The organism is Streptomyces sp. BA2 (genome assembly GCF_009769735.1).
Classification (GTDB): Bacteria; Actinomycetota; Actinomycetes; order Streptomycetales; family Streptomycetaceae; genus Streptomyces.
The window spans coordinates 1,880,397-2,108,809 of sequence record NZ_WSRO01000002.1 but is presented as its reverse complement, the minus strand read 5'-3'; the positions used below and the strand labels follow the sequence as shown (position 1 = coordinate 2,108,809).

At 70.9% G+C, this 228,413-nt stretch carries 206 protein-coding genes, 7 tRNA genes, 1 rRNA gene, 1 pseudogene and 1 riboswitch (2 of these 216 cut by a window edge); of the genes and pseudogenes, 141 read left to right on the top strand and 74 right to left on the bottom strand.

Going from position 1 to position 228,413, the window contains the following annotated elements:
* The 4 genes in view from argJ to E5671_RS12105 are tightly spaced (at most 7 nt apart) and all read left to right on the top strand, a layout consistent with a single transcriptional unit that may run on beyond the window.
* A protein-coding gene (gene argJ, locus E5671_RS12120) for a bifunctional glutamate N-acetyltransferase/amino-acid acetyltransferase ArgJ (protein WP_160503876.1) crosses the window boundary here: on the top strand, positions 1–311 show its 3' end. It extends 844 nt beyond the left edge of the window; only the last 311 of its 1,155 coding nucleotides appear in the window; its start codon lies off the left edge, out of view; its stop codon occupies positions 309–311.
* Positions 308–1,273: an acetylglutamate kinase gene (gene argB, locus E5671_RS12115; RefSeq protein ID WP_160503874.1), complete on the top strand. Its 966-nt coding sequence runs from the start codon at positions 308–310 to the stop codon at positions 1,271–1,273. The genes argJ and argB overlap by 4 nt, the downstream gene beginning before the upstream one ends.
* Positions 1,270–2,478: an acetylornithine transaminase gene (locus tag E5671_RS12110; RefSeq protein WP_160503872.1), complete on the top strand. Its 1,209-nt coding sequence runs from the start codon at positions 1,270–1,272 to the stop codon at positions 2,476–2,478. Before argB ends, E5671_RS12110 begins: the two co-directional genes overlap by 4 nt.
* Positions 2,479–2,485: 7 nt before the next feature.
* The gene (locus E5671_RS12105; protein ID WP_160503870.1) at positions 2,486–3,040 is read left to right on the top strand and encodes an arginine repressor; all 555 of its coding nucleotides are present in this window, start codon (positions 2,486–2,488) and stop codon (positions 3,038–3,040) included.
* Between the two features lie 52 nt (positions 3,041–3,092).
* Here E5671_RS12105 and E5671_RS12100 read toward each other — a convergent pair whose 3' ends face one another.
* From E5671_RS12100 to E5671_RS12090, 3 genes are all read right to left on the bottom strand, one after another.
* Positions 3,093–4,094 (bottom strand): bile acid:sodium symporter family protein, encoded by a 1,002-nt coding sequence (locus E5671_RS12100; RefSeq protein WP_336605738.1) that lies wholly within the window; start codon positions 4,092–4,094, stop codon positions 3,093–3,095.
* Positions 4,095–4,175: 81 nt separating this feature from the next.
* A complete protein-coding gene (locus tag E5671_RS12095) occupies positions 4,176–4,889 on the bottom strand; it encodes a L,D-transpeptidase family protein (protein WP_160503868.1) in 714 nt (237 codons plus the stop codon).
* Positions 4,890–4,892: 3 nt separating this feature from the next.
* Positions 4,893–5,477 (bottom strand): pyridoxamine 5'-phosphate oxidase family protein, encoded by a 585-nt coding sequence (locus tag E5671_RS12090; RefSeq protein ID WP_160503866.1) that lies wholly within the window; start codon positions 5,475–5,477, stop codon positions 4,893–4,895.
* 145 nt (positions 5,478–5,622) lie between these two features.
* Between E5671_RS12090 and argH the strand changes: the two genes are divergently transcribed.
* The 4 genes from argH (at position 5,623) to E5671_RS12070 (ending at position 10,324) form a co-directional block, all read left to right on the top strand.
* Positions 5,623–7,053, top strand: coding sequence for an argininosuccinate lyase (gene argH, locus E5671_RS12085; protein ID WP_160503864.1), 1,431 nt, complete (start codon positions 5,623–5,625; stop codon positions 7,051–7,053).
* 117 nt (positions 7,054–7,170) lie between these two features.
* A complete protein-coding gene (locus E5671_RS12080) occupies positions 7,171–8,145 on the top strand; it encodes an aldo/keto reductase (RefSeq protein WP_160503862.1) in 975 nt (324 codons plus the stop codon).
* An 89-nt stretch (positions 8,146–8,234) separates the two neighbouring features.
* A complete protein-coding gene (locus E5671_RS12075; protein ID WP_160503861.1) occupies positions 8,235–8,786 on the top strand; it encodes a TetR/AcrR family transcriptional regulator in 552 nt (183 codons plus the stop codon).
* Positions 8,783–10,324, top strand: coding sequence for an MFS transporter (locus E5671_RS12070; protein WP_160503858.1), 1,542 nt, complete (start codon positions 8,783–8,785; stop codon positions 10,322–10,324). Before E5671_RS12075 ends, E5671_RS12070 begins: the two co-directional genes overlap by 4 nt.
* A gap of 130 nt (positions 10,325–10,454) precedes the next feature.
* Here E5671_RS12070 and E5671_RS12065 read toward each other — a convergent pair whose 3' ends face one another.
* Positions 10,455–11,075, bottom strand: a complete 621-nt coding sequence (locus tag E5671_RS12065; protein ID WP_237330157.1) for a lysophospholipid acyltransferase family protein — start codon at positions 11,073–11,075, stop codon at positions 10,455–10,457.
* 455 nt (positions 11,076–11,530) lie between these two features.
* Here E5671_RS12065 and E5671_RS12060 point away from each other — a divergent pair, with 455 nt between their 5' ends.
* From E5671_RS12060 to E5671_RS12050, 3 genes are all read left to right on the top strand, one after another.
* Positions 11,531–12,697: a glycerophosphodiester phosphodiesterase gene (locus E5671_RS12060; RefSeq protein WP_160503855.1), complete on the top strand. Its 1,167-nt coding sequence runs from the start codon at positions 11,531–11,533 to the stop codon at positions 12,695–12,697.
* A gap of 104 nt (positions 12,698–12,801) precedes the next feature.
* Complete coding sequence (locus E5671_RS12055) at positions 12,802–13,317, top strand: sigma-70 family RNA polymerase sigma factor (RefSeq protein WP_160503854.1); 516 nt, start codon at positions 12,802–12,804, stop codon at positions 13,315–13,317.
* Positions 13,318–13,354: 37 nt separating this feature from the next.
* Positions 13,355–13,858: a GNAT family N-acetyltransferase gene (locus E5671_RS12050; RefSeq protein ID WP_160503852.1), complete on the top strand. Its 504-nt coding sequence runs from the start codon at positions 13,355–13,357 to the stop codon at positions 13,856–13,858.
* 56 nt (positions 13,859–13,914) lie between these two features.
* Here the strand turns inward: E5671_RS12050 and E5671_RS12045 are convergent, their stop codons facing one another.
* Positions 13,915–14,352 (bottom strand): hypothetical protein, encoded by a 438-nt coding sequence (locus E5671_RS12045; RefSeq protein WP_443032599.1) that lies wholly within the window; start codon positions 14,350–14,352, stop codon positions 13,915–13,917.
* 1 nt (position 14,353) lies between these two features.
* The gene (locus E5671_RS12040) at positions 14,354–14,713 is read right to left on the bottom strand and encodes a hypothetical protein (RefSeq protein WP_160503851.1); all 360 of its coding nucleotides are present in this window, start codon (positions 14,711–14,713) and stop codon (positions 14,354–14,356) included.
* A 91-nt stretch (positions 14,714–14,804) separates the two neighbouring features.
* On the opposite strand from E5671_RS12040, the gene E5671_RS12035 reads away from it, so the two are divergent.
* From E5671_RS12035 to E5671_RS11990, 10 genes are all read left to right on the top strand, one after another.
* Positions 14,805–15,452 (top strand): HAD-IA family hydrolase, encoded by a 648-nt coding sequence (locus E5671_RS12035; protein ID WP_160503849.1) that lies wholly within the window; start codon positions 14,805–14,807, stop codon positions 15,450–15,452.
* Positions 15,453–15,859: 407 nt separating this feature from the next.
* Positions 15,860–16,921, top strand: coding sequence for an ATP-binding cassette domain-containing protein (locus E5671_RS12030; RefSeq protein ID WP_160503847.1), 1,062 nt, complete (start codon positions 15,860–15,862; stop codon positions 16,919–16,921).
* Positions 16,918–17,637 carry an ABC transporter permease subunit gene (locus tag E5671_RS12025; protein ID WP_160503845.1) on the top strand — a complete coding sequence of 240 codons (720 nt, stop codon included), beginning with the start codon at positions 16,918–16,920 and terminating at the stop codon, positions 17,635–17,637. Before E5671_RS12030 ends, E5671_RS12025 begins: the two co-directional genes overlap by 4 nt.
* Positions 17,638–17,711: 74 nt before the next feature.
* Positions 17,712–18,548 (top strand): MetQ/NlpA family ABC transporter substrate-binding protein, encoded by an 837-nt coding sequence (locus E5671_RS12020; RefSeq protein ID WP_160503843.1) that lies wholly within the window; start codon positions 17,712–17,714, stop codon positions 18,546–18,548.
* Between the two features lie 2 nt (positions 18,549–18,550).
* Positions 18,551–19,378, top strand: coding sequence for a MetQ/NlpA family ABC transporter substrate-binding protein (locus tag E5671_RS12015; protein WP_160503842.1), 828 nt, complete (start codon positions 18,551–18,553; stop codon positions 19,376–19,378).
* A 135-nt stretch (positions 19,379–19,513) separates the two neighbouring features.
* Positions 19,514–20,158 (top strand): GNAT family N-acetyltransferase, encoded by a 645-nt coding sequence (locus tag E5671_RS12010; RefSeq protein ID WP_160503840.1) that lies wholly within the window; start codon positions 19,514–19,516, stop codon positions 20,156–20,158.
* Between the two features lie 120 nt (positions 20,159–20,278).
* Positions 20,279–21,490, top strand: coding sequence for a precorrin-6y C5,15-methyltransferase (decarboxylating) subunit CbiE (cbiE, locus tag E5671_RS12005; protein ID WP_160503839.1), 1,212 nt, complete (start codon positions 20,279–20,281; stop codon positions 21,488–21,490).
* A 354-nt stretch (positions 21,491–21,844) separates the two neighbouring features.
* Positions 21,845–25,834: a nicotinate-nucleotide--dimethylbenzimidazole phosphoribosyltransferase gene (gene cobT / locus E5671_RS12000; protein ID WP_160503837.1), complete on the top strand. Its 3,990-nt coding sequence runs from the start codon at positions 21,845–21,847 to the stop codon at positions 25,832–25,834.
* A gap of 175 nt (positions 25,835–26,009) precedes the next feature.
* The gene (cobA, locus tag E5671_RS11995; protein ID WP_160503835.1) at positions 26,010–27,242 is read left to right on the top strand and encodes a uroporphyrinogen-III C-methyltransferase; all 1,233 of its coding nucleotides are present in this window, start codon (positions 26,010–26,012) and stop codon (positions 27,240–27,242) included.
* Between the two features lie 85 nt (positions 27,243–27,327).
* Complete coding sequence (locus tag E5671_RS11990) at positions 27,328–28,146, top strand: TrmH family RNA methyltransferase (RefSeq protein WP_160503833.1); 819 nt, start codon at positions 27,328–27,330, stop codon at positions 28,144–28,146.
* Here the strand turns inward: E5671_RS11990 and E5671_RS11985 are convergent.
* Complete coding sequence (locus tag E5671_RS11985; protein WP_160503831.1) at positions 28,137–29,435, bottom strand: serine/threonine-protein kinase; 1,299 nt, start codon at positions 29,433–29,435, stop codon at positions 28,137–28,139. The genes E5671_RS11990 and E5671_RS11985 overlap by 10 nt on opposite strands.
* A gap of 195 nt (positions 29,436–29,630) precedes the next feature.
* Between E5671_RS11985 and E5671_RS11980 the strand changes: the two genes are divergently transcribed.
* The 4 genes from E5671_RS11980 to E5671_RS11965 all read left to right on the top strand — a co-directional run bounded on the left by E5671_RS11980 (position 29,631) and on the right by E5671_RS11965 (position 31,885).
* The gene (locus E5671_RS11980) at positions 29,631–29,897 is read left to right on the top strand and encodes a hypothetical protein (protein ID WP_160503828.1); all 267 of its coding nucleotides are present in this window, start codon (positions 29,631–29,633) and stop codon (positions 29,895–29,897) included.
* 199 nt (positions 29,898–30,096) lie between these two features.
* Positions 30,097–30,303: a hypothetical protein gene (locus E5671_RS11975; RefSeq protein ID WP_160503827.1), complete on the top strand. Its 207-nt coding sequence runs from the start codon at positions 30,097–30,099 to the stop codon at positions 30,301–30,303.
* 267 nt (positions 30,304–30,570) lie between these two features.
* Positions 30,571–31,515, top strand: coding sequence for an aminoglycoside phosphotransferase family protein (locus tag E5671_RS11970; protein ID WP_336605737.1), 945 nt, complete (start codon positions 30,571–30,573; stop codon positions 31,513–31,515).
* Between the two features lie 70 nt (positions 31,516–31,585).
* Positions 31,586–31,885 carry a TFIIB-type zinc ribbon-containing protein gene (locus tag E5671_RS11965; protein ID WP_160503823.1) on the top strand — a complete coding sequence of 100 codons (300 nt, stop codon included), beginning with the start codon at positions 31,586–31,588 and terminating at the stop codon, positions 31,883–31,885.
* Positions 31,886–31,939: 54 nt separating this feature from the next.
* Here E5671_RS11965 and E5671_RS11960 read toward each other — a convergent pair.
* The 5 genes from E5671_RS11960 to E5671_RS11940 form a co-directional block, all read right to left on the bottom strand.
* Positions 31,940–32,014, bottom strand: a tRNA-Val gene (locus E5671_RS11960).
* 29 nt (positions 32,015–32,043) lie between these two features.
* Positions 32,044–32,115 (bottom strand) — tRNA-Val (locus tag E5671_RS11955).
* Positions 32,116–32,156: 41 nt separating this feature from the next.
* Positions 32,157–32,228 (bottom strand) — tRNA-Val (locus E5671_RS11950).
* Position 32,229: 1 nt separating this feature from the next.
* Positions 32,230–32,303: transfer RNA gene (locus E5671_RS11945), tRNA-Cys, on the bottom strand.
* Between the two features lie 39 nt (positions 32,304–32,342).
* Positions 32,343–32,415, bottom strand: a tRNA-Gly gene (locus E5671_RS11940).
* Positions 32,416–32,578: 163 nt separating this feature from the next.
* Here E5671_RS11940 and E5671_RS11935 point away from each other — a divergent pair.
* The 3 genes from E5671_RS11935 (at position 32,579) to E5671_RS11925 (ending at position 35,375) form a co-directional block, all read left to right on the top strand.
* A complete protein-coding gene (locus E5671_RS11935) occupies positions 32,579–33,658 on the top strand; it encodes a chorismate-binding protein (protein ID WP_160510136.1) in 1,080 nt (359 codons plus the stop codon).
* Positions 33,655–34,476 carry an aminotransferase class IV gene (locus tag E5671_RS11930; RefSeq protein ID WP_160503821.1) on the top strand — a complete coding sequence of 274 codons (822 nt, stop codon included), beginning with the start codon at positions 33,655–33,657 and terminating at the stop codon, positions 34,474–34,476. The genes E5671_RS11935 and E5671_RS11930 overlap by 4 nt, the downstream gene beginning before the upstream one ends.
* A 74-nt stretch (positions 34,477–34,550) precedes the next feature.
* Positions 34,551–35,375, top strand: coding sequence for a GNAT family N-acetyltransferase (locus tag E5671_RS11925; protein ID WP_160503819.1), 825 nt, complete (start codon positions 34,551–34,553; stop codon positions 35,373–35,375).
* Between the two features lie 16 nt (positions 35,376–35,391).
* Here the strand turns inward: E5671_RS11925 and E5671_RS11920 are convergent, their stop codons facing one another.
* Positions 35,392–35,925 carry a DsbA family protein gene (locus E5671_RS11920; protein ID WP_160503818.1) on the bottom strand — a complete coding sequence of 178 codons (534 nt, stop codon included), beginning with the start codon at positions 35,923–35,925 and terminating at the stop codon, positions 35,392–35,394.
* Positions 35,926–36,125: 200 nt separating this feature from the next.
* Between E5671_RS11920 and E5671_RS11915 the strand changes: the two genes are divergently transcribed.
* Positions 36,126–36,569 (top strand): hypothetical protein, encoded by a 444-nt coding sequence (locus E5671_RS11915; protein ID WP_160503816.1) that lies wholly within the window; start codon positions 36,126–36,128, stop codon positions 36,567–36,569.
* 231 nt (positions 36,570–36,800) lie between these two features.
* Positions 36,801–36,971 (top strand): hypothetical protein, encoded by a 171-nt coding sequence (locus E5671_RS45370; RefSeq protein WP_202121088.1) that lies wholly within the window; start codon positions 36,801–36,803, stop codon positions 36,969–36,971.
* 33 nt (positions 36,972–37,004) lie between these two features.
* Here the strand turns inward: E5671_RS45370 and E5671_RS11910 are convergent, their stop codons facing one another.
* A complete protein-coding gene (locus tag E5671_RS11910; RefSeq protein ID WP_160503815.1) occupies positions 37,005–37,586 on the bottom strand; it encodes a CGNR zinc finger domain-containing protein in 582 nt (193 codons plus the stop codon).
* Between the two features lie 226 nt (positions 37,587–37,812).
* A complete protein-coding gene (locus tag E5671_RS11905) occupies positions 37,813–38,226 on the bottom strand; it encodes an SsgA family sporulation/cell division regulator (protein ID WP_003959770.1) in 414 nt (137 codons plus the stop codon).
* Positions 38,227–38,417: 191 nt separating this feature from the next.
* Here E5671_RS11905 and E5671_RS11900 point away from each other — a divergent pair, with 191 nt between their 5' ends.
* On the top strand, positions 38,418–38,849 hold the full coding sequence (locus E5671_RS11900; protein ID WP_160503814.1) for a TIGR02611 family protein: 432 nt from the start codon (positions 38,418–38,420) through the stop codon (positions 38,847–38,849).
* A gap of 66 nt (positions 38,850–38,915) precedes the next feature.
* Positions 38,916–38,987 (top strand) — tRNA-Val (locus tag E5671_RS11895).
* Positions 38,988–39,103: 116 nt separating this feature from the next.
* On the opposite strand, the gene E5671_RS11890 is transcribed toward E5671_RS11895, so the two are convergent.
* Positions 39,104–41,572 carry an SCO7613 C-terminal domain-containing membrane protein gene (locus E5671_RS11890; RefSeq protein WP_160503813.1) on the bottom strand — a complete coding sequence of 823 codons (2,469 nt, stop codon included), beginning with the start codon at positions 41,570–41,572 and terminating at the stop codon, positions 39,104–39,106.
* A 109-nt stretch (positions 41,573–41,681) separates the two neighbouring features.
* Between E5671_RS11890 and E5671_RS11885 the strand changes: the two genes are divergently transcribed.
* Positions 41,682–42,128, top strand: coding sequence for an SRPBCC family protein (locus E5671_RS11885; protein ID WP_160503812.1), 447 nt, complete (start codon positions 41,682–41,684; stop codon positions 42,126–42,128).
* Between the two features lie 62 nt (positions 42,129–42,190).
* A tRNA-Val gene (locus E5671_RS11880) sits at positions 42,191–42,262 on the top strand.
* Between the two features lie 72 nt (positions 42,263–42,334).
* Here the strand turns inward: E5671_RS11880 and E5671_RS11875 are convergent.
* On the bottom strand, positions 42,335–43,060 hold the full coding sequence (locus E5671_RS11875) for a 3'-5' exonuclease (RefSeq protein ID WP_160503811.1): 726 nt from the start codon (positions 43,058–43,060) through the stop codon (positions 42,335–42,337).
* A 168-nt stretch (positions 43,061–43,228) separates the two neighbouring features.
* Here E5671_RS11875 and E5671_RS11870 point away from each other — a divergent pair, with 168 nt between their 5' ends.
* From E5671_RS11870 to thrS, 3 genes are all read left to right on the top strand, one after another.
* On the top strand, positions 43,229–43,795 hold the full coding sequence (locus tag E5671_RS11870; RefSeq protein ID WP_160503810.1) for a DUF4365 domain-containing protein: 567 nt from the start codon (positions 43,229–43,231) through the stop codon (positions 43,793–43,795).
* On the top strand, positions 43,792–45,033 hold the full coding sequence (locus tag E5671_RS11865; RefSeq protein ID WP_160510135.1) for a hypothetical protein: 1,242 nt from the start codon (positions 43,792–43,794) through the stop codon (positions 45,031–45,033). The genes E5671_RS11870 and E5671_RS11865 overlap by 4 nt, the downstream gene beginning before the upstream one ends.
* Positions 45,034–45,164: 131 nt before the next feature.
* Positions 45,165–47,141, top strand: coding sequence for a threonine--tRNA ligase (gene thrS / locus E5671_RS11860; protein WP_160503809.1), 1,977 nt, complete (start codon positions 45,165–45,167; stop codon positions 47,139–47,141).
* A gap of 25 nt (positions 47,142–47,166) precedes the next feature.
* Here the strand turns inward: thrS and E5671_RS11855 are convergent, their stop codons facing one another.
* On the bottom strand, positions 47,167–47,823 hold the full coding sequence (locus tag E5671_RS11855; protein ID WP_160503808.1) for a potassium channel family protein: 657 nt from the start codon (positions 47,821–47,823) through the stop codon (positions 47,167–47,169).
* Positions 47,824–47,890: 67 nt separating this feature from the next.
* Between E5671_RS11855 and E5671_RS11850 the strand changes: the two genes are divergently transcribed.
* Complete coding sequence (locus E5671_RS11850; protein WP_160503807.1) at positions 47,891–48,454, top strand: HIT family protein; 564 nt, start codon at positions 47,891–47,893, stop codon at positions 48,452–48,454.
* Between the two features lie 6 nt (positions 48,455–48,460).
* Here E5671_RS11850 and E5671_RS11845 read toward each other — a convergent pair whose 3' ends face one another.
* Positions 48,461–50,128: a hypothetical protein gene (locus E5671_RS11845; RefSeq protein WP_160503806.1), complete on the bottom strand. Its 1,668-nt coding sequence runs from the start codon at positions 50,126–50,128 to the stop codon at positions 48,461–48,463.
* A 133-nt stretch (positions 50,129–50,261) separates the two neighbouring features.
* Complete coding sequence (locus E5671_RS11840) at positions 50,262–52,469, bottom strand: elongation factor G-like protein EF-G2 (RefSeq protein WP_160503805.1); 2,208 nt, start codon at positions 52,467–52,469, stop codon at positions 50,262–50,264.
* A 202-nt stretch (positions 52,470–52,671) separates the two neighbouring features.
* Here E5671_RS11840 and pgsA point away from each other — a divergent pair.
* The 15 genes and pseudogenes from pgsA to E5671_RS11765 all read left to right on the top strand — a co-directional run bounded on the left by pgsA (position 52,672) and on the right by E5671_RS11765 (position 68,104).
* A pseudogene (gene pgsA, locus E5671_RS11835) lies at positions 52,672–53,417 on the top strand (phosphatidylinositol phosphate synthase).
* Positions 53,414–54,352, top strand: a complete 939-nt coding sequence (locus E5671_RS11830; protein ID WP_160503803.1) for a phosphatidylinositol mannoside acyltransferase — start codon at positions 53,414–53,416, stop codon at positions 54,350–54,352. The pseudogene pgsA and the gene E5671_RS11830 overlap by 4 nt, the downstream one beginning before the upstream one ends.
* The gene (locus tag E5671_RS11825; RefSeq protein ID WP_160503802.1) at positions 54,349–55,509 is read left to right on the top strand and encodes a glycosyltransferase; all 1,161 of its coding nucleotides are present in this window, start codon (positions 54,349–54,351) and stop codon (positions 55,507–55,509) included. The genes E5671_RS11830 and E5671_RS11825 overlap by 4 nt, the downstream gene beginning before the upstream one ends.
* 63 nt (positions 55,510–55,572) lie before the next feature.
* Entirely contained in the window at positions 55,573–56,127 is a 555-nt protein-coding gene (locus E5671_RS11820) for a hypothetical protein (RefSeq protein WP_160503801.1), read from the top strand.
* 145 nt (positions 56,128–56,272) lie between these two features.
* Complete coding sequence (gene pdxS, locus E5671_RS11815; protein WP_160503800.1) at positions 56,273–57,187, top strand: pyridoxal 5'-phosphate synthase lyase subunit PdxS; 915 nt, start codon at positions 56,273–56,275, stop codon at positions 57,185–57,187.
* 12 nt (positions 57,188–57,199) lie between these two features.
* A complete protein-coding gene (pdxT, locus tag E5671_RS11810) occupies positions 57,200–57,805 on the top strand; it encodes a pyridoxal 5'-phosphate synthase glutaminase subunit PdxT (protein ID WP_160503799.1) in 606 nt (201 codons plus the stop codon).
* A gap of 48 nt (positions 57,806–57,853) precedes the next feature.
* Positions 57,854–58,606 (top strand): YebC/PmpR family DNA-binding transcriptional regulator, encoded by a 753-nt coding sequence (locus E5671_RS11805; RefSeq protein ID WP_160503798.1) that lies wholly within the window; start codon positions 57,854–57,856, stop codon positions 58,604–58,606.
* 130 nt (positions 58,607–58,736) lie between these two features.
* Positions 58,737–59,330: a crossover junction endodeoxyribonuclease RuvC gene (gene ruvC / locus E5671_RS11800; RefSeq protein ID WP_160503797.1), complete on the top strand. Its 594-nt coding sequence runs from the start codon at positions 58,737–58,739 to the stop codon at positions 59,328–59,330.
* Positions 59,327–59,935, top strand: coding sequence for a Holliday junction branch migration protein RuvA (ruvA, locus tag E5671_RS11795; RefSeq protein ID WP_160503796.1), 609 nt, complete (start codon positions 59,327–59,329; stop codon positions 59,933–59,935). The genes ruvC and ruvA overlap by 4 nt, the downstream gene beginning before the upstream one ends.
* Positions 59,936–59,992: 57 nt before the next feature.
* Entirely contained in the window at positions 59,993–61,066 is a 1,074-nt protein-coding gene (gene ruvB / locus E5671_RS11790) for a Holliday junction branch migration DNA helicase RuvB (protein ID WP_160503795.1), read from the top strand.
* Between the two features lie 164 nt (positions 61,067–61,230).
* Positions 61,231–61,701 carry a preprotein translocase subunit YajC gene (yajC, locus tag E5671_RS11785; protein WP_160503794.1) on the top strand — a complete coding sequence of 157 codons (471 nt, stop codon included), beginning with the start codon at positions 61,231–61,233 and terminating at the stop codon, positions 61,699–61,701.
* 170 nt (positions 61,702–61,871) lie between these two features.
* Positions 61,872–63,665 (top strand): protein translocase subunit SecD, encoded by a 1,794-nt coding sequence (gene secD / locus E5671_RS11780; protein WP_160503793.1) that lies wholly within the window; start codon positions 61,872–61,874, stop codon positions 63,663–63,665.
* Between the two features lies 1 nt (position 63,666).
* Entirely contained in the window at positions 63,667–64,803 is a 1,137-nt protein-coding gene (gene secF / locus E5671_RS11775) for a protein translocase subunit SecF (protein WP_160503792.1), read from the top strand.
* Positions 64,800–65,348: an adenine phosphoribosyltransferase gene (locus E5671_RS11770; protein WP_160503791.1), complete on the top strand. Its 549-nt coding sequence runs from the start codon at positions 64,800–64,802 to the stop codon at positions 65,346–65,348. Before secF ends, E5671_RS11770 begins: the two co-directional genes overlap by 4 nt.
* 182 nt (positions 65,349–65,530) lie before the next feature.
* On the top strand, positions 65,531–68,104 hold the full coding sequence (locus E5671_RS11765) for a RelA/SpoT family protein (protein ID WP_160503790.1): 2,574 nt from the start codon (positions 65,531–65,533) through the stop codon (positions 68,102–68,104).
* A gap of 69 nt (positions 68,105–68,173) precedes the next feature.
* Here the strand turns inward: E5671_RS11765 and E5671_RS11760 are convergent, their stop codons facing one another.
* Both E5671_RS11760 and E5671_RS11755 read right to left on the bottom strand, forming a co-directional pair.
* The gene (locus E5671_RS11760; protein ID WP_160503789.1) at positions 68,174–69,406 is read right to left on the bottom strand and encodes a DUF349 domain-containing protein; all 1,233 of its coding nucleotides are present in this window, start codon (positions 69,404–69,406) and stop codon (positions 68,174–68,176) included.
* A 134-nt stretch (positions 69,407–69,540) separates the two neighbouring features.
* On the bottom strand, positions 69,541–70,362 hold the full coding sequence (locus E5671_RS11755; RefSeq protein ID WP_160503788.1) for a peptidylprolyl isomerase: 822 nt from the start codon (positions 70,360–70,362) through the stop codon (positions 69,541–69,543).
* Between the two features lie 146 nt (positions 70,363–70,508).
* On the opposite strand from E5671_RS11755, the gene E5671_RS11750 reads away from it, so the two are divergent.
* Together E5671_RS11750 and hisS are read left to right on the top strand one after the other, a co-directional pair.
* Positions 70,509–71,213: an MBL fold metallo-hydrolase gene (locus E5671_RS11750; protein ID WP_160503787.1), complete on the top strand. Its 705-nt coding sequence runs from the start codon at positions 70,509–70,511 to the stop codon at positions 71,211–71,213.
* A gap of 13 nt (positions 71,214–71,226) precedes the next feature.
* The gene (hisS, locus tag E5671_RS11745; RefSeq protein ID WP_160503786.1) at positions 71,227–72,489 is read left to right on the top strand and encodes a histidine--tRNA ligase; all 1,263 of its coding nucleotides are present in this window, start codon (positions 71,227–71,229) and stop codon (positions 72,487–72,489) included.
* A 147-nt stretch (positions 72,490–72,636) separates the two neighbouring features.
* Here the strand turns inward: hisS and E5671_RS11740 are convergent, their stop codons facing one another.
* The 4 genes from E5671_RS11740 to E5671_RS11725 are packed head-to-tail and all read right to left on the bottom strand — an operon-like array spanning position 72,637 to position 76,188.
* Positions 72,637–73,260, bottom strand: a complete 624-nt coding sequence (locus E5671_RS11740) for a response regulator (protein ID WP_160503785.1) — start codon at positions 73,258–73,260, stop codon at positions 72,637–72,639.
* Positions 73,257–74,453 (bottom strand): sensor histidine kinase, encoded by a 1,197-nt coding sequence (locus E5671_RS11735; protein ID WP_160503784.1) that lies wholly within the window; start codon positions 74,451–74,453, stop codon positions 73,257–73,259. The genes E5671_RS11740 and E5671_RS11735 overlap by 4 nt, the downstream gene beginning before the upstream one ends.
* Entirely contained in the window at positions 74,450–75,304 is an 855-nt protein-coding gene (locus tag E5671_RS11730; protein ID WP_160503783.1) for an ABC transporter permease, read from the bottom strand. Before E5671_RS11730 ends, E5671_RS11735 begins: the two co-directional genes overlap by 4 nt.
* A complete protein-coding gene (locus E5671_RS11725) occupies positions 75,301–76,188 on the bottom strand; it encodes an ABC transporter ATP-binding protein (RefSeq protein WP_160503782.1) in 888 nt (295 codons plus the stop codon). The genes E5671_RS11730 and E5671_RS11725 overlap by 4 nt, the downstream gene beginning before the upstream one ends.
* 137 nt (positions 76,189–76,325) lie before the next feature.
* Here E5671_RS11725 and E5671_RS11720 point away from each other — a divergent pair, with 137 nt between their 5' ends.
* The 3 genes from E5671_RS11720 to rpsD all read left to right on the top strand — a co-directional run bounded on the left by E5671_RS11720 (position 76,326) and on the right by rpsD (position 79,403).
* Positions 76,326–76,985: a vitamin K epoxide reductase family protein gene (locus E5671_RS11720; RefSeq protein WP_160503781.1), complete on the top strand. Its 660-nt coding sequence runs from the start codon at positions 76,326–76,328 to the stop codon at positions 76,983–76,985.
* A 71-nt stretch (positions 76,986–77,056) separates the two neighbouring features.
* Positions 77,057–78,406 (top strand): AAA family ATPase, encoded by a 1,350-nt coding sequence (locus tag E5671_RS11715; RefSeq protein WP_160503780.1) that lies wholly within the window; start codon positions 77,057–77,059, stop codon positions 78,404–78,406.
* A 382-nt stretch (positions 78,407–78,788) separates the two neighbouring features.
* Positions 78,789–79,403: a 30S ribosomal protein S4 gene (rpsD, locus tag E5671_RS11710; protein ID WP_160503779.1), complete on the top strand. Its 615-nt coding sequence runs from the start codon at positions 78,789–78,791 to the stop codon at positions 79,401–79,403.
* Here rpsD and E5671_RS11705 read toward each other — a convergent pair.
* On the bottom strand, positions 79,391–81,571 hold the full coding sequence (locus E5671_RS11705; protein WP_202121086.1) for an ATP-binding protein: 2,181 nt from the start codon (positions 81,569–81,571) through the stop codon (positions 79,391–79,393). The genes rpsD and E5671_RS11705 overlap by 13 nt on opposite strands.
* 139 nt (positions 81,572–81,710) lie before the next feature.
* On the opposite strand from E5671_RS11705, the gene E5671_RS11700 reads away from it, so the two are divergent.
* The 14 genes from E5671_RS11700 to nusB all read left to right on the top strand — a co-directional run bounded on the left by E5671_RS11700 (position 81,711) and on the right by nusB (position 94,855).
* A complete protein-coding gene (locus tag E5671_RS11700) occupies positions 81,711–82,181 on the top strand; it encodes a DUF948 domain-containing protein (RefSeq protein WP_202121085.1) in 471 nt (156 codons plus the stop codon).
* A 7-nt stretch (positions 82,182–82,188) separates the two neighbouring features.
* Complete coding sequence (locus E5671_RS11695; RefSeq protein ID WP_160503777.1) at positions 82,189–82,563, top strand: DUF6167 family protein; 375 nt, start codon at positions 82,189–82,191, stop codon at positions 82,561–82,563.
* Positions 82,563–85,232 carry an alanine--tRNA ligase gene (alaS, locus tag E5671_RS11690; protein WP_160503776.1) on the top strand — a complete coding sequence of 890 codons (2,670 nt, stop codon included), beginning with the start codon at positions 82,563–82,565 and terminating at the stop codon, positions 85,230–85,232. Before E5671_RS11695 ends, alaS begins: the two co-directional genes overlap by 1 nt.
* A gap of 20 nt (positions 85,233–85,252) precedes the next feature.
* Positions 85,253–85,717: a Holliday junction resolvase RuvX gene (ruvX, locus tag E5671_RS11685; RefSeq protein WP_160510134.1), complete on the top strand. Its 465-nt coding sequence runs from the start codon at positions 85,253–85,255 to the stop codon at positions 85,715–85,717.
* 124 nt (positions 85,718–85,841) lie between these two features.
* The gene (mltG, locus tag E5671_RS11680; RefSeq protein WP_160503775.1) at positions 85,842–87,512 is read left to right on the top strand and encodes an endolytic transglycosylase MltG; all 1,671 of its coding nucleotides are present in this window, start codon (positions 85,842–85,844) and stop codon (positions 87,510–87,512) included.
* On the top strand, positions 87,512–88,339 hold the full coding sequence (locus E5671_RS11675; protein ID WP_160503774.1) for a shikimate dehydrogenase: 828 nt from the start codon (positions 87,512–87,514) through the stop codon (positions 88,337–88,339). The genes mltG and E5671_RS11675 overlap by 1 nt, the downstream gene beginning before the upstream one ends.
* A 2-nt stretch (positions 88,340–88,341) precedes the next feature.
* Positions 88,342–88,545 carry a hypothetical protein gene (locus tag E5671_RS11670; protein WP_160503773.1) on the top strand — a complete coding sequence of 68 codons (204 nt, stop codon included), beginning with the start codon at positions 88,342–88,344 and terminating at the stop codon, positions 88,543–88,545.
* Between the two features lie 128 nt (positions 88,546–88,673).
* On the top strand, positions 88,674–89,858 hold the full coding sequence (gene aroC, locus E5671_RS11665) for a chorismate synthase (RefSeq protein WP_160503772.1): 1,185 nt from the start codon (positions 88,674–88,676) through the stop codon (positions 89,856–89,858).
* The gene (locus E5671_RS11660) at positions 89,855–90,370 is read left to right on the top strand and encodes a shikimate kinase (RefSeq protein ID WP_336605736.1); all 516 of its coding nucleotides are present in this window, start codon (positions 89,855–89,857) and stop codon (positions 90,368–90,370) included. Before aroC ends, E5671_RS11660 begins: the two co-directional genes overlap by 4 nt.
* 5 nt (positions 90,371–90,375) lie before the next feature.
* Positions 90,376–91,479 (top strand): 3-dehydroquinate synthase, encoded by a 1,104-nt coding sequence (gene aroB, locus E5671_RS11655; RefSeq protein WP_160510132.1) that lies wholly within the window; start codon positions 90,376–90,378, stop codon positions 91,477–91,479.
* A 161-nt stretch (positions 91,480–91,640) separates the two neighbouring features.
* A complete protein-coding gene (locus E5671_RS11650; protein ID WP_160503771.1) occupies positions 91,641–92,588 on the top strand; it encodes a Pro-rich N-terminal domain-containing protein in 948 nt (315 codons plus the stop codon).
* A gap of 96 nt (positions 92,589–92,684) precedes the next feature.
* The gene (locus tag E5671_RS11645; protein ID WP_160503770.1) at positions 92,685–93,791 is read left to right on the top strand and encodes a M24 family metallopeptidase; all 1,107 of its coding nucleotides are present in this window, start codon (positions 92,685–92,687) and stop codon (positions 93,789–93,791) included.
* Between the two features lie 60 nt (positions 93,792–93,851).
* The gene (gene efp, locus E5671_RS11640; protein ID WP_160503769.1) at positions 93,852–94,418 is read left to right on the top strand and encodes an elongation factor P; all 567 of its coding nucleotides are present in this window, start codon (positions 93,852–93,854) and stop codon (positions 94,416–94,418) included.
* Positions 94,419–94,420: 2 nt separating this feature from the next.
* Entirely contained in the window at positions 94,421–94,855 is a 435-nt protein-coding gene (nusB, locus tag E5671_RS11635; protein WP_160503768.1) for a transcription antitermination factor NusB, read from the top strand.
* Positions 94,856–95,062: 207 nt separating this feature from the next.
* Here the strand turns inward: nusB and bldD are convergent, their stop codons facing one another.
* Entirely contained in the window at positions 95,063–95,563 is a 501-nt protein-coding gene (gene bldD / locus E5671_RS11630) for a transcriptional regulator BldD (protein ID WP_135330908.1), read from the bottom strand.
* A gap of 198 nt (positions 95,564–95,761) precedes the next feature.
* On the opposite strand from bldD, the gene pyrR reads away from it, so the two are divergent.
* The 14 genes from pyrR (at position 95,762) to E5671_RS11560 (ending at position 112,508) form a co-directional block, all read left to right on the top strand.
* Positions 95,762–96,334 (top strand): bifunctional pyr operon transcriptional regulator/uracil phosphoribosyltransferase PyrR, encoded by a 573-nt coding sequence (gene pyrR, locus E5671_RS11625; RefSeq protein ID WP_160503767.1) that lies wholly within the window; start codon positions 95,762–95,764, stop codon positions 96,332–96,334.
* A gap of 80 nt (positions 96,335–96,414) precedes the next feature.
* On the top strand, positions 96,415–97,401 hold the full coding sequence (locus E5671_RS11620) for an aspartate carbamoyltransferase catalytic subunit (protein WP_160503766.1): 987 nt from the start codon (positions 96,415–96,417) through the stop codon (positions 97,399–97,401).
* Positions 97,402–97,404: 3 nt separating this feature from the next.
* Complete coding sequence (locus E5671_RS11615; RefSeq protein WP_160503765.1) at positions 97,405–98,691, top strand: dihydroorotase; 1,287 nt, start codon at positions 97,405–97,407, stop codon at positions 98,689–98,691.
* Positions 98,688–99,281, top strand: a complete 594-nt coding sequence (locus E5671_RS11610; RefSeq protein WP_336605735.1) for a PH-like domain-containing protein — start codon at positions 98,688–98,690, stop codon at positions 99,279–99,281. Before E5671_RS11615 ends, E5671_RS11610 begins: the two co-directional genes overlap by 4 nt.
* Positions 99,278–100,435, top strand: coding sequence for a glutamine-hydrolyzing carbamoyl-phosphate synthase small subunit (gene carA, locus E5671_RS11605; RefSeq protein ID WP_160503764.1), 1,158 nt, complete (start codon positions 99,278–99,280; stop codon positions 100,433–100,435). Before E5671_RS11610 ends, carA begins: the two co-directional genes overlap by 4 nt.
* Positions 100,428–103,736 carry a carbamoyl-phosphate synthase large subunit gene (gene carB, locus E5671_RS11600; protein ID WP_160503763.1) on the top strand — a complete coding sequence of 1,103 codons (3,309 nt, stop codon included), beginning with the start codon at positions 100,428–100,430 and terminating at the stop codon, positions 103,734–103,736. The genes carA and carB overlap by 8 nt, the downstream gene beginning before the upstream one ends.
* A 54-nt stretch (positions 103,737–103,790) precedes the next feature.
* Complete coding sequence (locus E5671_RS11595) at positions 103,791–104,897, top strand: quinone-dependent dihydroorotate dehydrogenase (protein WP_160503762.1); 1,107 nt, start codon at positions 103,791–103,793, stop codon at positions 104,895–104,897.
* Positions 104,894–105,739 (top strand): orotidine-5'-phosphate decarboxylase, encoded by an 846-nt coding sequence (pyrF, locus tag E5671_RS11590; protein ID WP_160503761.1) that lies wholly within the window; start codon positions 104,894–104,896, stop codon positions 105,737–105,739. Before E5671_RS11595 ends, pyrF begins: the two co-directional genes overlap by 4 nt.
* 298 nt (positions 105,740–106,037) lie before the next feature.
* Positions 106,038–106,361 carry an integration host factor gene (locus E5671_RS11585; protein ID WP_005319887.1) on the top strand — a complete coding sequence of 108 codons (324 nt, stop codon included), beginning with the start codon at positions 106,038–106,040 and terminating at the stop codon, positions 106,359–106,361.
* A gap of 38 nt (positions 106,362–106,399) precedes the next feature.
* Positions 106,400–106,993, top strand: a complete 594-nt coding sequence (gmk, locus tag E5671_RS11580) for a guanylate kinase (RefSeq protein WP_160503760.1) — start codon at positions 106,400–106,402, stop codon at positions 106,991–106,993.
* Positions 106,994–107,064: 71 nt separating this feature from the next.
* A complete protein-coding gene (gene rpoZ / locus E5671_RS11575; protein ID WP_005319902.1) occupies positions 107,065–107,337 on the top strand; it encodes a DNA-directed RNA polymerase subunit omega in 273 nt (90 codons plus the stop codon).
* 127 nt (positions 107,338–107,464) lie between these two features.
* Positions 107,465–108,694, top strand: coding sequence for a bifunctional phosphopantothenoylcysteine decarboxylase/phosphopantothenate--cysteine ligase CoaBC (gene coaBC, locus E5671_RS11570; protein ID WP_160503759.1), 1,230 nt, complete (start codon positions 107,465–107,467; stop codon positions 108,692–108,694).
* A gap of 306 nt (positions 108,695–109,000) precedes the next feature.
* Positions 109,001–110,209: a methionine adenosyltransferase gene (gene metK / locus E5671_RS11565; RefSeq protein ID WP_160503758.1), complete on the top strand. Its 1,209-nt coding sequence runs from the start codon at positions 109,001–109,003 to the stop codon at positions 110,207–110,209.
* A 151-nt stretch (positions 110,210–110,360) separates the two neighbouring features.
* Positions 110,361–112,508, top strand: coding sequence for a primosomal protein N' (locus E5671_RS11560; RefSeq protein ID WP_160503757.1), 2,148 nt, complete (start codon positions 110,361–110,363; stop codon positions 112,506–112,508).
* A gap of 172 nt (positions 112,509–112,680) precedes the next feature.
* On the opposite strand, the gene E5671_RS11555 is transcribed toward E5671_RS11560, so the two are convergent.
* Complete coding sequence (locus tag E5671_RS11555) at positions 112,681–113,229, bottom strand: hypothetical protein (protein ID WP_160503756.1); 549 nt, start codon at positions 113,227–113,229, stop codon at positions 112,681–112,683.
* 324 nt (positions 113,230–113,553) lie between these two features.
* Here E5671_RS11555 and fmt point away from each other — a divergent pair, with 324 nt between their 5' ends.
* Both fmt and E5671_RS11545 read left to right on the top strand, forming a co-directional pair.
* Complete coding sequence (gene fmt / locus E5671_RS11550) at positions 113,554–114,498, top strand: methionyl-tRNA formyltransferase (protein WP_160503755.1); 945 nt, start codon at positions 113,554–113,556, stop codon at positions 114,496–114,498.
* Positions 114,499–114,532: 34 nt separating this feature from the next.
* A complete protein-coding gene (locus tag E5671_RS11545; RefSeq protein WP_160503754.1) occupies positions 114,533–115,981 on the top strand; it encodes an RsmB/NOP family class I SAM-dependent RNA methyltransferase in 1,449 nt (482 codons plus the stop codon).
* Here E5671_RS11545 and E5671_RS11540 read toward each other — a convergent pair.
* Complete coding sequence (locus E5671_RS11540) at positions 115,955–118,162, bottom strand: MMPL family transporter (protein ID WP_160503753.1); 2,208 nt, start codon at positions 118,160–118,162, stop codon at positions 115,955–115,957. The two genes, E5671_RS11545 and E5671_RS11540, sit on opposite strands and share 27 nt — an antisense overlap.
* A gap of 132 nt (positions 118,163–118,294) precedes the next feature.
* Between E5671_RS11540 and rpe the strand changes: the two genes are divergently transcribed.
* From rpe to E5671_RS11515, 5 genes are all read left to right on the top strand, one after another.
* Entirely contained in the window at positions 118,295–118,981 is a 687-nt protein-coding gene (gene rpe / locus E5671_RS11535) for a ribulose-phosphate 3-epimerase (protein ID WP_160503752.1), read from the top strand.
* A gap of 221 nt (positions 118,982–119,202) precedes the next feature.
* Positions 119,203–120,201 (top strand): sugar-binding transcriptional regulator, encoded by a 999-nt coding sequence (locus E5671_RS11530; protein ID WP_160510130.1) that lies wholly within the window; start codon positions 119,203–119,205, stop codon positions 120,199–120,201.
* A 91-nt stretch (positions 120,202–120,292) separates the two neighbouring features.
* Entirely contained in the window at positions 120,293–120,682 is a 390-nt protein-coding gene (locus tag E5671_RS11525) for a ribonuclease domain-containing protein (RefSeq protein ID WP_160503751.1), read from the top strand.
* On the top strand, positions 120,679–121,056 hold the full coding sequence (locus E5671_RS11520; protein ID WP_160503750.1) for a barstar family protein: 378 nt from the start codon (positions 120,679–120,681) through the stop codon (positions 121,054–121,056). The genes E5671_RS11525 and E5671_RS11520 overlap by 4 nt, the downstream gene beginning before the upstream one ends.
* Positions 121,057–121,230: 174 nt before the next feature.
* Entirely contained in the window at positions 121,231–122,673 is a 1,443-nt protein-coding gene (locus tag E5671_RS11515) for a GuaB1 family IMP dehydrogenase-related protein (protein ID WP_160503749.1), read from the top strand.
* Between the two features lie 81 nt (positions 122,674–122,754).
* Here the strand turns inward: E5671_RS11515 and E5671_RS11510 are convergent, their stop codons facing one another.
* Positions 122,755–123,558: an NAD(P)H-binding protein gene (locus tag E5671_RS11510; RefSeq protein ID WP_160503748.1), complete on the bottom strand. Its 804-nt coding sequence runs from the start codon at positions 123,556–123,558 to the stop codon at positions 122,755–122,757.
* A 110-nt stretch (positions 123,559–123,668) separates the two neighbouring features.
* Here E5671_RS11510 and E5671_RS11505 point away from each other — a divergent pair, with 110 nt between their 5' ends.
* The gene (locus E5671_RS11505; protein WP_160503747.1) at positions 123,669–124,088 is read left to right on the top strand and encodes a winged helix-turn-helix transcriptional regulator; all 420 of its coding nucleotides are present in this window, start codon (positions 123,669–123,671) and stop codon (positions 124,086–124,088) included.
* Here E5671_RS11505 and E5671_RS11500 read toward each other — a convergent pair.
* Genes E5671_RS11500 through E5671_RS11490 form a run of 3 tightly spaced genes read right to left on the bottom strand, consistent with a single transcriptional unit; the run spans position 124,064 to position 127,313 of the window.
* Positions 124,064–125,383, bottom strand: coding sequence for a GDSL-type esterase/lipase family protein (locus E5671_RS11500; RefSeq protein ID WP_336605734.1), 1,320 nt, complete (start codon positions 125,381–125,383; stop codon positions 124,064–124,066). The genes E5671_RS11505 and E5671_RS11500 overlap by 25 nt on opposite strands.
* Positions 125,380–126,201, bottom strand: a complete 822-nt coding sequence (locus E5671_RS11495) for an SDR family oxidoreductase (RefSeq protein WP_160503746.1) — start codon at positions 126,199–126,201, stop codon at positions 125,380–125,382. The genes E5671_RS11500 and E5671_RS11495 overlap by 4 nt, the downstream gene beginning before the upstream one ends.
* A complete protein-coding gene (locus tag E5671_RS11490) occupies positions 126,198–127,313 on the bottom strand; it encodes an LLM class flavin-dependent oxidoreductase (RefSeq protein WP_160503745.1) in 1,116 nt (371 codons plus the stop codon). The genes E5671_RS11495 and E5671_RS11490 overlap by 4 nt, the downstream gene beginning before the upstream one ends.
* A 329-nt stretch (positions 127,314–127,642) precedes the next feature.
* Between E5671_RS11490 and E5671_RS11485 the strand changes: the two genes are divergently transcribed.
* Entirely contained in the window at positions 127,643–129,112 is a 1,470-nt protein-coding gene (locus E5671_RS11485; RefSeq protein WP_160503744.1) for an amino acid transporter, read from the top strand.
* A 10-nt stretch (positions 129,113–129,122) separates the two neighbouring features.
* Positions 129,123–129,578: an AsnC family transcriptional regulator gene (locus E5671_RS11480; protein WP_160503743.1), complete on the top strand. Its 456-nt coding sequence runs from the start codon at positions 129,123–129,125 to the stop codon at positions 129,576–129,578.
* 38 nt (positions 129,579–129,616) lie between these two features.
* On the opposite strand, the gene E5671_RS11475 is transcribed toward E5671_RS11480, so the two are convergent.
* Positions 129,617–130,183, bottom strand: a complete 567-nt coding sequence (locus tag E5671_RS11475; protein ID WP_160503742.1) for a Repetin — start codon at positions 130,181–130,183, stop codon at positions 129,617–129,619.
* A gap of 142 nt (positions 130,184–130,325) precedes the next feature.
* A complete protein-coding gene (locus E5671_RS11470) occupies positions 130,326–130,946 on the bottom strand; it encodes a Repetin (RefSeq protein WP_336605733.1) in 621 nt (206 codons plus the stop codon).
* 333 nt (positions 130,947–131,279) lie between these two features.
* On the opposite strand from E5671_RS11470, the gene E5671_RS11465 reads away from it, so the two are divergent.
* Together E5671_RS11465 and E5671_RS11460 are read left to right on the top strand one after the other, a co-directional pair.
* The gene (locus E5671_RS11465) at positions 131,280–132,068 is read left to right on the top strand and encodes a carbon-nitrogen hydrolase family protein (protein WP_160510127.1); all 789 of its coding nucleotides are present in this window, start codon (positions 131,280–131,282) and stop codon (positions 132,066–132,068) included.
* Between the two features lie 65 nt (positions 132,069–132,133).
* Positions 132,134–133,843, top strand: a complete 1,710-nt coding sequence (locus E5671_RS11460) for a flavin monoamine oxidase family protein (RefSeq protein WP_160503741.1) — start codon at positions 132,134–132,136, stop codon at positions 133,841–133,843.
* Positions 133,844–133,925: 82 nt separating this feature from the next.
* Here the strand turns inward: E5671_RS11460 and E5671_RS11455 are convergent, their stop codons facing one another.
* Together E5671_RS11455 and E5671_RS11450 are read right to left on the bottom strand one after the other, a co-directional pair.
* The gene (locus tag E5671_RS11455) at positions 133,926–134,858 is read right to left on the bottom strand and encodes an LLM class F420-dependent oxidoreductase (protein WP_160503740.1); all 933 of its coding nucleotides are present in this window, start codon (positions 134,856–134,858) and stop codon (positions 133,926–133,928) included.
* 88 nt (positions 134,859–134,946) lie between these two features.
* Positions 134,947–135,651, bottom strand: coding sequence for a DUF5995 family protein (locus tag E5671_RS11450; protein ID WP_160503739.1), 705 nt, complete (start codon positions 135,649–135,651; stop codon positions 134,947–134,949).
* A gap of 256 nt (positions 135,652–135,907) precedes the next feature.
* On the opposite strand from E5671_RS11450, the gene E5671_RS11445 reads away from it, so the two are divergent.
* Positions 135,908–137,029 (top strand): glycoside hydrolase family 6 protein, encoded by a 1,122-nt coding sequence (locus E5671_RS11445; protein WP_160503738.1) that lies wholly within the window; start codon positions 135,908–135,910, stop codon positions 137,027–137,029.
* On the opposite strand, the gene E5671_RS11440 is transcribed toward E5671_RS11445, so the two are convergent.
* Both E5671_RS11440 and E5671_RS11435 read right to left on the bottom strand, forming a co-directional pair.
* Positions 137,008–138,423 (bottom strand): uracil-xanthine permease family protein, encoded by a 1,416-nt coding sequence (locus E5671_RS11440; protein ID WP_160503737.1) that lies wholly within the window; start codon positions 138,421–138,423, stop codon positions 137,008–137,010. The two genes, E5671_RS11445 and E5671_RS11440, sit on opposite strands and share 22 nt — an antisense overlap.
* A gap of 87 nt (positions 138,424–138,510) precedes the next feature.
* Positions 138,511–139,704, bottom strand: a complete 1,194-nt coding sequence (locus E5671_RS11435; RefSeq protein ID WP_160503736.1) for an MFS transporter — start codon at positions 139,702–139,704, stop codon at positions 138,511–138,513.
* Positions 139,705–139,802: 98 nt separating this feature from the next.
* Here E5671_RS11435 and E5671_RS11430 point away from each other — a divergent pair, with 98 nt between their 5' ends.
* From E5671_RS11430 to E5671_RS11380, 11 genes are all read left to right on the top strand, one after another.
* A complete protein-coding gene (locus E5671_RS11430) occupies positions 139,803–140,966 on the top strand; it encodes an ROK family transcriptional regulator (protein WP_160503735.1) in 1,164 nt (387 codons plus the stop codon).
* A 138-nt stretch (positions 140,967–141,104) separates the two neighbouring features.
* Positions 141,105–141,235: riboswitch (FMN riboswitch) on the top strand.
* A 218-nt stretch (positions 141,236–141,453) separates the two neighbouring features.
* On the top strand, positions 141,454–142,518 hold the full coding sequence (gene ribD / locus E5671_RS11425; protein ID WP_237330536.1) for a bifunctional diaminohydroxyphosphoribosylaminopyrimidine deaminase/5-amino-6-(5-phosphoribosylamino)uracil reductase RibD: 1,065 nt from the start codon (positions 141,454–141,456) through the stop codon (positions 142,516–142,518).
* A gap of 1 nt (position 142,519) precedes the next feature.
* Positions 142,520–143,155 (top strand): riboflavin synthase, encoded by a 636-nt coding sequence (locus E5671_RS11420; protein WP_160503733.1) that lies wholly within the window; start codon positions 142,520–142,522, stop codon positions 143,153–143,155.
* A 56-nt stretch (positions 143,156–143,211) separates the two neighbouring features.
* Positions 143,212–143,808 carry a nicotinamide mononucleotide transporter family protein gene (locus tag E5671_RS11415; protein ID WP_160510126.1) on the top strand — a complete coding sequence of 199 codons (597 nt, stop codon included), beginning with the start codon at positions 143,212–143,214 and terminating at the stop codon, positions 143,806–143,808.
* Complete coding sequence (locus E5671_RS11410; RefSeq protein WP_160503732.1) at positions 143,805–145,106, top strand: bifunctional 3,4-dihydroxy-2-butanone-4-phosphate synthase/GTP cyclohydrolase II; 1,302 nt, start codon at positions 143,805–143,807, stop codon at positions 145,104–145,106. The genes E5671_RS11415 and E5671_RS11410 overlap by 4 nt, the downstream gene beginning before the upstream one ends.
* A 60-nt stretch (positions 145,107–145,166) precedes the next feature.
* Positions 145,167–145,652 carry a 6,7-dimethyl-8-ribityllumazine synthase gene (ribH, locus tag E5671_RS11405; protein WP_160503731.1) on the top strand — a complete coding sequence of 162 codons (486 nt, stop codon included), beginning with the start codon at positions 145,167–145,169 and terminating at the stop codon, positions 145,650–145,652.
* Positions 145,653–145,687: 35 nt separating this feature from the next.
* Complete coding sequence (locus tag E5671_RS11400; protein WP_135330016.1) at positions 145,688–145,960, top strand: phosphoribosyl-ATP diphosphatase; 273 nt, start codon at positions 145,688–145,690, stop codon at positions 145,958–145,960.
* A 52-nt stretch (positions 145,961–146,012) separates the two neighbouring features.
* Complete coding sequence (hisG, locus tag E5671_RS11395) at positions 146,013–146,861, top strand: ATP phosphoribosyltransferase (protein ID WP_160503730.1); 849 nt, start codon at positions 146,013–146,015, stop codon at positions 146,859–146,861.
* A gap of 21 nt (positions 146,862–146,882) precedes the next feature.
* On the top strand, positions 146,883–147,320 hold the full coding sequence (locus E5671_RS11390) for a PH domain-containing protein (protein ID WP_160503729.1): 438 nt from the start codon (positions 146,883–146,885) through the stop codon (positions 147,318–147,320).
* Between the two features lie 198 nt (positions 147,321–147,518).
* Complete coding sequence (locus E5671_RS11385; protein ID WP_160503728.1) at positions 147,519–148,898, top strand: hemolysin family protein; 1,380 nt, start codon at positions 147,519–147,521, stop codon at positions 148,896–148,898.
* A complete protein-coding gene (locus E5671_RS11380) occupies positions 148,895–149,971 on the top strand; it encodes a hemolysin family protein (RefSeq protein ID WP_160503727.1) in 1,077 nt (358 codons plus the stop codon). Before E5671_RS11385 ends, E5671_RS11380 begins: the two co-directional genes overlap by 4 nt.
* Before the next feature lie 18 nt (positions 149,972–149,989).
* On the opposite strand, the gene E5671_RS11375 is transcribed toward E5671_RS11380, so the two are convergent.
* Entirely contained in the window at positions 149,990–151,861 is a 1,872-nt protein-coding gene (locus E5671_RS11375) for an AAA family ATPase (protein ID WP_160503726.1), read from the bottom strand.
* A 433-nt stretch (positions 151,862–152,294) separates the two neighbouring features.
* Entirely contained in the window at positions 152,295–152,945 is a 651-nt protein-coding gene (locus E5671_RS11370) for a uridine kinase family protein (protein WP_160503725.1), read from the bottom strand.
* Between the two features lie 206 nt (positions 152,946–153,151).
* Between E5671_RS11370 and E5671_RS11365 the strand changes: the two genes are divergently transcribed.
* A complete protein-coding gene (locus E5671_RS11365; protein WP_160503724.1) occupies positions 153,152–154,516 on the top strand; it encodes a peptidase C39 family protein in 1,365 nt (454 codons plus the stop codon).
* A gap of 229 nt (positions 154,517–154,745) precedes the next feature.
* On the opposite strand, the gene E5671_RS45365 is transcribed toward E5671_RS11365, so the two are convergent.
* Both E5671_RS45365 and E5671_RS11360 read right to left on the bottom strand, forming a co-directional pair.
* Positions 154,746–154,934, bottom strand: coding sequence for a hypothetical protein (locus E5671_RS45365; RefSeq protein WP_202122783.1), 189 nt, complete (start codon positions 154,932–154,934; stop codon positions 154,746–154,748).
* A 127-nt stretch (positions 154,935–155,061) separates the two neighbouring features.
* Positions 155,062–156,561 carry a M1 family metallopeptidase gene (locus E5671_RS11360; protein WP_202121083.1) on the bottom strand — a complete coding sequence of 500 codons (1,500 nt, stop codon included), beginning with the start codon at positions 156,559–156,561 and terminating at the stop codon, positions 155,062–155,064.
* Between the two features lie 270 nt (positions 156,562–156,831).
* Here E5671_RS11360 and E5671_RS11355 point away from each other — a divergent pair, with 270 nt between their 5' ends.
* Positions 156,832–156,987, top strand: coding sequence for an SCO1431 family membrane protein (locus E5671_RS11355; protein WP_160503723.1), 156 nt, complete (start codon positions 156,832–156,834; stop codon positions 156,985–156,987).
* Here the strand turns inward: E5671_RS11355 and E5671_RS11350 are convergent.
* The 3 genes from E5671_RS11350 to E5671_RS11340 are packed head-to-tail and all read right to left on the bottom strand — an operon-like array spanning position 156,965 to position 159,505.
* Positions 156,965–157,885, bottom strand: a complete 921-nt coding sequence (locus E5671_RS11350; protein WP_160503722.1) for a hypothetical protein — start codon at positions 157,883–157,885, stop codon at positions 156,965–156,967. The two genes, E5671_RS11355 and E5671_RS11350, sit on opposite strands and share 23 nt — an antisense overlap.
* Before the next feature lie 10 nt (positions 157,886–157,895).
* On the bottom strand, positions 157,896–158,900 hold the full coding sequence (locus E5671_RS11345) for a DUF6114 domain-containing protein (protein WP_443032597.1): 1,005 nt from the start codon (positions 158,898–158,900) through the stop codon (positions 157,896–157,898).
* Entirely contained in the window at positions 158,891–159,505 is a 615-nt protein-coding gene (locus E5671_RS11340) for a DUF6230 family protein (RefSeq protein WP_160503721.1), read from the bottom strand. Before E5671_RS11340 ends, E5671_RS11345 begins: the two co-directional genes overlap by 10 nt.
* Before the next feature lie 134 nt (positions 159,506–159,639).
* Here E5671_RS11340 and E5671_RS11335 point away from each other — a divergent pair, with 134 nt between their 5' ends.
* Positions 159,640–160,302, top strand: coding sequence for a TetR/AcrR family transcriptional regulator (locus E5671_RS11335; RefSeq protein WP_160503720.1), 663 nt, complete (start codon positions 159,640–159,642; stop codon positions 160,300–160,302).
* Positions 160,303–160,373: 71 nt separating this feature from the next.
* Here the strand turns inward: E5671_RS11335 and E5671_RS11330 are convergent, their stop codons facing one another.
* A complete protein-coding gene (locus E5671_RS11330) occupies positions 160,374–161,618 on the bottom strand; it encodes a glycoside hydrolase family 18 protein (RefSeq protein WP_160503719.1) in 1,245 nt (414 codons plus the stop codon).
* 376 nt (positions 161,619–161,994) lie between these two features.
* On the opposite strand from E5671_RS11330, the gene E5671_RS11325 reads away from it, so the two are divergent.
* Positions 161,995–163,170, top strand: coding sequence for an acyl-CoA dehydrogenase family protein (locus tag E5671_RS11325; protein ID WP_160503718.1), 1,176 nt, complete (start codon positions 161,995–161,997; stop codon positions 163,168–163,170).
* Here the strand turns inward: E5671_RS11325 and E5671_RS11320 are convergent.
* Positions 163,133–163,447: a hypothetical protein gene (locus tag E5671_RS11320; RefSeq protein ID WP_237330156.1), complete on the bottom strand. Its 315-nt coding sequence runs from the start codon at positions 163,445–163,447 to the stop codon at positions 163,133–163,135. The two genes, E5671_RS11325 and E5671_RS11320, sit on opposite strands and share 38 nt — an antisense overlap.
* Before the next feature lie 259 nt (positions 163,448–163,706).
* Here E5671_RS11320 and E5671_RS11315 point away from each other — a divergent pair, with 259 nt between their 5' ends.
* Positions 163,707–164,834 (top strand): hypothetical protein, encoded by a 1,128-nt coding sequence (locus E5671_RS11315; protein WP_160503717.1) that lies wholly within the window; start codon positions 163,707–163,709, stop codon positions 164,832–164,834.
* Between the two features lie 13 nt (positions 164,835–164,847).
* Positions 164,848–165,939, top strand: a complete 1,092-nt coding sequence (locus tag E5671_RS11310) for a phosphotransferase family protein (protein ID WP_160503716.1) — start codon at positions 164,848–164,850, stop codon at positions 165,937–165,939.
* Between the two features lie 4 nt (positions 165,940–165,943).
* On the opposite strand, the gene E5671_RS11305 is transcribed toward E5671_RS11310, so the two are convergent.
* Entirely contained in the window at positions 165,944–166,387 is a 444-nt protein-coding gene (locus E5671_RS11305; protein WP_160503715.1) for a hypothetical protein, read from the bottom strand.
* A 199-nt stretch (positions 166,388–166,586) separates the two neighbouring features.
* On the opposite strand from E5671_RS11305, the gene E5671_RS11300 reads away from it, so the two are divergent.
* From E5671_RS11300 to fxsA, 4 genes are all read left to right on the top strand, one after another.
* Complete coding sequence (locus tag E5671_RS11300) at positions 166,587–167,027, top strand: Lrp/AsnC family transcriptional regulator (RefSeq protein ID WP_160503714.1); 441 nt, start codon at positions 166,587–166,589, stop codon at positions 167,025–167,027.
* Between the two features lie 57 nt (positions 167,028–167,084).
* Complete coding sequence (locus E5671_RS11295) at positions 167,085–168,728, top strand: amidohydrolase (protein WP_160503713.1); 1,644 nt, start codon at positions 167,085–167,087, stop codon at positions 168,726–168,728.
* A 492-nt stretch (positions 168,729–169,220) separates the two neighbouring features.
* On the top strand, positions 169,221–170,060 hold the full coding sequence (locus tag E5671_RS11290) for a glycosyltransferase (protein ID WP_160503712.1): 840 nt from the start codon (positions 169,221–169,223) through the stop codon (positions 170,058–170,060).
* Positions 170,061–170,158: 98 nt separating this feature from the next.
* Complete coding sequence (gene fxsA / locus E5671_RS11285; protein ID WP_160503711.1) at positions 170,159–170,740, top strand: FxsA family membrane protein; 582 nt, start codon at positions 170,159–170,161, stop codon at positions 170,738–170,740.
* Positions 170,741–170,838: 98 nt separating this feature from the next.
* On the opposite strand, the gene E5671_RS11280 is transcribed toward fxsA, so the two are convergent.
* From E5671_RS11280 to yczE, 4 genes are all read right to left on the bottom strand, one after another.
* Positions 170,839–171,213, bottom strand: a complete 375-nt coding sequence (locus tag E5671_RS11280) for an RNA polymerase-binding protein RbpA (RefSeq protein ID WP_030360404.1) — start codon at positions 171,211–171,213, stop codon at positions 170,839–170,841.
* 256 nt (positions 171,214–171,469) lie between these two features.
* Positions 171,470–172,822: an MFS transporter gene (locus E5671_RS11275; protein ID WP_160503710.1), complete on the bottom strand. Its 1,353-nt coding sequence runs from the start codon at positions 172,820–172,822 to the stop codon at positions 171,470–171,472.
* Between the two features lie 48 nt (positions 172,823–172,870).
* A complete protein-coding gene (locus E5671_RS11270) occupies positions 172,871–173,638 on the bottom strand; it encodes a glycerophosphodiester phosphodiesterase family protein (protein ID WP_160503709.1) in 768 nt (255 codons plus the stop codon).
* Positions 173,635–174,327 carry a membrane protein YczE gene (gene yczE, locus E5671_RS11265; RefSeq protein ID WP_160503708.1) on the bottom strand — a complete coding sequence of 231 codons (693 nt, stop codon included), beginning with the start codon at positions 174,325–174,327 and terminating at the stop codon, positions 173,635–173,637. Before yczE ends, E5671_RS11270 begins: the two co-directional genes overlap by 4 nt.
* Before the next feature lie 64 nt (positions 174,328–174,391).
* On the opposite strand from yczE, the gene E5671_RS11260 reads away from it, so the two are divergent.
* On the top strand, positions 174,392–175,891 hold the full coding sequence (locus E5671_RS11260; protein ID WP_160503707.1) for an SCO1417 family MocR-like transcription factor: 1,500 nt from the start codon (positions 174,392–174,394) through the stop codon (positions 175,889–175,891).
* A gap of 41 nt (positions 175,892–175,932) precedes the next feature.
* Here E5671_RS11260 and E5671_RS11255 read toward each other — a convergent pair whose 3' ends face one another.
* Both E5671_RS11255 and E5671_RS11250 read right to left on the bottom strand, forming a co-directional pair.
* Entirely contained in the window at positions 175,933–177,552 is a 1,620-nt protein-coding gene (locus E5671_RS11255) for a hypothetical protein (protein WP_160503706.1), read from the bottom strand.
* 45 nt (positions 177,553–177,597) lie between these two features.
* Positions 177,598–177,792, bottom strand: coding sequence for a hypothetical protein (locus E5671_RS11250; RefSeq protein ID WP_160503705.1), 195 nt, complete (start codon positions 177,790–177,792; stop codon positions 177,598–177,600).
* Positions 177,793–178,090: 298 nt separating this feature from the next.
* On the opposite strand from E5671_RS11250, the gene E5671_RS11245 reads away from it, so the two are divergent.
* The 5 genes from E5671_RS11245 (at position 178,091) to E5671_RS11225 (ending at position 183,504) form a co-directional block, all read left to right on the top strand.
* Positions 178,091–178,483 carry an ankyrin repeat domain-containing protein gene (locus tag E5671_RS11245; RefSeq protein WP_160503704.1) on the top strand — a complete coding sequence of 131 codons (393 nt, stop codon included), beginning with the start codon at positions 178,091–178,093 and terminating at the stop codon, positions 178,481–178,483.
* A gap of 301 nt (positions 178,484–178,784) precedes the next feature.
* Complete coding sequence (locus E5671_RS11240; protein ID WP_160503703.1) at positions 178,785–180,203, top strand: HEAT repeat domain-containing protein; 1,419 nt, start codon at positions 178,785–178,787, stop codon at positions 180,201–180,203.
* A 108-nt stretch (positions 180,204–180,311) separates the two neighbouring features.
* Positions 180,312–181,442 (top strand): glycosyltransferase family 4 protein, encoded by a 1,131-nt coding sequence (locus E5671_RS11235; RefSeq protein WP_160503702.1) that lies wholly within the window; start codon positions 180,312–180,314, stop codon positions 181,440–181,442.
* Positions 181,439–182,665 (top strand): glycosyltransferase, encoded by a 1,227-nt coding sequence (locus E5671_RS11230; protein ID WP_160503701.1) that lies wholly within the window; start codon positions 181,439–181,441, stop codon positions 182,663–182,665. Before E5671_RS11235 ends, E5671_RS11230 begins: the two co-directional genes overlap by 4 nt.
* Positions 182,662–183,504 (top strand): GDSL-type esterase/lipase family protein, encoded by an 843-nt coding sequence (locus E5671_RS11225; RefSeq protein WP_160503700.1) that lies wholly within the window; start codon positions 182,662–182,664, stop codon positions 183,502–183,504. Before E5671_RS11230 ends, E5671_RS11225 begins: the two co-directional genes overlap by 4 nt.
* Positions 183,505–183,560: 56 nt before the next feature.
* Here the strand turns inward: E5671_RS11225 and E5671_RS11220 are convergent, their stop codons facing one another.
* Genes E5671_RS11220 through E5671_RS11205 form a run of 4 tightly spaced genes read right to left on the bottom strand, consistent with a single transcriptional unit; the run spans position 183,561 to position 187,145 of the window.
* Entirely contained in the window at positions 183,561–184,430 is an 870-nt protein-coding gene (locus E5671_RS11220; protein WP_160503699.1) for a biotin-dependent carboxyltransferase family protein, read from the bottom strand.
* A complete protein-coding gene (locus E5671_RS11215) occupies positions 184,427–185,077 on the bottom strand; it encodes a carboxyltransferase domain-containing protein (protein ID WP_160503698.1) in 651 nt (216 codons plus the stop codon). Before E5671_RS11215 ends, E5671_RS11220 begins: the two co-directional genes overlap by 4 nt.
* Positions 185,074–185,826 carry a 5-oxoprolinase subunit PxpA gene (locus tag E5671_RS11210; protein ID WP_160510122.1) on the bottom strand — a complete coding sequence of 251 codons (753 nt, stop codon included), beginning with the start codon at positions 185,824–185,826 and terminating at the stop codon, positions 185,074–185,076. Before E5671_RS11210 ends, E5671_RS11215 begins: the two co-directional genes overlap by 4 nt.
* A gap of 17 nt (positions 185,827–185,843) precedes the next feature.
* Positions 185,844–187,145: an MFS transporter gene (locus tag E5671_RS11205; RefSeq protein WP_160503697.1), complete on the bottom strand. Its 1,302-nt coding sequence runs from the start codon at positions 187,143–187,145 to the stop codon at positions 185,844–185,846.
* Positions 187,146–187,329: 184 nt separating this feature from the next.
* On the opposite strand from E5671_RS11205, the gene E5671_RS11200 reads away from it, so the two are divergent.
* The 4 genes from E5671_RS11200 to E5671_RS11185 all read left to right on the top strand — a co-directional run bounded on the left by E5671_RS11200 (position 187,330) and on the right by E5671_RS11185 (position 195,366).
* Positions 187,330–188,034 carry a GntR family transcriptional regulator gene (locus E5671_RS11200; RefSeq protein WP_443032785.1) on the top strand — a complete coding sequence of 235 codons (705 nt, stop codon included), beginning with the start codon at positions 187,330–187,332 and terminating at the stop codon, positions 188,032–188,034.
* Positions 188,035–188,114: 80 nt separating this feature from the next.
* Complete coding sequence (locus E5671_RS11195; protein WP_160503695.1) at positions 188,115–189,641, top strand: hypothetical protein; 1,527 nt, start codon at positions 188,115–188,117, stop codon at positions 189,639–189,641.
* A 55-nt stretch (positions 189,642–189,696) separates the two neighbouring features.
* Positions 189,697–190,590: a hypothetical protein gene (locus tag E5671_RS11190; protein WP_160503694.1), complete on the top strand. Its 894-nt coding sequence runs from the start codon at positions 189,697–189,699 to the stop codon at positions 190,588–190,590.
* Between the two features lie 72 nt (positions 190,591–190,662).
* The gene (locus tag E5671_RS11185; RefSeq protein ID WP_160503693.1) at positions 190,663–195,366 is read left to right on the top strand and encodes a hypothetical protein; all 4,704 of its coding nucleotides are present in this window, start codon (positions 190,663–190,665) and stop codon (positions 195,364–195,366) included.
* Here E5671_RS11185 and E5671_RS11180 read toward each other — a convergent pair.
* The 5 genes from E5671_RS11180 to E5671_RS11160 form a co-directional block, all read right to left on the bottom strand.
* Entirely contained in the window at positions 195,363–196,490 is a 1,128-nt protein-coding gene (locus tag E5671_RS11180) for an SRPBCC family protein (RefSeq protein WP_160503692.1), read from the bottom strand. The genes E5671_RS11185 and E5671_RS11180 overlap by 4 nt on opposite strands.
* A 13-nt stretch (positions 196,491–196,503) precedes the next feature.
* Entirely contained in the window at positions 196,504–197,658 is a 1,155-nt protein-coding gene (solA, locus tag E5671_RS11175; RefSeq protein WP_160503691.1) for an N-methyl-L-tryptophan oxidase, read from the bottom strand.
* 37 nt (positions 197,659–197,695) lie between these two features.
* A complete protein-coding gene (locus tag E5671_RS11170) occupies positions 197,696–200,167 on the bottom strand; it encodes an FAD-dependent oxidoreductase (protein ID WP_160503690.1) in 2,472 nt (823 codons plus the stop codon).
* Positions 200,164–201,249 carry an S-(hydroxymethyl)mycothiol dehydrogenase gene (locus tag E5671_RS11165; RefSeq protein ID WP_160503689.1) on the bottom strand — a complete coding sequence of 362 codons (1,086 nt, stop codon included), beginning with the start codon at positions 201,247–201,249 and terminating at the stop codon, positions 200,164–200,166. The genes E5671_RS11170 and E5671_RS11165 overlap by 4 nt, the downstream gene beginning before the upstream one ends.
* 226 nt (positions 201,250–201,475) lie before the next feature.
* Positions 201,476–202,327: an IclR family transcriptional regulator gene (locus E5671_RS11160; protein ID WP_202121082.1), complete on the bottom strand. Its 852-nt coding sequence runs from the start codon at positions 202,325–202,327 to the stop codon at positions 201,476–201,478.
* Positions 202,328–202,517: 190 nt separating this feature from the next.
* Between E5671_RS11160 and E5671_RS11155 the strand changes: the two genes are divergently transcribed.
* Both E5671_RS11155 and E5671_RS11150 read left to right on the top strand, forming a co-directional pair.
* On the top strand, positions 202,518–202,838 hold the full coding sequence (locus E5671_RS11155; protein ID WP_160503688.1) for a bifunctional 3-phenylpropionate/cinnamic acid dioxygenase ferredoxin subunit: 321 nt from the start codon (positions 202,518–202,520) through the stop codon (positions 202,836–202,838).
* Positions 202,835–203,992, top strand: a complete 1,158-nt coding sequence (locus tag E5671_RS11150; protein ID WP_202121081.1) for an NAD(P)/FAD-dependent oxidoreductase — start codon at positions 202,835–202,837, stop codon at positions 203,990–203,992. Before E5671_RS11155 ends, E5671_RS11150 begins: the two co-directional genes overlap by 4 nt.
* Positions 203,993–203,999: 7 nt before the next feature.
* Here the strand turns inward: E5671_RS11150 and E5671_RS11145 are convergent, their stop codons facing one another.
* Entirely contained in the window at positions 204,000–204,461 is a 462-nt protein-coding gene (locus tag E5671_RS11145) for a hypothetical protein (protein WP_160503687.1), read from the bottom strand.
* Positions 204,462–204,900: 439 nt separating this feature from the next.
* Here E5671_RS11145 and E5671_RS11140 point away from each other — a divergent pair, with 439 nt between their 5' ends.
* From E5671_RS11140 to E5671_RS11120, 5 genes are read left to right on the top strand one after another with little or no spacing between them, the layout of a single operon-like run.
* Complete coding sequence (locus E5671_RS11140; RefSeq protein ID WP_160503686.1) at positions 204,901–207,876, top strand: sensor histidine kinase; 2,976 nt, start codon at positions 204,901–204,903, stop codon at positions 207,874–207,876.
* A complete protein-coding gene (locus E5671_RS11135; RefSeq protein WP_160503685.1) occupies positions 207,873–208,313 on the top strand; it encodes a roadblock/LC7 domain-containing protein in 441 nt (146 codons plus the stop codon). Before E5671_RS11140 ends, E5671_RS11135 begins: the two co-directional genes overlap by 4 nt.
* A 9-nt stretch (positions 208,314–208,322) precedes the next feature.
* Positions 208,323–208,736: a DUF742 domain-containing protein gene (locus E5671_RS11130; protein WP_160503684.1), complete on the top strand. Its 414-nt coding sequence runs from the start codon at positions 208,323–208,325 to the stop codon at positions 208,734–208,736.
* Between the two features lie 25 nt (positions 208,737–208,761).
* Positions 208,762–212,472 carry a hydantoinase B/oxoprolinase family protein gene (locus E5671_RS11125; protein WP_160503683.1) on the top strand — a complete coding sequence of 1,237 codons (3,711 nt, stop codon included), beginning with the start codon at positions 208,762–208,764 and terminating at the stop codon, positions 212,470–212,472.
* Complete coding sequence (locus tag E5671_RS11120) at positions 212,453–213,058, top strand: GTP-binding protein (protein WP_160503682.1); 606 nt, start codon at positions 212,453–212,455, stop codon at positions 213,056–213,058. The genes E5671_RS11125 and E5671_RS11120 overlap by 20 nt, the downstream gene beginning before the upstream one ends.
* An 83-nt stretch (positions 213,059–213,141) precedes the next feature.
* Here E5671_RS11120 and glpK read toward each other — a convergent pair whose 3' ends face one another.
* The 5 genes from glpK to E5671_RS11095 all read right to left on the bottom strand — a co-directional run bounded on the left by glpK (position 213,142) and on the right by E5671_RS11095 (position 218,386).
* Positions 213,142–214,662 carry a glycerol kinase GlpK gene (glpK, locus tag E5671_RS11115; protein ID WP_160503681.1) on the bottom strand — a complete coding sequence of 507 codons (1,521 nt, stop codon included), beginning with the start codon at positions 214,660–214,662 and terminating at the stop codon, positions 213,142–213,144.
* A gap of 14 nt (positions 214,663–214,676) precedes the next feature.
* Complete coding sequence (locus E5671_RS11110; protein ID WP_160503680.1) at positions 214,677–215,432, bottom strand: MIP/aquaporin family protein; 756 nt, start codon at positions 215,430–215,432, stop codon at positions 214,677–214,679.
* A gap of 393 nt (positions 215,433–215,825) precedes the next feature.
* Complete coding sequence (locus E5671_RS11105; protein ID WP_160503679.1) at positions 215,826–217,016, bottom strand: lipid-transfer protein; 1,191 nt, start codon at positions 217,014–217,016, stop codon at positions 215,826–215,828.
* A complete protein-coding gene (locus tag E5671_RS11100) occupies positions 217,013–217,477 on the bottom strand; it encodes a zinc ribbon domain-containing protein (RefSeq protein ID WP_160510119.1) in 465 nt (154 codons plus the stop codon). Before E5671_RS11100 ends, E5671_RS11105 begins: the two co-directional genes overlap by 4 nt.
* A 102-nt stretch (positions 217,478–217,579) precedes the next feature.
* Entirely contained in the window at positions 217,580–218,386 is an 807-nt protein-coding gene (locus tag E5671_RS11095) for a M15 family metallopeptidase (protein WP_160503678.1), read from the bottom strand.
* A 101-nt stretch (positions 218,387–218,487) separates the two neighbouring features.
* Here E5671_RS11095 and E5671_RS11090 point away from each other — a divergent pair, with 101 nt between their 5' ends.
* On the top strand, positions 218,488–219,021 hold the full coding sequence (locus E5671_RS11090; RefSeq protein ID WP_160503677.1) for an NUDIX domain-containing protein: 534 nt from the start codon (positions 218,488–218,490) through the stop codon (positions 219,019–219,021).
* 4 nt (positions 219,022–219,025) lie between these two features.
* Here the strand turns inward: E5671_RS11090 and E5671_RS11085 are convergent, their stop codons facing one another.
* The gene (locus E5671_RS11085; protein ID WP_160503676.1) at positions 219,026–221,413 is read right to left on the bottom strand and encodes a glycoside hydrolase family 31 protein; all 2,388 of its coding nucleotides are present in this window, start codon (positions 221,411–221,413) and stop codon (positions 219,026–219,028) included.
* Between the two features lie 213 nt (positions 221,414–221,626).
* On the opposite strand from E5671_RS11085, the gene E5671_RS11080 reads away from it, so the two are divergent.
* On the top strand, positions 221,627–223,609 hold the full coding sequence (locus tag E5671_RS11080; RefSeq protein WP_160503675.1) for an acetoacetate--CoA ligase: 1,983 nt from the start codon (positions 221,627–221,629) through the stop codon (positions 223,607–223,609).
* A 76-nt stretch (positions 223,610–223,685) separates the two neighbouring features.
* The gene (locus tag E5671_RS11075) at positions 223,686–224,579 is read left to right on the top strand and encodes a hypothetical protein (protein ID WP_160503674.1); all 894 of its coding nucleotides are present in this window, start codon (positions 223,686–223,688) and stop codon (positions 224,577–224,579) included.
* A 58-nt stretch (positions 224,580–224,637) separates the two neighbouring features.
* Here the strand turns inward: E5671_RS11075 and ptsP are convergent, their stop codons facing one another.
* Together ptsP and E5671_RS11065 are read right to left on the bottom strand one after the other, a co-directional pair.
* The gene (gene ptsP, locus E5671_RS11070; protein WP_160503673.1) at positions 224,638–226,308 is read right to left on the bottom strand and encodes a phosphoenolpyruvate--protein phosphotransferase; all 1,671 of its coding nucleotides are present in this window, start codon (positions 226,306–226,308) and stop codon (positions 224,638–224,640) included.
* Positions 226,309–226,385: 77 nt separating this feature from the next.
* Complete coding sequence (locus tag E5671_RS11065; protein ID WP_160503672.1) at positions 226,386–226,835, bottom strand: PTS sugar transporter subunit IIA; 450 nt, start codon at positions 226,833–226,835, stop codon at positions 226,386–226,388.
* 681 nt (positions 226,836–227,516) lie between these two features.
* On the opposite strand from E5671_RS11065, the gene E5671_RS11060 reads away from it, so the two are divergent.
* Positions 227,517–228,413 (top strand): 16S ribosomal RNA (locus tag E5671_RS11060); it runs 629 nt beyond the window's last position.

Below are 228,413 nucleotides of genomic sequence, written 5' to 3'. Positions count from 1 at the left end.
GCCGCTCCATCGCCCGCAACAACCTCCTCAAGTGCGCCATCCACGGCGAGGACCCCAACTGGGGCCGGGTGCTCTCCGCCATCGGCACGACGAAGGCCGCCTTCGAGCCCGACCGGCTGAACGTCGCCATCAACGACGTCTGGGTCTGCAAGAACGGCAGCGTGGGCGAGGACCGCGACCTCGTCGACATGCGCTACCGGGAGGTCAGGATCACCGCGGATCTGGCGGCAGGCACCGCCGAGCCCGTCGTGATCTGGGCGAACGACCTCACCGCCGACTACGTCCACGAGAACAGCGCGTACTCCTCATGAGTGGCGCCACGAGCGGTAACACGAGCGGCGACACCAGCAGCAACCCGACCGCGCGGAAGCACACCGCGCTGCCCAAGGCGCAGATCCTCATCGAGGCGCTGCCCTGGCTGACCCGGCACCGCGGCAAGACCGTCGTCATCAAGTTCGGCGGCAACGCCATGATCGACGAGGAGCTGAAGGCGGCCTTCGCGCAGGACGTCGTCTTCCTGCACCACGCGGGCCTCAGGCCCGTCGTCGTGCACGGCGGCGGACCGCAGATCAGCGCGGCCCTCGACCGGCACGGCATCGTCAGCGAGTTCAAGGCGGGCCTGCGGGTCACCACCGAGGACGCCATGGACGTCGTACGCATGGTGCTCGCGGGGCAGGTCCAGCGCGAGCTCGTCGGCCTGCTCAACCAGCACGGCCCGCTCGCCGTCGGCCTCACCGGCGAGGACGCGCACACCATCACCGCCACCAAGCACCAGCCCCGCATCGAGGGCGAGTTGGTCGACATCGGCCGGGTCGGCGAGATCACCGAGATCGACACCGGCGCCATCGAGGCGCTGCTCACGGACGGCCGCATCCCGGTCGTCTCCTCGATCGCACGCTCCCAGGACGATCACCATGTCTACAACGTCAATGCTGATACGGCGGCTGCGGCACTTGCGGCTGCGCTTGATGCCGAGACCCTGATGGTCCTCACGGACGTCGAGGGCCTCTACGAGGACTGGCCGAACAGCGACGAGGTGATCAGCCGGCTGACCGCGAAGGAGCTGGAGAAACTCCTTCCCGAGCTGGCGAGCGGCATGGTCCCGAAGATGGAGGGCTGTCTGCACGCCGTGCGCAACGGCGTCGAGACGGCCCGCGTGATCGACGGACGGGTCCAGCACTCGATCCTGCTTGAGATCTTCACCGACGAGGGCATCGGCACGATGGTCGTGCCGGACGCGCCCACAGACGAGATGGAGGGGGAAGCGGCATGACCGGCAACGAGGAGCTGACCAAGCGCTGGCAGGACGCGCTGATGGACAACTACGGCACCCCCAGGCTGCCCCTCGTCAGCGGCGCGGGCAGCAAGCTTCTGGACGCCGACGGCAAGGAGTACGTCGACTTCGTCGGCGGCATCGCGGTGAACGCGCTCGGCCACGCCCACCCGGCGGTCGTCGAGGCGGTCAGCACCCAGATCGCCTCGCTCGGCCACGTCTCGAACCTCTTCGTCGCCGAGCCGCCGGTCGCACTCGCCGAGCGGCTGCTCCAGCTCTTCGGGCGCGAGGGCCGGGTGTACTTCTGCAACTCCGGCGCCGAGGCCAACGAAGGCGCCTTCAAGATCGGCCGTCTGACGGGGCGTTCGCACATGGTCGCCACGGACGGCGGCTTCCACGGCAGGACCATGGGGGCGCTCGCGCTCACCGGCCAGCCCGGCAAGCAGGAGCCGTTCCTGCCGCTGCCCGGCGACGTCACGCACGTCCCGTACGGCGACGTGGAGGCCCTGCGGGCAGCGGTCACCGAGGAGACGGCCTTCGTCATCATCGAGCCGATCCAGGGCGAGAACGGCGTGGTAGTGCCGCCCGCGGGCTACCTCAAGGCGGCCCGTGACATCACGACGGCCACCGGAACACTCCTCGTCCTCGACGAGGTACAGACCGGAATCGGCCGTACCGGCCACTGGTTCGAGTACCTCGCGCACGAGGGCGTGGAGCCGGACGTCGTCACGCTCGCGAAGGGTCTTGGCGGCGGCCTGCCGCTCGGCGCGGCGGTCGCGTTCGGCGCGGCGGCGGAGCTCCTCAAGCCCGGTCACCACGGAACGACGTTCGGCGGGAACCCGGTGGCGTGCGCCGCGGGACTCGCGGTACTCGACACGATCGAGGCCGAAGGACTCCTGGAGAACGTGAAGCGGGCGAGCGAGAAGCTGCGCGACGGAATCGAGTCACTCGGACATCCGCTCGTGGGCCATGTCCGGGGTGCGGGCCTGCTGCTGGGTATCGTGCTCACCGAGCCGCTCGCGTCCCAGGCGCAGCAGGCGGCTCAGGACGCCGGCTTCCTGGTGAACGCGCCCGCCCCCGATGTCGTACGGCTGATGCCGCCGCTGAACGTGCGCGACGACGAGGTGGACGCGCTTCTGCGGGCCCTGCCCGGCGTGCTTGACCAGGCCACCGCGGCCGACGGGGACGGACGATCCGGAGAATGAGACGACGATGAGCCAGGCGCAAGGCAACGAGCACGCGGAACACCCGGATCACGCCGGGCCCGCCGTGCCGCAGACCCGCACCGCACGCCACCGCCGGATCGTGGACATCCTCAACCGGCAGCCGGTGCGCTCCCAGAGTCAGCTGGCGAAGCTGCTCGCCGACGACGGGCTCACGGTCACCCAGGCGACGCTCTCGCGGGACCTGGACGAGCTGAACGCCGTGAAGATCCGCAACGCCGAGGGCGACCTGATCTACGCGGTGCCGAGCGAGGGCGGCTTCCGCACTCCGCGTGCGCCGCTCGGGGAGTCCGCCAAGGAGGAGCGCATGCGCCGCCTCTCGGCGGAGCTGCTCATCTCCGCCGAGGCCTCGGCCAACCTCGTCGTCCTGCGGACGCCGCCGGGGGCCGCGCAGTTCCTCGCCTCGGCGATCGACCAGGCGGAGCTGCATGACATCTTGGGGACGATCGCGGGGGACGACACGTTGATGCTGATCAGCAGGGAGGCCACGGGGGGTCAGGCGCTGGCGGATCACTTGCTGAGGCTGGCGTCCAACGAGCATTAGCTGGCCCCAGGGCCTCGCGCACCGTCGATCACCGGCTTCGCCGAGTTCGTCCTCAAACGCCGGACGGGCTGGATTCCGCCTGCTCGGTCCGCCGCGCCCGATGCGCCATCCACGCGGCGACCAGCGCCCCCGAGACGTTGTGCCACACGGAGAACACGGCGGCGGGCAACGCGGCCAGCGGGCTGAAGTGAGCGGTGGCGAGCGACGCCGCGAGCCCCGAGTTCTGCATGCCGACCTCGAAGGCCATGGCCCGCGACGCGGGCGGACCCAGGCGGGCCAGCTTGCCCGCGCCGTAGCCGAGCGCAAGGCCGAGGCCGTTGTGCAGGACGACGGCGATGAACACGAGCAGGGCGGCCGACTTGATGGCCGCCGCGCTGCCCGCGACCACGATCGCCACGATGACGGCGATGGTCAGGGCGGACAGCCACGGAAGAGCGCTGAGGACCCGCCCGATGTAGCGACCGAACAGCAGGCGTACGACGAGACCCGCGATGACCGGAAGCAGCACGGTCTTGAGGATGTCCGTGACCATCGAGCCCGCGTCCACCGGCAGGTACTCGCCCGCCAGGAGCAGCGTCAGCGGCGGCGTGATGAGCGGCGCGAGCACGGTCGAGACGGTGGCCACCGAGACGGAGAGGGCCACGTCGCCGCGCGCCAGGTAGGTCACGACGTTGGACGCGGTCCCGCTCGGCGCGCAGCCGACGAGGATGACGCCGGCCGCCAACTGCGGCGAGAGCCCGAGCGCGTGGGCGATCAGCCAGCCGAGCCCCGGCATGATCACGTAGTGCGCGACCAGGCCGAGCGCGACGGCCCACGGGCGCTTGACGACGCCCTGGAAGTCGAGCGGGGTCATGGTGAGCCCCATGCAGAACATCACGAGGCCCAGGAGGTACGGGACGTCTGCGCCCCAGCCCTTGAAGGCGTCCGGCGCCATCAGGCCGAGCGCGCCCGCGGCGAGCACGAGGACGGGGAAGACCGTGACGGCGAGGCGAGCCGCCTTGTCGCCGCTCTCCGTTGAGCTGGGGGAGTTGGGGATCGTCTGTTCGGTTTGCACCCGGCGATGCAACGCCGCGGCGGAGCGCGGACGCAACCCCGTCTCGATATGTGGTCGCTACACCGAGCTGGTGGGGGCCGGTCAGTAGCGCGTCAGGGCGGTGGGCCCCGACGCCGTCCCGATCGCCATGTGCGGCCGCCGCGCCTCATCGGCCCACGCGAGGATCCGCCGCATCGCGTCCTCGGGCACGGACACGCAACCCGCCGTCGCCCCACGCCCGTTGACGTGCAGGAAGATTCCGGCGCCGCGCCCTCGCACCGGGCGGTCGTAGTTGAAGCCGATCACCAGGGCGTGCGCGTACTGGGGGTCGTACGTGATGAGGTGCTCGGACTCGGCGGCGCGGCAGTCGGCGGGGCGTGGCTGGGTCCAGCGGTTGTAGGAGCGTGAGTCGTTGTCCTGGCACCACCAGGAGTTCTTCGTGACGCGGCGGTAGGAGTAGTCCGTGCCGGACGGCGCGGGCTTGATCCCGAAGGCGTACGGGAGGCGGAAGAGCCCGGTGGGGGTCGTGTTCGTCCCCTGCTTGCGGGAGCCGCCCTCCGTCAGGCCGTTCGCGCCGAACCGAGCCGCCGTGGTCCCGGACTTCACCCACCGCCCGCCGCTCCGGTCCCACCAGGTGACGGTGCCGGTGGTGGAGCCGGTGCGCGCGGCCTCGGCGGTGATGAGCTGGGTGCCGCCGCCCGTGTCGGCCATGCGGTCCGGCAGCGGGGGGCCCGCGCCGGGCCCGGCTCCGACCGTGCCGACGACGGCGAGGACGAGGGCTGCTGCGGACGCGAGGGCGGCGGCACGGGGGCGCATGGGTCAGACCGTACTGGGAGGCAGGGGCAGCGGCACTCCAGGCAGGCCGTCGATGCTCCGTGCGATTTGCCTCTTGGTGAAGTACTCGCTCAGCGAGGCGTCGTCCTCGCGCGCGAAGCGCCTGGCGTGCAGGTCGCGGTCCTCGTCGTACGACATGAAGGGCACCCCGTATCCGCAGGTGTCGCGGACGAGTTCGGCCGTCACCACGATGATCGCGCGCAGGCCGTGCGGGGTCGGGTCGATGTCGGGGAAGTGCCCGAGCAGTTCTGCCCAGCGCGGGTCGTCGCGGAAGACGGGTTCGCCGCGGCCGTGCACCCGGACGATGTTCGGCGGCCCCTGGAAGGCGGTCCACATCAGGGTGATGCGGCCGTTCTCGCGCAGGTGTGCGACGGTCTCCGCGTTGCTGCCCGCGAAGTCCAGGTAGGCCACGGTGTGTTCGTCGACGACGGCGAAGGAGCCCGTGATGCCCTTGGGGGAGAGATTGATGGTGCCGTCGCCGGAGAGGGGCGCGGTGGCGGTGAAGAAGAGGGGCTGAGCCTCGATGAACGAGCGGAGTCTGCCGTCTATGCGTTCGTAAGTCTTTCCCATGCCTAAGGATTATTCACAAAGTTAGTTCGCCTGTCTAATGACTTCGCGTGGTGTCACGCGGTGTCGCGCGAGGCTGGATTGACGAAACATACGTAACACTGCATACTCATGCATGACGGCGAATGCAGGTTAAGGAGCACGTGAAGTGAGCAGCAACAACGGCGGTGACGTCCGGCTCTGGGGCGGCCGGTTCGCGGACGGCCCGGCAGAGGCCCTGGCCAAGCTGTCGGCATCGGTCCACTTCGACTGGCGCCTCGCGCCGTACGACATCGCCGGTTCCCGCGCCCACGCGCGCGTGCTCCACAAGGCGGGCCTGCTCACCGAGGACGAGCTGACCCGCATGCTCGGCGGCCTCGACCAGCTCGAAGCCGACGTGGCCGACGGCTCCTTCGTGGGCACCATCGCCGACGAGGACGTGCACACCGCCCTGGAGCGGGGCCTGCTTGAGCGCCTCGGAGCGGACCTCGGCGGCAAGCTGCGCGCGGGCCGCTCCCGCAACGACCAGGTCGCGACGCTCTTCCGGATGTACCTGCGGGACCACGCCCGCATCATCGGCGGCCTGATCGCCGACCTCCAGGGCGCCCTCGTCGGCCTCGCCGAGGCGCACCCGGACGTCGCCATGCCGGGCCGCACGCACCTCCAGCACGCCCAGCCCGTGCTGTTCGCGCACCACGTACTCGCGCACGTCCAGTCCCTCTCCCGGGACGCGGAACGCCTGCGGCAGTGGGACGAGCGGACGGCCGTGTCGCCGTACGGCTCGGGTGCCTTGGCGGGATCCTCTCTCGGCCTGGACCCCGAAGCCGTCGCCGCGGACCTCGGCTTCGAGCGCGGCTCGGCGGGCAACTCCATCGACGGGACGGCCGCCCGTGACTTCGCGGCGGAGTTCGCCTTCATCACCGCGATGATCGGCGTGAATCTCTCGCGGATCGCCGAGGAGATCATCCTCTGGAACACGAAGGAGTTCTCCTTCGTCACGCTCCACGACGCCTTCTCGACCGGCTCGTCGATCATGCCGCAGAAGAAGAACCCGGACATCGCCGAGCTGGCGCGCGGCAAGTCGGGCCGCCTCATCGGCAACCTGACGGGCCTGATGGCGACGCTCAAGGCGCTCCCGCTCGCGTACAACCGCGACCTCCAGGAGGACAAGGAGCCGGTCTTCGACTCCTGCGACCAGCTGGAGGTCCTGCTCCCCGCCTTCACCGGCATGATGGCGACGCTCACCGTGCACCGCGAGCGCATGGAGGAGCTGGCCCCGGCCGGTTTCTCGCTCGCCACGGACATCGCCGAGTGGCTGGTCAAGCAGGGCGTGCCGTTCCGGGTGGCCCACGAGGTCGCGGGCGAGTGCGTCAAGGAGTGCGAGGCGCACGGCATCGAGCTCGACCAGCTCACGGACGAGCAGTTCGCCAAGATCTCCGAGCACCTGACCCCCGAGGTCCGGACCGTCCTGAACGTCCCCGGCGCCCTGGCGTCCCGCGACGGCCGCGGCGGCACCGCCCCCTCGGCCGTCGCCGCCCAGCTCGCCGAGGTCAAGGCCGATCTGACGGCCCAGCAGGAGTGGGCCGCGGCGCGTAAGTGACGCCGGGACAGCGCCGCGGCGCGTAAGTGACGCCGGGACAGCGCGTGCCGCGTTGACGTGGGCATCGCGGGTTACGTTGGTCGTCTTCCGCAAGGAGTCGACCGAACGGAGCCCGCGATGCCCTTCTCGCGCTTGGCCGCAGCGACCACCCCCACCGCCCACATCGGGTTCGGCCTGGCCGCCGTCGGCAGGCCCGGCTACATCACGCTCGGCCGCGACACCGACCTGCCGCCCTCGCGCAGCGTCGAGGCCCTGCGCGAGCGCACCCTCGAACTCCTCGACGCTGCCTACGCGCTGGGCGTCCGGTACATCGACGTGGCGCGCTCCTACGGCCGCTCCGAGGAGTTCCTGGCCGACTGGCTGCACGCAAGGCCCGACATCAGGGACGTGGTGATCGGCAGCAAGTGGGGCTACACGTACACGGCCGCCTGGAACGCCGACGCCGCAGGGCCGCACGAGGTCAAGGACCACAGCGTCGCCGCGTACGTCCGTCAGCGCGAGGAGAGCGCCCAGCTGCTCGGCGAGCGGCTCGACCTGTATCAGATCCACTCCGTGACGCCGCAGAGCCCTGCCCTCACCGACAAGGAACTGCACGCCAAACTGGCCGAGTTGGCGGCCGAGGGCGTGACGGTCGGACTCTCCGTCAGCGGCCCGGAGCAGGCGGCCGCGATCCGCGCCGCGCTCGAAGTGACCGTCGACGGCGAGCCGCTCTTCCGTACGGTCCAGGCGACGTACAACGCCCTGGAGACATCGGCGGGCCCCGCGCTGGCCGAGGCCCACGACGCGGGGCTCACCGTTCTGGTCAAGGAGGCCATGGCCAACGGCCGCCTCGCCGACCCGCAGGCTCCCGCGGCCCTGCGTGAGATCGCCGGGGCGACCGGGCTCGGCTGTGACGCGGTGGCGCTGGCCCTTGTGCTGCGTCAGCCGTGGGCGGGCGTGGTCCTCTCCGGTGCCGCCACCTCGGTCCAGCTCGTCTCGAACCTGCACGCGGCGGCCGTCGACCTCGACGCCGAGCAGCTTGAGCGGCTCGCGGGTCTCGTGGAGGAGCCCGCCGCGTACTGGGAGCGGCGCGGACAGTTGCCCTGGCACTGAGCAACACCTGACTCCCGAGGGTGATCCCCCGGTGAAAGGCGCGAGTATCTCGTGAGACAAGTATGTCTCATGTGGACTATGCTTGTCTCATGTCAGTCGATCGCGACCAGGTGCTCCGCAGCGCCGCGGCGCTCCTCACCCGCAAAGGCTCGTCCACGATGGACGAAGTGGCGCGCGCGGCGGGGATCAGTCGGGCCACCCTGCACCGCCACTTCGCCGGGCGCGAGGCTCTCGTACGCGCCCTGGAGGAGCTCGGCATCCAGGAGTGCGAGGCCGCCCTCGAAGCGGCCAGGCTCTGCGATGACAGCGCCCAGGAGGCGCTGCGCCGTCTGGTGAAGGAGATCCAGCCGGCCGCGGGGCTGCTCGCGTTCCTCGTCACCGAGAACCAGCTCTTCGAGGACGACGCGCAGCACGAGGGCTGGTCCCGGCTCGACGACAACATCGGCGCGCTCTTCCGGCGCGGCCAGGAGAGCGGCGAGTTCCGCATCGACCTGAGCCCCGTCTGGCTCACGGAGGCGCTGTACGGACTCATCGGCGCGGGCGCCTGGGCCGTACTGGACGGCCGAGTGGCCGCCAAAGACTTCACACACATGATCGCCGAGCTGCTGATCGGCGGCGCACAACGGAGAGTGGAACCATGACCAGCATCGAACAGCGGACCGCGTCGGCGGAGGTCGAGCGCAGCCCCGGCCGCTGGCTCGCGCTCGCCGTGCTGGTCCTGGCCGTGCTGCTCGTCGCCGTGGACGCGACGGTGCTCGGCCTGGCCACGCCGTACATCAGCGAGGACCTCAAGCCGACCGGCACGCAGCTGCTGTGGATCGGCGACGTGTACTCGTTCGTCATCGCCGGTCTGCTCGTCTCCATGGGCAGCCTCGGCGACCGCATCGGCCGCAAGAAGCTCCTGCTGATAGGCGCCGTCGCCTTCGGAGCGGTCTCGGTGCTCAACGCCTACGCGACCACTCCCGAACTCCTCATGCTGGCGCGGGCGCTGCTCGGTGTCGCGGGCGCGACGCTGATGCCTTCCACGCTCGCGCTGATCCGGAACATCTTCCACGACCCGCGCGAGCGCAGCCTCGCGGTCGGCATCTGGGGCGCGATGGCGTCGGCGGGTGCCGCCGTGGGGCCGGTCGTCGGCGGCTTCCTGCTCGAACACTTCTGGTGGGGCTCGGTCTTCCTGATCAACCTGCCGGTGATGGCGGTCCTGGTCCTCGTGGGCATCAAGTTCCTGCCCGAGTCGAAGAATCCGGCGCCGGGCCCGTGGGACCTGATCAGCGTCGTGCTCTCGCTCATCGGCATGATCGCCGTCGTGTACGCCATCAAGGAGGCGGCGGCGCACGGCATCCGCTGGGACGTCGCGGTGGCGGCCGTGCTCGGCGTGGCGGCGCTCACCTGGTTCGTACGGCGCCAGCTCACCCTGCCGGCGCCCCTCCTGGACATGCGTCTCTTCCGCAACCGGGGGTTCTCCGGTGCGGTGCTCGCCGATCTCCTGACGGTGCTCGGGCTTTCGGGCCTGGTCTTCTTCCTCTCCCAGTTCCTGCAACTGGTCCAGGGAAGGCGGCCGTTCGAGGCGGGCCTCGCCGAACTGCCCGCCGCGGTGGGCGCGGTGGCGGCGGGTCTGATCGCGGGCATGGTCGCGCGGCGGTTCTCCGTGCGCGCGGTGGTCGCCGGCGGACTCGCGGCGGTGGGCATCGCGTTGGCGGCGCTCACCACGCTGGAGCAGAGCACCGGGTATCCGCTGCTCGGAGCCTCGCTCCTGGTCGTCGGCATCGGCGCGGGCTTCTCGTTCACGGTGACCGCCGACGTCATCCTCTCCAGCGTGCCCAAGGAACAGGCGGGCGCGGCGTCCGCGGTCTCCGAGACGGCGTACGAACTGGGCGCGGCCCTCGGCATCGCCCTGCTCGGCTCCATCGTCACCGGCGTCTACCGCGACTTCACCGCCCCGGCGGGCACTCCGCCCGAGGTGGCGTCGGCCGCGCACGAATCGCTGGGCGGCGCGGTGGAATCCACCGCGGGCCTCCCGGCCCACGAGGCCCAGGCCCTGCTGCACTCGGCCCAGGACGCCTTCGTCGAGGGGCTGCGGCTTGCCGCGGGCGTGGGCGCGGTGGTCCTGCTCGCCACTGCCGTGGCGGCGTGGTTCCTCCTGAAGGGCTCGAAGCTGGAGGACGGCATCGAGCACTGAGTCCCGTAAGGGGCGCGGGGAACTGCGCGCTCAGCCACAGGCGGCCCGCAGGCAACAAGAAACGCCCGCCCGGTGTCGGGGGAAGCCCCGAGCGCCGGGCGGGCGCACTGCCAAAGACCGGGCCCCCGGGCTACGCAGCCTTCGCCTTGGTGGCGTACATGTCCACGTACTCCTGGCCGGAGAGCTGCATGACCTCCGTCATCACGGAGTCCGTCACCGCCCGCAGCACATAGCGGTCGCGGTCCATGCCCTCGTACCGCGAGAACTCCATCGGCTCACCGAAGCGCACCGTCACGCGGCCCGGGCGCGGAAGGCCCTTGCCGCCGGGCTGGAGCTTGTCCGTGCCGATCATCGCGAAGGGGACGACGGGCGCGCCGGTCATGAGGGTCAGGCGTGCGATGCCCGTGCGGCCGCGGTACAGGCGGCCGTCGGGGGAGCGGGTGCCTTCGGGGTAGATGCCGAAGAGCTTGCCCTCCTCCAGGACGCGCCGCCCGGTCATCAGGGCGGCGACACCGCCGTGGCCGCCGTCGCGGTCCACCGGGATCATCCCGGAGCCGGTGAAGAACCAGGCCATCAGGCGGCCCTTGAGCCCCTTGCCCGTGACGTACTCGTCCTTGCCGATGAAGAACACCGGACGCGGGCAGACGAGGGGCATGATCATCGAGTCGATGAACGTGAGGTGGTTGCCGGCCATGATGACCGGACCGGTGCCCGGAATGTTCTCTGCGCCTTCCACCCGGGGGCGGAACATCAGACGCAAGATCGGTCCGAGCACAGCCTTGATGAGCGCGAGACGGGACAACGGGCCCTCCGGTGTCAACGGGTCGACGACGAGTATGTGCAGGTGAGGACGATACTCGCGGGTCCCCGCTCACCGCACATCGGGTTCACGCCCTCGATACGCAGAGTTGACATGCGGGTGCGTGGTGCAGCCCTCGGGCCGCCCTCCCTGTGACGACGTTATCCCTGTGTGAGGCATGTGGCGCGCCCTAGTGGTCCTTGTCACGCACCGGGGTCACGCGCTGCCACGGAGTTCGGCCCCGGTCCGCTCCGGCCGATGCCCACCGAAAGGACCCCTCCCCGCACACCAGTCGCCATCCGGCGTCACCCTTCCGTTCGGTCCGGGGTCTCCCATCCGTCACGTGAGGCCACCTACGATCGTGCCGCTTTGTCAGGTGCAAGGCAGTACATCGGGAGGAGCGCTCTATGGCTACGCAGAAGTCGGGTCGGTCGGGGTCGGGGGAGCAGCGGCCGGGTCGGCGCGCGGTACTGGGAGCGGCGGTCCTCGGGGCGGGCACAGCCGTCGTAGGACTGCCCGGCGTGGCGAGAGCCGACGCGAAGCACGGGCACGGCCACAAGGACCTGCCGGTGCCCACGGTCGTCGCGCACCGCGGCGCCAGCGGCTACCGGCCCGAGCACACGCTCGGCTCGTACCAGCTCGCCCTCGACATGGGCGCGCACGTCATCGAGCAGGACATCGTCCCCACCAAGGACGGCCATCTCGTATGCCGTCACGAGAACGACATCACCGCGACGACGGACGTCGCCGCGCACCCCGAGTTCGCGTCCCGCAAGACCACCAAGTCCGTGGACGGCACCTCCTACACCGGGTGGTTCACCGAGGACTTCACGCTCGCCGAGCTGAAGACGCTGCGCGCCAAGGAGCGCATCCCCGGCACCCGCCAGCGCAACATCCTCTACGACGGCCGCTGGGACGTGCCCACCCTGGAAGAGGTCTTCAAGTGGGCCGACCGGCAGGGCCGTGAGCGCGGCAAGCGGATCTGGCTGCACATCGAGACCAAGCACCCCACGTACTTCCGCAAGCTGGGCCTCGGCCTGGAGGAGCCCCTCGCCAAGCTCCTGCGCAAGTACGGGCGGCACAAGAAGAGCTCGCCCAACTTCCTCCAGTCCTTCGAGCCCAGCAGCATCCAGCGCCTGAACAAGCTCGTCGACCCGCCGCTCGTGGTGCTCCTGTCCAGCGCGAGCTCCCGCCCCTGGGACTTCGTGGAGGCGGGCGACCCGCGCACCGTCGCCGACCTCATCAAGCCCGAGGGCCTGCAGTGGATGGCGTCGTTCGCGCAGGGCATCGGCCCCACACTGGACCTGGTCATCCCGAAGAAGCCCGACGGAAGCCTCGGCACCCCGACCACCCTGGTGAAGGACGCGCACGCGGCGGGCCTGATCCTGCACCCGTACACGATGCGCAACGAAAACACCTTCCTGCCCGCGAACTTCAAGAAGGGCACCGACCCGGCCGCCTACGGCGACGCCTTCGGAGCCTTCAAGGCGTACTTCGAGACGGGCATCGACGGGATCTTCTCCGACAACCCCGACACCGCTCTCCTGGCTCGCGAGGACTTCGTCAACAGCTGATCGTCCGGCCCCGGTTGGGGTGACAGACGGCCGCTCCGGCAACCTCCTGCCGGGGCGGCCGCGTCACGCCTTGCATGACTCAGCCCTGCATGACTCAGCCCTCCATGACTCACTCGCTCATCCCCGCGTTGCGTCCGCTCCTCGCCGCCGAGGCCTCCGCCGCGGCGTACGGCAGCGGCGCCGACCCCGGTGACCTCGAACAGGCCGTCTGGCTGCGCCTCCTCGAACGCATGGAGGCCGCCGACCCACCCGCCGACCCGGCCACCTGGCTGCGGGCCGCCGTCGCCTCCGAGGCGCGCCGCACCCGGCGTACGGCAGAGCGCGAAGTGGCGTACGCGACCGAGCCCGCCGACGACACCGAGCGCGGGCCCGAACAGCGCGCCCTGCGGGCCGACCGCGACCGCACCCTGCACGCGGCGGTGCGCAGACTGCCCGGCCGCTGCCCCGGTCTCATGGCCGCGCTGCTGTCCCCCAAGGACCTCACCTACCGGGAGATCGCAGGTGAGTTGGGAATGTCACAGGGCAGCCTGGGGCCTGAACGTTCCCGTTGCCTGGGATGCCTGCGCAGAATGCTCGCGGCGGAGGTTGCAGCTCCTGAACCGCGGGGAATGGAGCGATAGACAACCGGCGGAGCAGGTGAGCGGGAGGCATGCACACATGGGCATGAGCGTGACCATCTCGGAGGCGGTCGGACAGGACGCCGAGAAGATCCTCAAACTGCAGTACCTGTGCTACCAGAGCGAGGCCGAGCTGTACGGCGACTACTCCATCGAGCCGCTGACACAGTCCCTCGACTCCATCAAGGCCGAACTGACCGCCGGCAGCGTGCTGGTGGCCCGCCTCGGGGACGAGGTGGTCGCGTCGGTGCGCGGCACGGTCGATCCCGACGGCACGGCGCGGATCAACAAACTGATCGTCCACCCCAGGATGCAGCGCCACGGCCTGGGAGGCAGGCTCCTGGACGCGATAGAGGGGCGCCTCGGCGCGGGCGGCACCGCCAAGTGCTTCCAGCTCTTCAGCGGCCACCGCAGCGAACAGAACCTCCAGCTCTACCGCAAGCACGGTTACGTGGCGGTGGGCGCCCAGCAGGTGAACGAACGGCTCACGGTGGTCACCCTCGCCAAGGAGATCGGCGCGAGCGCCTATGCGACCAGCCTCTGAGCGCACGCCGGGCGACTGCGGGCCGGCTGTGGCTGGCCGCGCAGTTCCCCGCGCCCCTACGGGGCGCTCTTCCTCCGCGCCTTGTTCAGCCAGAAGATCGCGGTGAGGGGCAGGATCACCGGAATGAACAGATAGCCCATCCCGAAGTCGGACCACACCGTGGCGTCGGGGAAGGCGGACGGCTCGATGAGCGTCCACGTCCCCACCGCCAGGACGCCCACCAGCTCGGCGGCGCAGCACACCAGCGCCGCCCTGCGGGCCTTCTCGCCGCCGCGCACGAGCGAGTACGTGATGAAGCCGTAGACGAGACCCGCGAGCGCGGACAGCGCGTACGCGAGCGGGGCCTTGTGGAAGTCCGTCGAGATCTGCACGGCGGAGCGCGAAACGGCGCCGACCACCATCACCCCGTACAGCCACACCAGAAGGATGCCGGGCCCGCTGATCAGCCTCTGCCGGGCGGGGGCCTTCTGCTCGTCGGGCTCGGTCACCGTCACCTCAGCCTCCCCAGATGTCGTAGAGCCGCACCTGGAGCACGGCAAGGACCACGCCGCCCGCGGCGACCGTGATGGAGCCCCAACGGGTGCGCTCCGCGAGGGACATGAAGCCCGCGGCCGGGACGCAGGCGAAGGAGCCGATCAGATACGCCACGAAGATCGTCGTGCCCTGCTCGGGCTTCTCGCCCCGCGCCAGCTGGACGATGCCGACGATCAGCTGGACGGTGGCCAGGAGCGTCACCACGCCCATGCCGATGAAGTGCCAGTCCTTGGTCGGCTGGTCCCGGTAGGCGGCGAAACCGCACCACGCGGCGAGGGCGAGCGCGGCCACGGCGGTCGCGATCGTCAGGGCAACAAGCATGCGGTGACTTTATTACGGGCCCTATGACCCGATGCGCGCACCCCTGAGGCCCGATGCGCGCACCCAGGGGTGCCCCGTACGCTCGGACACCATGAAGATCCACGCTGAAGCGCTCCTGTTCGACAACGACGGCACCCTGATCTCCTCCATGGAGTCGGTGTACCGCTGCTGGAGGCGCTTGGCGCAGGAGTACGGGATCACCGCCGAGGAATTCGCGCGGGTCGAGCTGCACGGCCGCCCCGCCGCCGAGATCATCGCCGACATGCTGCCCGCCGAGCGCGTGGCCGAGGCCGTCGCCCGCATCGAAGAGCTGGAGGTCTCGGACGTCGCGGGCGGCGTCGTGCTCCTTCCCGGCACCCGTGAGCTGCTCGAATCCCTGCCGCCCCAGCGCTGGGCCGTCGTCACCTCCGCCGGGCGCCGCCTGGCCGAGGCCAGGCTCGCGGAGGTCGGCATCGACGCCAAGATGCTGATAGCCGCCGACGACATCACGCGCGGCAAGCCCGACCCGGAGCCCTTCCTGCTCGCGGCGGCGAAACTGGGCGTCGACCCGGCGCGCTGCGTGGTCTTCGAGGACGCACCCGCGGGTCTCACGGCGGGACGCGCGGCCGGCATGACCACCGTGGCGTTGACCACAACGCACACCGCGGGCGAACTCGTCGCCGACGTCGTCGTGAAGGACCTCTCCGCCGTGTCCGCGCAGGCCACCGAGGGTGGCGTGGAGATCGTCACCGAGGACTGAGCAGTCGCCGGTCCGCGTCCGTGCCCGTCCACCGGCTGTCCGTATAGCGGACAACCGGGGCGGGGTGCGTACGCACGCGTGTTTTACTGGTCCACATGACCACGACGAGCAGCCGCACCCCTGCGACCGAGGCGATCACGACGCCCGGTGCTCGTTGTATGTGTCGAATGTGCGCCTTCTGAGGGCCCCCGCACCACTCCTGAGCATCGCGCCCCGAAGCGAAGCCGCTGTGCCGCGCCCCTATGCGACGTACGCCTTACCGGCGGACAAGACGTAGGACGCGAGCCTGCCCCGCGCACACCTCCTCCGGTTCCTTTCGCCACCGCGAGAAACCGTGCCGCGTTCCCCACGAATGCCCCGTGCCCGGCGAGAACCGCGCCGCGCACTCGACAGTGACGGAAACCCCTGTGATCACCACTTCCGGCCTCACCAAGGTCTACCGCTCACGCGGTCGTGAAGTAACTGCCCTCGACGGCGTCGATCTGCATGTCCGCGAAGGCGAGGTGTACGGCGTCATCGGCCAGTCCGGCGCCGGCAAATCCTCGCTGATCCGCTGCGTGAACCTCCTGGAGCGCCCCACCTCCGGCACCGTCAGCGTCGCCGGCCAGGACCTCACCGCCCTCGCGGGGCGCGGCAGCCGCGCGAGCAAGGACCTGCGCCGGGCGCGCAGCCGCATCGGCATGGTCTTCCAGCACTTCAACCTGTTGTCCTCGCGCACCGTCAAGGACAACGTCGAGCTGCCCCTGGAGATCCTCGGTCTCAGCGGCGTCGAGCGCTCCCGCAAGGCGCTCGAACTGCTCGACCTGGTCGGCCTCGCCGACAAGGCGAAGTCCTACCCGGCGCAGCTCTCCGGCGGCCAGAAGCAGCGCGTCGGCATCGCCCGCGCGCTCGCCGGCGACCCGAAGGTGCTGCTCTCGGACGAGGCCACCAGCGCCCTCGACCCGGAGACCACCCGCTCCATCCTCCAGCTCCTGCGCGACCTCAATCAGCAGCTCGGCCTGACCGTCCTGCTGATCACGCACGAGATGGACGTCGTCAAGAGCGTCTGCGACTCCGCCGCCCTGATGGAGAACGGCCAGATCGTCGAGTCCGGCACCGTCACCGAGCTGCTCGCGACGCCCGGCTCCGAGCTGGCCGCCGCGCTCTTCCCGGTCAGCGGCGACGCCACGGGCGACAACCGCACCGTCGTCGACGTGACCTTCCACGGCGAAGCCGCGACCCAGCCGGTCATCTCCCAGCTGTCGCGCACATACAACATCGACATCTCGATCCTCGGCGCCGCGATGGACACCGTCGCGGGCAAGCAGGTCGGCCGCATGCGCATCGAGCTGCCGGGTCGCTTCGAGGAGAACGTCGTCCCGATCGGCTTCCTGCGCGAGCAGGGCCTCCAGGTCGACATCGCGGGCGAAGCCCCCGTGACCACGCCGAAGGACGACGCCACGCTGCTGGTCAAGGAAGGTGCCAAGTGACCTGGTCGGAGATGCAGCCCCTGCTGGAGCAGGCCTGTTGGGACACCCTCTACATGGTCGGCTGGTCGACGCTGATAGCCGTCGTCGCCGGTCTGCCGCTCGGCATCCTGCTGGTCCTCACCGACCGCGGCGGGCTGCTGCAGAACACGGTCGTGAACAAGCTCATCGGGCAGGTCGTGAACATCGCGCGCTCGATGCCCTTCATCATCCTCATGGTCGCGCTGATGGGCCTCACGCGCTGGATCACGGGCACGACGATCGGCCGCGAGGCCGCCATCGTGCCGCTCGCGATCGGCGCCATCCCGTTCTTCGCACGGCTCGTGGAGACCTCGGTGCGCGAGGTCGACGGCGGTCTCGTCGAGGCCGTGCAGTCGATGGGCGGCAACACCTGGACCGTCGTACGCAAGGTCCTCGTGCCGGAGTCGCTGCCCTCGCTGATCTCCAGCACCACCACGACGATCGTCACGATCCTCGGCTACTCGGCCATCACCGGCGCCGTCGGCGCGGGCGGCCTCGGTGACATCGCCATCCGCTACGGCTACCAGCGCTTCGAGACCGAACTGATGTGGATCACCGTCGGTGTCCTCGCCGTCGTCATCTCGATCATCCAGTTCGCGGGCGACTACGCGGCCCGCAGGCTGCACCGGCGCGGCGGCCACTCGGGCGCCGCTCCCCGCCTGCGCTTCCTCAAGCTCGCGCCGTCGAAGGCTTCCTGACCGTCGAAGGCTTCCTGAAACTCACCCCGCACACCCATCGCGGGGCGTACCACCCATGGAGAAAGGCACTTTTCGTGCGTAACACCGCCAAGATCACCACCGCTGTCCTCGCCGCCGGAGCCCTCACCCTCGGGCTCTCCGCCTGCGGCTCCGACAAGGGCTCCGCCGCGGGCGACAAGGACGGCCCGCTCATCGTCGCCGCGACCCCCACCCCGCAGGGCGAGATCCTCGACTACGTCAAGAAGAACCTGGCGAAGAAGGCCGGTCTCGACCTCGACGTGCGGGAGTTCACCGACTACGTGACGCCGAACACCGCCGTCGAGCAGGGCGAGGTCTTCGCCAACTACTTCCAGCACAAGCCGTACCTCGACGACTTCAACAAGAAGAACGGGACGGACATCGTGCCGGTCCCGAAGGCGACGGTGCACCTGGAGCCGCTCGGCGTCTACTCCAAGACCGTCAAGAAGCTCGACGGTCTGAAGAAGGGCGCCACTGTCGCGCTCCCGAACGACACCACGAACGAGGCCCGCGCGCTCAAGCTCCTGGCCGACAACGGCCTGATCGAGCTCAAGAAGGGCGTCGGTTACGAGGCGACCCCCAAGGACGTCTCGAAGAACCCGAAGAACCTCAAGTTCAAGGAGATCGAGGCCGCCCAGGTGCCCCGCTCCCTCGGTGACGTCGACGCCGCGGTGATCAACGGTAACTACGCCCTTGAGGCCAAGCTCAGCCCGGCCAAGGACGCCATCGTCGCCGAGCCCGCCAAGGGCAACCCCTACGGCAACTTCCTCGCCGTGAAGAAGGGCGACGAGAACGACCCGCGCGTGAAGAAGCTCGCCAAGCTCCTCACCTCGCCCGAGGTCAAGAAGTTCATCGACGACAAGTACGACGGTGCCGTCGTCGCGGCGTTCTGATCATGCGTACGCCCGTCATAGCGGCCGCCGCCGGGGCGCTCGCCCTCACGCTCGGCCTGACCGCGTGCGGCAGCGAATCCGGCTCGGGAGGCGGCGACGGTGACACGCTCACCGTCGGCGCCACCCCGACCCCGGCCGGCGAAGTCCTCACGTACATCAAGCAGAACCTCGCGAAGAAGAAGGGACTCGACCTCCAGATCACGGAGTTCACGGACTACGTCACGCCGAACACCGCGCTCCAGGAAGGGTCCCTCGACGCCAACCTCTACCAGCACGCCCCGTACTTGGAGGACTTCAACAAGTCCAAGAAGACGGAGCTCACGCCGGTGACCGAGGTCTATCTGCCGCCCATGGGGGTGTACGCGAAGAAGGCGAAGGACGTCACCGCGCTGCCCGCCGGTGCCACCGTCGCCGTCCCGAACGACACCACCAACGAAGGCAGGGCGCTCGAACTCCTCGCCTCCAAGGGCGTCATCGGGCTCAAGAAGGGGGCCGGCGCGAACGCGACCCCCGAGGACATCACGTCCAACCCGAAGAAGCTCACCATCAAGCCGCTGGAACCCGCCCAGCTGCCCCGCTCCCTGGAAGACGTCGAAGCCGCGGTCATCAACAACAACTACGCGCTCGACGCCGGACTCAGCCCCAAGAAGGACGCCATCCTTCTCGAGTCGCCCAAGGACAATCCGTACAACAACGTGCTCGCCGTCAAGAAGGGCGACGAGGACGACCCCCGGGTCAAGAAGCTGGCCGAACTGCTGACTTCACCCGAGGTGAAGCAGTTCATCAAGGACAAGTACAAGGGCTCCGTCCTGCCCGTCGCAACGAGCTGACGCACAGTCTGTTTCCGCCCTCACCACGGGGTCCTCTCCTGACGAAGGAGCGGACCCCGTGGTGCGTTTGCGCGTCGACATGCTGCATGCTGGGCACTTCAGCAGGCCCGAGGGTTCCAGGTTACGGAGCAGCGCATGACAACCACCTTCCCCGACATCTCCATCAGCACGGAGCGGTTGGTGCTGCGCCCGTTCGAGGACGCCGACGTCTCCTCGTACGCGGAGATGATGAACGACGAGATGGTCACAGCCTGGACCTCCGTGCCCCAGCCCTACACCGAGGACGACGCCCGCGACTGGATCAACCGCCTCGCACCCGCCGAGCGCACCGAGGGCCGCGGAATCGCCCTCGCCGTCACGGAGTTCCTCACCCAGCGCCTGGTCGGCATCGTGCAACTGCGCGACACCGACTGGCGCGTACGCTCCAGCGAACTCAGTTACGTCGTCGCCCCCTGGGCCCGCGGCGAGGGCTATGCCTCGGAGGCGGCGCTCGCCACCGCTCAGTGGCTCTTCAACGACCAGCGCTTCGAGCGCATCGAGCTGCGCACCGCCGCAGACAACACCGCCGCCCAGCAGGTCGCGCAGAAAATCGGCTGCATCAGCGAGGGTGTCCTGCGGGGCGCCTGGATAGCGCGTACGAGGAACGGCGGAGATCCCTTCGGCGGCTGGATCGACGTCCGGACCGACCTCATCGTGTGGAGCCTGCTCCCCGAGGATCTGGAAGGCGTCGGCGAGCAGCTCGCGGACAGCGGGTTCAGCGCCTACTCCGACTGGAACTGACCCCCGGGGCACCACAGAGGTCCACCAGGTACGCTCGCCCCTGGCCGCACACGGTTGCCACCTGCACGCACGAAGCCCGGCCCCCTCAGACAACCCGCGAGACCCAGGAGACAGACGACGATGGCCGACCGCGTCACGGTGATCGGCTGGGACGGCTCGCCGCTGACCGCCGCCGCGCGCTCGGCGCTCGGCGCCGCCACCCTCGTCGCGGGCGCCGCCCACCACCTCGCGCTCTCCGAAGTGCCACCGGGCGCGGAACGGATCCGCCTGGGCAGCGTGAGCCTGGCCGCCCGCCGCATCGCCGCCCATCGCGGCACCGCCGTGGTCCTCGCCGACGGCGACCCCGGGTTCTTCGGCGTCGTACGCACACTGCGTGCCCCCGAATTCGGCCTGGAGGTCGAAGTGGTGCCCGCCGTCTCCTCCGTCGCCCAGGCCTTCGCCCGCGCCGGGATGCCCTGGGACGACGCCCAGGTCGTGGTCGCCCACCCCCGCACGCTGCGCCGCGCGGTCAACGTCTGCCGCGCGCACACCAAGGTCGCCGTCCTCACCTCACCCGGCGCGGGCCCGGCCGAGCTCGGCCTGCTCCTCCAGGGTGTGCACCGCACCTTCGTGATCTGCGAGGAGCTCGGCACCGATCGCGAACAGGTCACCGTCCTCACCTCGGACAAGGCCGCCGACCACACCTGGCGCGACCCGAACGTCGTCATCGTCATCGGCGGCCCGGTCGCCGCGTCCGACACCGGCTGGATCGCGGGACGCGACCCGGGCACCCCGCGCGGCTGGGCCCTTCCCGCCCCCGCCTACGGCGGCGATGCCCAGCTCGGCGAGGGCGAGAGCGACCGCCTGCGGGCCGCCCAACTCGCCCGCACCGGCCCGCGCGTGGGCGACCTGGTCTGGGACATCGGCTGCGGCAGCGGCGCCTTCACCGCGGAGGCGGCACGCTTCGGCGCCGCCGTCATCGCCGTCGACGCCGACCCCGACGCCTGCGCCCGCACCACGGCCGTGGCCCGCCACTTCGGCGTACAGCCGCAGATCCTGCACGGCACCGCGCCGCACATCCTCGAAGACCTGCCCGAGCCCGATGTCGTACGGATCGGGGGCGGGGGAGCCGAAGTGGTCTCCGCCGTCGCCGACCGCCGCCCGGCGCGCATCGTGACGCACGCGTCGACCCGCGACGCGGCCGAACTCATCGGCAGGGGCCTGACGGAGCACGGATACGCGGTCGAATGCGCGCTGCTCCAGTCCGTCGAACTCGACACGCGCGCGTGGACGGAGCGGGAGCGGACCGTGGTCTTCCTGCTCTCGGGAACGTTGCCGGATCGCGCCCCGTGACCCTGCTGCCGCACGGTGCGGGGTAGGCTGGCCGATCGTTGTACCGCACCCGAGCGTCCGGCAAATAGTTGGTCAATGTCCGGAAAGCTCGCCCGTTTTGGGGGGTGTGTGGTACGGCAGGACCGGAGGGCGCGCAACGTGGCGCAGCCCACAGCGGGCCGTTGCGGATCAAGCCGCCGCGGTGGCAGGCCGACCGGGACAATGCCTGTTGTCCGTACGCGGTTCGTGCCGCGCGGCGCGCACGCTCGTTGAGGATGACGGGCGGTTGGTGCGCCGCTCCGGGCAATGGGGCTTCCCCGGCCGAAGGCTGAGGGGCGGTCGAAGAAGCACTAACCGATGGGCGAGGGGTTACGCATGACCGACACCGGCCAGGTCCCGGGCGAGGGACTGCCGGAGAACGCAGGCATGGTGGAGCAGCCGGGCGTCCCCGCCCCGGGTGCGTACACCTACCTCGACCCCTCCGAGAATCCCGCCGAGAGCGTCGCCCCCGCCGAAGACGACGACCTGTTGCTGATGCCGGGTGCCCAGGGCGCCTGGAGCGAGGCGCAGTCGGCACAGCATGCGGCTGTCGCGCAGGGCGTGGGTCAGCAGGGCGTGGGTCAGCAGGGCGTGGGTCAGGCTGTGGGGGACGCGTCTCTGGCGAACCAGTACGCCGCTGGTCAGCCTGTGGCCGGTCAGCCCGTGGCAGGTCAGCTGGGGGGCGACCCCTCCGTGGCGGGCCAGTCCGTGGCGGACCAGCCCTTGGCCGATCAGTCCGTCGGTGCGCAGTCCGCCGGTGCCCAGTCCGTCGGCGGCCAGCACGCGGCGGCCCAGCAGGCGTTCGCCCAGCAGTCGGCCGGGCAGCCGCAGCCGCAGGCCATGCACCAGCCGGGTCCGCACGAGACGGCCGGCCGCGACAGCGGCTCGGTCGACCTGAACGGCGTCCAACTGCCGGGTGCGCCCACCCCGGCGCCCGCGTCGCACCCCGGCCCCTCCCGCCGTCCGCTCCACCGGGGGCCTTCGGGTCCCGCCGTGCCGGACGGCTCGGGGAGCCCCGTACGTTCCCTCGCGGACCGCGGGCCGGCCGGTGCGCCGCAGCACGCCGCGCCCGTGCGGCACGCGGGGCCGCCCACGGTGGGGCCCGAGTACCTCGACATCCCGCGTGACGAGGAAGGGATGCCGCCGGGGCAGCAGCTCGGCGAGAACGCGCCGCAGGGCGCGACGCCGTGGACGTCTCAGCCGCAGCACTCCCAGCCGTCGCAGCCGTCGCAGCCGTCGCAGAACTCGCAGCCTTCTCAGTACGCGCAGTCCGCGCAGTCGCCTCAGCCTTCGCAGTCCGCACAGCCTGCACAGGCCGCCGAGTCCGCCGAGTCCGCACAGGCCGCCGCACCAGCAGAAACGGTCGTCCCGGACGTCACTCCTGTCACAGAGGGCACTCCGGAGGCACCCGCCCCCGAGGCTCCGCAGCCCGCCCCGGCCGCCGAGACGCCCGCTGTCGCCTTCCCGCAGGCCGCGGATGCCGCCGACCCCGCGATCGCGCAAGGCACCGAGGCCGACGACCAGTTCGCGCAGACCGGCGCCGAAGCCGGGCAGCCCGCGTTCGCCGTGGACGCCGAGCAGCCGTCGGCCGAGCAGCCGCCTGCCGTGGCCCCGTCCGCGCCCGCCCCGGAACCGAGCCAGGAGCCCGCGCACGCGCAGGGTTCCGGTCAGCCGCAGTTCGCCATGGCCGGGGCGCAGCCCTGGTCGGACGCGCCGCTCGCGGGCGCCGGACATGCGGCTCAGGGCCCGCACATCCCGCAGGCCCCGCAGCCGCAGCAGGCCCAGCAGGCCCAGCAGTACGTCGAGGCCCCCGTGGCCCAGGCGCCGCAGGGCGAGGGGCTTCCCAGCTCTCCGAGCCAGCCGTTCGCGGACCCCCAGGAACCCGCGCCCCTCGGCCAGTTCGTGCCGGTCGAGGGCTCGGTGCCGACCACGCCTCACCTGGCACCGACGCCTCCGCAGGCCCTTTCCGTACCCCCCGAGCACTTCGAGGCCCCGCAGCCCGAGACCGCCGAAGCGCAGCCGGAGCCCGCCGTGGCCGAGGCAGCCCCGCCGGTCGCTGACCTCCCGGAGGCACCGGCCGCTCCGGAGGCCTCCGAGCCCTCGGTGGCCCCCGAGCCCCCGGTCGCCCAGGAGCCCTCGGCCCTCCTCGAAGCCGCAGGACCCGCAGAACCCGCTGAACCCGCCGAAGCCCCGGAGGCCGCAGAAACCACCGAGGTCCCCGAGCCCGCGTCCCCGCAGCCCGTGCCTACCGTGCCCGCACCGCGTGACGGCGGAGAGCCCGCGGCGGCAACGCCCGTCCAGGAGACGGCACCGGAGTCGGCACCGGAGACAGCAGCAGAGCCCGTGGCCGTGGCGCCCGTACCGGCGGAGGAAGCAGCCGAAGCCACGCCCCTCGCAGTGGCCGACGTACCCGCCGAAGCGGAGCCGGTCGCAGTGGCCGAGGCGCCCGAGCCCTTGGCCGTCGTCGAAGCCGCGCCCGTCGAGGTGGCCGAAGCCGCCGACCCGATGGAAGCCGCCGACGAGGCCGCCCCCTCCGAGCCGGCTCAGCAGCCGGAGCCCGTCCAGCAGGCCGAGCCCGTCCAGCAGTCGGAGGTGCCCGCCGCCCCCGCCTACGACGACGCCGAGCGCGAAGCCGTCCTGCGCGTCATGCGCGAACGCCGCGACATCCGCAACGGCTTCCGCAGCGACGCCATCCCGCACGAGGTACTGCTCCGCGTCCTGGAGGCGGCCCACACGGCACCCTCCGTGGGCCACTCGCAGCCCTGGGACTTCGTCGTCATCCGCTCGGCGGAGACCCGCCGTACGATGCACGAGCTGGCCATGCGCCAGAAGGACGCGTACGCGAAGTCGCTCCCCAAGGGCCGCGCGAAGCAGTTCAAGGAACTGAAGATCGAGGCGATCCTCGACACCCCGGTGAACATCGTCGTCACCGCCGACCCGACCCGCGGCGGCCGCCACACCCTCGGCCGTCACACGCAGCCGCAGATGGCCCCGTACTCCTCGGCCCTCGCCGTCGAGAACCTCTGGCTCGCGGCGCGCGCCGAGGGCCTCGGCGTCGGCTGGGTCAGCTTCTTCGACCAACGTGAGATGGTCAGAACCCTCGGCCTGCCCGAGCACCTCGAAGTGGTGGCCTATCTCTGTGTCGGATACGTCGACGAGTTCCCGGAGGAGCCCGAGCTGATGCAGGCAGGCTGGTCCAAGCGCCGCCCGCTCTCGTGGGTCGTCCACGAGGAGACGTACGGGCGCCGCGCCCTGCCCGGCGAGGACCCGAGCGACCTCCTCGCGGAGACCGTCTCCAACATCCGCCCGCTGGACGCGAAGGCGCTCGGCGAGGCGTGGGAGCGGCAGAAGCGGATGACGAAGCCGCCGGGCGCGCTCGGCATGCTGGAGATCATCTCCGCGCAGCTTTCGGGCCTGTCCCGGCAGTGCCCGCCGCCGATCCCGGAGCCCGCGGCCGTCGCGATCTTCGCGGGCGACCACGGCGTGCACGCCCAGGGCGTCACCGCCTGGCCCCAGGAGGTGACCGCGCAGATGGTCGCCAACTTCCTCGGTGGCGGCGCGGTCTGCAACGCCTTCGCCAACCAGGTGGGCGCCGAGGTCTGCGTCATCGACGTCGGCGTGGCGAGTGAACTCCCGGCCACGCCCGGCCTGTTGCCCCGCAAGATCCGCGCGGGCACGGCCGACATGACGACAGGACCGGCCCTGAGCCGCGAGGAGGTCAAGGCGGCCATCGAGGTGGGCATCGAGACCGCCCGTGACCTGGTGGCGGCGGGCAACAAGGCCCTGCTCACCGGCGAGATGGGCATCGCGAACACCACGGCGTCCGCGGCCCTCATCTCCGTCTACACGGACACGGACCCGGGCGAGGTGACCGGCCGCGGCACCGGCATCAACGACGAGATGCACAGCCGCAAGGTCGACGTCGTGCGCCGCGCCCTCGAACTGCATCAGCCCGACCCGGCCGACCCGATCGGCGTCCTCGCGGCGATCGGCGGCCTGGAGCACGCCGCGATGGTGGGCCTCCTCCTGGGCGGCGCCTCCCTGCGTACGCCCGTGATCCTGGACGGCGTGAGCGCCGGCGCGGCGGCCCTGGTCGCCCGTGCCATCGCCCCCGAGGTCCTCGCGGCCTGCATCGCGGGCCACCGCAGCGCGGAACCGGGCCACGTGGCGGCGCTCAACAAGCTGGGCCTGCGCCCCTTGGTCGACCTCGACCTCCGCCTGGGCGAGGGCACAGGCGCCCTCCTTGCCCTCCCGGTGGTGCAGAGCGCGGCCCGCGCGATGCACGAGGTGGCCACGTTCGACTCGGCGGGCGTCACGGAGAAGTAGCCGCACACCGAGGCTCCGGGGGCGAAGCGCGCTTTTCGGGAAGGGGCGGGGCTGGGGGAGTGCCCCCGCCCCGCCCCCGCCATACTGAACCTGCACGTCAAAGCATCAACGCAGCCGCCTCACCGTCGCAGCGGCACCCGCAAAGCCCCGCGCCCCGCATGAGGAGCCACCCGCCATGGCAGAAAGCCCCGCCTACCCCGTAGGCCTCCGCCTCACCGCCCGCCGCACGGTCGTGCTCGGCGGCGGCCAGGTGGCCCAGCGCCGCCTCCCCGCCCTGATCGCGGCGGGCGCCGACATCCTCCTCGTATCGCCGACGGCGACGCCCTCCGTGGAGGCGATGGCGGACGCGGGGGAGATCACCTGGGAGCGCCGCCGCTACGAGGCCGGCGACCTCAAGGACGCCTGGTACGCCCTCATCGCCACCAGCGACAGCGAGGCCAACACGGCGGCCTCCGCGGAAGCCGAAGCCCACCGCGTCTGGTGCGTCCGCTCGGACGACGCCGACGCCGCCACCGCCCTGACCCCCGCGACCGGCCGCTCCGAAGGCGTCACGGTCGCGGTCCTCACCACGGACATCCACGGCCGGGACCCCCGCCGCACCGCGGCCATCCGCGACGCGGTCGTCGAGGGCCTGCGCGACGGCACCCTCGTGGCGCCCCACCACCGCACCCGCACCCCCGGCGTCGCCCTCGTCGGCGGCGGACCGGGCGACCCGGACCTCATCACGGTCCGTGGCCGTCGCCTCCTCGCCGAGGCGGACGTGGTCATCGCCGACCGGCTCGGCCCCCGCGACCTGCTCGACGAACTCCCGCCGCACGTCGAGGTGATCGACGCGGCGAAGATCCCGTACGGCCGCTTCATGGCCCAGGAAGCCATCAACAACGCGCTCATCGAGCATGCCAAGCAGGGCAAGTCGGTCGTCCGCCTGAAGGGCGGTGACCCCTTCGTCTTCGGCCGTGGCATGGAGGAGGCCCAGGCGCTTGCCGAAGCGGGCATCCCCTGCACGGTGGTCCCCGGCATCTCCAGCTCGATCTCGGTGCCCGGCGCCGCCGGCATCCCCGTCACGCACCGCGGTGTCGCCCACGAGTTCACGGTGGTCAGCGGCCACGTGGCCCCGGACGACGAGCGCTCCCTGGTCGACTGGGCATCCCTGGCCAAGCTGCGCGGCACTCTCGTCGTCCTGATGGGCGTGGACAAGATCGGCAGGATCGCCGAGACGCTCACCGCGCACGGCCGTTCGCCCGAGACCCCCGTCGCCCTGATCCAGGAGGGCACCACCGCGGCCCAGCGCCGCGTGGACGCCACGCTCGCCACCGTCGCCGCCGAGGTCGCCGCCCACGAGGTGAAGCCCCCGGCCGTCATCGTCATCGGCGACGTCGTGAACGTGGGGCCCGGCCGCCCCGCGTAACCACTCCGAGCCCCCGCGTAACCACCGGTAACCCAACCCGTCCCAAGGCGTTGGCACCACACCCAGGACAAGGCAGTATCACCCTGTGGCTGATCTCATCTCCATCGACGACCCCGCCGACCCGCGCCTGCGCGACTACACGGGCCTGACCGACGTCGAACTGCGCCGCAAGCGCGAGCCCGCCGAGGGCCTCTTCATCGCCGAGGGCGAGAAGGTGATCAGGCGCGCCAAGCAGGCGGGCTACGAGATGCGCTCGATGCTGCTCTCCGCGAAGTGGGTCGACGTCATGCGGGACGTCATCGATGAGGTCCCCGCCCCGGTGTACGCGGTCAACCCCGACCTGGCCGAGCAGGTGACCGGCTATCACGTCCACCGCGGCGCACTCGCCTCGATGCAGCGCAAGCCGCTGCCGACGTCGGACGAACTCCTTAACCGGGCACGCCGCGTCGTCGTCATGGAGTCGGTGAACGACCACACCAACATCGGGGCGATCTTCCGCAGCGCCGCCGCCCTCGGCATGGACGCGGTCCTGCTCTCACCGGACTGCGCGGACCCGCTCTACCGCCGCTCGGTGAAGGTCTCCATGGGCGCGGTCTTCTCCGTCCCCTACGCCCGGCTCGAATCCTGGCCGAAGGGCCTGGAGGGCGTACGGGAAGCGGGCTTCAACCTCCTCGCGCTCACCCCGGACGAGAAGGCGAAGACCCTGGACGAGGCGGCGCCCCACCGCATGGACCGGGTGGCGCTGATGCTCGGTGCGGAGGGTGAAGGCCTCACCACGAAGGCCCTGATGGCAGCCGACGAATGGGTCCGCATCCCGATGGCGCACGGCGTCGACTCCCTGAACGTGGGAGCGGCGGCCGCGGTCGCTTTCTACGCCGTGGCGACGGGCCGCCCTCAGCTCTGAGGACCCGGCCCCGGGTCCGCCCGCTGGCTCTGCTGTACGTCGCGCACATCGTGTACGCCGCTGCCGCCGAGCCCGCGCGCGGGTCCCTGGCACCCCTGGGCCGCCGCGATCCCCAGGGCCACGAGCAGCGTCACGACCACGAAGACGAAGAGCCGCTGGCGCAGCAGCCGCGGATTGGCGGGCCGCCGCGCGCCGCCGGAGCGCGTCGTGTTCCGGGACGCCGATGGCCGTGAGCCGGACCGCGAGGAACTGGACCCGGCCCGCGAGGAATTAGGCCGTGAGGAACCCGTACGGGACGGGCCGGTGCGCGAGGAACCCGGCCGTGACGAACCGGTCCGCGGCGGGGGAGTGCCCTGCGGCTGACGCCGCTGGGTGCGCTGGTCCGCGTACTCCTCGGCCATCCGTCCCGTGGGACGGTCCTGGTCCTGCCGGGGCGCGGGCGGCCGCGGATCCGTCAGGCCCTGTGCCTCACGGGCCGCGATCTCCTTGAGCCTGAGCGACAGTTGGAGCGTGCTGGGGCGCTCCTCCGGGTCCTTGGCGAGGCAGGCCCGGATCAGCGGGGCGAGCGCGTCTGGGACCCCGCCGAGCTGCGCCTCCTCATGGACGACGCGGTAGAGCATGACCTCTGAACTGCCGTGCCCGAAGGGTGAGTCCGCCATTCCCGCGTACGCAAGGGTGGCGCCGAGGGCGAACACGTCCGTGGCGGGTGTGACGGCGGCGCCGCGCACCTGCTCGGGCGCGAGGAATCCTGGCGACCCGACGGCCGTGCCCACGTGGGTCAGGGTCGAGGCGCCGGTGGCCCAGGCGATGCCGAAGTCGATGATCCGCGGTCCCTTCGGGGACAGCAGGATGTTCGACGGTTTCAGGTCGCGGTGCACGACACCGGCTTCATGTACGGCGACGAGGCCTTCGGCGAGCGCCGAACCGACGACCGCCACGTCGGCCGCGGAGAGCGGCCCCTCGGCGGCGACCTTGTCGTGCAGGGACGGCCCGGGAACGTACTGCGTGGCGAACCACGGCCGGTCGGCGTCGAGATCGGCGGCGACGAGCCGCGCGGTGCAGCCGCCGCGGATGCGCCGGGCCGCGGAGACCTCGCGCGCGAAGCGCGACCGGAACTCCTCGTCCTCCGCCAGATCGGGCCGGATCACCTTCAGGGCGACGCGCTGCCCCCGCCGGTCCGACCCCAGGTAGACGACACCCATGCCGCCGGCGCCCAGCCGCCTGTGCAGTCTGAACGAGCCGACGACACGCGGGTCCTCGCGCCGGAGCCGCATCATCGTCATGTCCATCCCCGCTGCCCGGTCCGTTGTCGTGCCACAGCTTACGTTTCCGTGGCCGGGCAGGTGCAGAGGCCGCGCCCTCGCGGCCCGACCGATTGTCAGTGCCGGGTGGGAAACTTGAAGAGTGGTCAGGGCGCCGGGGGAGAGCGGCCGTTGCACGGGGCGTGCTCCCCAACCATCCATCGCTGAAGGGGGATTGATCCCGTGAAGGGTGATCGCGTGGAGATAGTCGTGGACGCCGGGGACACGACACGGACGTACGAGGTGGTGGCGAGCCGGGCGGGCCGCCGGGTGGAGACGGCGGTGCGCAGAGGGGTGGTCGAAGTGAGCGAAGTCACCCGCAGCGGTTCCGTCGTGCGGACGGCACGGTTCATGTCGACCCGCGTCCTGGCTCTGGTCGAACAGCCCGTTCCCCGGGAGGACACGTCGGAGCGGGCCGCCCGTCCCCTCCGGGAAGACCCTGAGACCTAGGACCCCGTCTCCACCCACGGGAGTACATGACCGACGATCGCTCATCCTCCGGGAGGCCCGGCAATCGGTACGAGGGCATGACGACCCAGGCTGCCGGCGCACCTAGATTTGAGGTCAAGCGGCGGGTGGCAGCACTCGTCCCCCGAGGTCAGACACCCGCCGCTGCCAAATTCATACAGACTCGGTCAGGAGAGGAACCATGGCGGACACGGCACCGCGGGCAATGATCCGCACGCAAGGACGTAAGGCCTTCGCCACGTTCGGCGTCCGCCCGTCCGGCACGCGTCACCCCTTGGTGGCGACGGCCATGGTTCTTCCCCTAGCGGCCCTGCTGGTGGTCGTCTTCGGCGGCTGGGAAGCAGTGGTCACACAGGCGTCGTCCGTGGGCGTGATGCTGGGGCGCTGAGCGGCGCCCCGGGCCCGGATGAGCGGTCCGGGCGGGGACATCCGGCCAGGAAACCCCGTGGGGACGGGGGTGCGGCGGACGGCACGAGAAATGCCCGCGCAGCTGGGGAGCTGCGCGGGCACTTCTTTATGCGCCGGGGCTCTGCGGGGATCTCCTGGGCGCCGTAGATCACCGGCTGCGCCGAGCTCGTCCTCAAACGCCGGACGGGCTGGATATCCGGCCCGCGTACGCTCGCGGATGCACCGATCGACGTACCCCGGGGGACCCGTGACCGCCACCGCCTTGCTGCCGGCGCTGACCGCCAAGGTCCGCCACACAGCGCACCGCACCCCGCGTACCTGCGCCTGCGCCCCCGAAGCCGTCCTCGCGGACCGGGACGACGCCACCGTCGTCCAGCACGGTGACACCGTCGCCAAGGCGCACGCCCCCGGCACGGACCCCGCCGAGCTGGCCGCCCGCCTGAAGGTCGCCGCCGCCCTCCGCGGCACCCTCCTCCCTCCGCTCGGCGCGACAGCGATCCCGCTGCACGGCCGCCTCGTCACCTTCTGGGACGCCGGCACCCCCGTGGACCGCGACGACCCCGACGCCGCCCCCTGGGAAGCCACCGCCACCCTCCTCGCCCGCCTGCACGCCACGCCCCCGGCCGAACTCCCGCACCCGCTCCCGGACATGCGCGGCCCCGCGAAGGCCGCCCGTGCGATGACGCGGATGCGGGCCGCGGGACCGCACCCCGCCGCCGCCCCCGTCGAGGGAGCCTGGGCCACGCTCCCCGCCTGGGCCCGCGCCGAGGCACCGGCGCCGCTCCCCAAGCTCCTGTGCCACGGCGACCTGCACCTCGGCCAGCTGGTCCGCACCCGAGAAGGGCGCTGGCTGCTCATCGACGTCGACGACCTCGGCCTCGGTGACCCGGCCTGGGACCTGGCACGCCCCGCCGCCTGGTACGCCTGCGGCCTCCTCGCCCCTGACGAGTGGACCCGCTTCCTCACCGCCTACCGCACGGCACGCGGACCGGCGGTCCCGGCCGACGGCGCGGACCCCTGGCCCGCCCTCGACGCACCGGCCCGCGCCCTCACCGCGCAGACGGCCGCCCTGGCCGTGGCCAAGTCCGTCAGGGAGAACCGCCCCCTGGACGAGATCGAGCAGGCAGTGGTCGACGCCTGTGATCGAATGGCCGCCGTCCCGACGGAGTTGGCGCCCACCAGCACGAAGTAGGGTGCAACGCACCGAAAGCCGGGCAGAGATCCGGCGAAGCAGTCACGACCGTCGAGGAGTTGAGCCGACCATGCAGTGTCCCAAGTGCCACGCACCGATGCACACGTACAACCGCAATGGCGTCCAGATCGAGCAGTGCAGCGGTTGCCGCGGGATATTCCTCGACTATGGCGAGCTCGAGTCCCTGAGCCGACTGGAGAACCAGTGGGGCGGCCACCAGGCCCCGCCCCCGCCGCCGCCCGCCCCGCAGGCGTACCCGGCAGCTCCCGCCCCCCAGTGGGGCGCTCCCCAGCACGGCGGCCACCACGGCGGTCACTACGGCCACAACAAGCGGCACAAGAGCTTCGGGCACATGCTCTTCTCCTCCTGACCGGAGGAACGACGAAGCCCCCGGCCATGGGAACGGCCGGGGGCTTCGTACGGATGGTGCGCGATACTGGGATTGAACCAGTGACCTCTTCCGTGTCAGGGAAGCGCTCTCCCGCTGAGCTAATCGCGCAGGTCAACCTGCATGTGCTGCGTACTGCGTGCGCGATACTGGGATTGAACCAGTGACCTCTTCCGTGTCAGGGAAGCGCTCTCCCGCTGAGCTAATCGCGCGGGTTCAGACCTCAGGAAGGCGAGCCTTCGAGAAGATCCAGTGGACGATACTGGGATTGAACCAGTGACCTCTTCCGTGTCAGGGAAGCGCTCTCCCGCTGAGCTAATCGTCCTTGGAGGTGGAGACGGGATTTGAACCCGTGTAGACGGCTTTGCAGGCCGTTGCCTCGCCTCTCGGCCACTCCACCAGGAGTGCGGGGGGTCGGGAAGATCCCCCGTTTCCTGCGAGCGGACGACCAGGTTCGAACTGGCGACCTCAACCTTGGCAAGGTTGCGCTCTACCAACTGAGCTACGTCCGCTTGTCTTTCCCGGCCCGCTTGCGCGTCCCGGCGACGTGTTGAACTCTAGCGGATTCCTGGGCCAGTACAAAAACGCGTTTGCGCAGCGTGCTGCGCTGTCACTGGCCCGGGGCGCGACCAGGACACCGGTCATAGACTCGCAGACGTGCACAGCGCCCCTCAGATGTCCTCCCGGCCGCCCTCCGGGGCGCCCCTGCCCATGGCGCGCTTCGGCGGCCTCCTCGCGACCGGCCTCAGGGACGTGACCAGCGATCCCTCGGCGCTGGACTCCGATGGCTTCTGGGCCGTCTCCGCGACCTTCGAGGGCGAACTGGTCTGTGCCCGCTTCGACGACGTACGGGCCGAGCCGGTGCCCGCGCCGGTGCCCGGGGCGTGGCGGGGCCCTGCCGCCGGTGACTGGACGTCGTCGCTCGACCGCGCCGCGTATGTGGACGGTGTGCGTCGTGTGCGGGAACACATCGCGGCCGGGGATGTCTATCAGGCGAACCTCTGCCGCGTGCTGTCCGCGCCGGTTCCGGGCGGCGGGGACGGCTTGGACGGTGCGGACATCGACGCCCTGACCGCGCTCCTCGCGCGCGGGAACCCCGCCCCGTACGCCGGAACGATCCGCCTGCCCGGACACGGCGTCGAGATAGCGACGGCCTCGCCCGAGCTGTTCCTGCGCCGCGAGGGACGTGTCGTGGAATCGGGGCCGATCAAGGGCACGGGCCGGACCGAGGCCGACCTCCTCGAGAAGGACTACGCCGAGAACGTCATGATCGTGGACCTCGTCCGCAACGACATCGGGCGGATATGCGTGACCGGCTCCGTGACCGTCCCCGACCTGTGCGTGGTCGAGAAACATCCGGGTCTCGTCCATCTCGTCTCCACCGTCCGGGGCGAGCTCGTCCCCGGCACCGGCTGGCCCGAACTCTTCGCCGCCGCTTTCCCGCCCGGTTCCGTCACCGGCGCCCCCAAGTCCAGCGCCCTGCGCATCATCGACACCCTGGAGACCGCGCCCCGCGGCCCGTACTGCGGCGGTATCGGCTGGGTCGACGCCGACCGGGGCACCGGCGAACTGGCCGTCGGCATCCGCACCTTCTGGATCGACCGCGCTCAGGGCGTGCTGCGTTTCGGCACCGGCGCAGGGATCACCTGGGGCTCGGACCCCGAGGGGGAGTGGCGGGAGACCGAACTGAAGGCGGAACGGCTGCTGGCGGTAGCGTCGGGAGCGTACGAAGTGAGTGGAGGGACCCCCCAGTGAAGATCTGGCTCAATGGCGGCCTGCAGGACCTCGATACCGCCCGCGTCTCCGTGCTCGACCACGGACTGACCGTCGGCGACGGCATCTTCGAGACGGTCAAGACGGCCGAGGGGCGGCCCTTCGCGCTGACCCGGCACCTGGAACGGCTCGCCCGCTCGGCGCGCGGCCTCGGTCTGCCCGAGCCGGACCTGGACGAGGTGCGCGCGGCCTGCGCGGCCGTCATCAACGCCAACCCGATGCCGCTGGGACGACTGCGCATCACGTACACCGGGGGCCTCTCGCCGCTCGGCTCGGACCGTGGTGACCAGGGGCAGACGCTGGTCGTCGCCCTCGGGGAGGCGAACCGGCGCCCCGACACGACCGCCGTGATCACGGTCCCGTGGACCCGCAACGAGCGTGGCGCCCTGACCGGCCTGAAGACCACCTCGTACGCGGAGAATGTCGTCGCCCTCGCGCGCGCCCACGAACAGGGCGCTTCGGAGGCGTTGTTCGCCAACACGGTGGGGCAGCTGTGCGAAGGCACGGGTTCGAACGTCTTCGTCGTGCTCGACGGCGAGATCCACACGCCGCCGGTCGCCTCCGGGTGCCTGGCGGGCATCACGCGCGCGTTGGCCGTCGACTGGACGGGCGCGCGTGAGACCGATCTGCCGCTCGACGTCCTCGACCGCGCCGACGAGGTGTTCCTGACCTCGACGCTCCGCGACGTCCAGGCCGTGCACCGGATCGACGGGCGCGAACTGCCGGGCGCACCGGGAGCGGTGACCGCCAAGGCGATGCGGATCTTCGACGAGAGGGCGGCGGACGACCTCGACCCGTGACCGGTCGGGCGAGACGCCGCAAGTGCACGCGATCCTGATGACGCATGAGCCGCAGGGCGGGTAGAACTCCACTGATGACCACGACCCTGCGGCCGACCGGGCCGCTTCAGCAGAGCGCTGACGGCGCGAAGTCACGCACGTACGAAGTGCGCGTGAACAGCCGTCCTGTGGGCGGGATAGAACTCGCCACGCACCCCGTGTTCGGGCCCGGTGTCGCCGAGATGCGGGATCTGAGCATCAAGGAGCCCGACCGCAGGCGCGGCCGTGCCACCGTCGCCGTGCTCGCCGCCGAGGAGGTGGCGCGCGGCTGGGGCTGCAAGCGGATCGAGGTGGCCGTGCCCGCCGAGGCCGCGGCGGCCCACCGCCTCGCCGTGTCCCTCGGCTACGTGGAGCGCAACCGCCAGATGGCCAAGCCCCTGACCGCCGAGCCGCCCGCGCTGCCGGCGGGCGTCGAAGGGCGGCCGATGACCGAGGGCGAGTACGAGGTCTGGCTGGCCCACGAGCAGGAGGACTACGCGCAGACCTGGATCGAGCGCGGCGTCCCCGAGGCGGAGGCGCGCGCCAAGTCCGAGGCCGACCACGCCGACCACCTGCCCCAGGGCCTCGCCACCCCCGGTACCCGGCTCAGCGTGCTCACCCACGAGGGCACGGCGGTCGGCACCCTCTGGCTCGCGCGGCGCGAGCGCGACGCTTTCGTCTTCGACGTGGAGGTCGACGAGGAGTACCGCGGACGCGGCCACGGCAGGTCCCTGATGCTCCTCGCGGAGACCCAGGCCCGCGAGGCGGGCCTCGGCCGCCTGGGCCTCAACGTCTTCGCTGGCAACGTCCCGGCCCTGCGCCTGTACGAGTCCCTCGGCTACGAACCGGTCATGTACTACGTCTACAAGCAACTGCTCTAGGAGCGGGCCGGCGGTTCTAGGCGTCCTGCCCGGAGGCCGCGAGCAGGCGGTCCGCGATCTCCTCGACGCGCTCGCGCAGGCCCTCCTGGCTCTTGCCGCCGTCGAGGCGCTCGCCCCCGATGACGTACGTCGGTGTCCCGGTGACGCCGATCGCCTTGCCCTCGGCCTGGTCGGCGTCGACGATCAGGATGTGCCGGCCGTCGACGAGCGCGGTGTCGAACTCCTCCGCGTCCAGGTCCAGTTCCCGCGCGGCCTCGACCAGGAAGGGTTCGCCCTTGCGGGTCAGCTCCTCGACCTTGCCCAGCACGGCCTCGACGTACGGCCAGCCCTGTCCCTGCTCGAAGGCCTCCTCGGCGGCCTGGGCGGCGGCGAAGGAGTGCTTGTGCTTCTCGAGGGGGAAGTGCCGAAGCCGCAGGTCGACACGGTCGCCGTAGCGGGCACGGAGCGCGCGTACGTCGTCGAGGGCGGTCCGGCAGTCCGGGCACTGCAGCTCGCACCAGATGTCGATGACGAGGGGGCCGGCGGGGGCCGCGGGGGCAGAGTCGCTCATGGGGACAGTCTTCCAGCCCCGCGTCGGCCTCCCAACCGGGGCCGGGGGCGGCCGACCGGAACCTGCGGAGGAGACGTGACCCTGATATGTCCCTGAAGTCCGCTCGGGGCGTGGCTTGTGGGGGTCCACCCGGTGCAGGATGGAAGGGAAGACAGTGCCGGACAGTGCCACCGTCTACGCCCGCACGCCTGGAGGACCGGATGATTGCCGAGACCGTCTGTTCCGCCGTATCCGCGGCCGGCCTCGGCATTGCCGCGATCACGGCCTATCGCAAGCGTTTCCTCGCGGCGACGCGCCTTGCCGCCTACTCCCTGGTCCCGGTCGGCCTGGTGATGACCGGTGTCGTCGGATGGCTGGCCGACACCGCCTTCAGCATGAAGGCATGGGCAGGCTTCGGGGTCCTCGGCGTCGCCTGGCTGCTCTTCATGATCACTCGCGCCGTGGAGCGCCGCTCCGGAGGCACCCGCAAGGAGCGCAAGGCCGCGAAGGCGGCCCAGCGCGAGGCGGTGGCCCCCGCGGCGTCCGCACCCTCCCTGGGCCAGGGCACCCGCCCGGCCGCCCAGCCCGCGGCCCAGCCGAAGGCGGCCGCGCCCAAGGAGGACTTCAGCGACATCGAGGCCATCCTGAAGAAGCACGGCATCTGAGAGCGGCCGGGCCTCTGGAAGAGGCGCTGAGTGGTCAGCCGATGGCCCTGAGACTCCCTCGTTCGTGTGGACGGCGGTGCCGCCGGGTCTGACGAGGTGCGCCGCTGGTGGGCCGTGGACGGAACACACGGGACGCTGGGCTTTCGCAGGTCACGGAATGCGGCGAACTCCCGCGCTTTCCGGGCGTGTTGGTCAGCGGTACCCCCGGGACTGAGTCATCATCGCCGCGAGATGCTGGACACCGCACAGGGCGATGCCGCCCCGCCGAACGATGAGCGAGCCGCGACCGAAGAGCCCAAGGGCTGTCTGTTCGCGCTCTCCCAGCCACCCCTGATGATCTTCCTGGCGGTGATCGGCGTCCTGATCCTGATGGGTTCTCTGCACGATCTGCTGAGGCTCTAGCGGGGAGCGCCGCCTGCGCGTCGCGGCCGGGGCTCAGCCCGCCGCTTCCTTGCGCCGGGCCCGGTAGGCGGCGACGTGCAGCCGGTTGCCGCAGGTGCGGCTGTCGCAGTAGCGGCGCGAGCGGTTGCGGGAGAGGTCGACGAAGGCGCGCCGGCAGTCCGGGGCCTCGCAGCGTCGCAGCCGCTCCTGCTCGCCGGCGACCACGAAGAACGCGAGCGCCATCCCGCAGTCCGCGGCGAGGTGGTCGGCGATGGAGGCGCCGGGCGCGAAGTAGTGCACGTGCCAGTCGTAGCCGTCGTGGTCGGTGAGCCGGGGCGTGGTGCCCGCCGCCGCGATCAGTTCGTTGATCACCGCCGCCGCGGCCTGCGGCTCGGGCGCCGCGAAGACTTCGTGGAAGCGGCCGCGGATGTGCCGGACGCCGGCCAGGTCACGCTCCGAGAGCACTCCGACGTCACTTATGTCGTGGCTTCGTACGAACTCGCCCAGGGCTGCCACGTCCGGGAGTCCCTCCGTCTCGGTGCCCGCCGCGCTCTCTGCGTTCTCGTCGTCCGGCGCGGTGTTCACCAGATCGACCACGGCGTCGAGTGCGCACCGGGTGTCGTGGGTGATCAGCACGATTTGCTCCCTGGCCTGGGGTAGTGCGGTCTCCCCCGCTCGTGGAGAGCGTGGGGAGAGTGCCCGCCGATGCTGGCCGATGCTAGCGGCTTCACGACACGACGCACCGGCGCCGTCCCCGCGGGAATCCGCGGCGACGGCGCCGGTACGTCTGCTCTGTGCGGTTGTCGTGCCCGAGCCGTCGCCCCGAGTCGGACGGCGCCGGGCGCTCTCGCGCGGCCTGGAGCTAGCTTTCGGCCAGGATGTGCGAGAGCTCCGTATCCAGATCGAAGTGGCGGTGTTCCGTGCCGGGCGGCACGGCCGCGTCGGTTCGCTTCAGGAACGATTCCAGGGCCCGCGCCGGGGCCTCGAGCAGAGCCTCACCCTCGGGGGAGCTCAGGGCGATGCAGACGACGCCCTGACCGTGGCTCCGGGACGGCCAGACTCGGACGTCGCCGGTACCGGTGGGCCGGTGCAGGCCCTCGGCGAGGAGGTCGCGGGCGAACACCCACTCGACGGTTTCCTCGGCTCCGGTGTGGAAGGTGGCGTGCACGGCATAGGGATCGGCCGTGTCATACCGCAGTCCTGCGGGTACAGGCAGTGAGGACTCGCTCGACACAACGAGGCGCAGGTGCAGCTCGCAGCTGACCGTGGTGTTCATAAGCGCCAGGGCCTTTCGCTCAGTGTGCGCTCGGGGATTCGCACGTCGGCGAAATCGACATGCCACCTACGGTGCCGTTGTAAACCCCTCTGAGGGTTTTGGGTGTCTTTAGGTAGCTCGTACGGCGGGTTGTTCGTTCGATGGGTACAGCCATTCCAGTGACGGGTTTCCGTCGGGTAGGGTTTGGCCGTATGAATACGGGGAGTAACGAGCCGGGGGTTGCTGAAACAATCACCGGTACGAAGGACGAACAGCCGCTCGGATCGCGCGCGCCGGAGTTCATCCAGGCCCGCAAGGCGCTGCACCTCAGCTGGCAGGTGGGCGTGTTCATCGTCGGCCTCGCGGTGGTTGCCGCGGGCATCGTCATGCTGCCGCTGCCCGGACCGGGCTGGCTGGTGATCTTCGGCGGAATGGCGATCTGGGCGACCGAGTTCGTCTGGGCCCAGCTGGTGCTTCGCTGGACGAAGCGGAAGGTCACCGAGGCGGCGCAGCGTGCGCTCGACCCCAAGGTGCGCCGCAGGAACATCATCCTGACGACGGTCGGTCTGGTGATCATCGCCGTGCTCGTCGCGGTCTACGTCTGGAAGTTCGGCCTCGAGATGCCATGGAAGATCAAGGAGTGACCTCCGGGTGACTCCACGGCGGTCGGAGGCACCCGCTGACATGCGGTAATGTTCTCCGTGCGCCCGGGGCGATTAGCTCAGTGGGAGAGCGCTTCGTTCACACCGAAGAGGTCACTGGTTCGAACCCAGTATCGCCCACCCCGGAACTGCGGCCCGGAGGCTTTCAGCCTCCGGGCCGCAGTCGTATTCGCTTGTTTTCCCGTGCGGCAGAAGGGAATTGATACTCCGTCGGCTGCCGTTCGGAAAAAGCGGAGTCAGTGCATTCTGCCGAGAACGTCACGGACCCGGCGTGCGTCGCGCAGTCGCTGTTCGTACGTCGCGCCGATCGCGAGGAGCATTAGTCCGGCGAGCGCCGGCGGCAGCCAGCGCGGCAGGGTGTCCACCACTTGGACGATGTAGGGCGCCAGTTCGTGCAGCGCGTCCAGGGCGAGGACCGTGCCGCCGAGCACCAAGGGCGCCTGCAGCCGGTGCCGGGCGCCCGCCAGCGTGATCAGCAGGGCCGCGGTGCCCAGGAGCAGCGGGCGCTGCCAGTGCGCGTCGCTCCAGGCGGCGACGAGGCTGGGCAGGAGGGTCGCCGCGAGGCCTGGGCCGTAGGCCGTCCAGGAGGACGTCCCGGGGGCGCGGCGGCGCCGCAGGGTGCCGATCAGGAGCGCGGGGACGGTGACCGGCAGGGTGTAGGCCTCGGGGGTCTCGACGCCCCAGGCGGCCAGGCGTACCCAGGTCGCCAGGAGGAACAGCACCCCGGCCGCGTACCCGACGGGGCGGCGGTCCGTGCGGAGCGCGATGCCGGCGGTGATGACGCCGCCGAGCGCGAGGGCCAGGGCGAGGGTCGCCGCGTGCCCCGTGGTGAGGATGATCGCGAGCCCGCCCGCGACCGCCCCGGCGATCTCGACCGGCGGTGTCAGCTGGTGACGGCCGAGCCGGGCCGCGGCGAGGGCGCCTATCGCCGGAACGGCGAGCATGAGCAGCCCGATGTGGTCCACCCGCAGGTCCCGGGCGGCACCTGCGGCGAAGGCGAGCGTCGTGGTGTACGCGATGGTGGCGCAGACGGCGGCGGGCGCCACGCTCGAAACGGCTTCCCGGCGGCGCGCGGCGAGCACGGTCGCCGCGAGGAACAGCGCCGTCAGGGGGCCCAGCGTGCCGAGCGTCGCCCCCGTACTGGCCAGCGCCAGGAACGCGACGCTCACCGAGGAGGCCACCCCCAGGGTCAGCGAGGTGAGGGCGACCGCCTTCGAGCTGACGCGCGACACGACGGCGACGACGAGCAGGGCGCCGGTCAGCGCGACGTACGCCGACACCCCTGCCGCGTAAGGGAGTTGGAGGGCGGACGGAAGGATGAGGAGGGCGGCCCAGGCGAGGGCCAGGGCGGCGGGTGATGCGGCGAGGGTGGCGGTCGGGGTGGCAGGGCCTGTAGTCGGAGTGGTCATGGCGCGGGTGAGTGGTGGTGCCCCCGGGTGTCCAAGGGCCTGGAACTGAAGCCGGGCCGCCGTGAACAGGACCGTGGCGACCGCTGCGAGCACGAGCGCGGCCATGACCGGGTGCTGCACGGGCAGTCCGGGCACGGCGGATGCGGCACCGGTGTTCTGTGGGGTGCCCGACCATGCCTTTCCGGCCCAGCTCACGGGCCCGAGCAGCGCGGAGGCGAGCGCGGGCGACGCCCACAGCGCCGCGAGGGCGTGCACCAGGAGTGCCGCGCCGGCGATCCCGCGCAGTACCGGGCGCGGCAGCGCGGTGCGCATGACCGCCAACAGCGCGACGGCACACGCCAGATAGCCGGGAACCGTCCAGGCGGAGGGCAGCGCCTCGCGCAGCACGCCACCGGCGGCGGCCACCATGAGCAGGCCGCCCGCGAACGCCGCGCCCGCCGCCTGCGGGGGCTCCGTGATCAGCCATGCCGCCACCAGCGCGATCGACGCGGCAAGGATCAGAAGCGCGCCCGCCCGCGCCGCGTCCGGCAGGTCCGTGGCCGACCAGGACAGATATCCGGCGGCCGTCGCGCCCCACAGGCCCATGGCGCAGGCACCGACGGCCGCGACGACGCGGACGCCCGGGTCGCTCGCCCGCAGCGCCACGGCGACGTCGAGCGCCGCCGTCACCAGGAGCGCCGCCGCCGTCGCGTGGTCACCCGCGTCGGCGGCACGCGTCCAGAGGAACAGGGGGAGCTGAGCGGTCGCGACGGCCAGCGGTATGGGCAGCCGCAGCGCGCGGAACGAAAGTCCGTACGCCGTCCACAGTGCGGCCAGCACGGCGGACGCGGCGGCCGAGTAGCCGAGGGCGTCGGTCTGTGGCAGGGCGACGGCATGGAGGGCGTACGCGTCGAGGACGGTCAGGGCGAGGCCGAGCGCGGCCACCGTCTCCGCCGTCGAACGCAGCTTCCGGCGCAGCAGCAGCGCGGGCACGCCGAGCGCCGTCAGCGTCACGGCCGCGAGGACGGCGCTGCGCCCGCCGATGCCCAGGTGCCCCCAGCTCACCAGCGTGAAGGCGATCGCCGCGATCGTCAGGAGGATGCCGCCCAGCGTGAGCAGTGCGTTCTGCACGTTCGGCGGTGTGGCCTCGGGGGCACGCACCGGCCGCGGAGGAGCGGGCGCGGGTGCGGCCGCCGCCTGGAGGACGCCGATCAGCCAGGCGCGGCGTTGCAGCAACTGCGTCCTGCGCGCGTCGAGTCGGCGCAGCTCCAGGTCGAGGACGCGGAGTTCCTCGGCCGGGGGCGGAATGTTCGTCATGTCCGTGGAGTGTGGTCCAGGACACTGCGGCGGGCATCGGTGCGGATACTCAGTACGTACTCAGATCGGCACGTACTCAGATCGGCTCCTTACCGGCAGACTTCGGACCATGGACTGGAGCCACTTCCGTTTCCGCAGCGTCTGGAACGTACCCGCGCCACCCGCCGCCGTGTACGCGGCCCTCGAACGCGCCGAGGACTATCCCGCGTGGTGGCCCCAGGTGCGCGAGGTGACGCCCGTCGACGAACGCAGCGGCACGGCGCGCTTCCGCTCCCTGCTGCCGTACGACCTGTTCGTCACCGCCGAGGAACGGCGCCGCGACGCGTCGGCCGGGATCCTGGAGATCGCGATGACCGGGGATCTGGAGGGCTGGGCGCGCTGGACCGTCACGGCGGCGCCGAGCGGGACGCGGGCGTTCTACGAGCAGGAAGTGGTGGTGCGCAAACCGCTGATGCGACGCCTCGCCGTCCCCGGGCGACCCGTCTTCCTCCTCAACCACGCGCTGATGATGCGCGCGGGCGAGCGAGGCCTGAAGGCGCACCTCGGACAAGGCTGAGGGCCCTCGCACAAGCGGTTTGAAGGAAACCCGCGAAGACCTGTATTGTTCAGTCCGTTCCCGGGCGATTAGCTCAGTGGGAGAGCGCTTCGTTCACACCGAAGAGGTCACTGGTTCGAACCCAGTATCGCCCACCCGGAGAATGCCGGTCCGTCACAGACGGACCGGTTTTTTCATGCCCGCGGGCCAGTTCCGGCCCGCAAATGTCAGGCTGCCGCGGGCAGTTCGGGACGCAGTGGCCACGCGGGATCCACCGCTTCCGGCGTACCGCTGCGCGCGAACCATGCTTGCAGCCCGCGCGCCTGCGCCGCGTGCCACACCGCCTGCAACGCGTGCAGCTCGGCCGGTGAGAGCCGTTCGAGCCGGGACGCGAAACGCTGCCCCACGGCACGTACGACATCCAGCGCGGCCTGCGCGTCGGCCGCCGCGTCGTGCGCCTCGTCGAGATCCACCGCGTAGTGCGCGCACAGATCGGTCAGGGTGCGGCGGCCCTTGCGGTACCGGTCGAGCTGCTTGTCCAGGACCCGCGGGTCAAGGACGCACAACGGTGAGCCCGCCATGTAGTGGCTGAGCGACGACGCGCGGTGCCTGCGCAACTCCCGGTCCAGGATCGTCAGGTCGAAGGGCGCGTTCATGACGACGATGGGGCGGCCCGCCGCGCCCTGTTCCGCCAGCTCCCTGGCTATCTCCTCCATCACCGGCGCGGGCCAGCGGCCGTTGTGCTGCAGATGTTCCTCCGTCAGGCCGTGCACCGCGGTGGCGCTCTCGGGCACCGGAACGCCCGGGTTCACCAGCCAGCGAGTGATGCGCGGGCGGGTTCCCGCGCCTTGCTGGACGACGACGGCGGCCGACACAATGCGGTCGGTCTCGACGTCGACGCCCGTGGTCTCGGTGTCGAATGCGGCCAAGGGCCCCTCGTACCAGCACGTCATAGTGACGCAACTCCTCGATCATGTCCGGCAGATGGCTTTCCTCCCCTGCCCACACCGGTGATACCCGGGCCGTTTGCGCTGTACGCGGCCCGGAGACAACAGAGGTACAGGGCACGGGAATTGACCGGCCCGATGCGGGGATTCACTGGTTCGGAAGGCTCGTTGGACATGGCGCTCGCGCAGCCCGAACAGGGTGGGCTGCTGCCCGAGCGGATCGCACCGCCGCGCGGCACACTCGCCACCACCGCCTGTATGGAGACCCTTCAGGTGGGCTATCTGCACGCCGTCGCCGCCGCGGCGGGGTGCTCGCTCTCCCAGCCCTTTCCGGACAACGGCATCGACTGGCACGTCAGCCACAGCGCCCCCGGGCACACGGTCGACGACGAAGTCACCATCAAGGTGCAGCTCAAGTGCACGTACCAGATACCGCCGAACCCCCCGGGCGCCGCCTTCTCCTTCACGCTCGACAACCCGCACCTGGAGAAGCTCGCCCGCACCCCGGTCTCGGTGCACAAGATCCTGGTCGTGATGCTCGTGCCCCGGTCGCAGGATGACTGGCTGCGCGCGAGCCATGACCGGCTCGACCTGCGGCACTGCTGCTACTGGACCAACCTCGCCGGACACCAGGTGACCGGCCGGCGCAGGACCACCGTGCGCGTCCCGACCTCGCGGATCTTCGACGACAGGGCCCTCTGCGAGATCATGACGCGGGTCGGGACGGGAGGGAGACCCTGATGCACCGCCCGATCGAAGAGCCGCTACGCCCCGTTCGCCCGCACCCCGTTGAAGCCGCGGGCAGCTGGGCAGAACCGCTGACCCCGTTGGGTCCCCCCGAGCCTTCGCAGGTCGACCCCGCCGTGCTCGGCGCGCTGCTCGTCCGGCACGGCTGGCGCCGGCGCGGGGGAGCGGCGGGGCGCTACGCCCGCTGGACCCCGCCGGGGCCCGGCGGGGGCGGCACGAGTCTGCTCGTGCCGGAGAACAGGGCCTTCCCCGACTGCGAGGACCTGCTCGGCGAGGCGCTCACCGCCCTGGCGCGCAGCGCGTCGCCGTCCGCGCGTGACGTGCTCGTCGGGCTCACCGTGCCCAGCGACGAGATCCGCTGGTGGCGCGATGTCCCGGCAGGCCCCGCGGGCGCCGCGACCTGGACGGCGGAGGAACAACTGCGGGCGGCGGCACGGCAGATGCTGCTCGCGGGGGCCCTCGCGGCACGCGGCCGTGCCGGGTACTACGGGGCGCGGCACCGCGGGCCCGCCGCCGCGTCCCTGGAGAGCGTCCTGGTCGGGCCCGCTCCGGGCGGGCGGCAGCTCACCGCGTTCGTGCCCGTCCTGACGGGGCGGCTCCTCGCGGTGCGGCTGCACCAGGCGCTGTACGCGGTCCGCGAAGCCGTCGACTACCAGCGGGCCACCGGTGGCATGGACGCCTTCGACGGCGCCGTCGAGGCGGGCGTCAGCCATGAGCTGACGGAGGCCGTCGTGGCCCTGGTGCGGGGCACGGAAGGGGCACGGGTCGCCGTGGAGTGGGCGCCGGCCGCCGGGGTGCCCGAGGGGTGCGCCGTCGACGCCGATCCCGTCGAGTTCTCGCCCGGTGACCTGACGGTGCTCAGAGAGGCGAGCGCCCGCTATCTGCGGGACGAGCCTGCGATGCCGGTGCGGATCACGGGGGCCGTGGTGCGGATGCGGCGGCCGGGGCCGCGGGGTGACGGCACCGTGCGGGTCCGGGTGCTCGCGGGCGCCGACGTCCCCCACGTACGCATGACGCTCGACGAGGAGTCGTACCGCATCGCGGGCCATGCCCATCTGGTGGGGCTGCCGATCCGGGTGCACGGGCGGCTGGAGAGCCGGGGCGGGTTCCGGCGGCTCACCGGGGCCTCCGGAGTGGTGCCTGTGCAGGTGGACGAGGGGGACAAGGACCGCCTGATGAAGTCGCTCCAGGAGAATCTCGACTTCTTCGAGGAGGCGTGCAGCGGCGACTAGGGGTGTCTGAGGCGGGGCGCGGCTGAGGCCCCGGGGATAACCGTTTCGCGATGGGCGCCCCGGGCTCGGTACGATTCGTATCGCGTGCAGGAGCAGATCTGCCGCGACCCCCTTCAGGTAGGAGAAGACCGGTGTCAGACGTCCGTGTGATCATCCAACGCGATTCCGAGCGGGAAGAGCGCGTGGTGACGACGGGCACTACGGCCGCTGAACTCTTCCCCGGAGAGCGCACCATCGTCGCCGCCCGCGTGGCCGGTGAGCTGAAGGACCTCGCGTACGAGGTGAAGGACGGCGAGGAGGTCGAGCCGGTCGAGATCTCCTCCGAGGACGGCCTGAACATCCTGCGCCACTCCACCGCGCACGTGATGGCGCAGGCCGTGCAGGAGCTCTTCCCCGAGGCCAAGCTGGGCATCGGCCCGCCGGTCCAGAACGGCTTCTACTACGACTTCGACGTCGAGAAGCCCTTCACGCCCGAGGACCTCAAGGCCATCGAAAAGAAGATGCAGGAGATCCAGAAGCGCGGCCAGCGCTTCTCGCGCCGCGTCGTCTCCGATGAGGCCGCCCGCGAGGAGCTCGCCGACGAGCCGTACAAGCTGGAGCTCATCGGCATCAAGGGCTCCGCGTCCAGCGACGACGGCGCGGACGTCGAGGTGGGTGGCGGCGAGCTGACCATCTACGACAACCTCGACCCGAAGACCGGTGACCTGTGCTGGAAGGACCTCTGCCGCGGTCCCCACCTGCCCACCACCCGGAACATCCCGGCGTTCAAGCTGATGCGCAACGCCGCGGCGTACTGGCGCGGCAGCGAGAAGAACCCGATGCTCCAGCGCATCTACGGCACCGCCTGGCCCACCAAGGACGAGCTCAAGGCCCACCTGGAGTTCCTCGCCGAGGCCGAGAAGCGCGACCACCGCAAGCTCGGCAGCGAGCTGGACCTCTTCTCCATCCCGGAGCAGATCGGCTCGGGCCTCGCGGTCTTCCACCCCAAGGGCGGCATCATCCGCCGGGTCATGGAGGACTACTCGCGGCGGCGCCACGAGGAGGAGGGGTACGAGTTCGTCTACACCCCGCACGCCACGAAGGGGAAGCTCTTCGAGACCTCGGGCCACCTGGACTGGTACGCCGACGGCATGTACCCGCCCATGCAGCTCGACGAGGGTGTGGACTACTACCTCAAGCCCATGAACTGCCCGATGCACAACCTGATCTTCGATGCGCGTGGGCGTTCCTACCGTGAACTGCCGCTGCGTCTCTTCGAGTTCGGCACGGTGTACCGGTACGAGAAGTCGGGCGTCGTGCACGGTCTGACCCGTGCCCGCGGCTTCACCCAGGACGACGCGCACATCTACTGCACCAAGGAGCAGATGGCGGACGAGCTCGACACGACGCTCACCTTCGTCCTGAACCTGCTGCGCGACTACGGCCTGACCGACTTCTACCTGGAGCTGTCCACCAAGGACCCGGAGAAGTTCGTCGGCTCGGACGAGGTCTGGGAAGAGGCCACCGAGACGCTGCGCAAGGTCGCCGAGAAGCAGGGCCTGCCGCTGGTCCCGGACCCGGGCGGCGCCGCCTTCTACGGCCCGAAGATCTCCGTGCAGTGCAAGGACGCCATCGGCCGCACCTGGCAGATGTCGACCGTGCAGCTGGACTTCAACCTGCCGGAGCGCTTCAACCTGGAGTACACCTCGCCGGACGGCACCAAGCAGCGTCCGGTGATGATCCACCGTGCGCTGTTCGGCTCCATCGAGCGGTTCTTCGCGGTGCTTCTGGAGCACTACGCGGGCGCGATGCCGCCGTGGCTCGCCCCGGTCCAGGCGGTGGGCATCCCCGTCGGCGACGCGCACATCCCGTACCTCCAGGAGTTCGCGGCCGAGGCCAAGAAGAAGGGCCTGCGGGTCGAGGTGGACGCCTCCTCCGACCGTATGCAGAAGAAGATCAGGACGCAGCAGAAGCTGAAGGTCCCCTTCATGATCATCGTCGGTGACGACGACATGAACGCGGGCACGATCTCCTTCCGCTACCGCGACGGCTCGCAGGAGAACGGCATCCCCCGCGACCAGGCGCTGGCCAAGCTCCTCGACGTGGTGGAGAGCCGCGTACAGGTGTGACCTGAGTGAGAGGCCCCCGGGACGTTCAGCGCCCCGGGGGCCTTTCCTCGTCCTCCCGCGCGAACACCTGAAGCAGCCACGACGAGAACGACCCCGTCACCGCGCCGAGCAGCGCGAGGCCGCAGAGCATCAGGCCCACCGCGATCACGCGCCCGAGCGGCGTCACGGGCGTCACGTCGCCGTAGCCCACGGTCGCGAGCGTGGCCGCCGTCCACCACACCGCGTCCCCGAAGGTACGGATCGTCCCTCCCGGAGCCGTGTGCTCACGCTGGTAGACGGCCAGCGCGCCGGTGAAGCCGATGAGCAGCGCGGAAAGCCCGGCGTATGTGACCACGCGCGCGTGCAGCGCGAGACGCGGCCTGCCGTGCCTGCGCTGGACTGCCTCGTAGATGCGCACCACGCGCAGCGGCCGCAGCAGGGGCAGGACGAGAACCAGGGTGTCCAGACAGTGGGTGCGTACGAAGCGCGGGCCCTGCCCGCTCAGCCGCCACCGCACCGCGTAGTCCACGGCGAACGCGGCCCAGGCGGCGATGAGGACCGCAAGGCAGAGGTCGCGCCATGCCCCGGGCAGTCGTGAGGCCAGGACCAGTACCGCGTACGCGGTCAGGTAGAGCATCGAGGCCACGGCGAGGGGGGCCTCCGTGCGGCTGTCCCAGCGTGCCTGGCGGCTGTCATCGGTCATCGGGCCAGCTTCGCGGTGCCGCGTCCGGCGGGCGCCCCGGCGACACGCTTCGATCGGGCTAAGTCATATGCTGCACAGCATGACGAGTGAGCCGGAGCAGCAGATCGGAGTGGGGACGCAGGACGCGTTCCAGCGCCTGTGGACGCCCCACCGGATGGCGTACATCCAGGGCGAGAACAAGCCGAGCGGTCCGGGCGCCGACGACGGCTGTCCCTTCTGCTCCATCCCGGCCAAATCGGACGAGGACGGGCTGGTCGTCGCGCGCGGCGAGCAGGTGTACGCGGTGCTCAACCTCTACCCGTACAACGGCGGCCACCTCATGGTCGTGCCCTACCGTCACGTCGCCGACTACACGGAACTGACCGCCCGGGAGACGGCCGAGCTCGGTGAGCTCACCAAGCAGGCCATGACGGCGCTGCGCGCCGCGTCCGGCGCGCACGGCTTCAACATCGGCATGAACCAGGGCACCGTGGCGGGCGCCGGTATCGCCGCGCATCTGCACCAGCACATCGTGCCGCGCTGGGGCGGGGACACGAACTTCATGCCGGTCGTCGGCCACACGAAGATCCTTCCGCAGCTGCTCGCGGACACCCGCAAGATGCTGGCCGACGCCTGGCCCGCCGCGCTCTGACGCGCCTCACGCGTCGTACACGTCCGCCTTCCTCGGCATCGGGTCCTGGACCGCGCCGCTGAGGAAGCCGGAGCGCGTACCGAACTTCTCCGTGTCGACGCCGTTCTCCTGGAGGACCTTGATGGCCGCCGAGTGCACCACGCGGAGCACCGGGGTGGCCGCGCGCAGCGCGTCGTCGGCCATGAAGCGGTGCCGCCACGGCTTGTCCGCCCAGGCGTGCCGCAGCCCGAAGGGCTCGGGCAGGACCAGCTTGCCGCCGAGGTAGTCCAGGATCGGCGGATACCAGGTGAAGGGGGCGCGCAGCGCGAGGCGTACGACCTCGTCGGCGTCGACCAGCGGCAGCTTGCGCTCCGTGGTCTCCCAGAACTTGATGGGCTTGGCGACCTTCTTGACCTTGGGGTCGGGCTTGCTGGTGAACAGCGAGTGGACCGGGCCGAGGGCGTGTCCTGTGACCTCGATGCGCAGGGTCTCGTGCAGGACGGTCACCGTGATCAGCATCGTGATGACCAACTGACCGTCCCAGAGCGTGAACTGGCAGCCGAGATAGTGACGGTCGCCGCCGCCGAACTGCTGTTCGTTGCAGATCCGCTGTATCTCGTGGCCCCGGACCTGGAAGGCCTCGACCTCCGTGCCGCTGGGGCGGGAGACCGCCTTCGCGTTCTCCCCGATGGGGGAGACGATCCAGTGCTTTATCGACGGGGTCGGGAAGCCGCCGGTGTGCAGCGGCCCGCGCTCCAGGAGGCGCAGCTGGTCGTGCACGGACCGTATGACGTCCCAGCTGCGGAACGGGTGGATCTCCGTGCCTTCCTTGCTGGAGACCAGCTCCTCGGCGAGCTGCCAACTGCCCCAGCGGGTGCCCATGCCCAGTATTCCCTTGGGGCCCGCATAGAAGACCGAGTTGCTCTGCTGCTCGGCCGACAGGCGGGCAAGGCCCTGGCGGAGCTGCTCGGCGGCCGTCTCGCCCGGGCTGCCCGGCACCGCCTCGGGGATCTTGGCGCCGATCCCGCCGCCGGCTAGCAGGCTCGCCCAGCGGTCGCGCAGATCCCTCGCGGTGCGCTCGGCGATCAGCTTGGCCCAGAACCAGCCCGCCACGGGGACGACGATCGCCGCGCGGATGTACCACCCGAGGAGGCCGTCGACCGGCAGTTTGATGAGGAAGATCGCGGCGAGGACGCCCACGGCGACCAGGACGGCCGTCGCGATCGCGCTCGCCCGCTTGTTGTCCCGCTTGACGACCGCCTGCTTGGCCGTGAAGAGGAGCAGCCAGACGAGCAGTCCGGGCAGGAAGAGGAGTCCGCACACCACCATCACGACGGTGAGCCAGCGGTCGCGCTCCTTGCGGATGTTGTTCGCCGCGAGGCAGTGCTCGACGATCGACTGCGGCTCCATGCCGAAGGACTGGATGAGCGGCTTACGGGCGCCGCCGAGCATCCGCACCTGCACGGCCCGTGCGAACGCCTCGCCCAGGTTCGGGGCGAAGAGCGACCAAAGGCCTTCCTTCACCTCGGACTTGTGCCATTCGTTGTTGGCGTCGAGGATCTTCGTCGCTTTGTCGTCGCGGTACGCGGCCGACGCGAGGGCGTGGGTCGCCGCCGTCTGTCCTGCGGCCCCGGACAGCGGGACCTGGGCCCCGGGCCTGAAGTCGAATACGTCGTCCGCCACTGCCGCCCCCATCGCCGCAATACCTTCGCTGCTGCGGCCTTCCCGACTTCCGTGCCTGGCACACCTGTTGATCAGGTCATCAGCGTATCGGTGTGCACTGACATCCGGCAGGGCGCATCGGGTGCGCCCTGCCGGAGATCCTCAACTAGGAGACGTCCTGGGCCTGTTCACGGATCCTCTCGGAGAGCTGGGGCGGCATGGGTTCGTGGCGTGCGTAGGTGCGGCTGAAGCGCGCGGTGCCCTGCGAGAGGGACCTCAGGTCCACGGCGTAACGCCCGATCTCGATCTCGGGCACCTCGGCCCTCACGAGCGTGCGCCCGCCGGGCGCCTGCTCGGTGCCGACCACCCGGCCGCGGCGCCCCGAGAAGTCGCTCATCACCGAGCCCACATGGTCGTCGCCGACCAGGACCCGCACCTCGGCCACCGGCTCCAGGAGATGGATCCTGGCGTCGGCCGCCGCCTCGCGCAGCGCGAGCGCGCCCGCCGTCTGGAACGCGGCGTCGGAGGAGTCCACCGAGTGCGCCTTGCCGTCGAGCAGCGTGATGCGTACGTCGATCAGGGGGTAGCCGGCGGCCACACCCTTCGCGGCCTGCGCGCGCACGCCCTTCTCGACGGACGGGATGAACTGCCGGGGCACGGAGCCGCCCACGACCTTGTCGACGAACTCGATGCCGCTGCCGCCCGGCAGCGGTTCGACCTCGATCTCGCAGATCGCGTACTGGCCGTGGCCGCCGGACTGCTTCACATGTCGGCCCCGTCCCGCCGACTTGCCCGCGAACGTCTCCCGGAGGGAGACCTTGTGGGCCACGACGTCGACCTGTACGCCGTACCGGCTGCGCAGCCGCTCCAGGGCGACATCGGCATGGGCCTCGCCAAGACACCACAGCACCACCTGGTGGGTGTCCTGGTTCTGTTCCAGGCGCATCGTCGGGTCCTCGGCGACCAGACGGGAAAGACCCTGGGAGAGCTTGTCCTCGTCCGCCTTGCTGTGCGCCTGGATGGCGAGCGGCAGGAGCGGGTCGGGCATGTCCCAGGGCTCCATCAGGAGCGGGTCGTCCTTGGCCGAGAGGGTGTCGCCCGTCTCGGCGCGGTTCAGTTTGGCGACGCAGGCCAGGTCGCCCGCGATGCAGCTGGTGAGCGTGCGCTGGTGCTTGCCGAAGGGGGAGGAGAGCGCGCCGACGCGCTCGTCGACGTCGTGGTCCTCGTGGCCGCGGTCGGCCAGGCCGTGTCCGGAGACGTGCACGGTCTCGTCGGGCCGCAGGGTGCCGGAGAAGACGCGTACGAGCGAGACGCGCCCCACGTAGGGATCGGACGCGGTCTTCACGACCTCGGCGACCAGCGGGCCCTCGGGGTCGCAGGTGAGCGGGGGCCGCGCCTTGCCGCCGGGCGTGGTGACGGCGGGCGCCGGGTGCTCCAGGGGGGTGGGAAAGCCACCCGTGATCAGCTCCAGGAGCTCCACCGTGCCGATGCCCTGGCGGGCACCCTCGGCGGCGGGGGCCGCCGCGAGTACGGGGTGGAAGATGCCGCGTGCCACGGCCCGTTCCAGATCCTCCACAAGCGTCTTGAAGTCGAGGTCCTCGCCGCTGAGATAGCGGTCCATGAGGGACTCGTCCTCGCTCTCGGCGATGATCCCCTCGATCAGGTTGTTGCGCGCGTCCTCGATGAGCGGGAGCTGGTCGTCGCCCGGTTCGGACTCCTTCCGTTCGCCGGACGCGTAGTCGAAGATGCGCTGCGAGAGCAGCCCGATCAGGCCGGTCACCGGTGCGTGCCCGTCCGGCCCCTCGGCGCCGTGCAGCGGCAGGTACAGCGGCAGTACGGCATCGGGGTCGTCGCCCCCGAAGGCATCGGCGCAGGTCCGCGTCATCTCCCTGAAGTCGGCGCGGGCCGCCTCCAGGTGGGTCACCACGATGGCCCGCGGCATGCCGACCGCCGCGCACTCCTCCCACACCATGCGCGTCGCGCCGGTGATGCCTTCGATGCCCTCGGCCGCCGAAACGACGAAAAGGGCCGCGTCCGCCGCGCGCAGACCGGCCCTCAGCTCCCCGACGAAATCGGCGTACCCGGGGGTGTCCAGAAGATTGATCTTGTAGCCGCCCCATTCGACGGGAACCAGCGACAGCTGTACCGAGCGCTGTTGCCGGTGCTCGATGTCGTCGTAGTCGGAGACAGCGGTGCCGTCCTCCACACGGCCCGCCCTGTTCACCGCCCCCGCGGTCAGCGCGAGGGCCTCCACCAGAGTCGTCTTGCCCGATCCGCTGTGGCCGACCAGCACCACATTCCGTACGGAGGCGGGGTGGTCGGCCGCTGTAGCCCTGCCGGCGGCTCCGGGGTGTGCATTCGCCTTGTCGCCCATGCCTTGGCCTCCCGGTCACGTGCACGGTGAGGAGGCACAGCCCCCTCGGGGATGCTGGCTGCTCGCGGACACGCGGGGCCGCGTGCGGGTCGGCTCCGGCGACGCCCGCGGTGCTTTCGAGCTTTCCACTCGGGTCACTGTGCGTCCATACGTCGTACGCGATCGTGAGGGGGCGAGCCGGTCCGTCAAGGGCGTGACTACGATGGGCCAGCCGGTGGCCAACAGGGCCGCGCGGCTCACCGACCCCTCGGGAAGGCCATGCTGAACAAGTACGCGCGTGCATTCTTCACGCGTGTTCTCACACCGTTCGCCGCGTTTCTCATCCGTCGCGGCGTGAGCCCCGACGCGGTCACGTTCATCGGCACGGCCGGTGTGGTGGCGGGCGCGCTGGTCTTCTTCCCCCGCGGAGAGTTCTTCTGGGGCACGATCGTCATCACGCTCTTCGTGTTCTCCGATCTCGTCGACGGGAACATGGCGCGGCAGCTGGGACGCTCCAGCCGCTGGGGGGCCTTCCTGGACTCCACGCTCGACCGGGTCGCCGACAGCGCGATCTTCGGTGGCCTCGCGCTCTGGTACGCGGGCTCCGGCGACGACAACATCCTGTGCGCCGTCTCCATCTTCTGCCTGGCCAGCGGCCAGGTGGTCTCGTACACGAAGGCACGCGGCGAGGCCATCGGCCTGCCCGTCGCGGTCAACGGCCTGGTGGAGCGCGCCGAGCGCCTGGTGATCTCGCTGGTCGCCGCGGGCCTGGCGGGGCTGCACAAGTTCGGGGTCCCCGGCATCGACGTACTGCTGCCCATCGCCCTGTGGATCGTCGCCGTCGGCAGCCTCGTCACGCTGATCCAGCGCGTCGTCACCGTGCGCAAGGAGGCCGCCGAGGCGGACGCGGCCACGGAGGCGGACGCGGCCACGGAGACCCGTGCGCAGGGCAGTGAGGCCACGTCGTGAAGGAACGGCTGACCGACGCGCTCTACGGAGCCGCCTGGAGCTCGGTCAAGAAGCTCCCCGAGCCGGTGGCGGTGCGCCTCGGCCGGACCATCGCCGACGCCGTATGGAAGCGGCGCGGCAAGGGCGTCCTGCGTCTTGAGGCCAACTACGCGCGCGTGGTGCCCGACGCGAGCCCGGAGCGCCTGCGCGAGCTGTCGAAGGCGGGCATGCGCTCGTACCTGCGCTACTGGATGGAGTCGTTCCGGCTGCCGTCCTGGAGTCGGGAGCGCATCGAGGCAGGCGTCGGCATCAAGGACCTCCACTACCTGACGGACGGTCTCGCCTCCGGCAAGGGCGTCATTCTGGCCCTTCCGCACCTGGGCAACTGGGACCTGGCGGGCGCGTGGGTCACCACGAAGCTGGACACGCCGTTCACGACGGTCGCCGAGCGGCTCAAGCCCGAGACCCTGTACGACCGTTTCGTCGCCTACCGCGAGGGCCTGGGCATGGAGGTCCTGCCGCACGAGGGCGGCTCCGCCTTCGGCACCCTGGCGCGCCGGCTGCGCGCGGGCGGCCTGGTCTGCCTCGTCGCGGACCGGGACCTCTCGGCGTCCGGCGTCGAGGTCAAGTTCTTCGGGGACACCGCGCGGATGCCCGCGGGGCCCGCGATCCTCGCGCAGCAGACGGGGGCGCTCCTGCTGCCCGTCACCCTCTGGTATGACGAGACGCCCGTCATGAAGGGGCGTGTTCACGCCCCCATCGATGTCCCCGAGACAGGTACACGTACGGAGAAGACGTCTGTCATGACGCAGGCCCTGGCAGACGCCTTCGCCACGGGTATCGCCGACCATCCGGAGGACTGGCACATGCTGCAGCGCTTGTGGCTCGCTGATCTCGACCCCGCGAAGGGGCCCGCCGACGGTTCCGGGCGCCTCGCCGAGGGGACCGCGCCGTGAGGATCGGCATCGTCTGCCCCTACTCGTGGGACGTGCCGGGCGGCGTCCAGTTCCATATCCGCGACCTCGCGGAGCACCTGATCCGCCTCGGGCACGAAGTGTCCGTCCTGGCGCCCGCGGACGACGAGACCCCCCTTCCGCCGTACGTCGTATCGGCGGGCCGCGCCGTCCCCGTGCCGTACAACGGCTCGGTGGCCCGGCTCAACTTCGGGTTCCTGTCAGCCGCGAGGGTGCGGCGCTGGCTGCACGACGGGACGTTCGACGTCATCCACATCCACGAGCCGACCTCGCCGTCCCTTGGCCTGCTCACATGCTGGGCGGCGCAGGGCCCCATCGTCGCGACGTTCCACACGTCCAACCCGCGCTCGCGGGCGATGATCGCGGCCTATCCGATCCTCCAGCCCGCCCTGGAGAAGATCAGCGCGCGCATCGCGGTGAGCGAGTACGCGCGCCGCACGCTCGTCGAGCACCTGGGCGGTGACGCGGTCGTCATCCCGAACGGCGTGGACGTCGACTTCTTCGCCAAGGTCGAGCCGAAGGCCGAGTGGCAGGGAGGGACGATCGGCTTCATCGGCCGCATCGACGAGCCGCGCAAGGGCCTTCCGGTGCTGATGAAGGCGCTGCCGAAGATCCTCGCCGAGCGGCCGGACACCCGGCTGCTCGTCGCGGGCCGCGGCGACGAGCACGAGGCCGTCTCCTCGCTGCCCGTCGAGATGCGGGAGCGCGTGGAGTTCCTCGGCATGGTCAGCGACGAGGACAAGGCGCGGCTGCTGCGCAGTGTCGACGTGTACGTCGCTCCCAACACCGGGGGCGAGAGCTTCGGGATCATCCTGGTCGAGGCGCTGTCGGCGGGCGCACCCGTACTCGCCAGCGATCTGGACGCCTTCGCGCAGGTCCTCGACCATGGCGCCGCGGGCGACCTGTTCACCAACGAGGACGCGGACTCGCTGGCCGCGGGGGCCCTGCGGCTCCTCGGCGACCCCGAGCGCCGCGATGAGCTGCGCGAGCGCGGCAGCAAGCACGTGCGCCGCTTCGACTGGTCGACGGTGGGCGCCGACATCCTCTCGGTGTACGAGACGGTGGCGGACGGGGCGGCGGCGGTGGCCGCCGATGAACGCACGGGCCTGCGGGCGCGGTTCGGACTGGCGCGGGACTGACCGCGGCCGGTCCGGGGAGCCCGGCGGTCATGCTGACAGGCCGGCTCGACTAGCCTCGGGCCGGTGACCTCGACACTGATCTGGATCGCGGTAGCCCTCTTCGCGATCGGCCTCTACCTGAGCTGGACCGCGGGCCGGCTCGACCGGCTGCACGCCCGCATCGACGCGGCCCGCGCCGCCCTCGACGCCCAGCTGCTGCGCCGCGCATCGGTCGCCCAGGAGCTGGCCACCTCGGGGGTGCTCGACCCGGCCGCCTCCATCGTGCTCTACGAAGCGGCGCACGCGGCCCGGCAGGCCGAGGAGGAGCACCGGGAGGTTGCCGAGAGCGAGCTCAGCCAGGCGTTGCGTGCGATCTTCGGTGAGGTGCAGCAGGTCGAGGCGGTGCGCGAGGCTCCCGGCGGCGACGAGGCGGCGACCGAGCTGGCCGCGTCCGTGCGCCGGGTGCCGATGGCCCGGCGCTTCCACAACGACGCCGTACGCGCGGCCCGCGCCCTGCGCAGGCACCGCAAGGTCCGCTGGTTCCGCCTCGCGGGGCACGCGCCGTTCCCCATGGCCTTCGAGATGGACGACGAGCCGCCGGTCGCCCTGGCCGACCGCGCGACGACGCAGAACCCCTGACGGGACGGGCCAACGGGCATGTCGCTGACCAGGGGCGTCCGGGAAAAATGAGCCACCGGTCATCTATTGGCCCTTGCTGTGGACTGGTGGCCGGGAGTTTCCTCGTAGTCGCAGGAACCCGTCTTCAGCGAGCGAGGTCAACTCCGTGTCCAGCACTCTCCCCAGCAGCAACCAGTCGCCCGAGACCGGCACCGCGCGCGTCAAGCGCGGCATGGCCGAGCAGCTGAAGGGCGGCGTCATCATGGACGTCGTCAACGCCGAGCAGGCGAAGATAGCCGAGGACGCGGGCGCGGTCGCCGTCATGGCGCTGGAGCGGGTCCCCGCCGACATCCGCAAGGACGGCGGCGTCGCCCGGATGTCCGACCCGAACATGATCGAAGAGATCATCGAGGCCGTCTCCATCCCGGTCATGGCCAAGTCCCGCATCGGCCACTTCGTCGAGGCCCAGGTCCTGCAGTCCCTCGGCGTCGACTACATCGACGAGTCCGAGGTCCTGACCCCGGCCGACGAGGTCAACCACAGCGACAAGTTCGCCTTCACGACCCCGTTCGTGTGTGGCGCCACCAACCTGGGCGAGGCCCTGCGCCGCATCGCCGAGGGCGCGGCCATGATCCGCTCCAAGGGCGAGGCCGGCACCGGCAACGTCGTCGAGGCCGTGCGCCACCTGCGCCAGATCAAGAACGAGATCGCCAAGCTGCGCGGCTTCGACAACAACGAGCTGTACGCCGCCGCCAAGGACCTCCGCGCCCCGTACGAGCTGGTCAAGGAGGTCTCCGAGCTGGGCAAGCTGCCGGTGGTCCTCTTCTCGGCCGGTGGCGTCGCCACCCCCGCCGACGCCGCCCTGATGCGTCAGCTCGGTGCCGAGGGCGTCTTCGTCGGCTCCGGCATCTTCAAGTCGGGCGACCCGGCCGCGCGCGCCGCCGCCATCGTGAAGGCCACCACCTTCTACGACGACCCCAAGATCATCGCGGACGCGTCCCGCAACCTCGGTGAGGCCATGGTCGGCATCAACTGCGACACCCTCCCCGAGGCCGAGCGCTACGCGAACCGTGGCTGGTAAGGCACTACGTAGATGACTGACACCCCTGTAGTCGGCGTCCTGGCTCTCCAGGGCGACGTACGGGAGCACTTGATCGCCCTGGCCTCGGCGGACGCCGTGGCCAGGCCGGTCAGGCGCCCCGAAGAGCTGGCCGACGTGGACGGCCTGGTCATCCCAGGCGGTGAGTCCACGACCATCTCCAAACTGGCCGCCCTGTTCGGCCTGTTGGAGCCCCTTCGCGCGCGCGTGCGCGCCGGTATGCCGGTCTACGGCACCTGCGCGGGCATGATCATGCTGGCCGACAAGATCCTGGATCCGCGCTCGGAGCAGGAGACCTTCGGCGGCATCGACATGATCGTGCGCCGTAACGCCTTCGGGCGGCAGAACGAGTCCTTCGAGGCGGCCGTCGACATCGCAGGCATCGACGGCGACCCCGTGGAGGGTGTCTTCATCCGCGCCCCCTGGGTCGAGTCGGTCGGCGCGCGCGTCGAGGTGCTCGCCGAGCACGAGGGGCACATCGTCGCCGTGCGTCAGGGCAACGCGCTCGCCACGTCGTTCCACCCCGAGCTGACGGGCGACCATCGCGTGCACGAGCTGTTCGTCGGGATGGTGCGGGGGCACGCGGCGGCGGGATCCTAGTAGGATCTCTGCGTTCGTACAGTTGGGTAACGCGAAGGAGACAGGCAGATGTCCGGCCACTCTAAATGGGCTACGACGAAGCACAAGAAGGCCGTGATTGACGCCAAGCGCGGCAAGCTCTTCGCGAAGATGATCAAGAACATCGAGGTCGCGGCCCGCACGGGCGGCGCCGACGTGTCCGGTAACCCGACGCTCTTCGACGCCATCCAGAAGGCCAAGAAGAGCTCGGTCCCGAACAAGAACATCGACTCCGCGGTCAAGCGCGGCGCCGGTCTCGAAGCCGGTGGCGCCGACTACGAGACGATCATGTACGAGGGCTACGGCCCGAACGGCGTCGCGGTGCTCATCGAGTGCCTCACCGACAACCGCAACCGCGCGGCTTCTGACGTACGCGTCGCGATGACCCGCAACGGCGGCTCCATGGCCGACCCGGGCTCCGTCTCGTACCTCTTCAACCGCAAGGGCGTCGTCATCGTCCCCAAGGGTGAGCTGTCCGAGGACGACGTCCTTGGCGCGGTCCTGGACGCGGGCGCCGAAGAGGTCAACGACCTCGGCGAGTCCTTCGAGGTCCTCTCCGAGGCCACCGACATGGTCGCGGTCCGCACCGCGCTCCAGGACGCCGGCATCGAGTACGACTCGGCCGACGCCAACTTCGTCCCGACCATGCAGGTCGAGCTGGACGAGGACGGCGCGCGGAAGATCTTCAAGCTGATCGACGCGCTGGAGGACAGCGACGACGTGCAGAACGTCTTCGCCAACTTCGATGTGAGCGACGAGGTCATGGAGAAGGTCGACGCGTAGCGCTGCCGCGAGCTGAGCGGTTTCGGCGGGCCGGGTGGGACACACGTCCACCGGCCCGCCGCTGTTGTCGGTGGCAGCGGATAGCCTGGCGTGAAGTCAAAGATCGTCGCCGCGGCAAGGGGAGGGGCGCATGCGCGTACTGGGGGTGGACCCCGGACTGACCCGGTGCGGTGTGGGGGTCGTCGACGGAGTCGCGGGACGCCCGCTGACGATGCGCGCGGTCGGCGTCGTCCGTACGCACGCCGACGCCGAGCTCGGCCACCGCCTGGTCGCCATCGAGCAGGGCATCGAGCAGTGGCTCGACGAGCACGACCCCGAAGTCCTCGCCGTGGAGCGGGTGTTCAGCCAGCACAACGTCCGTACGGTGATGGGCACCGCCCAGGCCAGCGCCGTGGCCATGCTCTGCGCGTCCCGCCGCGGCATCCCCGTCGCCCTGCACACGCCCAGCGAGGTCAAGGCCGCCGTCACCGGCAACGGCCGCGCGGACAAGGCGCAGGTCGGGGCGATGGTCACCCGCCTCCTGCGGCTCGACGCACCACCCAAGCCCGCCGACGCCGCGGACGCGCTCGCCCTCGCCATCTGTCACATCTGGCGCGCCCCCGCGCAGAACCGCCTCCAGCAGGCCGTGGCCCAGAACCGTCTCCAGCAGGCCGTAGCCCTGCACGCATCGAAGACCCCGCCGGCCCGAACAGCCCGGGCAGCACAGAAAGGCCGTACCGCATGATCGCCTTCGTCAGCGGCCCCGTCGCCGCCCTCGCCCCCGATGCCGCGGTGGTCGAGGTCGGCGGTATCGGCATGGCCATCCAGTGCACGCCGAACACGCTCTCCACCCTGCGGATCGGCCAGCAGACCAAGCTCGCCACCTCCCTGGTCGTCCGCGAGGACTCCCTGACCCTGTACGGCTTCGCGGACGACGACGAGCGCCAGACCTTCGAGCTCCTGCAGACCGCGAGCGGCGTCGGACCGCGCCTCGCGCAGGCCATGCTCGCCGTGCACAGTCCGGACGCCCTGCGCCGCGCGGTCGCCACCGGCGACGAGAAGGCGCTCACCGCGGTCCCGGGCATCGGCAAGAAGGGCGCCCAGAAGCTCCTCCTGGAGTACAAGGACCGCCTCGGCGAGCCCATCGGCACGGGCGGCCCCGCGATCGGTACCCCTGTCACCTCCGGCTGGAGCGACCAGCTGCACGCGGCACTGATCGGCCTGGGGTACGCGACGCGGGAGGCCGACGAGGCCGTCGCCGCCGTCACCCCGCAGGCCGAGGCGTCCGAGAAGCCGCAGGTGGGCCAGCTCCTCAAGGCCGCCCTGCAGACGTTGAACCGCACCCGCTAGCTCCACGGCAACCGCACCATCCGGCCACCCCCTGAACCGCATCGCGAGGCACACCGCATGAACTGGGACGACACGACCGACGAAGCTGCCGGCGCGGCCGAGCGGCTCGTCGGTGCGTCCGCCGACGGCGAGGACCAGGCGGTCGAAGCCGCGCTCCGCCCCAAGGACCTGGGTGAGTTCATCGGCCAGGAGAAGGTCCGCGAGCAGCTCGATCTCGTCCTGCGCGCGGCCCGCGCACGCGGCGCCACCGCCGACCACGTGCTGCTCTCCGGAGCCCCCGGCCTCGGCAAGACCACGCTCTCGATGATCATCGCGGCCGAGATGGGCGCCCCGATCCGCATCACCAGCGGCCCCGCCATCCAGCATGCGGGCGACCTCGCCGCGATCCTCTCCTCCCTCCAGGAGGGAGAGGTGCTCTTCCTCGACGAGATCCACCGCATGTCCCGGCCCGCCGAAGAGATGCTGTACATGGCCATGGAGGACTTCCGCGTCGACGTCATCGTCGGCAAGGGGCCCGGCGCCACCGCCATCCCGCTGGAGCTGCCGCCCTTCACCCTGGTCGGCGCCACCACCAGGGCGGGCCTGCTGCCACCGCCACTGCGCGACCGCTTCGGCTTCACCGCGCACATGGAGTTCTACGAACCCGCCGAGCTGGAGCGCGTGATCCACCGCTCAGCGCAGCTCCTGGACGTGGAGATCGACCCGGCGGGCGCCGCCGAGATCGCCGGGCGCTCGCGCGGCACGCCCCGTATCGCCAACCGGCTGCTGCGCCGCGTGCGGGACTACGCCCAGGTCAAGGTCGACGGCGCGATCAACAAGGACATCGCGGGCGCCGCCCTCAAGGTCTACGAGGTGGACGACCGAGGCCTCGACCGCCTCGACCGCGCGGTCCTCGAAGCCCTGCTCAAGCTCTTCGGCGGCGGACCCGTCGGCCTCTCGACGCTCGCCGTCGCTGTGGGGGAGGAGCGCGAGACGGTCGAGGAGGTCGCCGAGCCCTTCCTGGTACGGGAGGGACTGCTCGCGCGGACCCCCCGAGGCCGGGTCGGGACGCCTGCCGCATGGGCGCATCTCGGCCTTGTTCCGCCGCGGCAGGCGGGCGGAATCGGACAAGGGGACCTGTTCGGGGCGTGACGGCGCGCGTACTCGCACGGTCAGGAACTGCGGTGCCATGCTGAGCGTTGTTCGTTAGGTGCGGACTCGCTTAGACTCCGCCGATGCCGCCCTTGTGGGCGGCGTGCCCACCCCCGTCCATCAGGCCGCTTATCTGCGCGGTCATGCGAAGGAAACTCCGTCCCGTGAATATCGTGACCCTCCTCCCCTTCATCGTGCTCATCGGGGCCATGTTCCTGATGACGCGCTCCGCCAAGAAGAAGCAGCAGGCGGCCGCGCAGATGCGCAATGAGATGCAGCCCGGCACCGGCATCCGCACGATCGGGGGCATGTACGCCACCGTCAAGGAGGTTCACGACGACGCCGTCCTCCTTGAGGTGGCTCCTGGTGTGCACGCGTTCTACGCGAAGAACTCCGTGGGCGCCGTCCTTGAGGACGACGAGTACAACCGCATCGTCCACGGCCAGAGTGCCGACCTGAAGTCGGACAGCCCCGTCGTCCCGGACGACGCCTCCTCCCTCACCGAGACCGACGAGCCCGCCGCCGACGCTTCCGACGACTCGCCCATCGACCTCGGCAAGAAGGACGCGGACAGCGCCCCCAAGGCCGACGACGCCGAGCCGAAGAAGACCGACGGCGAGTCCGACGCGAAGTAGCCACCACCGGGGCCCGTGGGGCGCGCCGCTCGCGCTGCCACGGTCCCCGCAGTGCGTGGGTTTCGTGACGGGTCTCGACACCATTTCATGGCCGCCCGACCTGGGAACTCCCCGCTCAGTGAGCGGCAGTGCACCGGACGCCGGGGCGGTTGGACAGGGAGAACGAGAAGGTGGCAGCACCTAAGAAGGGCCGAAGGCAGAGCGCCCCGGGCAAGCCGGGACGCTCTTTGGTCTTCATCCTGATCGCCCTCGTGGCGCTCACCGGCGGAATGTTCCTCTCCGGGAACACCACGCCCCGCCTCGGCATCGACCTCGCCGGCGGCACGAGCATCACGCTCCAGGCGAAGGACGAGCCGGGCCAGAAGAAGAGCGCGATCAACCCGACCAACATGAACACCGCGGTCAGCATCATCAACAACCGCGTCAATGGTCTGGGTGTGTCCGAGGCCGAGGTGCAGACCCAGGGCGAAGACAACATCATCGTCAACATCCCCAAGGGCACGAACGAGAAGCAGGCGCGCGAGCAGGTCGGTACGACCGCTCAGCTCTACTTCCGTCCCGTCCTGACGGTGGCCAGCGGCGAGCCCACCCCCGACCCGTCCGCCAGCTCGTCCGGCAAGGACAAGGACAAGGGCAAGGACACCGCGGACCCGGACAAGGCGACCGACAAGGGCGACGACAAGGGCGACGACAAGGCGTCATCGACCCCGACCGCCTCCCCGTCCTCGCAGGGCCGTGCCGTCACCGACGGCCTGAAGGCCGACGCGACCCCGACGCCGAAGGCCTCGGACAAGGGCAGCGACAAGGACAAGGGCGCGCCGACCCCCACCCCGACCGCCGACCCGGCCACCGCGGCACTGCAGAAGAAGTTCACCGAGCTCGACTGCACCGACAAGGCGCAGCGCGGCAAGGTCGGCGACGGCGTCAAGCCGACCGAGCAGACCATCGCCTGTGGCAAGAACAACGCCGGCCAGTGGGAGAAGTACGTCCTCGGCCCCGCCGAGCTGAACGGCAAGGACGTCGACGACGCAAAGGCGACGATCAACCAGCAGAGCGGTGCCTGGGTCGTCAACATGGAGTTCACGGGCGGCGGCTCGAAGAAGTTCTCGAAGACCACGAGCAAGCTCTCGCAGCAGCAGCCCCCGATGAACCAGTTCGCCATCGTCCTCGACGGCGAGGTGGCCTCGGCCCCCAGCGTGAACACGACGCTGAACTCGAACGCCGAGATCTCCGGCAGCTTCACCCAGGAGTCCGCCCAGGACCTCGCGAACATCCTGTCGTACGGCGCGCTGCCACTGACCTTCCACGAGCAGAGCGTCACCACCGTCAGCCCGGCGCTCGGCGGCGAGCAGCTGCGCGCCGGTCTGATCGCCGGTGCCATCGGCCTCGCGCTCGTCATCATTTACCTGGTCGTCTACTACCGCGGCCTCTCGCTGATCGCCATCGCGAGCCTCCTGGTCTCGGCGGCCCTGACGTACACCCTGATGACGCTGCTCGGCCCGGCCATCTCCTTCACCCTGAACCTGCCCGCGGTGTGTGGTGCGATCGTTGCGATCGGTATCACCGCCGACTCGTTCATCGTGTTCTTCGAACGCGTCAGGGACGAGGTCAGAGAGGGACGCACGCTGCGGCCAGCCGTGGAGCGTGCCTGGCCGCGCGCCCGGCGCACCATCCTGGTCTCCGACTTCGTGTCGTTCCTCGCGGCCGCGGTGCTCTTCATCGTCACGGTCGGCAAGGTCCAGGGCTTCGCGTTCACGCTCGGCCTGACCACGCTGCTCGACGTCGTGGTGGTGTTCTTCTTCACCAAGCCGCTGATGACCCTCATGGCACGCAAGAAGTTCTTCGCGAACGGCCACAAGTGGTCCGGCCTCGACCCGAAGCGCCTCGGTGCCAAGCCGCCGCTGCGCCGCACCCGCCGCGCCACTGGTTCTTCCGTTGGCCCTGTCGACCCGAAGGAGGCGTGAGATGTCGAAGCTCGGCAATCTCGGCGCCAGGCTCTACCGCGGTGAGGTCGGCTACGACTTCGTCGGCAAGCGCAAGCTCTGGTACGGCCTCTCGATCCTGATCACCATCACGGCCATCGTCGGCCTCGCGGTGCGCGGCCTGAACATGGGCATCGAGTTCGAGGGCGGCGCGGTCTTCACCACCCCGAAGACCAGCGTCTCGGTCGCGCAGGCCGAGAAGTACGCGGAAGAGGCCTCCGGTCACGACGCGGTCGTCCAGGAGCTCGGCTCGGGCGGTCTGCGCATCCAGGTCGCCGGTGTGGACACCGCCAAGTCCGACCAGATCAAGGCGGACCTGGCGAAGGACATGGACCTCAAGTCCCAGGCCATCAACGCCGACCTCGTGGGCCCCAGTTGGGGTGAGCAGATCAGCCAGAAGGCCTGGACGGGCCTGATCATCTTCATGGTCCTCGTGGTGATCTATCTGGCGATCGCCTTCGAGTGGCGCATGGCCCTGGCCGCGCTGATCGCCCTGATCCACGACATCACGATCACCGTCGGTGTGTACGCACTGGTGGGCTTCGAGGTCACCCAGGGCACGATCATCGGCCTGCTGACGATCCTCGGTTACTCGCTCTACGACACGGTCGTGGTCTTCGACAGCTTGAAGGAGCAGTCGAAGGACCTCACCAAGCAGACGAGGTGGACCTACAGCGAGGTCGCCAACCGAAGCATCAACAGCACCCTGGTGCGTTCGATCAACACCACGGTCGTCGCGCTCCTGCCGGTCGCCGGACTGCTCTTCATCGGCGGCGGCTTCCTCGGCGCGGGCATGCTCAACGACATCTCGCTGTCGCTGTTCGTCGGCCTCGCGGCCGGTGCGTACTCCTCGATCTTCATCGCCACGCCGCTCGTCGCCGACCTCAAGGAGACCGAGCCGCAGATGAAGGCGCTCAAGAAGCGCGTCCTCGCCAAGCGTGCCGCCGCGGCGGCCAAGGGCGAGTCCGTGGAGAGCGCGGCAGCCGCAGAGGACGAGGACGACGAGCGCCAGGACGACGACGTGCCGGAGGACGCCGCCCCCGCGGGCGTCGTCGGCCCGCGCACACAGCCGGCCTCGCGGAACCGCGGCCGCGGCCGTCCCTCGGGGAAGCGCCGATGACCGAGCTCGCCGTACCGTCGGAGCTGCTGCTCAGCCGCATCCGGGACGTCGCCGACTACCCCGAGCCGGGGGTGATGTTCAAGGACATCACGCCGCTCCTCGCGGACCCGGAGGCCTTCGCCGCACTGACCGAGGCCCTCGCGGACCTCGCCGTGCGGCACGGCGCCACGAAGATCGTCGGCCTGGAGGCCCGCGGCTTCATCCTGGGCGCCCCGGTCGCGCTGCGCGCGGGGCTCGGCTTCATCCCCGTACGGAAGGCGGGCAAGCTCCCCGGAGCGACGCTCAGCCAGTCGTACGACCTGGAGTACGGCAGCGCCGAGATCGAGGTGCACGCCGAGGACCTCGCCGCCGACGACCGCGTCATGGTCATCGACGACGTCCTGGCGACCGGCGGCACCGCCGAGGCGTCCCTGCGGCTCATCCGCCGTGCGGGCGCGCAGGTCGCCGGTGTGGCCGTCCTGATGGAGCTCGGCTTCCTCGGGGGCCGCGCCAAGCTGGAGACGGCCCTTGAGGGCGCCCCGCTGGAGGCCCTCCTCACCGTCTGAGGCGTCTGAGCAGCCACCACGCACACCCTGAGGCGGGCCCGGAGGAATCCGGCGCCCGCCTCAGGCGTTCCTCTCGTAGAAGGGCGTCTCACGAGCTGAGGGAGAGTCGAAGGTCGAGGATCGATACCATGGGCTCTTCGGGGCCTGACCGGGGGACCCGGATCGCGCACAGGGAGCGCCTCTTGCCAGACGATTCCAAGGCACTCACCGCCGCCAAGGCCGCAGAGGCCAAGCGCGCCGCGGCACACGCCGCCACGCCCGCGAAGAACGCGACGCCCGCGAGGCAGCAGGACAGCGCGCCCCCCAGCGCCCCCGGCGGCACCTCCGCACCGCGCACGACGGGCGACAGCGCCCAGCGGGACAAGCCGGCCGCCGAAGCGCGCCCCAAGCCCCCCACCGAGGCCCGCGCCGGCAGTACGACGCCCACGCCACGGCCCACCGCGGCCAAGAACGAGCGCTCCGGCTCCTCCAACCGCGTACGCGCCCGCCTGGCCCGCCTGGGCGTCCAGCGCTCGAACCCGTACAACCCGGTCCTGGAGCCGCTGCTGCGGATAGTGCGCAGCAACGACCCCAAGATCGAGACGGCGACGCTGCGCCAGATCGAGAAGGCCTACCAGGTCGCCGAGCGCTGGCACCGCGGCCAGAAGCGCAAGAGCGGCGACCCGTACATCACGCACCCCCTCGCCGTGACGACGATCCTCGCCGAGCTCGGCATGGACCCGGCCACGCTGATGGCGGGCCTGCTTCACGACACCGTCGAGGACACCGAGTACGGCCTCGACACCCTCAAGCGCGACTTCGGCGACCAGGTCGCCCTCCTCGTCGACGGCGTCACCAAGCTGGACAAGGTCAAGTTCGGCGAGGCCGCGCAGGCCGAGACCGTGCGCAAGATGGTCGTCGCCATGGCCAAGGACCCCCGCGTCCTGGTCATCAAGCTCGCCGACCGCCTGCACAACATGCGCACGATGCGCTACCTCAAGCGCGAGAAGCAGGAGAAGAAGGCCCGCGAGACGCTGGAGATCTACGCTCCGCTGGCCCACCGCCTGGGCATGAACACCATCAAGTGGGAGCTGGAGGACCTCGCCTTCGCGATCCTCTACCCCAAGATGTACGACGAGATCGTGCGCCTGGTCGCCGAGCGCGCCCCCAAGCGCGACGAGTACCTCGCCATAGTGACCGACGAGGTCCAGGCCGACCTGCGCGCCGCCCGCATCAAGGCCACCGTCACCGGACGCCCGAAGCACTACTACAGCGTCTACCAGAAGATGATCGTCCGCGGCCGTGACTTCGCGGAGATCTACGACCTGGTGGGCATCCGCGTCCTCGTCGACACGGTCCGCGACTGCTATGCCGCCCTCGGCACGGTCCACGCGCGATGGAATCCGGTCCCCGGCCGGTTCAAGGACTACATCGCGATGCCGAAGTTCAACATGTACCAGTCGCTGCACACGACGGTGATCGGCCCCAGCGGCAAGCCCGTCGAGCTCCAGATCCGTACGTTCGACATGCACCGCCGCGCCGAGTACGGCATCGCCGCCCACTGGAAGTACAAGCAGGAGCCGTCCGCCGGCGCCTCCAAGGTGCGTACGGACGTACCGAAGAAGACCGGTGGCAAGGACGACCACCTCAACGACATGGCGTGGCTGCGCCAGCTCCTGGACTGGCAGAAGGAGACCGAGGACCCCAGCGAGTTCCTCGAGTCGCTGCGCTTCGACCTGTCGCGCAACGAAGTCTTCGTCTTCACACCGAAGGGCGACGTCATAGCGCTCCCTGCGGGCGCCACCCCCGTCGACTTCTCGTACGCGGTCCACACCGAGGTCGGCCACCGCACCATAGGGGCCCGGGTCAACGGACGGCTCGTTCCGCTCGAATCGACCCTGGACAACGGCGACTTGGTGGAGGTCTTCACCTCCAAGGCGGCAGGCGCGGGCCCCTCCCGCGACTGGCTCGGCTTCGTCAAGTCACCGCGGGCGCGCAACAAGATCCGCGCGTGGTTCTCCAAGGAGCGCCGCGACGAGGCCATCGAGCAGGGCAAGGACGCCATCGCGCGCGCCATGCGCAAGCAGAACCTGCCGATCCAGCGGATCCTGACGGGCGATTCGCTCGTCACGCTCGCGCACGAGATGCGCTACCCCGACATCTCTTCCCTGTACGCGGCGATCGGCGAAGGCCACGTCACCGCGCAGTCCGTCGTACAGAAGCTCGTCCAGGCGCTCGGCGGCGAAGAGGCCGCCAACGAGGACATCGCCGAGAGCGCACCGCCCTCGCGCGGCCGCAGCAAGCGCCGCGCCAACGCCGACCCCGGTGTCGTCGTCAAGGGCGTCGAGGACGTGTGGGTCAAGCTGGCCCGCTGCTGTACGCCCGTGCCGGGGGACCCGATCATCGGCTTCGTCACGCGCGGCAGCGGCGTATCGGTTCACCGCAGCGACTGCGTGAACGTCGACTCGCTCTCCCGCGAGCCCGAGCGCATCCTCGAGGTCGAGTGGGCGCCCACCCAGTCCTCGGTCTTCCTGGTCGCCATCCAGGTCGAGGCCCTCGACCGCTCGCGCCTGCTGTCGGACGTCACGCGCATCCTGTCGGACCAGCACGTGAACATCCTGTCCGCGGCCGTCCAGACCTCCCGCGACCGGGTCGCCACCTCGCGCTTCACCTTCGAGATGGGCGACCCCAAGCACCTGGGCCATGTGCTCAAGGCGGTCAGGGGAGTCGAGGGTGTGTACGACGTCTACAGGGTGACGTCGGCGCGCAGGCCGTGAACCGGTCCACTACGTAGAGGGGCTCCCGTACGCGATGTACGGGAGCCCCTCTACGTAGTGAGCGAAAACTCAGCCGCCGAACTCGTGCAGCCCCTTCAGGGCCTGGTCGAGGAGCGCCTGACGGCCATCGAGCTCCTTCTGGAGCTTGTCGGCCTTGGCGTTGTTGCCCGCGGCGCGCGCCTTCTCGATCTGGTCGACCAGCTTGTCGACGGCGGCCTGCAGCTGACCGGTCAGACCCTCGGCACGCGCGCGTGCCTCAGGGTTCGTCCGGCGCCACTCGGCCTCCTCGGTCTCCTGGAGGGCACGCTCCACCGCGTGCATCCGCCCCTCGACCTTCGGCCGCGCGTCGCGCGGGACGTGGCCGATGGCCTCCCAGCGCTCGTTGAGCGTACGGAAGGCCGCGCGCGCCGACTTGAGGTCCTTCACGGGGACGAGCTTCTCGGCCTCCTCGGCCAGCTCCTCCTTCAGCTTCAGGTTCTCCGTCTGCTCGGCGTCCCGCTCCGCGAAGACCGCGCTGCGCGCCGCGAAGAACACGTCCTGGGCGCCGCGGAAGCGGTTCCACAGGTCGTCCTCGTGCTCGCGCTGGGCGCGGCCCGCGGCCTTCCACTCCGTCATCAGGTCGCGGTAACGCGCGGCCGTCGGACCCCAGTCGGTCGACCCGGAGAGTGCCTCGGCCTCGCCGACCAGCTTCTCCTTGGTCTTGCGGGCCTCTTCGCGCTGGGCGTCCAGCGAGGCGAAGTGGGCCTTGCGCCGCTTGGAGAACGCCGAGCGGGCGTGCGAGAAGCGGTGCCACAGCTCGTCGTCCGACTTGCGGTCCAGGCGCGGCAGTCCCTTCCAGGTGTCCACCAGGGCGCGAAGCCGCTCGCCCGCCGCCCGCCACTGCTCGCTCTGGGCGAGCTCCTCGGCCTCGACGACCAGCGCCTCCTTGGCGTGCCTCGCCTCGTCCGACTGCTTGGCCTTTTGGACCTTGCGCTCTTCACGGCGCGCGTCGACGGTCTCGACGAGCTTGTCCAGGCGCGTGCTCAGGGCGTCCAGATCGCCGACCGCGTGTGCCTCGTCCACCTGCTGGCGCAGGTGGTCGATGGCGGTCATGGCGTCCTTGGCCGACAGGTCGGTCGTTTTCACCCGGCGCTCGAGAAGTCCGATCTCGACGACCAGACCGTCGTACTTGCGCTCGAAGTAAGCCAGGGCCTCGTCAGGAGACCCTGCTTTCCACGAACCGACCTCGCGCTCGCTGCCGTCGGCCTTGCGCACGTACACGGTCCCCGTCTCGTCGACGCGGCCCCACGGGTCGCTGCTCACAGCGCCTCCTCCACATGATGCCTGCGCAGGGCCTCGGGGCCCCCGGCATCGTCCACAGTTTCGTCACCGCCAACATAGGCGACCAGCGGGGCGGCTGTCCGCATCCCGCGCGTCCGAAGTTTGCCCGCGGGCGGTCAGGATTTCGACACGGTCGCCTTGTTGATGACGACCGTCGCGTTCGGGGCGCCGTCGCCCTGGCCGGTGCTCTCGCCGGCGTCGGCGATCTTCTTGAGCACCTTCATCCCGGAATCGGAAATGGTCCCGAACGGTGTGTAGTCGGGCGGGAGCTGACTGTCCTGGTAGACCAGGAAGAACTGGCTGCCGCCGGTGTCCCGGCCCGTCTTCTTCTCGGCGTTGTACTGGTTGGCCATCGCGACCGTGCCCGCCGGATACACGTTCCCCTTCAGACGCTTGTCCTTGAGGTTCTCGTCCGGGATCGAGTAGCCGGGGTCGCCCTCGCCGGTGCCCTTCGGGTCGCCGCACTGGAGCACGAAGATGCCGCCCGCGGTGAGCCGGTGGCACTTGGTGTGGTCGAGGTAGCCCTTGTTCACCAGGAAGTTGAAGGAGTTGACCGTGTGCGGGGCCTTGGCCGCCGACAGGTTCAGGTCGATGTCGCCGCAGGTGGTGCCGAGCTTCATCGTGTAGTCGGCCGACTTGTCGATCGTCAGCTTCGGTTCCTTCTTGAAGCTGAGCGGCTTCACCTTGCCGCCCGCGGGCTTCTCGCAGGGGTCCGGCTTGGTGGTGGGGCTCGCGTTCGCCTCGTCGTTGCTCGCGCTGTCGCCGTCGAAGGCGCCCGCCGCGTACGTCACCGCGCCGCCTGCCACGACCACGGCGAGCGCCGAGGCGATCACCGCGTTGCGCATCCGCGCCCTGCGCCGCGCGGCCTCCCGGCGCTGCTGCTGCCGCAAGAACTTCTCCCGGGCGAGCTGACGCCGCCGCTGATCGTTGCTGACCACCGGGTTCTCTCTCCTCTGCGTGGATGACCGCTTCTGTGTGCCCCGTACCGTATATGGGTTAGCTGTGGAATCGGGAGCGCCGGTAGGCTCTGATCTGCCGCGATCCCGCGCGGTCACCTCCGCCGGACTACGAACGAAGGACGATCGTGCTCATTGCCGGGTTTCCCGCCGGGGCCTGGGGCACCAACTGCTACTTGGTCGCCCCCGCCGCAGGCGAGGAGTGCGTGATCATCGACCCGGGCCACCAGGCCGCCGAGGGAGTCGAGGACGCGCTCAAGAAGCATCGGCTCAAGCCTGTCGCGGTCGTCCTCACCCATGGCCACATCGACCATGTCGCCTCGGTCGTGCCGGTCTGCGGGGCGCACGACGTGCCCGCGTGGATCCACCCCGACGACCGGTACATGATGAGCGACCCGGAGAAGGCCATAGGCCGTTCCTTCGGCGCGCAGCTGCTCGGCGAACTGACCGTGGGGGAGCCCTCCGACGTCAAGGAGCTGGCCGACGGCGCGCGGCTGAAGCTCGCCGGACTCGACTTCTCCGTCGCGCACGCGCCGGGGCATACGAAGGGGTCGGTGACGTTCCAGCTCCCCGAGTCCGCCGAGGTTCCCTCGGTGTTCTTCTCGGGAGACCTGCTCTTCGCCGGCTCCATCGGCCGCACCGACCTGCCCGGCGGATCGCACGACGAGATGCTCGAATCGCTGGCGCGCGTGTGCCTGCCGCTCGACGACTCGACCGTGGTCCTGCCCGGTCACAACGAGCACACGACCATCGGCCGTGAGCGCGCCACCAACCCGTATCTGCGCCAGGTGGCCGCCGGCCTGGGAGCCGACGCTCCCCGACGAGGAATGTGACGAGAGAAAACCCGTGAGCACCTTCAAGGCCCCCAAGGGCACCTACGACCTCCTGCCCCCGGACTCGGCGAAGTACCTGGCGGTGCGCGAGGCCATCGCCGCGCCGCTGCGGAACTCCGGGTACGGCTACGTCGAGACGCCCGGCTTCGAGAACGTCGAGCTGTTCTCGCGCGGCGTCGGCGAGTCCACCGACATCGTCTCCAAGGAGATGTACGCCTTCGAGACCAAGGGCGGCGACCAGCTCGCCCTGCGCCCCGAGGGCACCGCCTCCGTGCTGCGTGCGGCCCTTGAGGCCAACCTGCACAAGGCGGGCAACCTCCCGGTCAAGCTCTGGTACTCCGGCTCGTACTACCGCTACGAGCGCCCGCAGAAGGGCCGCTACCGCCACTTCTCGCAGGTCGGCGCGGAAGCGATCGGCGCGGAGGACCCGGCCCTGGACGCCGAGCTGATCATCCTCGCGGACCAGGCGTACCGCGCGCTCGGCCTGAAGCAGTTCCGCATCCTGCTGAACTCGCTGGGCGACAAGGAGTGCCGCCCCGTCTACCGCGCCGCGCTGCAGGACTTCCTGCGCGGGCTCGATCTGGACGAGGAGACACGTCGACGTATCGACATCAACCCGCTGCGGGTCCTGGACGACAAGCGCGACGACGTCCAGAAGCAGCTGGTCGGCGCCCCGATGCTGCGCGACTACCTGTGCGACGCGTGCAAGGCGTACCACGAGCAGGTGCGCGAGCTGATCACGGAGGCGGGCGTCGCTTTCGAGGACGACGAGAAGCTGGTCCGCGGCCTGGACTACTACACCCGCACGACCTTCGAGTTCGTCCACGACGGCCTCGGCTCGCAGTCCGCGGTGGGCGGCGGCGGCCGCTACGACGGCCTGTCCGAGATGATCGGCGGCCCCTCGCTGCCGTCGGTCGGCTGGGCGCTCGGCGTGGACCGCACGGTGCTTGCCCTGGAGGCGGAGGGCGTGGAGCTCGAACTGCCGTCGGCGACCAGCGTGTTCGCGGTGCCGCTCGGTGACGAGGCGCGCCGGGTGCTGTTCTCCAAGGTGACGGAGCTGCGCAGGGCGGGCGTCGCGGCGGACTTCTCGTACGGCGGGAAGGGGCTCAAGGGTGCGATGAAGAACGCGAACCGTTCTGGGGCCCGGTACACCGTGGTCGCCGGTGAGCGGGATCTCGCCGAGGGCGTTGTGCAGCTGAAGGACATGGAGTCCGGGGAGCAGGCGGCGATCGCGGTGGACGAGCTGGTGGGCGAGCTGAAGGCCCGGCTGAGCTGACCCAGGGGCGGCTTTTTCGCCCCCTCCGCCCCTACCCGTCCCGTACCTGGGGGCTCCGCCCCCAGACCCCCGTATCGGCCTGAACGGCCTCGTCCTCAAACGCCGGACGGGCTGGAAATCCAGCCCCTCCGGCGTGGGGCGAGAATCTCAGTCCAGCAACCCACACCGCATCGCAGTCGTGACCGCCGCCGTCCGGTCGTCCACCCCCAGCTTCCCGAAGACCCGCAGCAGATGCGTCTTCACGGTCGACTCGGCGACGTGCAGTCGGCGCCCGATCTCGGCGTTCGTGCACCCGTCGGCGACCAGCCGAAGCACCGCCGTCTCGCGCTCCGAAAGCCGAGGCCGCTCCGGGCGATTCCGCAGCTGGTCCACCAAGCGGGCCGCCACCGAGGGGGCCAGGACCGTCTCCCCGCGGGCAGCGGCCCGCACCGCCTCGGCCAGTTCTCCCCGCGCCAGGTCCTTGAGCAGATAGCCCGCCGCGCCCGCCTCCACGGCCCGCAGAATGTCGCGGTCGGTCTCGTACGTCGTGAGCACGATGACCCGGCAGGGCAGCCCCCCAGCCGCCATCCGCTCGATCGAGTCGGCTCCGCCACCGCCGGGCATCCGCAGGTCCATCAGGACGATGTCCGGCCGCAGTTCGGCGGCCAGCGCCTCCGCCCGGGGCCCGCTGGACGCTTCCGCGACCACGTCCAGATCCGGCTCGGCGCTCAGCATGGCGCGCAGCCCCTCGCGCACGACGGGATGGTCGTCGGCCAGCACGATGCGGATCACGGAGCGCTCCTCTCGGGGATCGGCAGCAGGACGGTGACGGTCGTGCCGTCGCCGGGGCCACTGGTCACCTCTGCGGTGCCCCTGAACTCGGCGGCCCGTGCGCGCAGCCCCGGCAGGCCGTACCCCTGCCGCGGCACGCCGGGGTCGAAGCCGCGCCCCGTGTCCCGCACCGCCAGGGTGAGCGAGCCCGGCGCGTAGGCCAGGGCGACGCTCGCCGACGCACCGGGCCCGGCGTGCCTGCGTACGTTGGTGAGGGCCTCCTGGCAGGAGCGCAGGGCCACCACTTCGAGGCCTGGCGGCAGCGGGCGCACCTCACCTGTCACGGAGACCTCGGCCTCGTGCCGGGACGCCAGGCGCCGCAAGGCGTCCGGGAGCGAACCGCCGTCCAGGTCGGCGGGCGCGCGCCCCGCTACCAGGGCCCGCGCCTCGGCGAGGTTCTGCCGGGCCGTCGCCTCCATAAGACCCAGGTGGCGGCGGGCGGCGGGAACGTCGCGCTCCAGCTCCGCGTCGACGGCCTGGACGAGCATGAGGACGCTGGTGAAGCCCTGCGCGAGGGTGTCGTGGATCTCGCGCGACATGCGCTCGCGCTCCGTGAGAGCGCCGCGCTCGGCGGAGAGCCGGGCGACCTCCTCGCGGCTGGCCTCCAGCTCGGCGATGAGCTCGGCCCGTTCGAGGCTCTGCTCGATGATGCGGACGGCCCAGCTGCCCATCGCCACCGAGAAGACCAGCGTCACCACGGCGAACACCGAGTTGTAGAAGAGGTCCTGCGGCGAGGGCCGCCACAGCAGCGCCCAGCCCGCCACGGGTGCGAAGTTGATGACGGTGACCCCCGCGATCGCCCAGCGCATCCGCAGACAGATGAAGCACTGCGGGATGAGTGCGAAGGTCATCAGGCGGGTCTCGCCGATCAGCACACCCGGTGGCAGGAACAGTACGACGGCGCCCGCGACGTAGATCAACGCCCGGCGCTCGTCGGTGCCCTCCTCCATGAGGACGCCGCGCCCGAACCCCACGTACCAGGGGGCCAGGAGCAGCAGCAGCCCCGCGGTGGTGAGCCGGACGGGCCACCCCGGCTCCGCCGTGCCGAGCACGAAGACCAGGGTGGCCACCCACACCACGGCGAAGTACGAGTCCCAGAGGCGGAACGTGCGCAGCCAGATGTGCGCGTCGCGCGGTCCGGCCGCCTTGCTCATCCCTCGCGCCGGTTCTTCCACCGGAAGGTCAGCAGACACAGCACCAATCCTCCGACGCACCAGGCACCGAGCACCAGGGCGATGCGGCCGTACTCCCAACTCCCCGTCTGTTCCAGGACGTTCGCCGACTCGGGCAGGAACACCCCGCGGAAGCCCTGGCACATCCACTTCAGCGGGAAGAGCGCGCCCATGTTCAGCATCCAGTCGGGGATCGTGTCGATGGCGATGTAGACGCCGGAGATGAACTGCAGCACCAGGAACGGGAGTACGACCACCGAGTTCGCGCTGCGTCCGGACTTCGGGACGCTGCTGATCGCGATGCCGAGCAGCGCGCAGCCGGTGAGGCCGAGGACGAAGACCCAGCCGAAGGTGAGCCACTTGCCCGCGCTCGTGGGCAGATCGACGTCGAAGAGTGTCACGCCGACGAGCAGCAGGGCGACGGTCTCCAGGAGTCCGGTGACCAGGACGAGCCAGATCTTGCCGAGGAAGTACGCGGCGGGCGGCATCGGCGTCCCGCGCAGACGCCGCAGCACCTTCTCGTCGCGCTCGATCGCGATGGAGATGCCGAGCGACTGGAAGCTGGTGGACATGACGCCCGCGGCGATCATCGCGGCCACGTAGAGCTGCGACGCCGTGATGTCCGCGCCCTCCACGTCGTTGCTGAAGATCGACGCGAAGAGGAAGAGGAAGACGATGGGGAAGGCGAAGGTGAAGACCACCTGCTCGCGCAGCCGGAAGAACTGCCTCAGCTCCATCGCGCCCTGGTGCAGACCGAGCGCCCAGGCCGAGGGCAGCCGCTGAGGGACCTGCTCGGAGAGACGTACGCCCATGGAGGTCGCGGTAGATGTCATCGCGCACCGCCTTCCTGTCCGGTGAGCCGCAGATACACGTCTTCGAGGGAGGGACGGCTGATGCGCAGCCCCGGGATCTCCCCGTCGAACCGGGCCATCAGTTCGGCGACGGTCCGCGTCGGGGTGCCGGTGCGCTCGCCGCGCGGGGTCCCGTCCAGGTCGGTCCACTCGACGGTGGCCTCGGCGCCGTGGCGGTGGCGCAGGGCCGAGGGCTCGCCCTCGGCGACCACCCGGCCGTCGGCGATCACCGCGAGGCGGTGCGCGAGCGCCTCGGCCTCCTCCAGGTAGTGCGTGGTGAGCACGATGGTGGTGCCCTCGTCGGCGAGCCTGCGGATCAGGCCCCAGAACTGGCGCCGCGCGGCCGGGTCGAAGCCCGTCGTCGGCTCGTCCAGGAGCAGGAGCGCGGGGTCGCCGATGACGCCGAGTGCCACGTCGAGGCGGCGGCGCTGGCCGCCGGAGAGGCCCTTGACGCGGCTCGCCGCCTTCTCCTCGAGGCCGACGAGCGAGATGACGTCTTCGGGGGCGCGGGGCTTCGGGTAGTAGCGGGCGAACTGACGTACTGTCTCGCGCACCGTCAACTCGGCGGGCGCCGACTCGTCCTGCCAGACGATCCCCACGCGCGAGCGCCACGCACGCCCTGCGGACGCGGGGTCGGCGCCGAGTACGGCGACTTCGCCGCCGTCCCTGGCGCGGTTGCCCTGGAGGATCTCCACCGTGGTGCTCTTGCCCGCGCCGTTGGGGCCGAGGATGCCGAAGACCTCGCCGTGCCGGATGGCCAGGTCGATGCCGTCGACCGCCGTCACATCGCCGTATCGCTTGCGCAGCCCTCGAACGTCCACCGCGAGTTCGCCTCTGGCCGCCGTCGTGCCGTCGTCTGCTGTCATGCCGTAGAGCGTTCCGGCCAACCGAACGCTCCGGGACCTCCGCGCGTACCTCCTTATGTCCATCGAACGGTGGACACCCGCGCGCGTGCGGCACAATGTCCGTGCCCGCAGGCCACCACAAGCGACGGAACGGCGTGATGAGCAAGACGACCCCGGCAAGCGAAAGCCGCCCCTCCGAGCACGATCACGATCACGGGGGAACGGACGCGGACGCGCCACGCAGTGTCGGTGGGAGCCGTGCGTTCGCGCTGCTTCTGGTGATCACGGGTGCGGCGGGTCTGCTCGCGGCGTGGGTCATCACGCTGGACAAGTTCAAGCTCCTTGAGGACCCGGACTTCACGCCGGGCTGCAGCCTCAATCCGGTGGTCTCCTGCGGCAACATCATGACGAGCGACCAGGCATCGGTGTTCGGCTTCCCGAACCCGATGCTGGGCCTGGCCGCGTACGCGGCAGTGATCTGTGTCGGCATGAGCCTGCTGGGCCGTGCGCGCTTCCCGCGCTGGTACTGGCTGACGCTGAACGCGGGCATGCTCTTCGGGGTCGGCTTCTGCACCTGGCTCCAGTACCAGTCGCTGTACGAGATCAACTCGCTGTGCCTGTGGTGCTGCCTGGCCTGGGTCGCCACGATCATCATGTTCTGGTACGTCACGTCGTTCAACGTCCGCAAGGGTTTCCTGCCCGCTCCCGCCTGGCTGCGGACGTTCTTCAGTGAGTTCACCTGGGTGCTTCCGGTGCTGCACGTCGGCATCATCGGCATGCTGATCCTCACGCGCTGGTGGGACTTCTGGACCAGCTGACAGCGCTGGTGGCGTGGGCGGGACCGGCAGCGGCGACGGCGTTGTCAGTGGGCTGACGTAGGGTTCCGAACGTGGAGCCCGACCTGTTCACCGCAGCTGCCGAGGACCGCCAGGAGAAGGACCCTTCGACGAGTCCCCTGGCCGTCCGGATGCGCCCGCGCACCCTCGAAGAAGTCGTCGGCCAGCAGCATCTGCTGAAGCAGGGCTCGCCCCTGCGGAGGCTGGTCGGCGAGGGCGGCGGAGGACCGGCGGGCCCCTCGTCGGTGTTCCTGTGGGGACCGCCGGGCATCGGCAAGACAACCCTTGCGTACGTGGTCTCGAAGGCCACGAACAAGCGCTTCGTGGAGCTCTCCGCGATCACCGCGGGCGTCAAGGAAGTCCGCGCGGTCATCGAGGGAGCCCGGCGTGCGATGGGCGGCCACGGCAAGGAGACCGTCCTCTTCCTGGACGAGATCCACCGCTTCAGCAAGGCCCAGCAGGACTCCCTGCTGCCCGCCGTCGAGAACCGCTGGGTGACGCTCATCGCGGCGACGACCGAGAATCCGTACTTCTCGATCATCTCCCCGCTCCTGTCCCGCTCGCTCCTCCTCACGCTCGAACCGCTCACGGACGACGACCTGCGCGGCCTGCTGCGCCGGGCGCTCACCGAGGAGCGGGGCCTTGGCGGCGCCGTGGAGCTGCCCGAGGACACCGAGGAGCATCTCCTGCGGATCTCCGGCGGCGACGCCCGGCGCGCGCTCACCGCCCTGGAGGCCGGCGCGGGCTCGGCGCTCGCCAAGGGGGAGAAGACGATCACCCTCCAGACCCTGGAGGAGTCGGTCGACCGCGCCGCCGTGAAGTACGACCGTGACGGCGACCAGCACTACGACGTCGCGAGCGCCCTGATCAAGTCCATCCGCGGGTCGGACGTGGACGCGGCCCTGCACTACCTGGCCCGGATGATCGAGGCGGGCGAGGACCCCCGCTTCATCGCCCGCCGGCTGATGATCTCCGCGAGCGAGGACATCGGCCTCGCCGACCCCACGGCGCTGCCCACGGCGGTCGCAGCCGCCCAGGCCGTCGCGATGATCGGCTTCCCGGAGGCCGCGCTCACCCTCAGCCACGCGACGATCGCCCTCGCCCTCGCCCCGAAGTCGAACGCCGCGACGATCGCCATCCAGTCCGCCCAGGCGGACGTCCGCGCGGGCCTCGCGGGCCCCGTCCCGCCCCACCTGCGCGACGGCCACTACAAGGGAGCGGCCAAGCTCGGCCACGCCCAGGGGTATGTGTATCCGCACGACGTGCCGGGCGCGATCGCGGCCCAGCAGTACGCACCGGACACCGTCGCGGCCAAGCGTTACTACCAACCCACGCGCTATGGAGCCGAGGCGAGGTACGCCGACGTGGTCGAGCGGGTGCGTGAGCGCCTCAAGGGCGAGTAGCCCCACCCCTTCGCGGCCCATCCCGGCCCGCGGCTGAGGCACCCCTCGTCACCCGGTACACTTGCCCGAAGTGCTGCGTCCCGTGTCCGGTCTCGTACCGGCACCACCAGAACGGGACATCCAGCCGGAGCCCCGGACCTCACCGTCCAGGGATCTCCAGGAGCGTCGCGCACCGTCGAAGGTGTCGCGGGCAGCCCACCACCATCTCGTACTCCGGGAAGCGGTCGGTGGGCCACTCGCGTGCTGCACATAGTGCCCAGACCAGGGAGCGGCTGCCCGCCGGATCCAGAACCACCGGATCCGATGGGTTTCCCAGGCTGCGGATTGCGACCTCCCCTAACCCTGGTGAAGCCGATTTCACAGAGAACAGAGAGGTTGGTTCATGCCGAACCAGTCCCGCCCCAAGGTCAAGAAGTCGCGTGCCCTCGGCATCGCGCTGACCCCGAAGGCCGTCAAGTACTTCGAGGCCCGCCCCTACCCGCCGGGCGAGCACGGCCGTGGGCGCAAGCAGAACTCGGACTACAAGGTCCGTCTGCTCGAGAAGCAGCGTCTGCGCGCGCAGTACGACATCAGCGAGAAGCAGATGGCCCGTGCCTACGACCGCGCCAAGAAGGCCGAAGGCAAGACCGGCGAGGCCCTGGTCATCGAGCTCGAGCGCCGTCTCGACGCCCTGATCCTGCGTTCGGGCATCGCCCGCACGATCTACCAGGCCCGTCAGATGGTCAGCCACGGCCACATCGAGGTCAACGGCGGCAAGGTCGACAAGCCGTCGTTCCGCGTCCGTCCCGACGACGTCGTGATGGTCCGCGAGCGCAGCCGCGAGAAGCCGCTGTTCCAGGTCTCCCGTGAGGGCGGCTTCGCCCCCGACGGCGAGATCCCGCGTTACCTCCAGGTCAACCTGAAGGCCCTGGCCTTCCGTCTGGACCGTGACCCGAACCGCAAGGAGATCCCCGTGATCTGCGACGAGCAGCTCGTCGTCGAGTACTACGCCCGCTGACCCGGACGTAGCTCTCCCTGCTTCAGCCCGTCGCCCGCCCTCCCTTCGTGGTGGGGCAGGCGGCGGGTTGTTGCGTTGCTCCTGGAGCCCGTGCCCAGGGCACGGGACACCGCCGCGTCCGGGGCGAGACGGGCCCCGACGGCCACGCACTCCTCGTACCGCGCGTCGCCCAGCTGCTCGCGGGCCTGCGACTCGCACAGCGCGTGCGGCCCGCCGAAGTTCCCGGAGCCGAACAGCGGGAGGCCCACCGAAGGCCAGATGCGGGACGCGGCGCCCTGTAGGACGGCGGCCTCGGCCGGGTCGCCCTCCACCGCGGTGAACAGGGCGAGCAGCTCGATCGCGAGCACCGTACCGAGCAGATCGTGGAAGGCGTGGTCGAGCGCCAGGCACCGCATGACCAGGTCACGGGCCGTCTCCGCCTCGCCGCGCGTCCAGGCCGCGAAGCCGAGGACATAGAGCGCGTACGCGAGAGCCCAGCGCTCGCCGTGGTCCTCGCAGACCTGGCGTACGTCCTCGCAGAGCTCCACCGCGTCGGCGAGCTCCCCGCGGAAGGCCAGGGCCATCGCCAGCTCGACCTGGCCCATCAGGACGTTGCTGTTCAGCTCGCCGATCTCGCGGTACTGCTCGAGAGCCGAGCGCAGCAAGGTTTCGGCGCGCTCCATGTCATCGGCGAGGAGCGCGAGGCAGCCGATGCGGTGTACCGCGTACGCGGTCGCGATGGCGCTGCCGGTACGTTCCGCCTCGTCCTTGCACTCCTGCAGAGCGGCGAGCGCGGCGACCGTGTCGCCCTGGAGGACCGCGACGTAGCCGAGCACCCACAGCGCCTTGAGGCGCGATTCGTCGTGGCCGCCGTCCAGTTCGAGGGCGCGGTCGAGCCAGTGCCGCCCCTCCGCGAGCCGCCCGCAGCCCACCCAGTAGAACCACAGGCTGCCCGCCAGATACTGGCCCAGATGCGTCTCGTCCGGCTCGGTCAGGCAGTACTCCAACGCGCCCCGCAGATTGGGCAGTTCGCAGTCGACGAGCTCGGCGACCCGCGCCTGGCGCGGCGAGAACCAGTCCAGCTCGCACCAGGTGGCGAGGCCCATGTACCAGTCGCGGTGCCTGCGCCGCATCCGCGCGGCGTCGCCGGTCGCCTCCAGCCAGTCGGCGCCGTACGCGCGGACCGTGTCGAGCATGCGGTAGCGGACGCCCGTCGGCCCCTCCTCGCGGGTCACGACGGACTGCGCGAGCAGCTCGCCCAGTACGTCGAGTACGTCGTCGGAGTGCAGTCCGTCGCCGCTGCAGATGTACTCGGCCGCCTCCAGGTCGAAAGGCCCGCAGAACACCGAGAGCCGCGACCACAGCAGGCGCTCGCTCGCCGTGCACAGCTCATGGCTCCAGCCGATGGCCGTCCGCAGGGTCTGATGCCGCGGCGGCACATCGCGCCGCGTCCCGGTGAGCAGCGCGAAGCGGTCGTCGAGCCGGGCAAGGAGCTGTGCGGGCGAGAGTGCCCGCAGCCTTCCCGCCGCCAGCTCGACGGCCAGCGGGATCCCGTCGAGGCGGCGGCAGAGCTCCGCCACGTCGGCTTCGTTCTCGTCGTCCAGGGCAAAGCCGGGGAGCCCCGCGGCCGCCCGGTCGGCGAACAGCACGGCCGCGTCCTCGGTGGGCAGCGGCGCGAGCGGGAAGATCCGCTCGCCGCAGGTGTCGAGCGGCCGGCGCCCCACCGCGAGCACACGGAGCCCGGGGGAGTGGTGCAGCAGATCCCCCACCAGTGAGGCGCACGCCTCCACCAGGTGCTCGAACCCGTCGACGACGAGGAGGACTTCCCGCTCCGCGAGATGGTCGAGCAGCACCTCGCGCGGCGTGCGGTGGGTGTGATCCGTCAGACGCAGGGCTTCGGCGACGGCGTGCTCCACCAGATCGGCATCCCTGACCCCGGCGAGCTCCACCAGCCAGGCGCCGTCCCCCGGCGCGGCGCCGCAGGCGGCCCGGACGGCGAGGCGCGACTTCCCGACACCGCCGACGCCGGTCACCGTGACCAGGCGCCCGGCCTCCAACGCGGCGGTGAGAGAGGCGAGTTCGTCGGCGCGTCCGACGAAGGCGTTGAGCTCCAGAGGGAGGTTGCCGGGTCTCGGCTGGCGGGCGGGGGAGTCGTGCCGACCGTTACCGGTGCCCTGATCGCGTCGCATGAGATACGGAGCGTACCCATCCGTAAGCAGTCCGTACAATCACTTCAGGTAACTCCCTTGCCCCTGCACGGTAATGCGGTGCGGAGCCTTCGCCCCGGCGCGATAGGGTCGGGGGACGACTTTTCGATGTTCGGGACCGATGTTCAGGGAGCGGTGCACAGTGTCCGGTGGAGAGGTGGCCGGGATCCTGGTGGCCGTCTTCTGGGCGATCCTGGTCTCCTTCCTGGCCGTGGTGCTGGTGAGGCTGGCGCAGACGCTCAGGGCGACCACCAAGCTCGTCGCGGAAGTGACCGAGCAGGCCGTCCCGCTGCTCGCGGACGCCTCCACCGCGGTGCGCTCGGCGCAGACCCAGATCGACCGGGTCGACGCCATCGCATCGGACGTCCAGGAAGTCACGTCGAACGCGTCGGCGCTCTCCACGACGGTGGCCTCCACCTTCGGCGGGCCCCTCGTCAAGGTCGCGGCGTTCGGCTACGGGGTGCGCAGGGCCCTGGGCCGCAAGGCAGGACCCGAATCAACCAATGTGCCCCCGGCGCCCGCCCGACGTACCGTGATCGTGGGGCGCACCGTCCCCTCCGCGCGGCGGCGGGGCAAGCGGAAGAAGGACTGACGCAGCGATGTTCCGCCGTACGTTCTGGTTCACCGCGGGCGCCGCTGCCGGTGTGTGGGCCACCACCAAGGTCAACCGCAAGATCAAGCAACTGACCCCCGAAAGCCTCGCGGCGCAGGCCGCGAACAAGGCGGTCGAGGCGGGTCACAAGCTCAAGGACTTCGCTCTCGACGTCCGCGACGGCATGGCCCAGCGCGAGGCCGAACTGGGCGAGGCCCTGGGCCTCGAGGCCCCGGTCGACCCCGAACTGCCCGGGCAGCGCCGTGTGGTCGTGGCCATCGAGAACGGCAGAACCAGCAAGTCAAGCAAGACCGACAAGAACAAGCAGGGCAAGTACCTCTCGAAGTCGAAGTACTCGTACAACCGGAATGAGGACCACTGATGGAGTCGGCCGAGATTCGCCGCCGCTGGCTGAGCTTCTTCGAGGAGCGCGGGCACACCGTCGTCCCTTCGGCGTCGCTCATCGCGGACGACCCGACTCTGCTCCTCGTCCCCGCGGGCATGGTGCCCTTCAAGCCCTACTTCCTGGGCGAGGTCAAGCCGCAGTTCTCGCGCGCCACGAGCGTGCAGAAGTGCGTGCGTACGCCCGACATCGAAGAGGTCGGCAAGACCACGCGGCACGGCACGTTCTTCCAGATGTGCGGCAACTTCTCCTTCGGTGACTACTTCAAGGAAGGCGCCATCAAGTACGCCTGGGAGCTGCTCACCAGCTCCGTGGCGGACGGTGGCTACGGCCTCGACCCCGAGCGCCTGTGGGTGACGGTCTACCTCGACGACGACGAGGCCGAGACCATCTGGCGCGAGAAGGTGGGCGTCCCCGCCGAGCGCATCCAGCGCCTGGGCAAGAAGGACAACTACTGGTCCATGGGCGTCCCCGGACCCTGCGGCCCCTGCTCCGAGATCAACTACGACCGCGGCCCCGAGTTCGGCGTCGAGGGCGGCCCCGCCGTCAACGACGAGCGCTACGTGGAGATCTGGAACCTGGTCTTCATGCAGTACGAGCGCGGCGAGGGCACCTCGAAGGAGGACTTCGAGATCCTCGGCGAGCTGCCCAGCAAGAACATCGACACCGGCCTCGGTCTCGAGCGCCTCGCGATGATCCTGCAGGGCGTGCAGAACATGTACGAGACCGACACCCTGCGCGTGGTCATGGACAAGGCCACCGAGCTGACCGGCGTGCGGTACGGCGCCGAGCAGGGCTCGGACGTCTCCCTGCGCGTGGTCGCCGACCACATGCGTACGTCCGTGATGCTCATCGGCGACGGCGTCACGCCCGGCAACGAAGGCCGCGGTTATGTCCTGCGCCGCATCATGCGCCGCGCCATCCGCAACATGCGCCTGATGGGCGCCACCGGCCCGGTCGCCCTCGAACTCGTCGACACGGTCATCAAGTCGATGGGCGAGCAGTACCCCGAGCTGCAGACCGACCGCAAGCGCATCGAGACCGTCGCCCTCGCCGAAGAGGCCGCCTTCCTGAAGGCCCTCAAGGGCGGCACGAACATCCTCGACACCGCCGTCACCGAGACCAAGGCCGCAGGCGGCAAGGTCCTCGCCGGCGACAAGGCGTTCCTGCTGCACGACACGTGGGGCTTCCCGATCGACCTCACCCTGGAGATGGCCGCCGAACAGGGCCTCTCCGTGGACGAGGACGGCTTCCGGCGCCTGATGAAGGAGCAGCGGGAGCGCGCCAAGGCCGACGCCCAGGCCAAGAAGACCGGCCACGCGAACCTCGGCGCCTACCGCGAGATCGTCGACGCCTCCGGTGCCACGGACTTCACCGGCTACACCCTCACCGAGAACGAGGCCGTGATCGTCGGCCTCCTGGTCGACGGCGTCTCGTCCCCCGCCGCCCGCGAGGGCGACGAGGTCGAGGTCGTCCTCGACCGCACCCCCTTCTACGCCGAGGGCGGCGGCCAGATCGCCGACTCCGGCCGGATCCGCCTCGACAACGGCGCCGTTGTCGAGATCCGTGACGTGCAGAAGCCGGTCCCCGGCGTGCACGTCCACAAGGGTGTCGTCCAGGTCGGCGAGATCACCGTCGGCGACCAGGTCTGGGCCTCGATCGACGTGCACCGCCGCCGCGCCATCGCCCGCGCCCACTCCGCCACGCACCTCACCCACCAGGCGCTGCGCGACGCGCTCGGCCCGACGGCCGCCCAGGCCGGTTCCGAGAACCAGCCCGGCCGCTTCCGCTTCGACTTCGGCTCCCCGTCGGCCGTGCCCACGGCCGTCATGACGGACGTCGAGCAGAAGATCAACGAAGTCCTCGCGCACGAACTCGACGTACAGGCCGAGGTCATGTCGATCGACGAGGCCAAGAAGCAGGGCGCCATCGCCGAGTTCGGCGAGAAGTACGGCGAGCGGGTCCGTGTGGTCACCATTGGAGACTTCTCCAAGGAGCTGTGCGGCGGCACGCACGTCCACAACACCGCCCAGCTGGGCCTGGTGAAGCTGCTCGGCGAATCGTCCATCGGCTCCGGCGTGCGCCGCATCGAGGCCCTGGTCGGCGTCGACGCGTACAACTTCCTCGCCAAGGAGCACACGGTCGTCGCCCAGCTCCAGGAGCTGGTCAAGGGCCGCTCCGAGGAGCTGCCCGAGAAGGTCTCCGCCATGCTCGGCAAGCTGAAGGACGCCGAGAAGGAGATCGAGAAGTTCCGCGCGGAGAAGGTCCTGGCGGCCGCCGCCGGTCTCGTCGAATCCGCCAAGGACGTACGAGGCGTCGCGCTCGCCACCGGCCAGGTCCCGGACGGCACGGGCGCCGACGACCTGCGCAAGCTGGTCCTCGACGTACGCCACCGCATCCCGGGCGACCGCCCGGCCGTGGTGGCCCTGTTCACCACGGCCAACGGCCGCCCGCTGACGGTCATCGCCACGAACGAAGCGGCCCGCGAGCGCGGCCTCAAGGCCGGCGACCTCGTCCGTACGGCCGCCAAGACCCTCGGCGGCGGTGGCGGCGGCAAGCCGGACGTCGCCCAGGGCGGCGGCCAGAACCCCGCGGCCATCGGTGACGCCATGGCCGCCGTCGAGCGCCTCGTGGCAGAGACGGCCTGATGTCCGAATCCGATGGCGGCATGCGCAGGGGCCGACGCCTCGCGATCGACGTCGGTGACGCCCGGATCGGGGTCGCCTCGTGCGACCCCGACGGGATCCTCGCCACTCCGGTGGAGACGGTGCCGGGACGCGATGTCCCGGCCGCCCAGCGCCGGTTGAAGCAGCTCGTCGACGAGTACGAACCGATCGAGATCGTCGTCGGTCTCCCTCGCTCCCTCAAGGGGGGCGAGGGCCCGGCGGCCGTCAAGGTTCGTGCCTTCACCCAGGACCTCGCGCGCTTGGTGGCGCCCATTCCGGTGAGGCTCCTCGACGAGAGGATGACCACAGTGACGGCCAGTCAGGGGTTGCGCGCCTCGGGCGTGAAGTCCAAAAAGGGCAGGTCTGTCATCGATCAGGCGGCGGCCGTCATCATCCTTCAGCAGGCACTGGAGTCCGAACGGGCGTCAGGTAAAGCTCCGGGCGAGGGCGTCGAAGTGGTCATCTGATCGCGATACGGTAACGTTCCGCGCGATGCGGCGGTGTTCGAACAGCTGCCGCACAGCATCAAGAGGCGGAACGGTTGCCCTCCCACTCAGACGGCGGCCCCGCCTCGCGGCATGTAGGGGATCGATGACTGAGTATGGCCGGGGTCCAGGCTCCGAACCGTGGCATCCCGAGGACCCGTTGTACGGGGACGGCGGATGGGGAGGACAGCAGCCTTCGGGCGGCCAGTCCACCTACGGCGGCCAGGGGCAGTACCACCCTCAGCAGCCGCAGCACCCTCAGCAGCAGGCGCAGTACGACGACTGGAGCACGGGCCAGCAGCAGGCCTACGGTCAGCAGCAGTACGGCGGGCCCACCGGCCAGCAGCAGTACAACGGCGCCCCTGAGCAGCAGCAGTACAACGGCGGCTACGACACCGGCCAGCACGGTCAGGTCCCCTACGCCGCCGACCCCGCGGACCCCTACGGCCACCAGCCGGGCGGCTACGGCGCGGAGAGCCCGGACTACTACGGCACTCCCGACGCGTACCCCCCGCCGGAGCCGCCGTCCCGCCGCCGCCCCGAACCCGAGCCGCGGCAGGACTGGGACCCGGGCCCGGACCAGGGCGAGCACGCCTTCTTCTCGGGCGCGGACGACGATGACGAGGACGACGACACTCCGCCGGGGCGCCGCGGGGACCGCCGGGGCGGCCGGGGCGGCAAGAAACCGAAGAAACGCCGCAGCGGCTGCGCCTGCCTGGTCGTGACGCTGGTCTTCGCCGGTGGTCTCGGCGGGGTCGGCTACTTCGGCTACCAGTTCTACCAGGACCGATTCGGTACGTCGCCGGATTACGCGGGCGAGGGAACCGGCATCGCGACGGTCGACATCCCGAAGGGCGCCGGCGGCTATGTGATCGGCCAGAAACTGAAAGAGGCCGGGGTCGTCAAGAGCGTGGACGCCTTTGTCTCCGCGCAGGCGCAGAATCCCAAGGGCAATACCATTCAGGAAGGCGTCTATGTCCTGAAGAAGGAGATGTCGGCCAAGAGCGCGGTCGAACTGATGCTCAGCCCGAAGAGCCGCAATAACCTCATCATTCCCGAGGGCAAGCGGAACTCGTGGGTCTACAAGCAGATCGACACCCGACTCGAACTCGACAAGGGCACCACCGAGGGTGTCGCCAAGAAGGAATGGAAGTCTCTCGGACTTCCCGACTGGGCGAACACCAACAAGGACATCAAGGATCCGCTGGAAGGCTTCCTCTACCCCTCCAGCTATCCGGTCGCCAAGGGCCAGAAGCCCGCCGACGTCCTGAAGAAGATGGTGGCCCAAGCCAACCAGAAGTACGACGAGTTGGGCCTCAAGTCGAAGGCCGCGGAGCTGAAGCTGAAGGACCCGCTCCAGGTGCTCACCGTGGCGAGCCTGGTCCAGGCCGAAGGCAAGTACAAGCACGACTTCGACAAGGTCGCGACAGTCGTCTACAACCGCCTCAAGCCGGGCAACACGGAGACCTACGGACTTCTCGACTTCGACTCCACGGTGAATTACGCCAAGGCCGAAAGCACCCTGGAAACCGGAACGGTCGACGATCTGCGCAAGTTCAACGACCCGTACAACACCTACAAGATCAAGGGCCTGCCCCCCGGGCCGATCGGCAACCCCGGCGACGAGGCGCTCAAGTCCGCGCTCAACCCGGCCAAGGGGAATTGGTACTACTTCGTCTCCATCAACGCGGACGAAACGCTGTTCGCCGAGACGAACGAGCAGCACGAGCGCAACCGTCAGAAGTACCTCGAGGAACAGAAGAAGAATTCCGGGTGATGAGCACCAAGCGCCGAGCCGCAGTTCTCGGCTCCCCGATCGCCCATTCCCTCTCCCCGGTGCTGCACCGCGCCGCATACGGGGAGCTGGGTCTGGTCGACTCGACGTATGACCTGTTCGACGTCGACGAAGCGGCCCTGCCCGGGTTCATGAAGGGTCTCGGCCCCGAGTGGGCCGGGCTCTCGCTGACGATGCCGCTCAAGCGCGCGGTGATCCCGCTGCTCGACGAGATCAGTGCGACCGCCGCCTCCGTCGAGGCGGTCAACACCGTCGTCTTCACGGACGACGGCCGCCGCGTCGGCGACAACACCGACATCCCCGGCATGGTCGCCGCCCTGCGGGAGCGCGGCATCGAGCAGGTCGAGTCGGCCGCGATCCTCGGCGCGGGCGCCACCGCGTCGTCCGCCCTTGCCGCGCTCGCGCGGATCTGCACGGGCGAGGTCGTCGCGTACGTACGCAGTCAGGCGCGTGCCGCCGAGATGCGGGAGTGGGGCGAGCGGCTCGGCGTCGAGGTGCGGACCGAGGACTGGGCGGACGCCGAGCGCGCGCTGAGCGCGCCGCTGGTGATCGCCACGACTCCGGCGGGCGCGACCGACGCGCTGTCGGCCGCCGTGCCCGAGCGGCCCGCGACCCTCTTCGACGTCCTGTACGACCCGTGGCCCACCGCTCTGGCGGCCCGCTGGTCCATGTACGGAGGGGCCGTCGTCAGCGGGCTCGACCTTCTCGTGCACCAGGCGGTGCTCCAGGTCGAGCAGATGACGGGGCGTTCGCCCGCGCCGCTCCTCGCCATGCGGAAAGCCGGGGAACACGCGCTCGAGGGACGCTAGGGATGCACATGGCCTCGGGCAAGGGGGACCTCTTCGAGCTCTTCATCAGGTTCCTGCCGTTCAGATTCATGCCCTGGTGGCTGCAGCTGACGGTCATCGCGGCCATCGTCGCGATCGTCGTGGCCGCCTGGACCATCAAGCGCACGCGCAAGATCGCTGCCCGAAGAGCGGCCCGTACGAAGGCCGAGGCGACTGCCGAGGGGTAGCGGGGCCGTCCGTCTTATGGACCGGAGGCCAGGTCCCGCCCCCCGACGTGGGAGGATCGGGGATGGCGGGCCAGGGCCGCGCACCCGGCCGCGCCACGCAGTTCCAGGCGCGAGCATGAGGAGCACCGTTGAGCAGGTTGCGTTGGCTGACCGCGGGAGAGTCCCACGGACCCGCACTTGTCGCGACGCTGGAGGGTCTTCCCGCCGGCGTGCCGATCACCACGGAGATGGTGGCGGACCACCTGGCCCGGCGGCGGCTCGGCTATGGGCGCGGTGCGCGCATGAAATTCGAGCGTGACGAGGTCACCTTCCTGGGTGGCGTCCGGCACGGTCTGACCATGGGCTCGCCGATCGCGATCATGGTGGGCAACACCGAGTGGCCCAAGTGGGAACAGGTCATGGCGGCCGACCCGGTCGACCCCGAGATCCTCGCCGACCTGGCCCGCAACGCCCCCCTGACCCGCCCCCGGCCCGGCCACGCCGACCTCGCGGGCATGCAGAAGTACGGCTTCGACGAGGCCCGCCCGATCCTGGAGCGCGCCTCGGCCCGAGAGACCGCGGCCCGCGTCGCGCTCGGCGCGGTCGCCCGCTCGTACCTGAAGGAGACGGCCGGGATCGAGATCGTCAGCCACGTCACGGAGCTCGCGGCGGCCAAGGCGCCCTACGGCGTCTACCCCACCCCCGCCGACGTCGAGAAGCTCGACGCCGACCCGGTGCGCTGCCTCGACGCGGACGCGAGCAAGGCGATGGTCGCCGAGATCGACCAGGCCCACAAGGACGGCGACACCCTGGGCGGCGTCGTCGAGGTGCTCGCGTACGGCGTGCCCGTGGGCCTCGGCTCGCACGTGCACTGGGACCGGCGGCTCGACGCGCGGCTCGCCGCCGCGCTCATGGGCATCCAGGCCATCAAGGGCGTCGAGGTCGGCGACGGCTTCGACCTCGCGCGCGTGCCGGGCTCCAAGGCGCACGACGAGATCGTCTCCACCGACGACGGCATCCGGCGCACCTCAGGCCGCTCCGGCGGCACCGAGGGCGGCCTGACCACCGGCGAACTGCTGCGCGTGCGTGCCGCGATGAAGCCCATCGCGACCGTGCCCCGCGCGCTCGCCACCGTCGACGTCGCCACCGGCGAGGCCACCAAGGCGCACCACCAGCGCTCCGACGTGTGTGCGGTCCCGGCCGCCGGCATCGTCGCCGAGGCGATGGTCGCGCTGACCCTGGCCGACGCCGTCGCCGAGAAGTTCGGTGGCGACAGCGTGCCCGAGACCCGGCGCAACGTCACCTCGTACCTCGACAACCTGCAGATCCGGTGACCGGCCCGCAGATCGTTCTCGTCGGGCCGATGAGCGTGGGCAAGTCGACGGTGGGCGCGCTGCTCGCCGAGCGCCTCGGCACCGTCTACCGCGACACCGACGCCGACATCGTGGCCGCACAGGGCCGGGAGATCGCGGACATCTTCGTGGACGAGGGTGAGCCGCACTTCCGCGACCTGGAGCGGGCGGCCGTGCGTACGGCTCTCGCCGAGCACGAGGGTGTCCTCGCGCTCGGCGGCGGCGCGATCCTCGACGAGACGACCCGCGCGCTCTTGGCCCCGCACCCCGTCGTCTATCTGTCGATGGACGTCGAGGAAGCGGTCAAGCGCACCGGCCTGAACGTCGCGCGCCCCCTGCTCGCGGTCAATCCGCGCAAGCAGTGGCGCGAACTGATGGACGCCCGCCGCCAGTTCTACGCCGAAGTCGCCCGCGCCGTCGTCGCCACCGACGACCGCACCCCCGAAGAGGTAGCCCAAGCGGTCCTCGACGCACTGGAGTTGAAGGAAGCATGACGGAGATGGCTGAGACGTCGGGGCAGACGCCCACCCGTATCCAGGTCGGCGGCACCGCGGGCACCGAGCCGTACGAGGTCCTCGTCGGCCGGCAGCTCCTCGGTGAGCTGCCCGGCCTGATCGGTGAGCGCACCAAGCGCGTCGCGATCATCCACCCTGAGGCGCTCGCCGAGACGGGCGACGCCCTGCGCGAGGACCTGGCAGGACAGGGGTACGAGGTCGTCGCCATCCAGGTGCCGAACGCCGAGGAGGCCAAGACCGCTGAGGTCGCCGCGTACTGCTGGAAGGCTCTTGGCCAGTCCGGCTTCACCCGCAGCGACCTCATCATCGGTGTCGGCGGCGGAGCCACCACGGACCTCGCCGGGTTCGTGGCCGCGACCTGGCTGCGCGGGGTCCGCTGGATCGCCGTGCCGACCACTGTGCTCGGCATGGTGGACGCGGCGGTCGGCGGCAAGACCGGCATCAACACCGCCGAGGGCAAGAACCTGGTGGGCTCCTTCCACCCGCCCACGGGCGTGCTGTGCGACCTGGCCGCGCTCGACTCGCTGCCGGTCAACGACTTCGTGTCGGGCCTCGCGGAGATCATCAAGGCCGGTTTCATCGCCGACCCGGTGATCCTCGAACTGATCGAGGAGGACCCCCAGGCGGCGCGCAGCCCCCAGGGACCGCACACCGCCGAGCTGATCGAGCGCTCCATCAAGGTCAAGGCCGAGGTCGTCTCCGGCGACCTCAAGGAGTCGGGCCTGCGCGAGATCCTCAACTACGGTCACACCCTCGCCCACGCCATCGAGAAGAACGAGCGCTACAAGTGGCGGCACGGCGCCGCCGTCTCCGTGGGCATGGCTTTCGCGGCCGAACTCGGCCGCCTGGCCGGACGTCTTGACGACGCGACCGCCGACCGGCACCGCACCGTCCTGGAGTCGGTCGGCCTGCCCCTGAGCTACCGCTACGACCAGTGGCCCAAGCTCCTGGAGACCATGAAGGTCGACAAGAAGTCCCGCGGTGACCTGCTGCGGTTCATCGTCCTTGACGGCCTCGGCAAGCCGACCGTCCTGGAGGGACCCGACCCCGCGGTGCTGCTCGCCGCGTACGGCGAAGTGGCGAACTAGCGCTCGAAAAGCGCTGAATCGGCCCGTCAGAACAAGCCACGGGCACCCTGCGGCCTCCCCGGCCGTTCACACAACGTCGGCCGGGGGCGGTACCGTTCGGTAACGGGTGGCCCCGGCCGCCGCCCGACCAGCGTCAGTCGCACGAGACGGAGTGGCACCGGATGCAGCACGCAGTGGGGTCTCCGCTGCCGCCGCCCCATCAGCCGGGGCACGGACCGGCCACCGGCTGGTCCCCGGCCGCACATCACCCGAGCGGTCCGCCGCCGGGTGCAGCGCCGGGCGGCCCACCGCCTCCCGCGCCGGGTTTCGCCGGCGCCCCGCACCCCCCGGGCACGGCCCCCCATCCGCAGGGACCGGCCCCGCACCCGCACATCACGACGCCGCAGCACGTGCCGCCGGGCGCCCCGCACGGAGCCGCCCCCCAGCACAGCCACGCCCCGGCCGCCCCCGTGCCCCCGACCCCGGACACGACGGGCCACATCCAGCTCCCGCCCGGCGGCCCCGTCGCCGTGCCGAGCCCTCCGCCCGGCACGGCCCAGGCGGACACCGGCGCCACCACGCTGGCCGTCCTGCTGATCGGCCCCGCGGGCGCGGGCAAGACGAGCGTCGCCAAGTTCTGGGCAGAGCACCGCAGGGTGCCCACCGCCCACATCAGCCTCGACGACGTACGGGAATGGGTCCGATCGGGCTTCGCGGACCCCCAGTCGGGCTGGAACGACCACTCGGAGGCGCAGTACCGCTTGGCCCGCCGCACCTGCGGCTTCGCCGCACGGAACTTCCTGGCCAACGGCATCTCCTGCGTCCTCGACGACGCGGTCTTCCCCGACCGCCCGGTCGTCGGCCTCGGTGGCTGGAAGCGCCATGTGGGCCCCGGCCTGCTGCCGGTGGTCCTGCTGCCCGGCCTGGAGATCGTCCTGGAGCGCAACGCCGAGCGCAGCGGCAACCGCCGCCTCACGGACGAGGAAGTGGCCCGCATCCACGGCCGCATGGCCGGCTGGTACGGCTCGGGCCTGCCCATCATCGACAACTCCCAGCTGGACGTGCCCGCCACGGCCCGGGTCCTGGACGACGTCCTCGCCCGCTCCATCGCGAGCCCGCCGCAGTGGTAGGCCCCTGCGCCACCTGATGCCCCGGGGACGCCACCGGCCCGCTCGGTCGGGTGCGCTGAACGGGCCGTCCCGAGCCACCGCTCATAGGCTCGTCCCATGTCAGAGGTGTACGCGGCCCGCCGCGAGCGGCTGAGGGAGCGTTGTGCCGCGGGCGGCAGCGCGTCGGCGCTGGTGTCCCGCCCCGCCAACGTGCGGTATCTCGCGGGGGCGGCGCCCCAGGATGCGGTGCTCCTGCTCGGCAGCGGCGAGGATCTGCTGCTGTGTTCGAGGCCGCTCGGCGACGAGCAGGGCGAGGGGCGGCCCGACGAGAGGCTGCGGGTGCAGCTCCTCGACGCGGCCGGCGGAGACCCGGCCGTCGCGGGGGCCGACCTCGCGGCCACCCAGGGCGCCGATGCGCTCGCCGTCGAGGAGCACGACCTCACGGTCGCCCGGCACCGCGCGCTGGGTTCCGTCGCGCCCCGGCTGCGGCTCACGGATCTCGGGGGAGCGGTCGAGCAACTGCGGCTCGTCAAGGACGAGGAGGAGATCTCCTGCCTGCGGATCGGCTCAGAGATCGCCGACCAGGCGCTCGGCGAACTGCTCGAATCCATCCTTGTCGGGCGTACGGAGCGCCACCTCGCCCTTGAGCTGGAGCGCCGTCTCGTCGATCACGGGGCGGACGGACCCGCCTTCCCGACCTCTGTCGGCACCGGGCCGAACTCCGGAAGGGGCGGCCACCGGCCGTCGGACCGGCGGGTGGAGGAAGGGGATTTCCTCTCCGTGTGCCTGGGGGCCAGTTATCGCGGTTATCGTTGTGAGATCGGGCGTACGTTCGTCATCGGTACGTCTCCCGCGGATTGGCAGATCGAGCTGTACGACCTCGTCTTCGCCGCTCAGCGGGCGGGCAGGGAGGCTCTCGTACCGGGCGCCGCCTACCGCGACATCGACCGCGCGGCACGCCTCGTACTGGACTCCGCGGGGTATGCGGACGGCCTCGCTCCGCTGATGGGACATGGGCTGGGGCTCGAAAACGACGAGGACCCGCAGTTGGCGCCCGCGGCCATGGGTAAACTGGACGCCTGCGTGCCGGTCACCGTCGAACCGGGGGTTCACATCCCGGGACGGGGTGGTGTCCGGATCGATGACACGCTCGTCGTGCGCCCCGAGGCGGACGGCGGACCCGAGCTACTCACCATTACGACCAAGGAGCTGCTCGCGCTCTAGCTTTCCGAGCTATGCGCGTGCGCCGGGGTCGTCCACGTCAGTCCAGGAGATTCCGCAACCGTGGCTTCCACGAACGACCTCAAGAACGGCCTGGTGCTCAAGCTCGACGGGGGCCAGCTCTGGTCCGTCGTCGAGTTCCAGCACGTCAAGCCCGGCAAGGGCCCTGCCTTTGTGCGCACCAAGCTCAAGAACGTGATGTCCGGCAAGGTCGTCGACAAGACGTTCAACGCCGGCGTCAAGGTCGACACGGCGACGATCGACAAGCGCGACATGCAGTTCTCCTACATGGACGGCGACTACTTCGTCTTCATGGACATGGAGACGTACGACCAGCTGCACGTCGACCGCAAGTCCGTCGGTGACGCCGCCAACTTCCTGATCGAGGGCTTCACGGCCTCCGTCGCGCAGCACGAGGGCGAAGTCCTCTTCGTCGAGCTGCCGGCCGCCGTCGAGCTGGTTATCCAGGAGACCGAGCCCGGCGTCCAGGGCGACCGCTCCACCGGCGGCACCAAGCCCGCGACGCTGGAGACCGGCCACCAGATCCAGGTGCCGCTCTTCATCACCACCGGCGAGAAGATCAAGGTCGACACCCGCACGAGCGACTACCTCGGCCGGGTGAACAGCTAACCGTGGCTGCTCGTAATACGGCCCGCAAGCGTGCCTTCCAGATTCTCTTCGAGGCCGACCAGCGTGGCGCAGATGTAGTGACGGTCCTCGCGGACTGGGTGCGCCACTCGCGGACCGATACCCGGCAGCCGCCGGTGAGCGAGTTCACGATGGAGCTGGTCGAGGGGTACGCGAAGCACGCGCGCCACATCGACGAGCTGATCTCGCAGTACGCCGTCGGGTGGACCCTGGACAGGATGCCGGTCGTGGACCGCAACATCCTGCGGCTCGGTGCCTACGAGCTGATCTGGGTCGACGCGACGCCGGACGCCGTGGTGCTCGACGAGTCCGTGCAGCTCGCCAAGGAGTTCTCCACGGACGACTCGCCGGCTTTCGTGAACGGCCTGCTCGGCCGCTTCAAGGATCTGAAGCCGAGTCTGCGCCGCGACGAGGCGTAAAGCCTCCTACGCCGCTCAGAGGGCCCGCAGCACGTCGCTGTGGGCCCTCTGGCGCGTCCGGAGGCTTTCTCCGGGGCCTCCGTGGCCTCCCGGGCCTCCGTGGACTCCCGAGGGCTCAGGTGCGTGCGTAAAACGCCGAGGTGGCCGGAACCCGATCGGTTCCGGCCACCCCGGCGTTACGTTTCTGCTCAGCTGTCGCTTGACGGATCAGACGTCGTCGTGGGCGACGGCGCGGCGCGCGTCCGCGTCCAGGACGCCCCAGCTGATCAGCTGCTCGGTGAGGACCGAGGGCGACTGGTCATAGATCACGGCGAGGGTGCGCAGGTCGTCCTGGCGGATCGAGAGCACCTTGCCGTTGTAGTCACCGCGCTGCGACTGGATCGTGGCGGCATACCGCTGGAGCGGGCCTGCCTTCTCGGCAGGGACGTGCGCGAGGCGCTCCAGGTCGAGCACGAGCTTCGGCGGCGGCTCGGCCGCGCCGCCCGGAGCTGTGCCGGGCAGCAGTTCCTGGACCGGGACGCCGTAGAAGTCCGCCAGCTCGGCAAGGCGCTGCACGGTCACGGCACGGTCGCCGCGTTCGTACGAACCGACCACGACCGCCTTCCAGCGTCCCTGGGACTTCTCCTCGACACCGTGGAGGGAAAGGCCCTGCTGGGTACGGATGGCGCGGAGCTTGGCCCCGAGCTGTTTGGCGTATTCGCTGGACATATAGCTCCCCGGACGAAGAACGGTAACTCACTGTGAGGTTACGCAGCGTTACTTGGCTGCGTCAAGCCGAATGGTCCGTACCGGCACTTCTCAGGGGGGTCGTGACCGGCGGCGTTGCCCGTGCTGGTACCGTGGATGGCGCAATTTCGACGTCCTTTAAGGTCCGTCCCGTGAGGCGGAGAAGGAGGTCCGTTTCATATGGACTCGCACGACACGAACGAATCCGATGTCGCCCGGCCTGTGCTCGAAGGCCCGGACATCGCACGGGTGTTGACCCGTATCGCGCACGAGATCGTCGAGCGCGCCAAAGGCGCCGAAGACGTGGTGCTGCTCGGCATTCCCACCCGTGGCGTCTTCCTCGCCCGGCGACTCGCCGAGAAGCTCGAAGAAATCACCGGACGCACTATCCCGGTTGGCTCACTCGACATCACGATGTACCGCGACGATCTGCGCATGCATCCGCCGCGCGCACTCGCCCGCACCGAGATCCCCGGTGACGGTATCGACGGCCGCCTCGTCGTCCTCGTCGACGACGTGCTCTTCTCCGGTCGCACCATCCGCGCCGCCCTCGACGGTCTGAACGACATCGGGCGCCCGCGCGCGGTGCAGCTCGCCGTCCTCGTCGACCGCGGCCACCGCGAACTCCCGATCCGCGCCGATTACGTCGGCAAGAACCTCCCCACGTCGCTGCGGGAGACGGTCAAGGTCCAGCTCGCCGAGGAGGACGGCCGCGACGCCGTGCTGCTCGGTGCCAAGCCCGCTTCCGCGTAGGACCGGCTTCCCTGCGGGCCCGGGGCACACCCCTGCGCGCCCGCATGCCCGCACACCTCCACATCACGGAGTAAACCCAGATGATGCGACACCTCATCTCGGCCGCCGACCTCACCCGCGACGACGCCGTTCTCATCCTCGACACCGCCGAGGAGATGGCCCGGGTCGCCGACCGGCCGATCAAGAAGCTGCCCGCGCTGCGCGGCCGCACGATCTGCAATCTGTTCTTCGAGGACTCCACGCGGACCCGGATCTCCTTCGAGGCCGCCGAGAAGCGCCTCTCCGCCGACGTCATCAACTTCGCCGCCAAGGGCTCCAGCGTCTCCAAGGGCGAGTCCCTCAAGGACACCGCCCAGACCTTGGAGGCGATGGGCGTCGACGCCGTCGTCATCCGGCACGGCGCGTCCGGCGCCCCCTACCGCCTCGCCACCTCCGGCTGGATCGACGCCCCGGTGATCAACGCGGGCGACGGCACCCACCAGCACCCCACCCAGGCCCTGCTCGACGCCTTCACCATGCGGCGCCGCCTCGTCGGCCGTGACGCGGGCCTCGGCAAGGACCTGAGCGGCAAGCGCATCACGCTCGTCGGCGACGTCCTGCACAGCCGCGTCGCGCGCTCGAACGTCGACCTCCTGCACACCCTGGGCGCCCAGGTCACTTTGGTCGCCCCGCCCACGCTCGTGCCGGTCGGCGTCGACAGCTGGCCCTGCGACGTGTCGTACGACCTGGACCGGGTGCTCCCGAAGTCGGACGCCGTGATGATGCTGCGCGTGCAGCGCGAGCGCATGAACGCCGCGTTCTTCCCGACCGAGCGCGAGTACTCGCGTCGCTACGGCCTGGACGGCGAGCGGATGGCGAAGATGCCAGAGCACGCCATCGTCATGCACCCCGGGCCGATGGTCCGCGGCATGGAGATCACCGCCGAGGTCGCCGATTCCGACCGCTGCACGGTCATCGAGCAGGTCGCCAACGGCGTCCACACCCGGATGGCCGTCCTCTACCTGCTCCTGGGCGGCAACGAACCCGCCGTCACCCACACCCGCCCCACCGGTTCCGAGGAGAAGTAAGACATGAGCAAGACCCTGATCCGTGGTGCGAAGGTCCTTGGCGGCGAGCCCCAGGACGTCCTGATCGACGGCGAGACGATCGTCGAGGTGGGGACCGGCATCGAGGCGGGCGATGCGACCGTCGTCGACGCCGAGGGCAAGATCCTGCTGCCCGGCCTCGTCGACCTGCACACCCACCTGCGCGAGCCCGGCCGCGAGGACTCCGAGACCGTCCTGACCGGTACGCGCGCCGCCGCGTCCGGCGGCTACACCGCCGTGTTCGCCATGGCCAACACCTTCCCCGTCGCCGACACCGCGGGCGTCGTCGAGCAGGTCTACCGCCTCGGCCAGGAAGGCGGTTACGCGGACGTCCAGCCGATCGGCGCCGTCACCGTCGGCCTGGAGGGCAAGAAGCTCGCCGAGCTCGGCGCCATGCACGAGTCCGCAGCCGGTGTCACCGTCTTCTCCGACGACGGCAAGTGCGTCGACGACGCCGTGATCATGCGCCGCGCCCTGGAGTACGTGAAGGCCTTCGGCGGCGTCGTCGCCCAGCACGCGCAGGAGCCGCGGCTCACCGAGGGCGCCCAGATGAACGAGGGCGTCGTCTCCGCCGAGCTGGGCCTCGGCGGCTGGCCCGCCGTCGCCGAGGAGTCGATCATCGCGCGTGACGTGCTGCTCGCCGAGCACGTGGGCTCGCGGGTGCACATCTGCCACCTGTCGACCGCCGGTTCGGTCGAGATCGTGCGCTGGGCCAAGTCGCGCGGCATCGACGTGACCGCCGAGGTCACCCCGCACCACCTGCTCCTCACCGACGAGATGGTCCGCTCGTACAACCCGGTCTACAAGGTCAACCCGCCGCTGCGCACCGAGCGCGACGTCATGGCGCTGCGCGAGGCCCTGGCCGACGGCACGATCGACATCGTCGCCACCGACCACGCCCCGCACCCCCACGAGGACAAGGACTGCGAGTGGGCCGCGGCCGCCATGGGCATGGTGGGCCTGGAGACCGCGCTCTCCGTCGTCCAGCAGACGATGGTCGAGACGGGCCTGCTCACCTGGGCCGCGGTCGCCGACCGGATGTCCGTCAAGCCCGCCGAGATCGGGCAGGCCAAGGGGCACGGACGCCCCGTCTCGGCAGGTGAGCCCGCGAACCTCACGCTTCTCGATCCGGCTTACCGTGGTGTCGTGGACCCCGCGGGCTTCGCCTCTCGCAGCGGCAACACCCCCTACGAGGGCCGTGAGCTGCCCGGCCGCGTGACGCACACGTGGCTGCGGGGCCGCGCCACGCTCGTCGACGGGAAGCTCGCGTGACCTCTCTGATCTCTGCCGCCGCAGGAAGTGCCGCCACCATCGCCGCCGAGAAGAAGTCGGCGGACGTGACGGACTGGGCCGCACGCGCGGGCTGGGTCGTCGGCCTTCTGCTCTTCATCGCGCTCGTCTACTGGCTGATGCGCGAGGGCTGGAAGTGGCGCGGCACGCTCCAGGGCGACCTGCCCGAGCTGCCCAGCGCGCCGAGCGAGCCGGGCCCGGCGAAACTTGAGCTCAGCGGCCGCTACCACGGCTCGACCACGGCAGGGCAGTGGCTCGACCGCATCGTGGCGCACGGCCTCGGTACCCGCAGCCGCGTCGAGCTGACGCTCACGGACGCGGGCCTCGATGTCGTACGCCCCGGGGCAGCCGACTTCTTCATCCCGGCCGCACAGCTGCGCGAGGCCCGCCTCGACAAGGGCATCGCAGGCAAGGTCCTCGCGGAGGGCGGTCTGCTGATCGTCACCTGGGAGCACGGCGAGAAGCTGATCGACTCGGGTTTCCGCTCGGACCACGCCGCCGAACAGGCGGACTGGGTCGAGGCCATCAACAACATGATCAAGACCAGCACTACGGAAGGCACCGCACGATGACGACCTCCACCAGGGGAGCCTCCAAGACTCCCGCCGTTCTCGTCCTGGAGGACGGCCGCATCTTCCGCGGCCGCGCCTACGGGGCCGTGGGGGAGACCTTCGGCGAAGCGGTGTTCTCCACCGGCATGACCGGCTACCAGGAGACCCTCACCGACCCCTCGTACCACCGCCAGGTCGTCGTCATGACGGCCCCGCACGTCGGCAACACGGGCGTGAACGACGAGGACCCCGAGTCGAAGCGGATCTGGGTCGCCGGTTACGTCGTACGTGACCCCGCGCGCGTGCCCTCCAACTGGCGCTCCCAGCGCACCCTCGACGAGGAACTCGTCGAGCAGGGCGTCGTCGGCATCAGCGGCATCGACACCCGCGCCCTCACCCGTCACCTGCGCGAGAGCGGCGCCATGCGCGTCGGGATCTTCTCCGGCAACGCGCTCCCTGACGAGGGCGTGATGCTCGCCGAGGTCCGCCAGCAGCCCGAGATGAAGGGCTCGAACCTCGCCGCTGAGGTCGCCACCAAGGAGACGTACGTCGTCCCCGCGATCGGCGAGAAGCGCTTCACCGTGGCCGCCGTCGACCTCGGCATCAAGGGCATGACCCCGCACCGCATGGCCGAGCGCGGCATCGAGGTGCACGTCCTGCCCGCGACCGCGACCGTCGATGACATCTACGCGGTCAAGCCCGACGGCGTGTTCTTCTCCAACGGTCCCGGTGACCCGGCGACCGCGGACGGCCCTGTCGCCCTCATGCGGGCCGTCCTGGAGCGCAAGACCCCGCTCTTCGGCATCTGCTTCGGCAACCAGATCCTCGGCCGTGCGCTCGGCTTCGGCACGTACAAGCTGAAGTACGGCCACCGCGGCATCAACCAGCCCGTGCAGGACCGCACGACCGGCAAGGTCGAGGTCACCGCGCACAACCACGGCTTCGCCGTCGACGCGCCCCTCGACAAGGTCTCCGACACCCCCTACGGGCGCGCCGAGGTCTCCCACGTGTGCCTCAACGACCAGGTGGTGGAGGGGCTCCAGCTCCTCGACCAGCCCGCGTTCAGCGTCCAGTACCACCCCGAGGCAGCCGCGGGTCCGCACGACGCCGCGTACCTGTTCGACCGCTTCACGTCTTTGATGAACACCGTCCTGATGGAGGGCCAGCGTGCCTAAGCGCACCGATATCCAGTCCGTCCTGGTCATCGGCTCCGGCCCGATCGTCATCGGCCAGGCAGCTGAGTTCGACTACTCGGGTACCCAGGCCTGCCGCGTGCTCAAGGCCGAGGGCCTGCGCGTCATCCTGGTGAACTCGAACCCGGCGACGATCATGACCGACCCGGAGATCGCCGACGCCACGTACGTCGAGCCGATCACCCCCGAGTTCGTCGAGAAGATCATCGCCAAGGAGCGCCCCGACGCGCTCCTGCCCACCCTCGGTGGCCAGACCGCGCTCAACACCGCGATCTCCATGCACGAGCAGGGCGTCCTCGAGAAGTACGGCGTCGAGCTCATCGGCGCCAACGTCGAGGCGATCAACAAGGGCGAGGACCGCGACCTCTTCAAGGGCGTCGTCGAAGAGGTCAACCAGAAGATCGGCCACGGCGAGTCCGCCCGCTCGTACATCTGCCACTCCATGGACGACGTCCTCAAGGGCGTCGACGAGCTCGGCGGCTACCCCGTCGTCGTCCGTCCCTCCTTCACCATGGGCGGCGCCGGTTCCGGCTTCGCGCACGACGAGGAGGAGCTGCGCCGCATCGCCGGCCAGGGCCTGACGCTCTCGCCGACCACCGAGGTGCTCCTGGAGGAGTCCATCCTCGGCTGGAAGGAGTACGAGCTTGAGCTGATGCGCGACAAGAACGACAACGTCGTGGTCGTCTGCTCCATCGAGAACTTCGACCCGATGGGCGTGCACACCGGCGACTCGATCACCGTCGCGCCCGCGATGACGCTGACCGACCGCGAGTACCAGACCCTGCGTGACGTCGGCATCGCGATCATCCGCGAGGTCGGCGTCGACACCGGCGGCTGCAACATCCAGTTCGCCATCGACCCGAAGGACGGCCGGGTCATCGTCATCGAGATGAACCCGCGTGTCTCGCGGTCCTCCGCGCTGGCGTCGAAGGCCACCGGCTTCCCGATCGCGAAGATCGCCGCGAAGCTGGCCGTCGGCTACACGCTGGACGAGATCCCGAACGACATCACCGAGAAGACCCCGGCCTCCTTCGAGCCGACCCTCGACTACGTGGTGGTCAAGGCCCCGCGTTTCGCCTTCGAGAAGTTCCCCTCGGCGGACTCGACCCTGACGACCACGATGAAGTCGGTCGGCGAGGCCATGGCGATCGGCCGCAACTTCACCGAGGCGCTGCAGAAGGCGCTGCGGTCCCTGGAGAAGAAGGGCTCGCAGTTCACCTTCGTGGGCGAGCCCGGCGACAAGGCCGAGCTTCTGGCGGAGGCGGTGCGTCCGACCGACGGACGCATCAACTCCGTCATGCAGGCCATCCGCGCCGGCGCCACCCCGGAGGAGGTCTTCGAGTCCACGAAGATCGACCCGTGGTTCGTCGACCAGCTCTTCCTGATCAAGGAGATCGCGGACGAGCTGACCGCCGCCGAGCGCCTGGACGCCGATCTGCTCGCCGAGGCCAAGCGGCACGGCTTCTCCGACGCCCAGATCGCCGAGATCCGCGGCCTGCGCGAGGACGTCGTCCGCGAGGTGCGCCACGCCCTCGGCGTGCGCCCGGTCTACAAGACGGTCGACACCTGCGCCGCCGAGTTCGCCGCGAAGACGCCGTACTTCTACTCCTCGTACGACGAGGAGAACGAGGTCGCCAAGCGCGAGAAGCCCGCGGTCATCATCCTGGGCTCGGGTCCCAACCGCATCGGCCAGGGCATCGAGTTCGACTACTCCTGCGTCCACGCCTCCTTCGCGCTGAGCGACGCGGGCTACGAGACCGTGATGGTCAACTGCAACCCGGAGACGGTCTCGACGGACTACGACACGTCCGACCGCCTCTACTTCGAGCCGCTCACGCTCGAAGACGTCCTGGAGATCGTCCACGTCGAGGCACAGGCCGGGCCGATCGCGGGCGTCATCGTCCAGCTCGGCGGCCAGACCCCGCTGGGTCTCGCGCAGGCGCTCAAGGACAACGGCGTGCCGGTCGTGGGCACACCGCCCGAGGCCATCCACGCCGCCGAGGACCGCGGCGCCTTCGGCCGCGTGCTCGCCGAGGCCGGTCTCCCGGCGCCCAAGCACGGCACCGCGACCACGTTCGCCGAGGCCAAGGCCATCGCCGACGAGATCGGCTACCCCGTCCTCGTACGCCCGTCGTACGTGCTCGGCGGCCGCGGCATGGAGATCGTGTACGACGAGACCCGCCTCTCCGCGTACATCGAGGAGTCGACCGAGATCAGCCCCTCGCGTCCGGTGCTCGTCGACCGCTTCCTCGACGACGCGATCGAGATCGACGTGGACGCCCTCTACGACGGCCACGAGCTCTACCTCGGCGGCGTCATGGAGCACATCGAGGAGGCCGGCATCCACTCCGGCGACTCGGCGTGCGCGCTGCCCCCGATCACCCTCGGCGGCTACGACATCAAGCGCCTGCGGGCCTCCACGGAGGGCATCGCCAAGGGCGTCGGCGTGCGCGGGCTCATCAACATCCAGTTCGCGATGGCCGGGGACATCCTCTACGTCCTCGAAGCCAACCCGCGTGCCTCGCGCACCGTCCCCTTCACCTCGAAGGCGACCGCGGTGCCGCTGGCCAAGGCCGCAGCGCGCATCTCGCTCGGCGCGACCGTCGCCGAGCTGCGCGCCGAGGGCATGCTCCCGGCGACCGGCGACGGCGGCACGCTGCCGATGGACGCGCCGATCTCGGTGAAGGAAGCCGTCATGCCGTGGTCGCGCTTCCGCGACATCCACGGGCGTGGCGTCGACACCGTCCTCGGCCCGGAGATGCGCTCCACCGGTGAAGTCATGGGCATCGACTCGGTGTTCGGCACCGCGTACGCCAAGTCGCAGGCGGGTGCGTACGGTCCGCTGCCGACCAAGGGCCGCGCCTTCATCTCGGTGGCCAACCGCGACAAGCGCTCGATGATCTTCCCGGCGCGCGAACTGGTCGCGCACGGCTTCGAGTTGCTCGCCACGTCCGGCACGGCCGAGGTGCTCAAGCGCAACGGCATCAACGCCACGGTCGTGCGCAAGCAGTCCGAGGGCGAGGGCCCGAACGGCGAGAAGACGATCGTCCAGCTGATCCACGACGGCGCGGTCGACCTCATCGTCAACACCCCGTACGGCACGGGTGGCCGCCTCGACGGCTACGACATCCGTACGGCGGCTGTCTCCCGCTCCGTGCCGTGCCTCACGACGGTCCAGGCGCTCGCCGCCGCCGTCCAGGGCATCGACGCGCTCAACCACGGGGACGTGGGCGTGCGTTCACTCCAGGAACACGCGGAGCATCTGACCGCGGCCCGCGACTAGCAGCCCACCAGGGGGACACCGATCCGGTGTCCCCCTTCTGCTGAGGACACGTACATGTACAAATTCTTCTTCAACCTCGTCTTCAAGCGCATGGACCCGGAGCAGGCCCACTACATGGCCTTCCGCTGGATCCGGCTCGCGGCCCGCGTCCCCGTGCTGCGCACGTTCATCGCGGCCGTCCTCGCGCCGCGCCACAAGGAGCTGCGCACCGAGGCCCTCGGGCTGCGGATGCACGGTCCCTTCGGTCTCGCCGCGGGCTTCGACAAGAACGCCGTCGCGATCGACGGCATGTCGATGCTGGGCTTCGACCACATCGAGATCGGCACCGTCACGGGGGAGCCGCAGCCCGGCAACCCCAAGAAGCGGCTCTTCCGCCTCGTCGAGGACCGGGCGCTGATCAACCGCATGGGCTTCAACAACGACGGCTCGGCGGCCGTGGCCGAGCGCCTGGGGGCCCGCAAGGCCGTCTTCAGGACGGTCGTGGGCGTCAACATCGGCAAGACCAAGGTCGTCCCCGAGGAGGAGGCCGCCGCCGACTACGTGAAGTCGACCGAGCGGCTCGCCGCCCACGCCGACTACCTCGTGGTGAACGTGTCGTCCCCGAACACCCCCGGCCTGCGCAACCTCCAGGCGACGGAGTCGCTGCGGCCGCTGCTCACCGCCGTACGCGAGGCGGCCGACCGGAGCGTCGCCGGGCGGCGCGTGCCGCTCCTCGTGAAGATCGCCCCCGACCTGGCGGACGAGGACATCGACGCGGTCGCCGACCTGGCCGTCGAGCTCGGCCTCGACGGCATCATCGCCACGAACACGACCATCGCGCGCGAGAGCCTCGGTTTGCAATCCGAACCTTCGCTCTACGGAGAGACCGGCGGTCTGTCAGGAGCCCCCCTCAAGGAGCGTTCCCTGGAGGTCCTGCGCCGCCTCTACGCGCGCGTGGGCGACCGCATCACCCTCGTGGGCGTCGGTGGCATCGAGACCGCAGAGGACGCCTGGCAGCGGATCCTCGCGGGCGCCACCCTGGTGCAGGGCTACAGCGCCTTCATCTACGAAGGGCCCTTCTGGGCCCGCGCGATCCACAAGGGGCTCGCCGCCCGCCTTCGGACGAGCTCGTACGCCACCCTCGCCGAGGCCGTCGGCGCCGACGTAAGGAAGCCCGCATGAGTGCTCTTGAACCCTTCGGCACGCGCCTGCGCCACGCCATGGACGAGCGCGGGCCCCTGTGCGTCGGCATCGACCCGCACGCGTCCCTGCTGTCCGCCTGGGGCCTGAACGACGACATCGCGGGCCTGGAGCGCTTCACCGCGACGGTCGTCGAGGCGCTGGCGGGCACGGTGGCGGTCTTCAAGCCGCAGAGCGCGTTCTTCGAGCGCTTCGGCTCGCGCGGCATCGCCGTACTGGAGAAGGCGGTCCAGGAGCTGCGCGCGGCCGGGGCCCTGGTGGTCATGGACGCCAAGCGCGGCGACATCGGCTCGACGATGGCCGCGTACGCCGAGACCTTCCTGCACAAGGACTCGCCGCTGTTCAGCGACGCCCTCACGGTCTCGCCCTACCTCGGCTACGGCTCGCTGAAGCCGGCCGTCGACCTCGCGCGCGAGAACGGCACCGGGCTCTTCGTGCTCGCCCTCACCTCCAACCCCGAGGGCGCCGAGGTGCAGCACGCGGTGCGCGAGGACGGCCGCACGATCGGCGCGACGATGCTCGGGCACCTGGCGGCGGAGAACGCGGGTGCGGAGCCCCTGGGGTCCTTCGGTGCCGTCGTAGGGGCCACGCTGGGGGACCTGTCCTCGTACGACCTCGCCGTCAACGGTCCGCTGCTCGCCCCCGGCATCGGGGCGCAGGGTGCCACTCCGGCGGATCTGCCGGGGGTCTTCGGAGACGCCGTGCGCAATGTCGTGCCGAGCGTCAGCCGGGGTGTTCTGCGTCACGGTCCCGACGTGGTGGGTCTGCGCGTCGCCGCGAGCCGCTTCGCGGACGAGATCCGTGAGGCCGTCGGCTCGGCCTGAGGTTGTCCTGAGACCGTCCTGAGGGTGTTTTTCCGCCTTCGAAGGTCGTGTCCGGCCACGTCCTTACGTTTCGCTGATGACTCACCGGGCCAAATCCGGGGTGAAATGCCCGAAATGCACACCTCGGCAGAGGCTGACCAGGACTTTTCGTCTGTTCTCGCTGACTCCGGCGGCCATGCCCGCTAGTCTCCGACGAGAGCGAACGGGCAAGCGCGTTGCACGTTGCTCACCAGGTGTGGGGCGACTAGGTTCCTCACCGGTCCGTATCCGACAGTTCGACATCCGAGGTGACGTAGGCGTGGCTCTTCCGCCCCTTACCCCTGAACAGCGCGCAGCCGCGCTCGAAAAGGCCGCCGCGGCTCGCCGGGAGCGGGCCGAGGTCAAGAATCGACTCAAGCACTCCGGCGCCTCTCTTCATGAGGTCATCAAGCAGGGACAGGAGAACGATGTCATCGGCAAGATGAAGGTCTCCGCTCTCCTGGAGTCCCTGCCCGGCGTGGGCAAGGTCCGCGCCAAGCAGATCATGGAGCGTCTTGGCATCTCCGAAAGCCGCCGTGTGCGCGGTCTCGGCTCCAACCAGATCGCCTCCTTGGAGCGTGAGTTCGGTGGTGGCGCTGCCTGACGTTCTCAGGCACTCCTGAGAACCTGGATAATCGCTGCATGGCTGCAACATCCCGGGGGACGACCCCCGTGCCCCCGGACGTACGTCCGCGGCTGACCGTGCTCTCCGGCCCCTCAGGGGTCGGCAAGAGCACGGTCGTCGCTCATATGCGCAAAGAACACCCCGAGGTCTGGCTCTCGGTCTCGGCCACCACTCGGAAGCCGCGCCCCGGCGAGAAGGACGGAGTCCACTACTTCTTCGTCTCCGACGAAGAGATGGACAAGCTGATCGCCAACGGCGAGCTCCTGGAGTGGGCCGAGTTCGCGGGCAACCGCTACGGCACGCCGCGGGGCGCCGTCCTTCAGCGCCTGGAGGCGGGCGAGCCCGTCCTCCTGGAGATCGATCTGCAGGGCGCGCGCCTGGTCCGCGAGTCGATGTCCGAGGCGCAGCTGGTCTTCCTCGCCCCGCCGAGCTGGGAGGAGCTGGTCCGCCGGCTCACCGGCCGGGGGACCGAGGCGCCCGAGGTGATCGAGCGCAGGCTCGCCGCGGCGAAGATCGAACTCGCCGCGGAGGCCGAGTTCGATACGACCCTGGTCAATACCTCCGTCGAGGATGTAGCGCGTGAGCTGCTAGCCTTGATGAAAGTTGTTTGATCTTCATCCTCAGTAACCCGGATTGATCTTCAATTTCCATTCGAAGGTCAATCCCCATCGGAAGGCAGAGAGTGTCCTCTTCCATCACTGCGCCCGAGGGCATCATCAACCCGCCGATTGATGAGCTCCTCGAAGCGACCGACTCGAAGTACAGCCTCGTGATCTACGCCGCCAAGCGCGCGCGCCAGATCAACGCGTACTACTCGCAGCTCGGTGAGGGCCTGCTGGAGTACGTCGGCCCGCTGGTGGACACGCACGTCCACGAGAAGCCGCTCTCGATCGCGCTCCGCGAGATCAACGCGGGTCTGCTGACGTCCGAGGCCATCGAGGGCCCGGCTCAGTAGTTTCTTTACTTGCGGTTCTTCACTTGCAGTTCTTCACCACAGGCCCGGCAGCGCGACTGCCGGGCCTGTGGTGTGTCATGGAGTCGTACGTTCCCCGGTGCGGGGAAGACAAGTGCGGGGAGGCACGGTGGGCAAGCCCAAGGTCGTTCTGGGGGTCAGCGGCGGAATCGCCGCGTACAAGGCCTGTGAGCTGCTGCGGCGGCTGACCGAGTCGGGCCATGACGTACGCGTCGTACCGACCGAGTCCGCGCTGCACTTCGTGGGCGCCGCGACCTGGTCGGCGCTGTCCGGCAACCCGGTCTCGACCGAGGTGTGGGACTCCGTCCACGAGGTGCCCCACGTACGGATCGGCCAGGCCGCGGACGTCGTGATCGTCGCCCCCGCGACGGCCGACATGATGGCCAAGGCGGCCCACGGCCTCGCCGACGACCTCCTGACGAACACGCTCCTCACCGCCCGCTGTCCGGTGATCTTCGCGCCCGCCATGCACACGGAGATGTGGGAGCACCCGGCCACGCAGGAGAACGTCGCCACGCTGCGCCGCCGCGGCGCCCTGGTCATCGAGCCCGCCGTCGGCCGCCTCACGGGCGTGGACACGGGCAAGGGCCGCTTCCCCGACCCGGTGGAGCTCTTCGAGGTCGTACGCCGTGTCCTGGCGCGCGGCGACCTGGCCCGCGACCTCGCGGGGCGGCACGTCGTCGTCAGCGCGGGCGGGACGCGCGAGCCGCTCGACCCCGTCCGCTTCCTGGGCAACCGTTCCTCCGGCAAGCAGGGGTACGCGCTGGCCCGCAGCGCGGCCGCGCGGGGCGCCCGCGTCACGCTCGTGTCGGCGAACGCGGCCCTTCCGGAACCCGCGGGAGTCGACGTCGTGCCCGTCGGCACGGCCGTCCAGCTCCGTGAGGCGGTCCTGAAGGCGTCCGCGGATGCCGACGCCGTGGTGATGGCGGCGGCCGTGGCCGATTTCCGCCCCGAGACGTACGCGACCGGAAAGATCAAGAAGAGGGACGGCCAGGAGCAGCCCCCGATCGCCCTCGTCCGCAACCCCGACATCCTCGCCGAGATCGCCGGAGACCGGCCGCGCCCCGGCCAGATCGTCGTCGGCTTCGCCGCCGAGACGGACGACGTGCTCGCCAACGGCCGCGCCAAACTGGAGCGCAAGGGCTGTGACCTGCTCGTCGTCAACGAAGTGGGCGAGCGCAAGACGTTCGGCTCCGAGGAGAACGAGGCGGTCGTGCTCGGCGCGGACGGCAGCGAGACCGCGGTGCCGTACGGTCCGAAGGAAGTGCTCGCGGACACGGTCTGGGATCTCGTGGTGGAACGCCTGGCAACGCCTGGCGAAGAATTCCTGAAAAAATAGGGGTGACCCCCAGAAGAAACCCTCTGCCCTGGCCACAGCAGAACAGGGCTGGAAACCTGGGCTCGAATGCCACATTCGTCCCACTGGGCGCCTCAAACCCGGGAAATTCGGGCGTGAGGCCCTCTGGTGGAGACCGATCGTCGTACCGCACAATGCAGTGCCGCAGGTCACAGCGCTCCCAAGTGGCGAGACACGTGGTCCGGCGGCCGAGTGCGACCGATAAACTGGTCTCGGACGACGCCGGGCGCAGCTCCCGGCCCGTCCACCAATGATCAGCCAGCAGCCGCTGCAACCACAGGGAGCGATGTGTCCCGCCGTCTCTTCACCTCGGAGTCTGTGACCGAGGGTCACCCCGACAAGATCGCTGACCAGATCAGCGACACCATTCTCGACGCACTTCTGCGGGAGGACCCGAAATCCCGGGTCGCCGTGGAGACGTTGATCACCACCGGCCTGGTGCACGTGGCCGGAGAGGTGACGACCAAGGCGTACGCGCCGATCGCGCAGCTGGTGCGCGACAAGATCCTCGAGATCGGTTACGACTCCTCGAAGAAGGGCTTCGACGGCGCCTCCTGCGGCGTCTCGGTGTCCATCGGCTCGCAGTCCCCCGACATCGCGCAGGGCGTCGACACGGCGTACGAGAAGCGGGTCGAGGGCGATGAGGACGAGCTCGACAAGCAGGGTGCGGGCGACCAGGGCCTGATGTTCGGCTACGCCTGCGACGAGACGCCGGAGCTGATGCCGCTCCCGATCCACCTCGCGCACCGTCTCTCGCGCCGCCTGTCCGAGGTCCGCAAGAACGGGACCATCCCGTACCTGCGCCCCGACGGCAAGACCCAGGTCACCATCGAGTACGACGGCGACAAGGCCGTCCGCCTCGACACCGTCGTGGTCTCCTCGCAGCACGCCTCGGACATCGACCTGGACTCGCTCCTGGCCCCCGACATCCGGGAGTTCGTGGTCGAGGCCGAGCTGAAGGCGCTCCTCGACGACGGCATCAAGCTCGACACCGACGGCTACCGTCTCCTGGTGAACCCGACCGGGCGCTTCGAGATCGGCGGCCCGATGGGCGACGCCGGCCTCACCGGCCGCAAGATCATCATCGACACGTACGGCGGCATGGCCCGCCACGGCGGCGGCGCCTTCTCCGGCAAGGACCCGTCCAAGGTCGACCGCAGTGCCGCCTACGCGATGCGCTGGGTCGCCAAGAACGTCGTCGCCGCGGGCCTCGCCGCCCGCTGCGAGGTCCAGGTCGCGTACGCGATCGGCAAGGCCGAGCCGGTGGGCCTGTTCGTGGAGACGTTCGGTACGGCCACGGTCGACACCGACAAGATCGAGGCGGCCATCGCCGAGGTCTTCGACCTGCGCCCGGCCGCGATCATCCGCGACCTGGACCTGCTGCGCCCGATCTACGCCCAGACCGCCGCATACGGCCACTTCGGCCGGGCGATCCCCGACTTCACGTGGGAGCGGACGGACCGGGTTGAGGCGTTGCGGAAGGCTGCGGGGCTGTAAGGAGCTGTAGGAGCTGTAAGGCTCCCTCGCTCGGCGAGCTCGGCGAGTTCTGACGAAGCCCGGTGCCCCTGGTGGGGGTGCCGGGCTTCGTCGTGCGGTGGTGGATATCGGGCTCGTGGCCGTGTCAGTGGGGTCTGGTAGGAATGCTGCTGTGAGCAGCGAGGATCAGAAATCTGAGGGGGGCGGCGGGGCCGAGCCTCCCGAGCAGCTTGCGCTCATTCGGGAAGCGGTGCGTAAGGCCGGGGTGCCGCGGGCCAAGCCGCGGACGTGGCGGGGGGCCGCGTTGGCGAAGAGTCTGCCGGTGGCTCGGGTGCTGGTGGACAAGGGCGTGCTGCATCTTGATCGGTACTTCGATTACGCGGTGCCCGAGGAGTTGGACGAGCAGGCTCAGCCCGGGGTGCGGGTTCGGGTGCGGTTCGGGGCCGGGGCGCGGAACGTTCGGGGTGGGCGGCGTGAGGGCGGGGGGTTGATCGACGGGTTCCTTGTGGAGCGCGTTGCGGAGACCGACTACTCCGGGCCGCTGGCCGCCCTCGCGCAGGTCGTTTCGCCTGAGCCCGTGCTCGACGGTGAGTTGCTCGGGTTGGCGCGCGCTGTGGCTGATCGGTATGCGGGCAGCCTTGCCGATGTGTTGCAGCTGGCGGTTCCGCCTCGGCATGCTCGGGCCGAGGCACGGGCAGCGGGGGAGGCTCCGGCTGCTCCTGCCGCGCCTGACGTGGGGACCTGGCGGCGGTATGGGCATGGGGCCGAGTTTCTGGGGGCGCTGGCTTCCGGGGGTGCGCCTCGGGCCGTGTGGACCGCCCTTCCCGGGCCCGAGTGGGCCGAGGAGATCGCCAGGGCCGTGCAGGCGACGCTCGCTTCGGGGCGGGGCGCCCTCGTTGTCGTGCCTGCCGGGCGGCCCGCGGCGCGGGTTGACGCGGCGCTGACCCAGCTGATGGGGGCGGGGCAGCATGCTCTGCTCACCGCTGATGTGGGGCAGGAACGGCGGTATCGGGAGTGGCTTTCTGTGCGGCGCGGTGCCGTGCGGGCCGTTGTGGGCACCCGGGCCGCCATGTTCGCCCCCGTGCGGAATCTCGGGCTCGTCGTGATCTGGGACGACGGCGATGCCGGCCACAGCGATGACAACGCTCCCTTCCCGCATGTGCGTGAGGTGCTCGAACTTCGCGCCTCGCGGGACAAGTGCGGCTTTCTGCTGGGGAGTTGGAGCTGCACCGTTGAGGCCGCGCAGCTGGTGGAGAGTGGGTGGGCGGCGCCGCTGGTCGCCGACCGTGAGCAGGTACGGGGGGCCGCGCCGCTCGTACGGACCGTGGGGGACGGCGACCTTGCCCGGGACGAGGCGGCTCGGGCCGCGCGGCTTCCGACGCTGGCCTGGAACGTGGTGCGGGAGGGGCTGAAGCACGGGCCCGTCCTGGTGCAGGTGCCTCGGCGGGGGTATGTGCCTCGGCTCGCCTGCGAGCGGTGCAGGGAGCCCGCGCGGTGCCGGCACTGTGCGGGGCCGCTGGAGGCGCGGGACGGCGGCGGGCTGTGGTGCGGCTGGTGCGGGGTGGAGGAAGGTGCCTGGCACTGCGGGGAGTGCGGGGGGTTCCGGCTGCGGGCGCAGATCGTGGGGGCGCGGCGTACGGCCGAGGAGTTGGGGCGGGCGTTTCCGGCGGTGCCGGTGCGGACGTCGGGGCGTGAGCAGGTTCTGGACACCGTGGCGGGGACGCCCGCGCTGGTGGTGAGTACGCCGGGGGCGGAGCCTGTCGCCGAGGGCGGCTATGCCGCTGCCCTGCTGCTGGACGGATGGGCCATGTTGGGGCGGCCCGATCTGCGGGCCGGGGAGGATGCGTTGCGGCGCTGGATCGCGGCCTCTGCCCTGGTGCGGCCCCAGGGGGCGGGCGGGACCGTCGTGGTCGTCGCCGAGCCGACCCTGCGGCCCGTGCAGGCCCTTGTGCGGTGGGACCCCGTGGGGCATGCGGTGCGGGAGCTTTCCGAGCGGGCCGAGCTGGGGTTTCCGCCCGTGTCGCGGATGGCCTCCGTGGCGGGGACTCCGGAGGCGCTCTCCGGGTTTCTCGCGGCGGCCGAACTGCCGGGGGACGCGGCGGTGTTGGGGCCCGTTCCCGTACCGGACGCGGGGCCCGGCCCCACGCGGCGGGCCGGGGCTGCGCCGGCCGGGGAGCGGTGGGAGCGGGTGCTGATCAGGGTGCCGCCGGGGAGCGGCGCCGCGCTCGCCGCTTCGCTGAAGGTGGCGCAGGCCGCGCGGATGGCACGGGGGGCCGCGGAGCCTGTGCGGATTCGGGTGGACCCGCTGGATATCGGCTAGACCGCCTTGCTGTGCTCCGGCCGGGGCGAGTGTGGGCTGTGCCTCCTCCGGGGGCGCTGCCTGCCGGTGTCCGAGTTGGGGCGGGGGATTCGTCCGTGTGGAGCGTTCGCTCGCAACGACGGCGGCTGCCCGCACCGGGGAAACCGGTAGGGCAGCCGCCGAGTCGTCGTGGTCAGCCGTTGCGTGGGCCCGGGAAAGCGTTGGGGCGGGGGTCCTCGCGGAGGGCGGGGCTGCCTGCCGTGGGCTGGGTCGGCATCGCGCGGGCCGCGGGGACCGAGGGGAGGGGGGCGCCGACCGGGACCGGAGGGCGGGCTGCCGTGGGGGCGGGGATCGTCTCCGTGGCGCGCTCCGCTTCCGCCGCCGCCTGTGTCGTGGCCCGGCGGGCCCCGTAACGGCGGTGCACCGCCTGCTTGGTGACCCCGAGGGCCGAGCCCACCGCGTCCCACGAGAAGCCCAGCGAGCGGTCGAAGTCGACCGCGGCGGTCACCAACGTCTCGACGCTGTCCCGCAGTTCTTGGGCGAGGCGGACGGTCGGGGCGGGGGCCCGCCCGTACACGACGAAGCCCGCGGAGGGGCTGGAGCGGCGCGGGCGGTAGACGTTGCCGAGCTGGGCGGTGAGCGTACGCAATGCGTCCACCTGCCGGCGGACCCGCTCGATGTCCCGCACCAGGAGGTGCAGGCTGGCCCGTGCCTGGGCGTCGTGGGTTGCGTGGTCGGCCATGAACAAGCCTCTCGAACCGGCGTTGAAAAGGATCGGGCCGCCATCGCGGCCCGTTGTGGTCAACTCTTTCTTGACCAACGCGCTAGCTCGTGTGGGGTCACGGTGCAGGGGCGTGTGCGCATATGCACAGGGCGCGCGGCCGCGCGTACGCCCCCAGATGAGCCGTATGCGGGGAAAGACGCTCGGGACGGCGCCCCCAAGGCGAGCGGCACCCGCGGCGTGACGGCCGGGGACAGGCGGCCCCGCGGAGAGCGGCCCGACGGAGCGGCTCATAGACTGGTGCGCTCGCCCTACGTTCCCGTCCCGAGAGGCCGAAAGGCAACGATGAAGCTCGTCTTCGCAGGCACCCCCGAGGTCGCCGTCCCCGCCCTGGACGCCCTGATCGCCTCCGGCCGGCACGAGGTGGCCGCCGTCGTCACCCGGCCCGACGCCCCCGCGGGCCGCGGCCGCAGGCTCGTCGCGAGCCCCGTCGCCCAGCGCGCGGAGGAGGCCGGTATCGAGGTGCTCAAGCCCGCGAAGCCGCGCGACGAGGAGTTCCTGGCGCGGCTGCGCGAGATCGCGCCCGACTGCTGCCCGGTCGTCGCCTATGGCGCGCTGCTGCCCAAGGTCGCCCTGGACGTCCCGGCTCACGGCTGGGTCAACCTGCACTTCTCGCTGCTGCCCGCTTGGCGTGGAGCCGCGCCCGTGCAGCACGCCGTCATGGCGGGGGACGAGATCACCGGTGCCTCCACCTTCCTGATCGAGCAAGGGCTTGATTCCGGTCCGGTGTACGGGACCGTCACCGAGGTCGTCCGGCCCACCGACACCAGCGGTGACCTGCTCACCCGCCTCGCCTTCGCCGGCTCCGGGCTGCTCGCCGCCACCATGGACGGCATCGAGGACGGCTCCCTGAAGGCCGTACCGCAGCCCGCCGACGGCATCACCCTCGCCCCGAAGATCACCGTCGAGGACGCCCAGGTGGACTGGGCGACCCCGGCCCTCCGCGTGGACCGCGTCGTGCGTGGCTGCACCCCGGCGCCCGGCGCCTGGTCCGTGTTCCGTGGGGAGCGGCTGAAGATCATCCAGGCCGCGCCCGTCGCGGACCGCACCGACCTCGCACCCGGCGAGCTAGCCGCCGCCAAGAACAACGTGTACGTCGGCACCGGCTCGCACGCCGTGGAACTGCTCTGGGTCCAGCCGCAGGGCAAGAAGCCGATGCGCGGCGCCGACTGGGCGCGCGGGGTGCGGATCGCCCCGGGTGAGCGGCTCGGTGCAACCGACGTAGGCTGAACAGGTTCGGCCCCCACCCATTAGCGGAGCACCTTTGAACGACCAGCCCAGCCGGCGGCCCCAGAAGCAGGGCAACTCCGGCAAGCCCGGTAAGCCCCACCGCCGCCCCAAGAAGGACCCCGTCCGTTTCCTCGCCTTCGAGGCGCTGCGGGCCGTTGACGAGCGTGACGCCTACGCGAACCTCGTCCTGCCGCCGCTGCTGCGCAAGGCCCGCGACAAGGGCGATTTCGACGCGCGTGACGCGGCGCTCGCCACCGAGCTGGTGTACGGGACGCTGCGCAGGCAGGGAACGTACGACGCGATCGTGGCCGCCTGCATCGACCGGCCGCTGCGCGAGGTCGACCCGCCGGTCCTCGATGTGCTGAACATGGGTGTGCATCAGCTGCTCGGGACGCGCATCCCTACGCACGCCGCCGTCTCCGCCTCCGTGGAGCTGGCGCGCGTCGTACTCGGCGACGGGCGGGCCAAGTTCGTGAACGCGGTGCTCCGCAAGGTCGCCGCCGACGACCTCGACGGGTGGGTGGGGAAGGTCGCGCCCTCCTACGACGAGGACGCCGAGGACCACCTCGCCGTCGTCCACTCGCACCCGCGCTGGGTCGTCTCCGCGCTCTGGGACGCCCTCGGCGGCGGCCGTGCGGGCATCGAGGACCTCCTGGAAGCCGACAACGAGCGGCCCGAAGTGACCCTCGTGGCCCGCCCCGGCCGCTCCACCGCCGATGAACTCCTCGACGTCGTGGGCGAGGACTCCGCGCTGCCGGGGCGTTGGTCGCCGTACGCCGTGCGGCTCAGCGAAGGCGGTGAGCCCGGGTCGATCGACGCTGTGCGCGACGGCCGTGCCGGGGTCCAGGACGAGGGCAGCCAGCTCGTCGCGATCGCACTCGCGAACGCCCCGGTCGAGGGGCGCGACGAGAAGTGGCTCGACGGATGCGCGGGGCCAGGCGGCAAGGCCGCCATGCTCGCGGGTCTCGCCGCCCAGCGGGGCGCAGCCCTGCTCGCCGCCGAGAAGCAGCCGCACCGGGCCCGCCTCGTCGCGCAGGCCCTGCGGGGCAACCCGGGCCCGTACGAGGTCATCGCCGCCGACGGCACCCGGCCGCCGTGGCAGCCCGGCACCTTCGACCGGGTCCTGATGGACGTGCCCTGCACGGGACTCGGCGCCCTGCGCCGCCGCCCCGAGGCCCGCTGGCGCCGCCGCCCGGAGGACCTGGACGGTTTCGCGCCGCTCCAACGGGGGCTGCTGCGCACGGCGTTGGAGTCCGTGCGCGTCGGGGGCGTCGTCGGTTACGCCACCTGTTCACCGCACCTCGCGGAGACGCGTGCCGTCGTCGATGACGTGCTCAAGCATCACGAGGGCGCCGAACTGATCGACGCGCGGCCGCTGATGCCGGGCGTACCGGCGCTCGGTGACGGTCCGGACGTCCAGCTGTGGCCGCATCTGCACGGCACGGACGCGATGTACCTAGCGCTGATCCGGCGGACCGCCTGAGGAGACCTTCGCCGGAGCCGGTGGGGGAGGGGCCGCCCGATCCTTGCTCAGGGCGTGCGGCCACCACACCTTCGGCCCCACGTCCAGGAACAACGCCGTGACCAGGACGGACCGTACGACGAAGGTGTCGAGCAGGACGCCGAGCGCGACCGCGAAGCCGATCTCGGCGAACGCCACCATCGGGAGCGTGCCGAGCGCGGCGAACGTGCCCGCGAGGACCAGGCCCGCCGAGGTGATCACCGCGCCGGTCGCGGCGAGGCCCGTCAGGACGCCCGCACGGGTGCCCTGACGGCCCGCCTCCTCACGGATGCGGGTCGACAGGAAGATGTTGTAGTCGATGCCGAGCGCCACCAGGAACACGAAGACGAAGAGCGGGAAGTCCGTGGATTCGCCCGCGTAGTCGAAGAGGTGGCGGAAGGCGAGCGCGCTGATGCCGAGCGCGGCGGAGAAGGAGAGGACCACCGTCGCGATCAGGAGCAACGGCGCGATCAGGGCGCGCAGCAGCACGGCGAGGATCAGCAGGACGACCACGAGGACGAGCGGGATCACCAGCTTGTTGTCGTGGGCCGTCGCGCGGTCCATGTCCAGGAGGGCCGCCGTGCCGCCGCCCACCTTCGCGTCCGCGTCGGGCACGGCGTGCACCGCGTCGCGCACCCGCTCCACGGTCTGCTTGGCCGCCTCGCTGTCGGAGGGGTCCGTCGCGGTCGCCTCGAACAGGACCCGGCCGTCGGACTCCGCCTTCGTCCCCGGCGGTACGGCGATGCTCGCCGGGTCCACGCCCCGCGTCTTCGCGACCGCGCCGCGGACCTCGTCGCCCTGATCCGCGTTCGCCACGATCACCAGTGGGTCACCGCTGCCCGCGGGGAAGTACTTCCCCTGCACCTCCTGGCCCACGATCGAGTCCGGCTTGTCCGTGAACGAGTCCGCGTTGCTGAGCCCTTCGGCGCGCAGCTGCGTCAGGCCGAGCGCCAGGGCCGCGAGCGCCACCGCCGTGATGCCCCAGGTCAGGCGCGGGCGGTGGGCGATGCGGCGGCCCATGCGGGCCCAGATGCCCCGCTCGGTGGGCTCGTCGGAGCCGTTGTGCGGGATCAGTGGCCAGAAGAGCCACCGGCCGCAGACCACCAGGAGCGCGGGGAACAGCGAAAGCATCGCCAGCAGGGCGACCGCGACACCGATGGCGGCCACGGGGCCGAGGCCACGCGTCGAGTTCATGTCCGCGGTGAGCAGCACCAGCATGCTGACCACGACCGTGGCGCCCGACGCGATGACCGCGGGGCCCGCCCGGTGCAGGGCCAGCTGCATCGCCTCGTGCCGGTCCTCGTGGCGGCGCAGCTCTTCGCGGTAGCGGGCGACCAGGAGCAGGGCATAGTCCGTCCCCGCTCCGAAGACGAGGACCGTCAGGATGCCCGCGCTCTGGCCGTTGACCGTCAGGCCCGCGTGTTCCGCCAGGAGATAGATCAGCGCCTGCGCGGCGAAGAGGGAGACGATCGCCGCGAGCAGCGGGACGAGCAGGAGGATCGGACTGCGGTAGGTGATCAGGAGGATCACGATGACGACGCCGGCCGCCGAGAGGAGCAGCGTCGAGTCGATGCCCTCGAACGCCTCGGAGAAGTCCGCCGACGTACCGCCCGGCCCTGTGACGTGCACCGAGAGCCCACCCGCACTCTCGCCCACGCGCTCACGCATCGAGTCGACGGCGGGCGTGATCCGCTCCCAGCCCTTCTCGTCCATGGTGATGGGTACGAAGATCTGCGCCGCCTCGGCGGCGTCGGCACCCGAGGTGGCCTTCGCGTCGAAGACGGGGCCACGGGTCTCCGCGCCGCGGACCCCGTGGGCCCGCAGCTCCTTGAGCTCGCCGAGGTCCTCGCTGATCCGCGCCCGGTCCTCGGCGGTGAGACCGCCGTCACGGGCGTACACGATGATCGCGGGAATCTGTTCGGGCCTGAACTCCTCGGAGATGTCCAGGACTTGGGTGGATTCCGCGGAGCCGGGCAGCCAGGACGACGCCTGGTTGTCCTGGGCGTCCGTGAGCTTCTGCGCGATCGGTGCGGCGGCGACGATCACCACCAGCCAGAACAGCACCACAAGCCACTTGGTGCGCCGCCCGCACACCAGCCAGGCCACGCCACGGCCCGCCTGGTGCTGTCCGTCCGACCGCGCGTCCGACCGTCCGTCCGGCATGGCTACCCCCGCTGCCCCACGTCGTCCCGGTGGATCGCCCAGCATGGCACGCGGTCCATGGTCAAAGGAGCCGGTTGGCTCACGCTACGGACCGCGGAGGGCAACGAGCGCGGGGCATGGCAGTCTTGGGGCATGGCCGTGCAGATCAACCCCAGCATCCTGTCCGCGGATTTCGCCCGTCTTGCCGAGGAGGCAACGGCGGTCGAAGGTGCCGACTGGCTCCATGTCGACGTCATGGACAACCACTTCGTCCCTAACCTCACCCTTGGGGTGCCGGTCGTAGAGTCTCTCGCCCGAGCGACGGACACGCCCCTGGACTGCCATCTGATGATCGAGGACGTCGATCGCTGGGCTCCGCAGTACGTCGAAGCGGGCGCCGGATCGGTCACCTTCCACGTGGAGGCGGCCGCGGCTCCCGTCCGCCTGGCCCGTGAGATCCGCGCCCAGGGAGCCCGCGCCTCCATGGCGCTGAAGCCCGCGACCCCCATCGAGCCGTACGAGGATCTGCTCTCCGAGCTCGACATGCTGCTGATCATGACCGTCGAGCCGGGGTTCGGCGGCCAGGCGTTCCTCGACATCATGCTCCCGAAGATCCGCCGTACCCGCGAGTTGATCAGCAAGCACGGCCTCGAACTCTGGCTCCAGGTCGACGGCGGAGTCTCGGCCTCGACCATCGAGCGCTGCGCCGAGGCCGGCGCCGACGTCTTCGTGGCCGGCTCCGCGGTGTACGGCGCGGACGACCCGGCGGAGGCGGTACGTGCACTGCGCACCCAAGCGGCCGGGGCGACGTCCACGGCGGCATGGGCATGCGGCCACTGAGCCACGGATACGTGAACGCAGTCCTTCGGGGCTGATCAAGTACGTCAGATCTGCAAGGATGAACGGCGAACCCAGGTTGCGCTGCGGCGATGCGCGAGAGGCTTTGCGCGCGAAGCGGTGGCCATGCGCGCGAAGCCGCACCAATGCGTGTGAACGCGTGAACGACAGTTGCTTGAAATAACAGTGAGGAGATCGTCGTGTCGACGGGCGGCCGGTCAGCCATGCGGATGGGACCCGCGGAGCTGGTGCAGGCGGCGGCCATGGCCCGCCGCTTCTATCTCGAGGGCAAGTCCAAGATCCAGATCGCCGAGGAGTTCGGCGTCAGCCGCTTCAAGGTGGCCAGGGTCCTGGAGACGGCTCTCGAGCGTGATCTCGTACGGATCGAGATCCGTGTGCCCGCCGAGCTGGACGCGGAGCGCTCGGACGCGCTGCGCGCCCGCTACGGCCTGCGGCACGCGGTCGTCGTCGAGTCGCCGTCCTCCGCCGACGAGGTCGAAGAGTCGCCCGACCCCGAGAACCTCGGCGAGGTCGCGGCCGATCTGCTCGGCGAGCTGGTCACCGAGGGCGATGTCCTCGGCCTCGCGTGGGGGCGTTCGACCATCCACATGGCCGCGGCTCTCGACCAGCTGCCGCCGTGCACGGTCGTGCAGCTGACGGGTGTGTACGACGCCGGGACCGCCGAACGCGGCTCCGTCGAGGCCGTGCGGCGTGCCGCGCAGGTCTCCGGCGGCGAGGCCCACCCCATCTACGCGCCGATGCTCCTGCCGGACCCGGCCACGGCCGCCGCGCTGCGGAACCAGACCGGGATCGCGCGGGCGTTTGAGTACTTCGACAAGGTCACCGTCGCCGCCGTCTCCATCGGCTCCTGGGAGCCCGGCATCTCCACCGTCCACGACATGCTCAGCGACGAGGAGCGTGCGCATTACGCTTCGCTGGGTGTCGCGGCTGAGATGTCCGCGCACCTTTTCGATGCCGAGGGGCGCAGGGTCGGGCGGGACCTGGGGGAGCGGTGCATCACTGTCGAGGCGGATCGGCTTCGGCGGATTCCTGAGGTCGTCGCCATCGCCGGTGGGCAGCGGAAGGCCGCCGCGATTGACGCGGTGCTGCGGTCGGGGCTTGTGACGAGCCTCGTCACGGACACGGCTGCGGCTGATCAGCTGATGGTCATGGGGCACACTCCGCATCCTGCGCTGGACCGGGCGGACCCGGACGGTAGCTGAGTCTCCGCGGGCGCGCTGTGGCTTGTCGCGCAGTTCCCCGCGCCCCTTTGGGGCGCTGCAGTGCGGGGACGGCTATGGAAGCATCTGGCCTATGGTGCTCCGGTTTGTACCTCGCGTGCTGGGTGCGTTGCTCGTCTGCCTCGCTGTCCTCGGCACGGGGTGTTCCTCGGGAAGCAGCTCATCCGCCCCCGCCTGGGCCCGCGGCATGTCCACCGTCCAGGCCGACCGGCTGCCCGCCGAGGCTCGGCGGACGTTGCGGCTCATCGATGACGGCGGGCCCTTCCCGTACGCCAAGGACGGCTCCGTCTTCGGCAACTTCGAGGGCGAGCTGCCGAAACAGCGGCGCGGCCACTACCGCGAGTACACCGTGCCCACCCCCGGCGAACGCGACCGGGGCGCGCGCCGCATCGTCACCGGGAGCGGCGGCGAGACCTACTACACGGACGACCACTACGCGTCCTTCAAGGCGGTACTGAGATGACACCCGAACCGCTGGCCCGCGAACCCCTGACAGCAGTCCTGGAGGCCGTCCGCGCCGCCGGACTGGGCACCGTCTCGCTCGACCTGAGAGGCGTGAGCGACAAGGCGGCCTTCATGGAACGCTGCGCCCGCGCCCTGGAACTGCCCGACTGGTTCGGGCGCAACTGGGACGCGCTCGCCGACTGCCTCACCGACCTCGGATGGGCGCCCGCCGCACCCGGACGGCTGCTCGTCGTCACCGGCTGGCAGGAGTACGCCGAAGCCGCCCCCCAGGAGTGGATCGTCGCCCAAGAGGTGTTCGCGGACGCCGTGGAGTACGCCCGGGAGCGCGAGGCCGGCCTGGAGATCGTTCTCGCGCTCGGCACCCGCGCCTGAGCGGAGGGTGACCGTCCGGGCCGGTGCTTGGAGGATCCGACCAGGGTCCTTCCGGCCCGGCTGGGTGATCATCCCAGGCGGCGCACCACCCCGGGCATGGGACACTGAAGTACGTGCTTTTCCCTCGGCCTAACTGTCCGGGGGCCACCTCTGAACGACTGGGATGAGCAGCACGTGCGCTTCCTCAATGACATCCAGCCTGCGTACGACCTGACGTACGACGACGTCTTCATGGTGCCGAGGCGCTCCGCCGTCGGATCGCGTCAGGGCGTGGACCTCTCGTCGCCGGACGGCACCGGCACCACGATCCCGCTGGTCGTCGCGAACATGACCGCGATCGCCGGACGCCGCATGGCTGAGACCGTCGCCCGCCGCGGTGGCCTCGTCGTGATCCCGCAGGACATTCCGATCGAGGTCGTCACCGAGGTCATCTCCTGGGTCAAGACGCGCCACCACGTCCTGGACACCCCGATCGTCCTGGCCCCCACGCAGACCGTCGCCGACGCGCTCGCCCTGCTGTCCAAGCGCGCGCACAACGCGGGCGTCGTCGTGGACGCCGACCAGAAGCCGGTCGGCGTCGTCACCGACACGGACCTGAACGGCGTCGACCGCTTCACCCAGCTCTCCGAGGTCATGTCCAAGGACCTCGTGCTCCTCGACGCGGACATCGACCCGATCGACGCGTTCAACAAGCTGGACCACGCCAACCGTCGCTACGCCCCCGCCGTGGGCAAGGACGGCCGCCTCGCCGGCATCCTGACCCGCACGGGCGCCCTGCGCGCGACCCTCTACTCGCCCGCCCTCGACGCCAACGGCAAGCTGCGCATCGCCGCCGCCGTCGGCATCAACGGCGATGTCGCGGCCAAGGCCAAGCAGCTCCTCGACGCGGGCGCGGACACGCTCGTCGTGGACACCGCGCACGGTCACCAGGAGTCGATGATCGCCGCGGTCAAGGCCGTGCGCGCGCTCGACCCGCAGGTGCCGATCGTCGCGGGCAACATCGTCGCCGCCGAGGGCGTACGGGACCTGATCGAGGCCGGTGCCGACATCATCAAGGTCGGTGTGGGCCCCGGCGCCATGTGCACCACGCGCATGATGACCGGCGTCGGCCGCCCGCAGTTCTCCGCGGTGCTCGAATGCGCCGCCGAGGCCAAGAAGTTCGGCAAGCACGTGTGGGCCGACGGCGGTGTCCGTCACCCCCGTGACGTCGCCATGGCGCTGGCCGCCGGTGCGTCGAACGTGATGATCGGCTCGTGGTTCGCAGGGACGTACGAGTCCCCGGGCGACCTGCAGCAGGACGCCAACGGCCGCCTCTACAAGGAGTCGTTCGGCATGGCGTCGGCGCGGGCGGTGCGGAACCGCACGAGCGAGGAGTCGGCGTACGACCGTGCCCGCAAGGCGCTCTTCGAGGAGGGTATTTCGACCTCGCGGATGTTCCTCGACCCGGAGCGTCCTGGTGTGGAGGACCTGATCGACTCGATCATCGCGGGTGTCCGTTCCTCCTGCACGTACGCCGGTGCGGGCTCGCTCGAGGAGTTCGCCGAGCGGGCCACCGTGGGTGTGCAGAGTGCCGCGGGCTATGCGGAGGGCAAGCCGCTGCACGCCAGCTGGAGCTAGGGACTCTTCTGCGGGGAGCTGTGTCTTCGGCTGCGACTGCGTCGTGGCTGGTCGCGCAGTTCCCCGCGCCCCTTCGGGGCGCTAGCCCCGTACGGAGGCCATGTACGCCTCGATCGCCGGGCGCGGCTCCCTGCCCAGCAAGGACCGCAGTGTTCCGTCGTCCGTCCTGTCCAGGAAGCCGCCCGCTATCGCCGAGTAGGTGCTCAGGAGCATCGGTACCTGGAAGGGCAGCGCCTGACCGGCCGCGGTGATCGCCTCGCGGGTGGCGGCGAGCGTGGCTGGTTCGTACGTCGCGTCCAGTGCTGCCGCCAAGTCGGCTCCGCCCAGGGCCTGTTCACCTACCAGCTCGTAGGTGCGGCCCGAGTGCGGGGCCGGATCCGTCGCCACCCGCACCGCGACATCGGCCAGGTCCTCGCGCGCCACGGCGGCCAGGCGGCCCGTCCCCAGCGGCGCGGCGATGGTCCCGTCGGGGCCGGGCGCGGCGACGGCCGCGAGGAACTCCGCGTACAGGCCGTTGCGCAGGACCGTCCACTCCAGCGACGAGCCGCGCAGTCTGCGTTCGGTCCAGCGGTGGGCGAGTGCGTACGTCAGGTGGTCGCCGTCGCCGCTGAGGCTGGTGTAGACGAGGTGGCCGACGCCCGCCTTCTCGGCCGCGGAGATCACGGCCTCGTGGCGGGTGATGACCACGTCGTCCTCGGCGGCGCCCGCGGAGATGACCAGCAGGGTGTCGACGCCGGTGAAGTCCAGGGTCGCCGGATCGTCGAAGTCGACGCGGCGTCCGCCGGGGGCGGGGCTGCGGCTGCCGATGACGACATCGTCGCGGTCCGCGAGGCGGGCGGTGACGAGCGTGCCGAGGGCGCCCGTGGCGCCGGTGATCATGAGCATGGGAAGGTTCCCCCGTGGTGAGTGGTTGTGCCCGCTGTCCGGGTGGGCCGGGTGACCGGGCCCGTGACCATGGTGGTCGCGGCGCCGCAGGCGCATAAGGAGGCACTTTCATGTCAGCAGGGCACACGGCGGTAACCACCCCGCCGGCCCCCGTCGAGCCGGTGATCAGCTGTGAGACCCCGCAGGACGAGTGCGGGGTGCGTGACGTCCTCGACCGGCTCGGCGACAAGTGGTCCGTGTACGTGGTGGTCGAACTCGCCTCGGGTGTCCTGCGGTTCAAGGAGTTGCAGCGCAGGATCCACGGCGGCATCTCGCAGCGCATGCTCACCCTCACCGTGCGCCGCCTGGAGCGCGACGGCCTGGTCAAGCGGACGGTGTATCCGACGATTCCACCGCAGGTCGAGTACGAGCTGACCGAGCTGGGCCACAGCCTCACGCACCTGGTCAAGGCCCTCGCCGACTGGTCCATCGACCACCGCCCGGCCATCGCCGCCGCCCGCGAGGCCTACGACGAAGCGGCCCGTGAGTGACCCTTCCGCAGCGCTGACGCCACCGCCTCCGCGAGGACGGCGTGGCCCGCCTCTCCCGGGTGTACTCCGTCCACCAGGTGCCCGGCGTCCAGGAGGCCGCCGCCCGGCAGCAGCTCGGTCCCCGCGTCCAGGGCCGCACGCTCCACGGCGGTGCGCAGGTCCCGGAGCGTGGCGCCGAGCACGTTCGGCACCGCCTCGGCGTCCGGACGGACCACGGGCGAGACGACCAGGAGGGGAGTGTCCGGGTGTCCCCGGCGCACCAGGTCAAGGAACGCCCGCACCGTCTCGTACAGCAGCCGCGCGGAATGCGGCGTACGCGACCAGCAGTTCGTGCCGAAGGCGACGGTGATCAAGTCGGCGTCCAGCGAGGCGAGTTGCTCGGCGGACGCGAGCTCCCCGCGTGCCGCGCCCGCGTACCCGAGGTTCACCGTCTCCACCCCGAGGGCGCGTCCCGCGAGCGCGGGCCACGCCAGGTGTGGGCGGCTCGTCGACCAGCCCTCGACGATCGAGTCGCCGTACACGAGCCAGCGCGGCTGCCTGGGGCGGGGCGTGAGCACGCCGCCCCCGACGGGCCGCAGGCCGGTGAGCACGGGACGCAGCGTCTCGGGAAGGTGGAGGACGAAGTCCCCGTCGGCGTGGGGGAGTTGAACCCACACCGAGTGGGAGCCGGGCGCAGCTGGGGTGTCGAGGGGGCCTTGTGCGCGGGCGTCGGGTGGTGTGGGTGCGTTGGTGGTTCTCGTGTCTCCGCGCCGTCGTGCGGGGGTGTCGCCGTTGTCTGTCCGGTCGTCTGACTCTGCGCGGGTGCCCTCGGCGCCGTGCGGTGTGGGTGCGCCGGGGGTCGCCGTGTTCCCGCCCTGTTGCGACGGGGCGACGCCATTCTCCGCCCGGTCGTCTGCCTTCGCGCGGGTGTCGCCCGCGTTCTGTGGTGCCGGTGTGCTGGTGTTCTCCGTGTCTCCGCTCGCCTCCGCGCCGGTGCCCCAGGCGCCGTGCGGTGTGGATGTGTCGACGGACTCCGTGTCACCGTTCGCCCCCGTGCGGAAACCTCCTCCGGAGGCTGTCAGGAGCGTGAAGACAGGGGGTGTTGTGCGGTACGTGTCTGTTTGTGATGGGGGTGTTGCGGTGTACGTGACCTCCACGGCGCTCACTCCGCGCGCCGTGAACTCCAGCCGCACCCCGGCCGGGAGGCCCGCGCGCTCCCAGGTGTCCCCGGGGAGCCGGTCGCGGTCGGCCGGATCGGCGCGCACCACACGGCCGTCCTCGGTCCACCAGGGCGCGCCCCGCACGAACTCCCTCACCGTGCGCCCCCGATGGTCGGATACGGGAACTTCACGCCGACCCCGCCGTCCACGACGAGCGTCTGCCCGGTGACGTACGAGGAGAGTGGCGAGGCGAAGAAGAGGAGGGCCGACGCGATGTCAGATGTCTCGGCCACCCGGTTCAGCGGGGCGTTGCCGGCGTTGCGGGCGCGTCCCTCCTCGCCGATCAGGGCCGCCACCCGCGGGGTCCACACCACGCCTGGCGCCACCGCGTTCACCCGTACCCCGCGCGGGCCGTACTCCACCGCCGCCGAGCGGACCAGGGAGATCAGGCCCGCCTTGGCCGCCCCGTATGCCGCGTGCAGGGGCGCCGCCGTCAGGCCCGACACCGACGCGACGAAGACGAGGGGCCCGCCGCCCGCTTCGGCGAGCGCCTCACCGCCGTACTGGACCGCCAGCCAGGCGTGCCGTAGGACGAGGGAGAAGTGCCAGTCCCAGGACGCGTCGTCCAGCTCGTCCAGAGGGGCGTAGCGGGCCATGCCCACGATGTCGATGACCCCGCCGACTCCGCCCAACTCCCGTCGTGCGTAAGCGAAGAGCTCCCGTACTTCTTCGCGCCGCGTCACGTCCGCGACGTACGCGATGCCGCCCGTCTCGGCCGCTACCGCGTCGGCGCGGCCCTTGTCGAGATCCACGCACAGGACCCGCGCGCCCGCCGCCGTGAGCGCGTGCGCGGTCTGGCGGCCGATGCCGTTGCCCGCGCCGAGCAGGACGAAGCCACGGCCGTCCAGGCGGTGGAGCGCCGCGTAGTCGGGGACGGGGGATGAGTCGACCGTGTCGAGGGGCTCCTCGCTCACGGTGCCGCCCGCCGCGGCCGGTACGACGCCAGTTCCGGGATGACTTCCTTGCCCAGGATCTCGATCGTGCGCAGGATCTCCCGGTGCTCCAGATACCCCCACTGGACGTAGCAGATGAGCTGGTCGATGCCGAGGTCGGCGTAGCGCTTCGCCTTGCGGACGATGGTCTCCGCGTCGCCGATGAGGATCATGTCGCCGTCGTCGAACTCCTCGACGGGGACGTTCCCTTCGATGATCGGGGTGAGGAAGGGGAAGGTCCGCTCGCGCTCCTCGGGGGTCAGGTGCGGCAGCTCCCAGTCGAGCGTGAACTGGGCCAGGTTGCGGTACCACCAGGCCACCGAGTCCCAGACCCGCCGCGAGGGTCGGTCCGCCACATGCACCAGCGTGTACGCGCTGACGCGGTCCGTGGTGACATCCGTGATGGGGGCCGGCGTGCGCGCCGCCGCGCGGTAGGCGGCGACCTGGCGGGCCATCGCCTCCAGCGGCTGCATGATCGAGAACGACAGCAGCCCGAGGCCCGCGGCGCCCGCCACCTCCGCCGAGCCGGGGGATGTCGCCGCCATCCAGCACGGCGGGTGCGGGTCCTGGACCGGCTTCGGTGTGACCATCCGGCGGGGGAAGGAGAACCGCTCGGACTCGTACGCGAAGTACTCCTCGCGCCACATGCCCGTCACGATCTCGATCGCCTCGCGCCAGTCGGACCGCGACTGCTCCCTGTCGACGCCAAAGGCCGTCTGTTCCATGGGTGTTGAGCGGCCCGTGCCCCACTCCACGCGGCCCTCCGAGAGCACGTCCACCGCCGCCACCTTCTCCGCTATCCGCTGCGGAGGTGTGAAGCCGAAGGGGGTGAGCGTGACGCCGAAGCCGAGGCGTATCCGCTCGGTGAGTGCCGCGAGATGCCCGAGGAGCACTTCGGGGGCGGGGCAGTGCGAGCGGCCCTCGCGGAAGTGGTGCTCCACGGCCCACACCGTGCGGAAACCTACGCGGTCCGCGAGCCGGATCTGTTCCACGGCCTCGCGGTAGGCGCGCTGCTCGGCGGTGCGCTGGCCGTGCGGATGGGGTCCGTTCCAGGGCTTCGGTACGTCGATCTCGTACAGCACATCGAGGTCCATCGCCTGCTGCCTCCCTCTCGACCGGGGCGCACGACCTGTCGACCGAGGTGCACGATGAGGGAGATCTGACGAAGTGTCAATCGCTTCCCCCGGAGCCCCGCCACGCAACGGACGAAACGGACCGCGCAACGAAGACCCGCAGGAAAGGGAAGTACGCAACGATCATGCGGGGCTGCGCAAGGTTGCTGCATTACGTACGTGAAGCGCGCCTCATAGAGTCATCCGCTGTACGTGGTGTGGCGGGGACCGCCTGCTCGGCGGTCCCCATCCATGCGTGGGAGCTGCCGCCGGTCCCGCCGCCCTGACCGGCAGCGATGAAGGAGCCACGCGTGCTCGACCAAGGCGCACCCCCGCAGAACCGCCCAAGCCCCCCGGGGGCCACCGGGTTCGGAGCCCGCTTGATGCGGCGCAAGCCGGTGGAACTCCTGGTCGCGGAGGGCGGCCAGGGTGAGGGCGGCTCGCTGCGGCGCTCCCTCGGCATGTGGCAGCTGACCATGATCAGCATCGGCGCCACGCTCGGCACCGGCATCTTCGTCGTCCTCGGCGAGAGCGTCCCCAAGGCCGGGCCCGCCGTCACCATCTCCTTCGTGATCGCCGGCCTCACCGCGCTCTTCTCCGCGCTGTCGTACGCCGAGCTCGCCGGCTCCATACCGGTCGCGGGCTCCTCCTACTCGTACGCGTACGCAACGATGGGTGAACTCGTCGCCTGGGTCTGCGGCTGGTGCCTCGTCCTGGAGTACGGAGTCTCGGTCGCGGCCGTCGCCGTCGGCTGGGGCGAGTACCTCAACGAACTGCTCGACGGGACCATCGGCGTCACGATCCCGGACGCCCTCTCGGCGGCTCCCGGCGAGGTCGACGGCGCCATCATCAACCTGCCCGGCCTGATCGTCGTGCTGCTCGCCATGGTGTTCCTGCTCGGCGGCGCCAAGGAGTCGGCGACGGCCAACACGATCATGGTCATCGTGAAGATCGCCGCGCTGATCCTCTTCTGCACCATCGGCTTCATGGGTTTCAAGTCCGGCAACTACTCCGACTTCATGCCGCTCGGCACGGCCGGCGTCAGCGCCGCCGCCGCGAGCCTCTTCTTCTCGTACATCGGCTTCGACGCCGCCTCCACCGCCGGTGAGGAAGCGAAGAACCCGCAGCGCGACCTGCCCCGCGCGATCATGCTCTCGCTGATCATCGTCACGGCCCTCTACGTCCTCGTCGCGGCCGTCGCCGTCGGCGCCTGGAACTGGAAGGACTTCGAGGGTTCCGAGGCCACGCTCGCCGCGATCATGAACGACGTCAGCGGCCAGAACTTCTGGGGCACGCTGCTCGCCGCCGGCGCCGTCATCTCCATCGCGTCCGTCGTCCTGACCGTCCTCTACGGCCAGACCCGCGTCCTGTTCGCGATGTCCCGCGACGGCCTGGTGCCGAAGGCCTTCGGCAAGGTCAGCAAGAAGACCGGCACGCCCCGCGTGAACACCGTCATCGTGTCGCTGTTCTGCGCCGCGCTCGCCTCGGTCATCCCGCTCGGCAAGCTCGTCGACGCCACCAGCATCGGTACGCTCTTCGCCTTCGGCCTGGTCAACATCGCCGTGATCGTCCTTCGCCGGACCCGCCCGGACATGCCGCGCACCTTCCGCGTGCCGCTGGGCTGGCTCTTCCCGGTCCTCGGCTTCGGCTTCTGCGCGTACAACATGTTCAGCCTCGACTCCATCACCTGGACGGTCTTCGGTGTCTGGATGGCCGTCGGCCTCGTGTTCTACTTCCTGTACGGCATGAGCCGCTCCCGATTGGCCTCCGCAGAGAAGTGATCCACCCCCAGTGCGACTGAACGATCTCGACGAACGCATCGTGCACGCCCTCGCCGAGGACGCCCGCCGCTCCTACGCCGACATCGGCCAGCTGGTCGGGCTCTCCGCGCCCGCCGTGAAGCGGCGCGTGGACCGGCTCCGGGAGACCGGCGCCATCACGGGATTCACCGTGCGGGTCGACCCGGCCGCGCTCGGCTGGGAGACCGAGGGGTTCATCGAGATCTACTGCCGTCGCAACACCTCGCCCGAGGCCATTCGCCGTGGCCTCGAGCGGTATCCGGAGATCGCGTCCGCCTCCACCGTCACCGGGGAGGCGGACGCCGTCGTCCAGGTCTTCGCCGCCGACATGCGGCATTTCGAGCGGGTGCTCGAACGCATCGCGGGCGAGCACTTCGTGGAGCGGACGAAGTCCGTGCTGGTGCTCTCACCCTTGATGCGGAGGTTTTCTTCCGGGGCGCCTGCGTAGCACCTCGACCGCGGGTCCGCCGCGGCCGGTGAGCCGCCTTACGGGCGACGCTCCATCGGGCGTACGCGGAGGTCGCCGCTGCCGGGCGCGGTCTTGTCGAACGGGGCCGCGCTCACGCACTTGGGCATGTCGTCCGGCAGGTCGTTCGGGATGCCGACCATGGCCCAGCTGTACCCGAAGCGGTCCTGCTTGCCCTGGTCGTGGACCGTCATCCCGACGCGCTTGCCGATCGCCCCCTTGAGGCCGCCGTCCGCCTTCGTGACGACCGCCGACACCGTGGCGACCTTCCCGCCGGTCAGCAGGCAGTCCACGCGCGCCTCGGCGGAGCCGCCGAACTCGGGGTTCTCCATGTAGTGGCTGAACTTGATGGTGCCGTACGCGGTCCTGGGGTCGTTCTGGCCCGCGGCGTCCAGATGGGCGTCGAAGGTGATGGTGGCTTCGTCCCCTGCCGGCCGGTCCAGCTTGGCGGTTCCGGTCAGGGCCGCGGCCTCGCGGCCGGGGCGCGGGGCGGCGTCCGACGCGGTCGCGGGGCCCACGGCTCCGGCGAGTGCGAGGAGCACGGCACCTGCGGCGACGACTCGGATGAGGGTGGAGCGGCGGTTCATGGGAAGCCCCTGTCTGGCTGTGGTCCGCCCGGTCCCTCCGGGCGTGATCCACACTCCCGTGGGCCGATGCCCGGTGCATCGTGCGTAAGGGGGTGACCGCCTCCGCCGTGCGGCGGAGGCGACGCCGGGCCTGCCCGATGGGTCAGTCGGTCGGGTACGTGGGGTGCCAGGGCTTGACGTTGAAGTCGCCTGTGCCCTGCTTGACCTTCTCGAAAGGGGCCGCGCTCGTGCACTTGGGCAGCTTCTTGGTCCCGTCGGGGCGGCCGACCGAGGCCCAGCTGTAGCCCACGCGGTCGTGCCTGCCCTGGTCGTGGACCGTGAAGCCGACGCGGCCGCCCTTGATCTCCTTGAGATTGGTGTCCGTGATCACGCCGGTCGCCGTGGCGACCTTGCCGCCCGTCATCAGGCAGTCGATACGGCCCTTCGCCCAGCCGCCCTTGCCACCCGGCTTGTCGAGGTGGACGAAGCGGAAGGTGCCGGTCGCCTTGTCCGGGCGCATGGTGTCGCGCCGCGCGAGATGGGCGTCGAAGGTGAACGTCACGTCCTCCGTGGTCTTGCGGTACAGCTTCGCGCTGCCGGTGAGGGCGGCGGCCTCCCGGGCCTGGGTCTTCGAGGTGGCCTCGCGGGTCCCGCCGTCGTCCGACGCGACGGCCGCTCCCACCGCCCCCACGGAGAGCAGCAGGGCGGTCCCTACGGCGATCACCCTGCCGCGGGTGCTGGTCGGGCGGCTGTCAGCGATCCGGGTGCTTGCGTTGCGGCTCACGGGAAGCCTCCTGATGCGTGCCGTTCACCCGGTCCTTCCGGGCGAGATCACGGTCTCGCGGTAGGGGGTCCCGGCACGTCCGGCCACGGGCGGCAATCCGCCTCCCCCGCGCGGCGGGGAACACCTCCGTACCCCCTGCGCCCGGCGGTGGACACCGCTACGACCCCGGTCCCACGCCGCCACGCAACGAATCGCCGCTCGGGACCCGCAGAGCGCAACAGATCGCGCATCAGCCCGCAACGCTCGCGCCTTGTCCGGACAGGGCCGCCGACCGTACCGTCTAACGGACCCCACCTGCCCCTTCGTACGCCCCGAGGATCCGCCATGCCTGCGCTGCGCACCGCCCTGCTCCAGAGTTCCGGGCAGCTCGGATCCGTCGCCGAGAACCTCAAGGCGCTCGACGACGCCGCGGGCCGTGCCTCGGCGGCGGGGGCCGGGCTGCTTGCGGCGCCCGAGCTGTACCTCACCGGGTACGCCATCGGCGACGACGTGCCGCGTCTGGCCGAGGCCGCCGACGGGGCGTCGGCCGCCGCGATCGCCGAGACCGCCGTACGCCACGGCGTCGCGATCGCCTACGGCTACCCGGAACGGGACGGGGAGCAGGTCTTCAACTCCGTCCAGCTGATCGGCCCCGACGGCTCGCGCCTCGCGAACTACCGCAAGACCCACCTCTTCGGCTGCTTCGAGCGCGACCACTTCACCCCCGGTGAACAGGCCGTCGTACAGGCGGAGTTGGGCGGCCTGCGGATCGGCCTGATGATCTGCTACGACGTGGAGTTCCCGGAGAACGTCCGCGCGCACGCCCTCGCGGGCACCGACCTGCTGCTCGTGCCCACGGCCCAGATGCACCCCTTCCAGTTCGTCGCCGAGTCGGTCGTGCCGGTGCGGGCCTTCGAGAACCAGATGTACGTCGCGTACGTCAACCGGGTCGGCAAGGAAGGGGAGTTCGAGTTCGTCGGCCTCTCCACGCTGGCAGGACCTGACGGAGTCGCGCGCACCCGCGCCGGACGGGAGGAGCAGCTGGTGTTCGCCGACGCCGACCCGGCCTTCCTCGCCGCGTCGCGCGAGGCCAACCCCTACCTGCGCGACCGCCGCCCGGGTCTGTACGCGTCCTTGATCTGAACCCCGCCGCCCCCTGAGCTTCCCCTCTCTTCCTTTCTGCCGTTCCCGCAAGGAGTCCGTACCCCATGACGTCCACGGTGCCCAACGCCGTCCAGCACACCGACGCGCAGCCGCCGATCACCATGTTCGGTCCGGACTTCCCTTACGCGTACGACGATTTCCTCGCCCACCCGGCGGGCCTCGGCCAGATACCCGCGACCGAGCACGGCACGGAGGTCGCGGTCATCGGCGGCGGCCTGTCCGGCATCGTGGCCGCGTACGAACTGATGAAGATGGGCCTCAAGCCCGTCGTCTACGAGGCCGACCAGATCGGCGGCCGGCTGCGCACCGTCGGCTTCGAGGGCTGCGACGGCGACCTCACCGCCGAGATGGGCGCCATGCGCTTCCCGCCGTCCTCGACGGCGCTCCAGCACTACATCGACCTGGTGGGCCTCAAGACCCAGCCGTTCCCCAACCCCCTCGCGGAGTCGACGCCCTCGACGGTCGTCGACCTCAAGGGCGAGTCCCACTACGCGACGTCCGTCGACGACCTGCCCCAGGTCTACCGCGACGTGATGAACGCCTGGAACTCCTGCCTGGAGGAGGGCGCCGACTTCTCCGACATGAACCGCGCCCTGCGCGAGCGCGACGTACCGAAGATCCGCGAGATCTGGTCCAAGCTCGTCGAGAAGCTCGACAACCAGACCTTCTACGGCTTCCTCTGCGAGTCCGAGGCCTTCAAGTCCTTCCGGCACCGCGAGATCTTCGGCCAGGTCGGCTTCGGCACGGGCGGCTGGGACACCGACTTCCCGAACTCCATCCTGGAGATCCTGCGCGTCGTCTACACCGAGGCCGACGACCACCACCGCGGCATCGTCGGCGGCAGCCAGCAGTTGCCCCTTCGCATGTGGGACCGCGAGCCGCAGAAGATCGTGCACTGGGAGCCCGGCACGTCCCTGAGCTCGCTGCACGAGGGCGGTGTGCCGAAGCCCGCCGTGACCCGTCTGGACCGCACCGCGGGCAACCGCGTCACCGTCACCGACGCCTCGGGCGACATCCGCACCTTCCAGGCGGCGATCTTCACCGCCCAGTCCTGGATGCTGCTCTCGAAGATCGCGTGCGACGACACGCTCTTCCCCATCGATCACTGGACGGCGATGGAGCGGACCCACTACATGGAGTCCTCGAAGCTCTTCGTGCCGGTCGACCGGCCGTTCTGGCTGGACAAGGCCGTCGACGACAGGGGGAACCCGACCGGCCGGGACGTCATGTCGATGACGCTCACCGACCGGATGACGCGCGGCACGTACCTGCTCGACGACGGCCCGGACAAGCCCGCCGTCATCTGTCTCTCCTACACCTGGTGCGACGACAGCCTGAAGTGGCTGCCCCTGTCGGCGAACGAGCGCATGGAGGTCATGCTCAAGTCGCTCGGCGAGATCTATCCCAAGGTCGACATCCGCAAGCACATCATCGGCAACCCGGTGACGGTGTCGTGGGAGAACGAGCCGTACTTCATGGGCGCCTTCAAGGCGAACCTGCCCGGCCACTACCGCTACCAGCGGCGCCTGTTCACGCACTTCATGCAGGAGTCGCTGCCCGAGGACAAGCGGGGCATCTTCCTCGCCGGGGATGACATCTCCTGGACGGCGGGGTGGGCCGAGGGTGCGGTGCAGACCGCGCTGAACGCGGTGTGGGGGGTTATGCACCACTTCGGGGGTGCGACCGACGCCACCAACCCCGGGCCCGGGGATGTGTACGACGAGATTGCTCCCGTGGAGCTGCCTGAGGACTGACACCGCCGTTGAGCTCAGGGCGCGTGGGGACCTGCCGGGCCGTCGTGGCTGATCGCGCAGTTCCCCGCGCCCCTTCGGGGCCCTAGATCCCCGCCGCCCTCGCCGCCTCGTACACCTCCGCCGCCAGATCCTTCAGCTCCTCCGCGTCCTGCGTGCTCCCCTGCAGCTCGATGAGGATCTCCTCCACCGCACCCGTCGAGGCGTGCGCCTCCAGGTCCTCGACGATCTGCGCGACGTTGCCCCGGAAGGGCGCGCGCTTCTCGCCCTCGTACGCCTTCGCCGTGTACCGGGCGTTGGCACGCAGGACGCTCTGGACCGGTTCCGTGCGTCCCCGCTCGGCGGCCAGGTCCTTCAGCTCCTGGGCCTGCTCGGCCAGTTTCTCGGCGCCCATGCCCACCGGCATCCAGCCGTCGGCGCGGTCGACGAGCCTGCGCTGGGCGCGCGGGCTGCCCGCGGGCAGCAGGATCGGGATGGGGCGCGCGGGCTTGGGGCCGACCACGGAGGGAGCGATCGTGGTCAGCTCCCCTTCGTACGACACGGGGTCCGGGCCCCACACCGCGTGGCAGACGTCGATCAGCTCGTCCAGGACCTTGCCGCGCTTCTCGAAGGGGGCCACCGCCGAGGCCGCGTACTCGTCGTGGGACCAGCCTGTGCCGAAGCCCGCGACGACGCGGCCGCCGCTCGCCGCGTCCAACGTGGCCAGGGAGCGCGCCAGCTGGAACGGCACGTGCAGCGGGGCGATCAGGACGCTGGTGCCCAGGCGGGCCCGCTCCGTGGCGGCCGCGGCCAGGGTCAGCGTGATCAGCGGATCGGGCACCGAGCGGTACGTGTCCGGCCAGGGCAGGCCCTCGATGCCGTACAGCCCCTGGGTCGCGGGCTCGGGGAACAGGACGCGTTCGTAGACCCACAGGCTCTCGTAACCGATCTCCTCCGCCGCGCGGGCGACAGCCGGGACGTCACGTCCGATGCTGTACTGCCGGCCCTGCGGGAGGCTGAGCCCGAGTCGTGTGGCCATGTTGGTGCTCCTTCGCATCCGGGGTCACTACCTTCAACGTACAGCGATCGTCGGGGAGTTCCTCGGCGGCCGGCGCACCGTGGCCGGATCAGTCCGGCAGGGGCGTGAGCAGCATGCGGCCCACCAGGCCGACCGCTCCGTCCAGGCGCTCCCTGAACTCCTCGGCGACGGAGGGCAGTTCATCCAGGGCCCGCATGGTCAGGGCCGTCGCCCATGCGCTGTCCCTGGCCCGCTCCAGGCTCCAGGAACCAAGCAGGTGGGTGAGCGGGTCGGCGATCTGGAAAAGGTCGGGGCCCGGCATCAGCTCTTCGCGGATGCTCTCCTCCAGCGATACGAGGATGTCGCCCACACGGTCGAACTCGTCCTCCAGGTCCGCCGGTTCGCAGCCGAGCGTACGGCAGGCGTCCATGACGGCCAGTGGAAGGTCGTGCCCGATGTGCGCGTTGATGCCCGCGAGGGCGAACTGCAGAGGACGTACACCGGGATGGCGCCGGAGCTGGAACAGCGGGCGCCAGCAGGCGGGCGGCCTGCGGTCGGCGGCCACCGCGTCGACGGCCCGCAGATAGCGTTCGGCGAACAGGACGTCCAGCGTGATCGCGGCTCCCGTGTCCGGAAAATGGCCGCTGTCGACGTGCCTGCCGACCTCTTCGGTGACCGACAGATAGACCCGGTTGAAGACCCCGACCCCGTCACCCGAGGGGAATCCCGCGCCCAGCGCGCGCATCCGCGTCACCACGCCGTCAACCCCGTGTGCCGGGCCTGTGAACTCCGCGAACCGCTCCAACTGCGCCATGGTGGCAGGGTCCCAGTCCTAGGCTGACCCGAGTGCCACCGCACCGGCCGCTTCCCCAGAACGAGGGAACGCCGACCGTGTGTGCCCCTGGGGAGGGGAGCCGGCACGCCGTGTCAGGGGGACACGGGGGAGGGGGAGGAACCGTACTGTGTCAGGCGACCGCGCACGACATCGCGCCGGACGACGGGCCCGACGACGAGCCGGACAGGGGGCCGGACGACGCGCCGGACGGAGGCGCGCCGCCCGCCGCGGGGTCATGGTCGCCGCGGCCTCGGTCGTGGCCGCCGTCGGCACCGTCACCGGAATGGTGTCCGCCCTGGACGAGGGCGGCGGCAAGGAGCAGGCGCGCCCGAAGGTGACGAAGTCGCCGACGCTCGAACCGCTGCCCGCGGTGCCGACGCCGTCCGCGTCGGAGACATCGGCGAAGCCGTCCCCGGCGAAGTCCTCCGCGGCCCCGAAGCCGAAACCGAAGCCGTCGACGCAGCGCCCGAAGAAGCCGAGCACCGCCGCGCCGAAGGCCAACTCCCTTTACCGTCACGGCGATTCCCAGGTCCTTGACTGGGTCAGGGCGAACCGCGGCGACCCGCGCAGGCCGCTCATCGAGTCACGGATCGCCGACCGCCCCGCCGCCGTCTGGTTCGCGGAGTACGCGCCGGGGACCATCACCTCACGGGTGCGCGCGGTGACGTCGAACGCCGGGAGCAGGGTGCCCGTCGTCGTGCCGTACGCGATACCGGACCGCGACTGCGGGGGCGCGTCGCAGGGCGGGGCGCCGGACCTCGCCGCGTACGAGGCGTGGATCGGGAAGTTCGCCGCGGGCCTCGGCTCCGGCGAGGTCATCGTCATCCTCGAACCGGACGCGATCGCGCTCTCCGAGTGCCTCTCGGCCAAGGAGCGCACCGCACGCTTCGCCTCGCTCGCCCGCGCGGGCCGCACCCTGAAGGACGCCAACCCCAAGGCCAGGGTCTATTACGACGCAGGGCACTCCGGCTGGAACGCCGCGGTCAAGCAGGCCGGTCGGCTGCGTGCGGCGGGCGCGGCCTCGCCCGCGTCGTCCGACGGCGTCTTCACGAACGTCTCGAATTTCCACCGCACCGACGACGAAGCCGCCTACGCCCGCAAGGTCCTGTCCGCACTCGGCGGCCCGGCGGGCCTCGGCGCCGTCATCGACACGAGCCGCAACGGAAACGGCGCCCCGGCCGACGGTGAGTGGTGCGACCCGGCGGGCCGGGGGCTCGGGCAGAGCCCGACGCTGCGCACCGGCCAGGCCCGCGTCGACGCCTATCTGTGGATCAAACTGCCGGGCGAGTCCGACGGCTGCAAGGGCGCGCCCGGGACGTTCACGCCCGGCTACGCCTACGACTTGGCGCGCGGCTGAGCGCTCGCTTCCGGGCCGTCCTCGCCCTCGTCGTACGTGGACGTGCCCGAATCCAGCAGCGGTTCCTGCGTCTTGAGGTGCGGCGGGGCGAAGGCGCGCAGGACGTGGTAGCCGGTGATGACGACGATCGTGCCGAGCGCGATGCCGCTCAGCTCGAAATTGTCGGTGATCTTCAGAGAGACGCCGCCGACGCCGATGATGATGCCCGCCGCGGCCGGGACGAGGTTCAGCGGATTGCGCAGATCCACCTTGGCGTTGATCCAGATCTGGGCGCCGAGCAGGCCGATCATGCCGTAGAGGATGACGGTGATGCCGCCGAGGACGCCGCCGGGGATGGCCGCCACGACCGCGCCGAACTTGGGGCAGAGGCCGAAGAGCAGGGCGAAGCACGCGGCGGCCCAGTACGCGGCCGTGGAGTAGACGCGGGTCGCGGCCATCACGCCGATGTTCTCGGAGTACGTCGTGTTGGGCGGGCCGCCCACCGCCGTGGACAGCATGGAGGCGGCGCCGTCGGCGGAGATCGCGGTGCCGAGCTTGTCGTCCAGGGAGTCGCCGGTCATCTCCCCGACCGCCTTGACGTGCCCGGCGTTCTCGGCGACCAGCGCGATGACGACGGGCAGCGCGACGAGGATCGCCGACCACTCGAAGCTGGGCGCGTGGAAGGACGGCAGGCCGATCCAGTCGGCGTTGCCGACGGCGGAGAGGTCAAGGCGCCAGTGGTCGACCACCTTGCCCGAGCCGTCCGCCGAGTGGATCTTGCCGAAGGTCAGGTCGAGGACCCAGGACAGGGCGTACCCGAAGATCAGGCCGAGGAAGATCGCGACGCGTGACCAGAATCCGCGCAGGCACACCACGGCCAAACCGGTGAACAGCATCACCAGGAGCGCCGTCCACTGGTCCTGCGGCCAGTACGTGGAGGCGGTGACCGGCGCCAGGTTGAAGCCGATCAGCATGACGACGGCGCCGGTGACGATCGGCGGCATAGCGGCGTGGATGATCCGCGCCCCGAACTTCTGGACGGCGAGGCCCACCAGGAAGAGCGCGGCGCCGACCACGAAGACCGCGCCCGTCACGGTCGCCGATGAGCCGCCCTGCGCGCGGATGACCGCGGCCACGCCCACGAAGGAGAGCGAACAGCCCAGGTAGCTGGGCACCCGGCCGCGCGTGGCGAGCAGGAAGATGACCGTCGCTACGCCCGACATCATGATCGCGAGGTTCGGGTCGAGGCCCATCAGGACGGGCGCCACGAAGGACGCGCCGAACATGGCGACCACGTGCTGGGCGCCGAGCCCGAAGGTGCGCGGCCACGAGAGCCGCTCGTCGGGACGGACGACGGCTCCGGGCGCGGGGGTGCGCCCGTCGCCGTGCAGTCTCCAGCGCACGCCGAGATCCATGGTTCTGTTCCGCCTTCTGTGCGCCCGACTTTGTCAAGACCTGAATGAGTCAGCGCAATGTTAATCCGGCATAAGTTCCATGGTTTCTCACGGGATGTTCGCGGGAGCGACCGGAGTGGCCTCGCGGCCGCCCGTACGCAGGACCCCCGCGAACACCGCGAGTCCGCAGGCGAGCACCGTCACCAGGCCGAAGGAGACCACGAGGCTCGTCGCGTCGGCGAGCGTGCCGATCGCGGACGGGGCGATCAGGCCCGATGTGTACGTGATCGTGGCGACGCCCGCGATGGCCTGGCTCGGGTTGGGGCCGCTGCGTCCTGCCGCTGCGAACGCGAGCGGCACCACGACCGCGATGCCGAGTCCGAGCAGCGCGAACCCGCCCATGGCGACCGCCGGATGCGGCGCCACCACCACGAGCAGGCCGCCGAGCGCCGCGACCACGCCGCCGACGCGCACCGTGCGGACCGCCCCGAAGCGGTCCACCACCGCGTCGCCCGCGAGCCGCGCGATCGCCATGGTGAGCGTGAAACCGGTCGTGGACGCGGCGGCGACACCGGCCGAGCTGTCCAGGACGTCCCGCAGATAGACCGCCGACCAGTCGAGGCTCGCGCCCTCCGCGAAGACCGCGCAGAAGCCGACCGCCCCGATCAGGAGCGCCGACTTGGGCGGCAGCGAGAAGCGCGGCGGCGCCGACTCCTCGGGTGCCGCCTGGAGATCGAGCACGCCCCGGCAGGCGACGAGGCCGATCACGGTGAGGGCCACGGCGGCGAGCGCGTGGTGAAGGCGGGCGTCCGAGCCCAGGTGCGCGGCGACGGTGCCGGCCGCGGAGCCGATCAGGGCGCCGACGCTCCACATGCCGTGCAGTCCCGACATGATCGACTTCTTCATCCGGGTCTCGACCTCGACGCCGAGGGCGTTCATCGCCACGTCCGACATGCCCGCCGTCGCGCCGTACACGAACAGGGCGAAGCAGAGCGTCAGGAGGTTCGGCGCGAGCGAGGGCAGGATCAGCGACATCGTCCACAGGGCGAGAAGGCCGCGCAGCGCCGTCCTGGCGCCGAAGCGGTGGCTGACCCAGCCGGCGAGCGGCATCGCCACGGAGGCGCCGATCGCGGGGAAGGCGAGGGCGAGGCCGAGGAGTCCGGCGCTGAGGCCGGCGTGCTCCTGGATCCAGGGCACGCGGGTCGCGAAGGAGCCGGTGACGGCGCCGTGCACACAGAAGACGGCGGCCACGGCGTACCGCGCCCGCTTCAACTGACGTACGTCGTAGGTCACTTCACTCATCGATGCTCCGCCCCTCCCGAGGTGCCGCCCCGCTACGGCGACGTAAACTATCAGGAACCCTGCCTGATAAATAGCAGCTTTATGGAAGGATCCCCGGCATGCCCGCATCACCGAGCACCGCCCGGGCCATCAACGACCGGCTCGCCCTGGGGCTCCTGCAGCGCGAAGGACCGCTGACGGCCAACCAGTTGAAGCAGCTGACCGGCCTCTCGCGGCCCTCGGTCGCCGACCTGGTCGAGCGCCTCCAGGGCTCCGGCCTGATCGCGGTCGTGGGGGAGGCGGGTGCCCAGCGCCGCGGCCCCAATGCCCGGCTGTACGGGATCGTCGCCGACCGGGCGCACCTCGCCGCCCTCGACGTACGCACCGGGGGCGTCTCCGTGGTCGTCACGGATCTGCTCGGCGCGGTGCTCTCCGAGGCCTCCGCGCCCATCGGAGCCGACACCGGCACCGGGCCCGCCGTCGAGCGGGCCGTCGCCCTCGTGGAGCGCACCGCCCGGGACGGCGGCGTCGAGCGGCTGCACACCGTGGCGATCGGCGCCCCCGGCCTCATCGACCCCGCCACCGGCGAACTGCGCGACACCACCTCGCTCCCCGCCTGGCACCGCCGTCTCGCCGGAGCCCTCCAGGAGCGGCTCCCGGCCCGCGTCCTCGTGGAGAACGAGACCAACCTCGCCGCCCGCGCCGAACAGCGCGACGGCGCCGCCCACGACCGCGACACGTTCGTCCTCCTCTGGCTCGGCGAAGGCGTCGGCGCCGCCGTCGTGCTCGACGGAAGCCTGCGCCGCGGAGCGTCCGGCGGCACCGGGGAGATCGGCTTCCTTCCGGTGCCCGGCACGCACATGCTGCCCTCCGCCACCGGCTGCGAGGGCGGCTTCCACTCGCTGGCCTGCGCCGCCGCACTCCGCGAACTCGGCGCGGAGCACGGCCTCGCGGCAGCGGCCGGGGACGAGGCCGCGGACCTCGTACGGCACGCCGTCGAAACCGGCAACGACGCCTTCCTCGACGCCGCCGCCGACCGCGTCGCCATCGGCGCTGCCGCCATGGCCGCGATCCTCGACCCCGGCTGCGTCGTCCTCGGCGGTGAGATCGGCCGTGCGGGCGGCGACGCCCTCGCCACCCGTGTGGCCGACCGCGTCGCCGCCATGTCACCGCTGCGCACCGAGGTGCGCGCGAGCGCGCTCGGCGGCTCGGCGGTGCTGCGGGGCGCGCTGCTCGCCGCCAGGGACGCGGCGCAGGACGAGGTGTTCGGGCCGCGACACTGACCCGCGACCGGCCTCGCGCAAGCCCGGCCGACCGTCACCGCCGGTCAGAGCCCTGTTACGCGCTGCTGTGAGCCAGGCCACAGGGATTCGCCCGTATGGGCGTCGATCAGGCGTGGCACACTGGCCTCGTACCAAAAGCAGCGCACTCCGGGGTCGGTGTAATTCCGAACCGGCGGTTACAGTCCGCGACCCGGTCGCCTCCAGCGGCCGGTTGACCAGGTGAAATTCCTGGACCGACGGTGAAAGTCCGGATGGGAGGCAGTGCGCGGCGGGCGGGCATTCGTGCGCGTCGCCGAGTGGCTTGTTTTTGGGATACCCGTCCATGCGGGTTTCCCGGGGAGAGGTCTCGTTTCCGGCGTCGCTCCCGGCGCCGCAGTCCGTACATTCTGTCGTCATCGACAGGCCCCGGAGTCCGTGCCCCTTGAGGCAGGAGGACCCGGTGGCCACCGCACACGCAGCAGCAGCGAACGAGCACGAGCTCGCCGCCATGCGCCGTGCCATCATGCTCGCCGCCCTCGGGCTCGGCTCCACCAGCCCGAACCCGGTCGTCGGATGCGTGATCGTCAACGCCTCCGGAGAGACCCTCGGCGAGGGCTACCACCAGCGCGCCGGCGGCCCGCACGCCGAGGTCCACGCCCTGCGCGCGGCCGGCGAACAGGCCCGCGGCGCCACCGCCCTGGTCACCCTCGAACCCTGCAACCACACCGGACGCACCGGCCCCTGCGCCCAGGCGCTCATCGACGCCGGGATCGCCCGCGTCGTCTACGCGGTCGGCGACCCGAACCCCTCCGCGACCGGGGGCGCGCAGCGACTGCGTACCGCCGGAGTCGACGTGCGCGCGGGCCTGTTGGAGGACGAGGCCGCCGCGGTCAACGCCGCCTGGCTGACCTCCGTACGGCTCGGCCGCCCCCACGTCACCTGGAAGTACGCCGCGACGCTCGACGGCCGCATCGCCGCCGCCGACGGCAGCAGCCGCTGGATCACCTCCGCCGGGGCCCGCGCCGACGTCCACCGGCTGCGCGCCGAGTGCGACGCGGTGGTCGTCGGCTCCGGCACCCAGCGCGCCGACGACCCGCACCTCGCCGTGCGGGGCATCGAAGGCGCCGTACAGCCCCTGCGCGTCGTCGTCGACACGAACGGCACCGCGGTGGCACCCGGCGCCCGCGTCCTGGACGACGCGGCACCCACCCTCATCGCCGTCGCCGACAACGTGACCACGCAAGGGGAGGCCGAGACGGTCCGAATCCCGCGCGCGGACGGTGGGTTGGACATCCGGGCCCTCCTCGACGAGCTGCACGCGCGCGGGGTGCGTTCCGTCCTCCTCGAAGGCGGGCCGACGCTATCCGGAGCCTTCGTCGCCGCGGGCGCCGTCGACCGCGTCGTCGCCTACCTCGCCCCCGTCCTGCTCGGCGCGGGCCCCGCAGCCCTCACCGGCGGCGGAATCACGACCGTCACCGATGCGTTGCGGCTCGACGTGAGCGAGACCGTCCGCATCGGCCCTGATCTGCGCGTCACCGCGACCCCTGTAGCCCTCGTAGCGAAGGAGCACTGAAGTGTTCACCGGAATCGTCGAAGAGCTGGGCGAGATCACCGCCGTCGAGAACCTGGACGACGCATCCCGCTTCCGCGTCCGTGGCCCCGTCGTCACCGACGGCGCGAAGCACGGCGACTCCATCGCGGTCAACGGCGTATGTCTGACGGTCGTGGAGCACGAGGGCGACGAGTTCACCGCCGACGTGATGGCCGAGACCCTCAACCGCTCCAGCCTCGGCGCGCTCGCGGCGGGATCGCGGGTCAACCTGGAGCGGCCCACCGCCGTGGGCGACCGCCTCGGCGGCCACATCGTGCAGGGACACGTCGACGGCACGGGCGAGATCGTCGAGCGCAAGCCTTCCGAGAACTGGGAGATCGTCAAGATCTCGCTCCCCGCGGACCTCTCCCGCTACGTCGTGGAGAAGGGCTCCATCACCGTCGACGGCGTCAGCCTGACGGTCGTCGACGCCGGGATCGACTACTTCACCATCAGCCTCATCCCCACCACCCTCGCCCTGACCACGCTCGGCATCAAGCAGCCCGGCGACCCGGTCAACCTCGAGGTGGACGTCATCGCGAAGTACGTCGAGCGGATGCTCGGCGACCGCGTCCGCACCGAAAGTGCCGCCGCTCCCGCTCAGGAGGCCACCAAGTGAACTGGCTCAACTCCGAAGCCTTCACGGCCTTCGGGCAGCACGTGATCTGGTCCGACATGGTGGGCAACACCATCGGCCTGATCGCCCTCGCGCTCGGCTGGCGGCGCTCCATATGGACCTGGCCGGCCCAGTTCCTCTCCGGCGTCATCCTCGTCGGCGCCTACGCGTCCGCCCACCTCTCCGGCGGCGTCGGCAAGCAGCTGCTCGTCATCGGCGTCGCCCTGTGGGGCTGGCGCCTGTGGAGAGACGGAAAGCAGCAGGCGCAGGACGGCTCCATCGCCGTCCGGTTCGCGACGTGGAAGGAGCGCGGGGTGCTCATCGGCGGCACGGCCGTCGGCACCCTCGCGGTCGGCGCCCTGTTCTCCGCCGTCCCCGACCTGTCCTGGAACCCCTGGCCCGACGCCTACATCTTCGTCGGCACGCTCGCCGCGATGGTCGCCCAGGCCCGCGGCCTGGTCGAGTTCTGGTTCGCCTGGCTGCTTGTCGACGTGGTCGGGGTACCGCTCGCGTTCAGCAGTGGCCTGGCCTTCTCCGGCCTCGTGTACGTCATCTACCTCGCGCTCGTCCTGTGGGGCATGCGCGACTGGTGGCTGCGGTCGCGCTCTGCGTCCTCGCAGGCCTCGCAGCCCGTCATGGAAGGAGCCCCGGCATGACTGCGGCACCTGTTTGGTACAGCACGGGTCACGAAGAGGACGCCTCGGACCTCGCCCTTGACCCCGTCGAGGCGGCCATCCGCGACATCGCCGCCGGGCGGCCCGTCGTGGTCGTCGACGACGAGGACCGCGAGAACGAGGGCGACCTCGTCATCGCGGCCGAGAAGGCCACGCCCGAGATCATCGCCTTCATGATGAGCGAGTGCCGCGGCCTGATCTGCGCGCCCATGGAGGGCGACGAGCTGGACCGCCTCCAGCTCCCGCAGATGGTCGAGAACAACACCGAGTCGATGCGGACGGCCTTCACCGTCTCCGTCGACGCGAGCGGCGCGCACGGCGTCACCACCGGCATCTCGGCCGCCGACCGCGCCATCACGCTCCAGATGCTCGCCGCGGGCACGTACGAGCCCACCGACTTCGTGCGGCCGGGCCACATCTTCCCGCTGCGCGCCAAGTCCGGTGGCGTCCTGGTCCGCAACGGCCACACCGAGGCCGCGGTCGACCTGGCCCGCCTCGCGGGCCTGCGCCCGGCCGGCGCGATCGTCGAGATCGCGGGCGAGGACGGCACGATGCTCCGCCTGCCGGAGCTGATCCCGTTCGCCCGCAAGCACGGCCTGACGATCATCTCCATCGAGGACCTGATCGCCTACCGCAGCAGCTCCGAGCCCACGGTCCGCCGCGAGGCCGAGGTCCGCCTGCCCACCGCCTTCGGCGACTTCACGGCGTACGGCTACCGCTCCACCGTCGACGGCGTCGAGCACGTCGCCCTCGTCCACGGCGAGGTCGGCGAGGGCGACGACGTCCTCGTCCGCATCCACTCCGAGTGTCTGACCGGCGACGTCTTCCACTCCCTTCGCTGCGACTGCGGCCCCCAGCTTGAGGCGTCCATGCGGCGCATCACGGACGAGGGACGCGGCATCGTGGTCTACCTCCGCGGCCACGAAGGGCGCGGCATCGGCCTGCTCTCCAAGCTGCGCGCCTACGAACTCCAGGAGCGCGGCAGCGACACCCTGGACGCCAACCTGGAACTCGGCCTGCCCGCCGACGCCAGGGACTACGGCGCGGGCGCGCGGATCCTGGACGACCTCGGCGTCCGCAGCGTGCGCCTGATGACGAACAACCCCGACAAGACCGACGCGGTGATCCGGCACGGCCTGAAGGTCACCGGACGCGAGCCCATGGCGGTCCAGGCGGGCGAGCACAACCTCCGCTACCTGCGCACCAAGCGGGACCGGATGGGGCACGACCTGCCCTGGCTTGACACCACCCCCGAGGTGTCCGCCTGCGGCAATCAGTAAGCAACGTACGAAGAACTTTCGAGAACGTACAAAGAACTTTCGAGCGACCAGGAGAAGCGCGTGAGCGGCAAGGGTGCACCCGAACTGAGCGTGAAGAACTGCGGAGACCTGCGGGTCGCGGTGATCGCCGCCCAGTGGCACGAGAAGGTCATGGACGGCCTCGTCGACGGCGCGCTGCGCGCCCTGCACGAACTCGGCATCGACGAGCCGACCGTCCTGCGCGTCCCCGGGAGCTTCGAGCTGCCGGTCGTCGCAAAGGTACTCGCGGGCCGTGGCTACGACGCGATCGTGGCCCTCGGCGTCGTCATCCGCGGCGGAACCCCGCACTTCGAGTACGTGTGCCAGGGCGTCACCCAGGGCCTTACCCAGGTCAGCATCGACACCGGAGTGCCCGTCGGCTTCGGCGTCCTCACCTGCGACACCGAGGAGCAGGCCCTGGACAGGGCGGGCATCGAGGGCTCGCGCGAGGACAAGGGGCACGAAGCGGTCACCGCGGCCGTCGCCACCGCGACCACGCTGCGTACGATCTCCGAACCCTGGCGGTGAGCGGGGTCGAGGAGCCGCGTAAAGTAAGCGACATCATGTCCAAGAAGACTTTCGAGGAGCTCTTCGCCGAGCTCCAGCACAAGGCCGCCAACGGCGACCCCGCCACGTCGCGCACCGCCGAGCTGGTGGACAAGGGCGTCCATGCCATCGGCAAGAAGGTCGTCGAGGAGGCCGCCGAAGTCTGGATGGCCGCCGAGCACGAGGGCAAGGAAGCCGCGGCCGAGGAGATCTCCCAGCTCCTCTACCACGTGCAGGTGATGATGGTCGCCCGCGGAATCTCCCTCGACGACGTGTACGCCCACCTCTGAGCCGTACGCCCCACCGCCTCCAACTCCCCTCAACGCAAAGGAATCCGTCCTCATGCTGCGCATCGCCGTCCCCAACAAGGGTTCACTGTCCGGACCTGCGTCGGCGATGCTCCATGAGGCCGGATACCAGCAGCGCAAGGAGTCCAAGGAGCTCGTCCTCGTCGACCCGGACAACGAAGTCGAGTTCTTCTACCTCCGGCCCAAGGACATCGCGATCTATGTCTCGGCCGGCAAGCTCGACATCGGCATCACCGGTCAGGACCTCCTGATCGACTCCGGCGCGAACGCCGAGACGATCCTGCCGCTCGGCTTCGCACGCTCCACCTTCCGCTTCGCCGCGAAGCCGGGCACGGCGAGCACCATCGCGGATCTCGCGGGCAAGACCGTCGCGACCTCGTACGAGGGCATCGTCGCCAAGCACCTCGCCGACAGCGGCATCGACGCCTCCGTCGTCCACCTGGACGGCGCCGTCGAGACCGCCATCGAGCTGGGTGTCGCCCAGGTCATCGCGGACGTCGTGGAGACCGGCACCTCGCTGCGCAACGCGGGCCTCGAAGTGTTCGGCGAGCCGATCATGAAGTCCGAGGCGGTCGTCATCCGGCGTACCGGCGCCGAGACCGACGACCCCAAGGTCGAGCAGTTCCTGCGCCGCCTGCAGGGCGTCCTGGTCGCCCGCGCCTACGTGATGATGGACTACGACTGCCGGGCCGAGCACCTGGAGCAGGCCGTCGCCCTCACCCCGGGCCTGGAGTCGCCGACCATCTCGCCCCTCCACAACGAGGGCTGGGTCGCCGTCCGCTCCATGGTCCCGGCCAAGGAGGCCCAGCGGATCATGGACGACCTGTACGCCATCGGGGCGCGGGCCATCCTGACCACGGCCATCCACGCCTGCCGCCTCTGAACCGGCAGGAGAATCCGCCTCATGTCTGAGCTCCCCGCCCTGCCCGTCACCTTCCGGCCGAAGCGGACCCGGGCCGTCCTGCTCACCGCGGGCGCCACGATCTTCGTGGTCCTCACGGTGATCTCCCTGCTCATCCCGGGCCTCAGCTCGGGGGAGCGGCTCAGCTTCATCTTCACCGGCGCGCTGCTCTTCGGTGTGCTCATGCTCCTGAGCAGGCCCAAGGTGGTCGCCGACGAGTCCGGCGTGACCGTCGTCAACATCGCCACCAGCAGGCACCTGGCCTGGGCCGAGATCGTTCAGGTCAACCTGCGCCCCGGCGACCCGTGGGTGTTCCTCAACCTCAGCGACGGCACCAGCCTTCCGGCCATGGGCATCCAGCCGGGCATCGCCAAGCAGCGGGCCATCAGCGACGCCCGCGCGCTGCGTGCCCTCGCCGACGCCCGCACCCCGCAGGGCTGACGCTTCGGGCCGGGTCTTGATTAATCTGGTGGCGGGGCACGCATGGTGTGCCGCCCCGCCCCTGTCGGGCCCGCCCGGTCCACAGGGGCTCCTGCTACCCGAGGAGTGACTCCCTCCGGCGATGGACGGTTCGTCCTGTAGTACATGCGCCGCCCCCTCCCGACATACCGGGACAGGTCAGACCAGGGAGGCGGCGGCATGACGACTTCCCTGCTGCTTCTCGGGGCGGCATTCCTGCTGATTCTCGCCAACGGCTTCTTCGTGGCCGCCGAGTTCGGGCTCGTCACCGTGGAGCGCCCGGACGCCGAGAAGGCCGCAGCCGAAGGCGACCGACGGGCCCGTACGGTCGTCGATGCCCTCAAGGAGCTGTCCTTCCAGCTCTCCGGCACCCAGCTCGGCATCACCATCACCTCGCTCGTGGTCGGCATGCTCGCCGAACCCGCCCTCGCGCATCTGCTCGCGGGCCCGTTCACGGCGACCGGCCTTCCGGAAGGCGCCGTACCGGGCGTCTCCGTAGTCGTCGGGATGCTTCTGGCGTCCGCTGTGCAGATGGTGATCGGCGAGCTGGTCCCGAAGAACTGGGCGGTGTCCAAGCCGCTCCAGGTCGCACGGTTCGTCGCGGGCCCGCAGCATGTGTTCGCGAGCCTCTTCAGGCCCGTGATCTCCCTCTTGAACGCCACGGCCAACCGGCTCGTACGGCTCCTCGGCGTCGAGCCGGCCGAGGAGCTGGCGTCGGCCCGTACCCCCGGCGAACTGGTCTCCCTCGCCCGGCACTCGGCGCAGGCAGGCACCCTCGAACAGGACACCGCGGACCTGTTCGTGCGCACGCTCTCCCTCGGCGAGCTGACTGCGCAGCACGTCATGACCCCGCGCGTGAAGGTCAGCGCGCTGCAGACGTCGGCCACCGCCGAGGACGTGGTGAACCTGACCCGCGCCACCGGGCTCTCGCGCTTCCCCGTGTACCGCGAGCGCATCGACGAGATCGTCGGCATGGTGCACCTCAAGGACGCCCTCGCGGTGCCGGCCCACGAGCGGCTGCGCGCACCCGTCGGCCGCATCGCGCAGGCGCCGCTCCTGGTCCCCGAGACGCTGCCCGTGCAGCAGCTCCTGGAGCAGCTGCGCAGCCAGCAGCCGATAGCCGTCGTCGTCGACGAGTACGGCGGCACGGCCGGTGTGGTCACCCTGGAGGACATCGTCGAGGAACTCGTCGGCGAGGTCCGCGACGAGCACGACCTCCTTGACCTGCCCGAGATCGCCGCGGCACCGGCCGAGGACGGGCGCCCCGCGTGGGACGCCGACGGCAGCTGCCGCGTCGACACCCTCCAGCGGATTGGACTCGACGTCCCCGAGGGGCCGTACGAGACCGTGGCGGGGCTCGTCGCCGATCTCCTCGGCCGCATCCCCGCCCCCGGCGACCGCGCCGAACTCCCGGGCTGGCGACTCGCGGTGCGCCAGGTGGACCACTACCGCGCCGCGCGGGTACGGCTCGTACGGACCGCGGCTGTCACGGAAGTCGTGGCTGTCGCAGAAGCCGCGGCTGTCACAGAAGCCATGAGCGTGGCGGAGGCCGCCCGATGAGCATGCTCCAACTCCTGTTCGCCCTGCTCCTCGTCCTCGCCAACGGCTTCTTCGTGGGGGCCGAGTTCGCGCTCGTCTCCGTGCGCCGCAGCCAGATCGAACCGCTGGACACCAAGCGGGCCCGCCAGGTCCTCTACGGCCTCGAACACCTGCCGCAGATGATGGCGGCCGCCCAATTCGGCATCACCGTGTGCTCGTTGACGCTCGGCGCGGTCGCCGAGCCCACCGTCGCGCATCTCCTGGAGCCCGTCTTCGAGGCGGCGCACATCCCCGAGGGGGCGATCCATCCGCTCGGGTACGCCATCGCGCTCGCCGTGGTCGTCTTCCTGCACCTCGTCGTCGGCGAGATGGTCCCGAAGAACCTCGCGATGGCCGCCCCCGAGAAGACCGCGCTCTGGTTCAGCCCCGGCCTCGTCGCCTTCGCCCGCCTCTGTCGCCCGGTCACGGTGGCGCTCGGGGCGTGCTCACGGCTCGTACTGAAGCTCTTCGGGGTCGAGCCCAAGGACGAGGTCGAGGCCGTCTTCACCAGCGAGCAGCTCAACCGCCTCGTCGGCGACTCGGGCCAGGCGGGGCTGCTCGACCCCGAGGAGCAGGAGCGCCTCGAGGACGCCCTGGAGCTTGGTTCGCGCCAGGTGACGGACGTCCTGCTCGACCGGGCCTCGCTGGTGACCGTGGGCGCCGGGGTCACCCCGGCCCAGGTCATCGAACTCACCGGGCGCACCGGCTACTCCCGTTTCCCGGTCTGCGCGGAGAACGGCGCCTTCATGGGCTACCTCCACGTCAAGGACGTACTCGATCTCACCGAGGGCGCGGACACGGACCGCGCGGTGCCGCAGCAGGTCTGGCGCCCGATGACGACGCTGCGCGCCGAACTCCCCCTGGACGACGCCCTGACGGTGATGCGCCGCGCCGCGACGCACCTGGCGCAGGTCGCCGACGCGTCGGGCAAGGTGCTCGGCCTGGTCGCCCTGGAGGACGTACTGGAGCTCCTGGTCGGCGAGGTCCGCGACCCGGCGCACCGCGTCGCGGTGCCCCGCAAGCCTCAGGAAGCCCGGGACGGCGCCCTGGTATGAGCGGGCGGGGCGGGGGCCTCAGATCCCCGGCGGGCTCTGCGGCCCCCGCCCCGAGAGCACCTCGCCGTACGCCTGCATCAGGTCAGGCAGCCGCAGTGTCGACAAGTCGTCGCGGCTCGGCGCGCCGGGATAGCCGGAGAGCCGCAGGTCGCGGTAGGCGCAGCTCTTCTCGTAGAGCGTGCGCAGGAAGCGGCCGTTGCCCAGTTCGTCGATCCACGCCTGGTCGACGACGTGCCCGCTGATGGAGCGCAGCTCGTCGAGCGCCTCCTCGTCCCACACATCGCCGTTGTCGGCCGCCAGGACCTCGCCGATGGACGTGAGCTCCAAGGGGCGGTACGAGGGGAAGTCCACGCGGGTCGTGAAGCGGGAGGAGAGCCCGGGGTTGGCGGCCAGGAGACGGTCCATGCCCTCGGGGTAGCCCGCGAGGATCACGACCAGGTGGTCGCGGTTGTCCTCGGCGCGCTTGAGCAGGACCTGGAGGGCTTCGTCGCCGTACGCGTCGCCCTTGCCGTAGCCCGAGTTGGAGAGGGAGTACGCCTCGTCCACGAAGAGGACGCCGCCGATCGCCGAGTCGATCAGTTCGTTGGCCTTCACGGCGGTCTGGCCCAGATACTCGCCGACCAGGTCGGCGCGCTGCGCCTCCACCAGATGGTCGCCGCCGAGCAGGCCGAGCGCGTAGAACGCACGCCCGAGAATGCGGGCCACGGTGGTCTTGCCGGTGCCCGAGGGTCCTGAGAAGACGAAGTGTCGTTTCGGCGGCTGTACGGGCAGCCCCTGCGCGGCCCGCAGGCGCGCCATGTTCAGCTGCGCCGAGAGGGCCTTGACCTGCCGCTTGACCGGTTCGAGGCCGACCATTCCCTCCAGTTCGGCGAGCGCGGCCTCCAGGAGGGCGGGGTCGGTGGGGCCCGGCGGCAGCTGCGACAGACCGGGCTGGATGGGGATCACGGCCTTCTCGCGCACCGAGTCGGTCTCGGCGGGGCCGCCGGTGGGCGGCAGTTCGGGCTCGGTGACCTTCAGATCGCGGCCCTCCGTGCCGAAGAGCGGATCGATCCCGTCGGGGCCGTCGATCACGTCCTGTCCGAAGCCGGTCAGGGCGATCGCCGCCAGGTCGGTGACCTCGTCGTACCCGTCGCCCTCGGAGATCGCCGCGAGCCGCGCGGAGGTGTCCATGAAGGAGGGATCCACCCGGTGCACCGCCCGGTAGAGCGGCAGGGCCGCGGCCGAGCGGCCGGTGCCCTCGTGCGCGCGTGCCAGCCAGTAGCGCAGCTCCTTGCGCTGCGGCTGCTCGCTGCGGCACCGCATCAGGGCCGCGGAGAGCAGCGGCTCCGCCTGGCCGTACATCTCCAGACGTACGCGGGCCATGCCTCCGAAGAGGCCCGCCTCGATGCCCAGCATCGCGTCGTCGATCAGCGAGTCCGTGTGCCGGACCAACTGCTCCCAGTCCTTGACCAGATAGGACCGGCAGGCGTGCAGGAACCGCACCTGCGGGTCCGCGTCGACCGGCGGCAGACCCGCCAACGCCCGGTCGAGCTCAGGGACATGGCGTCCGTCGAGCCAGTGCGAGGCGTGCGCGAGCAGCAGGTCGCGCGTGCTCTCCAGGACCGGTTGCACCCACCAGCCCAACCAGTACCAGGAGTTGAGCGTGCGCCCGTGCCGGGTGCGCTGTTCCCCGAACCTGTCCCGGTGCTGGAACATCCGAAGGAGTGCCGTCGTCGTGTCGATGCGCAGTGCGTGCAGCCCGAGCCAGCCGTCGGCCATCCCCGGATCGATGCGCACCGCGGCCCGGAACTCCTCCTCCGCCTGCGGATAGGCGCCCATCGTGTAGGCGTCGACGCCCCTCAGCCAGGCGAGGTCGGCCGGGGCGGGTGAGCCCACCGCGTCGAAGTCCATCACGTCCCCCACAAACCGTGCCCCCGTTTGTGTACCGCCGGACCGGTGCCCGTCGGCAACTTCGCTGAACCGCCGTGCTGCGGACGGACGTTGAGCCGGTGCGCAGAGCAGCCGTCCGTAAAACGCACCGAAAGGCATCGTACCTGCGGGGGAGCGCTCGGCCGTAGGGTGCCGCAGCGAGGGATCAGGCAGGTGAAGGGGGCCTCGTCGTCACCGAGGGTGAGCGAAAGGCGGCTCGCAGCGTCCGGAATGCGAGGTCGGAGGGCAGAACGAAGCCCCCGATCACGGGGGAACAACCGGGGGCTTCGCGTCTGCGGGCGACCCCGAAAGGCCGCACATTCAGAACGTAAGTCCTGTAAGGGCCCTCGGTCAAGCCGAGTTGAGGCACTCTATGGAAACTGGCTCGAACTTCTGGGAGCGCTCTTTGCGAGGTTCAGCGGATCGCCTCTGGTCCATCACCCTGTGTGATGGCTTGGCTCTGCGCAGCCGTCTCATTCGGCCCCCGCAGCACCTCATATCCCTCGCGCCACTGTCGCACCAAAGACTGAGCGAAGGGGCGCGAAGGGTCTTCCGCGAAGTGCCGGCGCTCCGCGGGTTCCCACCCGTCCCAGAACTCGCTCTGGACCGCGCCGTCCCGATCACGCCCCCTGACCCAGGCCTCGTCGCGGGGCAGCTCCATCCACAGCAGCCGCGCCAGGAACGGGCGCAGCGCGCGGCGGCCCGCGCCGACCCCCTCGACGAGGACCACGGGCGCGGGCGGCAGGGTGCGGATCCCGGGGCCGAAGCGGCGCGCGTGCCAGTCGTACGTCTCGTAGTGCGCCGTTTCGCCGCGCGAGAGCGGCACGATGACCTGCCGCCGCAGCCGTTCCGTCCAGTCGAACAGCGCGTCATGGCTCGCGATGTCGTCGAGACGCAGGACGGGCGCGCCGCCCAGGGCCTCGGCGAGGCGGTCGGCGAAGGTCGACTTTCCGGAGCCCGCGTGCCCGTCGACCGCGACGAGGCGGACGGGGCCGCAGGAGGGCGGCAGGCGCAGCAGCTCCGCGGCGAGGCGGGACAGGGGGGCGGGAGTGGCGTGTGCGGTCATCACCGGCAAGCGTACGGGTGCGGAATCCTCCGCTCCGCGCGCCGTCGCAGCTCACGCCAGTGGTCGAGGCCAATATTGGCGGACGCGGTGGTGGTCGAAGCGCTGGCAGAAGTCGGCGTGGAGCAGCCATAGTTGGCCTACCGCCGTGCACCTGACCTGCCCCTTCCGGACCCGTCCGGAGCCCACGTCGACTGGGGGTCCCCGCCATGGACCGAGCTGATGACATGTCCCGCAGAACCGTCCTGACCGCGGCCGCGGCCGTGGCAGCGCTGGCCGCCACCGCGAGCCCGGCGCTCGCCTCGGGCGGCCTGCGCCCGGCGCCGCGCGCGAAGCGGCCCGTGAACAACCGCTTCTGGGCCTCGCACGCGGACTGGAGCGCCGGCACCGCCGAGGGCACCCGTGCCGTCTCCGGAGCCCGCCCGGCCGTGGAGATCGCCGAGGCCGCGGGCCGCACCGACTACGCCGACCCGCACACCGGCAAGACCGCCACCTGGGAGTACGCCCGGTGGACCTCGCCCGTGCACCGTCCCACCGTCCCCGCGACGGAGGTCGTCGCCTCCTGGAACGCCCGCACGCCCACCGGCACGTGGCTCCAGGTGGAGATCCAGGGAACGTACTCGGACAAGGCGAAAACTCCCTGGTACGTCCTCGGCCGCTGGGCCTCGGGCGACGACAAGGAGAAGGACATCCGCCGTACGTCGGTCGACGACCAGAGCGACGGAAAGTCGAGCATCTGGACGGACACCTTCTCCATCGACGACACGACGACGGGGCTTCGCCTCGTCTCGTACCGGCTGCGCCTGACCCTGTACCGCAAGCCGGGCGCCACGGCGACGCCCACTGTGTGGCGGCTCGGCGCGATGGCGTCCGCCGTCCCCGACCGCTTCACCGTCCCGGCGTCCGAGCCGGGGCTCGCCAAGGAGCTGACGGTCCCGCGCTACTCGCAGGAGACCCACGTCGGCCAGTACCCGGAGTACGACAACGGCGGCGAGGCCTGGTGCAGCCCCACCTCCTCGCAGATGATCATCGAGTACTGGGGCCGCAAGCCGACGGCGGACGACCTCGCCTGGGTCGACCCGTCCTACGCGGACCCTCAGGTGTGCCACGCGGCGCGCTACACGTTCGACTACCAGTACGCGGGCTGCGGCAACTGGCCCTTCAACGCGGCGTACGCGTCCACGTACAAGGACATGCAGGGCGTCGTCACCCGCCTCGCCTCACTCACCGAACTGGAGTCGCTGATCGCGGCGGGCATCCCGGTCATAACGTCGCAGTCGTTCCTCAAGGAGGAACTGACGGGCGCCGGCTACGGCACGGCGGGCCACCTGATGACGGTGATCGGCTTCACGCCGAAGGGCGGCGTGATCGCCAACGACCCGGCATCACCGAGCAATTCGGCGGTGCGCCGGATCTACAAGCGCCGCGAGTGGGAAAACATCTGGCTCCGCACGAAGCGCTACAACTCCACGGGCAAGGTGGTCTCCGGCACGGGAGGCGTCTGCTACCTGTACTTCCCGACGAAACTCTCGACAAAGCAGAAGGCGGCGCTGGCCGACGTGGGGATCCACTGAGGTAGCACGCGGGCCCCTCTCCACACAGCGGAGAGGGGGCCTTCGTGCGGGGTGGCGCAGTGGATGCGGGTGGCGTGCATGACCAGCGGCATGTAGGTCAGCGGATGGAGGCCAGACCGGTCAAGTGCAGGTCCAGCCACTCCTTGAAGGTCCGCTTGTCGATCTGTACAGCACACCGACGGCCCCTCCCCGCACATCCGGGAGGGGCCGTCGGTGACTGTAGGGGTTACTACTTCCCCTCGGGCGTACCCCGCCGCATCCGTGCGGCCTTCTCGTCCACCTCGGCCTGGGACGTGCCGGCCTGTACCACGACCACCGCCTGAGTGCCGTCGGGCAACGTCGCCTCCCGCATCTCCGTGCCCAGCAGTGGCGGTCGTCTCCGCTCCTGCTCGTCGTCGTAGACCTCGTCGTTCGACATGAGACCTCCCAGCTCGGCGGAAGCCCAACGTAACCCCGGATCACCCGCGGATCCCGCCGTACAAGCGATCGATGGCGCACTTCACACGAACGCCGCCGCCGGACGACGGGCCGGGTGAGCAGGGGCCTCAGCCCTTGACCGGGTCCACCACCCAGTCCGGATGCCCCGGCATCGGCGGCGTCTTCGAGCCGTACAGCCACGGTCGCAGGAAGGCTTCCAGGTCCTCGCCCGCGGTCTTCGACGCCAGGTCGATGAACTGCTGCGTGCTCGCGGTCCTTCCGCGGAATTCGCTCAGCCACGCCCGCTCGATCTTCTCGAACTTCGCGTTGCCGACCTGCTCCCGCAGGGCGTACAGGACCAGGGCCGAGCCGTCGTACCGCATGCGCTTGAAGAGGTTCGGCTCGGTCGGCTCCGCGGGGGCGCCGAAGTCGTGGCGCCACTGGTCGTGAGCGGCGTACGCCGTCTTCATGGCGGCCTCGAAGCTGTCGCCGCCGTGCTCCTCGGAGTACATCCGCTCGTAGAAGCGGGCGTGCCCCTCGCTCACCCACAGGTCGGACCAGCTCTTCAGGGCCACGCTGTCGCCGAACCACTGATGGGTCAGTTCGTGCACCATGTTCCGCTCGGCGTCGACCTTCGTGCCCAGGAGGTCGGCCTTCGGGATGAGCGAGAGAGTCTGGGTCTCCAGGGCGACTGCCAGGTCCGTGTCGCCGACCAGGAGGCCGTAGCGGTTGAAGGGGTAGGGGCCGAGCTTTTCCTGGAGCCAGGTGAGGTGGTCGGGCGTGAGTTCGCGGTACTCCGCCGTCGGCTCGACCAAGGCCTCCGGGACCACGTCGCGCAGCGGCAGGCCGCCCGGGCCCTTGCCGTCCACCAGCTTGAACTTGCCGACCGCCAGCTGCACCAGCTGCGTGGACAGCGGCTGTTCGGAGTCGTACGTCCAGCGCACCCGGTCACCGGGCCGCTCCGCGCGGTCGACCAGCCTGCCGTTCGCGACCGCCGTCAGATCCTTCGGCGTGGTGATGCGGAAGGTGATCGGCGCGCGCTGGCTCGGGTGGTCGTTGGCCGGGAAGATCAGCCGGGCCCCGTTCGGCTGGGGGTAGACCACCGTGCCGTCGGGGGTGGGTATCCAGCCGTAGTCCTCGATGGCGTCGTCACGGTGCCGCGTCTGCGTCGGGTCGGCGGTGTACGTGACCTTCGCGGTGAACGTACGCCCCTTCGCGATCGGGGACTTGGGCGTGACCGTCAGCTCGTCCCCGGCGCGGGACGTGCGCGCCGCTGAGCCGTCGACCTTCACGCCGTGCAGGGTGTTGCCCCCGAAGTCCAGATTGAAGCGGGAGAGCGACTGTGTGGCGGTGGCCCTGATCGTCGCCGTCGCCTCGAACGGTGTCTTCGGGGCCTGCCAGTCGAAGTCCAGGGTGTAGCGGTCGACGCGGTATCCGCCGTTCCCGTCCAGCGGGAACATCGGGTCGCCCAGGCCGGGCGCGCCGGGTGACGGTGTCCCCGGTGCGGACGGCGCGGCCTGCGACGCCGTGCCGGTGAGAGCCGCCGTCACGGTGACGGCGGCCGCGAGGGCGAGCCGCGCTCTGCGGCGGGGCGTCCGGTACGGCCGGTGCGTCCGGTGCGTGCTCATCGGAAACCTTTCGGTCGGAAGGTTGCGCGGACGAGTCGGCGGGGGGTGCGCCTGGGGGTGTCCCACCACCCGTAGCGAGACGTGGATGTGCCCCACCACTCGTACTGAGACGCACGGCACTGGGCCCGAGTTGCACGGGAACCGGCCGGTTAGTGACCAAGCTCTCGCCCGCGACCGCGGAATCCGATGGCAAGGTGGATGGGTCAGTGGGGGGAGTCCGCTGCCGGACGTCGCGTCGAGAGGCGTGACGCATACGTATCGAGTGATGCCATGACCGCTGCCACAGCCACTGCCACCGCACAGCCCCGAGCGACCACCCGCACCGGCGGCCCCAAGGAAGACGGCCCGAAGGTGCTGGAGCACGTCCTCGGCTGGACGCTCGTCGTCGTCCTCGCGATGCTCGTCACGCAGACCGGTCTGATGTGACCCCGGTCTCCTGACCGTCGTAGGCCTGCCCCGGATCGAGATCCGCCCGCCAGTGCCGGTGCACCACGCCCACCAGACCGTAGAGCCAGCGCACGGGCGAGCGCCGCGACAGCAGCGTGAGCCCCGCGACGACCGCGAACAGCGGCAGGCCGATCCACCCGCCCAGGAGGCGGACGAGGACGCTCGCGACGAGCGCGCCGACGAACGGCAGGCCGTAGACCCCGGCCGCCGCGATGGCGATCGCCAGGAACCGGTGCACCTTCCGGTCCTCGTCCGCGCCCGGCAGCGACCAGCCCTCCATCAGCCAGCCGATCTCCGTCAACAGCATCGTGCCGATCACGGCCGCGCCGAAGACTAGCAGCGCGAGGAACGTCCCGGACGTCGCGAAGTCCAGTACGTGGTTGACCACGCTGTCCTGCCGCCAGCCCGCGAAGTCCCGGGCCTCGGGGGAGAAGAACCGCTCGTACCCCCTGCCGTCCCAGCCGTGGACCAGCGTCCCGAACAGCAGGAAGTACCCGCCCACGCACTGGAGATACGCCCAGTAGCCCGCCCCCACCAGGACGAGCCCCTGCGCCACCAGGAACCCGATGATCGCGGCGACGGGAATCCCGCCCGCGTAGAAGAGCACGAACCCCGCCCACACGTCGTCGTGCCCGCCCGCGACGTGCATCGTCGCCCACGCGGGGTTCTGCCAGAGCAGGAAGAGACCCGTCGGCACCATCAGGACCGCCGCGAACAGCGCGGTGAGCGCCAGATACGGATTGGCGGCGCGGCTGCGCGTGCGCGGCCCCTCGCCCGCGTTGATCCGCTCCCACACCTGGAGCTGCCGCCCGGCGGAGAGCGCGAACGTCGCGCCGATCGCGTACGCCCAGAAGAGGGCGGCCTGGATCTGGATCATGCTGACGCCTTCATGTCGACGCCTTCAGGGTGAGTCCGCCCGCGACGATCAAGTCCGAAGTGACCAGGGCCTGTTCGGCCTGTACGTCGGTCATGAAGACGAACGGCGGCACGACGGGCGGCACCGGCAGCTTGTCGGGCGTGAAGGTCAGACAGAGCAGCCCCTCCAGGCAGCCCTTGAACTTGGTCAGATAGAGCGTGACCGAGCCGCTGAGGTCCAAGGTGTCGGCGCCCAGGGCGAGTTCCTCGCTCCCGTCGCGCGTCGTGAGCCGGTAGTCGGTCAGCGAGGCGGCCTTCATCTTCAGCACCATGACCTTCAACGGCCCGTCAGCCGTTGGGATCTCGCGCACGCCGGCCAGGAGGAACCCCTGCGGCGAGAAGAGCGTGGTGGTGACCGTCGGCGGAGTGCGGGCCGCCACGATCGCCTCGCCGGGAGCCGCCTTGACCGCTGCGTCGGGAGCCGCCTTCGCCGGAGTCCCGCCCCACAGCGTCGCCCCCACGATGACCACCGGAAGCAGCACGCCGAGCGTCCGCGTGCCCTGCCCGTCCCGCACCTTCGGCCGCTCAGGATCCTCCTCGGCGCCCTCGGGCACCGCCGTCCACCCGAAGCCCATCGCGCTGCCGACGATGCCGAGCACCATGCCCACCAGGAACCCGCCGAGATTCGTGGCCGCGAACGAAAGCACCGACAGGATCAGGGCGTTGACGCTCACATAGTGGTGGGCGTGCGGCAGCAGCCACAGGAAGATCCCGGCGGCGATCAGTGCGAGCCCGATGCCGATCGCCGCGAGCCCGCCGAGCCCCAGGCTGACCAGGACCGTCAGGGGCGAGAGAGGCACGAGGAGGAGTTCCGCGCCGCCGAGAACCAGCAGCAGGCCGCCCCAGAAGGGCCGTGTGCGCCGCCACCTGCGCAGCACCCGGCGCGCTTCCGGCAGTGGCAGCCGCTTGTCCAGCCAGCCGCCGCCGTCCCTTCCCCACGCTCTGACTCCGGCTCTTCGGCCGCCGGTCAGAAGCACTTCTTGCCGCCGATGCTGACATCGACCTTCATGCCCTTGAGCCGGAAGTTCCCGCCGGTCGCCGACCAGGCGTTGGACTTCACCCCGGAGACGGTGATGTCCCCGGCCTGCAGCCCGAACTTCCCCTTCTCGCCCTTGATTCCGGGCACCTCGTCGAGGGTCGAGGCGTCCCGGCCGATCTCCGCCGTGCCGAAGCGGGCGTCGCCCTCCAGGTCCTCGCCGTCGATGATGAGATTGCTCGCGGTGACATTCCCCGCCGGGCCGCCCGCGGTCAGCTTGAACACCACGTTGCCGACCGGGGTCTTGACCTCGGCGGCCTGGCAGATGTCGGACAGGGTCGCGTCACCGATCCCGAGGAGCGCCACCGGGTGCCCCTTGCCGTCGATGTCCCGGTCGGTCTGTACGTAGGAGGACAGGCCCTCGCTGGTGAGCTTGCCCGATGACACCTGGAAGCTGGTGCCGGAGACGGCGAAGGAGGCGGCGAGCGCCCCCTCGGCCATCACGGAGGCCATCGCGCCGACGGCCAGGACGGCCGGCAGTGCCACGACGGCCGTCTTCTTCCAGGAGGTTCTGCCCTCGGGCAAGGGGGTACGCGCTGCGCTCATAAGTCTTCCTCCCGTACGGCGGTCCATGTGCGTAGGGGGAGTGCGTGGATGCGCGCCTTCGGGCGCGGAAACGGCAGGTGGCGTGCTTCTGCCATACTGCGGATTCCCGAGGCAGTTGGAGACTAGGGCCGAAATTGAATAATAGTCAACAGCGCGGCACCGGCCGTCCCGCGGACGCTCGCCCGCAGGCGCGCGGCACCGACAGATCCGTGGCGCGCCGCGCCGAACTCATCACCATCGGGCGGAAGTTGTTCGCCGACACGTCGTACGACGCGCTGTCGATGGATGACATCGCCAAGCAGGCGTCCGTCGCCAAGGGGCTGATCTACTACTACTTCAAGTCCAAGCGCGGCTACTACCTCGCGATCATCGAGGACTCGGTCGCGGAACTGGTCGCGCGCGCCGGGCGCCACGACGACCTGCCGCCCGTGGAGCGCGTGCACAGCACCATCGAGGGCTATCTGCGCTACGCCGAGCACCACCAGGCGGCGTACCGCACCATCATCAGCGGCGGTGTCGGCTTCGACGCCGAGGTGCACGCCATACGCGACGGTGTGCGCGAGGCCTTGATCGGGGCGATCGCCGACGGGGCGTATGGCCGCCGCGACATCCCGGAGCTTGCGCGCACCGCGCTGCTCGGCTGGCTGTGCAGCGTCGAGGGAGTCACGCTCGACTGGATCGGTCAGCGGGGTCTGCCGCGCGAGACGGTCTGCGACCTCCTCGTGCGGACCCTCGGCGACACCCTGCGCGTCATCGAGGCCTTCGAGCCGTCCTTCCCGGCCCCGTCGCGGCCGTGAGGGCCCTTCGACGACCATGAGGAAGGGGCGGGAGCCGTCCGGCTCCCGCCCCAACTCACACGCGCCATCGACTAGTTGATGGCCTTGATCAGTTCGCCGTCCGCCGTGTCGCCGCTGAGCTCCCAGAAGAAGGTGCCGCCAAGACCGGCCTGGTTCTTGTAGTCCATCTTCCCCGCGATGGTCGCCGGGGTGTCATAGCTCCACCAGTTGGTCCCGCAGTGCGCGTACGCGGTCCCGCCGACCGTGCCGTTGGCCGGGCACTTGGCCTTGAGTTCCTTGTAGTCGTCGATGCCCGCCTCGTACTTGCCCGCGGCGGCCCCGGTGGCGGTGCCGCCGGGCTCCTTCTGCGTGACGCCTGTCCAGCCGCGGCCGTAGAAGCCGATGCCGAGCAGTAGCTTCTCGGACGGGACGCCGAGACCCTGGAGCTTCAGAATCGTCGCGTCGGTATTCCAGTTCGCCTTGGGAGCGCCCTCGTACGTCTTCAGCGGCGAGTGCGGGGCGGTCGGACCCTTCGCCTCCCAGGCGCCGAAGTAGTCGTACGTCATCGGGTTGTACCAGTCGACGTACTGGGCGGCGCCCGCGTAGTCGGCGGCGTCGATCTTGCCGCCGTCCTCGGCGTCGGCCGGGATCGCCGCGGTGACGAGGTTGTCGCCGCCGAACTTCGAACGCACCGCGGACATCAGGTCCTTGTACGCCGCGCGCCCGCTGGTGTCACAGGTCAGACCGCAGGCGCCCGGGTACTCCCAGTCGATGTCGATCCCGTCGAAGACGTCGGCCCACTTGGAGTTCTCGACCAGGTCGTAGCAGGACTGGGCGAAGGCGGCCGGGTTCTTGGCGGCCTCGGTGAAGCCGCCGGACCAGGTCCAGCCGCCGAAGGACCACAGGACCTTCAGATCCGGATGGGCCTTCTTGAGCTTGCGCAGCTGGTTGAAGTTGCCGCGCAGGTCCTGGTCCCAGGTGTCGGCGACACCGTCGACGGACTGGTCGGCGGTGTACGCCTTGTCGGTCGCCGCGTAGGCGTCGCCCATCGTGCACTTGCCGCCCTGGACGTTGCCGAAGGCGTAGTTGATGTGCGTGAGCTTGCCTGCCGAGCCGGACGTCTCGATGTTCTTGACGTGGTAATTCCGGTCGTAGACGCCCCACTCGGTGAAGTACCCGACGACCTTGGAGCCGGCCGCGGCCTTCGTCGCGGAGTCCTTGTCCTGCTCGGCGGCGGCGCTGCCCGCGCCGGCGAGCAGGCCTGCGCCGAGGACGGCGCAACACGCGGTGGCGATGAGCGCCCGGAACCGGGCGCGGGGGAGGTGCGGTCTGAGCATCGTTTCTCCTCGTGGGGGGAGAGGGCGCATGGGGGGACATGGTGCTGCTGACCTGCAAATGCCAGCGCGACGTCGATGAACGTTGAATTGGCATGAACGCGGTAAGGCGCTCGGCTGGACTCTAGGAGGACTAGACCAGTGGGGTCAATGGTTCGGACCAATTCCGCGCCCCTCTTGCGGGCGTCGGCTATCTTTTGAGTAAGCGGTCGTTAACTAGTGACTGGCTGCCGCCGATCGGGCATACTCAACGCGCCACAGCCGCTGGTCACAGCGCCTTCCGCGACCCGGAAGCGCGCCATCGGCCGGGCCGTGAGACACGGTGGCGCCGCACTACCCCGCGGGTCCGCCGCAGTGCCGAAAGGGAGGATCGATCGCCATGCCTGAGCGAACCTTGCAGCAGCCGGTGGACCGTCAGCTGCCCACGGACGAGGCGAGGGATCTGTTCTCGCTCGTCCGTGAAATCGTCCAGCGGGAGATCACTCCCCGCGCGGCCGAGGAGGAGGACGCGGGGCGCTTCCCGCGCGAGGTCTTCGCACTCCTCTCCGAGTCCGGCCTGCTCGGTCTTCCGTACGTCTCCGAATTCGGCGGCGGCGACCAGCCGTACGAGGTCTATCTCCAGGTCCTGGAAGAGCTCGCCGCGGCCCGGCTCACCGTCGGCCTCGGCGTCAGCGTCCACTCCCTGTCCTGCCACGCGCTCGCGGGCTACGGCACCAAGGAGCAGCAGGCCGAGCACCTGCCCGCGATGCTGGGCGGCGGACTGCTCGGGGCGTACTGCCTCTCCGAGCCGGCGTCGGGCTCGGACGCGGCCTCCCTGCGCACGAAGGCCGTGCGGGACGGCGAGGACTGGGTGATCAGCGGGACCAAGGCGTGGATCACGCACGGCGGAGTCGCCGACTTCTACACCGTCCTCGCCCGCACCGGCGGCGAAGGTGCCCGCGGTATCTCCGCGTTCCTGGTGCCGGGCGACGCCGAAGGCCTGAACGCGGCGGTGCCCGAGAAGAAGATGGGCATGAAGGGCTCGCCCACCGCTCAGATCAACTTCGACGGGGTGCGGGTCTGTGACGCCCGCCGCATCGGCGAGGAGGGCCAGGGCTTCGCGATCGCGCTCTCCGCGCTCGACGGCGGGCGGCTCGGCATCGCGGCCTGTGCGATCGGCGTGGCGCAGGCGGCGCTCGACGAGGCGCTTCGATATGCCACCGAGCGGCGGCAGTTCGGGCGGCCGATCGCGGACTTCCAGGGCCTTCGGTTCATGCTCGCGGACATGGCGACGCAGATCGAGGCGGGCCGGGCGCTCTATCTGGCCGCGGCGCGGCTGCGCGACGCGGGCAGGCCGTTCTCCAAGCAGGCGGCCATGGCCAAGCTGATGTGCACGGACGCCGCGATGAAGGTCACGACGGACGCCGTGCAGGTCCTCGGCGGCTATGGCTACACCGCGGACTTCCCCGTGGAGCGCTTCATGCGCGAGGCCAAGGTGCTGCAGATCGTCGAGGGGACCAATCAGATCCAGCGGATGGTCATCGCCCGTCACCTCGCGGGTCCCGACTCGCGCTGAACTGTCCGAGCCTGACCGGAGGCGCGGCGAGCCGCACCCACTCCGGGTCGTGGCGCCCCGGCAGGGTCTTGCCCCGCTCGGCCCAGTTCCGGATGAGGGCGCGGTAGATGGGCGGATCCTGGAGGTGCGGCGGCTGCGGCTGCTGGTACTGCTGGGGATGCGGCTGCTGAGGACGCTGGGGAACCGATTCTGCGGGGGGCGGGGGAGCCGTCAGGAGGGTGCGCCTGCGGCGGCCGGTCGGCGGGGGCGCCATGGGCATCGGCGTGGGGGTGGTCATACGGGGCCAACGCGCGGCGCGGTGGCCAGGTCACCGCCCTTCGGATTCGAGCGTCAGTTCGCGAAATGCCCGTGCGGAGCCCGGGGTGGGCCCCGCGATGCCCCGTGTCCCCCGCGAGCCGGGCGGGCCCACGGCTCCCTGAACGCGGGCTGACACGTGTCTGGCTCCGGCAGACGGTCTGACGTACCGTCAACTCCGCGTCGGGGGCCCGGTATCCGCCCCGCGCCAGCCAACTGCCGTGCGCCCAGGGAGGTTTGCCGTGGCAGACGACCGCCCCGTCCCGCTCGACGAGTACCCGGTCCATCAGGTGCCGCTGTCCATGAAGCAGGTCGCGACGGGCGACCGCAACGCCTACGACCGCTGCATCTTCCATCTCTTCGACCACGAGGGGCGCGCGCTCCTCATCCTCGGGCTCGGCGTCTATCCGAACGTCGGTGTGATCGACGCGTACGCCACTTTGCGCAGAGGAGATGCGCTCCATGTCGTACGCGCGTCGGACGCGCTCGGCGACGATCGGATGAACCTCTCCGTCGGTCCCTTGACCATCACCGTCGAGGAACCGCTGCGGCGGCTGCGCCTGACGTGCGCCGCCGATCCCGACGACCCCGAGTCCCTCTCGTACGACATCACGTGGACCGCCTCCTTCCCCGCCCTCTGGGAGCCGCACCACATCCAGCGGCGCGGCGACCGGCTCTCCCTCGAAGGGCGCCGCTTCGTCCAGGCGGGCGGCTGCGCCGGGACGATCCGTGTCGGCGGCGAGGACATCCCGGTGACGGCGGGGGAGTGGACCGCTACCCGTGACCGCAGCTGGGGAGTGCGGCCCATACCCGGCGAGGAACGCGGGCGCCTTGAGGAGGAGTTCGGTACCGAGGGCTTCCACTGGATCTGGAGCCCGGTGCGCTTCGAGGACCGTTTCCTGATGGTCATCGCCCAGGAGGACGCGGACGGCTACCGCTCCCTCAACGACGCCACGCTCGTACGCCCCGGCGTTCGCGATCGCCAACTCGGCTGGCCCCAGGCCGACATCACCTACCGCTCCGGCACCCGGCACCCCGAGCGCGCCGTCATCCACCTCACCGACCCCGAAGACCGCAAGCCCCTGGAGCTCGGCGTCGAGGTCCTCGCCTCCCTGCCGCTCGCCGTGGGCGCCGGCTACCCGCCCGCGGACGACTGGCAGCACGGCACCTGGCAGGGGCGGGGCTGGACCGACCGCCGTGTGTACGACCTGTCGGACCCGAAGGCACATCCCCGGGCCGCGTACGGAGTCATCGACCACGCCGCACGCTTCACCCTCAACGGGCGGACGGGGTACGGAATTTTCGAGCACGGCAGCTTCGGCCGCCACGACCCCAGCGGCTTCACCGGCTTCGACTCGGTCGCGCCCTGAGAGGAGCCCCGCGATGGCCACAGCACCCCGCCCCCGCACCACCACCCGCGACCCGGAGGAGCTCACCCGCAGGCTCACGGCCTGGCTCGCCGCGCGGCTGCCCGGCGCCAAGGCCACCGGCGTGCGGGTCCCCGAGTCCAACGGCATGTCGAGCGAGACCCTGCTCTTCGACATCGAGCACCCTCAACCACCGCTGCGGGCCTGCGCGTTGCGCGTGGCGGCGGACCCGGCGGCGTACACGATCTTCCCGGTCTACGACCTGCCGCGCCAGCACCGCACGATGCGGCTCGTCGCCGAACACACCGACCTGCCTGTGCCGCGTGTGCTGTGGCTGGAGGAGGACCCGGGGCCGCTAGGCGCGCCCTTCTTCGTCATGGAGCGGGTCGAGGGGCGCGTGCCGCCGGACGTCATGCCCTATACGTACGAGGGGAATTGGCTGCATTCCGCGAGCGACGCCGAACGCGCGCACCTGGAGGAAGCCTCGATCCGGCTGATCGCGCACCTCCACGACCAAGTGCCCGTCGAAGAGGCCGAGTTCCTCGCCCTGCCCGGCGAGGGCAGCCCGCTGCGGCGGCACGTGGCCGCCCAACGCGCCTACTACGACTGGGTGGTCGACGGACTGCCCCGCTCGCCCCTCATCGAGAGTGCCTTCGACCGGCTCGAAGCGTGGTGGCCTCAGGACGAGGGTGAGCCCGTCCTCAACTGGGGCGACGCCCGCATCGGGAACGTCATCTACGACGGCTTCGACCCCGCGGCCGTACTGGACTGGGAGATGGCGGCGCTCGCACCCCGTGAGGTCGACCTCGGCTGGATGGTCTATCTGCACCGCTTCTTCCAGGACCTGACGGTGAGCTTCGGGCAGGACGGCCTGCCCGACTTCCTGCGCCGCGACCACATCGAGGAGCGCTACGCAGGGCTCACCGGCCACACACCGCGGTTCATGGACTTCCACACGCTGTACGCGGCGCTGCGGCACGCCATCGTCATGCTGCGCGTCGCCTACCGCCAGGTGCACTTCGGCGAGGCCGCGGTACCCGAGGACCCGGACACGCTGATCCTGCACCACGCCAGCCTGGCGGCCATGGTGCAGGGCAGCTACTGGTAGGGCCTCAGGCCGCGGAGCGGTGGTCCTGCTCGGGCACGCGACGCGGGCGCGTGCCCTGGCCGCCGACGTGCGAGAAGGGCTGCGTCCGCCAGTCGAGCCCCTGAGGGAGTGTCAGGAGCAGGGCGGTGTCCTGCTCCTGAGCCTCCATCGACTCGTCAGCGGGCTCGGCGTCGGCCGCGGCGCGACCCGTGCCCGCACACACCGTGAGCCCGAACGGGTTCCACGGCTGGGCACACAGCGCGTGCTCGGGCAGGACGTCCTCGTCGGCCAGGAGCGCGATCGGCTGCGCGCAGTCGGGGCACGTCACCCGGTACATCTCGAAGGTGTCGTACGCGTCGAACTCGGTCTCAGCCGGTTCGACGCCCTCCGATACGGGTGCGGACGCGGATTCATCGGAGCGCTGCTGCTTGCTGCGGGCAGGGCGACCGGGGCGCTTCAAGTTCTGCATGGGATTCTCCCCCTTGGGTGGGCCGAGAAGGCGCTGCGGCCTCGACCACAGCAAGCACTTCCCGTCCCGTCGTAGAGGTAATCGTGGCATCCCTTTGGACACGGTCATAGGTATGTGGCGTTCGTCACATGCCCGGCGAAGATGCCGCCGTCGCGCCTACCGGTATCCGAAGGGATCAAGAGCCCTGTAGGTTCAGCGCATGGAGGAGCTGGACCGACAGATCGTGCAGCTGCTCGTCAAGGACGGGCGGATGAGCTACACCGACCTGGGCAAGGCCACGGGCCTGTCCACATCGGCCGTGCACCAGCGGGTGCGCCGCCTGGAGCAGCGCGGCGTCATCCGCGGATATGCCGCGGTGGTGGACGCGGAGGCCGTCGGCCTGCCGCTCACGGCGTTCATCTCGGTGAAGCCGTTCGACCCCAGCGCACCCGACGACATCGCCGAACGCCTCGCCGGCGTCCCGGAGATCGAGGCGTGCCACAGCGTGGCGGGCGACGAGAACTACATCCTCAAGGTGCGCGTCGCTACTCCACTGGAGCTCGAGCACCTGTTGAGTCGCCTGCGAGCGCTCGCGGGCGTCTCCACACGGACCACGGTCGTGCTCTCCACGCCGTACGAGGCCCGGCCCCCGCAGGTCTGAGCCGCCCGCGGGCGACCCCAGGGCGGGGCCCGCACCCGGAGGGGCCAGACTGGTCCCATGAGCGAGAGCACCACCCCCCAGAACGGCCCTCAGGGCCACCGCACCGTGCTGCTGCGCGGTGGCGAGGTCCACAGTCCCGCCGATCCGTTCGCCACGGCCATGGTCGTCGAACGCGGGCACGTCGCATGGGTGGGATCCGAGGGCGCGGCCGACGCCTTCGCCGACGGCGTGGACGAGGTCGTCGACCTCGAAGGGGCGCTCGTCACCCCCGCGTTCACCGATGCGCATGTGCACACCACGTCGACCGGACTCGCCCTGACGGGACTCGATCTGACGGGTGCACGCTCCCTCGACGACGCCCTCGCTCTCGTACGCGAACACGCCGCCGCCCGGCCGCACGACCGTGTCCTCCTCGGCCACGGCTGGGACGCGGCCCGTTGGGCGGGCGGCCGTCCGCCCACGCGCGCGGAACTCGACGAGGCGGCCGGCGGCCGTCCCCTCTACCTCTCCCGCATCGACGTCCACTCGGCCGTCGTCACCACGGCGCTGCTCGACCTCGTCCCCGGCGTCACCGGGCGCACGGGCTTCCACCCGGACGCACCGCTGACCGCCGACGCCCATCACGCGGTGCGCGCCGCCGCACTCGGCGCGCTCTCCCCGCAGCAGCGCACCGAGGCCCAGCGCGCGGCCCTGAAGCATGCCGCGTCCCTCGGCATCGGCTCCGTGCACGAGTGCGCGGGCCCCGAGATCTCCGGCGAGGACGACCTGACGGGGCTGCTTCGCCTCGCCGCCGACGAGGCCGGGCCGCGCGTCGTCGGCTACTGGGCACAGCAGGGCGAGGAAGGCGTCGCCTGTGCAAAGGAACTGGGGGCGGTCGGCGCCGCGGGTGACCTCTTCGTCGACGGCTCGCTCGGCTCGCACACCGCCTGCCTGCACGAGCCGTACGCCGACTCCGGTCACAGCGGCACCGCCTATCTGGACGCCGCCGCCGTCGCCGCGCACGTCGTCGCCTGCACCGAGGCAGGGGTCCAGGCGGGCTTCCACGCCATCGGCGACGCCGCGGTGACGGCCGTCGTGGAGGGGATCCGTGCCGCCGCCGAGAAGGTCGGCCTGGCCCGCGTCCGCGCGGCAAGGCACCGCGTCGAGCACGCCGAGATGCTCACCCCGGAGACGATCGCCGCCTTCGCGGAGCTCGGCCTCACCGCCTCCGTGCAGCCCGCCTTCGACGCCCTGTGGGGCGGCGACGACGGCATGTATGTCCAGCGCCTCGGCGCCGAACGGGCCCGCACCCTCAACCCGTACGCGGCCCTCCTGCGCACCGGCGTGCCGCTCGCCTTCGGCTCCGACAGCCCCGTCACCCCGCTCGACCCCTGGGGCACCGTCCGCGCCGCCGCGTTCCATCAGACCCCTGAGCACCGCGTGTCGGTGCGCGCCGCGTTCACCGCCCACACCCGGGGCGGCTGGCGGGCCATCGGCCGTGACGACGCCGGCGTCCTGGTACCGGGGGCGCCCGCCGACTACGCCGTCTGGCGCGCCGCGGAGCTCGTGGTCCAGGCCCCGGACGACCGGGTCGCGCGCTGGTCGACCGATCCGCGCTCCGGCACGCCGGGGCTGCCCGACCTGACCCCGGGCGCCGAACTCCCCGTCTGCCTGCGCACGGTGGTCTTCGGACAGCCGGTCTTCGTACGGCCGGACGAGTGATGTCCCGGCGGTGCGTACCGCCGATCGCGGCCCGTTGTCGCGTCGCACGACCTGCGTATCCTCGGCACTGACCTGGCTGTCTTTGGAATCGGCCCAGGTCAAACGGCTATTGACAGAACGCGGCCGTCGGCCGGTAGGTTCGGCCGGGTCCACCAAAGGACGTCCGACCGGAGAAATTCCACGCAGCCGTCGAACGCCGCTGGGCCATGGGCGGTGTGCCGCACCGGCGCACCACCACTGGGAGCCAGGTCCAGCGCCCGCGCCGCGGACGCGAGGGAACGTTCCACCGGGCCGGCAGGTGTGACCCGGGTGGGGCCCGGACGCTCAGTAGACAACGGCTCTCGGTCGACCCGCAGCCAGCGGGCCCCAGGTCGGCCCGAAGGGTGCCGGGCCCCGATCCGCAGTACTCCCCCCATCAACCGCCCGTGCCGCCGTGGCCGTGCGGGAGGCGGCCATTATGGTGGTCCTCTGCGTACGAACGAAGGGGCAGTAGTGAACGACGGCGGTGGGGTCTCCGAAACCGGTGACCAGGGGAGGCAGTTCGGCCCGCTCGGCCTGGCCTTGGTGATCATTCCGACCTACAACGAGGCGGAGAACATCCAGTCCATCGTCGGTCGTGTCAGGCTCGCCGTGCCCGAGGCGCACATCCTCGTCGCCGACGACAACAGCCCCGACGGCACCGGCAAGATCGCCGATGAGCTCGTGGCCGACGACGACCACGTCCACGTACTGCACCGCAAGGGCAAGGAAGGCCTCGGCGCGGCCTATCTCGCGGGCTTCCAGTGGGGCCTGGACAACGGCTACGGAGTGCTCGTCGAGATGGATGCCGATGGCTCCCACCAGCCCGAGGAGCTGCCCCGGCTGCTCACCGCGCTCAAGGGCGCCGACCTCGTCCTCGGCTCGCGCTGGGTGCCGGGAGGACGGATCGTCAACTGGCCCAAGTACCGCGAGATCATCTCGCGCGGCGGCAGCACGTACTCCCGGCTGATGCTCGACGTGCCGATCCGCGATGTCACCGGCGGCTTCCGCGCCTTCCGCCGCGAGACCCTCGAAGGCATCGGCCTCGACGAGGTCGCATCGCAGGGCTACTGCTTCCAGGTCGACCTGGCGCGCCGCGCGATCAAGACCGGCTATCACGTCGTCGAGGTGCCGATCACCTTCGTCGAGCGGGAGCACGGCGACAGCAAGATGAGCCAGGACATCGTCGCCGAGGCGCTGTGGCGCGTCACGGCGTGGGGCGTGGGCGAGCGGGTGGGCCGCGTGGGCCGTGCCCTGGGCCGCAAGGACGCGGAAGGGGCGCAGGAGCTCCCGAAGGACCGCAAGAAGCTCTGAGAAGGACCGCCCGGGAGCCCCTCTGACCGTCGCTCCCGCGGTCGTTTACTGATCACTCCCTTATGCCGGTCTGAGCCTGGCCCAGGCACACTGGAGCCATGACGACTGGCGTACCGCCCACCCACCCCGCCCGGCCCCGGCGCTCCCGCGTCCTCAGGTTCCTGCCGCTCGGCATCGCCGCGTGGCTGGTCCTGGAGATCTGGCTGCTCACCGTCGTGGCGGGCGCCGCCGGCGGGCTCACGGTGTTCTTGCTGCTCGTGGCCGGTGTCGTGCTCGGCGGCATGGTCATCAAGCACGCCGGGCGCCGCGCCTTCCGCGAGCTGAGCGAGGCGGTGCAACAGCAGCAGAGCGGTCTGGCGCCGCATCCCTCCGAGCGGGGCGGCGGCAATGCCCTGACGATGCTGGGCGGCCTGCTGATCATCCTGCCGGGGCTGATCTCCGACGCCCTGGGACTGCTCCTGCTGGTGCCGCCCGTCCAGAAGGCCGTCAGCCGTAAGGCGGAGAAGACTTTCGAGCGCAAGGTCCGGGAGGCCACCACGCAGGGCGGCCTCGGCGACGCCTTCCAGCAGGCGCGCATGCACCGCCCTGACGGCAAGGTCGTCCAGGGCGAGGTCATCAGGGACGACGAGCGGCCGTCGCGCGGCTCGCACCCGGACGACCCGCAGCTGCCGCCCCGCTGAGCGGCGGCCCGCCGGAACAGGGCAGGTACAGCACGAAGGCCGGGGCCACTGCTCAGCAGTGGCCCCGGCCTTCGTGTGCGGTGTTGTTCAGTTCGCCCTCAGGCGGACTTGCGGCTGTCCCGCGGATGCACCGCGATGTTCATGGCTCCTGAACGGAGAACCGCGAGGCGCTCCTCCAGGACCTCCTCGAGTTCTTCCCGAGTACGGCGCTCCATGAGCATGTCCCAGTGCGTACGCGCAGGCTTGCCCTTCTTCTCTTCAGGTCCGTCGCCGTCTACGAGGAGTGCCTGGGCCCCGCAGACCTTGCACTCCCACTCCGGCGGGATTTCCGCCTCTACCGAGAACGGCATCTCAAATCGATGTCCGTTCTGGCATGCGTACTCCACGGCCTGGCGCGGAGCCAAGTCGATGCCGCGGTCGGTCTCGTAGCTGGTCACCACGAGGCGCGTGCCGCGAAGAGCTCGCTCACTCATGAATTGTGCCTCCCGGGCTTGTCGCCCACAGGACAGGTGTCGCTGTCGTCGTCATCCGGTCAACGTCCGGTCGGCGGTAAAGATTCCCGTTCAGGGTCATGCGTCGCCGTCGTATGCCGCCCCTTGTTGTACCCACCAGCGCCCGGTTTGTCACATCTGCTAGCAGATGTCACCCAGCGATTCTGAATCTCCAGCGCGCAGTAACGGTCCGCCTGGTAGGCCAAACGCGTACACTACCGCCCTTTGGCTTCAGTTGCTAAATCCTGGCGGGTACGGGATTTTCCGCGTCGCGGATCGCACGCCGTACGGGTACCCGCGCGAGCAGCACGAAACCGATCACGAAGAAGGCCACGAGCGAGACGATCGCGTCCCGGTAGCTCCCCGTGAGCTGGTACGTCAGGCCGAAGATCAGCGGCCCGAGCCAGGCCATGCCGCGATCACTGATCTCGTACGCGGAGAAGTACTCGGCCTCCTTGCCCGCGGGCACCAGATGCGAGAACAGTGACCGCGAGAGCGCCTGCGAACCGCCGAGCACCAGACCGATCCCCGCGGCGAGCACGAAGAACCACACCGGTGCGCCCGCGGGCAGGAAGAACCCGGCCCCGATCGTCACCGTCCACGCGACGAGCGAGCCGAGGATGGTGCGCTTGGCGCCGTACGTCCGTGCGAGGCGCCCCATGGCGAGCGCCCCCGCCACCGCGAGCACCTGGACCAGGAGGACCGCGACGATCAGCGTGGACTGGTCCAGGCCTAGCTCTTCGGAGCCGTACACGGACGCCTGGGAGATCACGGTCTGCACGCCGTCGTTGTAGACGAGATAGGCGAGCAGGAAGGACAGCGTGTGCGGATGGCGGCGCATGTCGCGCACGGTCGACGCCAGCTGCCGCCAGCCGCGGGCCGACGTCTCCGAAGGCGGCGCCTTGCGGTCACGCAGCCGCCGCAGCGGTACGAGGGTGAAAGCGCCCCACCACACGCCCGCCGACGCCAGGCAGATGCGCACGGCGGTCGACTCCGAGACACCGAAGGTGTCATGGGCCAGGAACAGGACCAGGTTCGCCACCAGGACCAGCGCGCCCGCCGCGTAGCCGAACGCCCAGCCGCGCGAGGAGACCGCGTCACGCTCCTGTGGAGGGGCGATCTGCGGCAAATAGGCGTTGTAGAGCACCATCGAGACGGCGAGCGAGGCATTGGCGACGATCAGCAGGAAGCCGCCGAGGAGATAGCGGTCGCCGTCCAGGAAGAACATGCACGCCGTCGCCGCGGCCCCCAGATAGGCGGCCACCGCGAGCAGCGGCTTCTTGCGGCCCGTGCGGTCGGCCGCGGCGCCCGCGAGGGGCATGACGAAGACCGACACGATCACCGACGCCGACACCGCGTACGCGAAGAAGGACCCGGCACTGACCGGGATGCCCAGCGGGTGGACGTATCCGTCGCCGTCCGCGGCCGACTTGGCGATCTCCGTCAGATACGGGCCGAGGAACACCGTCAGGACGCTCGTCGAGTAGACCGAGCACGCCCAGTCGTAGACGTACCAGCCGCGCTGCTCCCGCCGTCGCCCGGCGGCGCTCTCGTCGGCCGGTGGCACTGCCCGCACGGTGTCGGTGCCCACCCGTGCCCCCTCGCTGGTCCCCGTGGTCCGCTGCCGCCCCGGAGGCGGTCAGGCCCAGGCTCCCCGGTCCTTCAGCACTTCGCGCAGCGTCTCGATGTGATCAGAGATGATGCCATCTACACCGAGGTCGAGAAGAGCGGCCATGCGTTCGGCGTCGTTGACCGTCCACACGTGCACCTGAAGCCCGCGCGCGTGGGCCGCGCGGACGAAGCGGTGGTCCACCACCCTGATCGCGCCGTGCGTCTCGGGCACCTGCGCGCACACCGCGGAGCGGCGCACGACGGCGGGGACGCCGTACGAGTTCAGCCGCAGGGCCGCCACGCCGCGCGTGCCGAACGAGGTGGCGAGTCGCGGGCCTGCGAGCCGCTGTGCCCTTGCCACACGAGCCTCGGAGAACGAGCCGACGCACACGCGGTCCCAGGCACCGGTGCGGCGCAGCAGGTCCATGAGCGGGAGCAGGGCGGGCTCGGCCTTGACGTCCACGTTCCAGCGGGCGTCGGGGAAGGACTCCAGGAGCTCTTCGAAGAGGGGCACCGGCTCACTGCCCGCCACGCGCGCGTGGCGCACGGCGCTCCACGGGAGGTCGGCGATCTGCCCGGCCGCGTCCGTCACCCGGTCGAGCGTCGCGTCGTGGAAGGCCACGAGGCGGCCGTCCGACGTGGCGTGCACATCCGTCTCGATGTAGCGGTACCCCAGGCCGACCGCGCGCCGGAACGCGGCGGCGGTGTTCTCCAGGCCGTCCGCCGCCCCGCCGCGATGGGCGAAGGCGAGCGGGCCGGGATGGTCGAGATAGGGATGGCGTACGCGCGTGGTCACCGCTGCAGTATCGCCTGCTCCGGTTGACCGCCGGCAGCCACGACGCCTCCCCCGGATGGAGCGGGGACGGCGAAGAAGCGCAGGAAGAACTGGGCCAGCGGGCCGATCGCCAGCGCGTACAGGACCGTACCGATGCCCACCGTGCCGCCGAACGCGAAGCCGGTGGCGACCACGGCCACCTCGACCAGCGTCCGCATCATCCGGATCGAGCGGCCGGTGCGCTGATGAAGGCCCGTCATCAGGCCGTCCCGGGGGCCTGGCCCGAACTTCGCCGCGATGTAGAGCCCGGTCGCCACGCCGTTCAGGACGATCCCCGCCACGAGGAGCGGGATGCGGCCGCCGAGCGCGTGCACGTCCGGCATCAGCGCGAGGGTGCCGTCCATGGCCAGGCCGACGACGAAGACGTTGGAGACGGTGCCCAGGCCGGGGCGCTGCCGCAGCGGGATCCACAGGAGAAGCACCGCGGCGCCGATGAAGATCGAGACGACGCCGATGGACATCCCCGTCAGCTCGGCGAGGCCCTGATGCAGCACGTTCCACGGTTCGAGGCCGAGCCCGGCCACCACCAGGAGCCCGGAGCTCGCGCCGTAGAGCGTCAGGCCGACGTACAGCTGGATGAGCCGACGTGTGAGGTGTGGCTTCGTCGTGGACAAGAGGTCCCCCCTGCTGGTGGTAGTGGCCTGACGCATGACACTCTGTGGCTCGTAAAGGGATGCCAACCATGGCCAATTCCAGGAAGGTGGACTGGGAATCATGGCTCAGTGGACTTCGGCGGTGGGCTCGACACAGCTCGCCCGGCTGCTCACCTCTCAGCAGACGCGCCCCGCGGGCCCCGGCACGCGCCGCCCGCCCGCCTACCGCGCCCTCGCCGACGGCATCCGCATGCTCGTCCTCGAAGGCCGCGTCCCGGTCGCCGCGCGGCTGCCCGCCGAGCGCGAACTGGCCGCCTCCCTCGTCGTCAGCCGGACCACGGTCGCGGCCGCGTACGAAGCGCTGCGCGCCGAAGGCTTCCTGGAGTCCCGCAGGGGAGCGGGCAGTTGGACCGCAGTCCCGGCCGGCAACCCCCTGCCCGCGCGCGGCCTTGAACCCCTGCCGCCCGAGGCGCTCGGCTCCATGATCGACCTGGGCTGCGCGGCACTGCCCGCCCCGGAGCCCTGGCTCACCCGCGCCGTCCAGGGCGCCCTGGAGGAACTGCCTCCGTACGCGCACACGCACGGCGACTTCCCGGCAGGGCTGCCCGCGCTGCGCCAGATGCTCGCCGAGCGCTACACCGCACGCGGCATCCCGACGATGCCCGAACAGATCATGGTCACGACCGGCGCGATGGGCGCCATCGACGCGATCTGCCACCTGTTCGCACCGCGCGGCGAACGCATCGCGGTCGAGTCCCCGTCGTACGCCAACATCCTCCAGCTCATGCGCGAGACGGGCGCCCGCCTGGTCCCCGTCGCCATGTCCGAGGGGCTCGAAGGCTGGGACATGGACCGCTGGCGGCAGGTGCTGCGCGACGCGGCGCCCCGGCTCGCCTACGTGGTCGCGGACTTCCACAACCCCACGGGCGCGCTCGCCGACGAGGACCAGAGGCGCAAGCTCGTCGACGCCGCGCGCTCCGCGGGAACGGTCCTCGTCGTCGACGAGACCATGATCGAGCTTCAGCTCGACGACGACCTGACGATGCCGCGCCCCGTCTGCGGCTTCGACCCCGCGGGCTCGACCGTCATCACCGTCGGCTCGGCCAGCAAGGCCTTCTGGGCGGGCATGCGCATCGGCTGGGTGCGGGCCGCGCCCGACGTGATCCGCAGCCTGATCTCGGCGCGCGCGTACGCCGACCTGGGCACCCCCGTACTGGAACAGCTGGCCGTGAACTGGCTCCTGAGCACCGGCGGCTGGGAGTCGGCCGTGCAGGTGCGCAGGGCCCAGGCCCGCGAGAACCGCGACGCGTTGGTCGCCGCCGTCCGCCGCGAGTTGCCCGGCTGGGAGTTCGCGGTACCGGCGGGCGGCCTCACCCTGTGGGCGCGCGCGGGCGGCCTCTCCGGCTCCCGCCTCGCCGAGGTGGGCGAGCGGGTGGGGGTCAGGGTCCCGTCAGGGCCGCGCTTCGGCGTGGACGGAGCCTTCGAGGGGTATGTGCGGCTGCCGTTCACCGTGGGAGGCGCGGTGGCCGAAGAGGCGGCGGTGCGCCTGGCCGCGGCCGCGCGTCTGGTGGAGACAGGGGCCGGTGCGGGCGTGGAGACGCCGAGGGCCTTCGTGGCCTGAGCGCCCGGGCTTACGGGAGGCGCCCAGGCTTACGGGAGGCGTCAGCCTTCGGCGGGCACGGGCTCCGGTTGCGGGCCCGGTTTCGTCGCCGCGGTGTCGGCTTCGGCATCGGCATCGGGGGCGACCTCTGTGCCCGTTCCGGCGTCGGCGGGGGTGCTCCGCGCGGGCAGCAGCTCCGTCACCGCCTGCCGGTGCGCCTCGCTCGTCGCGTCGTCGTACGGATCGGGCGTGGCGGGCACCTGGAGCCGGTGCACCGGGCCCGTGCCGAGCCGGGCGTAGCCGCGGCCGGGCGGGACGTCGGACGTGGGCGTCGTGCGCGGCGGCACCCCGAGGATGTCCTCGACCTGGTCGAGCGTCGTGGGGCCTAGGACCACGCGCGCGCGTGTGTGCTGGCGCACGGGGTCGCTCAGGGAGTCCAGGCTGTCGAACTGGTCGGCCACGACGACCGTGACATTGGCCGCCCTGCCGTGCCGCAGCGGCACCTGGAGCAGCGACTGAGGGTCCTTGCGGCCGTCCGCCGCCGCGAGGTGACCGAGCACGCTGGGGCGGTCCATGAGGATCCACAGGGGGCGCTTCGTGTCCTCCGGGGCGGGGTGGCCCGCCTGCCGGGCGCGGTTGGCGGAGATCAGGCGGCGCTCCGTCTCGTGCGCCGCCCACTCCAGGCTGGCCAGGGCCCCGGCGAGTCCGCACTCGATGGCCAGGACGCCGTCACGTCCGGTCAGGCAGGCGTAGTCGCCGATGCCGCTGCCCTCGACGATCAGGACGTCGCCGTGCAGGAGGGCCTGGAGGGCGATGGAGCGCAGCAGGGTGGTGGTGCCGCTGCCGGGTTCGCCGACCACCAGGAGGTGCGGTTCGGTGGAGCGGGGGCCGGTGCGCCAGACGACGGGGGGCACGTCGCGCTGTGCGTCGCCGTCCGCCACGGGGAGGGTGCGCTGGACGCCGGTGGGGTCGGTGAAGCCGAGCACGGTCTCGCCGGGGGCGGTGACGAACCGCTGGGCCGCGATGTCGGTGGGCAGCGGGGGCAGCACGTGCACCGTGAGCTGGTTGCCCTCCTCGTCCCACTCGAAGTGGTACTCACGGCCGCGCCCCGACTTGGCGTGCAGCAACTGCTCGATCCGCGTACGGGATTCGGCCTCGCCGTCCGTGAAGTACGCGGGGTAGCGCACCACCAGATGGGAGACACGTCCGTCGTCGTCGAACTCGTACGACGTGAGGGCCTTGTCCCACTCGCCACCGTGCGCGAAGAGCGGCGCCGGGTCCTCGGGGACGGAGAAGTACGGCACGAGCGCTTCGTAGAGGGACTGCAGGCGCTGGGTCTGTGCCTCGTCGGGGCCCGTGGGCGCGGGCTCCGTCCGTTCCCTGCCGGTCCACGCGGCGGCCGCCATCAGGCAGATGGCGGCGAGCAGTGGACCGTACGGCATGAGGGCCACGACCAGGACGACGGAGGCCACGAGGAACATCAGCGGGCCGCGCTTGTCCTTGGGGGTGTCGGCCCACTTGCGCCGCCCGGCCACTGCCAGCCGGCGCAGTCCACGAGTGATCGTGATCAGCGGGTGGAGGACGTCGGTGGCGCTGTCGGCGGCCGACCGTGCGAACTCCCGGCTCCGGGCGATCGAGGCGGTGCCGTTGCTCAGGATGCGGGGGAGGGGGCGCCGGGCCACGTCAGTCTCCAGGTGGTGCGGACGTACGACAGGGGGGAGGAGGCGTCAGAACTTGATCCCGCCGAGGAGGCTCGCCAGGCTCGCGCTGCCGGCCTTGATGCTCGGAGCGATTGCGGTGCCCGCCATGAAGAAGCCGAAGAGTGCGCAGACCACCGCGTGGGACGCCTTGAGGCCGTCCTTGCGGAAGAACAGGAAGACGATGATGCCGAGCAGCACGACGCCCGAGATGGAAAGGATCATGACGGTTCTCCTGGTTGGTGGGGACAGTCACCATGAGTTGTTCCAGGTTCACAGCATGTATCCATACGATAAAAGGTGCAAATGGGGGAATTTTCCTGAATTTCCCTCGAATGGTGGAGGCTTCCTTGGCCGTCCGAGCGCGGGTTCGAAGAGCGTCCGGGTGCCTCCGTGATCTTTGCCGCGGGCGCGCCCCGTCATGTACCCGGACGGGCAGTACCCTGTCGATTCACTCGTACGGCTGCACTCGGCGCCGTACGGCCCCTCCGAGTCACCCCGCAGTCGAAAGGCGGTCTGGTCCATGAGCGAAGCCCCCGACCCGGAAGTCGTGGAGCTGGCGACCAAGATCTTCGATCTGGCGCGCCAGGGCGACACCGCGGCCCTCGCCGCGTACGTGGACGCCGGCGTTCCGGCCAACCTCACGAACGACAGCGGCGACTCGCTCGTGATGCTCGCCGCCTACCACGGCCACGCGGACGCCGTCCGCGCCCTCCTGGAGCGGGGCGGTGACGCCAACCGTGCCAACGACCGGGGGCAGACTCCGCTCGCGGGCGCCGTCTTCAAGGGCGAGGACGCCGTGATCCGGGCGCTGCTCGACGGAGGCGCGGATCCTGCCGCGGGCACGCCGTCGGCGGTGGACACCGCCAGGATGTTCGCCAAGACGGAGCTGCTCGAGCTGTTCGGAGCCGCCTGAACGGGGTACCTGACCAGCAACAACGGGGGCGCTGGAAATGTGGTCGCGGCGGGCTGAACCGCTGGGTCATCATGACGACGTGATTTACGGACGCGACGGCGGGGCAGATGTTGCCGCACCGCGCGGACCGTGAACGGCCCGCCCCCGGACCTCCCGTCCGGGACCCCAGGGGCCACCGACGAGAGGCAGAGGAAGATGGTCTACAACAAGCAAGAGACGGCGGGCGGCCCGACGTGTTGGCGCACGGCCAGGTAATTCACGATTCCCGGTTGCGTCGACGCTTGATGTGAGGCTGTTTCCCATGTTCGATCCGGTCATAGCGCCCAGCGGTACGCTGCTCGGCCTGCTGCAGCGGGGCCGCGGCGACGGCACGCTGCACGCACTCACCGCACCCCGCTCAGAGGCGCTCGCCGCCCTCGAGACCTGCGTGCTCCACGACCCACGCCACGACTGGCAGGTGGAGAACCGCTCCCTCTACTACGCCCGCCTCTACCTCGATCTCCGCGGCGGGATCGAGGAGATCGAGCGGCATCTCTTCGATGCCGAGGACGTCCTGAACACGGACGACTCACGCACCGGGCTCGCGCTCGCGGTCCTGGGGCACCTCGCCTCGTACGGCAGGCACGACGCCCTCGAACTGCTGCGGCGGTACGCGGCGTTCGGCGCCAACTGGGCCTGGGCCCTGGACGAACTGGCGCTGCGGGACGACGACGCGGGCCTGCGGGCCCTCGCCGTGCCCGTGCTCGCCAGATTCCCCTCGGACGCGGAGGGCGAGGCCGAACTGGCCGCCGCCGTGCGCGACGCCTACGAACCACGGCCCTGGCGGCTGTGGGAGGAGGACCCCCGGGATGCCGTCGGCAAGCGCGTGAGAGCCGCACGGGAACAGGGCTCCTTCGACCGCTGGCAGCGACAGATGCGGCCATCGGGGCCACGTCCCGGCTGGAGCGTCCAGGCCGTCTTCGACTGGGCACAGGAAGGGCTCGAACGCGGCGCCGTCCTGCACGTGCCCGCCGCCCGCTGCCTGAGCGCGGTCGCCGGGCCCGACGACCGCGCCGAGATCCTGGAAGCCGCCCGCAACGGCTCCGACGGGGCGCGCGGCACGGCCCTGCGCTACCTCGCCGACGCCCACGATCCCGATGTGTTCAACCTGATCGAGTTCGGGGTGGAGAGCCCGTCACGGGCCGTCGTGGACGCCGCGGCCGAGGCCTTCGAGCGGATGCGCAGCGTCGCCGCCGTGGAGCGGGCCCGCCGCTGGGTCCAGCGGCCCGACGCGCTCGGCGCCGCCGCCGGACGGGTGCTCGCCTGCAGAGGCGGCGCCCAGGACAGCAAGCTCGTGCTCGCCGCGCTCCGCGAAGCCGTCCGCGGCGAAGGCCCGGACGCGCCGACCCTCTGGACACTCGTCGACGGCGCCGGACGGCTCGGCATCGCCTGCGCGGCCCCCGTCCTTCGCCACGTCTACCGCGAGACCGCCTCGTCCCACCTGCGCGGCCGCGCGGCCCGCGCGCTCGCCGCCACCGACCCCTCCTTCGCCGCCGGATTCGCCGTCGAATGCCTGTGGGACTGCGAGGAGTCCACCCGCGAGGTCGCCGCACGGCACGCCGAGACCGGCGACGCCCGCGTGGTCACCCAGCTCAGAAGGCTCGCCGCTGACCCCGCCGAGGAGGACGAGGTACAGACGGCGGTACGGAGCAGAATCGGCCCCGACGCGGCCGAGGTATAGCCGGCGCGCCCTCTCCGGGGGCGCGCGGAGGGGAACGCTCATGGGACGTTCCTCGCCAGGAAAGATCCACGTTGACGTGACCACGCCCCGCGCGACGACAACACGGGTATGCGTGTCGTCATCGTCACCGAATCCTTCCCTCCCGACGTCAACGGCGTGGCGCACTGCGCCCTGCAGACCGCCCGGCAGCTCGCCGCCCGCGGTCACGACCCCCTGGTCATCGCCCCGGCCCCCGCGGCTGGGGCGGACGCCGCAGCCGATGCCAGTGCGCCCTGCCCCGTCATCCGCGTCCCCTCCCTGCCCCTTCCCGGATATCCGCAGGTCAGGGTGGCGCTGCCCAGCCGCCGGCTGTCGGCTGCGCTGAGCGCGCACCGGGCCGAAGTCGTCCATCTGGCCAGCCCGTTCGTCCTCGGCGTGCGCGGCATGGCGGCCGCCGCGCGCCTGGGCATACCCGCCGTCGCCGTCTACCAGACGGATCTGGGCGGCTACGCCCGTACGTACATGGGGATGGGGGAGTCCACAGCCTGGCGCCGCATCCGCGCCGTCCACGCCGCGGCCGACCGCACCCTCGCCCCGTCATCCGCCGCCCTGCGCGATCTCGTGACGCACGGGGTGCCACGGGTGCGGCTGTGGCCACGCGGTGTGGACACCGCCCGGTTCGGGCCCTCCCTTCGGGATGAGGCGGTACGCCGTGAACTGGCGCCGAACGGTGAGCTGATCGTCGGCTACGTAGGGCGTCTCGCTCCCGAGAAGCAGGTCGAACTCCTTGCCGGGGTGTGCGCCCTGGAAGGCGTGCGGCTCGTCGTCGTCGGCGACGGGCCCAGCGAGGCCTCCGTGCGGGCGGCCCTGCCGGGCGCCGTCATGCTGGGGCGCCGCACCGGGAGCGAACTCGCCCGGATCTTCGCCTCGTTGGACCTCTTCGTGCACACCGGCCCCTACGAGACGTTCTGCCAGACCGTGCAGGAGGCCATGGCCAGCGGTGTGCCGGTGGTCGCGCCCGCCGCGGGAGGACCGCTCGACCTCGTCCTGCCCGGCCGCACCGGAGTCCTGGTGCCGCCCCAGGACGCCCTCGCGGTCCGTGACGCGGTCTGGGCGCTCGCCGCCGATCCGGGGCTGCGCGCCGCGTACGGCAGGGCCGGGCGCGCGGCCGTCGAGGGGCGGACCTGGGAGGCGGTGGGCGAGCAGCTCGTCGACCACTACGCCGAGGTGCTCGCCGCGCGGACGGCGGTGGCGGCATGAGGGCGGCCCTCTACAGGGAGTCCACGGTGCGGCCCGGCGGGCCGCGTTCCGATGCGCTGCGCATCGTGCGGCTCGCGAACTTCGTCGCCCCTTCGTCGGGCGGACTGCGCACCGCGCTGCGGGAGCTGGGGCGCGGCTACCGCGCGGTCGGGCACGAGCCCGTACTGATCGTGCCCGGCGAGCGGGCCGGGATCCGTGACACCGACCAGGGCCGCATCGTGACCCTGCCGGGCCCGTTGCTGCCCGGCACCGGTGGCTACCGCGTCCTCACGGACCGCCGAAGGGTGGCCCGGGTCCTCGAACGCCTGGCCCCCGACCGCATCGAGGTCTCCGACCGCACGACCCTGCGCTGGACCGGCGCCTGGGCCAGGCACCGCAGGATCCCGGCCGTGATGGTCTCCCACGAGACGGCGCACGGCGTCCTCAGCTCCTGGGGCATGCCCGAGCAGGCCGCCCTGCGTGCGGCCGACGCCCTCAACTCCCGTACCGCGCACGCCTATGCGCGGGTCGTGTGCACCACGGAGTGGGCCGAGCGTGAGTTCGTCCGCATCGGGGCGCGCAATGTCGTCCGCGCGCCACTCGGTGTGGACCTCGTGGGCAGCCGTCCGGGCCTGCGTGATCCACGCGTGCGTGCCCGCCACGCGCGAGTGGGCGAGGTGCTCCTTGTGCTCTGCTCCCGGCTGTCCGTGGAGAAACGGCCGGGTACGGCGCTGGACGCCCTGGAGGCGCTCCGCGGCCGGGGTGTTCCGGCGGTCCTTGTGGTGGCGGGGGACGGGCCGCTGCGTGCCCGTCTCGAACTGCGGGCGCGCGACCGGCGGTTGCCCGTGACGTTCCTGGGGCACCTCGCGGACCGTGCTGCCCTGGGGGCACTGCAGGCCACGGCTGACGTCTGCCTCGCTCCCGGCCCCTGCGAGACGTTCGGGCTCGCGGCCCTGGAGGCGCTGGCGTGCGGTACGCCGGTGGTGGCCAGCGCGTCGTCGGCGCTTCCGGAGATCGTGGGCGGTGCGGGCGCGGTGGCGACGGACAGCGGCGAGGCGTTCGCGACCGCCGCCCAGGCTCTCCTGGCTCGCCCGGAGCATGCCCGCAGGGAGACGGCACGCGCGCGTGCGGAGTGCTTCGGGTGGGAGGGGGCGGTCGCGGCGTTCTTGGGGGCGCATGAGGCGGGGCTCGGAGCCGGAGCTCCTGGCGGCGGGCATGCTTCCCGCGAGGGACGTGCCTCGTGAAGCCGCTGCGTTTCGTCGCCATGGGGGACTCCCTCACCGAGGGTATCGGGGACCCCGTGGGGGAGGGGTGGCGGGGGTGGGCCGCGCTGCTCGCCCCGTCCTGCGGTGACGTCGAGTTCCACAACGTCGCCGTCAGCGGAGCCCAGACCTCGGACGTGCTGAACCGGCAGCTGCCCGAGGCGCTGAAGCTGCGGCCCGACCTGGTCTCCGTAGTCGTCGGCGTCAACGACACCCTCCGCTGTACGTTCGACATCCGTGCCGTGGCCGCGCGGCTGGACGAGATCTACGGCGCCTGCGCACAGCAAGGAGCCCAGCTGCTCACCGCCTGCCTTCCCGACCCCGGGGCCATGCTCGGCCTCCCGGGGGCGCTGGCCCGTCCACTGGCCAGGCGGCAACGCGCAGTCAACGCCGTCGTACACGCGCTGTCCGAGCGCTACGGCGCCGTCCACCTGCACCTCGCGGAGGACGAGTGGGTGGCCGACCGCACCCTGTGGAGCGCGGACCGGCTGCACCCCGGCGAGCGGGGCCACCGTCTCGTCGCCGCCCGCTTCCACGCGTTGCTCGCGGCCCGGGGCCTCGCGGCGGGCAGTCCGCCCTCGTGCGAGCCCCAACTGCCGTCGCCCACCCGGTCGGCGAGCCTGCTGTGGCTGGCCACCGCGGGGACCGGCTGGGTGGCGCGCCGGTGCACGGATCTGCTGCCCCAGCTGCTCACCCTCGCTGCCGACGAGGTACGTCATCAGGTGCGGGGCAGCAGCGCCCGGCTCGACCTGAGCGCCACGCACGCGGTGACGGCGGCCCTCGCCGCACTCACCGCGGCCGAGCAGCCGGACGCGGCGTAGGAGACTTCAGGAGATCTGAGGAGACCTCAGCAGAGCTCAGGAGTCCTCAGGAGTCCTCAGCGCCGTGCCGCCGGGACGAAACGGAGCGGCGTCCCGGGCACGGCCTGCGCCGCACCGGCCAGGTCGGCCTCCCTGACCACCGCGATCACCGGATAGCCGCCGGTCGTCGGGTGATCGGCGAGGAACACCACGGGCAGGCCGTCCGGCGGTACCTGGACGGCGCCGATGACCATGCCCTCGCTGGGGAGTTCATCGGTGAATGCCCGCTCCAGGGACGGCCCTTCGGTGCGCAGGCCGATGCGGTTGCTCGCCGAGGACACGCGGTACGCGCGCGTGGTCAGCGTGCGCACGGCAGAGGGAGTGAACCAGTCGGCGCGCGGTCCTGGCGTCACCCTCAGGATCAGCTCGCGGGGCGGCGCGGGGTGCGGGGCGGTGTCCACGCGCGCGTGGGGCGCGGCAGCGCTCCCCAGAGGGATGACGGTTCCGTCCGCGAGCGGCGGTGGGCCGAGCCCGGAGAGCAGGTCCGTTGAGCGGCTGGCGAGCACCGGTTCGACGGTCACCCCGCCGCCGAACGCGACATAGCAACGTACTCCGGAGACGGCCGCTCCGACGTCGAGCAGCGCACCGGCCGGTACCCGCACGGGCGCCCCCCACGCCGCCGGGCGGCCGTCGACCGTCACCGCGCAGGGCGCGCCCACGACCGCCACCGTGACCGCACAACGCGGTCGCACGGAGCAGCCGTTGAGGGTGGTCTCCAGGACGGCGGCGTCGGACGGATTACCGACGAGGCGGTTGGCGAGGCGGGCCGCGGCCGGATCGAGGGCCCCGGAGCGCGGCACCCCGAGATGCGCGTGACCGGGGCGGCCCTGGTCCTGCACGGTGGTCAGCGCCCCGGACCGTACGACAGCGAAGGCACGGTCCGTCATCGTGCCTCCGAGCCCGGCCCGAACGAGCGGATCCCGAACGAGCGGGGCACGAAGCGCACCCGCACCCCCGGCGTGAGCAGCGCGGCAGGCACGCGCGCGTGGTCCCACAGCACGGCATCGGTCGTGCCGATCAGCTGCCAGCCGCCGGGCGAGGCGCGCGGATACACCCCCGTGTACGGCCCCGCCAGGGCGACGCTGCCGGCCGGGACGCTCGTACGCGGCGTGGCCCGGCGAGGCACGTCGTAGCGCTCCGGCAGCCCGGTGAGATAGCCGAAGCCAGGGGCGAACCCGCAGAAGGCGACCCGGAATTCGGTCGTCGCGTGGATCCGCGCCACCTCCGCCACCGGCACCCCCCAGTGCGCTGCCACGTCCGCCAGATCGGGCCCGTCGTAGCGGACCGGAATCTCCCGTACCTCCTCCGCGCGTGCGGAGAGAGGCGGGATCTCCAGGGCGGCAAGATCCGCGCCGACGCGGCCGGGGTCGTCAAGGCCGTCCAGGAGCACCGTGCGGGCCGCGGGCACGATCTCCCGTACGCGGATCAGGCCGGCGGCCCTGCGGCGCAGCAGCTCGGCGTGGAGCGCCTGCGCCTCGTCGCCGTCGGCGAGTTCCACGAGCAGCGCCAGGTCGCCGACCGGAAGCACCCTCACGCGAAGGCCTCCACCCGGACGCCCGCCGCTTCGAGGCGTGCCCGGACCTGCCGGGCCAGGGCCACCGCCCCCGGGGTGTCGCCGTGCAGGCACAGCGAGCGCGCGCGGACGTCGATCCGCCGGCCGTCCTGCGCGGTGACGGCCCCGAACCGGGCCATGCCCACGGAGCGTTCGACGACGGCTTCCGCCTGCGTGATGACGGCACCCTCGCTGCCGCGCGGGACGAGCGTCCCTTCCGGGGTGTACGCCCGGTCGGCGAACGCCTCGGTGACGACGGGAAGGCCGGCCTTGTCGGCCACCTCCAGGAAGCGCGATCGGGGCAGCCCGAGGACGGGCAGCCCGTCATCCGCCAGAAGGACCCCCTCGACGACGGCGCGCGCCTGGTCCTCGTCGTGGACGACGCGGTTGTAGAGCGCGCCGTGCGGCTTCACGTACGACACGCGCGTGCCGGCCGCCCGCGCGAAGACCTCCAGGGCGCCGATCTGGTACGCCACTTCGGCCGCCAGTTCATCGGCGGGGACGTCCATGGAGCGGCGCCCGAAGCCCGCCAGGTCGCGGTAGGAGACCTGGGCGCCGATCCGCACCCCGCGTTCGGCGGCCTGCTCGCACACGCGGCGCATGGTGGCCGCGTCCCCGGCGTGGAAGCCGCAGGCCACATTGGCGCTGGTGACGACGGAGAGCAGCCCCTCGTCATCGGTCAGCCGCCAGTGGCCGAAGCCCTCGCCGAGGTCGGCGTTCAGATCGATCACGGCGTCGGCCGAGGGGCTCACACCAGCTCCTTCCCGCGCGTCTCGGGCAGCCCGAACAGCGCGAGTACGGCGATGGCGTAGCCGATCGCACCGAAGACCAGCGCACCGCCCACGCCCCAGCTGTCGGCCAGGAAGCCGACCATGGTGGGGAAGACGGCGCCCACGGCGCGACCGGTGTTGTACGTGAAGCCCTGCCCCGTGCCTCGCACGGCGGCCGGGTAGAGCTCGCTGAGGAACGAACCGAAGCCGCTGAAGATGGCCGACATACAGAAGCCGAGCGGGAAACCGAGCACAAGGAGAAGGCCGTTGGCCCCCTCCGGGATGTTCGTGTAGGCGAGGATGCTGGCCGCGGAGAGGAACGCGAAGAGGGTGATGTTGCGTTTGCGGCCGAGCACGTCGGTGAGATAGCCCCCGGCCAGATAGCCGATGAAGGCACCGGAGATCAGGAACGTGAGATACCCGCCCGTGCCGACCACCGTGAGTCCGCGCTCGGTCTTCAGGTACGTGGGCACCCAGGTGGCGAGCGTGTAGTAGCCGCCCTGTACGCCGGTGGACAGCAGGACCGCGAAGAGCGTGATGCGCAGGAGACCGGGTTTGAAGATCGCCGTGAACGACCCCTTGTGCGCGCTCTTCTGCCGCTCGGCCGCCGCCTCCGGGGCATCGTGCACATTGCGGCGTACGTAGACGACGAGCAGGGCGGGCAGCGCACCCGTCCAGAACATCACGCGCCAGGCGATGTCCTCGTCGAGGAACTGGAACACCAGGGTGTAGACGATCACCGCGAGCGCCCAGCCGACCGCCCAGGAGCTCTGGATCGCGCCGAGCGTGCGGCCGCGGTTCTTCGCGGTGGCGTACTCGGCGACCAGGATCGCGCCGACCGCCCACTCGCCGCCGAAGCCGAGGCCCTGGAGGGCGCGGAAGACCAGCAGCGTCTCGTAGTTGGGCGCGAAGCCGCAGGCGACGGTGAAGACGGCGTACGTGATGACCGTGATCATCAGTGCCTTGACCCGGCCGATCCGGTCCGCGACCACCCCGGCGACCGCGCCGCCTATCGCCGAGACGACCAGCGTGACCGTGGTGAGCAGGCCGGTCTGGCCGCTGTCCAGACCGAAGTACGCGGCCAGCGCGACCATGGTCAGGGGCAGCGTGAAGTAGTCGTAGGAGTCGAGGGCGTAGCCGCCGAAAGCGCCCGCGAAGGCGCGGCGTCCGCGCGGGCCGAGGGCGCGCAGCCAGCCGAACGCGCCGTTGTCGGCCGGGGGTTCGCTGTCCAGGGGAGGGGTGCCGGTCGACAGGGTCTGGGGCGGCGGGGGTGTGCTCATGGGCACCTCGCAGGAGGGGGAGGGAGGGTGCGGAGCGGGCAAGGGGTGGGGCTCGTGGGCAGGGGGAGGGACGTGGGCGGGGGCTTGGCCGTGCCCGACAACGTAGAGGATCGTTCAACGATCCCTCAATACCCACGTTGTCTCGTTCTTGTATCTGCGATTGAATCCGGGCATGGCTGAGGGAATGGCTGAGGCGAGCGGACTGGTCGACGACCGTGCGCTCCTGGGGCGCACCAGCACCGCGGAACGGGTCTCGGACATCCTGCGGAGCCGCATCGCCGAGGGCTACTTCCCGCCGGGGGCGCGCCTGTCGGAGGACAGCATCGGCGGCGCGCTCGGCGTCTCGCGCAACACGCTGCGCGAGGCCTTCCGTCTCCTCACGCACGAACGACTGCTGGTCCACCAGCTCAATCGCGGGGTATTCGTCCGAGTTCTCACGGTCGAGGACGTCGAGGACATCTACCGCACCCGGCGCCTCGTGGAGTGCGCGGTCGTCCGCGGCCTCGGCGCTCCGCCCTTCTCGCTCGACGGACTCGCGAGCGCCGTCGCGGACGGCACGAAGGCGGCCCGCGAGCGCAAGTGGAAGGGCGTCTCCACGGCCAACATCCACTTCCACCGGGAGCTGGTCGCGCTCGCCGGAAGCGCCCGCACCGACGAGGTGATGCGCAGCGTCTTCGCCGAACTGCGCCTGGCCTTCCACGTGGTGGACGATCCGCGCCGGCTGCACGAGCCGTACCTCGTACGCAACTGGCAGATACTGCAGACCCTCCAGGAGGGGGACGCCGCGGAGGCCGAGCGGCTGCTCGCGCTCTACCTGGACGACTCGCGCCGCGGCCTCGTCGAGGTCTACGGCCGGCGCGTGGCGGAGGGCGAGCGGGCGGGCGGCTGAGCCCCGGCAGGCACCGGAAGGGCGCTGTCAGATCTGCGCCGTTTCGACCGTTGTCAGACCGAGGATCTAGTCTGTGCACCGTGACTTCGCCTGCCGTTACGGACACCGTTCCGCCCCAGCTCAGCGCGGGGCCGAGGCCCGCTCCGGGCCCGGCCGCCGACGAGGGGCTTGCGCGGCGGCTCCGCGCGCTCGCCTGCACGGCGCCGCTGCACGACCTGGACGTGCGCAAGGCCAACCTCGCGGGCGAGTACTCGGTGTACGCGATGGCGGAAGTGGCCCTCTCCGCCATCGACCTCGTCACACTGAACATGGACTTCGACACCGGCGCCGACCACGAGCAGATAGTGGCCAGGCTGCTCCCGCGCGTCGGAGCCCAGGCCCCACGGCGCCCCGTCGCCGAGCACGAGCGCGTGGCCCGCTGGGTCCTGGAGAACCTGATCAACGTCGGCAGCGTCGACCGCGGCTTCCGCGCGGTGTACGGCACCTTCGCGCCCGACGGCACCTATGTGCGCAGGGACTACGACTTCAAGCTGATCGAAGAGGTGCCCGGGTACGGGGGGAGTGTCTATCTCCGTACGACGGACGAAGCGGTCAACGTCCTCGTGGGCGCCCTCGACACCGACGTCACGAGCGCCCAGATCGCCGCCGAGGTGAAGCTGGAGGTGCTCATCAGCCGTGGCCGCCTCGCCGACGCCCAGCTCGCCGCGGAGCAGGCGCGCTATCGGACGGTGCAGTATTCGGAGACGCTCCGCAGGGCCCTGGACGCGACCCGGCGCAACGTCCGCGCGGTGGACTGGCTCCAGGCCGTCCCTGACATGATCGCGGAGGCGCTCGACCACGTCGCCGACCGCTACCGCCACGAGAACGCCATCCTGACGAACATCCGCAAGGCGCGCGACGAGTCCGAGGACCCCGAGCACAAGCGCCGCGCCGCCGAGCTGGTCGACATCGTCAAGGACTGCATCCGCCGCCACACACAGCTCCAGTCCCGCCTCCTCGAAGCGGGCCCGCTCTTCCGCGCCGAGCAGGACCGCCAGGCCTTCGCGACGCCCACCGCACGGACCGGCCTCGATCTGTACGGCCAGCTCGTCGCCCCTCTCCTGCCGCTCCCGGTAGAGCAGGCGAGCCGCGTGACCGGCGCGTTCTTCGCGCGCGGGACGGGACTGCGCACACCCGTGTCCGTCCGTGTCGGAGACCTGGTCGACATACTGCTCACGCCGCCGCAGGAGCGTGAGCACCTCGGCATAGAGATGCCCGAGCCCGACCTCATCGCCACGCCCGACGACAGCCGCTTCAGCGAGGAGCAGCTCGCCGACGCCATGGAGCTGCTCGACCTGCCCGCCGACGCACCCCGGCGCCTCTCCGGCCTCCTCGCCGACGCCCGCAGGCGCGACACCGAACTGCCCTATCTGGTCGCCCTCCTCGCCGTCCACGCGGCCAGCCCGCCGGTCGGCACCGCCTACCGCCAGGGCGAGGAGAAGCTCCTGTTCGCCGTGGACGACGGCACGGAACTCGACGACCCGGAATTCGGCGGCGCCGACCTCATCGTGGGCATGGCGCTGCTCGACGCCGCCGGCATGGCGGCCGGCCGGACGGAGGCCGCGTGAGCGCTCCCGACACCCGCACGACTCGCACGTACGACCGCCGCAAGGAGCACAAGCCGTGACCGAGCACCCCGCAGAGCACACCGCGTGGGGCGAGCCGGAGGCATCGGCGGCGCCCGCCGCGACCGCCGCCATCACTCCGGCCGACGCCGCCGACGCCGCGCGCCTCGTCGCCTTCGGGCTCCAGCCCAAGCTCCAGCCCGCCCGCGACCAGGAGTACGCCGAGCTGCTGCGCCGGTACCGCGAGGACCCGCCGTTCGCGCGGCTCGCCGACGCCGTCGCCGCCGGGCTCGGGCTCGTCGTCCTGGAGGTGTCCCCGCGCGCGGGCATGGCAGTGACGGCCGCCGATGACTCCGTGTTCGCCGTCCGCATGGGCGACTACGCACGCCGTACGGCCGCCGACTCCACCGACCGCTTCCTGCACGGCCTCGCCCATCTCGCCGTCGCCGCCCTGGCGTTCCCGCGCCCCGAGGACCTCGCCGACGACGGCTACATCGGCCGGGTCACGGTCAATGGAGTCGACGCCTTCGTACGGCAGGCCTGCCACCGCCTGGAGGAGCGCGCCGAGGAGCAGGGCGAGAACTCCGACCCGCAGACCGACGCCCCCGGCCTCGAGGCCGCCTGGCGGATCTGGGCCCGGCGCAGCTCGACGGGCGCCACCAAGGACGCCCGCCGCCTCGCCGGGTCGACCACCGGGATCATCGGCAAGGCCGTCGCGTTCCTCACCGACTCCGGGTTCCTGCAGCGCACGGGCGACGACTCCGGGGGCACGTACCGCACCACCGCCCGCTATCAGCTCCAGGTGCGCGACATGGCGGGCGGCGCCGCCATGGCCGAGCTCCTGGAGCTCGGCATCGTGCCCGTCACGGACGGGTCAGCGACCCTGTTGCCCCCCGAAGAGACGGACGATCTGGAGCTGGCCGCCGACGCGGGCCTGCCCTTCCACTCCTGAACGCGCCGACGCTCCCACGTCACCCCGCAACTTCCTGCTGTTCCGCACGATTTACGACGAGAGTCCGCCGCCATGTACGAGCTGTCCCGGGTCCGCCTCTACTCCATCGGCCCCGCCGGTGCGCGCTACGCCGACACCGTGCTTGACCTGCGCGGCGTCGGCGCGGAAGTGCCCGACCCCGCGCCCGCCCAGGCGGAGTTCTTCGAGGACGAGCCGGTCGGCCCTCCGCGCCGTCCCGCGCCCGCGGGCGTGCTCTTCCTGGAGAACGGCGGCGGCAAGTCCGTCCTGCTGAAGCTGATCTTCTCCGTGATGCTGCCGGGCCACCGGAACACGCTGGGCGGCGCGAGCTCCGGAGTGCTGCGCAAGTTCCTCCTCGCCGACGACTGCGGGCACGTCGCCCTGGAGTGGCAGCACACGCTGACCGGCGAGTGCGTCGTCGTCGGCAAGGTCAGCGAGTGGCGCGGACGGCAGGTCTCCAACGACCCGCGGAAGTTCGCCGAGGCGTGGTACTCCTTCCGGCCCGGACCCGGCATGAGCCTGGACTCGCTGCCGGTCGCCGAGTCCACCGCCGTACGCCCCTCCGTGGAAGGCGCGTCGGGTGCCCAGGGGCGGCGGCGCACCATGAAGGGCTTCCGTGACGCGCTGACCGAGGCGGGCAAGGCGTACCCCCACCTCGAAGTGCACTGGGAGGAGATCCACGACCGCTGGAACGAACACCTCGGCGACCTGGGCCTCGACCCCGAACTCTTCCGCTACCAGCGGGAGATGAACGCCGACGAGGGCGAGGCCGCGGGCCTCTTCGCGGTCAAGAAGGACTCCGACTTCACCGACCTGCTGCTGCGCGCCGTCACGGACACCCGCGACACGGACGGCCTCGCCGACCTCGTGCACGGCTTCGGCAACAAGCTGGGCCGCCGCTCCGAACTCATCGCCGAGCGGGAGTTCACCGCGGGCTCCGTCGACCTCCTCGGTCGGATCGTCGAAGCCGCCGACGCGCGTGCGCGTGCGCGTGACGTGCACGCGGGAGCGGAGCGGCGCACCCGCACGCTCGCCCGCCGCCTCTCCGCGCGCGGGGTCGCCGAGCGGATCCGCGCGGGGGAGCTCGCCGAGCGGGTCACCGCCGCCGCGCAGACCGTCACGACGGCGGAGGAAGCACGCGGCAGGTCCGCGCTGATCTCCGCCGAACTGGCCTTCCGGCACGCCTCCTTGGCGCTCACGGTCGCGGAGAAGGCCGCCGCCGCGCAGCGCCGCGAGCTGGCCGACGCGCGCCAGCTGCACGCCGCCTGGCAGGCGGCCGAGGCCGTCCTGCGCCACCGCGCGGCCGCCGACCGCTCCGCGCGCGTGGCCTCCGCGATCCTGGAGGCCGAGCGGGACGCGGCGCCCGCCCTCGCCGCCCGCTCCAAGGCGGCGGCCGATCTCGTACGGGTCCTGCACACCGCGGCCGAAGGCGCCGAGTCGCTCGCGAACGAGGAGGAGGAGCGCTCGGCCGCGCTCCAGGAGACCGGTGAGGCCGCGCACCGCGACGCCACCGTCGCCGCGACCGAGGCGCAGCGCGCCCGCAGCGAGGCCGGACACCTCCGCCAGCGCCTCACCGAGGTCGAGCAGGAGACCGCGGAGGCGGTCCGTGCGGGCTGGCTCGACGACACCGCACCGGACGCCGACCCGGCGCGCGCCGCGCTGGCCGCGAGCGACGCCGAGAAGGCCGCGGCGGCCGCCTGGGACACCGCCCGCGAGGCCTCCCTGCGTGCCACCGAGCACGCCAAGGAGGCAGCCGCCGCCGAGGCCCGCGCCGAACTCACCGCGGCTCGCGCGTCGGACGCCGCGGACGCGGCCGAACACGCGTACGACGCGGAACGCCGTGCCGCGGAGTCGATCGCCGGGGACGAGCGCCTGGCCGAGCTGCTCGGGCTTCCGGGGGCCATCTCCCAGAGCGGGGTGCCGCAGCCTCGCCAGGGGACTGCCGAGACGGGCGACGACAGCGAGAAGGCGGCGACGGCCAACGCCACGGCCGCCGCCGCCCGCGCCACTGCCACCCGTTCCCTCACCGAAGGCCCCCTCTCCCTCGCGGAGCTGGACCGCAATGCCGACGACCTCCGCACCCTTCTCGACGACGGGGTCGCCTCCGCCGAGCGGCAGCTCTTCGAACTGCGGACCGCCGCCGCCGACGACTCCCGGATCCTTGGCGCCCTCGGTGACGGCGGGCTCCTTCCGCCGGGCCCCGACGTCCTGGCCACCGTCGAGTTCCTCGGCGAGCACGGCATCCCCGCCCTGCCCGGCTGGCGCTATCTCGCGCAGGCCGTCGACCCCGCCGACCACGCGCGCGTGCTCGCCGCCAGGCCCGAGCTGGTCGACGGCGTCGTCATCACCGACCCCGCCACCCATGCACGGGCCCGCGAAGCCCTCGCGGGCGCCGCCCTGCTGCCCCGCTCCGCCGTAGCCGTCGGCACCGCGGCCGCCCTCCTCGCGCCGACACCCGGTGAGGACGCACAAGGCGGGGACGTCTTCCTGGTACCGCCGAACCCCGCCATGCACGACGAACACGCCGCCGACGAGGAGCGCACCGCCCTGCGCGCGCGGGCGGCGCAGCGCGACGAGGAGATCCGGGCGCTCGCCGTGCGCCTCGCCAAGGACCGCGAACTGGCCGCGCGGCTCGCCTCCTGGCGCGGCGGCTGCCCGGCAGGACGCATCGAAGAGCTCGCCGCCGCCGCACGCAGCGCCCGCGCCTTCGCCGAAGAGGCCGAGGCCGAACTGGCCGAGGCCCGCACGGTCCGGGCCGAGGCCGACGAGGCGGCTGCCGAAGCGGCACGCGCGCGTGACGAGCGGCAGGAGGCCGCCCAGCGCGCGCGGCGCGTCGCCGACGCACTCGCGGGGCTCGCGTTCCGCCTGCGCGAGCGCGCGGGCTGGCAGACCAAGCTGCGTGAACTCGCCGACGACGCCGTGGAGTCGGAGGCCCGCGCCCAGACCTGTCTGGACCGCGCCCGCGCCGCCGACGAGGACCGCCGCTCCGCCCAGCGAGCCGCCGACGACGCCCGCCGCACCGCCCGCGCCCTGCGTGCCGAGCGCGCCGAGATCGCGGGCGCCCCCGAGGACGTGCCCGAGGACACCAGCGCCCCCAAGACGTCGCTGCCCGCACTCCGCGAGGCCTACCGCGCCGCGTCCCAGCTCTACGAGAAGGTCGGCGTCGGCGCCGACCTGCGCGCCGAACAGGCCCGCGCGGAGAGCGACGAGAGCGGCGCCCTCGCCGAGCTCGACCGGCTCAGCAACAAGGTCCGCACCCGCGCCGCCCTGCTCCTGGAGGGCACGGACGGCTCCGACGGCCCGTCCCGGCAGGCCGCATCCGCCCGCGCGGAGGCCCAGGTCCAGCTCATCGAGACCCGCGCCTCCGCCGCGAGCGAGCAACTGGGCAGGCTCCGCGGCGAGGCCGAGCGGCTCGCCCCCCAGGACGACGCCGAAGCGCACACCGAGCTGCCCGAAGACCTCGTCCCCGCCGACGCCGAGCACGCGCAGGCCCTCCTGCGCACCGCCACCGCCGAACTGGCCGCGCACACCGAGGCGTTGAGCCAGGCCAAGGACGTACACGCCACCCTCCTGCACGCCCACCGCGCCACGGAGGACGCCGCGGGAGGCTTCGACGAGACAGCGGCGCTCCTGCGCGACCTGATGCGCGAGCAGCACCAGGACACCGAGGGCGCCGCAGCCGCCGAAGAGCCCGAGCCCTACCCCGGCACGCTCGAAGAGGCCCGCAAGGACGCGTCCGAGGCCCGGCGCTCCCTGCGCGGCTGCGCCGCCGACCTCTCCGCCGCCGAGACGGCGGTCCGCGAGGCCAGCGACATCCTCGTACGACACGCGAACTCCACGCGCTACGAGCAGGTGCGCACCCCCGCCCGCCAGCAGATCCGCGAACTGCCCGCGTCCGCGCTGCCGGAACACGCCAAGAAGTGGGCCGACGCCTTCGCGCCCCGGCTGCGCGTGCTCACCGACGAGCTGGAGCAGCTTGAGCGCAACCGCGACAGCATCGTGGACCGGCTCCGCGGGCTCGTGGAGTCCTCGCTCGCCACCCTGCGGTCGGCGCAGCGCCTCTCGCAGCTCCCCGAGGGCCTGGGGGAGTGGTCGGGCCAGGAGTTCCTGCGCGTCCGCTTCGATGAGCCCGACCGGGCGACGCTGACCGAACGCCTCGGCGAGGTCATCGACGAGGCCACGCGGGCCGCGGTCAAGAAGAACTCCGACATGCGGCGGGACGGAATGTCCTTGCTGCTGCGCGGAGTTCAGGCCGCGCTCGAGCCGCGTGGCATCGCCGTCGAGATCCTCAAGCCGGACGCCGTGCTGCGCGCCGAGCGCGTGCCGGTCGGCCAGATGGGCGACGTCTTCTCCGGCGGCCAGCTGCTCACCGCGGCCATCGCCCTGTACTGCACGATGGCCGCCCTGCGCAGCAACGACCGGGGCCGCGACAAGCACCGGCACGCGGGCACGCTCTTCCTCGACAACCCCATCGGCCGCGCCAACGCCACGTACCTCCTGGAGCTCCAGCGGGCCGTTTCGGACGCGCTCGGCGTGCAACTGCTCTACACCACGGGCCTGTTCGACACGACCGCGCTCGCGGAGTTCCCGCTGGTCATCCGGTTGCGGAACGACGCGGACCTGCGGGCAGGGCTGAAGTACATCAGCGTCGAGGAGCACCTGCGGCCGGGCCTGCCGCAGCAGGACCCGGCCGAGGAGACCGTGCACGGGGAGATCACGGCGACGCGCATGTACAAGCGCCCAGCCCCTACGGCCTAGCCCAACAGGCCCGCCAGCCACTCATGGAAGAGACCGATGTGATGCTCGGTCGGCACGAGCACCCCGCCCCCGCGATAGGCGCGTGACGCCATCGCGGGCTGGGTGCGCTCGCAGGCCTCGAAGTCCTGTTCGTTGACCCGGTGGAAGAGCTCCACGGACTTGGCGAGGTCGACGCCGGACTCGACGACCTCGGGTGCGTAGAGCCAGTCGCACTCGACGACGGTGCGATCCTCGGACAGCGGGAACATCCGGTGCAGGATCACATGGTCGGGGACGAGGTTGATGAAGACGGTCGGCTTGATCGTGATCGCGTAGTAGCGGCGGTCCTGGTCCTCGGCGACCTCGGGGAGGCGGTCGAAGCCCGCGCTGCCGTCGACGGTGAATCCGCTGACCTCCTCGCCGAACGAGGCGCCGTGCCCGACGTAGTACTGGGCGGCGAACCCGTCCGCGAACTCCGGCAGGACCTCGGTCAGTTCGGGATGGATGGTCGCGCAGTGATAGCACTCCATGAAGTTCTCGACGATCAGCTTCCAGTTGGCGCGCACGTCGTACGTGACGCGTTTGCCGAGGGCGAGCCTTTCGGTTCCGTAGTGCTCGATGGACGCCGTGTCGCCCAGACGTTCCACGGCAGCGCCGATGACGGTCTCCTCGAAGGAGGGCGGTTCGTCGGCCAGGCACACCCAGGCATAGCCGAGCCACTCCCGCAGCGCGACCTTGACCAGGCCGTACGCGGTGCGGTCGACGTCGGGCATCTTCACCAGGTTCGGCGCGGCGATCAGCTTGCCGTCGAGGTCGTACGTCCACGCGTGGTACGGGCATTGGAGCGCGCGGCGCACCTCTCCGGACTCCTGCGTGCACAGCCGGGCGCCGCGGTGGCGGCAGATGTTGAGGAAGGCGCGCAGCTCTCCGGAGCGGGAGCGGGTGACAAGGACGCTCTCGCGGCCGATCTGGACCGTGCGGAACGCGCCGGGTTTGCCGAGGTCGGAGGCGCGCACCGCGCAGAACCAGAGTGATTCGAAGACGCGTTCCTGTTCCTGCCGGAAGATCTCGGGATCAGTGTAGAAGTGCCCCGGCAGCGTGGTCATCAGGCTGGCGGCGGACGGGGCCTCAGGGGTCGTCGTCACGGTGGCGTACTCCTCAAGCGGGCGCGGCGGCAAGGCGGCTGGGGTCGAAGAGCTCGATGGGGTGATCGGTGGCGCCCCGCAGCGCCAGATCGGCGACGATCTCGCCGACGACCGGCACGAACTTGAAGCCGTGCCCGGAGAATCCGGCCGCGACGGTGACCGATTCCGGGTGGGCCGGGTGGCGGGTGATGACGAAGTGCTCGTCGGGAGTGTTGGAGTACATGCAGGTCGCGGCCTTGAGGAACTGCCCAGGCAGGGAGGGGATGTGCCCGCTCATGTGGTCCGCCATCGCGGCGACCTCGTGCTCGTGGACCGTGCGTTCGATGTCCTCGGGCGTGCAGGGCGTGCCCTTGCGGAAGAAGGCGACCTTGGCGCCCAGGTCGGGGCCGTCGATGGCCGGGAAGCCGTAGACCTGCACGTCGTCCGCGTCCTCCCAGATGTAGATCGGGTGGTTCTGCGGCAGGAAGGGCCGCACGCCGCCGGTCGGCTGGAACCAGTACATGACCTGCCGCTCGATGGTGAACGGCACCCCGATGTCCGTGAGGAGCCGCGGCGCCCAGGCACCCGGGCAGATCACCAACTGCCCTGCGGTGTAGGTCTCTTCGGGAGTGTGTACGCGGACGCCGTCCCGGTACGGCTCCCAGCGCGTCATCGGTTCCTCGAAGTGCAGGTCGGCTCCCTGCCGCGTGGCGAGCTGCAGATGGGCGGCGACGGTGTTCTCGGGGCGGACGAGCCCGGCCCGCGCCTCGTACAGCGCCACCTCGTCGTCGCGCGGGCTGAGCGTCGGGAAGCGGCGGCGTATCTCGGGGGCGTCGAGCATGTCGTGGGGGAGGTCCCACTGCCGCGCGGAGAGCAGCGAACCGGAGACGGTGCGGCTCTCGGGGCGGCCGACCATCACGCCGCCGCACAGGGTGGCTATCTCGCGGCCGGTGTCGCGCTCCAGGCGTGCGTACAGCTCGTACGAGCGAAGAAGCAGCGGTACGTACGCGGGGTCCTCGAAGTAGGACTGCCGGGTGATGCGCGAACCGCCGTGGCTGGAACCGCGGTTGTGGACGGGGCCGAACTTCTCCAGGCCGAGGACGCGGGCGCCGCGCGCGGACAGGTGGTGGGCGGCGGCGCTGCCCATGCCGCCGAGGCCGATCACGATCACGTCATAGGTGGGGGACACAGAGATTCCTCCAGAGCGCTGATGGGGCTTCAACCGGCTACCGGCGGATGCGGGTCATCTTCGGGTCGAACAGCGGCTCCTCGGCGACCGTCGCGGGCACCTTCTCGCCGAAGTACTCGATGTGCACGCCCGCGCCCGCCTCCAGCGGCGGCAGCCACGCGTAGGCGACGCACCGGCCCAGCGTGTAGCCGTACGAGGCGCTGGTGACGTACCCGGCCGCGGCACCCGCTGCTCCGTCGACGTACACGGGCTCCTTGCCGAGAACGACAGCGGCCGGATCGTCCAACAGCAGGGCGGTGAGCTTCCGGGCGGGGGAGCCGAGCTGTTCGAGCGCGGCGCGCCCCACGAAGTCGCCACGGTCCATGCGGACCGCGAAGCCGACACCCGCCTCGTAGGGGTTGTGTTCGGTGGTCATGTCGTGGCCCCAGGCGCGGTAGCCCTTCTCCAGGCGCAGGCTGTTGAACGCCGAACGCCCGGCCGCGATCACGCCGTGCTCCTGCCCCGCGTCCCAGAGCGTGTCCCAGAGCCGGAGCCCGGTGTCGGCGTCCGTGTAGAGCTCCCATCCCAGCTCACCGACGTACGACAGACGCATCGCCGTCACCGGGACATGCCCGATGTGCGTCTCCTTGGCCCTGAAGTATCCGAACGCCTCGTGCGAGAAGTCGTCGCGGGTGAGCGGCTGGACGAGGTCGCGGGCGAGCGGCCCCCAGACGCCGATGCAGCAGGTGCCCGATGTGATGTCCCGCAGGTGCACGCCGTCGGGGGCGTGGCGCTGGAGCCAGTCGAGATCGGCCGGGCTGTTGGCGCCGACCTGGAAGCGGTCCGGGGCGAGCCGGGCCACCGTGAGGTCGGAGCGGATGCCGCCCGCCTCGTCCAGGAGGAGGGTGTACGTCACCGCGCCGGGCTTCTTGGCCAGGTTGTTGGAGGTCATGCGCTGCAGGAACGCGAGTGCTCCGGGCCCCGACACCTCCAGGCGGCGCAGGGGAGTCATGTCGTAGAGGGCGACCTTCTCGCGGGTCGCCTTCGCCTCCGCGGCCGCGATCGGCGACCAGTAGCGGGCCGACCAGGCGTCGCGCTCGGGGACCTCGACGTCGGCGAGAAGCGGGGCGTTCGCCTCGTACCAGTGCGGGCGCTCCCAGCCGCCGCCCTCCAGGAAGACGGCGCCCAACTCCTGCTGCCGGGCGTAGAAAGGGCTCACCCGCAGGGGCCGGGGGTGCTCCATGGGCTGCAGCGGGTGGAGGACGTCGTAGACCTCGACGAACTGCTGGGCGCCGCGGTCGGCCACGTAGGCGGGGGAGCGGTGGGCGTTCTCGAAGCGGGTGAGGTCGCAGTCGTGCACGTCGATGGAGGGCCGCCCGTCGACCATCCACTCGGCGACAGCCTTGGCCACACCCGCGGAGTGCGTCACCCACACCGCCTCGGCCAGCCAGAAGCCGCGCAGCGCACGGGACTCGCCGAGGACCGGCATCCCGTCCGGAGTGAAGGAGAAGACGCCGTTGAAGCCCTCCGCGACGTCGGTGTCGCGCAGCGAGGGCAGCAGCCAGCCGCAGTCCTCCCAGCTCGGAGCGAAGTCCTCCGCGGTGAAGGGGTACGAGGACGGCATCTCGGCCGCGTCGTCGTACGCCGGGACCGTGAACACGTCCACGGGCAGCGGACGGTGGGCGTACGAACCGATGCCGATGCGGTCGGTGTGCTCACGGAAGTACAGATCGCGGTCCTGGAAGCGGAGGATCGGCTTCGAGGCCTCCGTGCGCGGGTCGTTGACGCCCGCCAGCTCGGGCAGCGGCTCGGTCTTCGCGTACTGGTGGGCGAGCGGCAGGAGGGGTATGTCGACACCGGCCATGCGCCCGATCACCGGACCCCAGAAGCCCGCAGCCGACACGACGTGGTCGGCGGGGAACGTGCCCCGGTCGGTCACGACGGCGGTGACGCGTCCTTCCTCCTGCTCCACGCCGGTCACGGTGTGCCGGTCGAGGAAACGCGCTCCACGCGCGCGTGCCCGCTCGATCTGCGCACGGCAGGCGAGCACGGCGCGGGCGAGCCCGTCGTCGGGGGTGTGCAGGCCGCCGAGGACCTTGCTCTCGTCGATGAGCGGCCACATCTCCTTGCACCGGGCCGGGCCGACCAGCTCCGCGCGGATGCCCCAGGAGGCGGCGTACCCGGCCTTGCGGTGCAGGTCGGCCCAGCGCTCGGGCGTGGTGGCGAGTTCGAGGCCGCCGACCGCGTTGAAGCAGGGCAGACCGTCCACTTCCAGGGCCCCGAACTTCTCGACGGTGTACGTCGCGAAGGCGGTCAGGGTCTTGGAAGGGCCTGTCTGGAAGACGAGGCCGGGGGCGTGCGAGGTCGAGCCGCCGGGGGCGGGCAGCGGACCCTGTTCGAGGACCGTGACGTCGCTCCAGCCGCGGGCGGTCAGCTCGTCGGCGAGCGAGCAGCCGACGATGCCGGCGCCGATGACGACGACGCGGGGCGGCCGGGGTTCCGCGCCGCTGGTCGCGGAGGTGTCACTCACAGGACCACCACCGAACGCAGGACCTCACCGCGGTGCATCCTGCCGAACGCCTCCTCGACCCGGTCGAGCGTGATCGTCTCCGAGACGAAGCCGCCGAGGTCGAGCCGGCGGCTGAGGTACTGGTCGACGAGGATCGGGAAGTCCCGGCTCGGCAGACAGTCGCCGTACCAGGAGGACTTGAGGGCGCCGCCACGCGAGAACAGGTCGATCAGCGGCAGATCGATCCGCATCTCCGGATCGGGCACACCGACCTGCACGAGCACACCCGCGTGATCGCGCATGTAGAAGGCCTGTTTGTACGTCGACGGGGTGCCGACCGCGTCGATCGCGACGTCGACCCCGAAGCCGCCGGTGAGTTCGCGGACGGCTTCGACCGGGTCCGTGCCGCGGGAGTTGACGGTGTGCGTGGCGCCGAACCGGGTCGCCCCGTCGAGCTTGGCCTCGTCGATGTCGACGGCGATGACGCGGCGCGCGCCCGCCAGCGATGCACCGGCGATCGCGGCGTTGCCGACGCCGCCGCAGCCGATGACGGCCACGGTGTCGCCGCGGCCCACCCCGCCGGTGTTCACGGCGGCCCCGTAGCCGGCCATCACGCCGCAGCCGATGAGCCCGGCGGCCTCGGGACGGGCCGCCGGGTCCACCTTCACCGCCTGCCCGTCGGCGACCAGGGTCTTTTCGGCGAAGGCGCCGATTCCCAGGGCGGGGCTCAGGGGAGTGCCGTCAAGGAGGGTCATGGGCTGGGCGGCGTTGCGTGAGTCGAAGCAGTACCAGGGGCGGCCCCGCAGGCAGGAGCGGCAGGCTCCGCAGGGGGCGCGCCAGGCGAGCACCACATAGTCGCCGGGGACGAGATCGGTGACGTCGGCGCCGACCGCCTCGATGGTGCCGGCGGCTTCATGGCCGAGCAGGAACGGGAAGTCGTCGTCGATCGCGCCCTCCCGGTAGTGCAGATCCGTGTGGCAGACCCCGCAGGCCTGCACGGAGACAAGTACCTCTCCCGGTCCGGGATCTGGCACGACGATCGTCTGCACCTCGACGGGTGCGCCCTTCTTCATGGCGACGACGGCACGGACCTCGTGTGGCACGGCCAGACTCCTCTGCTGTTGCGCACTGCACGACGGGTTGCGCTATGAGAGACATACTGGGAACGCCATCAAGAGGCCGTCAAGGGGTGGGAGTTAACCCTTGGCAAATCAGCTGGGCACGGCGAAACACGATCGACACGCGACAGGTTCGGGTGCGCGGACGCGACGAGGGCGGAACCGGTGATCACCGGTTCCGCCCTCGTCCCACGCGTCTACTGACGGTCGGTCAGAAGCCGTACCCCATCCGCCGCGACAGCTCCACGGCCGCGGCGACCGTGCGCTTGGCGAGCTCGGTGAGGCGGTCCTCGGTCAGCCGGTACACGGGCCCCGACGCGCTGAGCGCCCCGATCACCTTGCCGTCGTGCGCGCGCACCGGCGCAGCGACGGCGGCCAGACCCACCTCCAGCTCCTCCACGGCGACGGCGTACCCCTGGTCCACGACGGCCTCGAGCTCGCCGCGCAGCGCCACCATCCCGGTCACCGTGTGCTCGGTCAGGCGCGGCAGCGTCCGCGCGATCAGGCCCTCGCGCAGCGTCGTCGGCAGATGGGCGAGCAGGACCTTGCCGCTGGAGGTGGCGTGCAGCGGGGTGCGCCTGCCCAGCCAGTTCTGCGCGGTCACGGACGCGGGACCGCGGGCCTGCATGATGTTGACCGCGGCGTCGTCGTCCAAGATCGCGATGTTGACCGTCTCGCCCAGCTCGTCGGCGAGGTCGCGGCAGACAGGGCCGCCCTCCTGGGAGATGTCCAGACGCACTGCCGCCGCCCCCGCGAGGCGGAGTACGCCGGCCCCCAGGAAGTACTTCCCGCGGTCCTTGGCCTGGCCCACGAGGCCCCGGTTCTCCAGGACGCCGAGCAGCCGGAAGGCCGTCGACTTGTGCACCCCCAACTCGTCGGCGATCTCGGTGACCCCGGCCTCGCCGAGCCGGGCGAGTATCTCCAGGACGCTGACCGCGCGGTCCACGGACTGGACGGATCCCGGCGCCGGCTTCGGCTGTTTCTCGCGGGACTCGGGTCGGTTCTCGGGGCGATTCTCGCGCGGCTCCTCGTTCTGATCAGGCTGTTTCCGCGTGCCGGTCATATCTCAACTCTCACCACCTCGCGGCCTGTTGAAGCCGCATCTTCGGGAAGCCCTTGACGCGGTGGGCGTCCCGACCGGATTCTGTTGCGCATAGCGCTCCCTCGTGCGCCATGCGAAACATCATGTTACCGAAGGGTCCTGGGCCGAGAAGGTGTCAGGACCGGGCCGAGAGAGATCAAAGGGGGGGCCCATGATTCCCGTCTGCCGCCTTGAAGACCTCCCCGCGGGCGAATCCGTCCGTGTCGACACCACACCTCCCATCGCGGTGTTCAACGCCGACGGCGAGATCTACGCCATCGACGACACCTGCAGCCACCAGGACGCCTCCCTCTCCGAGGGGTGGCTCGAGGGCTGCCTGGTCGAATGCCCGCTCCATGCCGCCTCATTCGATCTCCGTACCGGGCGGCCGACCTGCCTGCCCGCCCGCCGCGCCGTGCGCACCCACCGGGTGAGCGTCGACGACGGCACGATCCACGTCCACCTCGTGGCCGAGGAGGGTTCCGCCGCATGAGGACCATCACCGTGGTGGGCGCCTCGCTCGCCGGGCTCTACGCGGCGCGCGAGCTGCGTGCCCAGGGATACGACGGCCGGCTCGTGATCATCGGCGACGAGCCGCACCAACCGTACGACAGGCCGCCGCTCTCCAAAGACTTCCTCATCGGCAAGGCTGATGAGGCCCAACTCGCCCTGTCCGACGACGAGGAGGCCGACGAACTGGCCGCCGAGTGGCTGCTCGGGGTCCGCGCCCGGGGCCTCGACCCGCGCGGCCGCACCGTGCTCCTGGAGGACGGCCGGACCGTCGCGAGCGACGGAGTGGTCATCGCGACCGGCGCGTCCGCGCGCCGGCTGCCGGGGCCCCTCCTGGAGGGGGTGCACACCCTGCGCACCCTGGACGACGCCCGCGCCCTGCGCACGCGGCTGGCCGCCGGGCGCCAGCGGGTCGTCGTGATCGGCGGTGGATTCATCGGCGCCGAGACCGCGTCCTCGTGCGCGGCGCTCGGGCATGAGGTGACGGTCGTCGAGGCCGCCCCGCTGCCGCTTCTCCCGCAACTGGGCGCGGACATGGCGGCGGTCTGTGCCGGGCTGCACGCGCGCGGGGGAGCGGAACTCGTGACGGGCACCGGCGTCGCCGCGCTGCACGGCGAGAGGGCCGTGCACACGGTGGAGCTGGCCGACGGCCGGCTGCTCCCCGCCGATGTGGTCGTCGTCGGCATCGGGGCCACCCCCAACACCGGCTGGCTCGCTGGCTCGACGCTCGCCCTGGGTGACGGAGTGCTCTGCGACGACGGCTGTGTCACCGGGCTGCCGCACGTCGTCGCGGTGGGCGATGTCGCCCGCGTAGGCGGCGCGCGGGCCGAGCACTGGACGAGCGCCACGGAACAACCCCGCGTCGCCATAGGCAACTTGCTGGCCGGTCATACGGCCGAGACCGTGCGCCCGCTGCCGTACTTCTGGTCCGACCAGTACGGCTCCCGCATCCAGTTCGCGGGGCGGCGGCGCGCCGACGACACCGTGCGCCTCCTCGAAGGCTCTCCGGAGGAGGGCAGCTTCCTCGCCGCATACGAGCGGGAGGGGCGCACCACGGCGGTCCTCGCGGTGGACCGGCCGCGTCCGTTCATGCGGATGCGCCGCGGACTGCTGGCGGAGGTGCCGGTCGCGGCCTGACTGCCGGCTAGGGGTGCGACAACTGCCCTGCCCGGCCACGCCTCCGTATGCGTTCCTCGCCCCGCGCCGCCGTCCGAGCCTGCCGGCGGGCCCGGCGCCGCTCGCGCCGCAGCTGACGCGCGGTGCTGCTCGGCACCGACACCACCCCGTGCCGCTGGTTCCACACCTGGCGCGTGACCCACACGTCCAGGACGCCCCAGGTGGCGACGACGGTGCTGGCCACGCTGCTGAGCACCATCGGGAAGGACAGCCAGGAACCGGCCACCGCGCACAGGAACGCCGTCATGGCCTGCATCAGGGTCAGCGCCACGATGATCACGGCTCGCACCGCGGCCGTGCGCACCGGATCGGGAAGGCGCCGTCTGCGCGCCGGCTCCTCGATCCACAACTCCCTGCGGTCCTCGCCGGACTGACGCCTGGATGCCTCGTGCTCATCCTCGGTCGTCCTCTGGCGCTGTGCCGTGCCCATCAACTCGTCACTCCCCCGGTGCCCCACGGGCCGTTGGATGAGATGCCGGCCGTTCCGACTCTTCAGTGGCTGCCCGATATACGCGGCTTTACGCCACCTGGTGACGGCATGCTGTCTCTGGTGCCCGCTGTCCCAACTCCCGTACTGAAAGACGAACGAGAGACCGGGAAGATTCCCACGCGGTTCGGAAAAGCGAAGAGATCCGGCCAACTGGGTCCAGGGGCAAGGCGGACTGTGCCGAGTGGCATGTGCCACACGCGGGATGCAATCTCCCGAATTGGAGGGACAACTGGGGACGTCCCTTTTGCGTCACGGCTGAAATCCGTCCGGACGTGCCTTCGAGTTGCTCCTGTGTCAGTAGTAGGCTCACGCCGTTTGTTGACGCACATGTGTGCCCCTGGCCATAGCGCGGCCGCAGGGGGCCGATCTGGGGGAGGCCATGCGCTTTCGCGGGAAGTCCATCCGCCGGAAGATCGTGGCATTGCTGCTGGTGCCGCTCATTTCCCTGACCGCGATGTGGGGTTTCGCCACCTACCTCACCGGCCAGTCGGCCAAGGACCTCATCGACGTCGCCAACGTCGTCGACAAGATCGGCTACCCGATCGAGGACACCGCACGGGTCGTCCAGCAGGAACGCCGCCAGACCCTCGTCTATCTCGCCGACCCCCGCGCCTCCGACGCGCTCGCCGCGCTGCGCCGCAGCCAGACGGCCACCGACGAGATGATCGCCAAGGTCGTGGAGAACGCGGAGCACCCGGACGTGCGCGAGGAGGTCACCGGACAGTCGGCCGACCGGCTCGCGTCGCTCCTCGACTCCTTCGAGGGCATCGAGTCACTGCGCCGCACGGTCGAGGAAGGCACGATCACCCGGGCCGGCGCGCTGAAGATGTACACGAAACTGATCGACCCCTGCTACGGCTTCCTGATGACCCTGCACGGTCTCGACGACGTGAAGATGGACCAGCAGGGCCGGGCACTCGTCGGCGTCACCCGGGCCCGTGAACTGCTCTCCCGCGAGGACGCGTTGCTCGGTTCCGCACTGGTCGCGCGCAGGCTCACCAAGGCCGAGATCCGGGAAGTCTCCGATCTCAGGGCCCAGCGCACGCTGCTGTACGAGGTCAACCTCGCGCAGCTGCCGGAGGACGAGCGCGCCGGCTACGAGCGGTACTGGAACGGCGCGGAGACGACCGAGCTGAGGTCCGCCGAGAAGGCCGTCGTGGAATCCTCGCCCGGCACCCCGCGCGCCGTCACGTCGGCGCGCTGGGACGCCGCTTCGGGCAAGGCGCTCAAGGATCTCGCCGAGCGCGACAAGGCCGCGGGCGACCGCTTCCAGGACCGCGTCGAGCCGGTGGCGGTCGGCGTGATCGTGCGGGTCGTCGTCGCGGGCGTGTTCGGTCTGCTCGCGCTTCTGTTCTCGGTCTTCATGTCCGTACGCATCGGCAGCAGCCTCATCCGTGACCTGCGCCGACTGCGCCTGGAGGCCCACGAGGCCTCCGGCGTCCGGCTGCCCGGCGTGCTGCGCCGCCTGGCAGCGGGCGAACAGGTCGACGTCGAGACCGAGGCGCCGCGCCTGACGTACGAGAAGGACGAGGTCGGACAGGTCGGCCAGGCCCTCAACACCCTGCAGCGCGCGGCGGTCGAGGCCACCGTCAAACAGGCCGACCTGCGCCGCGGCGTCTCCGAGGTCTTCGTCAACCTCGCCCGCCGCAGCCAGGTGCTCCTGCACAAGCAGCTCACCCTGCTCGACACGATGGAGCGCAGGACCGAGGACACGGACGAACTCGCCGACCTCTTCCGCCTGGACCACCTCACCACGCGCATGCGGCGGCACGCCGAAGGCCTCGTGATCCTCTCCGGCGCCGCACCGTCCCGGCAGTGGCGCAAGCCCGTCCAGCTCATGGACGTCGTCCGTGCGGCCGTCGCCGAGGTCGAGGACTACGAACGTATCGAGGTGCGCCGCCTGCCGCGCATCGCCGTCACCGGGCCCGCGGTCGCCGACCTCACCCACCTGATGGCCGAACTCCTGGAGAACGCCACGGTGTTCTCACCCCCGCACACCGCGGTGCAGGTCCTCGGAGAGCACGTCGCCAACGGCTTCACCCTGGAGATCCACGACCGGGGCCTCGGCATGGCGGCAGACGCGCTCCTGGACGCCAACCTCCGCCTCGCGGAGACTCCGGAGTTCGAGCTCTCCGACACCGACCGCCTCGGCCTCTTCGTAGTGAGCCGCCTCGCACAGCGCCAGCGCGTACGCGTCTCCTTGCAGCCCTCTCCGTACGGCGGGACCACCGCCGTGGTGTTCATCCCGGAGACGCTGCTCACGGACGACGTACCGGACACGAACGGCATCGGTTTCCGTCTGGACCGGCCGCAGCCCAGGGAAGCCGTGGGCCGCGACGCCACCGGAGACAAGAAGGCCGCGCTCGGCCAGGTGCCCGTACAGCTGCCGGGTCTTCCCGCGTCCCTCCTCGACGGTCCCGTCGAGCTGGAGGCGCCGGTCGGCATGGCGGACCTCGACCCCTTCCCCGGCGCGCTCGGCGACCTCGACGACGCCGACAGCGAGCGCGGCGGTCTCTTCCGCCCGCGCCGCCGCGTGGCCGGGGTCCAGGGGGACGAACAGCACCAGCAGGCCCGCGACGAGCGGGAGACGGGCGAGCGCGAGCCGACCCGCCCCGACGACCTGCCCTCACGCGGCAGCAGCGGTGGCAACGGCAGCGGCTTCAGCGGCCCCGACGACGACGCGGCCCCCGGAGACCCCGTACAGCTGCCCCGCCGCAGGACCCCGAAGCTGGTCTCCTCGCACGGCCGTCCCGTGACGCACAACAGGCCCCGTGGCGCGGCAGAGGACGACGACGCGGCACCGGAGCGCCCCGAGCGCCCGCAGACCCCCGTTGGGCGCCCCCAGGGCGGCGCCGTGGACCGGGACCGCGGCAGCGGCCGCCCCGCGGCCGAGCCCATCGACCTGCCGCGCCGCCCCGAGCCGCAGTCCGCCTGGCCCGACCTCTCCCCGCCGCACCGCGACGTCACCGCGGCCGACGCCCCGCCGGACCTCCCGAGGCGCAGCCGGCGTACGGAGTCCCCGCGTACGGAGTCCCCGCGTACGGAAACGCCGCGCACGGAGACAGAGCCCCGCGTCGGCCGGCCCCCGGCGCCCACCACCGCACCCGGCGGACTGCCCCGGCGCGTCCGCCAGGCCAATCTCGCCCCACAGTTGAAGGACGGTCCGGACCAGCGCACGGAGCGCGACCCGGCCCCGGCCACGACCAGGCCGGAGGAGCGCGACGCCGACGAGGTACGCAACCGGATGGCTTCGCTCCAGCGTGGCTGGCAGCGTGGTCGTGAAGAGAACGCCGCGGGCGAAGACGCCTCCGACGGCACAGCACCAGGAACGACATCTGAGGGGGACGGTCGATGACCGCACCGAAGGCCGACGCACGCATCGCCAATACCGGGACGGCGAGGGAGCTGAACTGGCTCCTCGACGACCTGGTGCAGCGTGTCGCCAGCATCCGCAAGGCGCTCGTGCTCTCCGGCGACGGCCTGCCCACCGGCGTATCGCAGGATCTGACGAGGGAGGACAGCGAGCACCTCGCGGCTGTCGCCTCCGGCTTCCACAGCCTCGCCAAGGGCGTCGGACGCCACTTCGAGGCGGGCAGGGTCCGCCAGACCGTGGTCGAGCTCGACGACGCCTTCCTGTTCGTCACGGCCGCGGGCGACGGCAGCTGCCTCGCCGTCCTCGCGGACGCCGACTCCGATGTAGGCCTGGTCGCGTACGAAATGACGCTGCTGGTCAAGAGGGTGGGTGTGCATCTGGGTACGGCGCCGCGCACCGACCTGCCCACGGGAGGGTAGCGGGAGGGTATGAGCGAAGACGGTCAGGGGACACAGGGGACACAGGGGACGCATCGCTGGTTCGACGACGACGCCGGGCCCGTGGTGCGGCCGTACGCCATGACGCGCGGCCGGACCACGAGTCCGGCCCAGCACCGCCTCGATCTGATCGCGGTCGTCATCGCGGAAGCCCGAGCCGGCGACCCGGAGGCGGACAGGACGCTGTCTCCGGAGCACGTGGACATCGTCGGGCTCTGCCGTGACAGCCCCCAGTCGGTCGCCGAGCTGGCGGCCGAACTGGACCTTCCCATCGGCGTGATCCGCGTCCTCATCGGCGATCTCGTGGACGACGAACTCGTCCACGTGACACGTCCCGTACCCCCTGCGGAACTGCCGGACGAGAGTATTCTGCGCGACGTGATCAACGGCCTCCGGGCGCTCTGAACAGCGCGGAATCGGGGAGTGAGACGTGACTGGCTGGCAGTTCTGGGTCGACAGGGGCGGCACCTTCACGGACATCGTCGCGCGGCGTCCCGACGGGCGTCTGCTCACGCACAAACTCCTGTCGGACAACCCCTCCCGCTACACCGACGCCGCCGTCGCGGGCATCCGTGAACTCCTGGGTGCCGCTCCGGGCGTTCCCGACGACACGGCGGACGTTCCCATCGACGCCGTCCGGATGGGCACCACCGTCGCCACCAACGCCCTCCTTGAGCGCAAGGGCGAGCCCACCGCCCTGGTGATCACCCGCGGCTTCGGCGACGCCCTGCGCATCGCCTACCAGAACCGCCCTCACATCTTCGCCCGGGAGATCGTCCTTCCGGAGCTGCTGTACGACCGGGTCATCGAGGCCGACGAGCGGGTCACCGCCGAGGGCGAGGTCCTGCGGGCGCCCGACCTGGAGCAGCTCGCCGGGCCGCTGCGCGAGGCCTACGAAGACGGCATCCGGGCCGTGGCGGTGGTCTGTATGCACAGCCATCTGCACCCCGCCCACGAGCGGGCGATCGCCGAACTGGCCGTCCGTACGGGCTTTCCGCAGGTCTCACTCTCCAGCGAGGTCAGCCCGCTGATGAAGCTGGTCCCGCGCGGCGACACGGCGGTCGTCGACGCCTATCTGTCGCCCGTCCTGCACCGCTACGTCCAGCACGTCGCCGACGAACTCAGCGGCGTACGGCTGATGTTCATGCAGTCGAACGGCGGCCTCACCGAAGCGGGCCAGTTCCGCGGCAAGGACGCGATCCTTTCCGGGCCCGCCGGCGGCATCGTCGGCATGGCCCGTATGTCGCAGCGCGCGGGCTTCGACCGCGTCATCGGCTTCGACATGGGCGGCACGTCCACGGACGTGTCGCACTACGCGGGCGAGTACGAACGGGTCTTCACCACGCGGATCGCGGGCGTACGGCTGCGCGCCCCGATGCTGGACATCCACACCGTCGCGGCGGGCGGCGGCTCTGTGCTCCACTTCGACGGCAGCCGCTACCGCGTGGGCCCCGACTCGGCGGGCGCCGCACCGGGCCCGGCGAGCTACCGGGGCGGCGGCCCGCTCACCGTCACCGATGCCAACGTCGCCCTCGGGCGCATCCAACCCGCCTATTTCCCCCGGGTGTTCGGCCCTGACGGCGACCAGCAGCTCGACGAGGCGCACGTGCGCGACCGCTTCACCGCGCTGGCCGACAACATCAGGGAACGCACCGGCGACGACCGCACTCCGGAGCAGGTCGCCGAGGGCTATCTGCAGATCGCGGTGGCCAACATCGCGGCCGCCGTCAAGCGCATCTCGGTCCAGAAGGGCCACGACGTCACCCGCTACGCCCTCACGACGTTCGGTGGCGCGGGCGGCCAGCACGCCTGCATGGTCGCCGACTCGCTCGGCATCCGCACCGTCCTCGTACCGCCCATGGCGGGAGTGCTCTCCGCGCTCGGCATCGGCCTCGCCGACACCACCGCGATGCGCGAGCAGTCCGTGGAGGCCCGCCTCGAACCGTCCGCGATGCCCCGCGTCCTGAAGACCGCCGACGACCTGGAGGAAGCGGCCCGAGCCGAACTCCTCGCCGAGGACGTGCCCGAGGACCGCATCCGCGTCACACGCCGCGCCCAGCTGCGCTACGACGGCACCGACACCACGCTCACCGTGGAGCTCACCGAGCCGGACAGCATGATCCGCGTCTTCGAGGAACGCCACCGCACCACCTACTCCTTCACCCTGGACCGCCCCGTCGTCGTCGAGGCGCTCTCCGTGGAGGCCACCGGCCTGACCGAGCAGCCCGACCTCTCCGTGCTCGCCGGTGACACGCAACGAGGCGCTCCGGAGACCGTCAGGCTGCACACGGGCGGCGCCTGGCGCGACGTGCCCCTGCACCGCCGCGAGGAGCTGCCGCCCGGCGAGAGAGTCGACGGTCCCGCGATCATCACCGAGGCCAGCGCCACGACGGTCGTGGACGACGGCTGGCAGGCGGCCATGTCACGCGAGGGGCACCTGGTCATGGAACGTGTGGCGGTGCCCGGGGGTTCCGCGGCGAGCACCGCGGCCGACCCCGTCCTCCTCGAAGTCTTCAACAACCTCTTCATGTCGATCGCCGAACAGATGGGCGCCCGCCTGGAGTCCACGGCCCAGTCGGTCAACATCAAGGAGCGGCTCGACTTCTCCTGCGCGCTCTTCGACCCGGACGGCAACCTCGTCGCCAACGCCCCGCACATCCCGGTGCACCTGGGCTCGATGGGCACCAGCGTCAAGGAGGTGATCCAGCGCCGCGGCAGCGGCATGCGCCCCGGGGACGCCTACGCGGTCAACGACCCCTACCACGGCGGAACCCACCTCCCGGACGTCACCGTCATCACACCGGTCTTCGACACTCCGGGGGAGCGGGTCCTGTTCTACGTGGCCTCGCGCGGGCACCACGCGGAGATCGGCGGGATCGCCCCCGGCTCCATGCCCGCCAACAGCCGCTCCATCGAGGAGGAAGGCATTCTCTTCGACAACTGGCTTCTTGTGGAGGGCGGTCGCTTCCGTGAGGACGAGACCCAGAGTCTGCTCACCGACGCCCCCTACCCCTCCCGCAACCCAGCCACCAACCTCGCCGACCTGCGCGCCCAGATCGCCGCCAACCAGAAGGGCGTCGACGAAGTCGCCCGCATGATCGAGAACTTCGGGCTCGATGTCGTCCAGGCGTACATGAGGCACGTACAGGACAACGCCGAAGAAGCGGTACGCCGTGTCATCGACGCCCTTGAAGAGGGCGAGTTCGTATATCCAACTGACTCGGGGGCCGTCATCCGGGTCCGCGTCTCGGTCGACCGCGAAGCCCGCTCGGCGACCATCGACTTCACCGGTACGTCCCCCCAGCTCCCCACGAACTTCAACGCACCCTTCGCGGTGGTCAACGCCGCTGTCCTGTACGTCTTCCGCACCCTGGTGGCCGAGGACATCCCGCTCAACGACGGCTGTCTGCGCCCCCTGCGCATCATCGTGCCGCCGGGCTCCCTGCTCGCCCCCGAGCCGCCGGCGGCCGTCGTCGCCGGGAACGTCGAGACCTCACAGGCGATCACCGGCGCCCTCTACGGAGCGCTGGGCGTCCAGGCCGAGGGCTCCGGAACGATGAACAACGTCACCTTCGGAAACGACCGCCACCAGTACTACGAGACGGTGGCCTCGGGATCCGGGGCGGGCGACGGCTTCGACGGGGCGCCCGTCGTCCAGACCCACATGACCAACTCCCGGCTCACCGACCCCGAAGTCCTCGAGTGGCGCCTGCCCGTGCTCCTGGAGGAGTTCGCGGTGCGTAGGGGCAGCGGCGGCGCCGGCACGTGGCGCGGCGGGGACGGGGCCGTGCGCCGCATCCGCTTCCGCGAACCGATGACGGTCTCCACGCTCTCGCAGCACCGCAGGGTCGCGCCGTACGGCATGGCGGGCGGCAGCCCCGGAGCGCTCGGCACAGGCCGCCTGGAGCGTGCCGACGGCAGCGTCCAGACGCTGGAGGCCAGCGACTTCGCGGACGCGGGCCCCGGCGACGTACTCGTGATCGAAACTCCGGGCGGTGGCGGATACGGCCCGGCCCCGCGCGACACCCCTGACCCCACCGTCACCCCCGACCCCACCGTCACCCCCGACCCCACCGTCACCACTGGTTCACGCGACACCACTCATCCAGGAGAAGCGAGCGATGATCTTCAAGCGTTCTGAGCGCGGCAAGGCCCCCGTCGAGCCGGTCACGCTGAAGATCCTCGTGGCGGGCGGCTTCGGCGTGGGCAAGACGACCCTTGTCGGCGCCGTCAGCGAGATCAAACCGCTGCGCACCGAGGAGCTGCTCAGCGAGGCGGGCCGCCCGGTCGACGACACCAGCGGCGTCTCGGACAAGCACACCACCACCGTCGCCATGGACTTCGGGCGCATCACCCTCCGCGAGGACCTGGTCCTGTACGTCTTCGGCACCCCGGGCCAGGACCGCTTCTGGTTCCTCTGGGACGAGCTGGCCACCGGAGCGCTCGGCGCCGTGGTCCTCGCCGACACCCGCCGCCTGGAGGACTGCTTCGCGGCCGTCGACTACTTCGAGCGCCGCTCCATACCCTTCGTCGTCGGCGTCAACTGCTTCGAGGGCGCGTCGCGTTACCCCGCCGAGGCCGTGCGCCAGGCGCTCGACCTCGACCCCGGCGTCCCCGTGGTGATGTGCGACGCGCGCGAGCGGCAGTCCGTCAAGGAAGTGCTCATCGGAGTGGTCCAGCACGCGATGGAGGCCGCCGCCGCGGCCAGGGAGCCCGCGACGACGTGAGCGCGTGAAGGCGTGCACAGCCACGGCCCGTACCCCCGCCGACCGGGGTACGGGCCGCGGTCATCCTCGGCTCGGCTCTCGGCTCAGCTCGCGCCGTCCTCGTGCCAGCCGAAGCTCCGCTCCACCGCCTTGTGCCAGTTGTGGTACTCGCGCTCGCGCGCCTCCGTGTCCATCGCCGGCGTCCACTCGACGTCCTGCTGCCAGTGCGCCTTCAGCTCGTCGAGGTCGTTCCACACGCCGGTCGCGAGCCCGGCGGCGTACGCGGCGCCCAGACACGTCGTCTCGGAGACCTTCGGCCGGATCACCGGCACCCCGAGAACGTCCGCCTGATGCTGCATCAGCAGATTGTTCTTGGTCATGCCGCCGTCCACCTTCAGGGTCCGCAGCTGCACCCCGGAGTCCTGGTACATGGCGTCGACGACCTCACGGGTCTGCCAGCTGGTCGCCTCGAGGACGGCGCGTGCCAGATGCGCCTTGGTCACGTACCGGGTGAGCCCGGTGACGACGCCGCGCGCGTCGGAGCGCCAGTAGGGCGCGAAGAGACCGGAGAACGCGGGCACGATGTACGCGCCGCCGTTGTCCTCCACGCTCGCGGCCAGGGGCTCGATCTCGTCGGCGCTGCGGATGATGCCGAGCTGGTCGCGGAACCACTGCACAAGGGCGCCGGTGATGGCGATCGCCCCTTCGAGGCAGTAGACGGGCGCATCGGAGCCGATCTTGTAGCCCATCGTGGTGAGCAGCCCGTTCTTCGAGGGAACGGGCCGGTTACCGGTGTTGAGCAACAAGAAGCTGCCGGTTCCGTACGTGTTCTTGGCCGTCCCCGTGTCGTAGCAGGCCTGCCCGAAAATGGCCGCCTGCTGGTCGCCGAGCGCGGAGGCGACCGGCACACCGGAGAGCTGCCCGACCGCGGTGCCATAGACCTCGGCGGACGACCTGATCTCCGGAAGGACCGCCTCCGGGACGTTCATCGCGGCCAGGATCGACTGGTCCCACTGGAGGGTGGCCAGATTCATCAGCATGGTGCGCCCGGCGTTGGTGACGTCCGTGACGTGCACGCCGCCGTCCGTGCCGCCGGTGAGGTTCCAGATCAGCCAGGAGTCGATGGTGCCGAAGGCTATCTCGCCGCGCTCGGCGCGGGCCCGGAGCCCGGGTACGTTGTCGAGCAGCCAGGCCGCCTTGGGCCCGGAGAAGTAGCTCGCGAGCGGCAGCCCGGTCTGCTCCCGGAACCTGTCCTGGCCGTCGGCGCCGCCCAGTTCGTTGCAGAGCGCCGACGTCCGGGTGTCCTGCCAGACGATCGCGTTGTGCACGGGCTTGCCCGTGGCGCGGTCCCACAGGACCGTCGTCTCGCGCTGGTTGGTGATGCCGAGGGCGCTGAGCTGGTCGGCCCTGAGCCCGGCCTTGGCGATCGCTCCCGCGACCACGGCCTGCACCTTGGACCAGATCTCGGTGGCGTCGTGCTCGACCCACCCCGGCTTCGGAAAGATCTGGCGGTGCTCGCGCTGGTCGACGGCGACGATCTCGCCCGCGTGGTTGAAGATGATGCAGCGGCTGGAGGTGGTGCCCTGGTCGATGGCGGCGACGAACTTCTCGGAGTTGTCCGGCATGGCTACCCCTAGCGTCAGAAGGCTACGTTGTAGATGAGACCTGCGAGCGCTCCGCCGATCAGCGGCCCGGCCACGGGGATCCAGGCGTAACTCCAGTCGGACGTCCCCTTGTTCGGGATCGGCAGGAACGTGTGCACGATGCGCGGGCCCAGGTCGCGGGCCGGGTTGATGGCGTAGCCGGTGGGCCCGCCGAGCGAGAGGCCGATGCCGACGACGAGGAACGCCACGATGAGCGTCTGCGTGCCCGACTCGCCGAGCCCCTTGGTGAGCCCGAAGGCGAGGATGGGCAGCACCAGGGCGATGGTCGCGATGATCTCCGTGACGAGGTTGGCCGCCGTGTTACGGATCTCCGGGATGGTCGAGAAGATGCCGAGTGTCGGCGTCGGCTCGTGCGCGCTCGTCACCTTGTCCTTGACGCTGCGGGAGACGTTGGCGTTGAACTGCGCGTAGTACACGAGGTACGCGAGAACGGCGCCGAGCGTCGCGCCGACCATCTGCCCGAGCAGATAGATCCAGACCTTGCCCCACTCCTCGGTGTCGATCGCGATGCCGAGCGTGACGGCCGGGTTGAGATGACCACCGGAGAGAGGCCCTGCGGTGTACGCGCCGGCGAGCACGCCGAAGCCCCATCCGAAGGCGATGACGACCCATCCGGAGGCTTTCGCCTTCGAGTGGTTCAGGGTGACGGCGGCGCACACGCCGGCGCCGAAGAGAATCAGGATCGCGGTGCCGATGATCTCACCGACGAAGATGTCCCCATTCGAGTACATGGCGGCTCCTAGGGCCTCGCCCGGGGCGGTGACCCCGGTACTCCGTGCTGGGTGCGTTCCACGACAACTGCCTGGCTGTGCCCGGTGACTTCAGCCGAAGGCAGGGGTGTCCCGCGCCCCGCTCGGCTTCCATGGCGAGCGTGCCGTCGCAGTCGAATCGCCCAGAGGGGGATGACCCGCTGAACAGGCTGTTCGTGCAGACCTTCGCGCGTACAGGGGCCCTGAGTGGCGAGGAGCCGAAGTGCGGCGATGCCGACTGACACCGGAAGTGTTCACCGGTGGTGATGGAGCGTCAAGGTCGCGGACGGCAACGGTTAACCGGCGTGAGCCCTTCCCCCGTGAGGCGCCCGTGGGCTCTCCCCGCGTCGGGCCGGGGAGAGCCGGTGACAGCGCTCAGCGCACCGCGACGACCGAGGAGCCGTGCCCGAACAGCCCTTGGTTCGCGGTGATCCCCGCGCGCGCCCCCGCGACCTGGCGCGCCCCCGCCGTACCCCTCAACTGCCACGTCAGCTCGCACACTTGGGCGATGGCCTGCGCCGGTACTGCCTCTCCGAAGGAGGCGAGTCCGCCGCTGGGGTTGACCGGTATGCGCCCGCCCGGAGCGGTCGCCCCCTCCCGCAGCAGCTTGGCCCCCTCTCCCTCGCCGCAGAGCCCCAGATCCTCGTACCACTGCAGTTCGAGCGCGGTCGAGAGGTCGTAGACCTCCGCCACGGAGAGCTCGTCGGGTCCGATGCCCGCTTCTTCGTACGCGGCGTGCGCGATGGAGGCGCGGAAGGTCCCGTCGGCCGGCGCCACGGCTGCCGCGGAGTCCGTCGCGATGTCCGGCAGGTCAAGGACGGTGTTCGGGTACGTCGGCGTCACCGTGGACACGGCCCGGATTCGCACGGGGCTGGTCGCGCCGCGCCGCCGCGCGAACTCCATGCTGGAGAGCACGAGCGCCGCCGCTCCGTCGGAGGTCGCGCAGATGTCGAGCAGCCGCAAGGGGTCGGCGACGACGGCCGACGCGGCCACCTCGTCGGCGCTGACGGCCTTGCGGTAGCGCGCGTTCGGATTGAGCGCCCCCGCCGCCGCGTTCTTCACCTTGACCTGGGCGAAGTCCTCCAGTGTGTCGCCGTGCACCGCCATCCTGCGGCGTGCGTACAGGCCGAAGTACGTGGGGTTGGTGGCACCGAGGAGCCGGAACCGCAGCCAGTCCGGGTCGTCGTGCCTGTCCCCTCCGGCGGGCCGGAAGAACCCCTTGGGCGCCGCGTCCGCCCCGACCACGAGGACGACGTCGGCGAGGCCCGCGAGGATCTGCGTACGCGCCGTGTTGATCGCCTGCGCCCCGGACGCGCACGCCGCGTACACACTCGCGACCCGCGCGCCCTGCCAGCCGAGCGCCTTCGCGAACGTCGCCCCGGCCACGTAACCGGGGTAGCCGCCGCGCACCGTGTCCGCGCCTACGATCGAACCAACGTCGCGCCAGTCGACGCCGGCGTCCGCGAGCGCCGCGCGGGCCGCCGCCGTGCCGTACTCGATGAAGCTGCGGCCCCACTTGCCCCAGGGATGCATGCCCGCGCCGAGCACCGCCACCTCGCTGGTCATGCGCCCACCCCCACCGGCCGCCAGTACCACGTCGTCGCTGCTTCTTCCCGGGCCTCGCCGCCGCCCTCGCCGTACTCGCCGTACTCGCCGTCCTCGTCGAGCACGCCGGGGACGACCTCCACCTCCATGCCGACCTCCAGATCGGCGACGGTGACCCCCGGAACCGACTGGCCGAGCACCACCATCCGCTCCGCCTCCAGCTCCACAGCGATCAACGTGTAGGGCTGCCAGGGGAGTTCCGGATCGGACACATAGGGCGCGGGTGGGCGATAGCGGCTGTCCGTGTACGACCAGACGCGACCGCGGGGGGAGAGCGGCACCTCGTCGAGGTCACCGCCCGAGCAGCCGGGATTGCGGCAGAAGCCGTCCTCGCGGGGGAAGAAGACACTGGCGCAGGCCGAGCAGCGCGTGCCCAGTAGGCGGAAGTTGTCTCCCTCCCCGGCGAACCAGCCGGTCACCACGGGAGTACGCGTACGCGACAAGGTTCCTCCACGACACTGGATCTGACGGAACGTCAGAAGTGTGCCACGGGCAACCGGATCCCGTCAGTAGCCCGGCACCCGCTACTTCCCCTGCAGAGAGCGGCGCGCCACGGGGAAGTCGAAGTAAGTGTCCGGGAAGAGCTCCGGCTTGTAGGTGAAGTGCCACCACTCCTCAGGGAGGTTGACGAACCCGACCTTGGACAGCGCGCCCCGCAGTAGATCGCGGTTGGCGCGCTGCTCGCCGGTGATCCGGGGATCGTCCGTGTGGGAGAGGGTGTCGAAGCAGTCGAAGCCGGTCCCCATGTCCACGGAGTTGTCGGGGAACCGCTCCTCCTTGGGCCCGAAACAGGGCGTGAGGGGCTCTCCGGGGACGTACGGACGCGTCGGCAGGGCCGGCAGCTTCACGACCGTCAGATCGAGCGTCGAGCCACGGCTGTGACCGGACTTCGCCGCGATGTAACCGTCCTCGAACAACCGCGACTTGTCGACATGGGGATAGAACTCCGCCTTCATGCGTACGTCGCCGAGGTCCTCGGCCCAGCGCACGAACTGGTCGACCGCCCGTTGCGGCCGGTAACAGTCGTACACCTTCAGGGAGTAGCCCTTGCGCAGCAGTGTCCGCTGCGCCTTGTGCAGGGCCTTCGCCGCGGGCTCCGTGAGGATGCACATCGGCTTCCTGTAGCCGTCGATGGGCTCACCCACGAAGTTGTGCGGGGTGAGGTACCGCATCTCCTGGATGATCGTCGGGTCGACGTCGCGCAACGCCACGAACTCATCGGGAGCCTTGGGTTCGGGCTTGGCGTGGGCGGGCGCGGGGGCGGCGGCCACGGCGGCGAGAGCGGTGGCGGTGACGGCAAGATTCCGCAGCGCGGGGGCAAGTCCTGTCATGAACCCTGCATCTATCAGGATCCGGCCCCGGAGGAAAAGACCGTCACCGGAGGAAAAGACCGCCACCGGAGATCGGACAGAGATCGGATACAGTCCGCGGCGTGTCCGCAACCCAGCACCGCGCCGAACCCACCCCGGGCTCCCACTGTTCGAGCTGCGGGGCGCCTTACGGGGACCGCCTTTCCACCTGGCCCCGCACCTGCGCCGCCTGCGGCACGGCGGCCTATCGCAATCCGCTGCCCGTGGCGGTGGCCCTGCAGCCCGTGTACGACACCAAGGGCACCGCCCTGGTCGTCGTGACCCGGACCATCGCCCCCGCGCGCGGGGGAGTGGCCCTGCCCGGAGGATTCATCGACGACCGGGAGGACTGGCGGGACGCCGTGGTCCGCGAGTTGCGGGAAGAGACCGGCATCGGCGCGGCGAGCCGTGACGTCCGCCTGGTGGAGGCGCTCAGCGCACCCGACGGCTACCTGCTGCTCTTCGGCCTCCTGCCCGAGCGCCCGGCAACCGAGCTGCCGGAGCCCGCCCCCACGGGCGAGACCGAAGGCTGGCACCTGCTGCACCGCCCGGCCGAACTCGCCTTCCCTCTGCACACCTTGGCGGTCCGCGCCTGGTTCGAAGGGCGCTACATCTGACGCCCTACATCTGACGCCGCGCGCTTCCCCGCACCGTCACCCGCAGCCCGACATCGCCCGCCGCCTCCGCGGCGTCCTCGACGGACCGGCCGTCCCGCTCGACCACCACACGCCCTCCGGCCCACCGCGTGGCGAACCGCTCGATCTCCGGCTGCTCCCACCCGTCACCCGCGTCCCTGACCACCAGGCCGCCGCCCGTACGCCCCGGCACAGGCGCCCACACCTCCAGCTCGAGCCCACCGTCGGCACCCCGCACCGGCAGTACGGCGCCGGCCCGCGCGAGCACAGGGATGCGGGACAGCGGAGCCTCCAGGAGCACACGGGCGGGCCCTTCGTACGCCTGGCCGGTCGCCGTGTCGTACCAACGGCCCGCCGGCAGCCGCACCGTGCGGCGGACGGCCCCCGGCTCGAACACCGGAGCCACCAACAGACAGTCCCCGAGCAGAAACGCGTCCTCGCAGTCACGCAGCGCCCGGTCCTCCGGACTGCCCCACCACAAGGGCCGCACGTACGGCGTTCCCGTACGCCGCGCCAGATGCGCGAGCGTCACGAAGTACGGCAGCAGCCGCCGACGTTCGACGAGCGCCACGCGCGCGTGCTCCAGCACATCGGGACCGAACTCCCAGGGCTCCCTGCGCCCGGCCCGCAGCGCGGCGTGCGTACGGAACAGCGGCAGATACGACCCGAGCTGGAACCACCGCAGATACAGCTCGGGCGACGGACTGCCGTCGAACCCGCCCACATCAGGACCCGAGTACGGCACGCCGCACAGCCCGAGACCGAGGACCAGCGACAGCGACGCCCGCAGGCCCGGCCACCCCGTGGCCACGTCCCCGGACCACGTCCCTCCGTAGCGCTGCATTCCCGCCCACCCGGAGCGCGAGAACAGGAACGGCCGCTCCTGGGGGTGCAGTTCGGCAAGGCCCTCGTACCCGGCGCGCGCCATGCCGAGGCCGTACACGTTGTGCGCCTCGCGGTGGTCGCCCCCACGGCCCTCCAGGGCGTGCCGGGCCGAGCGGGGCAACGTCGGCTCCCCGAAAGCGGCGAAGGACACCGGCTCGTTCATGTCGTGCCAGAAACCCGCGAACCCCTGAGCGAGCCGCTCCTTGTAGAGGCCGCCCCACCACGCCCGCACGCGCGCGTCCGTGAAGTCCGGATACACCGCCTGGCCCGGCCAGACGACCCCGTGCACCGTCCGCCCCGCGGCATCCCGCACAAAGGCGTCCGTAGCCCTCCCGCTGTCGTAGACCTCATTGCCCGGCTCGGCCTTCACCGCCGGGTCGACGATCGACACCAGCCGCACGCCGTCCCTGAGCAAGTCGTCGGCGAGCTGCGGCAAGTGGGGATAGGTCTCCTTGTCGACGGTGAACACCTGATGCGCTTCGTAGTGATCGATATCCAGATGAACAGCGTCCAGCGGCAGTTCCCGCTCCCGGTACCCGGCGACGATCCGCCGCACCTCACGCTCACTGCCGAAGCCCCACCGCGCGTGATGGTGCCCGAGCGCCCACGCGGGAGGCAGCGCGGGCGGCCCGGTGAGCGAGGTCCAGGTGTGCAGCACGCGCGCGGGCGTGCCCACCATCACCCAGCACCGCAGCGGCCCGCCGTCCATGCGTACCTCGCACGAACCAGCCCTGTCATGCCCCGACCCCGCACCCACCTCGCCCTCGCGCACCGCCACGGTGCCGTCCCACGTGTTGTCGTGGAACACCAGATGGCAGCCGACATCGGCCACGACGAGCTGCACGGGCATGGTGATGTACAAGGGGCCGTCGCCAGGCCCGAACGAACCCCCGGGATCGGTGTTCCACAGGCGGTACGTGCCGTTCCGCAGCCGGGGCCCCTGCGCGCGTCCCCCGAGACCGAAGAACCGTGCGTCCGCCGCCACTTGCGACCGCTGCAGCCAGCGCGCAGCGCCGTCCCCCGACTCCCACCAGCGGGGCGGCAGATCACGGCGCAGCATCAGACCGCCGGGCGTCCGCAGTTCCACGGCGCCGAGCCGCGACACGACCACCGTCGCCCGCTCCGACACCACCCGCCAGCCGCCCTCCTTGTCAGGCTCGAGGACGGCCCGCGGGTCCGCCTCGGGACTCCCGCTGACGAGCGCGTACGAGGGATCGGGTTGCGCACCGTCCCAGCCCCAGAAGATGGCCCCGCCCGTCGTGACCCGCACCCGCAGCTCGGAACGGGCGAACCGCACCACCCCGCCCCCGGGCCCCGGCTCCACCCCTGTCACCGGACCCGGGACCCGCGCGCGCTCGACACCCCGAGGGGCGAGCGCGGCCGCGTCCACCCGCCGCCTACGCCAAGAGGACCGCACCGCACGCAACCCCTGCGCCGTACCGATCAAGCTGACCGCCTTCATCGAACGCACCAGGTCACGACCGTTCATGCTGCTCACCCTGCCACCGAAGAAGCCACACGTGTGCATCGTTCAACTGCCGTTCACCTGGAGTGAGGGCACATAGTCGCCGCGCCGACTGTGTGAGGCACACCCTGGTGTCGAAATCGATCACGTGGCATCGTCCCTGTCAGCCGTGTCGCGCGCACAACCAGCACGCGCGCACCCACACGCATACGACGCGTAAAGCCCGGGAGCCGCCCCATGTCCTCAGCGAACCCCTCACCGCTCTGGCAGCCCGACCAGGAACGGATCGCCGCCGCGCAGATCACGCGGTTCCAGGCATGGGCCGCCGAACGCCACGGAGCACCCGCCGACGGCGGGTACGCGGCACTCCACCGCTGGTCCGTCGACGAACTGGACACGTTCTGGAAGGCCGTGACCGACTGGTTCGACGTGCGGTTCTCGACGCCCTACGCGCGCGTACTCGGCGACCGCTCGATGCCGGGCGCCGAATGGTTCCCCGGAGCCACGCTCAACTACGCCGAACACGCACTGCGCGCCGCCGAGGATCCCATGCGCACGAGCGACCCGGCTCTCCTCCATGTTGACGAGACCCATGAGCCGGCCGCCGTGACCTGGGGCGAACTCCGCCGCCAGGTCGGCTCCCTGGCGGCGGAGCTGCGCACACTGGGCGTGCGCCCCGGAGACCGCGTCAGCGGCTACGTCCCCAACATCCCGCAGGCAGTCGTCGCCCTCCTGGCCACCGCGGCCGTCGGCGCCGTCTGGACCTCCTGCGCCCCGGACTTCGGCGCACGCAGCGTCCTCGACCGCTTCCAGCAGGTCGAACCGGTCGTCCTGTTCACCGTCGACGGCTACCGCTACGGCGGCAAGGAGCACGACCGCCGCGACGCCGTCGCCGAACTGCGCCGCGAACTTCCCACCCTGCGCGCCGTCGTCCACATCCCGCTGCTCGGCACCGAGGCCCCCGAAGGCGCCCTGGAATGGGCCGCCCTCACCGCGTCGGACACGGCCCCTGTCTTCGAACCGGTGCCGTTCGACCACCCGTTGTGGGTGCTCTACTCCTCCGGCACCACGGGCCTGCCCAAGGCCATCGTCCAGTCCCAGGGCGGCATCCTCGTCGAACACCTCAAGCAGCTTGGCCTGCACTGCGACCTGGGCCCCGACGACCGCTTCTTCTGGTACACGTCCACCGGCTGGATGATGTGGAACTTCCTCGTCTCCGGCCTCCTCACCGGCACCACGATCGTCCTCTACGACGGCAGCCCCGGCTATCCCGACACCGGCGCCCAGTGGCGCATCGCCGAACGCACGAAGGCCACGCTCTTCGGCACATCGGCGGCGTACGTCATGGCCTGCCGCAAGGCGGGCGTGCACCCGGCCCGCGACTTCGACCTCTCCACCGTCCAGTGCGTCGCCACCACCGGCTCCCCGCTGCCGCCCGACGGATTCCGCTGGCTCCACGACGAGTTCGAGGACACCCCGGGCGGCCTGTGGATGGCCTCGGTCAGCGGCGGCACGGACGTCTGCTCATGCTTCGCCGGAGCGGTACCGACCCTGCCCGTCCACATCGGCGAGCTCCAGGCCCCCGGCCTCGGCACGGACCTCCAGGCCTGGGACCCCCAGGGCAAGCCCCTCATCGACGAGGTCGGCGAACTCGTGGTCACCAACCCGATGCCCTCCATGCCGATCCACTTCTGGAACGACCCGGACGGCAGCCGCTACCACGACAGCTACTTCGACACCTACCCCGGCGTCTGGCGCCACGGCGACTGGATCACCGTGACCTCGCACGGCTCGGTCGTGATCCACGGCCGCTCCGACTCCACGCTCAACCGCCAAGGCGTACGCATGGGTTCGGCCGACATCTACGAAGCCGTAGAACGCCTCCCGGAAATCCGCGAATCCCTCGTCATCGGCGTCGAACAACCCGACGGCGGCTACTGGATGCCCCTCTTCATCCACCTCGCCCCCGGCGCCACCCTCGACGACGGTCTCCGCGACCGCATCAAGCAGACGATCCGCGCGCAGCTCTCCCCGCGTCACGTCCCCGACGAGGTCATCGAGGTCCCCGGCATCCCGCACACCCTCACGGGTAAGCGCATCGAGGTCCCGGTCAAGCGGCTGCTCCAAGGCACGGCACTCGACAAGGCGGTCAACCCCGGCTCGGTGGACAACCTCGACCTGCTCCGCTTCTACGAGGAGTTGGCCCGCAAACGCTCCTGATTCCCGGCCCAGCGGTCGTTGTCAGTGCTGGCAATTACTCTGAGTGAGCATTGATCGACGTATCGCAGGGGGAATCATGGCTCGCACTCAACACACCACCATGCGACGCGCACTACGCCGCGAAGTCGCCGGCACCATCGGTCTCCTGGTCGACGAGGACGACTTCGCGGCGATGCGCCGCTACCGCACCTTCACGTTCGACGACCACACGGCCTACCTCCGGCAGGCCGAAGGCCTCCTCAGGTCGCTCGCGTCCGACGGCGGACACACCACCATCGCCCTCTTCGACCCCGAGGAGTTCGAGGAGTACTGCGCCGAGACCGGCATCGACCCCGACGCCCCGGCCAGCCGCACCCGCTTCACCGCCGAACTCGCCGCCACCGGCCCCACCGTGCCGTACGACGGCCAGCCCCTCGCCGAGCTCCTCCCCGATCTCGTCGACGAGGCGGTCCGCCAGGCCACCTGGGAGTACGCGACGATGCTCCTGGCCCGGCTCGGCTCCTGCGCGGTCTGCGGCGAGGACATCGGCCGAGCCGCCTTCAACCGCGCATCGGACCTGCTCGTCCAACTGCTCGACACCTCAGCCCCCGGCACCCGGCACCTCGTCTGCAGCGTCCCCGCAGCTCCGGAGACACTCCTCGCCGCGCTGCACGCGGCACGGGACGCCGAGGGCAACGCGGAACTCGACGAGACCGAAGCGCTGGAGTTCACCACGGTCCTCGCGGTGGGCATCGCCACCCACAGCGCCGCGGGCGTGGTGATGCGCAGCATCGCGGACGGAGAACGCGACCGCGTCCAGGGCTGGCGCCTGCACGGCGAGCGATTGCTGCCCCTCACCGCCGCCGAGGTCTTCGACGCCTACTGCACCGACGCGGTGTCAGGCGACCTGGTCGCCCCGGAATCAGGCGTCGACTACTGCGCCGCACCGACCATCGGGGACGACGGACCCGGAGGGGGACACCGCCACTGAACGCCGAGGGGCGCCCCATCCACACGGGATGGAGCGCCCCTCACACACCGGGTTCCGGCTACTCGCCGGACAGAACCGCCTGCGCGGCCTTCCGGGCTTCCTCGGCGCTGTCCGCGGCACGCGCGGCAGCCGCCGCACGCTCGCACTGAGCCAGCGTGTACTTGCCCAGCGTCGCCCGCACGTAAGGAATGGACGCCGCACCCATCGACAGCGAGGTGACGCCGAGACCGGTCAGTACACACGCGAGCAGCGGGTCGGAGGCCGCCTCGCCACACACACCACAGCTCTTGCCCTCGGCCCTGGCCGCCTCGGCGGACAGCGAGACCAGGTCGAGCAGCGCGGGCTGCCACGGGTCCTGGAGCCGGGACACAGCGCCCACCTGACGGTCGGCCGCGAAGGCGTACTGCGCGAGGTCGTTGGTGCCGAGCGACAGGAACTCGACCTCCTGGAGAATCGAGCGCGCCCGCAGAGCGGCCGACGGAATCTCCACCATGGCACCGAACTTGGCCTGCAGCCCCGCCTCACGGCACGCGTCGGCGAACGCCTTGGCGTCGATGCGGTCGGCGACCATCGGCGCCATGACCTCGAGGTAGACCGGCAGCCCCTCCACGGCCTTGGCCAGCGCCGTCAGCTGCGTACGCAGCACGTCGGGGTGCTCGAGCAGCGACCGCAGCCCACGCACGCCAAGCGCCGGGTTCGGCTCATCGCCGGGCGTCAGGAAGTCGAGCGGCTTGTCGGCACCCGCGTCGAGCACACGCACGACGACACGGCCCTCGGGGAAGGCCTCGAGCACCTTGCGGTACGCCTCGACCTGCTTCTCCTCCGACGGCGCCTTGGTGCTGTCGTCGAGGAAGAGGAACTCGGTCCGGAAGAGACCGACACCCTCGGCCCCTGCCTCCACCGCGGCCGGCACGTCCGCGGGTCCGCCGACGTTGGCCAGCAACGGCACCTTGTGCCCGTCGGACGTGGCACCGGGGCCGGTCGACGCGGCGAGCGCGGCCTTGCGCGCGGCGGCAGAGGCCTCGAGCTGACTCCTCTTCTCCGCACTCGGCTCGACGAAGATCTCACCGGTGCTGCCGTCCACGGCGACCACCGTGCCCTCGGCCAGCTCACCCGCACCCGGCAGAGCGACGATCGCGGGCACACCGAGCGCCCGAGCGAGAATCGCGCTGTGGCTGGTCGGCCCGCCCTCCTCGGTGACGAAGCCGAGCACAAGCGCGGGGTCGAGCAGCGCGGTGTCCGCCGGCGCGAGGTCACGCGCGATCAGGACGTAGGGCTCGTCGCTGTCCGGCACACCGGGCATGGGAACGCCCAACAGACGGGCGACGATACGATTCCGCACGTCATCGAGGTCGGCGACGCGGCCGGCCATGTACTCACCGGCGCCCGCGAGCAGCTCGCGGTAGTGCGAGAACGCGTCGTAGATCGCGCGCTCCGCCGAGCTGCCGACGGTGACGCGGCGGTCGACGTCGGCCATGAGCTCGGGGTCCTGGGCGATCATGGCCTGCGCCTCGAGCACGTGCTGTGCCTCGCCGCCCGCCAGATGGCCACGCGCATTCAGGTCGGCGGCGACAGCTTCCACAGCCTGGCGAGCGCGCCCCTGTTCGCGCTCGGCCTCCTCCGCGGGAATCTGCTTGGCAGGCGGCTCAAGGACCGCCGTCCCCATGTGCCGAACCTCGCCGATCGCCACACCGTGGCTCACGCCGACGCCTCGCAGCGTTGTCTCCATTTCACCCGTCTCCGATAGAGCGACGGGCCCAGCCGCCGCGGTGGATGTCCTACCTGCCGTCAGGGACGGCGATGACGTCACTTCCAGCTGAAGAGAGCGTCTCCAGCCTTCACGTCGCCATCCTCCACGAGGCCGGAGAGGGACTCGGCAGTGGCCTCGAGTGCCACGATCGGGCAGATCGGAGACTTGCCGGCTGCCTCGACGCCCGCCGGGTCCCAGCGCACGATGGACTGACCGCGCTGCACGGTGTCACCCTTGTTGACGAGCAGCTCGAAGCCCTCGCCATTGAGCTGGACGGTGTCGATGCCCAGGTGGGTAAGGACGCCGTGACCCTCGTCGTCGACGACGACAAAGGCATGGGGGTGAAGCGATACGACGATGCCGTCGACGGGGGCGACAGCCTCGGAGGGCTCACGCGCGGGGTCGATGGCCGTGCCGGGCCCGACCATCGCGCCGGAGAACACGGGGTCCGGTACAGCAGAGAGCCCGATGGCGCGTCCTGCAAGCGGGGACGTCACGCTGGTCATGGCAAGCCTCCCAGGGGGTGGAGATACGTAGCCGTCGTCACTACCTGTCCTGGACGACGCACTGTTCAGAAGAGTAAGTCATAAAAAGTCCCGGTTCCGCGTGAGAGGTCCCGGATGACTGAGTAGGGGCACTGCACAAACGATTTGCGCCCGCCCCAACGCCCGATGTACAGTCGGAGACCTGCCTGAGGCAAGCGGCGCGGTCCAGCGTCCGGGACTCGGCGGCATCTATCAAGTCGGATCCTAATCCCTGGGTCAGCTTCTGCGTGCTCGCAGATGAGTGGTCAGGGAGCCGAGAAAGTCCTGATAGAGTTTGGAACCGCCGGAAAGGGAAACGCGAAAGCCGAAAGGCCGGAGCGGGAACCGGAAAGGCGCCGAGGAAATCGGACACGAAAGAGTCTGATAGAGTCGGAAACGCAAGAACGAAGAACAAAAAGAAACACCGAAGGGAAGCGCCCGGAGGAAAGCCCGAGAGGGTGAGTACAAAGGAAGCGTCCGTTCCTTGAGAACTCAACAGCGTGCCAAAAGTCAACGCCAGATATGTTGATACCCCGTCTCCGGCCGTCATGGTCGAGGCGAGGTTCCTTTGAAGAAAACATCAGCGAGGACGCTGTGAACCGGAAGATTATTCCTCTTCCTGGTTCCGCTCAACGCGGATGCGATCCCGATTACGGGAAAACATTCACGGAGAGTTTGATCCTGGCTCAGGACGAACGCTGGCGGCGTGCTTAACACATGCAAGTCGAACGATGAAGCCCTTCGGGGTGGATTAGTGGCGAACGGGTGAGTAACACGTGGGCAATCTGCCCTGCACTCTGGGACAAGCCCTGGAAACGGGGTCTAATACCGGATGATATCCCCTCTCGCATGGGAGGGGGTTGAAAGCTCCGGCGGTGCAGGATGAGCCCGCGGCCTATCAGCTAGTTGGTGAGGTAGAAGCTCACCAAGGCGACGACGGGTAGCCGGCCTGAGAGGGCGACCGGCCACACTGGGACTGAGACACGGCCCAGACTCCTACGGGAGGCAGCAGTGGGGAATATTGCACAATGGGCGAAAGCCTGATGCAGCGACGCCGCGTGAGGGATGACGGCCTTCGGGTTGTAAACCTCTTTCAGCAGGGAAGAAGCGAAAGTGACGGTACCTGCAGAAGAAGCGCCGGCTAACTACGTGCCAGCAGCCGCGGTAATACGTAGGGCGCAAGCGTTGTCCGGAATTATTGGGCGTAAAGAGCTCGTAGGCGGCTTGTCACGTCGGTTGTGAAAGCCCGGGGCTTAACCCCGGGTCTGCAGTCGATACGGGCAGGCTAGAGTGTGGTAGGGGAGATCGGAATTCCTGGTGTAGCGGTGAAATGCGCAGATATCAGGAGGAACACCGGTGGCGAAGGCGGATCTCTGGGCCATTACTGACGCTGAGGAGCGAAAGCGTGGGGAGCGAACAGGATTAGATACCCTGGTAGTCCACGCCGTAAACGGTGGGAACTAGGTGTTGGCGACATTCCACGTCGTCGGTGCCGCAGCTAACGCATTAAGTTCCCCGCCTGGGGAGTACGGCCGCAAGGCTAAAACTCAAAGGAATTGA

Bases quoted from the DNA above. Each gene is read 5' to 3' on its own strand.
- cbiE (WP_160503839.1), top strand. From the start codon at position 20,279: ATGGCCGACCGCGTCACGGTGATCGGCTGGGACGGCTCGCCGCTGACC.
- bldD (WP_135330908.1), bottom strand. From the start codon at position 95,563: ATGTCCAGCGAATACGCCAAACAGCTCGGGGCCAAGCTCCGCGCCATC.
- E5671_RS11400 (WP_135330016.1), top strand. From the start codon at position 145,688: ATGTCCAAGAAGACTTTCGAGGAGCTCTTCGCCGAGCTCCAGCACAAG.
- E5671_RS11140 (WP_160503686.1), top strand. From the start codon at position 204,901: ATGCGCTTTCGCGGGAAGTCCATCCGCCGGAAGATCGTGGCATTGCTG.
- E5671_RS11985 (WP_160503831.1), bottom strand. From the start codon at position 29,435: ATGGACATGACGATGATGCGGCTCCGGCGCGAGGACCCGCGTGTCGTC.
- E5671_RS11915 (WP_160503816.1), top strand. From the start codon at position 36,126: ATGATTGCCGAGACCGTCTGTTCCGCCGTATCCGCGGCCGGCCTCGGC.
- E5671_RS11330 (WP_160503719.1), bottom strand. From the start codon at position 161,618: ATGCTCAGACCGCACCTCCCCCGCGCCCGGTTCCGGGCGCTCATCGCC.
- E5671_RS11105 (WP_160503679.1), bottom strand. From the start codon at position 217,016: ATGACCAGCGAGGTGGCGGTGCTCGGCGCGGGCATGCATCCCTGGGGC.
- E5671_RS11875 (WP_160503811.1), bottom strand. From the start codon at position 43,060: ATGACGTGCTGGTACGAGGGGCCCTTGGCCGCATTCGACACCGAGACC.
- E5671_RS11700 (WP_202121085.1), top strand. From the start codon at position 81,711: ATGTTCAGGGAGCGGTGCACAGTGTCCGGTGGAGAGGTGGCCGGGATC.
- E5671_RS11410 (WP_160503732.1), top strand. From the start codon at position 143,805: ATGACTGCGGCACCTGTTTGGTACAGCACGGGTCACGAAGAGGACGCC.
- secF (WP_160503792.1), top strand. From the start codon at position 63,667: ATGTCGAAGCTCGGCAATCTCGGCGCCAGGCTCTACCGCGGTGAGGTC.
- E5671_RS11620 (WP_160503766.1), top strand. From the start codon at position 96,415: ATGATGCGACACCTCATCTCGGCCGCCGACCTCACCCGCGACGACGCC.
- E5671_RS12010 (WP_160503840.1), top strand. From the start codon at position 19,514: ATGACAACCACCTTCCCCGACATCTCCATCAGCACGGAGCGGTTGGTG.
- E5671_RS12015 (WP_160503842.1), top strand. From the start codon at position 18,551: ATGCGTACGCCCGTCATAGCGGCCGCCGCCGGGGCGCTCGCCCTCACG.
- E5671_RS11725 (WP_160503782.1), bottom strand. From the start codon at position 76,188: ATGACAGCAGACGACGGCACGACGGCGGCCAGAGGCGAACTCGCGGTG.
- E5671_RS11885 (WP_160503812.1), top strand. From the start codon at position 41,682: ATGGACTGGAGCCACTTCCGTTTCCGCAGCGTCTGGAACGTACCCGCG.
- E5671_RS12035 (WP_160503849.1), top strand. From the start codon at position 14,805: ATGAAGATCCACGCTGAAGCGCTCCTGTTCGACAACGACGGCACCCTG.
- E5671_RS11340 (WP_160503721.1), bottom strand. From the start codon at position 159,505: ATGAGCGCAGCGCGTACCCCCTTGCCCGAGGGCAGAACCTCCTGGAAG.
- E5671_RS12070 (WP_160503858.1), top strand. From the start codon at position 8,783: ATGACCAGCATCGAACAGCGGACCGCGTCGGCGGAGGTCGAGCGCAGC.
- alaS (WP_160503776.1), top strand. From the start codon at position 82,563: ATGGAGTCGGCCGAGATTCGCCGCCGCTGGCTGAGCTTCTTCGAGGAG.
- E5671_RS11065 (WP_160503672.1), bottom strand. From the start codon at position 226,835: ATGACCAGCGTGACGTCCCCGCTTGCAGGACGCGCCATCGGGCTCTCT.
- rpsD (WP_160503779.1), top strand. From the start codon at position 78,789: ATGCCGAACCAGTCCCGCCCCAAGGTCAAGAAGTCGCGTGCCCTCGGC.
- E5671_RS45365 (WP_202122783.1), bottom strand. From the start codon at position 154,934: ATGTCGAACGACGAGGTCTACGACGACGAGCAGGAGCGGAGACGACCG.
- E5671_RS12110 (WP_160503872.1), top strand. From the start codon at position 1,270: ATGACCGGCAACGAGGAGCTGACCAAGCGCTGGCAGGACGCGCTGATG.
- fxsA (WP_160503711.1), top strand. From the start codon at position 170,159: ATGACGACTGGCGTACCGCCCACCCACCCCGCCCGGCCCCGGCGCTCC.
- E5671_RS11150 (WP_202121081.1), top strand. From the start codon at position 202,835: ATGAGGACCATCACCGTGGTGGGCGCCTCGCTCGCCGGGCTCTACGCG.
- E5671_RS11540 (WP_160503753.1), bottom strand. From the start codon at position 118,162: ATGCCGGACGGACGGTCGGACGCGCGGTCGGACGGACAGCACCAGGCG.
- E5671_RS11435 (WP_160503736.1), bottom strand. From the start codon at position 139,704: ATGAGTGAAGTGACCTACGACGTACGTCAGTTGAAGCGGGCGCGGTAC.
- E5671_RS11450 (WP_160503739.1), bottom strand. From the start codon at position 135,651: ATGGCGCAGTTGGAGCGGTTCGCGGAGTTCACAGGCCCGGCACACGGG.
- E5671_RS11645 (WP_160503770.1), top strand. From the start codon at position 92,685: ATGTCAGAGGTGTACGCGGCCCGCCGCGAGCGGCTGAGGGAGCGTTGT.
- aroB (WP_160510132.1), top strand. From the start codon at position 90,376: ATGGCTGAGACGTCGGGGCAGACGCCCACCCGTATCCAGGTCGGCGGC.
- E5671_RS11650 (WP_160503771.1), top strand. From the start codon at position 91,641: ATGCAGCACGCAGTGGGGTCTCCGCTGCCGCCGCCCCATCAGCCGGGG.
- E5671_RS11455 (WP_160503740.1), bottom strand. From the start codon at position 134,858: ATGGCCACACGACTCGGGCTCAGCCTCCCGCAGGGCCGGCAGTACAGC.
- E5671_RS11735 (WP_160503784.1), bottom strand. From the start codon at position 74,453: ATGAGCAAGGCGGCCGGACCGCGCGACGCGCACATCTGGCTGCGCACG.
- carA (WP_160503764.1), top strand. From the start codon at position 99,278: ATGACGACCTCCACCAGGGGAGCCTCCAAGACTCCCGCCGTTCTCGTC.
- E5671_RS11145 (WP_160503687.1), bottom strand. From the start codon at position 204,461: ATGGGCACGGCACAGCGCCAGAGGACGACCGAGGATGAGCACGAGGCA.
- E5671_RS12105 (WP_160503870.1), top strand. From the start codon at position 2,486: ATGAGCCAGGCGCAAGGCAACGAGCACGCGGAACACCCGGATCACGCC.
- E5671_RS11245 (WP_160503704.1), top strand. From the start codon at position 178,091: ATGAGCGAAGCCCCCGACCCGGAAGTCGTGGAGCTGGCGACCAAGATC.
- E5671_RS11975 (WP_160503827.1), top strand. From the start codon at position 30,097: ATGGCGGACACGGCACCGCGGGCAATGATCCGCACGCAAGGACGTAAG.
- E5671_RS11080 (WP_160503675.1), top strand. From the start codon at position 221,627: ATGTCCTCAGCGAACCCCTCACCGCTCTGGCAGCCCGACCAGGAACGG.
- E5671_RS11460 (WP_160503741.1), top strand. From the start codon at position 132,134: ATGACGTCCACGGTGCCCAACGCCGTCCAGCACACCGACGCGCAGCCG.
- E5671_RS11155 (WP_160503688.1), top strand. From the start codon at position 202,518: ATGATTCCCGTCTGCCGCCTTGAAGACCTCCCCGCGGGCGAATCCGTC.
- E5671_RS12075 (WP_160503861.1), top strand. From the start codon at position 8,235: ATGTCAGTCGATCGCGACCAGGTGCTCCGCAGCGCCGCGGCGCTCCTC.
- yczE (WP_160503708.1), bottom strand. From the start codon at position 174,327: ATGCGTCAGGCCACTACCACCAGCAGGGGGGACCTCTTGTCCACGACG.
- E5671_RS11840 (WP_160503805.1), bottom strand. From the start codon at position 52,469: ATGGGCGACAAGGCGAATGCACACCCCGGAGCCGCCGGCAGGGCTACA.
- E5671_RS11365 (WP_160503724.1), top strand. From the start codon at position 153,152: ATGGACCGAGCTGATGACATGTCCCGCAGAACCGTCCTGACCGCGGCC.
- E5671_RS11520 (WP_160503750.1), top strand. From the start codon at position 120,679: ATGACACCCGAACCGCTGGCCCGCGAACCCCTGACAGCAGTCCTGGAG.
- pyrF (WP_160503761.1), top strand. From the start codon at position 104,894: ATGAGTGCTCTTGAACCCTTCGGCACGCGCCTGCGCCACGCCATGGAC.
- E5671_RS11355 (WP_160503723.1), top strand. From the start codon at position 156,832: ATGACCGCTGCCACAGCCACTGCCACCGCACAGCCCCGAGCGACCACC.
- E5671_RS12090 (WP_160503866.1), bottom strand. From the start codon at position 5,477: ATGGGAAAGACTTACGAACGCATAGACGGCAGACTCCGCTCGTTCATC.
- E5671_RS11185 (WP_160503693.1), top strand. From the start codon at position 190,663: ATGTACGAGCTGTCCCGGGTCCGCCTCTACTCCATCGGCCCCGCCGGT.
- E5671_RS11675 (WP_160503774.1), top strand. From the start codon at position 87,512: ATGAGCACCAAGCGCCGAGCCGCAGTTCTCGGCTCCCCGATCGCCCAT.
- E5671_RS11110 (WP_160503680.1), bottom strand. From the start codon at position 215,432: ATGTACTCGAATGGGGACATCTTCGTCGGTGAGATCATCGGCACCGCG.
- E5671_RS12065 (WP_237330157.1), bottom strand. From the start codon at position 11,075: ATGTTCCGCCCCCGGGTGGAAGGCGCAGAGAACATTCCGGGCACCGGT.
- E5671_RS11160 (WP_202121082.1), bottom strand. From the start codon at position 202,327: ATGACCGGCACGCGGAAACAGCCTGATCAGAACGAGGAGCCGCGCGAG.
- E5671_RS11415 (WP_160510126.1), top strand. From the start codon at position 143,212: ATGGTGGGCAACACCATCGGCCTGATCGCCCTCGCGCTCGGCTGGCGG.
- E5671_RS11230 (WP_160503701.1), top strand. From the start codon at position 181,439: ATGAGGGCGGCCCTCTACAGGGAGTCCACGGTGCGGCCCGGCGGGCCG.
- E5671_RS11380 (WP_160503727.1), top strand. From the start codon at position 148,895: ATGAGCATGCTCCAACTCCTGTTCGCCCTGCTCCTCGTCCTCGCCAAC.
- E5671_RS45370 (WP_202121088.1), top strand. From the start codon at position 36,801: ATGCTGGACACCGCACAGGGCGATGCCGCCCCGCCGAACGATGAGCGA.
- E5671_RS11360 (WP_202121083.1), bottom strand. From the start codon at position 156,561: ATGAGCACGCACCGGACGCACCGGCCGTACCGGACGCCCCGCCGCAGA.
- E5671_RS11900 (WP_160503814.1), top strand. From the start codon at position 38,418: ATGAATACGGGGAGTAACGAGCCGGGGGTTGCTGAAACAATCACCGGT.
- pdxT (WP_160503799.1), top strand. From the start codon at position 57,200: ATGACTGACACCCCTGTAGTCGGCGTCCTGGCTCTCCAGGGCGACGTA.
- E5671_RS11850 (WP_160503807.1), top strand. From the start codon at position 47,891: ATGCTGCACAGCATGACGAGTGAGCCGGAGCAGCAGATCGGAGTGGGG.
- ruvX (WP_160510134.1), top strand. From the start codon at position 85,253: ATGCGCAGGGGCCGACGCCTCGCGATCGACGTCGGTGACGCCCGGATC.
- E5671_RS12055 (WP_160503854.1), top strand. From the start codon at position 12,802: ATGACTCACTCGCTCATCCCCGCGTTGCGTCCGCTCCTCGCCGCCGAG.
- E5671_RS11870 (WP_160503810.1), top strand. From the start codon at position 43,229: ATGGCGCTCGCGCAGCCCGAACAGGGTGGGCTGCTGCCCGAGCGGATC.
- argB (WP_160503874.1), top strand. From the start codon at position 308: ATGAGTGGCGCCACGAGCGGTAACACGAGCGGCGACACCAGCAGCAAC.
- E5671_RS11730 (WP_160503783.1), bottom strand. From the start codon at position 75,304: ATGACATCTACCGCGACCTCCATGGGCGTACGTCTCTCCGAGCAGGTC.
- ruvC (WP_160503797.1), top strand. From the start codon at position 58,737: ATGCGCGTACTGGGGGTGGACCCCGGACTGACCCGGTGCGGTGTGGGG.
- E5671_RS11205 (WP_160503697.1), bottom strand. From the start codon at position 187,145: ATGAGCACACCCCCGCCGCCCCAGACCCTGTCGACCGGCACCCCTCCC.
- E5671_RS11120 (WP_160503682.1), top strand. From the start codon at position 212,453: ATGATCTTCAAGCGTTCTGAGCGCGGCAAGGCCCCCGTCGAGCCGGTC.
- E5671_RS12050 (WP_160503852.1), top strand. From the start codon at position 13,355: ATGGGCATGAGCGTGACCATCTCGGAGGCGGTCGGACAGGACGCCGAG.
- mltG (WP_160503775.1), top strand. From the start codon at position 85,842: ATGACTGAGTATGGCCGGGGTCCAGGCTCCGAACCGTGGCATCCCGAG.
- E5671_RS11935 (WP_160510136.1), top strand. From the start codon at position 32,579: ATGTCCTCCCGGCCGCCCTCCGGGGCGCCCCTGCCCATGGCGCGCTTC.
- E5671_RS11295 (WP_160503713.1), top strand. From the start codon at position 167,085: ATGAGCGAGAGCACCACCCCCCAGAACGGCCCTCAGGGCCACCGCACC.
- E5671_RS11370 (WP_160503725.1), bottom strand. From the start codon at position 152,945: ATGACCGCACACGCCACTCCCGCCCCCCTGTCCCGCCTCGCCGCGGAG.
- E5671_RS11260 (WP_160503707.1), top strand. From the start codon at position 174,392: ATGGCTCAGTGGACTTCGGCGGTGGGCTCGACACAGCTCGCCCGGCTG.
- E5671_RS11695 (WP_160503777.1), top strand. From the start codon at position 82,189: ATGTTCCGCCGTACGTTCTGGTTCACCGCGGGCGCCGCTGCCGGTGTG.
- E5671_RS11300 (WP_160503714.1), top strand. From the start codon at position 166,587: ATGGAGGAGCTGGACCGACAGATCGTGCAGCTGCTCGTCAAGGACGGG.
- cobT (WP_160503837.1), top strand. From the start codon at position 21,845: ATGACCGACACCGGCCAGGTCCCGGGCGAGGGACTGCCGGAGAACGCA.
- hisG (WP_160503730.1), top strand. From the start codon at position 146,013: ATGCTGCGCATCGCCGTCCCCAACAAGGGTTCACTGTCCGGACCTGCG.
- E5671_RS11965 (WP_160503823.1), top strand. From the start codon at position 31,586: ATGCAGTGTCCCAAGTGCCACGCACCGATGCACACGTACAACCGCAAT.
- E5671_RS11555 (WP_160503756.1), bottom strand. From the start codon at position 113,229: ATGGCCGACCACGCAACCCACGACGCCCAGGCACGGGCCAGCCTGCAC.
- E5671_RS11325 (WP_160503718.1), top strand. From the start codon at position 161,995: ATGCCTGAGCGAACCTTGCAGCAGCCGGTGGACCGTCAGCTGCCCACG.
- E5671_RS11375 (WP_160503726.1), bottom strand. From the start codon at position 151,861: ATGGACTTCGACGCGGTGGGCTCACCCGCCCCGGCCGACCTCGCCTGG.
- E5671_RS11440 (WP_160503737.1), bottom strand. From the start codon at position 138,423: ATGGATCTCGGCGTGCGCTGGAGACTGCACGGCGACGGGCGCACCCCC.
- E5671_RS11085 (WP_160503676.1), bottom strand. From the start codon at position 221,413: ATGAACGGTCGTGACCTGGTGCGTTCGATGAAGGCGGTCAGCTTGATC.
- E5671_RS11845 (WP_160503806.1), bottom strand. From the start codon at position 50,128: ATGGGGGCGGCAGTGGCGGACGACGTATTCGACTTCAGGCCCGGGGCC.
- E5671_RS11240 (WP_160503703.1), top strand. From the start codon at position 178,785: ATGTTCGATCCGGTCATAGCGCCCAGCGGTACGCTGCTCGGCCTGCTG.
- E5671_RS11200 (WP_443032785.1), top strand. From the start codon at position 187,330: ATGGCTGAGGCGAGCGGACTGGTCGACGACCGTGCGCTCCTGGGGCGC.
- pyrR (WP_160503767.1), top strand. From the start codon at position 95,762: ATGGACTCGCACGACACGAACGAATCCGATGTCGCCCGGCCTGTGCTC.
- E5671_RS11075 (WP_160503674.1), top strand. From the start codon at position 223,686: ATGGCTCGCACTCAACACACCACCATGCGACGCGCACTACGCCGCGAA.
- E5671_RS11250 (WP_160503705.1), bottom strand. From the start codon at position 177,792: ATGATCCTTTCCATCTCGGGCGTCGTGCTGCTCGGCATCATCGTCTTC.
- E5671_RS11530 (WP_160510130.1), top strand. From the start codon at position 119,203: ATGCGGATGGGACCCGCGGAGCTGGTGCAGGCGGCGGCCATGGCCCGC.
- E5671_RS11095 (WP_160503678.1), bottom strand. From the start codon at position 218,386: ATGACAGGACTTGCCCCCGCGCTGCGGAATCTTGCCGTCACCGCCACC.
- E5671_RS11490 (WP_160503745.1), bottom strand. From the start codon at position 127,313: ATGGACCTCGATGTGCTGTACGAGATCGACGTACCGAAGCCCTGGAAC.
- glpK (WP_160503681.1), bottom strand. From the start codon at position 214,662: ATGCCGGACAACTCCGAGAAGTTCGTCGCCGCCATCGACCAGGGCACC.
- fmt (WP_160503755.1), top strand. From the start codon at position 113,554: ATGAAGCTCGTCTTCGCAGGCACCCCCGAGGTCGCCGTCCCCGCCCTG.
- cobA (WP_160503835.1), top strand. From the start codon at position 26,010: ATGGCAGAAAGCCCCGCCTACCCCGTAGGCCTCCGCCTCACCGCCCGC.
- E5671_RS11805 (WP_160503798.1), top strand. From the start codon at position 57,854: ATGTCCGGCCACTCTAAATGGGCTACGACGAAGCACAAGAAGGCCGTG.
- E5671_RS11390 (WP_160503729.1), top strand. From the start codon at position 146,883: ATGTCTGAGCTCCCCGCCCTGCCCGTCACCTTCCGGCCGAAGCGGACC.
- E5671_RS12080 (WP_160503862.1), top strand. From the start codon at position 7,171: ATGCCCTTCTCGCGCTTGGCCGCAGCGACCACCCCCACCGCCCACATC.
- E5671_RS11770 (WP_160503791.1), top strand. From the start codon at position 64,800: ATGACCGAGCTCGCCGTACCGTCGGAGCTGCTGCTCAGCCGCATCCGG.
- E5671_RS11855 (WP_160503808.1), bottom strand. From the start codon at position 47,823: ATGACCGATGACAGCCGCCAGGCACGCTGGGACAGCCGCACGGAGGCC.
- E5671_RS11320 (WP_237330156.1), bottom strand. From the start codon at position 163,447: ATGACCACCCCCACGCCGATGCCCATGGCGCCCCCGCCGACCGGCCGC.
- E5671_RS11890 (WP_160503813.1), bottom strand. From the start codon at position 41,572: ATGACGAACATTCCGCCCCCGGCCGAGGAACTCCGCGTCCTCGACCTG.
- E5671_RS11920 (WP_160503818.1), bottom strand. From the start codon at position 35,925: ATGAGCGACTCTGCCCCCGCGGCCCCCGCCGGCCCCCTCGTCATCGAC.
- ruvA (WP_160503796.1), top strand. From the start codon at position 59,327: ATGATCGCCTTCGTCAGCGGCCCCGTCGCCGCCCTCGCCCCCGATGCC.
- E5671_RS11235 (WP_160503702.1), top strand. From the start codon at position 180,312: ATGCGTGTCGTCATCGTCACCGAATCCTTCCCTCCCGACGTCAACGGC.
- E5671_RS11475 (WP_160503742.1), bottom strand. From the start codon at position 130,183: ATGAACCGCCGCTCCACCCTCATCCGAGTCGTCGCCGCAGGTGCCGTG.
- E5671_RS11130 (WP_160503684.1), top strand. From the start codon at position 208,323: ATGAGCGAAGACGGTCAGGGGACACAGGGGACACAGGGGACGCATCGC.
- rpe (WP_160503752.1), top strand. From the start codon at position 118,295: ATGGCCGTGCAGATCAACCCCAGCATCCTGTCCGCGGATTTCGCCCGT.
- E5671_RS11670 (WP_160503773.1), top strand. From the start codon at position 88,342: ATGCACATGGCCTCGGGCAAGGGGGACCTCTTCGAGCTCTTCATCAGG.
- E5671_RS11220 (WP_160503699.1), bottom strand. From the start codon at position 184,430: ATGACGGACCGTGCCTTCGCTGTCGTACGGTCCGGGGCGCTGACCACC.
- E5671_RS11350 (WP_160503722.1), bottom strand. From the start codon at position 157,885: ATGATCCAGATCCAGGCCGCCCTCTTCTGGGCGTACGCGATCGGCGCG.
- E5671_RS11430 (WP_160503735.1), top strand. From the start codon at position 139,803: ATGCCCGCATCACCGAGCACCGCCCGGGCCATCAACGACCGGCTCGCC.
- E5671_RS11505 (WP_160503747.1), top strand. From the start codon at position 123,669: ATGTCAGCAGGGCACACGGCGGTAACCACCCCGCCGGCCCCCGTCGAG.
- E5671_RS11445 (WP_160503738.1), top strand. From the start codon at position 135,908: ATGGTCGCCGCGGCCTCGGTCGTGGCCGCCGTCGGCACCGTCACCGGA.
- E5671_RS11720 (WP_160503781.1), top strand. From the start codon at position 76,326: ATGAGCAAGACGACCCCGGCAAGCGAAAGCCGCCCCTCCGAGCACGAT.
- ribD (WP_237330536.1), top strand. From the start codon at position 141,454: ATGCGCCGTGCCATCATGCTCGCCGCCCTCGGGCTCGGCTCCACCAGC.
- E5671_RS12095 (WP_160503868.1), bottom strand. From the start codon at position 4,889: ATGCGCCCCCGTGCCGCCGCCCTCGCGTCCGCAGCAGCCCTCGTCCTC.
- E5671_RS11305 (WP_160503715.1), bottom strand. From the start codon at position 166,387: ATGCAGAACTTGAAGCGCCCCGGTCGCCCTGCCCGCAGCAAGCAGCAG.
- E5671_RS11280 (WP_030360404.1), bottom strand. From the start codon at position 171,213: ATGAGTGAGCGAGCTCTTCGCGGCACGCGCCTCGTGGTGACCAGCTAC.
- E5671_RS11310 (WP_160503716.1), top strand. From the start codon at position 164,848: ATGGCCACAGCACCCCGCCCCCGCACCACCACCCGCGACCCGGAGGAG.
- E5671_RS12040 (WP_160503851.1), bottom strand. From the start codon at position 14,713: ATGCTTGTTGCCCTGACGATCGCGACCGCCGTGGCCGCGCTCGCCCTC.
- E5671_RS11905 (WP_003959770.1), bottom strand. From the start codon at position 38,226: ATGAACACCACGGTCAGCTGCGAGCTGCACCTGCGCCTCGTTGTGTCG.
- gmk (WP_160503760.1), top strand. From the start codon at position 106,400: ATGGCTGCAACATCCCGGGGGACGACCCCCGTGCCCCCGGACGTACGT.
- E5671_RS11925 (WP_160503819.1), top strand. From the start codon at position 34,551: ATGACCACGACCCTGCGGCCGACCGGGCCGCTTCAGCAGAGCGCTGAC.
- E5671_RS11135 (WP_160503685.1), top strand. From the start codon at position 207,873: ATGACCGCACCGAAGGCCGACGCACGCATCGCCAATACCGGGACGGCG.
- E5671_RS12060 (WP_160503855.1), top strand. From the start codon at position 11,531: ATGGCTACGCAGAAGTCGGGTCGGTCGGGGTCGGGGGAGCAGCGGCCG.
- E5671_RS11705 (WP_202121086.1), bottom strand. From the start codon at position 81,571: ATGCGACGCGATCAGGGCACCGGTAACGGTCGGCACGACTCCCCCGCC.
- E5671_RS11595 (WP_160503762.1), top strand. From the start codon at position 103,791: ATGTACAAATTCTTCTTCAACCTCGTCTTCAAGCGCATGGACCCGGAG.
- ruvB (WP_160503795.1), top strand. From the start codon at position 59,993: ATGAACTGGGACGACACGACCGACGAAGCTGCCGGCGCGGCCGAGCGG.
- E5671_RS11525 (WP_160503751.1), top strand. From the start codon at position 120,293: ATGGTGCTCCGGTTTGTACCTCGCGTGCTGGGTGCGTTGCTCGTCTGC.
- ptsP (WP_160503673.1), bottom strand. From the start codon at position 226,308: ATGGAGACAACGCTGCGAGGCGTCGGCGTGAGCCACGGTGTGGCGATC.
- E5671_RS11385 (WP_160503728.1), top strand. From the start codon at position 147,519: ATGACGACTTCCCTGCTGCTTCTCGGGGCGGCATTCCTGCTGATTCTC.
- E5671_RS11510 (WP_160503748.1), bottom strand. From the start codon at position 123,558: ATGCTCATGATCACCGGCGCCACGGGCGCCCTCGGCACGCTCGTCACC.
- E5671_RS11615 (WP_160503765.1), top strand. From the start codon at position 97,405: ATGAGCAAGACCCTGATCCGTGGTGCGAAGGTCCTTGGCGGCGAGCCC.